Raw genomic sequence first — 230686 nt, 5'->3', positions numbered from 1 at the left:
ACTATTGATGAATTGAAGACCAAATCCATTCAGGACTTCAACATTCTGGATCCGAGTGAGGTTGCCGCGGAGCGAGAGCGTGCACGCAGCGAAGAAAGAAGCTACTTTGTTTTTCCTCACCTCAGCGCCAACCGAATTGTTCGCACCGTAGAGGTCCACTCCTCTCCCATGAAGTTGACTGATGGCAGAGAAGTACTGTTTTCAGTTATCCATGATATCACCGGCAAAGCGGTTGCCGAAGAGGAGCTCCTGACCTTTCAAAATCGTCTGCAAGAACTGGTTGTACAGCGCACACAGCAGTTGCAGGAAAGTCAGAAACAGCAAAAGCGCATACTGATAGGTGCCCTGATACTTCAGATGCTGGTAATCATGGCATTGTTGATCAATATGCGTAAGCGCAAGGAGATCAGCGATGCTCTTCGCAAGGAGCAATCCGCGTTGCTGGAAAGCCGTGCCTACAATCGACTCTTGTTTGATGACTCACATATACCGCTTGTCGTCATGGACCCGACCAACTTTAACTTCATAGATTGCAACGATGCAGCGGTCAGGATTTATGGCGCACTGTCGCGTGATGAGTTGCTGTCCTGGACTCCCGCGATGGTATCCCCCCCGTTTCAGCAGGATGGTACTGCATCAGGAAAACTGGGCTATGAGTTTATTCATGAGTGTCTGAGCAAAGGGTCACTGGTGTTCGATTGGCTGCATCAGCGCCCAAATGGCGAGCTATGGGATGCCGAAATCAGATTGGTTCGTTTTCAGCATCAGGACAGGACTCTGCTGCAATTCAGCGTTCAGGATATCACGGAACGAAAACGTTCTGACCATGAGATTCGCAAACTGTCACAGGCCGTCGAACAGAGCCCCGACAGCATTCTGATCACTGATCTTGATGGCCATATCGAATACGTCAATGAGGCCTTCCTCACACACACTGGCTACACGAGAGAAGAGATTCAGGGTGAAAATCCACGTCTGCTGCAATCCGGCCTGACTCCCAGCGAAACCTATGACTCAATGTGGGCTTCATTACAAAGAGGTGAAACCTGGCGCGGGGAGCTGTACAACCAACGCAAGAACGGCTCAGAGATGGTGGAGTTTGTTACTATCGCTCCGGTGCGCGATACCGATGGCAAAGTCAGTCACTATCTGGCCATCAAGCAGGACATCAGTGACAAGAAACAGGCAGCGGCTCAGATTCATCGCCTTTCATTCTTTGATTCACTGACCGGCCTTCCAAACCGTACATTGCTGATGGATCGATTAGAACAAGCGTGTTCCTCAGGGCGACACATGCACTATCAGGAAGCACTGTTGCTGCTGAATATCGATCGCTTCAAACTGATCAATGATGCCCATAGTCTGGTGACCGGAGATGCCCTCCTGCGTGCATTTTCCAACCGGATATCAGGGCTGCTGCGTGACGGTGATACGATTGCCCGGGTGGCGGGTGATGAATTTGCCATTTTGCTGCCGGACCCCAACAAGGGCCATGGACAGGCTAACAGGCGCGCGCTCTCGGTCGCTGAGAAAATTCATCAACAGCTGCAGCAACCGATCATTATTGAGGGTGAGGTTTTTTTGGTCACTACCAGTGTCGGAATTACCACCTTCCCGGAAAAGGCTAATGAAACACCCGCCAACATCATGCGTCGTGCTGATACTGCTCTGCACCGTGCAAAGGGTGCCGGTGGCAATCAGACAGCCTTCTTTGAGATAGGCATGGGTGAAGAGGCTGAGCGCAGTTTTCGTACCGAAAGAGAGCTGCGCCATGGTATAGCCGCAGGTGAGCTGCGACTCTTCCTGCAGCCCCAGGTCAATTCAAATCGGGATCTGGTGGGAGCCGAAGTGCTGGTACGTTGGCAACACCCAACCCAGGGCCTGCTGCCTCCTGCGGTTTTCATTCCTATTGCCGAAGAGTCTGATCTCATTATTGAGCTGGGCACATGGGTTCTCACTGAGTCCTGCCGCCTGATCGCCAGGCAGGCACAGCTGGGCTTACCTTTGCGCCTGTCGGTGAATATGAGTCCTCGTCACTTCCGCCAAAGCAACTTTGTGCCTTGGGTCAAACAGATGCTGTCGGCCACTGGCGCCGATCCTACAAACCTGACACTGGAGATCACGGAAGGGCTGGTGATCGACAATATAGACGATATTGTCGCCAAGATGAGCTCCCTGGCCGAGATCGGCATACACTTTTCAGTAGATGATTTCGGTACAGGCTACTCTTCACTGGCCTATCTGAAGCGTTTGCCGATCCATGAGCTCAAGATTGACAGAACCTTTGTTCAGGATGCCCCCAACGACCCGAATGATGCAGCGCTGGTGGAGACCATTCTGGCCGTCGCCTCGCATATGCATCTTAAAGTAGTTGCCGAAGGGGTCGAAACCGAAGAGCAGGCTGCTTTTCTTAATGCACGTGGCGATGTGATACATCAAGGCTATCTTTTCGGCAAACCTGGCCCAGCTGATGAGTGGATTGCCAAATGGAGCTGACCCGAGGGAGGTACATCAGTACAACTTTTTCATAACAGGCATAACACAGACTACATTTATAACTGGTTTTATAACTACAATAAGAACTACAACAAGAACTACAACAAGAACTACAATAATAATCCCAATAGGTCTGCCTATGCGATCCCACTCCTGCACCACTCAGGTGGCCAACTCCTACCGAGCAGGCATTGACCTGGGCGAACAGCTTCGTGCACTGGCTCCCGAAGTGGTTTTTCTCTTTTGTGCCGTCAATTACCCTGATCCTGAGAATCTTTTGCAAGGCCTCTATGATGCATTGGAGGATGACAGCGTCATTCTGATCGGTAACAGTGGCGATGGTTACTATGAAGCCCGAATGGCAGCAGATTATGGAGCCGTGGCGCTGGGCCTGAATTCAGAGGGCCGGATACGCTGGCAGATCAGCGCCAGAACTGGCGCAGCAGGAGCACCGGCTGACACCACCCGCTCTACCCTTCGTGAACTCACCGCAACAGAGCAGCCTAGCCTGATGTTCATCAGTGCAGACTTCCACGCCGATGCCAGTGAGGTTGAGAAAGTATTGTTCCATGAATGCTCTGCGCCGGTAGTCGGTGGACTGGCCACAGATGATAACCGCATCGATACCTGCATGCTTTTCTGCAACCGCAAGCTGATCCGTGACGGTATCGTGATGCTCGCGGCATATGGCGCTTTTCCCTTTTCTATACATATCAGCAACACCCTGCAACCGGTTGGCAAACCCGGCAAGGTTGATACCGCAGTGGGTGCGCTGTTACAACAGGTTGACGGCATCCCCGCTGCCGACTTTATCACCCGAGAGACCGGCAAGCCGGTGCTTGAAAGCGATCGAGGCATTGTGACGCTGCGCGTCACTAATCCTGACCAACCCGAGCAGACTCGCCTGCGCTCGATCATTCCAGATGCCCGCAACGCTGAAGGCACACTGGGCTTGTATGGCGGTATCGAGCCCGGCCGCCTGGTGCAGGTTTGTGTGGCGCACCCGGATGAGCTGATTCGTGAGGTATATCAACTGGCAAGCGACAGTACCCTGACTGATTTCGTACCCAAAGCGGCGCTGGTGGTCAGTTGTGCCGGGCGTAAATGGTTGCTCGGTGGTCAGATCCACAATGAGGTGAAGGCGATGTCTGACGCCTATCCGCAAGGGCTGCCGATGGCGGGCTTTCCGTCATCGGGTGAGTTCGGCCCGATGCGCCAAGGCAGTGGCTACACGTGCAATATGTTTCATAACATGACCTATGTGCTACTGCTGTTGGGTGATGATACATGAGCTCACTGCCACGCTACTATGTGTCGCTGCAGCCTGCACCGCCGGCTGGTTTTATCCAGTGCGATATCACCCGCCGGGTGCTTACCGGTGGCTTGATTGCTCTGCATGGAGACAATCTTGATCAGGTAGAGCCTGTTATCGAGCAGGGTGGTGGCCAGATTCATGGCGTTATATTGCTACCTGGATCGGCCCTGAGCATCAAGCAACGCATGACCCTGCTGTGGGAGGTACACTACCCTACCGCGCTCGAGCAGGAGATTCAGACGCTGGCTGATGCATTGCTGACGTTGATTGAACAGTTGTTTCAGCAGATAGATCAAAATCGTGAATCGGCCTTCTATGGTCAGCGCATCAGTCGTGAAGTGGAAACGATCCGTTCTGACTACAACCATGTCACTAACACCCTGTTGCAGCAGGTTAATGAACTGCAAAGTGCTCAGGTCGCTCTGCAGGAGGTTAATGAAGCACTCGAAGCGCGGGTGGATGAGCGCACAAGAGAGCTGACCCGGGCAAATGAGGAGCTGCATCGCGCCATTACCCAACTGGCTCAGGTTGAGAAACTCGCATCACTTGCCCGACTGGTAGCCGGGATCTCTCACGAACTCAACACCCCATTGGGCAATATCGTCACAGTCGGGAGCACACTGGAATCCTCCGTCACCCAGTTGAAAAACACACTGACATCGAATAGCCCCCTCAAACGCAGCCAACTGATGGAGGCGCTGAGCACCCTGAGTAATGGCCTTGGTATGATCTCTCACAATGCTGAGCGAGGTGCAGCACTGATTCAACACTTCAAGCAGATCGCGACCGATCAGACCAGTATGCGTCTACGCGAATTTGAATTAGGGGCGCTGCTGAACGAAATTCTGATCACTCTGGCGCATCAATTGAAACCAACACCTTACCGTGTGATCACCCGAATTGATGAATACCTTCTGCTTAACAGCTATCCCGGAGCTGTTGAGCAGATCATCACGCTTCTCATCAACAACTCTCTGCAACATGGCTTTGCCCAACGTGAGCAAGGCACCATCACCCTTCAGGCCGGGCTTTACCAAACAGGCTGGATCGAGTTCATCTATCAGGATGATGGTGTCGGTATGGATGAAGAAACCCTGAAGCATGCGTTTGAGCCCTTCTACACCTCTTGTCTCGGACAGGGTGGTAGCGGATTGGGGCTGGCAATCCTGCATAATCTGGTCACCGGCCCCCTCGCTGGCAGTATCGAATTGCACAGCCAACCCGATCAAGGAGCGAGCTTTAAGCTGCTTCTACCACTCGATCCAACCCAGGTGACGTCTGCAAAAGCGCGTTAACAGGCTTGGCAAGCAGGTTATGCTCTGATAAAGTCCGATTCTCACCGCTGATTTAAGAGCAACTTGCAGGCGGTATACAAATGTAGCTAAAGCGCAGCGTTGTGACAGCTTTCCAGCGTATCAGTCTCCAAGCGCCTTAGTTTTCAACTGTATTCCCCTCCTGCAGCTCATCTATCAGCATCAACTGATCCGGATGAGGAACATAGTATTGTGGAACAGCTTAACCTGACTTTTTTTTCCGAGCTGCAAGGCCAGCCTACACATAGTTTGAGTCATGACTATCGTGTATTCATGCGTGCACATCTGAAAGCAGGTTACAGCATCCCGATGCAGAGCCTGAGAAACGAAGTGTCGATCGATCTGCCCGGACTTGATGCGCTATGCTACCAGCAACATCTGGAGCCCCTTATCCGCCGCTATACGCTGCTGCTTGAGCAAAAATACGCGGTCAAGGTTAAAACCATCGACATAGAGCTGCAGTATTATCCGCACTTCGGCGCACAGGGCAAAAAAGAGGAACACGCAGCCTGAGCACAGATGCCCGGCTGCGTTAACGAGTAAAGGGCCCGTCAGATGGGCCCTGTAGCTGAGTCCTGTAGCTGAGCCCTGAGCAACAGAGCTTACGCCTCTTCGTGAAGCTGTAGTGTACTCAGCGTTCTTTCCCTGACTACTTTCAGCAATGCTGGATCATCTGCCAGAGACTGCCCATACGAGGGTATCATCTCGCGCAGTTTCGCCTGCCAACCATCAGAGTTGAAACGCTCTGTAAAGCAAGTCTCGATGATATTGACCATTGTCTGAGCCGCTGTAGACGCCCCGGGTGAAGCTCCCAGCAGAGCCGCGAGCGATCCATCCGCTGAGGTGATCACCTCGGTACCGAACTCCAGCTTGCCGCCCTTCTCAGGATCTTTTTTGATAATCTGCACTCGCTGACCGGCAATTGAGAGTTTCCAGTCTTCGGCTTTGGCATCAGGATAGAAATCCTGCAGTGACGCAACACGATCACCATGAGACTGCATCACTTCACTGATCAGATAACGCGTCAGATCCATATTGTCCCTGGCAACCGACAGCATGGGCTTAAGGTTACCGAGGTTGACAGACTTCGGCAGATCCAGGAAAGAGCCCTGCTTCAGGAACTTGGTAGTGAAGCCGGCAAAAGGCCCAAACAGCAGCGCCTTCTTGCCATTGATAATACGCGTATCCAGATGCGGAACAGACATCGGCGGCGCGCCCAGAGGCGGCTTGCCATACACCTTGGCATGATGCTGTTCAACAACTTCCGGCGTGGTACATACCAGCCACTGTCCGCTTACGGGGAAACCACCATAACCTTCACGCTCAGGAATCCCCGATTTCTGCAGCAACGGTAAAGAACCGCCCCCAGCTCCCAGGAAAACAAAACCGGCATCAATCGTATAGGACTTATCGAGCTGCTCATCACGGACCTTGACCTCCCAGCGACCGTCAATCTGTTCAAGATCCTTGACGGTATGGCTGGTCAGCAGCTCAAACGAAGGTTGGCGCTGCAGATGCTCGACCAGATAGCGGGTCAAAGCTCCAAAATCGACATCAGATCCATAGCTGACACGTGTTCCCGCCACTTTCTGGTTAGAATCACGATTATGCATCACCAGCGGCATCCACTGACGTAACTGCTCTGGATCTTCGCTGTATTGCATATCGGCAAACAGAGGATGGGCGCTCAGGGTTTCGTGACGTTTGCGTAGAAACGCAACGTTTTCTTCACCCCAGACAAAACTCTGGTGCGGAGCCTGGTTGATGAAAGCCTTGGGAGCGGGCAGCATATTCTGCTCAACCAGCCAGGACCAGAACTGCAAGCTGACTTCAAACGCCGTGTTGATCGCAAATGCCTTGCGGGTATCGATCGACCCATCCGCCAGTTGTGGCGTATAGTTCAATTCGCAATAGGCAGCGTGGCCCGTACCGGCATTGTTCCAGCCACTGGTACTTTCCAGCGCAACCTGATCAAGACGCTCGATCATTGCAATTTTCAAACCGGGATCAAGCTGTTTAAGCAACATCCCCAGGCTGGCACTCATAGCACCGGCCCCTACCAATAAGATATCGACTGTTTTCAAGGTCATTAAAATCGTCGCCATTTGAAAATAAAACGCGATTATATAGACCTGAGAATTGTTAACAATTATTCGTTGGTGTAATTGGCAAAAGATTTTTGCACCTGCACAACAATAATTACCCTTCAGGCCTCTCGAGAAGCGGTGGCAGCGGGCAATCGAGACTATCCGCCACAGCACGCAATAATTCTGCTTCGGTGATGGTGATTTCGCCATCATCCTCTATACAGACTGCCAGAGCCTTCAAAAGTGCCGGTTTTTGCAGCGGTTTCAGTTGTGCCAGCTTACTCAGAGCCTTGTCCAGCTCACTGAGACTGACTGATTCACGGCTGGCAATCGATGCCAGAGGTATCGATAAGGTCGCCACCGCAGCATTATAGGCGTGTGTTGACTGCTCCGGATTTGGGTTGCCAGCGTGTGCTATCAGGGTCAGCAACTGTGCGATTTCATCGCTGCACTGCACAAGATCAAAGCGCTGGCGCTCCCGACTCACGCCTTCAATATTGCGAGTTACAATTCTGAACAGGGCCCATTCCATCAGGCTGACTCTGTTATCAGCACGAATCAACAGCGTCAGACAACGCTTGAAGATGTTGTACTGATCGTCTGTCAATTGCTTCAGTGCAGGCAGCGACAGCTCGACCAGCGGCAAACGCAAGTGCGGATCCAATCCTACAAGTTTATCGAGCAAACGTTGCAGCTCACTGAACACATCAGGTAAGGCATTTTGCTGTAAGGCTTCAAGCTGCTGTTGGCGCACATCCGGCTGCTCACTCAGCAAAAGACCATAGATCACAGCCCGCGCAGAGTAAGGCTCATGGGCGGCCTGGTAAAGCTGTTGATCAAGACGATCCAACACAGACTTCGCATAAGCCAGATGACGACTGCCTGGCTGTCCGATCGCATCGATTGATTCCCGTGCCGCATGCTGCGGCATGGCGCCCCCAGTCATACCTCCAGCCATATCACTAGATAAGCCACCCGAGGAAGCCGCAGTTGCTGCCGTACCCACCAGAATACCCGTCAGCAGCTGCTCTCTTTTTTGCTGTGTATCCTCCTCTGATGCCTGATTCCCATCCCTTTGAGCGGTGCTCTCTTCGAGACTGGTTCTGACAAAGCGCCCATCCCAGTCAGGCTCCACGCGCCGGATGCGATCATTCAGCGGTGGATGGGTCGCCATGAGCGAACCGAAGGCCATCTTGACCCCCTGCCCGAAAAACATATGGCTGAACTCGGCTGCATTGGCAGCACTGAGCTGAGAACCGTGGCTGTAGCCACCGATCTTCTTCAACGCGCCTGAGATACCTTCCGGTTCACGGGTGAACTGAACAGCCGAAGCATCTGCCAGATACTCTCGCTGACGACTGACGGCAGCCTTGATCAGATTCCCGAAAAAGGTTCCGGCATAACCCACCACAGCAAGGCAAGCTCCGAGCGCCAGCACAACAGCTACGCTGTTGCCCTTGCGCGATGAACCCGCTCTTTGAAAACGAACACTGCGCAACAGAAAATAGCCGATCAGGCCAATCACCAGTATCCCGTTCAGCAAGGACACCAGCCGGATGTTCAAACGCATGTCGCCATGCAGAATATGACTGAACTCATGGGCTACAACACCCTGCAACTCAGTGCGATTGAGCAGGCGGATACAGCCACGGGTTATGCCGATAACAGCATCCTGAGGTGTATACCCGGCGGCGAAGGCATTGATCGCATCATCCTCCATGATATACACAGGTGGTACCGGCATGCCGGATGCCAGCGCCATCTCCTCGACAATATTCAGGATGCGTTTTTCATCCGCATCCTGAGTCGAGATGTTCAGTAGTCTTCCACCCATCGCTTCTGCGACCGCGACACCACCACTGCTCAATTGCATGCGCTTGAACAGACTCCCCAGCAGTACGACAGCAATCACAGCCGCTGCCACACCACTGAGCAGAGCCCAGTTATCTACCGAGAGTGCACGCGTCAGCTGATCACCACTCAGAGCTCCACCGGAGGTGGAACCCGTTTGGGTACCTGTCATGATGTACAACACAACTCCGACAGCCAGTGTCGTGATAATAATCAGGCTGATAATCGCCAGCCCGAAAAACAGTACCAACAACTTGGTGTTGCGTCGGGCCTGATCCTGTTGCTCAAAAAAGTTCATCTGCATCCCTGATGTTTAACTGATGGTTTGAAGTTAAAGGTTCAGAAAGAGATTTTCGGTGCAGCCTGGATCTCGGCACTGTCTTCAAACTCCAGCAGCGATGCATCTGGCCCATGCCCAAAGGTCGGTGCCAGAACTACCTGAGGAAAACTCTGCTTATAGGTGTTGTAAGCCATCACGGCATCGTTGAATGCCTGACGCGAAAACGCCACCTTGTTCTCGGTTGAGGTCAGTTCCTCAGAGAGCTGTTGCATATTCTCGGACGCTTTGAGATCAGGATAGGCCTCCATCACCACGCTCAGACGGCCCAGCGCGCTGGTTAAAGCACCTTCGGCTCCCGCCAGTTGAGCCATGGCACCAGCAGCACCCGGATCGGCAGCCGCCGCCTTCAAACCTGCCATCGCGGTATTACGGGCATTCACGACAGCTTCAAGCGTTTCGCGCTCGTGCTTGAGATAACCCTTGGCGGTTTCAACCAGATTGGGAATCAGATCATAACGACGCTTCAGCTGAACTTCGATCTGAGCAAAAGCGTTTTGAAAGCGATTTTTAAGCGCTACCAGTCGGTTATAGATACCGATGACAAAAAACACCAGTCCGGCCAGGACAGCCAGTATGACAATCGTTGTAATTTCCATATTCATTCCTTGTGCTAAAGTTGATCTGCTCATCACATATTAGCACGCTCATCCTGAGGTGAAAGCAGATTGAAACTTGTGTTTTACTTCCGGGTCAAACCGATAAGTTTGCCATTAACCTGCAAGGAGTTGGTCATGTATAGGATAAAACAGACATGTGTTGCGTTATTGCTGAGTCTGGCACTCATCCCTGCAGCTCAGGCTATGGATTACTGGACAGGCGGTATTGGTTCGGAATCACGCATGGAAGCGCCTGTTCATAACACGAAAGTGGAGTTTTCCGCACGCGATGGTGCGTATCTGGCCGACATTGATTTCACACTGAGCCGTGAATCAGGTGAAGTTCTGGTACAAGGTGTCGCAGATGGTCCCTGGTTGATTATCGACCTGCCTGATGGTAGTTACCGATTGACTGGTACCCTGCAGAGCTCTCAGGAAGTTCAGGCGATTACCTTTCGCGTCAGCGGCCAGTCCAGACAGACTCTGGGTATGAGATTCAATCCATAAATGAAAAACGCCCCGCATATGCCGGGGCGTTTTGCTAATCAGTCATTCACGTAGCATTCAATCACGTAGTACTCAATCACATAGCACTCAGTCACCCATTGGTAATGAGCGCTGTTCACGCACTGATTTCAGCGAGAACCAGCCAAAAAAAGCCGCCATCACCAGATAGCCAAAGGTGAAATCCTGTGCTGCATTCAGTGTCATCTGAGGGGCATGCATCAACCCGACAAAGGAACAGGCCGCTGCAATGAGGGCATAGATCGCTGCCTGGCGGAATTTAAGATCAATCACCGAGACGGTCATCGCACCCAGCAAAATCGCGGTAAACATGGCGCCCTGCCCCAACACAACAATCGCACTGGATATGTTATCCACCACATCGCCTGCCCCACGATTGAAGCGCGTCATCACATAGTTGGCAAAATAGGGCAGCATCGCCAACGCAATCGCCGGATAGTAGCGTGACTCGTTGGTCTGGAACGCCGTCGCTATCATCGACATGCCGACAAAAACCAGAATCGGAGCCACCACAGAAACCGGAATGATCGCTGCCAGCGCCGCTATCAGGCCAAACATTGTGGCAACACCATACACCGCGCCATTCAGGATACTGTAGCCACGACCGGCCCCCATCCACTTGGCACCCACGGTCGCAATATACACTGTGGTCGGGAACACGCCACCGAACACCGCGCCCAGCATGGTGCCCACGCCATCAACCGCCTGGCATTCACGGACATCATACTTGTCACCGGCGGCTTCCATCGCTTCAACGTTGTTCATCGTTTCGATCGCATTGTAGAGGGTGATCGGTAGCACAACCGTCAGAATCGCCAGCATGCTGCTGAACAGAAGCCCCAGCCCCTCATACCAGGCAAGACCCGGCAGCAGTGGGTAAAAGCCGATATGGGTGAAAGCATCCGAGAACTTGGCACCGTCCACGGCACCAATCAGGTATGCCATCGCAGTACCAATCACTATCGCAAAGAGCGAGGCCGGCATGCGAAAAGGCATCGCCACCCGCGCAACCAGTCCGACAATGATAATCGCCAGCACCAGCAGACCGACTACTGGAATCTCCAGCGTCTTGAACAGCATCTCACCGGCAATAAAGGTCAGTGCTACACCCGCCACTGCACCGAGCATTGCAGCCCGTGGCAGATGCGACTGTACCCAGCGACCGATCAGGCTGATAGCCACTTCGATGGCACCACTGAGGAAGCAGGCAGCAACAGCAATTTTCCAGGCCAGATCCTCGTCCCCGGTCAGAGCTTTGGCAGGCAGCAGCACACCAAACAGAAAGACGAACATGACCGGCGTACTGATACCGTAGGAGAGCGCTGTGACATCGGCTCTGTTTTCCTTACGCGCAAGTCGGGCAGCACTCCAGGCGTAGTAGAAGTTACCCACCATGACCGCCACGGCAGCCCCCGGCAGCACCTGACCAAATACGATTCCGGGCGAAAACCCCATGCCGAGCATACTGATCGCAATGATGACGAAGTTGGCAATATTGTTCTGAAACAGGGCAAAGAAAGCGTCGGTATCTTCCTTCTTATACCAAGGGTAATGGACTGGTTGAGAGGCCATGGACATTCCTTTTTTTATTTTTCTGTTGGTTGGGTGGGTAGTTATTGATTTGCTGAGGTGAGTTTAGCAACGTTTTTCAAATTTGACTATATAGTCAGCTTTATGTCATAAAACTTCTCATCAATTCCGCCTTCAGACCTGATATGCTCTGCATTAATCAAGCCCTCAGCAGCCTTGGCATTATCAAGATCCATTCATCGGAGTATGGCTGAAGTCGGCAAGCAGACCTGATACCTATCCGGGCTCCACTCGCCCGTCACCGATCAGGCAGCGCACAGATTTCATTATCTACAAGAGCATAAAACGATGCATATCATAGTAGTAGGAGGCGGAGCCGGCGGTCTGGAGCTGGCTACCCGACTCGGGCGCAAGCTTGGTCGGCGCAACAAGGCGGAGATAACCCTGGTTGATCGCAACCAGACTCATATCTGGAAACCCTTGCTGCATGAGGTAGCTACCGGTTCACTGGACACAGGAACCGACGAGATCAGCTACCGCGCTCATGCGCACAATCACCACTTCCGGTTCGTGCTGGGTAGCCTGAGTCATGTTGATCGGGCAGCAAAAACCATCACTCTGTCGGCCCTGAACAGCAACGAGGGCCAGGAGATACTGCCAGAGCGCACGCTCAGCTATGACTATCTGGTACTGGCAATCGGGTCTGTATCAAATGATTTCGGGATCGATGGGATATCCCAGCACTGCATGTATCTGGATAGCCCTCAGCAGGCCGAGCGGTTCCGGCAGCGTCTGGTGAATGGTTTTCTGCGTCTTAATCAGCAACTGGAAACTGACCCCGACGCACAGCTGCGCATTGCGATCGTTGGCGGGGGAGCAACCGGTGTCGAGCTGGCTGCCGAACTGTACAACGCGGCTGAGCTGTTCAAAGTCTACGGATTGGAAAGAGTGACCCTCAAGCATCTTCAGATCACTTTGCTGGAGGCAGGCACACGCATTCTTCCTGCCCTGCCACCTCGAATCGCCGCATCAGCCCGCGATGAGCTGGCCAAGCTGGGCGTTGATATCCGTGAAGGGGCACAGATCGTCAAGGCTGAGAAAGGGGTGATGCATACGCAGACATGTGATCAGATTCATGCTGATCTGATGGTCTGGGCAGCAGGTATCAAGGCCCCCGATTTTCTGCACGATATTGAAGGACTGGAGCTGAGCCGTAATAACCAGATTATCGTGACACCCACGCTCCAGGTAAGCAATGACCCTCATCTGTATGTGTTGGGTGACTGTGCTGCCTGCCCATTACCTGATGGCGGCTGGGTGCCACCCAGAGCACAGTCGGCGCATCAGATGGCAACGCTGGTGTACAAGAACCTGATCGCCTGCCTGAATGGGAAACCACAAAAGTCCTTCAAATACAAAGACCACGGTTCATTGATCTCACTGAGCCACTACAGCACCGTCGGCAGCCTGATGGGGAATCTCACCAGCGGCAGCATGATGATCGAAGGCAGGATCGCGCGGGTGGTTTACATCTCACTCTACCGGATGCACCAACTGGCGCTGCATGGCTGGATCAGAACCATCCTGATGACCGTCGTGGAGAGGGTCAACAGGATTCTGAAACCCCGCTTGAAACTGCATTGATGCCCGATAGAGCGCTCAGTCCGCCGGGACTGTGCGCTCTGCAGCCCAGCGCCGCAGCGCCTCGATCTTCTCGGCCATCACTACCGACAGGGGCCGGGTGCGCTGCAGTTCGTGCAGCAACATATCCCCACTGACAGGCTGACCTGTTGCGTAGGACTCATAAAGCGCGGATACCACCGCCTGCTCCAGCTCCGCCCCTGAAAAACCCTCCGATGCCGATACCAGCAGCGTCAAATCAAAGGCTTCCGGGTCCAGATTACGACGCTTCAGATGCACGTCGAGTATGGTCAGCCTTGCAGCGGCATCCGGCAGATCGACAAAAAAGATCTCATCAAAGCGCCCCTTACGCACCAGCTCCGGCGGCAATGCTGTAATATCATTGGCCGTCGCGACCATAAACACCTGATCGGTACGTTCTGCCATCCAGGTCAACAAAGCTCCCAGCACTCTCTTTGACGGGCCTGATCCTTCTCCAGAATCGGTACCTATCCCCTTTTCTATCTCATCCATCCAGAGCACGCAGGGCGACATCACCTCTGCCGTGCGCAACGCCTCACGAAGATTACGCTCTGTTTCACCATGGTATTTGTTATACAAAGTGCCGAAATCGAGCCTCAGAAGGGGTACACCAAAAGTACCTGCGACGGATTTCGCCGCCAGACTCTTGCCACACCCTTGTACACCCAGCAACAGTATTCCTTTGGGTGGCTCGAGCCCCGGAGGTGGTGCAGCACTGAATGAGGCCGCCCTGCGCTGTAACCAGGATTTGAGGTGTTTCATCCCACCCAGATCGGAAAAGCGCGCCGTGTCATATTCAAACGACAGCGCCCCACCACCTTCCAGCAGGCGATACTTGGCCTGCATCACGGCAGGAATATCTTCCTGAGTGATGGCGCCATCGAGATAGATCGCATTACGGATCAGGCGGCGGGCATCCAGCAGCGGCAATCCGGCCAGATTTCGCACCAGCAGATCCACCGCTGCAGCATCCGCCCGGACACGCTTGCCAACATGCTGTGCACCCCACTCACGTGCGACGTCGTTGATGATTCGCCGCAGTGTTTCAGGAGAGGGAAGAGAGAGCTCGAACCGGGCGCTGTAGCGTGCCAACTCCCCCGGCAGCTCTATTTCGTGGCTGAGCAGAATGATCGTCGCACCCCACTGCTCACACTCCAGCGCAATATCCTTGAGCATGCGCACATTGATCGGCTCACTCAGGTAGGGGTGAAAATCCAGCAGCACATAAAGCCCCGGTGTCTTTGCACTGCGTATATGACCCAGCACAGCGGCGGGTTCAATATTGTGCCGTTGTGCTGCCATATCCTTGTCCAGTCGGCGCAATCCCTCGGTCACCGACCAGCGATAGAGCTGCGTCATCATGCGCTGAGAAAGGCCCATCAGCAGCTCCAACACTCGAGCCTCTTCATGGGTTTCAACCACCACCAGTGGTGTGCGCGAACGCAAAATCAGCTCCAGATCCCTGCTATCGTCCAACTCTCTGTCCTCATGTCATGCTGATGGACAGTCACTGTTCCATCAGGTTTTGAATGCTTTGACGAGACTATCCAATTGTTGGGACAATCTTGCAAGTGATGACGAAGTATCTCTGACCTGCTCCGACATCTCATTCACTCGCTGAGCATCGCCGTTAACCTCTGCAATATGGCGATTAATCTCCTCTGCCACCTGATGTTGCTCTTCTGCCGCTGCAGCGATCTGTGTATTCATATCGCGGATCATGTCCACAGAGGTTCTGACACGATCAAAGCTTTCACTCACCGCCTGGATGCTGGAAACCGTTTTTTCTGTTGCCTGCTGGCTGGCAGACATGCGCTGACTCACGTGGGTGGTGCGCGTATTAAGTTTGTTAAGGAGAGCATTGATCTCCTCGGTGGACTGCGCCGTCCTTTGTGCAAGCCCACGCACCTCATCTGCCACGACGGCAAACCCTCTGCCATGATCGCCTGCACGAGCCGCCTCAATAGCCGCATTAAGCGCCAGCAGATTGGTCTGTTCCGCCACACCACGGATTGTATCCAGTATCAGATTGATATTTCGGGAGTCCTCCTCCAGTTGCACAATCGCACTGACGGAGTCTTCAATCTCGGTGCTGAGTCGGCCCACTTCAGTCACAGCCATATTGATGCTGGCCTGGCCATCCTGCGCTTCATGATAGCCCGTATCAGCCGCCTGGGCCGCATTGCTGCAGGACTTGGCCACCTCATTGGCTGTGGCCACCATCTCATGAAACGCGGTTGACACCATATCAACAGAGTGCCCCTGCCGCCCGGCAGTATCTGTCATATCATGTGACAATTTGGTTGATTCTGCAGAGGACAGCTTCAGGCCCTCTGCGCTTTGTGTGATTTCTGACACCAGATTTCGGATAGTCTTCAGGAAGAGGTTAAACCAGTTCGCCAGCTCAGCCAGCTCATCTTTGCCCTTGACCGACAACTCACGGGTCAGATCTCCCTCGCCCTGAGCGATCTCCTTGAGACTGGCAGAAACCGCCCGGATCGGCCGGACAATAACATCTGCTGTCAGCTTACCGATCAGAGAAAAGAGCAGCACCATTGCCAGAACTATCAGCGACAGAAAGCCTATCATCCGATTAGCTGGTGCCATCACTTCACCATACTCAATCAAACCGATATAGCGCCAGCCCAGTCCCGGAGACTCATAGACTGCCACCATATAATCCTTGCCCGACAGGCTGATACGTTCGCCCCCTTCAGCGGCTTCAAACAATGACCGATAATCTGCTGAAAGCTCTTGAATATTCTTGAAGTTATGCTCCGGATTAGCCGCATCGACCAGAATATTACCACTGGCCTCAAGCAGCATCAGATAACCTGTTTCACCCAGCTTGATATCACGCACCATTGCAGTCAGTTGCCCCAGTGACACATCCAGACCAATGGCACCACCCTGTTTGCCAAGCTGGTTGGCCGTACTCATGACAGTACTGACAATTACGGCATCGTCTGGCTCCCAGTAATAGGCTGAGGTTCTGACGGGCACATCGGGCTGCGCCATTGCAGCCTGGTACCACGGGCGCTGACGCGGGTCATAACGTGCTGATACACTGCCGAGAGGCCACTGGATGTATGAACCTTCCGCCGTGCCCATATACACATACGCCAGGCCGGGATGAGTGGCCGCAAAATGGTCGAAAAGCTCAAACACCTCCTGCTCAATCCCACCGGCCTTATCTGGCGTCATCACCAGTTCTGCACTTGCCAGATAATCGGTGATCCCCGAATCGACCTGCATCATCAGCGGATGGCTGGCGAGAAAGTGGACACTTTTATCAATAGCATCAAAATAGACCTGCATCGCATTGTCTATCTGACGGATTTCACGCGTTGTACTGGTTTGAAAGGACTCTTCAGCTTGCTGCCGCAGGTGGGTGACCACTACTGCAGAGATGATGACAATCGGCAGCACCGCCAGAGCGATAAATGCCAGAATCAATTTTGTTCTTATTTTCACTGATCATGCCCTCAGCCCGTAATATCATTATCAGCTTAGTGCAAAAATTTGAAAATAGATGGCTACAAACGCCATTAAGCCAACGAGTTACGACATCTATCAAACATAGAACAGGCAAGGCAAAGAACAGGGTACTTGAGACTCAGCTATACTGACTATGAACAGGCATCAACCCGCCCATATCAATTGAACACAACAGAATTGCGGAAAAATACGATGCGCCGTTATCTCCGACACTCGACTGACATGCCGCTGACTTATCGAATCGCTGACCAGGCACCCGAGATATCTCTGGAGCACCTTGCTGATATCAGTGCTGGCGGCCTGTGCTTTTCATCCAATCAGTTTATCGATCCCGGACATGTCATGTCGGTCAATATTGACCCGCCGCCCTTTTCAGCCAAGGGTGTGGTCGTCTGGTGCAGGCCGGATGAACGACGCTTCAAAATCGGGGTGGCCTTTGCCAACCCGGAAGATCCCTTCTCAGTTCGGATGGTGGATCAGATCTGTCGTATTGAGGAGTATCGTCAGCAAGTGATGGACGAGGAGGATCGACACCTCAACAGCGAACAGGCCGCCTTTGAGTGGATTGAGAAGTTTGCCGGCGACTATCCGGCTCAGAGCTGATCGCTCTGGAGCTCTATACTATCCAGATGCACAGCTCGCCCGACCGCAGGATCAAACCTGAAACGCCCTTCCACCTCAACCGTCTGCCCCAGCAAAGGCGCAGCCATCTCTGCAGGAAACAGCTCGACACGATGCAAGCGTTCATCCTCTATCCAGTAGTGCAGTGGGTCGGGATGATGGCGCAATATGCCTTGTGTTCTGACAAGACGCTGCTGATAGGCACTCTGCTGCGCAACCAGATTCTCCAGTGTCAGATCAAGATAATCTCGCGTTCTGATCAGCACTGAAAAATCATCATCCAGTGGATCATGCTGCTGCACAACCCGGTTCTCTGAACGTAGTTGATCCAACTCAATATCCTGAGGCAGCCACCCTTTATCCTGCGCAAAACCATCACCATAGCCTGGCAGCAACACGCGATAATCGAACAAGTGTCGCCAGACCCGATAGTCCGGGTCGTGGCGCAAAAGGCTCGTCACACAATTGTGCAACAGCGTATTGTAGAAAGCCGGTGTTTCCGTAAGGCTGGCAACATCACTCATCATGCCGCGAAACAGGTGCTGTTGCTGCTCCTGAGTCAGAGTCATCTCATAGAGAAATACCCGTTCGTTTCGCACATGACTGCGCAAGCCGATAATATCCTCTTCCGTACCCAGCACGATCATGCGGTTATATTGGCGCAGCAAACCGACAAAGGGACTATACGTCTGATCGGGACGTAGCCGCGCCTCAACGGACGCGACCAGATAATCCACTCCCTGTTCCGAGTCATCATTGGCGAACTCAAAGCTGAGAAAAGCGTGCGCAAAGCCGTGATCTGCAAAGTGCGACAGCCCAAACCAGACGCGCTGCAGGTGCTCGGTATTGTAACTGCGATCGAAGTAGTCGGCAGAAGCCGGCGTACCATCCTCCCGGTAACGGAAGTTGCGAATGTTACTGATGTGATGATCGTTGCCCTGCTGCTCTACAGCAGGCAGACGCGTCTGTAACGGATGCCACTCGCCCCCATGTTGTGGCTGCTGAATCAGTAACCACAGACCCAGTAACATCAGAGGCAACAATATCAGAGGCAGAATAATTGAACGACGCAGCATGAGAGCACTTTCCTTAGAGATGATGTGATCAAGTCCCCTATGGAACACCAACACCTTCAAAAAATCACCTTTAAAGTGAGATTTATCTCATGCCCGTTGTTTCACAATGAAGGCCTGCATCAGTTGTTGATGCAGGCCTGATCAATCATCTCCATAGTGGTTTATGAATTTCGTGATCCACATCTTCGGCGGTTAAGCCTATGTCTTTCAGTTGATCTTCGTTTAAGCGGCTCAGCTCGCTTCTGGTACGCCAGTTATGAGCAATTTTTTTGAAAAGCGCTTTCCATGGTTTTCCTTTTAGATTATCTAATGTCTCTTTGCAGCAGACGCTTATATCTAAGTGGCTGTTTTTGATGCTGTCTATTTCTTGTGATGAGCAGGCTTTCATGATATTAGTCCTCTTATTTGTTAAGCAGGCTGATCTATTCATGCTCAAATAATCGGCTATAAAATGATGTGAGACAAACGAGAAAAATCGTCTTATAATTTAGAAAAACTTAACTATGAATGGTGCGCCTGATGTCTTCGAATCGCCCTTTACCTCCGTTAAAGTCATTACAGGCGTTTCGCTATGCAGCTCAGTCGTTGAGCTTTAAGGCAGCAGCGGAGCATCTTTTTGTGACACAAGCAGCGGTGAGCCAGCAGATAAAAACATTAGAACAAGCCTTGGATGTTGAGCTGTTCGAACGACACGCTCGCCAGGTCGTGCTGACCTCAGAAGGACAGTATTTGTTTGAGTACATTGAAAAGGGGTTCACCCTATTGGAGGAAGGTGTAAGGGGGATTACGGAAGATTTGAATCCCAATACCTTGGTGATCAGTGCGCTGCCTTCTTTTTCCAGTCGTTGGTTGGTGTCTCGTTTGGGTAGATTTCAAGCGCAGGAACCTGAGATTAATCTTCGTCTTAGCCCCAGTCTTGATTTATCAGCCTTTACCGATAACGATTTGGATTTGTGCATTCGATTAGGTCGAGGGAAGTATGCAGGGTTACAGTCGCAACTCTTATTAAAAGAGTATTTGGTACTCGTTTGTCATCCATCATTAATTAACATGAACGAACCACTTAAAACACAATTGGCTAATATTCCAATCATCACCGACACTGGACCAGATGTGCAGCATGTGTGGCCCACTTTGCAACGCTTTTTGAATATGTACGATATGCCGATGAAGTCGAATTTGCACGTAGCGGACTCCACGTCACTGGTTGAGGCGCTACTGTCTCGACAAGGTCTTGCTATGATGCGTTATAGCTTGGTTTATGAGCAGATCGAGAAGGGGCAGCTAATCTGCCCGTTGCCGATCTATATGAAGTCGCAATATGATTTTTATCTTGTGGCACCAGCGCCTCATTATAAATATCAGAAAGTAATGAAGTTTAAGCGTTGGATTGAAGACGAGGTGAGGGTGATTGATTCGTCTTGGAAAACATATTTAATGGAACATCCTGATATGGAAGAGGTTAATGTTTAGGGTGTGCTTGTTGGCAGGATTCGCGGGAAACATATACCCTTCACATCAACCTGAATACATGAGACAAAACTACTCCGAGGCCTTAGCTTTAGCCGCCCTCTCCTGTTTGATCTGCCGGACACGATCAAGCCCCTTCATACGCTGAGCGTAGATCACATCCAGTTTGATGCGGATATCATCCGCATCTTCACGATCTGGTCGTTTCTCCAGCTTTTCCTTCAGATCGCGCTCTTTCTGCTTCAGTTTCTTCAGCAGTTCACGAATCGATTTGATCTCTTTCAGCTGCGTTTTGTTATCCGCATCCAGAAATCGGGTCAGGCGTGACAGAAGGTTCTTCGTTTTCATGAGTGCGATTCACCTGATTGGTCGTGTGGCAGCGTATCCTGCTGCTTTGATGACGCCATACTCTGAATTTCATGTTCGTCCAGAGATAACAGATCGTCAACATTTCTAGTGGCTGAAGAGAACAATACCTGCGCTGCATCAATCAAACTCTGACATATGTCATTGGCATAGGCCTCATCATTCATGATTGAGGTTGCAACACTGGCCGTAAAACGCCGATGGCGGATCATCTCATCTATCTCATCCATCAGCGAACGGCTGGATTTTTGCAGAGAAACCCTGAGCGCGTCCAATGACAAATTTGTGACATCTTCAGGTTCTGCTTTACGTAGTTGGCGTAACTCACGTAATAACCTTGCCATCACCAGTCGCATGGAGTCGTAACGCTCACGAATGGCTGGGTTTGGCGACATGCCATAGCGACTCAGATTCTTATGCAGGTGTTTCATTGCCTTGATTGCTTCAACGATATCGCGGCTGGCCTGGCGCAATCGATACAACTCTTCCACACTTTTCTTCGTGGTTTCACGCGACTGAGCTTCACCAATGAAGGAGACGATATCACTGTGCAGACTCTTGATCTTCTGCTCATAAAGATCATCTACATCCAGCGTCATGATGCGACGCGTGTATTTCACTGCTTCTGACAAGGAGTCCTCTGAGTCGATCACGCTCCGTCGCAGGCTCAAGCCATGAGCCAGCAATCCCCAGGCGTTATCAAACAGATGTTCTACCTCCTTGCGTACGGCAGTAATAGCTGTGCTCGGTGTATCCAGCGCATCGGGGTAGAGATAAAGCGGTTTCTCGGAGCCAGAGGGCACGAAGGTGACATAGTGCGTCAGCAACTGCTCAAACTGTTTCACCACCGGCAGAATCAAGAGCACACCCACCAGATTGAACAGCGTGTGGAACAGTGCCAGTTTCAGCATGTGGTCCTGTTCCGCGATGCCGATCAGTGCAGCCACATGATCCACCAGCCAGGCGAGCTGATTGATAAAAACAATACCGACGACTGCCGTCATCACATTGAAGCCCAGATGCGCAAACGCAAGGCGCTTACCACCCAGGTTGGCAGCCATCCCACCCAGCGCCGTCGTGATAGCACTACCTAGATTGGCCCCTATCGCCAGTGCCAGCGCATTCTCATAGCTCACCTGCCCTGCTGCCAGAGCCGTCAGTATCACCAGCAGGGTGGCATGACTCGATTGCATGATCACGGTGATCAGCATGCCAATCAGTGTGAACAACAACACTCCGGCAAAACCTGAAACGGCAAAGGTTGAGAGATCAAAGCCCTGCTGCAGCGCTTCAAACCCCTCCTTCATGAAGTGAATACCGAGGAACAGGAAACCAACCCCCAACAGCAGATAGCCTACACCTTTGAGACTTTTGCTTTTCTGCAGCATGAAGATGACGCCAAACACCAGCATCGGCATGGCATAACCACCGATATCGATTCGCAACCCCAGCCCCGCAATCAGCCAGGCGCCGGTGGTGGTACCGAGGTTCGCACCGATAATGATACCAATGCCGCCTGCGAGCGTGATCATCTCGGCACTGACGAAAGAGATGGTCACCAGCGATACCAGCGTACTGGACTGCATCAGGGCCGTACTGCCGATACCAAAGGCAAGACTCTTCCAGAGCCGGTCGGTGGATTTACGCAACAGCACTTCGAGTGTGCCGCCGGTAAAGGCCTTGAACCCCTCCTCCAGACACATCATGCCAAACAGAAACAAAGCGACCCCGGCCGCTACTTCCTTGAACTCAGAACTGGCCCAGAAACCATAGGCCAGCACCAGCAATACCAGCGGTAATACAAAACGTCTCAGCATCTCGGAAAAGCTCCCTGAACCAAACTGACCTTAATTGCGCTTTGAATATATTGAACAGAACAGGCCCGACACATCGCCGAGATCAGGATGGGGGGCCAGAAATGTGAACGCAGTATGACACAGCTATCATAACTGCACAGCTAAGGGGATGGATAACAGGGAAGGAAATATAAAATCAGAACGACCTGTTAAGAGCGCCCTGAATAGAGCACCCTTAACAGGTCGGGTATATCAGTCTACAAACGCGCGCTCGATCACATACTCGCCGTGAACACCCTGACGCGTCTCTTTGAAGCCCCAGTCATCGAGTACGGAAGTTGTGTCCTTCAGCATTGCTGGGCTACCACAGATCATGAAACGATCATCCTGCAGGTTTGGCGCAGGAATGCCAAGATCTTCAAACAGCTTGCCGGAGCGCATCAGATCGGTCAGGCGGCCCTGGTTCACATAAGGCTCACGGGTTACCGTAGGATAGTAGTGCAATTGATTCTGGATATACTCACCAAAGAACTCATTGTTCGGCAGTACTTCGGTAATATCCTTCTGGTATGCCAACTCAGAGACGAAGCGCACGCCATGGACCAGAATCACTTTCTCATAAGCTTCATAGACCTCAGGGTCCTTGATGATGCTCATGAAGGGTGCCAGACCGGTTCCGGTGGCAAGCAGATACAGATTCTTGCCTGGCAGCAGGAAGTCGGTCAGAAGCGTGCCGGTCGGTTTGCGACTGATAAAGATCTCATCACCGGGCTGGATCTGCTGCAGGCGTGAGGTCAGCGGGCCATCGGCTACCTTGATGCTGAAGAACTCGAGTTCCTCTTCATAGTTCGCGCTGGCAATGCTGTAGGCACGCAGCAGAGGTTTGCCATCCACTTCCAGCCCCAGCATCGTGAAGTGGCCGTTTTTGAAACGAAAACCGGGATCACGTGTTGTCTTGAAACTGAACAGTGTGTCATTCCAGTGCTGTACATCCAGCACTCGCTCTTTGTGCAGATTTGCCATTTGTCAGACCCCTTGTCTCGCGCTGTAAAGCTGTAAGCGCTGAAATTATTACTTGCACATAGTTTAAACACTTATCTATTATTTAAAAAATGAGTAATTTGAATAATCCATATCGATTTTATAACTATGAAATTTACCCTGCGCCAACTTGATGTGTTTATCGAAACCGCCCGCACTGCAAATGTCAGCCGTGCTGCCGAACAGCTCAACCTCTCTCAGTCGGCTGCGAGTAATGCGCTCAAGGAGCTGGAGAATCAATATGAGATTCAGCTGTTTGATCGCGTTGGCAAACGACTGGTGCTGAATGACCTTGGCCGCGCTATCCGCCCTCTGGCTGAAGCTCTGCTGGATCAGGCACGCGAACTGGAGCAGCACCTGCAGCAACGCTCTGCTCTGGGCTCACTCAATATCGGTGCCACCCTGACCATAGGTAACTATCTTGCCGTCGGCATTCTGACCCGCTACCGGGCCGCCTACCCTCAGGCCAGTGTACGCCTGCAGGTTGCCAATACTGCCAGTATTATTGAAAAAGTCGCCAATTTCGAATTGGATCTGGGCATGATCGAAGGTGAACTGAACCACCCGGATCTGACACTGACCCCCTGGACCAAAGATGAACTGGTAGTGTTTTGCTCACCGCAGCACCCTCTGGCCGAGAAGGGCACCTTGAGCGATGAGGATATACTGGCAACAGACTGGATACTGCGCGAGCCCGGTTCAGGCACGCGCCAGACATTTGATCGCGCCATGCATGGTCTGATCGCAGAGCTCAAGCCACCACTTGAGCTACAACATACTGAAGCGATCAAGCGCGCCGTTGAATCAGGGCTGGGGCTGGGATGCCTGTCCCGTCTGTCTGTGGAGGACAATATCCGCCGCGGAGCACTTGTGCCACTGGAACTGCCCGGCCGTCCATTGGACAGGCAGTTCTATCTGGTTCAGCATCAACACAAGTTTCTCAGTAAGGCACTGCAGGAGTGGATCAACTTCTGCGAGGTATAGTCCTGCTTTCCTTAAAGGCTCCTTAAAGGCACCCTAAAGCGTATCGCCCGGCACCCTGACCCACCCTTCCATCAGCACACGTGCACTGCGGCTCATGACCGCCTTGGTGGCTGTCCATTCGCCATCCACCTGCGTGGCAGCGGCACCGACACGCAGTGTTCCGGATGGATGGCCGAAGGTGACAGCATCACGCTCAACGCCACCGGCAGCCAGATTCACCAGCGTACCGGGTACCGCTGCCGCCGTCGCGATCGCCACAGATGCTGTACCCATCATCGCATGGTGCAGCTTGCCCATCGACAGTGCACGCACACAGAGATCTATCTCACCGGCAGCAATCGCCTTGCCACTTGATGCGGTATAGTCGGTAGCCGGGGCAACAAATGCGATCTTCGGTATATGCTGACGATCCGCCGCTTCGGCAATATCCTTTATCAGCCCCATCTTCACGGCACCATAGGCACGCATGGTTTCAAAACGCGCCAGCGCATCTGCATCCCCATTAATATCCTTCTGCAGTTCCGTACCGGTGTAACCGATATCGGCTGCATTGATGAAGATGGTCGGAATACCGGCGTTGATCATCGTTACCTTGATGCTGCCCCCCTTTACAACATCAGCGGGCACGTCCAGATCATCCACCACATTGCCGGTTGGCAACATGGAGCCTTCGCCATCAGCCGGATCCATAAACTCGATCACCACCTCGGCGGCGGGAAAGGTCACGCCATCCAGTTCAAAATCACCGGTTTCCTGTACTTCACCGTTAGTGATAGGTACATGGGCAATGATGGTTTTACTGATGTTTTTCTGCCAGATGCGCACCGTGCAGATGCCGTTTTCCGGAATACGCGAGGCATCCACCAGCCCCTTGCTGATCGCAAAGGCACCCACAGCAGCGGTCAGGTTGCCGCAGTTGCCCGACCAGTCGACAAACGCCTTGTTGATGGCAACCTGCCCGAACAGATAATCCACATCGTGATCCGGCTGCTCGCTTTTCGCCAGAATCACGGTTTTCGAGGTGCTGGAAGTCGCACCACCCATGCCGTCTATCTGCTGACCATAGGGGTCGGGGCTGCCGATCACACGCATCAGGACTCTGTCACGCGCTGCACCTGGCACCTGCGCAGCTTCAGGCAGATCACTCAGGCTGAAAAAGACCCCCTTGGAGGTGCCACCACGCATATAGGTGGCGGGGATTTTGATCTGGGGTGCTTGCGACATATCAGACACTCCCTTCCAGAAAGTCCTGGGCAAAGCGCTGCAATACACCGCCCGCCTTATAGACATGCACTTCAGCCGCCGTATCCAGACGACACAGCATAGGCACTTTAACCTGCTCACCACTCTTGCGATTGATCACCAGAGTCATAGTGCCGCGTGGCTTCAGCTCACCTTCCACGTCGTAGGTTTCTGTGCCGTCCAGACCCAGGGTTTTGCGCGTGGTACCGACTTCGAACTGCAGCGGCAACACACCCATACCGATCAGGTTGGTGCGGTGAATACGCTCAAAGCCTTCTGCTGCGATCACCTCAACACCCGCCAGGCGTACGCCCTTCGCCGCCCAGTCACGTGAAGAGCCCTGACCATAATCGGCACCGGCCACGATAATCAGCGGCTGCTTGCGCTCCATATAGGTCTCGATCGCTTCCCACATGCGCATCACCTTGCCTTCAGGTTCCACGCGTGCCAGTGATCCCTGCTTGACCTGACCATCCACCACGGCCATTTCATTGATCAGTTTCGGGTTAGCGAAGGTCGCACGCTGAGCGGTCAGGTGATCACCACGGTGAGTGGCATAAGAGTTGAAGTCCTCTTCCGGCACACCCATCTTGTGTAGATATTCACCCGCGGCGCTGTCCATCATGATCGCATTGGATGGCGACAGGTGGTCGGTGGTGATGTTGTCAGGCAACACTGCCAGCGGGCGCATCCCCTTCATGGTGCGCTCACCTGCCAGAGCACCTTCCCAGTATGGCGGACGACGGATATAGGTGGACATCGGGCGCCAGTCATACAGTGGGCTTTTGGCAGCTTCGCCACGATCCAGGTCAAACATCGGGATGTAGATCTGCTGGAACTGCTCCGGCTTGACGCTGGTTTTGACCAGTGCATCAATCTCTTCGTCAGACGGCCAGATATCCTTCAGCGTAATCGGGTTGCCATTCTTGTCGGTGCCTAGTACGTCTTTCTCGATATCAAAACGGATGGTACCGGCAATGGCGTAGGCAACGACCAGCGGCGGTGAAGCCAGAAATGCCTGTTTCGCGTAAGGATGGATACGACCATCAAAGTTACGGTTACCAGACAGCACCGCTGTGGCATAGAGGTCACGCTCGATGATCTCCTGCTGGATTTTGGGATCCAGTGCACCAGACATGCCGTTACAGGTGGTGCAGGCATAAGCCACGATACCAAAACCGAGCTTTTCCAACTCGCTCAGCAGACCGGCTTCTTCCAGATAGAGTCTGGCAACCTTAGAGCCTGGCGCAAAAGAAGATTTAACCCAGGGCTTGCGGATCAGACCCAGCTCATTGGCTTTTTTCGCCAGCAGGCCAGCCGCCACTACATTGCGTGGGTTGGAGGTGTTGGTACAACTGGTGATGGCGGCGATGATCACGGCACCATCGGGCATTTCGCCCTCTTTCTCTTCCCATTTACCGGCAATGCCCTTGGCCGCCAGATCACTGGTGGAGACACGAGCATGCGGGTTGGAGGGGCCAGCCATGGTACGCACTACACTGGACAGATCAAACTTCAGCACTCGTGGGTATACGGCTTTTGCCAGCGTGTCAGCCCAGAGGCCTGTGGTCTTGGCGTAGCTTTCCACCAGCGCCACCTGCTCAGGCTCACGACCGGTCAACTTCAGGTAGTCGATAGTCTGTTCATCTATATAAAACATGCCAGCAGTGGCACCGTATTCCGGTGTCATGTTGGAGATAGTGGCACGGTCACCGATGGTCAGGCTGGATGCCCCTTCACCGAAGAATTCCAGATAGGCACCCACTACACGCTCTTTGCGCAGGAACTCAGTCATGGCCAGAACGATGTCAGTGGCAGTGATACCGGGCTGACGCTTGCCAACCAACTCCACGCCGACGATATCGGGCAGACGCATCATGGATGGCAGACCCAGCATTACGGTTTCGGCTTCAAGACCACCGACACCAACAGCGATAACACCCAATGCATCCACGTGCGGGGTATGTGAATCGGTACCGACACAGGTATCCGGGAAAGCTACTGACTTTCCGTTAGCATCCGGACGCACCTGAATCACCGGAGACATCTTCTCCAGGTTGATCTGGTGCATGATGCCGTTACCTGCAGGAATCACATCAACGTTTTCAAAAGCGGTTTTGGTCCACTCAATGAAGTGAAAACGGTCTTCATTACGGCGATCTTCAATGGCGCGGTTTTTGTCAAAGGCATCCGGATCAAAACCCGCGGCTTCGACCGCCAGGGAGTGATCCACGATCAACTGGGTAGGCACCACCGGGTTAACCTTGGACGGATCACCACCCATGTCGGCGATAGCATCACGCAGACCAGCCAGATCGACCAGAGCGGTCTGGCCCAGAATGTCATGGCATACTACGCGCGCCGGATACCAGGGAAAGTCCAGTTCCTGCTTGCGCTCGATCAACTGCCTGAGTGAATCCGTCAGATCCTGCGGCTCGCAGCGGCGAACCAACTGCTCAGCCAGTACGCGTGAGGTGTAAGGTAGCTGATCATACGCGCCAGGCTGGATCGCATCGACAGCGGCACGTGTATCAAAGTAGTCCAGCGATGTGCCGGGCAGAGGTTTGCGGTATTCAGTATTCATGGCGTCGGAACTCACTCAATTGGTTTTGACAGGCCGGATCTGGAGGAGTCGGGCAGCTAGCCCGCTCCTCCTTATATTGTTCCGAATCAGTCACGCTCAGACATGGGTGGTACAGGACGTTGCTCCGGCCCTGTGTAGTCGGCACTCGGACGAATAATGCGGTTATTTTCACGCTGCTCGATCACATGTGCCGTCCAACCCGTCACACGCGAGCAGACGAAGATCGGTGTGAAGAGTTCGGTCGGGATACCCATGAAGTGATACGCAGAAGCATGGAAGAAGTCTGCATTGCAGAACAGCTTTTTCTCTCGCCACATCACCGCCTCCACACGCTCAGAGACAGGGTATAGAACGGTATCACCAACCTGCTCAGACAGTTTTTTAGACCATCCCTTGATGATCTCGTTGCGTGGGTCGGAGTCTCGGTAGATCGCATGGCCAAAGCCCATGATCTTCTCTTTCCGCTCCAGCATACCCATGATGTTGGCTTCCGCCTCATCCGGGGATTTCCAGTCCTTGATCATCGCCATTGCCGCTTCATTGGCACCGCCGTGCAGCGGCCCACGCAACGTGCCGATGGCACCGGTCACACAGCTGTGAATGTCTGACAAGGTAGATGCACAGACACGTGCAGCAAAGGTAGACGCGTTAAACTCATGCTCAGCATAAAGAATCAGCGATGCATGCATCACTTTGACATGCAATGGATCTGGCTTCTTGCCATGCAGGGTCCAGAGGAAGTGCTCGCCGATGGAGTTGGCATCGGGTTCAACATTGATACGCTCTCCCTTATGGGAGAAGTTGTACCAGTAGTTGATGATCGATGGAAACACGCCCAGCATACGATCGATCTTGTCATACTGCTCGCTGAAATCCTTCTCCTGCTCCAGATTGCCCAGCATTGAGCAACCGGTGCGCATCACATCCATCGGATGCGCATCAGCCGGAATCTGCTCCAGCACGGTTTTCAGCGCTGCCGGCAGGCCTCGCAGCGACTTGAGCTTAGCCTTATAAGCATCCAGTTCAGTCTGATTCGGTAATTTGCCATACACCAGCAGATAGGCAACCTCTTCAAACTCGGCCTTGTCTGCCAGCTCTTTCATATCATAGCCACGGTAGGTCAGACCTGCGCCAGTATGCCCTACGGTACACAGAGCCGTAGCGCCCGCGGACTGACCACGCAAGCCAGCGCCACCGAGTTGTTTTGCTTCAGCCATTGTTTTCTCCTCTTGTATCAGGGTTAACCCTGCAGCAGCTTTTTGCCTGCTTTACTTATTTTTACCCTGGGCAAACAGCTCATCCAGCTTCTGCTCAAAATCGTGATAGTTAAGGAAATCATAGAGTTCCATGCGAGTTTGCATGGTATCTATTACAGCCTTCTGGTCACCATCTTTCAGGATATGCTCAAACACATTCAGTGCAGCTTTGTTGGCGGCACGAAAGGCTGACAGCGGGTAAAGCACCATGGTGGCACCCTGCTCTGCCAGCTCGGCCTTATTGAACAACGGCGTGGCACCGAACTCAGTGATATTGGCCAGCAGATGACGTCCGCTGATCCCGGTCGAAAACGCTTTGTAATCCTCAAGGGTGTGCACCGCCTCGGCAAAGATGCCATCAGCACCCGCTTCCAGACACGCTTGCGCACGATCGACTGCTGCGCTCAGGCCCTCCATCTGGAAAGCATCAGTACGCGCAATAATAAAGAAGTCATCATCGGTTCTGGCATCGACTGCCGCTTTGATCCGATCCACCATCTCGGCCTGAGAAACGATCTCCTTATTAGGGCGATGACCACAGCGCTTCTGCGCCACCTGATCCTCGATATGCACCGCCGCCGCACCGGCCTTGGCCATGTCGCGAACGGTACGAGCAATATTGAATGCTCCGCCCCAACCGGTATCGATATCCACCAGCAGTGGCGTTTCAACAGCACCGGTGATGCGACGAACATCTTCCAGCACATCGTTCAAGGTCGTCATGCCCAGATCAGGCAGGCCATAGGAAGCGTTGGCGACCCCTCCACCCGACAAATAGATCGCCTGGTGTCCGGTCCTGGTTGCCATCATTGCGTGGTAAGCATTGATGGTGCCAACAATCTGCAGTGGCTGGTTCTCAGCCAGCGCCTTACGAAAGCGCCCACCCGCAGTCAGTTTCTCAGCCATTTTTATCCCCTTTGGTTTCATTCACAGTGTTCAGTTTGCTTTCGATATTCCGGCGTGCAGAGCTGATATGACGACGCATCAACAACTCGGCCAGCTCAGGATCCCTGGCCTCTATGGCATCGATAATCTGACGATGCTCCTTGAGTGCACGCTTGGGTCTGGAACTCGACACACTGAACTGATAGCGGTACATGCGTACCAGGTGATACAGGTCAGCGCCCAGCAACTCCAGCAGCTTGGCATTCTTACTGCCCTGTACAATTCGGTAATGAAAATCGAGGTCGCCCTCTTTCTGAAAATAGGAGCTCCACTCGCGCTGCTCGACCGATTTTTCATGCAGATCGAGCAGATCTTTAATGCTTTGCACCTCTTCATCAGACATATGAGTGGCTGCCAGACGACAGGCCATCCCTTCCAGCGCTTCACGCACATGGTAGATCTCGATCAGTTCGCGTGCAGAAAGCTGCACGACACGAGCACCGATATGCGGTTTACGTTCAACCAGGCGCAAGCCCTCAAGCCGACGGATCGCCTCACGCAACGGCCCACGGCTGATACCGTAAGTACGTGCCAGTTCCGGCTCACTGATTTTGTAGCCCGGCGGCAGCTCTCCCTTGACGATCGCTGTCACGATCTGATGACAGACTCTATCTGCAAGCGTCCTCGCCAAAGGCTCGAGCGGTAATACATTACTGGTATCTGACATGACTTGCCTCGCTAAGATTGTCGACAATCTTTATTTAAAGCAACGATACCGGCCCCAAAAGAGGCCGTCAACCGTCATTTTAAGAAAAGTTGTCTACATAATACGAAGGTCTAGGGGATTTCCCGAGTATGAAAGCCAGGATAAGACAAGAGGTCTTATTTGCCTCTGAACATGGGGCAGAGCACTCGATCTCAGATCATCAAATGATTCGCCGCGGCCCCTGCCCTTTTTCATGCAAAACGTCATCAGGGTTTAACAAATGGCACTGTTTCATGCTTAAGCAGCCGCAGCCAATACACCCAGTCAGGTTATTTCGCAGCAACTGTATTCTGTTGATCTTCGCATTCAGGTAGAGACTATGACAACGATGAACCAGATTCTGAATTACTCCAAGATAATTCTTGCTTCGCCCGTTTACTGGTATTCTGCCAGCGCTCAGATGAAGGTCTTTATAGATAGGACGTCTGACTTTCTTGATATCGACGATATTAAGCATGTTGGTCGAAGGCTGAGAGGGAAAGTCGGTTACGTTGTTTGCACATCAATCAGCGAAGAGGCCGACAGCTCATTCATTAATTCATTTAAGGACACATTTACATATCTTGGAATGAAGTATGGTGGACATGTACATGCCAATTGCGATGGTGGCTACGTCCCAGAGCTTTATATTGAAGACGTGCGTAGGTTTGTGACAATTGTCAACGCTGACGTTTGAAGGGTGGAACCTGAAAATAGGCTGATAAATCAAAAGGTGCGATGGTTGAAACCATCTTGAAGGGTTTCAGATCTTCCGTTCGATAAAACATCTGATCCAGATTGGCTTGTTGCTGAAAGCTTTGGTAGAGACTATGTACCTCCTCCATCAAACGGCTGACACTCCGCTCACTGACAAGTCTGCTGGAGGAGTAGAACAAGCAATCTTCACCATTGTGCCGAGTTAATGCCTCCTTGACGAAATTTTGGTTAACCTTGACAAGCGTTTGGTGCAAAGGCCCGTCCAGACGCCAGCGTATTGGTCTCTTGACCCTGAAGTGAACTGAGTCGTTAGCCCCCAGGCGAATCAGATCCAGCTTTTCCAGCTCCCGCAAATATAGATAGATATCGGTAGGCTCAAGCCCGTTCTGATCGGCGATGGCTTCCAGATTGAACTCGCTGACCAACAGCATGAAAAAAGCGGTAAGCCCTGGATCGGACGCCAGCTCCCTTTCGGTTTCCAGCGCCAGCGTGGTGGGTTCCACAGAGGTCTTCTCCGCCAACTCGACAAGATCGGAGAAATGAATCCCGATCACATCACAGATTTCAATAAGACGGCTTAGCCTACAGTCCTGTTCCTGAAACAGGCGTTTGATAGTGGGCTCCGACGTATTCAACAGTTTAGCCAGATCACGGTATCGAATACCTTGTGCCTTCAAGACCTGTTTCAATGCACTGAAAACACTGCTTCGATGCCGTTGTTCGCTCATGACTTTATCCAGAAGATGAAGTTTAGTATCACTTTATGATACCCATGTACCATTTTCATACAACCATGACAAAAAAAGATATCCTTTTCACGAAACTACCTATTCAACAAAAGGAATCTGCAGCAATGAGAAAAATTATCACCCCACTGAAGATAATGGTCGCTCTTTCCATCCTGTCTGCGTCTGGTGCCATCGCCAATGATGGCGAGCCCAAGCTCTTGTGGACAATCGAGCATCTTGACCAACCGGAATCCGTGATTGCGGATCCCGGCGGCAAACTGCTGTATATATCCAACATCAACGGACACCCGGTGGAACTGAACGGAGAAGGTTACATAAGCAAGGTATCAACGGAAGGTGACGTTCTCGACAAGTACTGGATCAGTGGCCTTGATGCTCCCAAGGGAATGGCAATTGTGGGAGACAATCTCTACGTGGCCGATATGCAGACACTGCACGTGATAAGCCTGAAGGAGAACCGTGTGGTGGAGCAGTTCAACGCCCCCGAGGCCATGATGCTGAACGATGTGACGGCGGCAGGTGATGGATCTGTTTATGTCTCGGATCTTCTAGGTGGCGCCATTTACCAGCTTAACCAGACGACGTTCTCCCCATGGTTCAGCCATCAGGATCTGCCTCACCCAAACGGTGTATTGTGGTGGGAAGGAGAGCTACTGATCGCGAGCTGGGGCGAAGAGCTGGCCGATGATTTTTCCACTCAGATCCCCGGCAGCCTCTATCGATTGGACTCTACCACCATGGAATTGCAGGTTGTCCCGACGGGGTACCAACTGGGAAATCTGGATGGCATTGTTGTAGACAGAGACAAGATCTATGTCAGTGACTGGATCACCGGAGAGCTTTATCAACTGACCGACAATGAACGCCGAAAAGTATTGGCTCTGAATCCCGGCCTGGCTGATATTGGCTCAGCTCCGGGAGTGATCTATGCACCCATGATGGTGGACAATCACGTAAGTGCGTGGAAAATCGAGTAAACCCTCAGGCTCCAATGGTAGTGACCAGTGCCTCACACCAGCCATTCTGGGTATTCAGCACTTTACTCTCACTGATGTGGCCTGATTGACAACATCTGCCAGACCGGAGAGCAGCAAACATCTTTCCACCTCCTCATAGTGTGAACTACAGATCAACGAATACCAGTTTATGACTCCCTACCTTTCATAAACCGAACCATCTCCTCATTCATGATCCGCGCAATCTGGCGCGGCTTCTGGAATGGCAGTGAATGGTCAGTACCGGTGATCATGAAGTAATGCCAATTGGGCATCTGATCGGCCAGATCCCTGTGCAGTTGATGCATGGCATGCACGCTGTTACCTCCGATAAAGCTGGTAACGTCACCCTGTGCGGCCAGCAACTGATCACGATCAAGGTGATGAATAGCCTGGGTGACGGCATCCAGCGCATGAGCGAAGCCAAGTGGGCGCAACCCCAGTCGGCTGATAGTGAGGTCTTCAGCCTTGGCTGCTGTTTTACGCTGTGGGGAGATGGTATCCAGAAAAGCACGGATTCCCTGCTCCGTATCAGCCGAGCGCAGATGCTCAGCCGCTTCTGAATAGCGCTCACGCAACACGACTGTTTCATGCATGCTCGGTCGATCCAGCAGTGCCGACTCCAACAGGAACTGTTTCCCGATCCGAGCGCCAAGCTGTTGTTTGAGTCGAAGAGACACCAGACCACCCAGCGAATAACCACCCAGATCGAAGTGATCCCACTGTAAGGTGCTCAATAATGTACCCAGATCACCGACAAGCTGACCCAGTACGAAGCCATGTTCTTCACCATCTGGATAACGTGTGTCACCGGTGCCACGCATATCTGGCACCACTATCTCAGGCCAATGCTCCAGAAACGCCAGCAGCATCTCCCAGGTGTCACGCCCTGCAACACCTGCCCCATGCACCAGCAGCAGACGACGCCCCGACTTGATGGCCGGATTGGTATAGCGATACCAAGTCATGTGCTGATCCGGCAATATCAGTTGGTGTGTTTCGCACTGGAAAGGATGCTTCATCGCTCAATCGACTCCATAACAACTAAAAATGGCATTCAAGGCGATGAATTATAAACTCTTACCGACAGGATGCTCGCCTGTCTGGCTGGATAGGTTTAAAATTCCGCTTTTGCCTGAGAGAATTCTGCTTGATTCGCCGCCTGCAACTACCCGACACCCTCTCAACCCCAGAGGTCTTCAACCGTATCAGAGCACTCGGCAATGCCGTGCTGCTGGACAGTTGTGGTCTGCAAAACCGGTTTGGTCGCTTTGATATTCTGAGTGCAGAACCGGACGCGATTCTGCGCCTTAATAGAGGGCACCTGACACTGACTCAGCACAATCAGGAGATGATACTGCATCAAGACCCTTTCGAGGTTATGCGCAGCATGATGGCTGAGATGGACAGATCGGAGACTGATGACCTTCCCTTCTGTGGTGGTCTGATAGGACACTTCGGCTATGATCTGGGGCGCTATATTGAGCGTTTGCCATCACAGGCACAGGATGATATCGATTTTCCGGAGCTGCGAGTCGGTCGCTATCGCTGGGCAGTGGTTCGCGATAATCGCCTGAACACACTGGAGTTGATTGCAGATGACAGCATCAGCGAGAGCCAGCTTGAAGCACTCAGGGCTCGTATTCTGCAGCCCGTCCATACTGAAACGCCAACATTCACACTGAATACACCTTTTATAAACAATCTGACCGAAGCTGACTATCAAGCAGCACTAACCCGTATTAATGAATATATCCATGCCGGGGACTGTTATCAGATCAACTTTGCGCAGCGCTTTACCGCACAGGCCAGTGGTGATAGCTGGAAGGCGTATCAACTCCTGCGCAAGGTGGCTACGACGCCTTTTGCCGCCTATCTTGAAAGCCAGGATGGGGCTGTCCTGTCCCTGTCCCCTGAGCGTTTTCTACGCTGTGAGCCTGACGGACAGATTGAAACGCGACCGATCAAGGGAACTCGCCCGCGAGGTAAGACGCCAGAGGAAGACCAACAACTGGCAGATGAGCTGATCAACTCAACCAAGGATCGAGCCGAGAATGTCATGATAGTTGATCTCCTGCGCAATGATCTGAGCAAAGTCGCGGCCACCGGCAGCGTAAAGGTACCCGAGCTCTTTGCGCTGGAGAGCTACCCTAACGTCCACCACCTGGTCAGCTCCGTCACTGCTCGCTTGGCAGATAACAAAAACGCTATCGAGCTGCTGAAACACTGCTTTCCTGGAGGATCAATTACCGGCGCACCCAAGATCAGGGCAATGGAGATCATTGATGAGCTGGAGCCCCACAGACGCAGCATTTATTGCGGCAGTATCGGCTATATCAGCGCCTGTGGCCGTATGGACACCAATATCACGATCAGAACTCTGTTACATCATCAGAACCAGGTCTACTGCTGGGGAGGTGGTGGCATTGTGGCCGACTCTGAGATCGAGTCCGAGTATCAGGAGACATTCAATAAGGTGAATAATCTTCTACGCTGCCTCGAGCTCACACTACAGAAATAACCTTTCTGAAAGCGGATCTGCCGTATTTTTCATTAAAAAAAGCAGGCATTTTCGAATGTCATACTATAATTTGCTTAAATGTTTCTTTTTCATTAATTTTCATTCAGGGCTGTACAGAATCAGACATACAAAGAATAATACTTTCGTATAACAGGACAATTACAAAAACACGGATAGTTAATAAGCCTCACGGCATGCAATCCAACTTATCCGGTAAAAAGGTTCTGATTATGCAACTGAGTTTTCAACAAAAAATTCTCTGCTCCATGCTCGCACTGCTCGCAGTGGCACTACTCGCTCTGGGAATGCTGGCGGCACAACTGCTGCGCACGGAAGTAAACCAGGCGATACACAGCGAGTTGGACAATACGTTGCGCACTGCCCGCACCTTCGCGCAGGACTGGGTAACGGCGAAATCGGATGTCATAGATGCGCTGGCCAATCAACTACCTACTAATGAAGCTGATGCAACAGCCCCACTAACGCTTGGACGCGAAGCTGGGCGCTTTGATCTGGTTTATGCCGGTACGGCAGATGGCGGCATGTGGCAGTCTTTCCCTGCTGCGGATCTGCCGGGTGATTATGATCCCCGCACCCGCCCTTGGTATAAGCAGGCACTGGAAGCCAATCGTATGGTAGTCACTCCCCCCTACGTTGATGCAGGCAGTGGCAATCTGATCATATCTTTTGCGACGCCTCTGAAAAACAGTATGCGTGGTGTTCTGGGTACGGATATCAGTATCAACGCTGTTATAGATGAACTACTCAAGCTGGAGTCTCGCTGGACATCAGAGCTGTGGATGCTGGATGGTGAATCCAAACTGATCGCCCACCCGAATCCTCAGCAGGTTCAGAAGCCACTCAACGAACTGCTTCCTGGTGTGACATTGCCGTCACCCGGACAAATGGTTGAAGTAAACTATCAGGGAGAAGTCTGGCTGATGTCGCCCACACGGGTTGAAGATGCTGACTGGACATTTGTGTTGCTGGTCAAGCGCAGTGAAGCGGTCGCTGCACTGAATGCACTGGCATGGCGACTGCTGACGTTGAGTGTGCTGGTACTGCTGGCTGCCGGAGCCTTACTGCTGTTCCTCGTCAAGTATCTGCTGCGCCCATTGAAGAAGCTTGCAATCGCTCTGGACGATGTGTCTCAAGGTGAGGGTGACTTGACTCACCGCCTGGAAGTGAACAGCCAGGATGAGTTTGGCCGCATGAGTCAAGCGTTCAATAAATTTATTGAGCGTTTGCAGGTCACCATCACCGAGGTGATTCAGTTGACTGGGCGCCTGCACGAAGATGCCAAAGTGAGCGCCGAACAGGTCAAAATGAATCTTGATCAGTTGGGAATGCAACAGGGTGAACTGACCCAGTTGGCTGCTGCTGCCCAGGAAATGTCATCAGCTACCAGCGAGATCGCGCGCAATGCCGAACAGACCGCAGCAGCTGCGCAGAATGCTGCGGACTCCACTCAGCAGGGACTCGGCGTTGTCAGCGAGAACCGCAAGCGCATTGCCAACCTGGCTGAACAGATTGCATTGGGAACAACAACCATCTCTGAGGTGAACACCCACGTTCAGAATATCACTGGTATTCTGGCGACCATCCAGAGTATAGCCGAACAGACCAACCTGCTGGCACTGAATGCTGCGATTGAAGCTGCACGCGCAGGCGAACAGGGCCGTGGTTTTGCCGTGGTTGCCGACGAAGTCCGCACTCTGTCGCAGCGCAGCCACAAGGCTACAGAAGAGATCCAGCATATGATCACACAGCTGCAGGGATCAACCTCTCAGGCCGTTAAAATGATGAGCGACAGTCAGGAACAGGCGCACAGCAGCGTGACCAACGCCGAACAGGCGGCTGAAAGATTGCAGATGATCGACAGCGCCAGCCGTAACATCAGCGACATGGCCGTGCAGATTGCCAGCGCCGTTGAGCAGCAGAATGCGGTCACAACCGAAATTAGTGGCAACACCGAACAGATCAAACAAGTCGCAGATACGTTAGCCGAGCAGGCCCATATTACACGCGAAAGAACAGCTGATCTGAACCAGGTAGTAGGCTCACTGAAAAAACTGACCGATAACTTCAAGGTGTGATTAGCGGCGGGTAAAGCTTCACCATTTAAAAAGGGCTGTCCGAATCAAATCGGGCAGCCCTTTTTATTTTTTATGGCCTTAATTATGCCAACTTCTATCGAACGATATAGGGCCCGAGCGACGCCTGCTCCCTAAATCGTCAAAGAACGATTACTGGCGCCGATGAAAGCGCGCTTCAGTTCTTCAAAGGTCTGCACTGCTGGAAACTGCGAAAACTCACTGATGACATTATCCGGTGCGTGGAACAGAATACCCGCCTCAGCCTGAGTGAGCATGGTGGTATCGTTGTAAGAATCACCCGTCGCAATCACTCGATAATTCAGCAACTGAAAAGCTCTGACTGACTGGCGTTTTGGATCACGCTGCCTGAGGGTATACCCCACGATGCGCCCCGCCTCATCTACTTCCAGCTTGTGACACAGCAGCGCCGGGAAACCCAACTGGCGCATCAGAGGCTGAGCAAACTCGTAGAAAGTATCAGACAGTATCACTACCTGAAACCGCTCACGCAGCCAATCCAGAAATTCGGCAGCACCTTCCAGTGGCGTCAGTCGGCTGATCGTGTCTTGTATCTGGGGCAGGGTCAGACCATGCTGATCCAGCAAGCGCAACCGCTGTTTCATCAGCACATCGTAGTCGGGAATATCGCGCGTTGTTGCCTTGAGTTCCTCAATTCCGGTTTCCTCAGCAAACGCAATCCATATTTCGGGAATCAACACCCCTTCCAGATCCAGACAAGCCAGCTCCACACGCCCTCCTCAGCATGCCGCCGCGCGGCATGAGTTATCGGTGATTAATAAATAAAACTGTTAGATATCTTCCTCAATGATGAGGCAGATCGTAGCCACTGAACATCTCTTCAACTTCATGACGATTGGCGCAGGCCAGAACCTTTTGTACCACTTCAGGCGTCAGGTGCGGCGCAAACAGTTTGATGAAGTCATACATGTAACCACGCAGGAAGGTGCCTTTGCGGAATCCGATGCGTGTGGTGCTGGGCTCGAACAGATGGCTGGCATCCAGTGCGACCAGATCCTTGTCCTGCTCGGCCTCGAAGGCCATGGTCGCGACGATACCCACACCAAGTCCAAGGCGCACATAGGTCTTGATTACATCTGAGTCGACAGCGGTGAATACTACACGCGGTGTCAGACCTCGATCGCGGAATGCATCATCCAATTTTGAGCGCCCTGTAAAGCCGAATACATAAGTCACGATCGGATAACGTGCCAGCTCTTCAAGCGTCAGTTTGGAGACCTGAGCCAGAGGATGATCCTTCGGTACTACGACCGAACGATTCCAGTGATAACAGGGCATCATGATCAGATCGGAAAAATGCGACATCGCTTCGGTGGCAATGGCAAAATCGACCTCGCCATCGGCAGCCATTTCCGAAATCTGCATCGGCGTCCCCTGCTGCATATGCAACGAGACATCCGGATACATTTTGATGAACTCATTGATCGCAGGGGGCAAAGCGTAACGAGCCTGAGTATGTGTCGTGGCGATACTCAGCGTACCCTTCTTCTCGTCACTGAACTCCTGCGCCACCTGACGGATGCTGTCTACCTTCTGCAGGATATCTCCCACTATCTGCAAAATAGCTTCGCCTGCTGGCGTCACACGGGTCAGGTGCTTGCCACTGCGGGCAAATACCTCGACACCCAGCTCGTCCTCCAGCAAACGAACCTGCTTACTGATGCCTGGCTGAGAGGTGTAGAGACTCTGAGCTGTAGCAGATACATTCAGATCATGCCTTGCAACTTCCCAGATATAACGCAATTGCTGCAGTTTCATCTTGATATCCTGATTACATAAACAAACTCAAATATAACACCATGATATAACTAAATTCAAAAAAGAACTGGTATTGATATTAACTGTATCACTTTATACTGAGTTGTCTGCTATCAGATCAACTAAATTCGTGAGCTAAGGCGCCTGACTTCCTCTTCATAGCTGATCATACGCTTCTCCAGCGAATTGACCTTAGCTTCTGCCCTGATCACAGTATCCTCTTTATCCTTCAGCTGCAGGCGCAATGCGTTTTCACGCTTGGCACCCTCATTTGACTGAGAAAGCAACTTCTGATTGGTCCGGCGTGACTCTTCCTGCAGCTCTCTGACCTTCTGCTCCAGACGCTTGGTTTTGTTCAACTCCGCCAGCAACTGATTATTCAGCTTGGATAGCTCACGCTGCTGAGTGGCAGCTTCCTGTTTGAATTTCTGCAACTCAACTTCCATCCCTTTGCTCTGGGATTTCAGAGTATCGACATTGACATCACGCCGGGCCAGGCGAGTCTGTAGATCGTGAGCCTCCCGTGTGAACTCTGACTCACGCTTACTGGCCTCTTCACGCGCTTTTTCCAGCGCATTCCGATAGAAGCGGGTTTCGACCTCCTCCTTTGCCAGAGCCTCAAGCATATGACGCTGCTCCTCCTTGATACGCTGATCAAAGACGCGCTTGGCATCATCATGCACTTTTCGCAGCTGAGCCAACTCATGCTCAAGGGTAGAGCGTTTCTGCTCTTCCTTTTTACGATGGTTGGTCTCGTTGGCAAGGTTACCCTTCAGGACAGTCAGCTCAGCTTCAAGCACGCGTGACTGCTCTCGGCTCTCTTCAAGCTTGAGCTGCAGATCCCGGTATCGCGCTTCCAGATCTACATAAAGGCTATGAGTTTTCTGAACGGTATCATCATTGATTCGCCGATCTTCCTCCTCACCGGCATCATGTTTCTTGCGAGAAAGAATGACATGCGACTGCGCTTCCTGAACTGCCTGCTGCCATACACGTGTAAAGGCTTGCGCCAATACATCCGGCATGCCGGGCATTTCGAAGTGGTGATCGCCCTTTATATCCAGTCGTGCAGGTAGCTCCTGCCACCACTCATCCATATTCTGTGCAATCTCTTCCGGAGAGCTGTCAACCCTGGAAGAGATCACTTCAATGTCTGGACGCTGACCCGACAACAACAATTGGTCAGCCACCTCAAACACTCGACCCCTGATAGTTTCAATATCCATTTACACACTAAACCACTGACTTAAAAAACATAATAGATTCAACCCATCTCCCTGACACACATCAGCACAGATAGACCTGCGTAGCATAACCTATGAACTGTTGCTTTTGACAGTGCTACAACCAGAGAAACTGGTGCATTAAAATAGCGCACTAACGGCTGGATTTAGCCAGATATTGGTGCATAATTTCACCAGATCAGGAAAGTTTTGACCCTGGATGGATCACTTACGACTGCCCCTGATCACCATGGAACTTCTCTGCCGGGACCTACCTGAAAGTCGGCCGGGCCGAAAGATCGATTTTCATAAAGGGAAAAAGGACTGTGTTATGAAAAACCTGACTGTTCGAAAACTGTTTCTGTTCCTCTCACTCATCGTGTCCTCGCTCATGATCCTGCTCGCACTGGCAACCGTTCGCCAGTTGGGACTGGGCCAGGAGTTGGCTGAAACCAGCAACAACCGCTATCAATCCTACCTGTTGGCAGATGAATTACGCCAAAGTTCCGATGAACTGACGCGCCTGGCACGTACTTATGCAATCACAGGAGATCCCGCCTGGGAAAAGCAATATTTCGAAATACTGGCCATCCGTAACGGTGAAAAACCCAGACCCCAGAATTATCACAGGATCTACTGGGATTTTGTTGCCGCTGGGCAGCCAGCTCCGCAACCACCCGGTGACACCGTCGCTCTGACGGCTCTGATGAGACAAGCGGGATTTACTGAGGCTGAGCTGGCCAAACTGACCGAAGCCCAACGCAATTCAGATGCACTGGTCGCACTCGAAACCCGGGCAATGAACGCCGTCAAAGGCCAGTTCGAAGACCAGAACGGTGCATATACCCTGCGTGGCGAACCTGATCTGGCACTGGCTCGCTCGCTGATGCACAGCGCAGACTACCATCAATTCAAGGCACAAATCATGAAACCGGTCGATGAGTTCTTTGAACTGCTCGACCATCGAACTCAGTCCGCGGTATCAGAAGCCAACCATCAAGCAACGCAGTGGCTCAGCGTTTTGATCGGCATTGTGCTGGCCATTCTGGCAGTACTGCTCAGCGGCCTCTATTTCAGCTATCGGTTTCTCAAGCGGACCATCGGTGGTGAGCCGGTCATTGTCGCCAGAGCCTTGCAGGAGATTGCCGAAGGCAACATCGCCAACGTTTTACCCCGTGCTTCACATGGCAGCATCATGTCCAGCGCCGAAGCGATGCGTACCAGTCTGGTGCATGTTATCTCAGCAACCCGCAAAGCAGCAGAATCAATCACTGACTCTGCAGCAGACCTACATCGCAACAGCGAACAGACCAGTGAGCGTGTCAATCTTCAGCAGAAAGAGGCCGAGCAGGTCGCTGCGGCAATGACCGAAATGGTTGCAACCGTTCAGGATGTCGCTCTCAGCGTTTCCAGAGTTGCCGAACTGAGTCAGCAGACAGATGCCCATGCCCGTGACGGTCTGGGCATCATGACGGAAAGCGCTGACGCAATCACTACTCTGGCGAGTGAGATCGAAGAGGTCGCCCGGGTGATTGAGCATGTAAGAGCCGACAGTCAGGCGATTTTTCAGGTAGTGGATGTAATCAACAGCATCGCTGACCAGACTAACCTGCTGGCCCTGAATGCCGCCATTGAAGCGGCACGAGCAGGTGAACAGGGGCGTGGTTTCGCCGTTGTGGCTGATGAAGTACGCACTTTAGCCAGCCGCACTCAGGGTTCCACTAATGAGATCAACTCAATGATAGAGAAGCTGCAAAACAGTGCTGTTCAGGCGGTGAATGCCATGACAGAAGGGTGCGAAAGGGCCCGCCGGAATGTGCAACTGTCCAGTTCAGCCAGCACCGCCTTCAAAACCATTTCGACTTCAGTCAACGAACTGAATGATATGAATGTCATGAGTGCGACGGCTGCTGAACAACAGGAAGCGGTGGCTGAACAGATCAACCTCAATCTCAACAACATCAGCCAATCAGTCACGGAAACCGCCACATCTGCACGCCATCTGGCCAAGTCTGCGGCATCTCTGACCAGTCTGACCGAAGAGATGATGGTCAGTATCAGCCACTTTCAGCTTCCACAGCAGGGCTGATCACATTCTGCCCCCCTGCCAGATCGCCTTATAGACGACTTTCAGGGGGGCAATTAGCCGCTAGGAGGTGGTATCTGATACGTGATCGGCGAGCAAAGTCGCCAGATCCATATCCAGTTCAGCCTTAACCACCAACATCTCACCATCAGGCAATCTGGCTCTTATCTCGGCAGCATGCAGCATCAAGCGATGGATACCATATGCTTTCATCTGCTGATTCATCCGCTCATCACCATATTTGGTATCGCCGATAATCGGATGGCCGGCAAACTGGCAATGAACACGAATCTGATGTGTACGTCCCGTCAAGGGGCTGGCTTCCACCAGCGTCGCCAGATCACCAAAACGGCGCAACAACCTGAAGTCCGTAATCGAGCTCTTGCCACTGTTATCAACACGCACCATTCGCTCGCCAGATTGCAGCTCATTTCGCAGCAGTGGAGCGTCTACACGCTGCTGACGCTTCTCCCACCGCCCTACAACCAAGGCTTGGTATACTTTTTTAATCTGGCGCTCACGTAACCCTTCATGCAGATGACGCAACATGCTGCGCTTCTTGGCAATCATCAAACACCCGGATGTATCACGGTCAATTCGGTGAACCAGCTCCAGAAAACGCGCATCCGGACGCATCTGCCTGACAGCTTCAATCAAACCACTTGTGATTCCACTGCCCCCATGAACGGCCAGGCCAGATGGTTTATTGATGACCATCAGCGCATCTGTTTCGTAAAGGATGGCTGACTCAAGGCGATCCAGAAAACCCCTACCGATAATCTCGGGGGTATTCGGCTCGGATACCCTGACTGGCGGAATTCTCACCTCATCGCCCGATACCAGCTTGTAATCCGGCTTGGCGCGCTTCTTGTTTACGCGTATCTCCCCCTTTCGCAAAACCCGATAGATCAGAGTTTTGGGTACTCCCTTAAGTTGAGTTCGCAGGAAATTATCGATTCGCTGCCCCTCCTGTTCCGGCTCAACAGTGACATACCGAACCTGAGGACGCGACTTCGCATCTGAATTTGTCATAGTAAGTTGTTTAATACCCGATTGATGCTCAATGGCTTTACTGTTATATTCTAGCGTTGCCGAGGACGGTTGGCTTTATTAATTTCACAAAACCGCACGACCAGTCAATTTACTCCGAATACGATCTCTTAACTGGCGTAGTCCGACCTGTGGCAAACATGCTATATCAAACGATATAAACCCGAATTTGAAGTAACGCTTCCACCACCTTCGCCAGTGCGAGGGTCCAGTTGGAGGTGGAGATGCACGCTGACCCGGAACCTGCCTTAGACAGCAGCCACAGCCATAGAAAATAACGACATTGGTCAGCGTTTCCTTCACTGCCGACACCAAGGTAGCCAGAAGCTACCCAGGCGATTGCATGCCAGATGCTGCGATCGGTCACAAAGACTGGACATTGAACACACCAGACACATTGGCTGACTGGGGTGGAATGCGTTGCGTTTGCTGAGAACGCATAACAACATGAAAAGAATGCTGATTAACGCAACTCAACCCGAAGAGGTGCGTGTCGCGCTTGTCGATGGACAGCGCTTGTTTGATCTCGATATGGAGTCAGACAGCCGGGAACAGAAAAAAGCCAATATCTACAAGGGCAAAATCACCCGCGTAGAGCCCAGCCTTGAGGCAGCCTTCGTTGACTACGGTGCAGACCGTCACGGCTTCCTTCCCCTGAAAGAGATTGCCAAGGAATACTTTTCCCGACAGCCGGAACGTGGCCAGCGCCCGAACATCCGTGATGTGATCCGCGAAGGTACCGAAGTTTTCGTTCAGGTCGATAAGGAAGAACGTGGCAACAAGGGCGCTGCTCTGACTACATTCATCAGCCTGGCCGGTCGTTACCTGGTTTTGATGCCCAACAACCCGCGTGCCGGTGGTATTTCCCGTCGCATCGAGGGTGAGGACCGTAACCAGCTCAAAGAAGCCCTGAGCGGCGTCAATATTTCCGATCAGATGGGTGTGATCATCCGCACAGCCGGTATCGGCCGCAGCTCCGAAGAGCTGCAGTGGGATCTGGATTACCTGACCACTCTCTGGGACGCCATGCAAGCCGTCAAGGATCGTCCTGCTCCTTTCCTGGTCTACCAGGAGAGCAATGTCGTTATCCGTGCAATTCGCGACTATCTGCGCGCCGATATCGGCGAAGTGCTGATCGACCACCCTGCCGTATACGAGCAGGCGATGCAGTTTGTGCGCCAGGTGATTCCAACTTTTGAGAGTCGCGTCAAGCTATACAAAGAATCTACGCCTCTGTTCAACCGCTTCCAGATCGAGAGTCAGATTGAAACCGCCTTCGAGCGTGAAGTCCAGCTCCCATCAGGTGGATCGATTGTTATTGACCCTACCGAAGCTCTGGTATCCATCGACATCAACTCCGCACGCGCAACCCGCGGTGGTGATATCGAAGAAACAGCACTGAACACCAACCTTGAAGCAGCCGACGAAATCGCTCGACAGCTCAGACTGCGTGATATCGGCGGCCTGATTGTCATCGACTTCATCGATATGACACCGATCAAAAACCAGCGTGAAGTGGAAAATCGCCTGCGCGATGCTCTCAAGCTGGATCGCGCACGCGTGCAGATGGGTCGCATCTCTCGCTTTGGCCTGCTCGAAATGTCACGCCAGCGTCTTCGCCCTTCACTCAGCGAAACCCGTGGCAGTGTCTGCCCTCGCTGCAGTGGTACAGGCGTCATTCGCGATACTGGCTCACTGGCCTTGTCGATCATGCGTCTGATTGAAGAGGAGTCTTCCAAGGACCGCACCGCGCAGATTCGCGCCATTTTGCCGGTCAGCGTAGCGACCTTCCTGCTGAACGAAAAGCGCAATGAAGTCCATGCCATTGAAGAGCGCCATAAGGTCAGAGTCGTCATCGTACCTAACCCGAACATGGAAACACCTCATTATGAGGTGGTCAGACTGCGCGATGATCATACCGTTGCCACGATAGATGATCTTAGCTACGCTATTCAGCCAGATGTGGCTGCGGAAACATCTGAAACAGTTACTCGCCCACCGAAGCGCGAAGAGGCTGCCGTCAAGGCGATTGCGCCTCCGACCCGCGTTGCGCCACAGTCCACTGTATCTCAGGTAGCAGAGATTGAAAGCGCACCCAGAGCCGAAGTGAGTAGCAAGCCAAAGACTGAAACTGATGCCCGGGCACCTTACCATCACATGCCGAAGGCCATCGAAACTCCGTCTTTCGCTCAACGGGTTATGACCTCCCTGCGCTCACTCTTTGCCGGTGCTCCCGCCAAGCCTGAACCCACGCCGGAGAAACCACCTGTTGCGAAAGCAGCCGAGCCTGCGCGCAGCAGAGAGGGCAGCCGTTCCTCTACTGGTCGTGGTGGTGATAAGCGCCGCGGTGGTCGCAGCAGCAAACCGCGTGATAATGACTCACGCCGCAGAGACAACCGTGATCACCGCGATGACCGTCAGGACGAGATCATTACGATTGAACCGGAACACAATCTCCCACCCATTGGAGAGAAAGCGACCGATAAGCGTGAAGAAGGGACTGAAGGTGGACGCACTCGCCGTCGCCGTCGTGGAGATCGTAAACGTGGTGAAAAGAGCGATCGACCGACTGCTACAGACGAAACAACAGCCGACAGCACTCCTGTACAGGCTGAGGTAGCGGGTAATGAAGCCGCCGATAAGCAGAGCACTGCTGATCCGGAACAGAGCAGCCGACGTGGCCGTCGCCGCCGTGGTGGTGAACGCAGTGCCAAGCGGACCGCACTGCCCGGAGCAGAAACACAGGGAGAGAGTGAAACTCCGTTTGCTGAAGTGACTGGCACTGAGACCGCAACCCCAGAGGCTCAATCTTCAGAAACATCTGTAGAGCTGAGCGAATCTGCACCAAAACTGGTTGCTGCAGAGCCAACTGGATCTGCAGATGATGAACCGCAGTTCAAAGCATCTGCTGACACAACCACTGAGTCATCTAGCGAGACTCAACAGGAAACGGATTCAGCATCTGAGGTTGAGGCAGAACCCGTTGAGAAAAAGTCCAGATCACGCCGCGGTAACCAACGCCAAAGATCTGGTAGACGCACACCAGAGCAGTCCAACATTGAGTTTGAGCAGGCGGAAGCCGCTGAAACCTCCAGTACCGGTACTGATCAAAGTGCGACTGACACTGAGACTGTAACCAGTACTGATATAACGAAGGTCGAGGGCGCGTCCATTCAGACAGAGGAGCCAGCACAACTGGTTCAGCAGGATCTGATTCAAGAGATGGATTCCGACGTCAGCACCTCGGCTCAGGAGCCTGTTGCAGCTACTGAAGACTCTGGGCAACCGGAGATTGAAATCGCCACTGCTGAGTCTTCAGAGCCCTCTGAGCCAGTCGCCGAAACCGAAGCACCGGTTGCAGCTGCTGCCACTGAAATGCAGGATAGTATCAGCACTTCTGAGCAGGCTGACAATGCACCTGCAGCTGAAGAGCCGCAACCTCTGGAGCAGCCTAAGGAGACTTGGCAGCAGGCAGAAGCTGAAATTGCTGAATCCGAGCCTGAGCCAGAGTCTGAACCAGTGTCAGAACCGATGTCAGAACCTGTGCAGTCTGAGTCCGAGCAGGCCGAAGAAGCTACTCAAGCTGAACCTGAGCAGCCCCGCACAAGACGTCGTGCACCGAATGACCCGCGACTGAAACGCGATAAAACTCAGTAATGTAATCAGAGAACCTGATTCATCATAGAAAAAACAGGCCAGCGATGGCCTGTTTTTTTTCACCCTTCGATAAGCCCATTCCACTTTCGCCTGCCCCACTCCTGCAACCACTTTTATCTGTCACACAAAAAGCTTGCCTGTAGTCATCTTGAAGGAGACTATACTGGACTTAAGAGGCGATCTATAAACCACTTATATCTGATCCATCAGATATTTAGCTGTGCTCTTCCAGTTTAGAGTCAGGTCAAGGAGCGAACGTGAATGAGCGATAATCCAGCCCTGAAGTCACTCAATCTTCTATTGGTTGATGATGAAGAGAATATCCTGAAAAGTATCAGGCGCGCACTGTTACGTGAGCCATACAAAATATTGACTGCCCGACGCGGTGAAGAGGCGTTGGAGATATTGGAACACAACCTGATCGATCTGATCATCTCTGATGCTCGCATGCCAGGTATGGATGGCGCGACCCTGTTGACAGAAGTTCAGAAACGCTGGCCCCGCTGCATGCGCATTCTGATGACCGGCTATGCAGACCTGGCAACAACCATTAAAGCGATCAATGAAGGAAAGATTTATCGCTACATCAGTAAACCCTGGGATGATGATGAGCTGCGCATGGTCATTCGACAGGCGATGGAGTTTCATACATCCGAACTGGAACGAAAGCGCCTCGAACGCCTGACACAGGAGCAGAACAAAAATCTGCTTGAGCTGAATCATACACTTGAGCAGCGTGTCAAAGAGCGTACCGCCGAGCTGGAGCAGACTGCAGAGATGGTTGAAACCGCCTATCAGGAGCTCTCTCAAAGCTACGTCAAAACAACCCTGGTATTCTCTTCCCTGATAGACCAGCGAATGCCGTCTGATCGACACAGTAACAGCCAGGTTATTACCCTTATCAAGCGGTTCTGCCAGCACTATAAGCTGGAGCCGGATCTGACGCGAAATCTTTCCATGGCCGCTTCGCTTTATAACCTGGGCAAACTGACCTGGGATGACGAAATGCTTAAGCAGTCCTCTAACCAGTTGCACAAGAACTACCGTGAGACGTATCGCCAATACCCTGCCATTGGCGAGTCATTACTGATGGCACTTGAGCCGTTGCAGGGTGCGGCAAAACTGATCCGCCATCACCAGGAGCGCTGGGCCGGCGGTGGCTTTCCTGATGGAATCAAAGGTAAAGCCATTCCCGCCGGTGCGCGCATCCTACGTCTGGCAGTGGATTTTGTAGAGCTGCGCCAAGGTGTTACACTCAATAAACCGATGTCTCATGAGGATACTCTGGCCATGATGAAAAAGTATTCCGGCCAGCTTTATGAGCCACACCTCTGCGGGCAATTCATTCAATTAATGGAGCTCAGTAAAGAGGATGAACAAGAAGGTAGCAACATACTTCTGCTGCGCACGGATCAGTTGAAACCCGGGATGCGGCTCGCTCGAAATCTCTATTCAGATAAAGGGACATTGATCATCTATGAGGATAAGATACTGAATACCATGCTGATTGATAAACTCAGAGAGTTTGAAAAATCCGAGCAATCTCAGTTTGAGCTGGCCATACACACTGCTCAGCGGCAGGATCTCAAGGAATGAATGCACAGAATACCGATACTGACACGATCAACGATCTGGATCCGCATGCCACCGCTATCCGGCATTCGGCACACTTGCTGCAGCGATGTCTGGAATCCTGCTATAACGGCATTCTTATTGTAGATGCGCAACAGCATGATATGCCGATCATCTACGTCAATGCTGCCTTCGAGAAGATTACCGGCTACACCGCTGCTGAAGCGATTGGCCACAACTGCCGTTTTCTGCAAGGTACTGAAGTTGATCAAGAGGCTGTCGAAGAGATTCGTCAGCATCTTCACGAAAAGAAAGAAGTACACGTCGTACTGCGTAATTATCGCAAAGATGGCAGAGCTTTCTGGAATGACCTCTATATTGCCCCGGTCCCCGACGATCAGGGTCAGATCACTCACTTCGTCGGGGTTCAGAATGATATCTCAGAACAGAAACACTATGAGTCTCGCCTGGCCTACAATGCCAATCATGATGTTCTGACGGGGCTACCGAACAGAGCGGCTATTGAAGAGCGATTGGATCAGATCTGTCGTGTAGCACGCCGCGCTGGGCACAAACTTGCGGTCATGTTCATTGATCTGGATGGCTTCAAGGCGATCAATGATGCCATGGGTCATAAGGTAGGTGACAAGGTTCTGACCGAGATAGCCAACCGGATGAAAATGCAAATTCGTCCCGGCGATATACTCGCCCACTTTGGCGGCGACGAGTTCGTACTTGTGCTACCAGAGCTGGTGCATGAAGAGCATGTCATGACGGTTGCTGATCGCGTTCTGGAAAGCATCTCTACACCCATGCGGATGGAAGGCATAGATCTTCACATCACCGCCAGCACTGGCATCAGAATCAGTGATGGTGTAATAGACCAGCCGATGCAGCTGATCCAGCAGGCCGATATTGCGATGTATAAGGCCAAGCAGAAAGGCCATAATACCTATCACTTTTTTACAGAAGACCTGAATCAGAAGATCAGCCACCTGTTTCTGTTACGCAATGAGATGCAGAAGGCGATTGAGAATGAGGATTTTCAGGTTTACTACCAACCGCAGTTTGATTCCCGCACAGGCCGTATCACCGGCATAGAGGCCCTGCTGCGCTGGCATCATCCTGAGCTGGGCACCATTTCACCGGATGAGTTCATCACCGTTGCCGAAAATACTGGCCAGATTATCCCCTTGGGTGAGTGGGTTCTGAAGCGCGCGTGCCAGGACAATAAACGCATCTATGATATGGGCTACATCGGAAACCGTGTGTCGATAAATGTATCTGCCATACAGTTTCAGCGTGGCAATTTTGTCAAAAGCATGCTCAAAGCCCTACAGACATCACAGATCCCCCCGGAGTTAGTGGATATCGAAATCACGGAATCTCTGCTGGTTGATAATACCGATCGAACGTTGAACATGCTCAATGAGCTGAAGGCATTTGGAATAAGTATTTCGATTGATGATTTCGGAACAGGCTTTTCTGGCCTCAGTTATCTGAAAAACATCCCTGTCGACAAAATCAAGATCGACCGCTCCTTCGTCAGGGATATCATCAGTAATCAGAATGATGCCGCGATCACCAAAGGAATTATTTCGATGGCCCACCACTTGGGGCTGAAAGTGGTTGCCGAAGGGATTGAATCCGAAGCACAGGCCAGCTTTCTGAATCATCATTTGTGCGATGAGTTCCAAGGCTACTTTTTTGCCCACCCCATGCCCTTCGATCGTCTGATCACTTTTTTCAAACAACATAAAGTTCAGAGGCTGTTCAACGCCACCTCATCAGCGCCTGATAACACTCAGACACTTCTGATACTGGATGACGAACCCAACATTCTTCATGCGCTGAAAAGGGTGTTGCGCCCGGACGGCTACAGGATACTGACAGCCGGCAATGCTCAGACCGCCTTTGAATTATTGGCAACACAACAGGTTCAGGTCGTGGTATCCGATCAGCGCATGCCTGATATGAACGGTATAGAGTTCCTGAAAAGAGTGAAGAGCATTCATCCGGCAACGGTTCGTATTCTACTGTCAGGATATACCGATCTGAAAACAGTCACCGAGGCTATCAATCAAGGCTGTGCATATAAATTCTTCACTAAGCCTTGGGTTGATGATGAATTGAGAGCAAACATACGCCGCGCCTTCAGGCACTACGCTGCGACACAGTCTCAAAACCAGGATGGCGAGAATTAAGTATCATCAGTTTTTGATAGCAGGATAAAAACGTGGCTCCGGCTCCAGCCAGACTCCGAAGGTCTGCTGAACCGATAACTGGATATTTGCCATCAGGCGCTCCAGCTCAGTACGAGTGCCGCCACCAGCATTGAACAGCACCAGAGCCTGATGCTCATAAACACCCACCTGCCCTTCACGCCGGCCTTTCCAACCGCAACGGTCAATCATCCAGCCAGCTGCCAGCTTGCACCGCCCTTGGTCCGGATAGGAAACCAGATCGGGGAAGCGCTGCTTCAATTGCAGAAGCTGCTCAGGAGGAATAACGGGATTTTTGAAGAAACTACCGGCATTTCCCAGCAATTTCGGATCAGGTAGTTTACTGCGCCGAATCGAACAGACCTGCTCAAAAACATCACGCGCTGTAAGATATGGCCTGCCTGCCAACTCGCTCAAACCGCTGTAGCCCAAGACAGGATTGAAATCACGCTGCAGTATAAAAGTTACTGCAGTAATGATGTAGCGATCTGGTTCAAGCGATTTGAAAACACTGTCACGATAGGCAAAGTGGCAAGCTGACCGACTCAGACGAGTGAAACACTTCTGTGCCCGGTCATACACCTCCACCTCATGCAGATGGTCCTTGAGCTCCACACCGTAGGCGCCGATGTTCTGCACGGGAGCAGCGCCGACTGTACCCGGTATCAAGGCAAGGTTTTCAAGGCCGAACAGCCCCTCATCCAGCATTCTGTCTACCGCTGTGTGCCAGTTCTCCCCTGCTGCGATACGCAGCAGGACCCTACCATCCTTAAGCGATTCGGACGACCAACCCTTAAGATCTATCAACGCCACCATACCACCAATCCTATCGCCCAGAACCAGATTGCTGCCACCACCGAGCAACAGCAGTTCCAGTTTTTGCTCCTGGCAATACTCACAAAGAAGCGGCAGTTGAGCGATGTCGGTAATCTGCACGAAATACTCGGCATTGGCCGAAAAACCCAGTGTATTCAGGTCATCAAGTGGAACATTACGTTGGATTGACAGCATTAATCTACATGCCTCGCCCTGATATGCCGGACCAGACCTGCAGAAGCATTCTCTATCAGATCCACCACCCGCTCAAAACCCTTGTCTCCATCCGTATAGTAGGGATCGGGTACTTCACGTACCGTTTCAGCATCTGCAAAATCAAGGAACAAACTTAGATGCCCCGTATAGCCCACTGGAGCCATTGCTGTCAGGAAATTCAGGTTCTGCTTGTCCATCGCCAGAATATAGTCATAGTGTTCAAAATCAGTATCTTCAACTGCACGGGCACGCAGAGGGCTCAGATCATAGCCGCGACGAGCTGCCACTCTAGTGCTGCGCGGGTCGGGTGGATTACCAATGTGATAGGCTGCGGTTCCGGCAGAATCCACCTCTACCTGATGATGCAGACCTTCATCAGCCAGACACTTCAAAAATACGCCATGCGCCGTGGGTGATCTACAGATATTGCCCAAACAGACAAAAAGAACACTCACCGGAAACTGTTTTGACATAACTGCCTCAATCACTGTCCTTACAACTCTTTCAACTCACTGATGAAACTGACTTGTCTACTGCTGCGCCAACCACACCCTGATCCGCTCCAGGTCTTCAGGTGTATCAACACCCGTCGGTGGCGCCTCATCGGCTGCAGCGACATGGATGCGAACACCCATCCATAAGGCGCGCAACTGTTCCAGCGACTCAGTCTGCTCCAAGGGTGCAGGTGGCCAGGTAACGTACTCATTCAGGAGTCGAACACGGTAGGCGTACAGACCGATATGTCGCTGCCAGTTGAAACCAGCCGGCATAGCGGTACCTTTACTCTGAGCGGCAAAGGCATCGCGTGGCCAAGGGATGCTGGCACGGCTGAAATAGAGCGCCATACCCTTACAATCCGTGACCACCTTGACAACATTAGGATTCAACAAGGCATCCAGATCTTCAATCGGCTCAGAGAGAGTGGCGATGCCCGCCTCTGTCATCGCCATCAGGTTATGAGCCACCTGATTGATGATGCGTGGTGGTATCAGAGGCTCATCCCCCTGAACATTCACCACTATATCGTCGGCATAGAACCCAAGACGCTGCACCACCTCCTGCAAGCGGTCTGTTCCCGATGGGTGATCCGAGGATGTCATGCATACCTCGGCACCAAAAGCCGATGCAACATCTGCAATCTGCTGATTATCAGTGGCAACGATAACCCTACTGGCTTCACTCTCGCAGGCACGCTCATATACATGCTGCACCATTGGCTTACCGGCCAGATCAGCCAGAGGCTTACCCGGGAAGCGTGTGGATGCATAGCGGGCAGGGATGACAACTGAAAAGCTCATTATTTTTTCTCTTTCAGGCGTTCTTCAACTGTCAGTGTGCGTGCCTCACTTTCCAGCATCACCGGGATATCATCCCGGATCGGGTAGGCCAGACCACTCGTCCGACAGATCAGCTCGTTGGTCTCTTTATTCCATTCCAGTGGTGCTTTGGATACGGGGCACACCAGTATATCTAGCAGTTTGTGATCCATTATCTAGTCCTGTTCTGTAAATTAACACGTTGCGTCAATTGTATCAGTTGCTCTTCAAATGCCCGCGAAAGCCCAGCCTCTACCTGCAGGGCCCAGCAATCATCAGGCAACTGAGTTTGAAACTTCACGGCATCTTTCTCAGTCATGATAACCGGCAACGCATCGTTGAATTCAATATCTTGCGGGCGGTACTGATGATGATCCGGAAAAGGGTGTTCGACAGGCTTCAATCCGATCCCCTTCAGAGTATCGAAAAATCGTGCCGGATTACCGATACCCGCGACAGCATGCACCCTGCACTCCTGTCCGGCACGCCAGCTCTCAATGCTGGAAATCACTCCTGAACGAAGATGCCGCAGGGACGTCGGTACTATATCCATCATGAAGTCGTCCGGCCACCTCTGCTGCTGGCCATTGTTCACAACCACCATATCCACCTGCTGCAGACGACTGACCGGTTCGCGTAGAGGCCCTTCCGGCAGACATCGCTGATTGCCCAGACCTCGTTGTCCATCAATGACAGCAATCTCTATATCGCGCCCCAGTCGATAATGTTGCAGACCATCATCACTGATGATGATATCGCAATCCGTCTGAGCCAGCAGCGATTTTGCTGCCGCTACTCTATCTGGATCAACCACCAACGGCACAGCAGTCTGGCGGACAATCAGCAAGGGCTCATCACCCGATTCGGCAGGAGAGGAATTCTCAGTCACATGAAAGGGATAATAAGGCGCTTTACCACCATAACCCCGACTGACAACGCCAGGTTTGAATCCTTGCGATCGATACAAGGCGATCAGTGCGATAACCAGAGGTGTCTTACCCGTGCCACCAACGCTGATATTTCCCACCACAACAACAGGAACAGGGGCTTTCCACTGTTTCTCGGGATTACTCAGGTAGCGATAACGTCGGCGGGTTGCCAGATGCTCAAACAACCAGGAAAGGGGCCGAAGCAGCGGGCTCCAGGAAGCTGGCTCGTACCAGCTACGTTCAAGCAAGCGCATTATTCACGTCCGGATTCCCGAGTCGTGATGCTGAGCCGGGCAAAGCCCAACTGACCAGCCACATCCATCGCGGTCACCACCGCCTGATGTGGCGTTTCACCGTCGGCCGTAATAACAAAGGGGATATCGCGTGCATCCCCGGCCTCGGACATGATTGCGCGTCGCAGCGTCAGCGCCTGAGCATTCACCAACGGCTGACCATTAACACTGTATAGACCCTCCGAGGAAATGACGATATCTATGGCTACACGTTCAGCCGTCGTAATCGCTCCCGACGCGGCCTCCGGCAGATTGATCTCCAGATGCGACTCACGTGTAAAAGTAGTGGAAATCATAAAGAAGATCAGCAGCAGAAACACCACATCAATCAAAGGGGTCAGATTGACACTCACTTCATCCTGGCGTTGGCGAGGAAACTTCACAGTGACCGTCCATCCTTACTCATAGTTGACATCGCGCTCGCCATGAATCACTTCCACCAGTTTGACTGCTTCCTGCTCCATGCCCACCACCAGTGTATCGATCCGGCGCTGAAAATAGCGGTGCATCACCAATGAGGGAATAGCAATGGAGAGCCCTGCGGCTGTCGTGATAAGTGCCTCAGAAATCCCGCCCGCCAGCACGCCGACATTCCCGGTTCCCTGTATCATGATCTCTGTGAACACCTTGATCATACCAATAACGGTACCCAGCAAGCCGAGTAGTGGCGTAATCGCAGCTATCGATCCCAGACCGCTCAGATAGCGTTCCATATCATGTATCACATGACTGGCTGCTTCCTGAATGCTCTCTTTCATGATCTCCCGACCATGTTTGGCATTATTCAGCCCAGCTACGATAATGCTGCCCAGAGGGCTTCCCTGCTTGATCTGCTTCATGTGCTCGGACGTCATGGTACCATGACGAACCAGTTCCCAGACCTCACCAAGCAAGCCAGCAGGGATGACATGTCTCTTTTTAAGAAACCATAAGCGCTCAATGCAGATAGCCAGCGAAACAACAGAGCAGGCCAGTATCGGTATCATTAACCAGCCGCCCGCTTTGATCAGTTCAAACACTCAGTGAGCCTCCTTTTTGCTGTCACAACTTTATCATAGCCCTGTCATGGAAAGTAGATTGTTTCGCCTACAGGTCACGAATCACAGGGTGATGCCAGTATCGTCTGCGCTGTTCTCGCCAACTTTCTGTATTGCATTTCCCATTGGATGCGCTCAACACAATTGCACCGTCAGTCGCAGTATTCATTGCCTTTACACCTGCCCTTTCAAACCTCGTGGTGACCTCTTCATGAGGATGCCCAAAACGGTTATTGTAACCAGCCGCATAGATGACATGCTCAGGCTGAAGGTGTTCAATCAAAACCTGAGAGGATGAGCTTCGACTACCATGATGCCCCGCTACAAGCCAGGTGACCGGTTGCAATAAACCTGTCCGGACAAGCCCGAACTCAGCCGGCAATCCAGCATCACCCGGAAGAAACAGGCTGCAAGTCCCGCTTCTGACCTCCAGCACGCAGGATTGCTCATTGCGACTCCATTCAGGTCTTGGTGGGGGCGTCAGATAGCGAAAATGTACGCTATCGTATTCCCACGCCTGTCGTTCATGGCAACTCTGAAACCCTCGACTGATCAGATTATCGTCACCACCCTCTTTCCGCCCTATCGACAACATCTGCTTTAATGCCGGATAACCACCGACATGGTCAGAATCACCATGACTGATCACCAGATGATCGAGCTGATGAACATTACCGGCCTGAAGCATTGGCGCTATCGTAAAGGGCAGCGCACTGCCGCCACCTGCGAACCCCGGCCCCGTGTCATAGAGAAGACGATGCTGCCGGGTCTCGACCAAAACCGCCAACCCCTGCCCTACATCAAATACCACCGCCTTGAAGTCACCTGAGGAAATCTGTGAGGCACGCGGCATGAGTAAAGGTAAAAGCACCAGCACACTCACCCATCGCCAATGAAGCGGAATCGGCATCAGTAACCAGAAGCAGGCCAGACTCGCAATCAAAACAATAATGGGTTCAGGTCGGGCCAAGAGCATGTAAACACCTGGAATCGCTGCACTCCATTGCAATCCAGACCAGAAAAGATCAAGAAACTGACTGACGGCCCAGATCACTGATTCCGATCCGGCCAGTGCGGCAGGTATCAATACTGGCAAGAGTGTTATCAACAACGAAAACAGCGGCACGGCGATCAGATTCACTACAGGGGCCAGCACTCCGAACTGATTGAACAGCAATGCCATCAACGGCAGCATGCCGACAAAAATCGACCACTGTGCCTGTCCCGCAAGTCGCCAGGCTGAAGCACCCGGACGTTTGCTGGTCTGAGCAAGCCACAAGAGCACAGCCACAGCGCAGAAAGAGAGCCATGCACCCGGCTGCAACAATGCCAGTGGCTGGCAGGTAAGGATGGCAATCAAAGCCCATCTCCATCTTGTCCAGCCACTGACCTGCTTCAAAGACCACTCAGCCATCAGAAAAACCGTCACCATAATCAAGGCACGCTGCACCGGTAACCCAAAACCGGAAATCAACGCATAGGAAACAGCCAGCAATAGCGCCAAAAGCAAGGGTATACGCCGTAACCAGACCGGTGCAAAACCACAGAGTAATACACCACCTATCAGCAACTTCCCTAACAATAAACCAGCCCCTGCGGCAACACCGATATGCAAACCACTGACGACCAGAAGGTGGGCCGTGCCGGTTCTGCGCAATACCTCCCAGTGCTCATCCTGCATATCCAGACGGCTACCCAGCACAATCGCCTGCAGCAGCCAACCCGATCCTGTGCCACTGAATTGATGGTGCAGCTTATCTGACAGATTCTGACGAAACCCGGCAAGCGTCCAACCCTTACCGCTTTGTTGATGATACAACTGGCGCACATAACCGGTTGCATCCAGATTATTCTGCAGATAGTAAAGCTCTCTATCACTTGCATGGGGATTCATCAGGCCTCGCGGAGATCTCAGGCGCACCTCCAGATCAAGGTACTGCCCAGCCTTAATGATCTGTTCAGGTTGATACAGGGACAATTGCACCCGACGCAAACGCCTCAGTGCAGGCTCATCAGCGAGAACCTGATCAACAGAAATCTCAAACCTGACTCTGTGATCGCTGTGTAAGGGGAGATCCTGAACAGTACCACTCAGGTGTACATCTGTACCATCAAGCGCGAGCGGTAAACGATGATGCAGCTGCCATGAACCATAGAGTGTGGCCACCAGCACCCCCACACAATAGAGCAATGTCCGAGTGCGAAGCACCGGGTGAAGCAGGAGCAGTAATCCGGGAAAGAGGTAACACACTGAGTATAGACTGGGCAAAAGTGCCACAGTCAGCAGTCCGGCGAGATAATAGATCATCCTTGATCCTTATAATCACGTTGTAATCACTTATGTCTTGTTGGCTTGAGCCCATCCAGGCGGCATAATGAGCAGCCTTTAGTGTAAAGTAACGTTAATGCCACGCAAGCTTCTGAAAAAATACATGCCGGATCCGCACTGGGTGAGAAACCACCAGCATTTACGCTGGATGGGTCGCTACATTCAGAACCCCAACCTCTGGCACTTATCGCACCGCTCCGTGTCGCTGGCATTTCTGGTGGGAATTTTCTGCGCTTTTTTGCCGATGCCCTTCCAGATGGTGCTAGCCGCCGTCATTGCTGTTCTTGTTGGCAGCAATCTGCCTGTTTCCATTGGGCTGGTCTGGATATCAAACCCTATCACCATGCCAGCCATGCTCTACTTCTGCTATCGAATAGGGCTTGCGATTCTCGGCTCAGACCCCGAGACTCCCAGGATGGCATGGACTCTGGACAGTATCTACGGCAACTTTCAGCATATATGGCAACCCTTGCTACTGGGTTCAGTTTTGTGCGGCATCGTTGCAGGTATTCTGGGCTTTATTGCCGTGCGCATTGTCTGGCTGATACAGGTACGGCGCAATTGGATCAAACGCGGCAAGGCACGCGCATTGCGTCGCAAACAGATAGATGACGGCAGATCAGACTGAATAAGGCTCCAGGCGCCCATTAGTTAACTGCATTGCGCGCTCCATACTCCCTGCCAACTCCAGATTATGCGTTACAATCACGAACGCAATATCCAGCTCCTGATTAAGCCTGTCCAGATACTGCTGTACTTCATGTGCCGTGACGTGATCCAGATTTCCGGTGGGTTCATCCATCAGAACACAGGCAGGTGATGTCACCAGCGCTCGGGCTATGGCCACACGCTGCCTTTCGCCACCGCTGAGCTGCCCCGGCTTGTGATCGGCACGACTCGACAATCCAACCTGAGCCAACAGCACCTTTGCCGCCTGACTGGCTGTTGCGACACTGTCACCTCGAATCAGTAACGGCATCGCAATATTCTCAAGTGCCGTGAACTCGTTCAGTAGATGATGAAACTGATAAACAAAACCGAGCATGCGATTACGCATGGTGCAACGCTGTAACTCAGGCACTTCATAGATAGAATCATTGAGCAGACTCACGGAACCACTGGTTGGCTGCTCCAAACCACCCAGAATATTCAGCAGCGTGGTTTTGCCACTGCCCGAGCTGCCGACTATGGCTACACGTTCGCCTTTGTGTACAGTGAAATTGAGCGTGTCGAGCACCACAAGATCATGGCCCACTTCTTTATAAACATGCGTGACATCACACGCTTCCAATACTGGACTACTCATAGCGAAGCGCCTCTGCCGGCTGTGTTCTGGAAGCCTTCCAGGCAGGATACAGTGTTGCCAGGAAGCTGATACTGAATGCAGTAATAGTGATCATAACCAGATCATTCAACTGCAACTGGGAAGGGAGATAACTGATGAAATAAACATCTGCCGACAAAAACTGAATCCCCAGCGTCCGCTCCACCCAGGCAACCAGATCACTGACGGTCAATGCCAGGATAATCCCCAATACCAGACCCAGCGTTGTCCCTATAAAGCCAATCACTGTGCCCTGTACCATGAAAATACGCATGATACCGCCGGGAGTCGCGCCCATGGTGCGCAGAATCGCTATATCATTGCGCTTATCAGTCACGACCATGACCAGTGTTGAAACAATATTGAATGCAGCAACAAATACGATCAGAAACAGCAGAAGCCCAATCATTCGTTTTTCAAGCTGGATCGCCTGAAAAAGATTGCCATGCGTACGCGTCCAATCGGACACATAAAGAGGACGATCAAATGACTCTGCCAGCGAGCGTATCAGTCGGGGTGCAGCAAAGAGGTCATCAAATTTGATGCGAACGCCGTCCACCTCACCCGGCAGCAGACGCTTCAGACGGGCAGCGTCATCTATATGAACATAGGCCAGACTCGCGTCCAGCTCGGCACCGACCGAAAAAATACCGACTACCTCAAAGCGTTTCAGCCTGGGGACGATACCGGCAATACTGACCGAAGCTTCTGGCAGCACCAGCGTGACCTTATCACCCACGCCCGCACCGATGAATCGAGCCAGCAGTTCACCCAGCACAATGCCGTAATCGCCCGCAACGAGATTGTCCAACGAACCATAAGTAAAGTGATCCGCGATGATGGACACATCGGTTTCGTAATCCGGGTCGATGCCGTTCACCAATACGCCATGTACCTTGCCAGCATTGGTCAGCATACCTTGTGCCTGAACAAAAGGCGCAGCTGCCTCGACCTGATCCGACAGCACCAGCCGCTCTGATACCTGAGACCAGTCTTGCATTGAGGTGCCATATTCGCTGATGGTGGCGTGAGGCACCATCCCGAGTATGCGCTGCTTCAACTCACGGTCGAAACCGTTCATCACAGACAGCACGACGATCAACGCGGCCACACCAAGCATCAAGCCCAGCATCGATACCAGCGAAATAAAAGATATGAAATGGTTGCCGCGTTTAGCTGCCGTGTAGCGCAGTCCGACAAAGAGAGATAAAGGTCTGAACATGGGGCTGAATTAAATCACAGTTAGGTTTCTATCTCTAACAGATTCGCTGTATTTTTCGCTATACTTGAGCGAAACAAATCTGACTCAGGGAGAAACAGTTTGGAAAGTGAACGACGCCAATTCTATCGCATTGACCACCCGGTAGCATTAGAGTTCACGATAATTCCTGAACCGGAAGATCTGGACTCATTGCAACCATCACATTTCAAGGTTTCGCCCTACTTCATGCTGCAAAGCCATCTGCACGAACTGGACCAGGAGGCTAATGCCAAGCTGAATCAACTGGGCCGCTCAATGCCGATTCTGACCTCCTACCTGCAGCTCATGAGCAAAAAAATCGACCTGATCGCTCAGACACTCTCTGCCAACCAGCAGATGGGTGATGAGATCAAGACAGAGATAGTGAACCTCAGCGAAGGAGGCCTATCCTTTCACAACAACCACACAATCGAGCTGAACAGCCTGATGGTAGTAAAACTGGTATTTCCTGAAGGGGAGATGGGATTACTGCTTTATGCCAGAGTACAGCGTTGCAGCGTACTCAGTGATGGTGCCGATATCGGTATTGAGTTCCTGAAAATGCCTGAGAGCTGCCGTACACAACTGGCACGGCTGATTATCGAAACCCAGGCAAGAGAGCGCAAGCAATACCTCAATGACTGAACAACAATCCAGAACACTGCATCACCTGGCAACAGCTGTGGGCTTTCTTTTCCTTATTCTGTGGTTTTATATTGGGCGCAGAATCGGGTTTCTCGACTGGTTTGTCACGCTGGGCCCCAGAAGCCATGCAGGGGCAATACTGACTATTGGTATCATGCTGATGATGCTGCCCGCGTTTCTGATCTGGAAGTACTGTAATCGCTGGGTAGAAAAAAGACTGAAAATCACCGGGCGTTTCCTGGAAGATGAGGTATATCTGAAGCCAGAAAACAAGGCTGATACTCAAGATACCGATAAGGAAAGCAGGCAGAAGCAGGCGGATGATTAACCCCCCGCCTCTGCCCTGTATGATCCTTACAGATTAACTACGCGGTTCAAGCCAGCTATGGCAGCCACTCGATAGGCTTCGGCCATGGTTGGGTAGTTGAAGGTCGTGTTGACGAAATACTTGATGGTATTGGCCGCGCCTTCCTGACGCATAATCGCCTGACCGATATGTATGATCTCTGAGGCCTGATCACCAAAACAGTGAATACCGAGAATTTCAAAGGTATCACGATGGAACAGAAGCTTCAGCATACCTACCGGTTCGCCAGATATCTGCGCGCGCGCCGTATCCTTGAAGAACGCCTGACCCACTTCATAAGGGACGCACTCTTCGGTTAGCTCTTCTTCAGTTTTACCGACAGAGCTGATCTCAGGAATGGTATAGATACCGGTCGGCACTTCGTTGATATAACGGAAGTCATCACCACTGAGCAGATCTGACGACGCAGCCCTGCCCTGATCCAACGCTGCTGAAGCCAGGCTTGGCCAACCAATCACGTCACCAACGGCATAAACACCCTCTGCACTGGTACGGTAGTGATCATCCACCTCCAACTGTCCACGACTATTGGCCGCCAAACCGATACTTTCCAGCCCAAGACCTTTAGTATTTCCCGAACGCCCGGCGCACCACAGAAAAGCATCCGCACGGATACGCTTACCCGACTTGAGCTCCATCGTCACACCTTTGTCATCCCCTACGACAGATGCATATTCTTCATTGTGACGAATTTTGACGGCATTGTTGCGCAGATGGTAGCTCAGAGAATCAGAGATCTCGACATCAAGGAAGGAGAGCAGGCGATCACGGTTATCGATAAGATCAACTTTTACACCCAGGCCACTGAAAATGGATGCATATTCGCAGCCGATTACACCGGCACCGTAGATCACCATGGTACGTGGAGTGTGGTTCAGTTTCAGAATAGAATCAGAGTTGTAGATACGAGGATGTTTGAAATCAATATCATCCGGGCACCAGGGGCTTGACCCCGTTGCGATGATCACATTTTTACCACGCAGGTGCTCAGGTTCGCCCTTGGTGCTCTTAACCTGAACAACGCCCTGCTCTACAAAAGTTGCCCGACCAAAAAAAACATCAATACGGTTGCGCGCATAAAAATTGGTACGCAGCATCACCTGATTAGAGATGACCTTTTCGGCACGGCGTAATACCTTTGGGAAGGAGAACCAACGCGGTTCGCCGATATCCCTGAACATGGGGTTAGTGTTGAATTCTATGATCTGCTTGACTGAATGGCGCAGCGCCTTGGATGGGATAGTACCTTTGTGCGTACAGTTACCGCCAACGGTATCCTGCTCTTCGATTACAGCCACTCTGCGGCCGTTCTTTGCCGCATTCAGTGCTGCGCCCTCTCCAGCAGGCCCAGAACCTATCACAATGACATCGTAGTCATATTCAGCCATTCTTTTCCCCTTCAGATCATATAATAAAATGCAGACAGACTTGACCCCGGTCTTGCGCCAGCTCAACAGTAAACTCTAAGCCCTTGAGCCAAAAATACAATTACCTTTTGGCCTTAGCCTCATATGCCAGCTCTTCACTGGCATCATTTCGCATGGATTTGTTCTTTTCCTGCTCTTCATCACAGACATCCTTATCGCCATGACAGATATCACAGGCAGTATCCATTCCCAGAGCGCTCATACCACCACAGGAGCCAGCTATCGGCTTACGCCCCATCAGCACACCGACAGACATGGCCACAACTAGAAATGTCAGGACGAGAAAAGTCAGAAACATGACTTCCATAAATAGCCTCCTAACTGTTAGTGAAAAAATGACTTGTTATCTATCAGAAAAGATCTGGCAGCTACAGTTCAAAATTGTATTCGAATGACCCGAATACAATAGAAAAACGGCCAGTAGCATTAGCTACTGGCCATTTCCGTTTACTGCAAAATATCCATCATGGCATCAGCCACCGAAGTCGTCGAGCAGGATGTTATCCGGCTCCACACCGAGATCATTCAGTAGTTTGATTACCGCGGCGTTCATCATTGGCGGCCCACACATGTAGTACTCACAGTCTTCAGGCGCTTCATGATCCTTCAGATAGTTTTCGTACAGTACGTTATGGATAAATCCGGTGTAACCAGTCCAGTTATCTTCCGGCAGTGGATCAGACAACGCCAGATGCCAGGTGAAGTTCTCATTTTCTTCAGCCAGCTTGTCGAACTCTTCCACATAGAAAGCTTCGCGCAGTGAACGGGCACCATACCAGAAGGTAATTTTACGCTTCGAGCCCAAACGCATCAGCTGGTCAAAAATGTGTGAGCGCATTGGTGCCATACCGGCACCACCACCAACAAACACCATCTCGTTGTCGGTATCCTTGGCAAAGAATTCACCAAACGGACCGTAAACATCAATCTTGTCACCTTCTTTCAGGTTGAACACGTAAGATGACATGATACCCGGTGGATGGTCTGTTCCCGGTGGAGGCGATGCGATACGGATGTTAAACTTAACTACACCTTTTTCTTCCGGATAGTTAGCCATGGAGTAAGCACGGATAGTGGGCTCTGACACTTTGGAAACAAAGCGCCACATATCGAACTTATCCCAATCACCACGATACTCTTCCTGAATCTCGAAATCCTTGTAATTGACCGTGTGAGGCGGGCATTCCAGCTGCACATAACCACCAGCACGAAAGTCGACGTTTTCACCCTCAGGCAGACGCAGAGTCAGTTCCTTGATGAAAGTCGCCACATTCGGATTCGAGTCGACAGTACATGTCCATTTCTTCACGCCGAAGACATCATCTTCAACTTCGATTTTCATATCCTGCTTGACGGCTACCTGACATGACAAGCGCCACCCTTCCTTTGCTTCACGCAAAGAGAAATGGGACTCTTCAGTCGGCAACATGGAACCGCCGCCTTCCATCACGATGCATTTGCACTGTGCACAGGTACCACCGCCACCACAAGCTGACGCGAGGAACACACCTTTATCGGCCAGCGACTGCAGCAGTTTGCTGCCCGCAGGAACGGTAATCGATTTTTCAGGATCTTCATTGATTTCAATGGTCACGTTCCCTGAGCTGACCATTTTGGAACGAGCCGCCAGGATTACCGCTACCAGCGCAAGCACCATGGCGGTAAACATGACAACGCCCAACACTATTTCTGCATTCATCGGCTTATTCCACCCTTCTGCTATTCATACCCAAGGGATTAAAGCTGTACGCCGGAGAACGACATAAAGCCTAGCGACATCAGTCCTACAATAATGAAGGTGATGCCAAGACCACGCAGCCCCTCAGGTACATCGCTGTACTTGAGCTTTTCGCGGATACCAGCCAGCGCAGCAATTGCCAGCGCCCAGCCAAGACCCGCACCCAGGCCGTACACAACACTCTCAGGGAAGGTGTAATCACGCTCCACCATGAACAGCGCCGCACCCAGAATGGCGCAGTTGACTGTGATCAATGGCAGAAACACACCCAACGCGTTGTAAAGTGCTGGTACGAAGCGATCCAGGAACATTTCAAGAATCTGTACCATCGCCGCGATAACGCCGATGTATGAAATGTAACCGAGGAAACTAAGATCCACATCCGGATAACCCGCCCAGCTGAGCGCGCCTTCACGCAGCAGATAGTTGAAAATCAGGTTGTTGATCGGTGTTGTGATAACAAGCACAACGATAACGGCAATACCCAGGCCAATTGCAGTCTGAACTTTCTTTGAAATCGCCAGGAAGGTGCACATCCCGAGGAAGAAAGCCAACGCCATGTTTTCAACAAAGATCGCCCGTACAGCCAAGCTGATATATTGTTCCATAACTTACACAGCCTCCTTTCGACTATTAGGGGCAATGACGAAATCGGGTTTTTCAACCTGATCTGGTTTCCAGCTGCGAATGATCCAGATAAGGAAACCTATCAGGAAGAACGCACTAGGAGGCAACAGCATCAGGCCGTTACTTTGATACCACCCACCATTTGTTACCAACGGCAGAATCTCGATACCAAACAACGTGCCTGCTCCAAAGAGCTCGCGGAAAAAAGCAACGAAGACCAGTACCAGACCATAACCCAGTCCATTACCCAGACCGTCAAAAAAGCTCGGTAATGGCGGGTTTTTCATCGCGAAAGCTTCAGCACGTCCCAGCACGATGCAGTTGGTAATAATCAGACCGACAAAGACAGACAGCTGCTTAGAAATATCGTAAGCAACTGCTTTGAGGACCTGATCCACCACTATTACGAGAGATGCAATAATGGTCATCTGCACGATAATACGAATATTGCTTGGAATATGATTGCGAATAATAGAGATGAACAGGTTGGAGCATCCTGTCACAGCCATTACCGCCAACACCATCACCAGCGCAGTATTCATATTGGTGGTAACCGCCAAAGCAGAACAGACACCCAAGATCTGCAAAGCAATCGGGTTGTTCTTGAAAATCGGCGAAATCAGAATTTCTTTAGTTGATGAAGTAGACATCTTCACACCTCCCCTGCATGCAGGTTGGCAATAAATCTTGCATAGCCAGCGTCGCCCAACCAGAACTTGATCATATTACTGACACCGTTACTGGTAAGTGTGGCGCCTGCCAAACCATCAATCTGATGTTGTGCACGCGGGCTGCCGGTATCAACGCTTCCTTTAATGACACCAAGCGCTGGTTGCTCAGCCTCGTCGCCAGGATAGACTTTCTTGCCAGGCCATGTGGCCTGCCAGGATGGATTATCGATTTCCCCGCCCAAACCTGGAGTCTCTGCATGCTCATAGAATCCAATACCCGCAACAGTATTCAGATCGCCTTCAAGCGCCAGAAAACCATACATGGTTGACCAGAGTCCATAAGCATAGACAGGTAGAATCAGCTTCTCAATATTGCCATCTGCATCATGCTGCAAATATACAGGCATAAACCGAGGCTTACGTTTTATTGAGGCAATATCATCCCGCCGACCGAGGTTTTCTGACAGTGCTGGATCACGTGCTGCTTTTCGGAAGTCATATGTATCAGCATTAACTTCGTCGGTGTAAAGACCTGTTTCCAGGTCAATAATACGAACAGTAATTTGCTCAAACAGCTCATTGACTGTGCGATTCGGGTCACTGAGACCTGCTGCTGACAGTATATTGGACTTCATGTCCTGCTCAATATTTGCCAGTTGAAGCGGTTTCAGCATAACCGCTGCTGTGGACACGAGCACTGAACAAATCACACATAGCAGCAGAGAAACGATGATCGTTTTCTGAATTGTATCGTTATTAGACGACATTGCGCATCATCCTCCGTTTGATGTTCGCCTGAACAACAAAGTTGTCAATCAAAGGCGCAAACAGGTTGGCAAACAGGATAGCCAGCATCATCCCCTCTGGGAATGCCGGATTGACCACTCTGATCAGGATGACCATGACACCGATCAAAGCACCAAAAACCCACTTACCGGTGTTGGTCATGGACGCAGATACCGGATCCGTTGCCATGAAGAACATGCCGAACGCGAAGCCACCCAATACGAAATGCCACCAGAAAGGCATCCCAAACAGCGGGTTGGTTTCAGAACCAATCATGTTGAACAGAAGGGTTGTTGCAATCATGCCTACCATGACACCGGCGACAATACGCCATGCCGCGATCTTGGCAAACATGATGATACCGCCACCGATGATCAGTGCGAGAGTCGAAACCTCACCCACCGAACCCTGAATCGTACCGACGAAGGCGTCGAACCAGGTAACATTGGCAGCCAAAATTGCCTCAACACCACCTGCAGCCGCTAAACCCAAGGGTGTGGCCCCGGAGAATCCATCAACAGCAGTCCAGATGGAGTCACCCGACATTTGAGCGGGATAGGCAAAGAACAGGAAAGCACGCCCGGTCAACGCTGGGTTCAGGAAGTTCTTACCAGTACCACCAAACACCTCTTTTCCGATCACGACACCGAAAGAGATACCCAGCGCAACCTGCCACAGAGGGATATCAGGGGGCAGAATCAACGCAAATAGTACAGAAGTTACAAAGAAACCTTCGTTGACTTCATGGCCACGCTTCATTGCAAACAGCACTTCCCAGAAACCACCCACCACGAAAGTGACGAAGTAGATTGGCAACCAGTAAACAGCCCCATAAATCAGGTTATCCCAGATACTACCGGGATTGTAGCTGCTCAGTGCGGAGATAATGGTTCCGCGCCAGCCCGGCGCTGCAGCGATGTCCATATCAGCCATCGCGAGGTTCGCCTGCAGACCGACATTATACAGACCCATAAAGATAGCAGGGAAAGTACATAGCCAGACCAGGATCATCATACGCTTGAGGTCAACACCATCGCGCACATGTGCGCCAGCGCGAGTGACACTAGCCGGCGTGTAGAAAATAGTATCTACCGCTTCGAAGAGGGCATACCATTTTTCGTATTTGCCACCCTTATGAAAGTGCGGCTCAATTTTGTCCAGAACGGTTCTTAAACTCATGCCAGCCTCTCTTACGCCTCTTTCTCAATGCGTGTCAGGTTGTCGCGGAGAATGGGACCGTACTCGTACTTGCCCGTGCAGGCAAACGTGCACAGTGCGAGATCCTCTTCATCCAGCTCAAGACAGCCCAGCTGCATCGCTGCGACTATGTCACCGGTAGCCAGTGCACGCAGCAACTGGGTCGGCAGAATATCAAGTGGCATCAGATCTTCAAACTGGCCAACCGGTACCATTGCTCGTTCAGAGCCATTGGTCGTGGTTGTAAAGCTGAAACGTTTGCCGGCGTTGAAAGTGGACAGGAACATATTCAGCACGGAGAATTTCTCCTTGCCAGGCACGATCCAGCCCAGAAATTCACGCTGATCACCTTCCAGCAATACACTGATCTGACTGGCATAACGTCCCAGATAGCCCAGAGGACCATTGGCTGTCAGACCATTCCAGACCGAACCACTGATGATTCTGTTTTTACCGGTACGCAGCATGCCAACTGTCAGCTCACTCAGGTTGGCACCAATACGCGTGCGCAGAAGCTGAGGCTTCTCGACCTGAGGACCTGCCAGTGCGACCACGCGATCGACAGGCAACTTACCTTCAGTAAACAGTTTGGCGAAAGCGATAACATCCTGGTAGCCAATCTGCCAGACTGTTTTCGTCTGAGAAACAGGGTCAAGGAAGTGTATATGTGTGCTGGGGTTACCCGCTGGATGAGGCCCATCAAACTCTTCGCTGGAAATACCATCGATCGAAGGAATAGAGGCACCAGGTGCTTTACAGAGAAAGACCTTACCGTCAGTCAGCTTTGTCAGCAGACCAAGACCTTGCTTGAACGCTTCAGCCTGTTCGGCAATGACTACCTGCGGATCTGCCGCGAGTGGATTGGTATCCATGGCTGTAACGAATATGGAATGCGGAACGCTGCCCGGCTGAGGAACCTTACTGAAAGGACGTGTTCTAAGAGCTGTCCAGAGACCGGATTGAACCAGGTTTTCTTCAATCTGTTCACGCGTCAGTGTTGAGAGCTGCGCAACATCATATCGCTGGAACTCAACAGCTTCTTCCTGCTCATCCAACTCGATGACCACGGACTGAAGTACTCGGCGCTCACCGCGATTGATCTCGCTGACTACACCACCACCAGGGGCTGTGTAGATGACACCTTCATTTTTCTTATCGGAGAAGATTTTCTGGCCGAGTTTGACCCGGTCACCAACCTTGACCGCCATTGTTGGCTTGAGACCAACATAATCATAGCCCACCACGGCAACCGAACGCACTTTAGCCGCATCTGATATGCGCTGCTCCGGTTCGCCGGTGATAGGTAGATCCAGACCCTTATTGATCTTGATCATCTGCCTCACCCAATTACCCAAAAATGTTCAGAATTCTGTTTACTTTCCGGCAAGTAGCAGCCCATCACCCCTTCAGGAACAGCACAGACATCTCTTGCGGCCAGTTTTACAAAATCCCACCAAAAAACTGCGCTATTGTACCTGATATGGATGTAGTTTTTCTACCGAAGTATCCGAAAACGACGCATTCAATCATGTCTGCACACAGGTTGAACAAAAAAAAAGGGCCGCAAATGCGACCCTTTCTTCTCTTCTCAAAACATCAGATCAATTAATGCTTTTTCGGGAAGGCTCTGAGTGTGCAGTTCGACATATGCTGAGCCATACGCACCACCTGACAGCTGTAACCGAATTCATTGTCGTACCAGACATAAAGCACACAGCGCTTGTCTTCAGCGATGGTTGCCAGAGCATCGACAACACCTGCAGCGCGTGATCCAACAAAGTCAGATGACACCGCTTCTGGCGAGTTGCTGAAATCTACCTGCTTCTGTAGATCAGAATAGAGCGCGATCTCACGCAGGTAGTTGTTCAGCTCCTCTTTTTCAACAACGCTTTCCAGGTTCAGGTTCAAAATAGCCATGGATACGTTAGGAGTCGGGACACGAATTGCGTTACCTGTCAACTTACCTTCCAATTCAGGCAGCGCTTTGGATACCGCTTTTGCAGCACCTGTTTCAGTAATAACCATGTTCAGTGCAGCAGCACGCCCACGACGACTACCCTTGTGGTAATTATCGATCAGGTTCTGGTCATTCGTATAGGAGTGAACAGTTTCGACATGCCCATTGACGACGCCATAACGATCATTCACTGCTTTCAAGACTGGAACAATCGCATTAGTGGTGCATGATGCCGCCGACAGAACACGATCTTCATCGGTGATATCTGTGTGATTGACACCCATGACGATATTTTTCATACCCTTGCCGGGTGCAGTCAGCAGTGCACGTGAAGCGCCCTTGCACTTCAGATGACGCGACAGGCCATCATGATCGCGCCACATACCGGTGTTATCGATAATCAGCGCATCGTTGATGCCATATTCAGTGTAATCGATCTCTTCAGGAGAGTCGGCAAAGATCACCTTGATCATGACGCCGTTGGCTACGATCGCCTGATTGACCTCATCCACCTGAATTGTACCCTTGAAAGAGCCATGAACAGAGTCACGACGCAACAGACTGGCACGCTTTTCAAGATCGTTATCGGCCTTACCTTTACGCACGACAACTGCACGCAGACGCATTGTATGTCCAACACCTGCGCGATCTATCAGCAGACGCGTCAACAAACGACCGATGCGACCAAAACCATAGAGCACGACATCCGTGGGCTGACGATCATCAGCCGGACCTACTGCATCAGCAAGCTCTTCTTCTACAAAATCCTGCAGTGAGCGCCCACCGGTTTCTTTACGAAAGCTCACCGCCAGCTTTCCGATATCGATGTGCGCATTGTGCACATCCAGATCGTTGACAGCTTCCAGCACGGGGAAGGTGTCGATAACTGACAACTCTTCTCCTTCAACCTGACGCACGTAACGGTGTGCCTTCAGGATATCGATAACTGAACGCTTGACGATCAGACGCCCAAAAATAGAGATTTCTACGTTGCGATCGCGATACAGATGCCCAACCAGTGGGACCATCGCTTCAGCAATGGACTCTCTCGCTTTCCAATCGGCAAATATCAGGTCTTGGCTCACGGGATACTCCGAAATTGTGATGGCTCAATTTGCGTGCGGTATTATCACTTTTTAACCGCCCGGTAGCAAATCACAGTCTGTATACTTTGGGATATATGCGAAAAAAATCCTTTTCGTGATGCCTGACGACCACCAGCATGCAGGAGGCTCAGGGTATTTTAAACAGTTCGGACTTTTGCAGAAGCTTTAACATCTCGTCTGCAGGTACAGGTTTGCTGAACAGATAACCCTGCATTTCATCGCAACCCATCTGTTTCAGAATACCGACCTGCTCCGGCATATCAACCCCTTCCGCCACCACTTTCAGCTTCATGTTGTGTGCCATGGTAATGATGGTGGATACAATCATCAAATCGTCCGAATGCTCCACCATCTTGACGATAAAAGAGCGATCAATCTTAAGCGTATCGATCGGCAAACGTGCAATGTAGCTCAGTGAGGAATACCCCGTACCAAAATCATCAATGGCAACCTCCAACCCTAGCGCTTTGACAGCCCGCAACTTAGCAATACTATCTTCAATATTACTGATGACCATACTCTCGGTAAGCTCAATATCAAGCATCACCTCTCCATCAAATCCCTGTAGAGCCTGTTTCACATGCTGCACGAAGTCTGGTTGCCTTAGCTGAAAAGCAGATACATTCACAGCAATGCGTGGCACAGCGACACCCTCTGCCTGCCAAGCACTCAGATCAGATACAGCTTTCTGCAACACCCAGGTCCCGACCTCCAGAATTATTCCGGTCTCTTCCAGCAAAGGGATAAACTGCAACGGTGCCACCAACCCCAACTCTGGGCTTTGCCAACGTATCAACGCCTCTATACCACTGATGCCACCCGTTTTCAGATTCACCTTGGGCTGGTAATAGAGAACAAATTCATTATTCTCCACTGCCAGACGCAGTCTATTTTCCAACACCAGATTTTCGGCGACCTGCTCGGACATGAAGCGATCGAAAAACAGATACCGTTCCCCTGAATGCTTTGCTTTCTTGACAGCCAGCTCGGCATTGCGAAATAAAGCTTCTGCATCCTGACCGTCATCCGGGTACAGGGCGATACCGATCTTGGTAGAGACTCGCAACTCCTCACCATTCAGGACATAGGGCTTTTCAAGCACCTCCCTTAACCGACCCGCCGCCAGCCTGGCTACCTCACCAGCATGCCTGATATCGGGCACCACCATGCCAAACTGATCAGCACCGATACGCGCAAGCTGTACCGGCTCATCAACACAGTTTTTCAAGCGCTGCGCCATTTGTCTGATTAGAGAGTCCCCGACCTGACGCCCCAGAGTATCGTTGATGGTCTTGAAACGATCGAGATCAAGCATCAGGACGCCCAGCTTGCTCCTGTCATGCTCCGCCCCTTGAACAAACTGGTTGAGGCGCTCATGAAACATCGCCCGATTAGACAGACCAGTCAGCACGTCATAGTACGCCAGATAGTTTGCCCGCTCGGCTTTGTCGATATATTCCAATGCAAAAGAGATATCGTTGGCCAACTCTGTCAGCAGCTTCAGCTCCACTTCATCAAAAAAATTGGGCTCTTTCACATACAGCACAAAAACACCCACTGCCCTGTCGTGGGTCAGAAGCGGCAGGGAGATAACCGAGTGATACCCGCGCTGCAGTGCTTTATGACGGGATGAGCCGATATCTGGTCGTGTCTCGATATCATTGCAATAGGCCGGCTTCAACTCCCTGATCGCCCGCCCTACTGTACCCTGCCCCTCTGGTAGATCCGCACTAGTGGAACGGGCACGATGCTTCAGGTAGTCAATATCCTCAGCCACCCCCGCAAAGGTTATCGGTGTTACTTTTTTACTCTCCTGCTCAAGAAGACCTATCCACGCCATACCAAAGCGTCCATGTTCCACCACAATCCGGCAAGCTTCATCAAACAGCGCCTGGCGGTCATGTACTCTGACGATGACTGAGTTAATCTGGCTCAGTACCGCATAGATGCGTGTCAGGCGAGCGATCTTTTCCTCATCCGCTTTCCGCTTACTGATATCCTTGGCTATTCCGGCAAACCGATAAACCTTACCGTCAGGGTTGCGCACCGGGAAACCCCGATCATGTATCCAGCGTACGCTGCCGTCAGGTCGACATATGCGGTATTCCAGATCATATGCCGTCGTATCGGGCAGCAAAGCGGGTATCTTCGAGCGATCATCCGGATGCACCGCTTCCAGCCAGGACTCGTGATACATCCCAAGATCCTGCTTTGAGCGCCCCCAGATCTGCTCATAAGCAGGACTGACATAGATGTCTTTGCCTGTATCCACTGATACCAGCCAGAACACATCATTGACATTTTCCGCCAGTTGCCTGAAGCGCTCCTCATGTTCCAGAAGGCGTGAATACAGGCTGCCATTTTCGTAGATTCTTCCGGCCTGGGCTGACAGGATGCTCAGCAGATGCTCATCCTCTTCGTTAAACGCCTCGGCGCCAAGACGTTCACTGAGGCATATCCAGCCATACGCATGCACCAGAGAGATAATGGGAGCAGCCAGCAGTGAGTATACGGGTGGATGACTCTCAGGTAAGCCCAGAGCCAACGGATCTCCACCAGGATTTGTCAGGCGTACTGGCTTACGTTCAGCCACCACCTTGCTCAGCAGATCCGGCCCCTCGTCCGGCTGCGCCATATCGGCGACTGCTCCGGGGTTGATCCCGCTGGTTGTAAAATAAACGGTATCTTCATCCTCCCGACTGTTCACCGCAAGAACAGCATATCTGGCTCCGATCAGCCTGCGTGCGATATGACACAGACTATCAAGCAATTGCCGTGGATTACGCTCAGATGCGAGCTGCAAGCTGATATCGATTAAGGCCGCGTAGCGCTGATTTGCGAGCCCCAGATCATCTGTCAGAAGGGTCAGCTTATCTGTCATCAAGCGCAGGTGCTGCTGATCCAACTCCTCCCTTCTGATTGGGGCAGGCATACTGATCACCTCTTGCAGTACACGTTCGACCGTATCGAGAATAACGTCCGGCTCAGAGGGCTTAGTCAAAACATCAGAGACACCACAGCTTCTGGCTAGATGAAGTGCCTCCTGCTCATGATACACAGCAGTATAGAAAATGACGCGCGTATCTTCGATATCAGGATCTGAGCGAACACGTTTGACAAATTCATAGCCATCCATTGTCGGCATCAGGATATCCGCAACAACGAGATCGGGCCGCTCTTCGCGTACGATTACCAGCGCTTCAAGGCCATCAGCAGCCTCCAGCAAACGATAACCCTGGTAACCCAGCAACGTTACCAGAAACTCTCTGTTAACCGCTTGATCATCGACTATCAATATAGTTGCCATGATCAGCGTCCTGAAGTTCTCGATGGCATAGATGCCTCGACCTGTTTCAGAAACTCCTTCGGATCTATCGGTTTTGTAAAGTAATCATCAAATCCTGCCTCCATCACCTTCTGCCTGTCTCCTACCATCGCAAACGCGGTCACTGCCATCACCGGGATATGCGAAAGAGCGGGATCACTTTTAAGCTTGCGTACCACCTCGTATCCATCCATCACCGGCATCTGAATATCACAGATGATCAAATCTGGACGATGGCTTACCGCTCTTTCCAGCCCCTCACCACCATCCTGAGCCGTCAGCACTTCATAGCCGAAAGCTTCCAGCAGATACACCATCAACTCCAGATTCGCCTGATTGTCTTCTATAACCAGAATACGCCCACTCATTCACAGACCTCCCTGAGCTGCAACGTGAAGGTACTGCCCTCACCGTATGCGCTCTGGCAAGAGATCCTGCCACGTAGCAGTTCGGCAAGCCTCTGGCTCAGATGTAATCCTAAGCCAGTGCCTTCCTGTCGTTTTTTTGTGGTCACATCAACCCGCGTGAAAGCGGTGAACAGCTTTGTCTGGTCCTCCTGCCGGATCCCGATACCCGTATCCATCACCTTGATCGCTATGACGCGCTTGCCATCAATAGTCTCGCGTTCCCCCTTGATGCAAACAGTTCCGCTGTCGGTGAACTTAATGGCATTACTGGTCAGGTTAAGTACTATCTGGCTGAATGCCCTGCGATCCGCCAGCACAAACAGTGGTTCATCCGTCCATTGCAGTATCAACTCCAAACCTTTACCCGTGGCTGCAGGCTGAAAAGTTGATACCACCTCTTCGACAATCTCGCGACAATTCAGAGGTTCAACATTGAGTTCTATTTTTCCGGCACCGATTTTTGCCAGATCCAGTAGATCATTAATCAGGGACAACAGATGCCTGGCACTACTTTGAACCGTCAATAACTGTTTATCCTGATCTTCAGTCAGCGGGCCGGGCAACCTCATCAGTAACGTACCGGTGAATCCTATAATGGCATTCAGCGGCGTTCTCAGTTCATGACTCATTGTGGACAGAAAGTTATCCTTGGCATTATTCGCCTTCTCCAGCTCAATGTTCTTCTCCTGCAGCTCGCGCTCGACCAGCTTGCGTTCAGTAATATCCCGGATTGCACTCGAAACCAACATCCCCTCTTCCGTATCAAGGGGGCTGAGGCTTATCTCTATCGGAAACTCAGTGCCATTCTTATGCCTCCCATACAGCTCCAGCCCTACACCCATCGGACGCACACGAGGTTCTGAAAAAAATGCATTACGATGTGTCGGATGCTTGTCGTGGTAGCGCTCCGGCAACAATATCTCGACTTTCCGATTCAACAACTCGTCTCGTGCATAACCAAACAGCGTTTCCGATTGAGAGTTCACCAGCACGATATCCCCCTGACGATTGACAATGACCATCGCGTCAGGGGCTGATTCAAGCAGGTCTTTGAATTTTGTTTCTGCCTTTTTACGCTCGGTTATGTCGCGAATGGCGCTCATCACCAGCGTCCCCTCCTCCGTTTTCAGAGGGCTTAAGCTGATCTCCACCGGGAACTCATCACCACTCTTGCGTACCCCGTAGAGCTCCAGACTGGCGCCCATGGAGCGTGTACGCGGCTGGGAGAAGTATCTTGAACGATGCCCCACATGCAGCGTGCTGTAGCGTTGCGGTAACAACACCTCTATAGGCTTGCCCAATAGCTCAGAGCGCTGCCAGCCGAACACCTGTTCGGCCTGACCATTGGCCAGCACAATGCGACCGGTGATATTGACCATGACTATCGCATCCGGGGTCGACTCCAACAGATCACGATATCGCGCCTCAAGCAGCTTTGAATCACGTTGCGTCTTGAGATGTGTGACATCTTTCTTATTGGTGACAAAGTACTCCACCTGTCCCTGTGCATCGCGTACCGCTCTCATGGAAATATTGATATACACAAGCGAGCCATCCTTGCGCTGTCGGAAGGATTCATAGGTCGCGACATCTGTTTTTTGGGCCTCGCACTGAATCGACTGCTCTTCTTCAATCAGATAAGGCGGTACTATCAGGTCAAAAAGCGAACGCCCGATAGCCTCAGCGCTCGTATAGCCAAAGGTAGTTTCCGCACCTTGATTCCAGTGCAGCACTTCACCTGTTGGAGAAGTGGCAATCAAGGCATCGGGCGTTCCCTCCACTAACTGCTTGTATATGTCATTCGGCATGCGAAATGTCCTTTTCGTATGTCAGGCAGAAACTACAACAACGTATAAGTATAGACGATGGTGAAAAACAAACACCCAACCAGTTAGCGATGCGTGCCGCAAAAAATCCTCTGCAGAATATAATTCATGGCGCTCCCGCATTCCGAGTGACAATTGATATGGAAAGCTATAAATTAGCGTTTATTGGTATAAAAAGTTGACCAACATCTCAGATATAACTGGCCTCATGCGAACATCTGACATCCGCGCGTTCAAGAGCGCGATTCAATACCACCTCTCTAACGCACGCCAGAGTGCCGGACTCCTGTTCGCTTTTTTCCTGATGTTCGCCTTGCTGGCCGGGCAGCATTTTGGGTTACAACAGGTAAAGTCGTCTGCACAAAATAGCCCTGTCAGCGCTCAATTTCAGCAAAATCTCGCTCCTGTATTGCTACAGGAAACCTTCCTGTCAGCCAGAACCGATCAGGCTGATCGGGACAGAGATCTCACTGACCCTGTCGAGGATCTCTACGACTACCTGACTCTGATCCATCCACTGCGTCAACCGCACCTCCCCACTACTGGTCCGTTGACATCAACATATTCGCCAGACAGACGAAACAGCGTATTTCTGTCGACTCTGGTTGCCCGCGCCCCTCCTCTGTTCATCTGATCTTGTGTCAGCTTCGGCTGAAACCGTTACATCTATTAATTTCGATGAACATGTTAAGTCATGAGCTTTGCTCGCTGACTTAACAGAGGATATATGATGCGTCACTATCGACTGAAGGCACTGGCGTGTATCGCCATTGTCGTTTTTGGCATTCTTTCGGCATTGCCTAGCCTGCTGCCATCCACACTGCTACATGAAACACCCGACTGGTACTCCGAACATAAGCTGACGTTAGGGCTTGATCTTCGCGGCGGTTCACATCTGCTGTTGAGGGTCGAAACCGATGAACTGCTCAGCGAACGCACACGCCAGCTTGGCGAGAGCTCGATGCAGCTTGAAGCCTTCAAGGAAGATGTAGTAAATCGAACGCTGGAAGTGGTCCGCAGACGCATGGATGAAACCGGGGTGGTTGAACCACTGGTCACCCGACAGGGTGCAGATGGCATTTTGGTTCAGCTCCCTGGGGTGGAGGATCCCGCACGCATCAAGGATCTACTGGGCAGAACCGCTCGGCTGACATTTCATCTGGTGGCACAGTCAGGCAATGAACCCGGCTCCCTGATTCAGGTGCCGGGTAGTCTGCCGGGCGAAGTCTATAATCTGGAACAAACATCTTTGCTCGAAGGCGGCGATCTCAGTGATGCCCGCCTGGCGTTCGATGCCAACAACCAGGAGCCTGTCGTTAACTTCCGGTTGAATAGCCACGGTGCCGAGACCTTTTCAACCATCACCCGTGACAATATTGGTCGTGCATTTGCGATCGTTTTAGATGAAACCGTGATCACCGCGCCTGTCATACGCACAACAATCGGTGGTGGCTCAGGCCAGATAAGTGGCAACTTCACGGCTCGCGAGGCAGGCGATCTTGCCTTGTTGATGAGAGCAGGCTCGCTGCCCGCACCCTTAAGTGTGGTTGAAGAACGCACGGTAGGGCCTGAGCTGGGTCAGGCAGCCATCGATATGGGCATCAGCACAGGTATTCTGGGCGCCCTGCTGGTGCTCGGATTCATGCTGCTCGCCTACGGCACCTGGGGCCTGATAGCCAACTTTTCGCTATTGGTTTACCTGTCACTGGTGATCGCCAGTCTCGCTGCGCTGGGTGCAACCCTGACACTTCCGGGTATAGCGGGACTGATCCTCAGCCTGGGTATGGCTGTCGATGCCAATATTCTGATCAACGAACGCATCAGAGAGGAGAGCAAACGAGGGGTCAGCGGCATGTATGCCCTGCACCTTGGCTTCCAGCGTGCATTCAGCACAATTCTTGACTCCAACATCACCACATTAATTGCAGTGGGTTTGCTGTTTATGTTCGGTGCCGGCCCCGTGCGCGGCTTTGCCGTCACCATGGCAGTCGGGCTGGCGGTATCAATGTTCACCTCCATCACCGTCACGCGTTTGATAATGGAATGGCGCGTTCGCAAACTGGGCCGTCAACCCTTGAATCCGGGCGGACTGAGTCTGTTTGATAAGCTCAGACAGACGAGAACGCTGGCATTCATGAAGGTACGCTCCTTCGGCATCGGGCTCTCAATCCTGCTATCACTGGGCTCGATTGCCCTGCTGGCTAATCCGGGTCTGAATACAGGAATCGATTTTCAGGGTGGAACACTGGTGGAGATTCATACCAGCGAAACCGTGAATGCTGAGCAGATCCGCCAAGCCGTATCCATGAGCGTTGCTGGCGATGCTGCCGTGCAATCTTTTGGCGATGAGGGGCAGTATCTGGTTCGCCTGCCGCTACTGCAACCATCCACCGACTCTCACGCCAACACAGCCCCATCAACCAGCATTCAAACAGTTAAGAAGGCCGTGTTGGACATTGCCCCAGAAGCAGCGTTTCCGCGAGTTGAGATGGTGGGGCCCAGTGTCAGCAACCAGTTCTTTGAAACCAGCATGCTGGCTGTCCTGCTTGCGGGAGTGGGAATGCTGGGCTATCTCTGGTTCAGATTTGAGCACCACTTTGCCACAGCGATCATGGCAACCCTGGCGCTTGATCTGAGCAAGACACTGGGCTTCTTTGTACTGGCTGGCATCGAGTTCAATCTCACCGCGATTGCGGCGCTGTTAGCACTGATCGGTTATTCAGTGAATGACAAAGTGGTCATTTTTGATCGCGTTCGGGAGAACCATCGTCTGGCCCCCGATATGCCGTTCAAAGAGTTGATAAATCAGAGCCTGACCTCGACCCTGACACGCACTCTGTTTACATCAGTGACCACCTTTCTGGCTATTTTGCCCATGGGCATCGCCGGAGGTGATGCAGTGGCCAGCTTTGCACTACCGATGCTGTTCGGGATAGTCGCCGGCACCAGCTCATCCCTTTTCATTGCCGCCCCGATTCTTCAGAGGCTGCACGAGAGGGCCATCAGAAAAGGCTGGAGTCAGACTCAGGCTGCCGCCTGACACTACAGCGGCCAGACGAGGAGCAGCATGGGGATACTGACCAGAACAACCAGCAGCTCCATCGGCAGGCCAAGGCGCCAGTAATCGGAGAAACGAAAGCCACCGGGGCCCAGAATCAGCGTATTGTTCTGATGACCAATCGGGGTCAGAAAAGCACAGGATGCGCCGATCGCAACAGCCATCAGAAAGCTATCCGGGCTCACTCCCAATTGCACTGAAATACTCAGTGCAATTGGGCACATCACTGCTGCCGTGGCTGCATTGTTCATAAAATCAGACAGCGTCATGGTGATCACCAGCACCAGCGTCAGCGCAATAATTGGATGACCCTGAGCGACCTGATCCAACAGTGTTCGGGCAAGCAGATCTGCCGCACCTGTATCAGCCATCGCAACAGCTATCGGCATCAACGCTCCCAGCAAGACAATGATGGGCCAGTCGATCGCTTCGTAGACTCTTCTGAGAGGAATCACGTTGGTAAGCATGTACCCAAGCACCCCCAACGTGAAGGCTATGGCTGCCGGTAAAAGGCCTGTCGCAGCGAGAGTGACAGCAACAAACATGATCCCCAGCGCTGTAATGGCTTTGCGCCTGTCTGGAATCATGATGGAACGCTGAGCCAGTGGAATACATTTATACAGCGAGCTGAACCCATGTATCGCTTCCTGCGTGCCCTGCATCAACAACACATCACCCGCCTCAAGTTCAGTCTGACGCAAGCGTTTAATGGAACGGTGGCCCTGACGGGAAATCGCTAACAGATTGATCCCAAAACGGCTACGAATCTGCAGTGTTGTAGCATTCTGTGAGATCAGATGGCTGCTCGGCTGCACAACAAGCTCAAGCAGAGTCACCTCATCGTCAGAGGCCTTATCTTTTTCGTCGTCTTCTTCGTTGTCATCTTGCTGAACTTTGCCCTTCCCTTCGCCCTTCCCTTCGCCCTGAGCATCATCCTTAACGTCGTGCTGCGCGTCCTGGCCGCCCTCCTCATCTGTATCTGTATCAGCCTCCGCCTCCGCATCAGTCTCATTGTCAACCGACCCCTCCAGCTTCAAACCCAGGCTGGAGAGAGCAGAACCCAGTGCTTCAGGCTCTGATTCAAGCACCAGGATGTCCCCTGCCAGTATGATGTGGCCAGCCATTGGCCTCACAACACGAAAATCATTTCGCACCATGCCGACAACCTGTACATCCTCATCATCCAGCAGCAACTCGACATCACGTAGCCGCTTGCCCACCACTTTGGCCCCCTCATCGACCCTCACCTCTGTCAGGTAGGTTCCGGTGTCAAAACTCTCGGCATCCTGTTTCTCGCGTGTCGGGACCAACCAGCGCCCGGCAACAACCGCAAACACAATACCAAGCAGCGCAACTGCAAGTCCGACCGCAGTAAAATCAAACATTCCGAAACCACTACCGGTTTCGGCAGCCCGAAAATCAGATACGATGAGATTGGGTGGTGTGCCAATCAATGTAGTCATACCACCGAGGATCGTGCCGAATGCCAGCGGCATCAGCACTTTCCCAGGAGGGATCCCCTTGCGAAGCGCAAGCTGTATCGCGATCGGCATCAACAGCGCCATCGCACCTACGTTATTCATGAACGCAGACAGCGTTGCCCCCAAAAGCACGAGCACAGCGATGTTGAGGAATGTACCGCCATTTCGCGGCAGCACCTTCTGCGCCAGCGTTTCAACCGCGCCGGTGGTTTGCAGGCCATAGCTGAGGATAAGTACTGCTGCAACCGTGATCACAGCAGGCTGAGCAAAGCCGTCGAATGCTTGCTGATGAGGTATCAGTCCCGCCAGAACACAGGCAAGCAACGCCATGAGAGCAACAACATCATGCCGCAGTTTACCGGACAGGAAGAGCGCGATAGAGGCTCCCAGAATCAAGAACACAAACAGTTGATCCAGATTCATGCTGAGCTTTTCACAGTTGAGTTGAGTAACATGACTGACCGCTCCTGTTCATGCATGTGGCTCTCCATTCAAACTGCTCTCCTTTCAAATAGCTCTCCTTGAGCGCTGATCAGATCAATAGGGTTAACCTTCTGCTCTGATTATGTCACGATTTCTGTCACTACTTCAGTTTTGACCGAATTCGCTATAAAGCATAACTCATGAGATTCATGATGCATCTGCTCCAGTTGCTCAATACTGGGCTGTTTCTCTCCAGAAAAGGTCACCTTCGGACGAAGCGTCACTCGTGTCATCGCCACTTTGCCATCTTCACCTTTTTCCATAACCCCCAAGGCATTATCCAGATACTCATCCACCAGGAATTTGCGTTTGGCTGCAACCGAGAGAAAGAACAGCATATGACAGCTTGAGAGCGACGCTATGAACGCCTCTTCCGGATCGACATTCTCTTCAACTGAATAGGGTAAAGGCACGATATGCGGAGACGAGGAGGCAGGCACAGTGGCTCCGCCATCGAACATCCACAGGTGGCCACGACTGTATTTGTTATCCGTGTAGACCTCGCCGACTTTACGTGTCCAGACAATCCGCGCAAAATATTCTGACATACATCCCTCTCAATAGCCCATTGACCGTTATGCCATTGGCTGTGAATAGCACTGCAACTCTGTTCCTGCAGACAACGCAAGGAACCCCTGAAGTCCAGACATACTATTAACAGCCTGTCAGCCAGGCAAACACCATCACAAACGCTTAAGGGGTAGTATTAGCATTTGTGATAGTACATGAAAAGCGCGGTATTCAACCGATACAAGCCCTGACAAAAGCAGTGATAAGAGGCGACACCTCATCGCCTCTGAGCGCCTGTCTCTCAGGCTGAAACAGAGTGGCTGCAAAGAAGGGATGGTTATCCAACTCAATGGCACGGACTTCGCCTGTCTGATCATCTGCACTGGCCCTCATGGGTCCCTTCAACAGCGCCTGCCGGAAGTCGGGATTCAAGCCATAGCGGCAACGATAGCCTTCCAGAATCTCAGATACCCCATACTCTCTGAATATCATCGTATCCGGAAACAGACTCACTGACTCGGTGGTTTCGACCAGTGCACAAGATAGTGGTGCTATCACAGCGCGAGTTGCACCGGGATTGGATTCAGCATGATCAGCATCCTCCCAGCCCAACACATGACGGGCAAACTCGACAATTGCATGCTGAAAGCCGCCACAGGTGCCCAGAAACGGAACGTGCCTTTCCCTGGCCCAGTTGATCGCCAGCAAAGCCCCCTCCATGTTGTGATAAGGTGTTGCCGGTGTGCACCAGATACCATCATAAGCCCAGAGACGTTTCACAGTGGTAATTTCTGTCGTTGGCACCCATTCATAACGAACAGTTTTACCCAGTTTCTTCGATGCTCGCTCGAGCGAGGGAGGAATCCCCTGATGCGCGGGAGTTGAGGGGTCGAACTCCCCTATCAGTCCTATGTTACAGCTCATATAGGCTCCTTGATATGCGCTGAAAATCGTTCCAATCAGATGTGAGTATGATCTTTAATTTTCATTAAGCCATAGGAAACATCAAAAATTGACATATTTCCTGGTGAGCACTTTCAAATAAAAAAATAATTGAAATACTGGATTGACCAGCAGAATACTGCGTGCTAATTTCGATGCCAATCTTATACAAGATCTCTAATACAGGATCGCTACGTGAACTACATCGCAAACACTAAGGCTCTCAAGAACCGCAAACAGAAGAAACCTGTCTGCGGCTTGGTGGTGCGTGTGTAGAACGTAAGATTCGAACACTCCTGAACCCGGTCGCGACACTCGCCACCGGGTTTTTTATTGCCTGCAATTCACACAAGAGGAAATACCATGATAGCCGGATGCCTGACGGCCCTGATTACCCCTTTCAGAAATGGACAGTTGGATGAGACTGCCTTGAGCAAACTGATTCGCCATCAGCTTGATGGCGGCATTCATGGACTGGTTGTCGTTGGCACCACGGGCGAGTCCCCTACGCTATCGGAGCGCGAGCATAAACGGGTAGTGGATCTGGTGGTGCAGGAAACTGCTGGCCAGGTACCGGTCGTGGCGGGTGCAGGATCCAACAACCCGGCTGAAGCGATCGCCTATGCTCGTCATGCACAGTCAGTGGGTGCAGATGCAGTGCTTGCGGTGGCCGGATACTACAATCGCCCGTCGCAGGAGGGGTTGTATCAGCACTTTCGCGCCCTGCATGACAGCACCGATATCCCGATCGTGATCTATAACATCCCACCTCGCTGCATAGTCGATGTACTGCCGGACACCATGGCAAGACTGGCAGAGCTGCCCAGAGTGATCGGGGTCAAGGACGCTACTGGCGAACTGGGAAGAATCAACCATGAGCGCAGCCGGATTCAGAAGCCCTTCAGCTATCTGTCCGGGGATGACATCACTGCCCTGGCATACAATGCCAGCGGTGGTCATGGCTGTATTTCGGTGGCATCCAACGTACTGCCAGCCGAATGTTCGCGTATCCAGGAGCTGTGTGCAGATAATGATTTTGCTGCGGCACTGGCCATCCATGAACAGCTGGTTCCGTTCTATACGGCGCTGTTTCGTGAACCGAATCCAGCGGGAATCAAGTATGCCGCATCGTTGATGGAGCTTTGTGAAGAGGAGTGTCGCCTGCCGATGGTGCCGCTGAGCGATGTCACACGTGAGGCCATCAGGCAGGCGTTGCAATCGCGCTGACAGGCACGGTTGAGAGGGGTAGGGGCGGAATGCACTGGTTATCCGTCCCCTTCCACCATCCACCTTCCACCTTCCACCTTAACGATCATCAAAGTCGTCAGGGCTGTGTCGCTCCGGTAACTGCTGATCTGGCTCACCCCAGGTGCGATTGACACGCACGCCGCGTTTAACTGCAGGGCGCTGCTCTATCTGTTTCGCCCATCGCATGAGGTGTTTATAGCTGTCAGCATCCAGAAATTCAGCTGCACCATATACCTGATTCAACACCAGACAGCCGTACCAGGGCCAGATCGCAATATCAGCCAAGGTATAGGTATCCCCTGCAATAAAAGCGTGCTCTGCCAACTGCCGATCCAACAGATCCAGCTGGCGCTTTACCTCCAGTGTAAAGCGATCAATCGGATACTCCATTTTGCTCGGTGCATATGCATAGAAATGCCCGAATCCACCACCCAGGTATGGTGCACTGCCCATCTGCCAGAATAGCCAGTTAAGGGTTTCTGTCCGGGCGGCATGTCCGTCTGGCACGAAGGTGGAAAATTTTTCGGCGAGATACAGAAGAATCGACCCGGATTCAAAAACCCTAGTCGGCTCTGCCATGCTGTAATCCATCAATGCCGGGATCTTGCTGTTTGGATTAACCGATACGAACCCACTGCCAAACTGATCACCCTCCAGAATTCTGATCGGCCAGGCATCATATTCTGCCCCCTTGATACCCCTCTCAAGCAACTCCTCCAGCATCACAGTCACCTTGACTCCATTCGGCGTTGCCAGAGAGTAAAGCTGCAGAGAGTGTTTGCCTCTGGGAAGTGCCTGCTCATGCATTGCGCCTGCGGTGGGTCGATTGATCTGACTGAACTCTCCACCATTGGGTTTATCCCAGGCCCAGACTCTGGGTGGGGTGTACTGTTTATCCTGGCTCATAATCTACTCTTACCTCTGGCAAATCACATGAGTTTTAGACCCATATGCAGCAGATTACAAGCTGCCTTTTCCAGCCCAAGCAGGTACCATATGCGGCTTGTCTTAGTCATGGTATGAACAGCTTCAGGGAGCAACAAGGTGCTGAGTTCATTTTCCTACTCGCTGCCGCAACGTCCGGGTGATCTCAAACGCCTCGGACAGGTAGTGGGCAGTGCAACAGGGTTATTGCTGGAACAGATAGCACGCGAGTTTCGCTCCGGGCCAATTCTGCTGGTCTGTAATGACAATGAAACCGCGCTCAGAGCCCATCAGGAGATAGGCTTTTACATAGGTGACTCACTGCCGGTGATGCTGTTTCCTGACTGGGAAACCCTGCCCTACGACACCTTTTCGCCGCATCAGGACATCATCTCGCAGCGCATCGAGTCTCTGTACAAGCTGCCAGGTCTTGAGCAGGGTATCGTCATCGTGCCTGCCACCACACTGATGCAGCGCGTGGCACCGGTACATTTCATTTCCGGTAATTGCCTGCATCTGGAACTGGGCCAGAAGCTGGTACCCGAAAAGCTGCGTACCCAACTGACCAGTGCCGGTTATCAGGCAGTGGATACGGTGTATGAGCATGGTGAATTTGCCATTCGCGGTGCGATCATCGACATCTTCCCGATGGGCAGCGACACCCCTTATCGCATAGATCTGTTTGATGATGAGATAGACACCCTTCGCACCTTCGATCCCGATACCCAGCGTTCGGTTGAACAGATAGAGCGCATCCGGCTATTGCCAGCCAAAGAGTTTCCCTTTACCGAGCAGGCACTGCGTGATTTCAAGCAGCGTTGGCGTGAGAAATTTGATGTCGATGTCAAACGCTGTTCGGTTTACCAGGATGTGTCAGCAGGTCTGACCCCAGCCGGGATCGAGTATTACCTGCCCCTGTTCTTTGATGAGACCGCCACACTGTTTGATTATCTGCCGGCATCCACTCTTCTGCTGGAGCAGTCTGGGCTTGATGCCTCGGCCAGACACTTCTGGGAGGAGATACAGGATCGCTTCAGTGAACGCGCACATGATGTCGAACGCCCTATCCTGCCACCCGATCAGCTCTATCTGCCGGTAGATCTACTGCAGGCTGCGCTCAAGCAATACCCCAGACTGCGCCTCAACACTGAGGCCGAAGAGGTCAAACCCGGGCGCGACAACCTGCCCTGCGTGGCGCCCCCGGATCTGACTGCAGAGCCAGGGGCGGTGGATGCGCTGGTGCATTTCCACCGTTTTGTTTCCGAGAGCAATACACCGGTGCTGCTGTGTGCCGAATCAGCAGGTCGTCGAGAGGCTCTGTTGGATCTGCTGCGCAAAAGCAACCTGAAAGCAGAGGAACATGATAACTGGGCCAGTTTCCTGCAAGCACCAGTTGGTTTAGCGATTACGGTTTACCCGCTGGAGGCCGGCCTGTCGATACCGGGCAAGTTCCATATCGTCACCGAGACTCAGTTATTCGGGCGTCAGGTGTTCCAGCGCCGTCGTCGACAGCGTGAGAAGGAGCAGTCGGATCAGGTTATTCGGCATCTGTCTGAGCTGTATATCGATGCACCGGTTGTCCACCTTGATCATGGTGTGGGCCGGTATCGGGGCCTGCAGACGATCTCCGTGGATGGCCAGAGCAGTGAGTTCCTGATGCTGGAGTACGCCAACCAGGCCAAACTCTATGTGCCTGTTTCGTCACTGCATCTGATCAGCCGCTATACCGGCGGCAGTGAGGATGCCGCGCCATTGCAGAAGCTCGGTACCGAGCAATGGCTCAAGGCACGTCGCAAAGCAGCTGAGCAGGTCAGAGATGCCGCCGCTGAGTTGCTGGATATCTATGCGCGCCGCGCCGCCCGCAAAGGCTTTGCGTTTGAGTGTCCTGAAGATGATTACCGCCGCTTTTCAGCCGCCTTCCCGTTTGAAGAAACACCGGATCAGGCCAGCTCGATTCAGGCGGTACTGGATGATATGCGCGCCCCGACGCCGATGGATCGGTTGGTCTGTGGTGATGTCGGCTTCGGCAAGACCGAAGTCGCCATGCGTGCGGCCTTTGTCGCAGTACAGTCGGGCAAGCAGGTTGCCATTCTGGTGCCCACCACCCTGCTGGCGCAGCAGCACTATGATAACTTCTGCGATCGCTTTGCCGACTGGCCGGTGAATGTCGAACTGATCTCGCGTTTTCGCAGCACCAAACAGCAGCAAGAGATCACCACTGCTGTGGAATCCGGGCAGGTGGATATCCTGATCGGCACGCACAAGCTGCTGCAGGGCAATATCAAGTTCAAGAACCTTGGGCTGCTGATCATTGATGAGGAGCACCGCTTTGGTGTGCAGCAGAAGGAGCGGATCAAATCGCTGCGCGCCGAGATCGATATCCTGACCATGACCGCCACACCGATTCCGCGCACGCTGAATATGGCGATGTCGGGCATGCGCGATCTGTCGATCATCGCCACACCACCGGCAAGACGCCTGTCGGTGAAGACCTTTATTCGCGAATCCACCGCACCGCTGCTGAAAGAGGCAATTCTGCGTGAGCTGCTGCGTGGTGGTCAGGTCTATTACCTGCACAATGAGGTCAAGAGCATTGAAAAGCTGGCACGAGAGGTATCAGAGTTGGTGCCGGAGGCCCGCGTCGCTATCGGGCACGGCCAGATGCGCGAGCGCGAGCTGGAACAGGTGATGGGCGATTTCTATCACAAGCGCTTTAATGTACTGGTCTGTACCACAATCATTGAGACCGGCATCGATATTCCCAACGCCAACACCATCATCATTGAACGGGCCGACAAGTTCGGGCTGGCGCAGCTTCACCAGTTACGCGGACGTGTCGGGCGCTCGCATCATCAGGCCTATGCCTATCTGTTGACGCCCCCTGCCCGCGCCATGACCGAAGATGCCCGCAAGCGCCTCGAAGCCCTCAGCCAGGCCAACACCCTGGGCGCTGGCTTTACACTGGCCACACATGATCTTGAGATTCGTGGTGCCGGTGAACTGCTGGGCGAGGAGCAAAGTGGCCAGATGCAGACAATCGGCTTCGGGCTTTACATGGAGATGCTGGAAGAAGCGATCAAATCCATCCGTGAAGGCAAAACACCGAATCTGGACAAGCCTCTGCAGCATGGCTGTGAGGTTAACCTGCACCTGCCAGCCCTGATTCCGGAAGAGTATCTGCCGGATGTACATAACCGCCTGATCCTGTACAAGCGTATCGCCAATGCACAGGACTCGAAGGCGCTGCATGAGCTGCAGGTGGAGATGATTGACCGTTTCGGCATGATGCCCGATGCCGTGAAAAACCTGATCGCCATTACCGAGCTGAAACTCAAGGCTCAGGCTCTGGGTATCATTAAACTGGATGCCGGAGCAAAATCAGGCAAGATCGAGTTCGATACGGAACCACTCGTGGAGCCGATGATATTGGTGAGGCTGGTGCAGCAACAGCCGGGGGCTTATAAGCTGGACGGAGCCAGCGCACTGAGGTTCAACCTGAAGATGGAACAGAACGAAGTACGTATCAGAATCGTTGATAAGCTGCTGGATCATCTGGCTGGGAAGAGTGGCTGATAGCCCTCTTTCAACTATGAGGTAAAGCTCTGCGGCTACCCAGTCTGCCGCAGAATCGCCAGATCATAAGCCAGATCCGAGGGCAGCGAACGGCTACAATTTGCTATGCCTTTTTACCTGCATTTGGTTCTTCAACACTATCAATATCAACAAGATTCCACGGCATATTCTTATGGCGGTAAATTCGTTTATTGAGTTTTGGATAATCACCTACATCATGGTCCAGGCGTTGGCCAACGACTATGCATTTTAATATTGAGCCACTGTTATTGCGAAGAGCATGAGCCTCACCGCCTGCTCGATACCCTATAAAATCTCCTGCCTTAACTGAATATTTCTCCTCTCCGATCTGGGCTTCGCCTGCACCCTCTAGAATATAAACGCACTCATCCTCATGGTAGTGCTTATGAAACTCCGTAGATTCATGGCCGGGCTGAATTTCAATGATATGAAACCCAAAGCCGGTTAAACCGGCGAGGTCACCGAGTGACTTATTAATCCGTTTTGCGTTTTCATTCAGAAAGTGCGTTTTAGATAATCCTTCAAATTGTTCAATCTCTTCTCTAGTGATCAGATATTTATCCATTGTTCTCTCCAAAGGCATAACACTGCCAGCATGCGCGGGGACGTAAGAATGGAGCTTCTCAACGCGCCAGAAACAGTCTCTGTGCAGTCGATTCAACTCATTAAACCTTCTGCCTTCGAGTGGGTAATAGTGTGCTATATTTTCTTACAGCCATACTAACCCTCGGTAGGGCTTAGACTCAATACTGTTTAGTTAACGATTTTGTGTCAAAATGTCCGCTATGTTTCCAAGAAAGGGGATGAGCATGGCGAGAACGAAAGCAGAGTTGTCGACGGGCGCCAGGTTGGCCGATTACCTGACAGTAGGCTTTCTGGCGATGAACTGTCCGGTAGAGAGGGTTCGGGAAGCTCTGTCGGCACACGGTGTTCACAGCCAGCGCCGGCGCGGCTTGCCGCACGAAGTGCTGGTGTACTTTGTGATGGCGATGGTGCTGTACGGCAACGTCGCTTACGAGGAAGTGCTTCGCCTGGTCATCGAGGGGTTGCGCCAGTTGCTCGGTGATGACTCACTGGCGAAGGCGACGGTCACTAAAGGCGCTATTTCCCAAGCGCGAGGAAAAGTCGGTGTCGCGCCGTTGCGCGATCTGTATTACGAGCAGGTCCAGCCCCATGGGCCAGCGGATATGCCGGGTGTGTGTTACCGGGGGCTGCGGGTCATGGCACTGGACGGTTCCACGCTCGACATGCCCGATGAGAAAGGCAATGCTGCCTACTTTGGTTACCCGGGAGCTTCCCGGGGCAGCAGCGCCTTTCCGAAGCTGCGCTTTGTCGCCATGGCCGAATGTGGCACCCACATGCTGTGTTACGCCAATCCCGGCCCTTACGGCAGTGACGAGCGCAGTTTGGCAGGAGCGGTTATCGATCAAGCGAACCCCTCCATGTTAGTGACGGCGGACAGAAATTTTTATAGCTACGCTTTCTGGCAACGCGGATGCGCCACCGGGGCCAAGCTGCTATTCCGCGTTAAGAGCAGCCTGCTTCTGCCGCGTGAACAGGAACTACCTGATGGTTCTTACCTGACGACCCTGTATCCGGGTGATAAAGCGCGACGGCGCAAGACGGAGGGCGTTCAGGTGCGGGTTATCGAATACGCCCTGGAAGGTATTCCCGATCCGGAACCGTTGTACCGATTGATTACTAACTGGCACGATAGCGAGGAGGCGCCAGCGCTGGCGCTGGCCGCCTTGTACCACCGCCGTTGGACCATCGAGCAGGCCTTTGACGAATTCAAAGTGCATCTCGCAGAGCGTGCGGTCATATTGCGCAGCAAGCGACCGGATTTGGTTGAGCAAGAGTTCTATGCGCTACTGATTGCGCATGCGGCGGTGCGGCGGTTGATGACGCAGGCCGCGACGACCACAGCCCAAGCCGCGGAGGATTTATCGTTTATCCACGCGGTGCGGGTGTTGAGGCGCCGCCTGCCGGCTTCCGGCTCCATTCCCCCCTAAGCAGCGCCAGGCATGGCTCAACAGCTTGCTGAAGGAGATATCTAGCGGGCGAGCAGTGACCAGCCGTGGCCGACGGAACCCGCGCGGAGTAAAGCGGAAGATGGGTAATTTCCCTATCCGCAAACGGGGAGATCCACTGCACCAGCCTTGTGATCCGGTGCCAGCGGTGATATTTAACTAAACAGTATTGGGCTTAGACTTCAGCGTCTCCAAACGGCTTTGTAGACTACCACTGTGGATTTCTAATTTATGGCCGTCAGGATCAAGAATATATAAAGAAAGTCCTTCGCTACTATTTTGCTTCCATTCAACTACATCTGCTCCGCGAAGCTTTTCAGCAACTGAATCGAAATTACCTTCGGAAACATCAAGCGCGATATGGCAGTAATCTTGGCTCGGGTGTACCTCGTCACAAGACAAACAGAACCAGACATCTCCCAAGCTCAGATATGCCCCATTGTCCCAGCGAATATGTGCCTTCATTTCCAAAAGATGTGTATAGAAAATCAGAGACCGCTCAAGGTCACTTACTGCAATAGTAATATGATTCAATCCCCTTAGCATTGCTCCTCCTCAGCATAGATACGCTTCATGTACCGATGACCGAACCGCATAGGCTATATCTAAGACGTCTGATACTTGGTAGATGATATTGAGATTAAAAACACAATAAAATATAGAACTCCAATTATTTTTTGACGTTGTTCACTAGCCTCTCCATCAGCTATCGCTTGCTAATAATGGCGGCATGCACCAGAAAATTAAAGCGGAGGTGAAGCCGGTGTCAATGGCCATCTATTTTGACCCACTTGGAGGCGCGGACGTTATCTTAGACTACAGCAGAAGTAGCCTACATTGAAGATAGCCATGCTGTATGCCTGCAAAGAAGTTGATTCGTAAGCTCGGTGCAGTTGATATACGGAAAATAGAGATGAAGCAGGGAAATAAGATTACGAGGGTATTGGCCTGGACCGTCATCTGAGGCATCGCTAATCCCGTGGGAACGGTGACGGCGAACCATATATGGGCTTGCCTACCACCAACCCGGACTCGTCTGTAAGCGCTGGCAGAGCTATGATCTCTTCAACGCGGTAGTGGTCGGCCGCATTGGCTTGTTAAGTTCAATTTCCATAGGCTGATAGATCAGACCTGCTGATTCTCCTGTTGCACCGCTACATTCGAAACCATACTTCTTATATGCAGGAACTGAGGACAAGGATGCTCTTACAGTAACAGTATCAACCTTCGCATAATCCAGGGCAGATAAAAGCAGTTTCTTCCCAACACCTTTCTTCTGGTGCTCAGGGGCAACAAAAAGCATTGCAATATGACGACCTTCTTTGAGTTCGACTACACCTTCAAGTTTTCCATCGCACTCTGCGACAAGCATCAGATTATCGCCCTTCGTTCGGTCAAAGAAGGCATTACTTGCAGCAATCTTCAAAAAGGTTGAGCTTCCCTCCTCAGATAAAGTACCTGCAAGAGAGTGCAAAAACGAAGCGATGCAAGTTGCGCTTACAGCGTCAAGATCCTTCTCTTCCATTTCCCTGACAATCACCGAAACCTCCACATAAATAAAATAAGCCTCAATAGGTATTGACCGCCTCTTCCCACAAGAGCAGCGAGCCGAGCCCTTATTCGTCGTTAGGCGCAAAATGGTGCCTCAAGCGACTGACGCATTAATACTCCTGGGACACATCGCGGAGGAAAACGGGCAAATCCGTGGCATCGGGAGTTACGCCGGATTGGTACATCATGTCGCCAACGAAACCTCGGTGATAGGTGCCGTGGTTAACCACATGCAAGATCATTTCTTGACACGTCATTGCCCCTCTTCCGCCTCCAATGAATTCGAAGTTCACTGTCCTCTCAAGGTCATCGGCAACTAGTGCATCGGCGAATCGCACATACCACGCATCAAGCTCCCTAACTGCTTCCCGCAGCTCTGCGAGGGGCGGGTGTGTCGGTGTATTCCGGGCGGTGTAGCCGTGAGGTCTGCCTTGAAGATGTGCCTGAAACACTGCGTCGATGACGTAGGCATGATTCAGGGTGTGGACCATGTTTCCAAATCGCGTCGCGCGTTGCTTCGTCACTTCTTCAGTCGGCAGAGCGGCGACCATGGTGAAAACCAAGTCGTTCGCCCAAGCCTTGTACCGGGTAAGCATTCGGATATGCTTCGTGCCTGGCATAGAAGAGTTCCTCTCAATGAAAATACTGCGAAGTACCGCGTACTTCAGGTATTGGTGCGTATCGCGGTGTGCTCTGACGCCTAATGTTGGCGATGAACCGTGCATGACGGCGACGGAACTTTGCAGCAACACAGTCGCTGCGCAGTCAATCGTCGGACTCCATCCCCCTTGTTATGCGGCCGCTGCAATTGCTTCAATCTCCAACAGCCATTCCTCTTCGAATATACCCGCTATGATAATGGTTAGCGCTGGCCGATGCTCTCCAAGAATTTCCTGCCGAATCCGACTGTTCATTTCCGCATACTCCCTGGATGACAGAAATATAGTTACCTTGGTCAGATTGGACACAGATAACTCCGCCGCTTTCAACTGTGCAACAACATTGGACCATACAAGCCGACATTGCGACTCAAAATCCTTTGGAACTTTTCCGTCCGGTGTTTCAGGTACCTGGCCGCTAACAAACAGAAGCTTTCCAGCCTGCTCCACCAGGATCGCCTGGCTATAGCTGCCAATAGCTCTCGGTGCTGAAACCGACTCTATGGTGGTGATTTTCATTTCAAAAACTCCTCGTTGCTGAATAACGCCAAGCTCAGGCACGGTCTTGCCGCAGCGAAGCGGAGGTAATACCGTCTGCCTGTAGCGACGTGTTATACGATTTTCGATATTCCTGGGTTATACGGTAAACACGAACATCCCATCCACTATACAGAGTTTCAAAAAAAGATCGAAAACCGATCTTCTCAAGCACCTGTATGGATGCCGTGTGACGCGGCGATACTATTCCTACAATTGACTTGATATTGCAGCTATCAAAACCATAATCGAGGACTTCGCTTGCGACTTCCGTCGCAAAGCCCAGTCCCCAGCGATTTTGCAACAGGCGGTACCCAATCTCGACTTCTTCCACACCATCGATGGCTGTTTGACTCAAACCACAGCACCCAATAAGTGCTCCAGATTTCTTTTCGATGACAGCCCACTGCCCAAAACCATGCTCTTGATAAGAGCTAATACACCATTCAATGAACTCCAGGGTTTCACGCTCACTCAGTGGCCCTTTGCTTGAAAACTTCATCACCAGCGGATCACTAAGAATCTCACTGAGGGTCGCAGCATCACTCACCGTGAACTCTCTGACCTGCACTCTAGCAGTTTCCGTAACCACCAACTTCTCCTTGCTGCATTTCATCTATAACGAGCCTGCCTGATTAGACATTTTGAAATCACCCAGTGTAAAGCTAACCTGGCGACCATCCAACTGGTTCTCTCGACGCAGGCACTGATGCTTCAGTACGCAATCTCGGCAGTACTGGCGCCCTGGAAGCTGATCCGCAAACCGCAGCGGGATCATCTTGGTTTGGTTGTAATCGTAGTGTTTATACCGCGCCATCCCTTGGCACCTGTGAGGTCAGATTCCGCCTTCGGCGTGACGGTTAGCCTAAGCACTAATTAGCCGCCTTCATTCGCTTACGGCCAGCCGCTTTGATGGACGATATATCGAGCGGCTTAGGTTCCCACTTGACTCACCCTCAGCCAGGGCCTGCCTCAGCGTGGCAAGACGTTCCTTGGCCTGCTGGTCTCTTCGGATGAGATCGCGGATATACTCACTATCATTGCCAAAGTGACCACTTTCAATCTGACCTTTCACCCAGCCGTCTTACTGTGCAGTCAGCGTGATGGTTTTCCGGTGCATACTCATAGCTGGCGCCCCTAACATAGCAGAAGTATGACATTATCATGCCATTTGCTTGAGTCGAATCAATGCCCCATTTATTGTCGCCCAACACCGCGCTCTGCCTTGCCTTGTTATGGGTGTTTTGGCACAATATACCAATATTTGGTACAGGAGGCTCCCCATGGCTAGAAATACCAGCATTACACTTGGCACCCACTTTGACGAGTTTATAGCCACTCAGGTTGAAAATGGCCGCTATGGCTCGGTGAGCGAGGTAGTACGTGCCGGACTGCGCCTGCTTGAAGAAACGGAAAGTAAGCTTGAACGGCTCCGACGCCTCCTGGATGAAGGCGAGCAGAGTGGAATAGCAGACTATTCCCTTGAAAGCATTATTACAGAACTGGACAACGAAGCTCACTGATGCGTTCATACCTGCTCACTGCCGCTGCCCGAAAAGACGTTATCAATATAGGCCGCTTCACCGCCGAAAAATGGGGAAAGCGCCAACGCGATAAATACCTCAAGCAGCTTGACGATGCTTTCAAGCTGCTTGCTCGCCAACCTGATATTGGCCGCGATGCGGATGACATAAAACCAAGGTACAAAACGTTCAATCAGGGCAGTCATATCATCTTTTACCGAGCCGGTACGGAATCCAGGATCGTTGTAATCCGAATTCTCCACAACAGTATGGATGTGGATCAGCACCTCTAACCCCCATAACGCCCCCTAATGTGCGCCGCTTGCGGTGTCACTATTCAGCGGCTTGTTAGAGCTGCTTCTCATAAAGCAACAACTGCTTGCCTTCAAGATCACGCTCACCGTACCGTCTATAACCGAGCTTCTCATAGATATGACGCCCCCGTGTATTATGCGCGAAAACGTCTAGCCATATTCGAGTTCGTCGGAGCTGACTACCGCAGTAATCTTCCATCGCCGGAATGGCACTTTGACCGACCCCGCGCCCCTTTGATCTGACTACGATTCGCCTAAATTCAACACTGCGGCCATCTGAGTCAATGGCCAATATGAAAAAGCCAGCCAATTCCTGATCAATCACTATTCGAAGATATACGATGTCGGGGTCGACAAATCGCTCCTGATGGACCTCTGGCGCATAGGGCACAATGAATTCACGTGAACCAATCTCTCGCTCCATACTAGCGAACCGCGGGATGTCCCCTTTCTCAGCTCTTTCCACCCGCACCGTCATGGGATTGCCTCCGGTTATAACGAGCCTGTCGGATTAGATATTTTGAAATCAAAATCCCCAGCATCAACAAGCCCGTCCTTCATTCTGGTGATTATTCCCCGCTCGAACCAATGATATTAACCACCCATTCAAACAGGCTGTATTCAGTACTTGATGCGCTCAACACACCTTTATCAGCGCCAATTGCCACTCAGTGGCGCTACTGTCCCTGTTGTCAACAACAGCGGTGCGATACCTCATCCATCCGAGAAATGAAGGCCATGAACAATACATTTTCACTGCAAGCCTGAGCGATTTTACGACTACTGGTGATCCCTTGCCACCTGTGAGGTAAGTTCTGTTGTCTGATTTTAGCCCTTGCCTGTCGCGTCAGCCAAGGGCTGTGGGACTAATCCGATAGTCTCAACGCGAAGTGCACCGGTGACTTTGCCTTAGCAACGCGGAGGCAAAGGCATCCGTGGACGCGCCTGGTTAGCTGCTACCAAGCATGTACGCCCGAAGCTGCCGCTCCTCTCGCATGACATAGAGGACGAGAACGCGCTCCCTGTGAGAACCCCTCAAGCAGCTCAAGCCGGCGCTACATAAACTCGTAATCCTGCACATCGACAAGGTATGCGGATGGCTGACCATGCTTCGTGATCAGTACCAGCTCCTTTGACACCTGCAGGTCTGCCAGGATTTTTGTGGCTTGGCGCTTAAGGTTTGTAACACGCTCAACTTTCATGGGCTCACCCTGAATCAGACTAATAGTGGCACTCTAGTATCACTGCTCGGGAGAGGCAATCCCAGAGGACGCTGTTTGCCGTTGCCCTTGGGAATGAAGACGCGCTTGGTCGTCGGCGCCCCGCCGGGGCTCACTGCGGGCCAGATGCTCAGTTAGCATTGACAACCTCTAACCCAGGTTCACAATAGGTCGCTTAAATATCGACTGAAGCGTTCATATAAGTGGCCTGATTTAGTGACACTAAGCACTAACTGAATAGTGGGTACATCCGGCACTCCGTTCTCTTCTGACAAGATATACAGCTCATCTGACAGGGCGCTTTTCGGAAGAAGTCCAACCCCTAACCCACTTAAGACTGCCTTTTTAATACTCTCAAACGAGCCACTAACATATGAAAAATAGTACGGCCTACCAACTTCCTTCAGCGCACTCACTGCGCTATTTCTAATGACGCAACCTTCCGGAAAGGTCACAAGCGGAACTTCTTGAAGTTCATCAAAATGGGTGGCACCGGAGCCGACCCAGTGCAAAGGGTCAACCCGTATGACACGTTCCGTATCTGTTACCACTGGTTGGCCAGCTATCCCTTTCAAAATAATCACATCAAGTAATTGTTCCTGTGCCATTCTGGCAAGCACAGCAGATGGCGCTGCAGTGACTTCAACACGCAAACCTGGATTTTCTTCAAAGCTTAAAGAAATAATTTTGTGGATATTATCAATCTCAAAATCATCCGGAACACCTAATGTTACTTTGCCTTCCATACTGGACTTCGTTAAAGAATTAATAGCTCTACTTGTGCGATGAAGAATATCTCGCGCTGCAGGAAGCAGCCGAAGACCTTCTTCAGTCAACCCGACAACATGACCTTGCCGCCTCTCGATAAGACGACAACCTATGTCTTCTTCCAAACGTCTCAGGCTCGCACTTAATGTTGACTGTGTGCGCCTGAGTTCTTCACCTGCCCGACCAAAACCATTGTACTTTGCCACAAACACGAATGCGCGTAATTGCTCAAGAGTAATCCCACGCCCCATCAGGCACTCATCTTGTAAGTTCACATTCATAACAGCCTCTTCACACTCACCATCATTGATAAAAACGATTATAGCAGAGTAAAAATTCATTTCACAAAAAGCCAAATAGCTAGGAGTATTGGTTCCCGGTCGTACTCGCTTTCAATTCCGTGCTTAGGCATTCGGGCCAACTCAGTTGGAAAGTGTGGTCGTCGAGCGACTCATCATTATTCTTCAAACTGCAAGAGGATTAGTAAAATGCTCATGATCGTTACCCCCATATTCATGGTCATTCTTCTAGGGTACGTCTTTGGTAAAGTTAAACCCGACAGCGGAAACTCAGATAAGCTAATCAATGATTACGTTTTATACGTTGCTCTGCCTGCTCTCCTCTTTCTTGCAATTGCCAGAGCCGACATCAATGAGCTGAAACAATGGGGATTCATCGGTTCTACTCTAGCTGGAATTGTATCTGCATACTTAATTGCCGGAGTCATTGCGAGAATTAAGGGCATTCGGCTACCGCAGTCATCCATTTTAAGTATGGGTGCCAGCTATGGAACGACTGGTTACATGGGTGTGCCTATTCTTATCTCGGTGTATGGTCAAGAAGCGGCTTTACCTGCAGCTATCGCCACTGTTTTACACAATATTCCCGCCATTATGGCGGTAATCATCAGCTGGGATCTTTCTGCACACAAAGGTAAAAACGAAAGTATTTCTACGCTTCGTAGTCTGGGAAAAGCGAGTAAAACAACCTTTACCAACCCACTTACCATTTCAGTTCTTGCAGGACTTACTTTCGTCCTGTCAGGGATAAAAACTCCTGTTTTCCTGGAAGCTTTTGCTAATTTCCTGGGTAATGCAGCGGGCCCAACAGCCTTGTTTGCATTGGGGCTCGGCTTATCCAGACTAAGCATCAAAGAGCACATTAGCGGTGAAACGATAAAAATGACTATCCCGATGATTTTCCTCAAAATTTTTATTCAGCCCATGATCACTTTTCTCATCGCAATTTATATATTCGGCATGGGTGAAGGAAATAAAATCTGGCTCGCAGCGGCTGTCGTGATGGCTGCTCAACCTATTGGAGCGGGAGTATACGTTTTTGCAAAAAAATACGGGTACAGAGAAGACACCATTTCACTGGCAATCATTGTCTCTTTAGCAGTTGCATTAGTTACTATTCCGGCTCTCTTAAGTATCATATGAGCATGTAAAGTAGACATGTATCGATCAATACGAAAAACCTGAAGGCGAACACCGGCAGATCCCGCTGCCGACATTCTGGCAGATACCGCCCAGGTTGGTCAGTCGGCAATGCTTTGGCTGAACCTGATCTCAACGCAGGGCGCTGGCATCGCCGCCGCCGGCAAAGGCCAGCACTTCGTCCAGACCGAACATCGAGTTATCGCCCGGCGTGCTCATCACCAGCGCCCCATGTGCCACCGCAATATCCAGACTGCGCTGCACCGAATCCCCCTGCAGCAGGCCGTAGATAAAGCCGGCGGCAAAGGCGTCGCCACCGCCGACCCGGTCGAAGATCGGCAGGCGGTCATACGCTGTTGCCTGATGGATCTCGCCCCCCGCCAGACACATGCCGCTCCAGCTGTTATGCGAGGCGTCATGCATAACGCGCTGGGTGGTCACCAGGATCTTCAGATTGGCGAAACGCGCCTGCATACGCTCAAGCGCTTCGGCAAACACACCGGATTCCAGCGCATCGACCGTTCGTGAGAGTTGGTCAACCCCAAACAGCACATCGACCTGGCCAATCAGCTTCTCGTTTACGGCCGCCGCAGCGGAGCGGCCGCCCCGCTCTCGCCAAAGTGAGTCGCGGTAGTTCAGGTCGTAGGATACGACGGCGCCCTGCTCCCTGGCTGCGGTCATCGCCGCGAGCACCAGTTCCGGGGCCTGCTCGCTCAGTCCGGCGATGACGCCGCCGACATGGAACCATCTTGGCCGCGCCTCCTTAAACAGGCTCGGCCAGTCGATATCCCCGGCACGCAGTTGGGCGATCGCCGTGTGGCCGCGATCCATCACCGCCTTCGCCGCGCGCTCGCCGAAGCCGCGCTCCATGAAGTAGAGACCGTTGCGCGCCTTAAGCCCCATGCCGTCGTGCGGCAGCCAACGGATCCAGCGGCCATCCACGCCCGAGCGCCGGATAAGGCCGGCGATCAACTGCCCGACCTCGTTGTCCACCAGCGAGGTGATGATGCCGGTACGTTGTCCGAAGCAGCTGCTGAGCCCCTGCACGACATTGTACTCACCGCCCCCTTCCCAGACCTGGAACCGGTCGGCGCGACGGATCCGCTGCTCGCCCGGATCCAGGCGCAGCATCACCTCGCCCAGCGCCAGGCAGTCATATCCGGCTTGCGTAGCCGGCGTAATAGTCAGTAGTGCCATCGCAGCCTCTGTCGATCTCTTATTTTTTGGGAGGGGCTAATCACCGGACCCGGATACCAGTTGATGACGGCCCAGGCAGGCGGTCAATCGCGGCAGCGCCAGTTGCGGCAGCAAGGCTCTCCCCTGTTGCCAGATCGGCAGTATCCGCCGCTCCAGCTTGACGGGATGATTCTGCGCGATGTCGTCCAGGCGATGGTGCAGGAAGGGGTTCTGAAAACGCTCCCTGACCGAGTCGACATAGGCATCGATCTCTTCACCCAGCTCCATCGCGCGCAGAATCGGGATAACCTCCTGCTGCAACATGCTTTCGAGCTCGGCGCGCAATGCTGGCGACTGCATCGCCTCGTGCACCGTCGTCACCGATCTATCCAGCCCCTCCTGCCACAACTCCACCAGATAGGTGTGGGACAGGTTCAACACCCCCAGCTTGAGCCACTCCAACGGCGCCAGATCGGGCACGCAACGGATCGCTTCATGCTCGCAGGGCAGCGCCAGTCCGGGCTGTTGCTCGATCGCCCACAGAGCATAGGGCTCGGCCACCGCGCCGAGCGGTTCGATCGCTTGCGACACGATGCGATCCACCAGCGAGTTGACCCATAGGCATTCACGGCCCAGCCACTGGATAAAGGTATCCGGCAACGCCCAGGCACGGGCCAGGTCCAGCACGATCTCCTTCAGTACCTGACCGTTATTGGCCACCAGTTCGCAGGGCATGATCGTAACGCCCGATCTGCCAGACTGATAGCGCGCCAACAACAGCACCAGCAGCTTGGCCGGAAAGCTCCTGGGCGGAGCGGCATCGGGGTGATCGTCGTCATGCAGTTGGTAACCGCTGTCGGCGGTATTGGACACGACATGGGTCACCCGCTGCCAGAACAACTGCACCACGCGCGGCCACTCCTCCTGCGCCACCATCGCACACTCGATGCAGCGAACCTGCTCCTCGCTGTCCACCACCTGGCCATCCATGAGGCCCTGAATCCGCACCGGATAACCGGCCAGACTATTATTCGTTGCCGCACCCCGGGTCATGGCGGCAACCCGGGCTTTACCAGCCTCGCTGGCGGAGGTTTGCACCACTGCAACCGGCGCTGAGCTCCGCCCCGCCGCCAGCGACTGGCCGATAAAATAGTCGACATGGGCCTGCAGAAAGCGGCTGGTGCCGAACTGCATGATCAGCGGCTGCTGCGGCTGAATCGCCATCAACCCACCTCCACGATCGCTTTTATCACACCGCTTCCCGGCCGGGTCCACTGCGGAAATATCTCCGGCAGGTCGGTCAATGCACAGCGATGGGTAACCATCGCCAATGCGACCGCCGAGCCGTCCCGCAAGCAGCTCACCACCTGTTCGAAATCCTCCCGGGTGGCGTTGCGACTGCCCAGCAGCGAGAGTTCCCGCTTGTGGAACTCCGGATCGGAAAAGGTGATATCGGCGCTGACCACGCTGACCAGCACGTAGGTGCCGCCATGGGCAACCCAACCAAAGCCTGCCATCATCGCTTCAGGATTGCCCGTGGCATCGAATACGGTATTGGGGTAGTCCCCCGCCGTCAGTGCCTCCAGTTCAGCCTTCACATCGGAACCAGCCTGGATGACGGCATCCGCACCAAGGCTCTGCTGACAGAAGCGCAGCCGCTCTTCGTTGTTGTCCACCATCAGCACGCGCGCACCACGTACCTTGGCAAACTGCAGGATCCCCATGCCGATCGGGCCCGCACCCACCACTAGCACGGTAGAGCCGGGCTGCACATCGGCACGGCGTACCGCATGCGCGCCGATCGCCAGGCACTCCACCAGTGCCAGTTGATCGAGATCCAGCCCATCGGCGCTGATGACGTGATCCTGCGGAACCGGCAGGTATTCGCACATGCCACCATCCTGGTGCACACCGATCACGCGGATATGGGTACAGCAGTTGGTTTTACCCTGGCGGCAGGCCACGCACTCGCCACACTCGAGATAGGGCATCACGTAGACGGTTGCGCCGGGCTCGACCGTCGATACCTCGCTGCCCACCGCGTCGACCACGCCCGCCAACTCGTGTCCCAGCACACGGGGATACTGGAAATAGGGCTGGCGGCCGGAAAAGGCATGGATATCGGTGCCGCAGACGCCGACACGCTTGACCCTGACCAACACCTCCGCGGCGCCCGGCACCGGTTTCGGCGCCGACCGTAACGCCATCTCGCCCGGCTGCAGACAAATCACTGTTTTCATCATGTTGCTTATCCCTGTTTCCCTTCACTTCAGGTTCGGTGACGAGTGTGGAACACCCGGTCGTCGCTCCTGCATGGGTGAACGTCGACTGACGCGATACGGACGGAAAACGCATGACGCAATGCATCACCGCCCACAAATGTTTGTAATTATAAAAAACCGTACATCAGAGCCAAGCAGGCTGTCAAGCAACTTGAACGGTCAGGAATGACGCAAAGCGTGTCGCACAGAAGCGGTAGTATCGGCCCGGCGTGGCAGCCGCCGGATGGGATAGTGCGATTGCCCTGGGGTTACCCGCCAGGGTTGGATGTCCATGAGCCCGCGCTCCAGACGCGAAGCTCAGGCGTGGGCGTGTGTCTTGAGGGAGGAGAGCAGCGTTTTTTTCGAGGTGTTCAGATGGTCACGGGCAGCCGCCAGAGCCGCCTTCTCGTCGCGGGTGCGTATCGCCCTGATCATCCGCAGATGTTCCTGAATCGCCGCCTCGTTACGCTCGCGTTCATCCTTTTTATCCCACTGGTAGTGGTAGTGGAACACCAGCGAGATCACCCTCTTGAACTGATCGATAAACCGGTTGCGCGTAACGCTGCCGAGTATGGTATGAAACCGCTCATCCAGCACCGAGAAGTCGTGATAGTGCCTATCGATCTGCTCGGCGAGTCGGAGATGATCCCGCTCCAGTTGATCCAGCTTGTGCCAGATCGGGTGCTCTTCAGGCAGGGCCACCAGTTGCGAGATCGCATTGAGCTCGACCATGGTTCTCAGTTCGAACAGCTCCACCGCATACTCTCGGGTGAACCCCAGCAGTTGCCAGCCGCCTTTCGGCCGACGCTGTACCAGGCCGAACCGGCTCAGCGAGGCCAGGAACTCGTGCAGCGCATGGGCGGACACTTCGAACCGGCGCGAAAGATCCGATACGTTCAGCGGCGTCCGGGGCGGTACGTCGAACCGAAGCACCCAGTCCAGAAACCGCTGCTCCAGTTCTTCATTGCTGATCGCTTCCGTCTGTACCTCGATGTAATCGGTGTCGGTCGGTGCGCGCAACAGCCTCTTTTCCCGTCCGTTCCACTGGATAATGCCGGTTTCATCCAGCCGCGAAAGCGCCGATCGTATCACCGTGCGACTGACTTCCAGCTGTTTCGAAAGAGCGGATTCAGCCGGTAGCGATGCGCCCGATCGCAGCGAAGCGCAGGTATCCAGTAGTGTGTTGTAAGCCTCTCGAAAGCGCTCGTCGGTGCGTGCCATTCAGGGATCTCGTTCCAGCCATTGCGTTCAGGGATGATGCAGGCGATCAGTTTACTATAAAAAAAAACCGTTGACATTGTCGGAGCGATACGATCAGATTGGATTGTTCTCAATAATAAAAAACATTCTGGAGAGATGTAATGGTCGAGCTGCTCGCCAAGGCGAAGGCGCAAGGTAAACTGGTCAAGCTTTCGCCCGAAGCCTTTCACAAGGCGTCCGCACTCCTGACACTCATAATACTCATCATCGTTTTTTCCTTCGGTAGCAGCGCTTTCCTGTCGGTTAACAACGGCTTGACTATACTGCTGCAGACCTCAGTCATCGGTCTGCTGGGCATCGGTATGACGCTGGTCATCATCACCGGCGGGATCGATCTTAGCGTCGGCTCAATCCTGGCTCTGGCTGGCACGGCAACCGGGATGATGGTCAAGGCCGGTATGCCGGTGATTCCCGCCATGCTGCTGGGCGTCGGCGTCGGCGCACTGTGCGGACTGATCAATGGTCTGATCATCACCAGGATGCGCATCACCCCTTTTGTCGCGACGCTGGGCATGATGCTGATGGCGCGTGGCCTGGCGCTCGAACTCACCGGTGCCGCGCCGATCTCCCGTCTCGGAGAGGCGTTCGGCATTCTGGGCAATGGCGCGCTGTTCCGTATCGTGGAGAAAGGCTCGAACGGATTTCCCCACGTGGTGTTCCCCGGTATCCCCTACCCCGCCATCCTGTTGGCCGTGGTGGCACTGGCCGTGGCCTACCTGTTGCGCCGCCGACAGGTAGGCCGCCATATCTATGCCACCGGCTCCAATGAGGAAGCCGCTCGACTGGCTGGCGTCGAGGTCGATCGCACCAAGCTCATCGCCTATACCCTGTCCGGCGCACTGGCAGGGCTGGCGGGCATCGTGCTGATGTCACGGCTGGTGACGGCGCAGCCGAACGAGGGCGTGATGTATGAGCTCGATGCCATCGCCGCGGCCGTGATCGGCGGCGCTTCGCTGATGGGGGGTGTGGGCAATATTCCGGGCACGATGATCGGTGCCTTCATCATTGGAGTCCTACGCAACGGCCTGAACATGGCCGGTGTATCGGCCTTCATCCAACAGATCATCATCGGCATTGTGGTCATCCTGGCCGTTTATATCGACCAGATCCGCAACCGACGTTGAATCGCGTCTTCACCAAAAAGAGGAAAATAAGAAATGAAGATATCCAAGAAGGCTCTACTGGCTGCGACAGCGCTGAGTCTGGCTCCGTTGACCGCCTTCGCCGGCGAGATTGCGGTGATCGTCAAAACCACTAACTCCAACTATTGGCAGAACGTGAACAAAGGCGCGGCGGCGGCCATCGACGGCCAGTCCGAGCATACGTTCAGCTTTAACGGGCCGGCCTCCGAAAGCGCCATCGCCGATCAGGTCAACCTGGTGGAAAACGCCATCAACCGAGGCGTGGCGGGTATCGTGCTGGCGCCATCCGACCCGGAAGCGTTGATTCCGGTGGTCAAGCGCGCCTACGAAAACAGCATCCCTGTAGTAATCATCGATTCCGGCCTGGCAGACGGAGCGAAGGACACGTTCCAGGCCTTCCTGTCCACCGACAACTGTGCAGCAGGCAAGCTGGTTGCCGAGAATATGGTTAAGGCCGTGGGTACCCAGGGCAAGGTTGCGGTGATGTCCTACGTCGCCGGCGTGGGCTCGGAGATCGGCCGCGTCGGCTGCTTCGTCGACTATCTGAAGGCCAACTCGAAGCTTGAGATTGTCGGACCTTTCTACTCCCAGTCGCAGATGGCGACCGCGCTGAACCAAACCACCGATATCCTGGCGGCCAATGGCGACCTGGTCGGCATCTTCGGCGCCAACGAGCCGACGGCCGTGGGTATGGGCCGCGCGCTGGTGCAAGCTGGCAAGGCCGGTTCCATTACCGCCTTTGGCTTCGACGGCAACGGCGATCTGCAGGATTTCGTGCGTGACGGCACACTGGCCGGCACCGCCGTTCAGGGGTCGTTCCAGATGGGCGAACTCGGTGTGAAGACCGTCATCGACATCCTGCAGGCCGAGTCGGTGGATGACTTCATCGATACCGGCGTGGTCCTGGTCACCAAGGAGAATATCGACCAGCCGGTGGCGAAGAACGTTCTCTACTAACCATCATGTTACCATCATCGCAGCCGGCGTACTCTGGTATCCCGGCTGCGCACATCTTTCAACCCGGAGTCAGCTGATGAATAAACCAGGACGGACCGAGACGCCTCTTGTGGAGATGGTGAATATCGAGAAACATTTTGGCGGTGTCCGCGCCGTCAATGGTGTATCCGTCGATCTATACCCTGGAGAAGTGGTGGGCGTACTGGGTCACAACGGGGCGGGAAAATCCTGTCTGATGCGTATTCTCTCGGGCGCCATGATCGCGAACGAAGGGACAATCCGCGTGCGCGGAGAGGCCGTGGAGATCCACTCGCCACACGATGCGCGCAACGTCGGCATTGAGACGATCTATCAGACCCTGGCGCTCGCCGATCATCTGGATGCGCCATCCAACCTGTTTCTCGGCCGCGAACTGAAAACGCGTTTCGGCAATCTCGACGACAAGCACATGCTGGAAGAAGCACGCGACGTGCTCAAGCAGTTGAACCCCCATTTCAAGAACCTGCTGGATCCGGTGTCCAGCCTGTCCGGCGGACAGCGTCAGGTGATCGCGATCGCACGCGCCATCTATTTCGATGTCAAGATCCTGATCATGGACGAGCCGACCGCGGCACTGGGTCCGTCAGAAACGGCGATGGTGGCGGAGCTGATCAAACAGCTCAAGACCCAGGGCATCGGGATCTTCCTGGTCAGCCACGACATGCACGACGTGTTCGAGCTCTGCGATCGGGTGATGGTGATGAACAAGGGCCGCAATGTCGGTACCCACGATATCGACGACGTGTCGAAGGACGATGTCCTGAGCCTGATCATCAAGGGCGAACTGCCGCACGGCTGGGTACCGCGTAACTGCGCGGCGATGTAATACATTCCATGTGAAACAGCCAAGTCAGGATCTGCACCGGCACAGATCCTGACTTCCGTAGACTGACCTTTAGGCAAGCAGCGTCAGGCGCCGGGAAACGCCCCGATACACCCCTTGTCCACCAGTGCTTGCCAGAACTCCGACGGAATGGGCAGGGCATACCAGTCGATATTCTGGCGAATACGTACCCCCTTGGTCATCCCGATCACCACCGATTTGACGCAGTCGTACCGCAACGGGTACTGGATCGCCGCAGCGGCCAGCGGAATATCATACTGCCCACAGACCGCCTCCAGCACCTTGACCCGTTCGATCACCTCGGCGGGCACATCACCGTAGAAGTAGTGACCCGCGCCCACCGATCCCTTCGCCAACACGCCGGAGTTGAACGGCGCCGCCACAATCAGCGATACCCGCTCATGCCGACAGCGCTCGGTAAAGGTGTCGGTGATACTGTTTTCCAACAGGGTGAAGCAGTTGGCGACCATGAAACAGTCGAAATCGCCATGGTTCATCGCCTCGTCGCACACCTGCCACTCGTTGACCCCCAGCCCGATCGCCTTGACCAGGCCCTGCTCGCGCAGTTCGGCCATCGCCCGGTAGCCGCTATCCATCGCGGTGCGGAACTGTAACTCGTGCTGATCACCGTGAGTCAGCCGACCGATATCGTGCATCAGCAGGATATCGATCCTGCCGACGCCCAGGCGCTGCAAGGAGTCCTCGAACGAGCGCATCACGCCATCGTAGGAGTAGTCGTAGCGCCGCGCGAACGGGGCCGCCTGCACGAAGCCCTCGCCGTCGACCGGTACATTGCTTGGTAGCGGTTCCAGCACCCGCCCCACTTTGGTGGAGAGCAGTTGCGCCTCCCGCGGCAGCTCCTGCAACGCCAGCCCGAGGCGTCGTTCGGACAAGCCTGCGCCGTAGTGCGGTGCGGTATCGAAATAACGTACCCCCTGACGCCAGGCGTCGGCCACCACATCCAGCGCCATCGCGCTTTCCATCGGACGATACAGGTTGCCGATACCGGCCGCGCCGAAGCCCAGTTCGCAGATCGGCGTACCGCTAATGTCGATTGTTCTTGTTCTCATACTGGATCCCCTGGATTCGACTAAACCTGAACTCGAACAAGCCCGGATTGGTATAAACCAGCCCGCATGTGCGGTTTTAGCGTGAACGCACCTTCTGTTCCTGCACGCCCAACCTATCGATCCCCAGCCGCATCACCTCACCGCCTTCAAGATATTTGGGCGGTTTCAGCCCCAGTCCCACGCCCGGCGGCGTACCGGTGGAGATGATGTCACCCGGTTGCAGACTCATGAAGCGACTGCAGTAAGCGACCAGGTGGGGCACCTTGTACACCATGGTGGCGGTGCTGCCGTTCTGGTAGCGTCGCCCATCCACCTCCAGCCAGATGCCCAGGTCGTTGAAGTCGCCGACCTCGTCGGGGGTAACCAGCCAGGGACCGGTGGGACCGAAGGTGTCGCATCCCTTGCCCTTGTCCCAGGTGCCGGAACGCTCGAGCTGATACTCACGCTCGGAGACATCGTTGATGACGCAGAATCCGGCGACGTGGTTCATCGCATCAGCCACGTCGATATAGGCTCCGCCGGTGCCAATCACCACACCCAGCTCCACCTCCCAGTCGGTTTTTTCGGAGCCGGGCGGGATCAGCACATCATCGTTCGGTCCGACAATGGCCGAGGTCCATTTGCCGAAGATCACCGGCTCCGGCGGTACCGGCATGCCCGACTCCTCGGCATGGTCGGCATAGTTCAGGCCGATGCAGATAAACTTGCCCACGCCGGCAACGCAGGGCCCCAGGCGAAGATCCTGCTGCGGCGTGCCGTCGACGACGGGAAGCCCGGCGATATCCAGCCCTTTCAACCGTTCGATACCCTCGCGGGTCAGTACATCGCCGGCGATATCCGGCACCACGGCGGAGAGATCCCTGACCTGTCCGCTGTCATCGAGCAGCCCGGGTTTTTCCTGCCCTGGGGGGCCATAACGCAGAAGTTTCATCGTGTGTTTCCTGTCGCTGAAGTGAAAAAGGGAAGGACAGCAGAGGCTGCGCCCTCCCAAGGGGGTGGATCAATTGTAAAGCACGGCGGCGATCTTCGGATCGTCGATATTGCTCTTGTCGTAGTAGTAGAAACCGGTGTCGATCACCTTCGGCAGCGTCTCGCCCTTGGCCGCCATTACCGCAGCTTTCACCGTCTCGTAACCGATACCTACCGGGTTCTGGGTGATAGCGCCGGGAAAACGCTTTTCGATACCCTTCATATCTACGAGTAGTGTCACCTGACAACACCTCTTAATTCTTATATTGGTAGTCAGACCTCAAGCCTACCGAACGTCAGATCGTGACGCCGCCATCGACCAGCATCGCCTGGCCGGTGACAAACATGCTTTCATCACTGAGCAGATACACAACCATAGGTGTTATATCAGCTACCTGCGCCAACCGTCCCATCGGCTGGCGGGCGATGAAATCCTTCTCCGCCTGCACCGGATCGGCCGCCGCCGCGATGCGGCCGCGCAGGGAGGGGGTGTCCACGGTGCCGGGGCAGATCGCGTTACAGCGGATCCCCTGTTTGACGAAGTCCGCCGCGATCGCCTTGGTCAAGCCGATCACCGCCGCCTTGGTGGTGCCGTAGGCGGTGCGCACCGGGAAGCCCTTGATCGACGAGGCCATGGACGCCATATTCAGGATCGATGCGCTGCCGCCCTGCTCCGCCCGCCGCAGCATGCCCGGCAGCAATGCACGCGTCAGCCGGACCATTGAGGTCACATTCAGATTGACGCTGAACTCCCACGCCTCGTCGGACAGATCGAGGATGGTGCCGTGATGGACGAAACCGGCACAGTTGAACAGCCCGTCCAGATCCGGCAGTTGCTCCGCCAGCACTTGTATCGCCTGGGCATCCATCACATCCAGGTGGTGGGTCTCAATATTGGCGGACGCCGAGCGCAGTGTCTCCAGCGCCTCCTGATTCACATCGGTCGCGATCACCCTGGCACCCTCGGCCGCACAGGCCAGCGCACTGGCACGACCCATCCCCTGGCCCGCTGCCGTCATTAAAATGGTTTTACCTTCAAGCCGCATCTGCGTGTCTCCCGTTATTAAAGTCGTTACATCACCGCACCGATCTGCCAGGGCACGAACTCCGCGCCGCCGAATCCGAGCGCTTCGCTCTTGGTCTGCTCGCCCGACGCGACACGGATAATCAGTTCAAACAGCTCCCGGCCTTTATCTTCGATCGACACACCGTCGGTGACGATATCGCCGCAGTTGAGGTCCATATCCTCGGACAGACGTCGGTACATCTCGGAGTTGGTTGCCAGCTTGATACAGGGGGAGGGCTTGTAACCGGAGACCGAGCCCCGGCCGGTGGTGAAGACGATCAGGTTGGCGCCGGAGGCCACCTGTCCAGTCACGGAGCAGGGATCGAACCCCGGGCTGTCCATGAACACGAAGCCATGCTTGTCGATCTTCTCGGCAAACAGGTAGACGTCGGTCAACGGCGCCGAACCGCTCTTGGCAACCGCACCCAGGGATTTCTCCAGAATCGTGGTCAAGCCCCCGCGCTTGTTGCCCGGGCTGGGGTTGTTATCCAACTCGCCGCCGTTGCGGGCACAGTAGTCTTCCCACCAACGCACACGGGCGACCAGCTTATCACCCACCTCGGCCGACACGGCGCGGCGGGTCAACAGATGTTCGGCGCCATAGATCTCCGAGGTTTCCGACAGAATCGTGGTGCCGCCGTGGCGCACCAGCAGATCGGAAGCGTAACCCAGCGCCGGGTTGGCGGTGATGCCTGAATAGCCGTCGGAACCACCGCACTGCATCCCGACCGTGATCTCCGACACCGGTACCGGCGTGCGTTGTGCCCGGTTGGCGATCTCGGCGATGCCGCGTAGCTCCTCCAATCCGCGTTCGATAGTCTTGCGGGTGCCACCCTCGGCCTGGATCGTCATATAACGCAGGGCGCTATCGGCCCTGATCTGACGCCTGCCGACCAGGTCATCGATCTGCATCACTTCGCAGCCCAGCCCCACCAGCAGAATACCGCCAAAGTTGGGATGCTGGGCGTAGCCAGACAGAGTCCTGAACAGGGTCGCATAGCCCTCATCCTTGCCGGACATGCCGCAGCCGGAGCTGTGCACGATCGGCACTACACCGTCGATATTGGGAAAGGCATCCAGCAGACCGCTTTTTTCCGCCGCTTCGGCAATAAAGCGCGCCACCGAGCCAGCGCAGTTCACCGAGGTCAGTATGCCCAGGTAGTTGCGTGTTCCGGCACGCCCATCCGCACGTCGATAGCCCTGAAAGGTTCGCGCATTGGTTAGCGCTGCAAGCGTTTCACACTGACTGGAGAATCCGTAGTCCTGAGTGTGTTCCCCCATGCCGAGATTATGCACATGAACATGCTCGCCGAGGGCGATATCTCGCGTCGCCTGGCCGATGATCTGGCCGTAACGGATCACATTCCGTCCCTCCGCGATGGGATTCGACGCAATCTTGTGCCCCTGCGGCACGAGTTGCTGCAGAACGTCGGTGATACCGACCAGTTGAGTTCCCGCCGGAATATCCTCGAGCGCAACGACCACATTATCGTTTGGGTGTAAGCGGATGGTGCCTTGTGTCCCGCTCATCCGGCATCTCCCTTGAAAATTTATAGTGTTTGCTGTTTAAGTTATATTAGAACTAACATTGAGTGGTGCACATGTCAACTAACATGTTAGTATGCATAAGAAGAGAGGCAGCGTGTGGACAATGAGGTAAATCTTGGTATGGCGGGATTAACGGATATAGAGAGCCTGAACGGCTCACTGGCGCAGCGCGTCTATCAATCGTTGCGCGAAGCGATTCTGTCCATGGAACTGCCGCCGGGAACGGTGCTTAAGAAAGGCGCCCTGTGCGAACAGTTGGGTGTATCCCGGTCACCGGTATCCGAAGCGATCGCGCGGTTATCCCAGGAGGGGCTGGTCGATGTGATCCCCCAGTCGGCCACCCGTGTCTCCTGCTTCTCGATGGAGGAGATCCGGGAAGCCAGCTTCCTCAGGGAGGCGCTGGAAACCGCCGCGGTGGAAAAGGTGGCTACGCAACATACCGAAGAGCAACTGACACAGCTCACCCGCAACGTCAGGTTGCATGAGCTGCTGGTAGAGGACGGTGACCTGGATGGTGCCTACAAGGCAGACGAGGAGTTCCACGCCCTGATTATGGAGTTTACCGGTTTTCCCGGAGTATCCCTGGTCGCCTCCAACGTCTCGCTCCAGCTCAAGCGCGCGCGTTTGCTACTGCAACCGGAGCCCGGCCGTGCGTCGGAAGCGCTCAAGGAACACAGACAGGTGCTCGAGGCGATACGCGCCGGCGATCCGGTTAATGCACAGGTCAGGCTAAAGACGCATCTGCGGCAGTTGATTCCCCGGCTTGAGCCGCTGGAACAGCAGCACGCGGAGTATTTCCGCTCGCGTTGAACCGATGTAGCGAAGGCTGAACACAACATATAAAAAAGGAGACAGGCCATGTTACGTAATATTCCCGCGATTCTGTCGCCAGATCTACTCCATGCCCTGCGGGCCATGGGCCACGGCGACGAAATCGTCATCGCTGACGCCAACTTCCCTGCCGAGAGCAGCGCCCGACGCATCATCCGGTTGGATGGCGTATCGGCAACCGAGACCTTGCATGCCCTGCTGCAACTGATGCCGCTGGACACTTTCGACCCGAAACCGGCACTGACCATGCACGTGGTCGACGAGCCAGATACGGTTCCGGAGATCGTCGCCGCCTTTCAGGAGATCATCAACCACAGCGCCGACCATCCTGCCCCGATTCACGGCCTGGAGCGCTTCGCATTCTATGACCGCGCCCGCTCCGCCTACGCCATTATCCAAACCGGCGAGCAGCGCCTGTACGGCAATATCATCCTCAAGAAGGGGATCATCCGGCCATGAGAATCGACGCCCACCAACACTTCTGGCAGATCGCCCGCGGCGATTACGGTTGGCTGACACCGGAACTTACCCGACTATATCGCGATTTCCTGCCCGAAGATCTGCTCTCCATCATGGCGCACAACGGCATCGACGGCACGGTACTGGTTCAGGCCGCGCCGACCCGCGCCGAAACGGCGTTCATGCTCTCCCTGGCCGAGCGGCACGCGTTCATCAAAGGCGTGGTCGGTTGGGTGGATTTTGAAAGTGCGGATGTGGAAGCGGAGATCGCGCAACTGGCGGTGCAACCAAAAGTGGTCGGCCTGCGGCCGATGATTCAGGATATCCCCGATCCGGACTGGATGCTCAAGCCCGAGCTGGAGCGGGCGTTCAACGCCCTGATCGCCACCGACCTGACCTTCGATGCCCTCACCCTGCCCCAGCACCTACCCAACCTGTCGCGGCTGCTGCAACGCCACCCGGAGATGCGTGTGGTGATCGACCACGCCTCGAAACCCCGGATCCGCAGCGGCGAATTCGATCCCTGGGCCCAACAGATGGCGGGTCTGGCAGCAAACCCCAACGCCTACTGCAAACTCTCCGGCCTGATCACCGAAGCCGGTGACAACTGGACCCTGAACGATCTCAAGCCCTACGTCGACCATCTGTTGGATACCTTCGGCCCACAACGGCTGATCTGGGGCAGCGACTGGCCGGTGTGCCTGCTCGCCGGCGACTATCGGCGCTGGCTGAGCACAACGGAGCAACTGCTGGAAGGTGTCGCGGACACATCCGGGATCTTCGGCGGTAACGCACTGAGGGCTTACCGGATGTAACGCAGTCTATTCGACTCACTTCGCTTTCATCGATGCAGAGAGAGTCAAGTCATGACCGCCCATGAAGCGCTGACCCCAGCGATTTTGCAACAGGCGCTACCCATCCAACTCTCGTAGAATGTAGCTGACTCCCATCCATAATTAATGACCGAGACGAGTTTTTCGTTGTGCACTACTTGGATCATGGTTTTACGACAATCACACTCAGGATCAGCACAACACGTGTCAATAAAGCTGTATTCCCCATCGGGTAACTGTGGGCTTTGCTTTATTGATACCGTACGCACCTGATGTGCTTGTCCGAAGATCTCGCCAGCCGGTATAAACTCCATATTAGAAGGAATACATATAAAACTTTGAATCTACGGCCATAATGGGAAACGCCTGGGGTAGCCTGGATCGCGGAATCTCAATAAAACCATTTTTTTCATAAAATCTATGCGCTGCTATGAATTGGGCTGTGGTTCCCAAGTAGATATTCTCTACTTCGTTAGAACGTGCAAAATTAAGTGCATGATGTAGCAACGAGGATGATACCCCGTATTCCCTTCCTCTGAATTCTGGGTGCACAAACATTTTCCTTAGTGCAGCTTCGCCATTACCGATATCTAGAAGGGAGATTGTACCCACAACGTAACCGTTCATTCTAAGGCGTTCTGCCCATCCCATATGTCGCGCGCTAAGCTGGTCTCTTCATCTTTCAGGAGACCATCACATGAAGCAGTACACCCGCCGTACCCCACAACAGTGGCAAGTCATTATCGATCAGTGGCATGATAGTGGCCTGTCTGCCTCCCGCTTTTGTGAAGAGATGGCCGTAGGCTATGCCAGCTTCTGCAACTGGCGCAAACGGCTGGCAGCTGAGCGGCTTCCAGCCCCTCAATACAAGAGACCAGAAGACGCGACCTTCATTGACCTCGGTACCTTGTCAGCCAGTAGCCCAGGGAGTGGCTGGTCGATCGTACTCAGCCTGGGCGAGGGCATCGAACTACGCCTGAGTCGCCCCTGATGTTCGCGCCCGGCAATCTGGCTCGGATCTGGCTCTGCACCCAACCGACCGATATGCGCAAATCGTTTCAGGGGCTGAGCGCACTGGTGAAGAACCAGCTTGATCTCAACCCGCTCAGTGGTCAGTATTTCGTCTTCGTTAATCGGCGTAAGACCCATATGAAGGTGCTCTATTTTGAACCGTCCGGCTATTGCCTATGGAGCAAGCGGCTGGAACAGGGGCAGTTCCGCGTGAGCCCCTCATCGAGCGGACAACGTGCCTTGAGCTGGACCGACCTGCAACTGATTCTGGATGGCGTTGAAGTGCAAAAAACCCGTCAATACAAACGCTATCAACACCCGATGTAAGACCGGTTCTGGTATAATCCACCGCCATGAAAATGATGTCGACACCCCTTCAAACAACTTGCTCCGATGACGACCTGACGGTCGCAGAGCTGGCACGCCTGAACGCCGAGAACGGTGTACTGCGTGATGAAAACGCGGCTTTGAAACGTCGGGTTGCCTGGTTCGAGAAGCAGCTGTTCGGCGAGACATCGGAGAAGCGTCCGGTCGACAATCCTCATCAGCCCAGCCTGCTGGGCGAAGTGCCTCCGCTGACGGAGCCAGAAGGCGAACAGGTCACGATCACCTACCAGCGTGGCACAGCACTCAAACAACGTCCCGACGACTGCGTCAACGACACTGGCCTGCGCTTTAATAGCGAGGTGCCGGTTGAAGTGATCGAACTACCCGCACCAGAACTGGAGAGTGCTGACGCGGAGCAGTTCGAGATCATCGGCACCAAAAGCACCTTCCGACTGGCCCAGCGTCCGGCGAGCTATGTGGTGCTGCAGTACAACCGCCCGGTGGTCAAACGCAAGGGCGCTGATCAGCCACTGCCCAGCCCGGCTCCGAGCAATGTGCTGGATCGTAGCCTGGCAGATGTCAGTCTGCTGTCAGGTCTGCTGGTCGACAAGTTCCTGTATCACCTGCCGTTGCACCGTCAGCACCAACGTATCACTCAGGCTGGTATCACGCTGAGCCGGGCGACCCTGACCACGTTGGTCAAACGCGCCATCGAACTTCTGCGGCCAATCGTGGATGCCCAACTGATCAATGTGCTGCGCAGCCAGGTGTTGGCGATGGATGAAACCCCGATCAAAGCGGGCAAGGCCGCGAAAGGCAAATTGAAGCAGAGCTGGTTCTGGCCATTGTATGGTGATCAGGACGAAGTGGTGTTCACCTTCTCCGCCAGTCGGGGACGACAGCATATCGAGGCCGTCCTGAAGAAACAGTTCACCGGCACACTGATCAGCGACGGCTATGCGGCTTATGCCTGCTATGCTGAACAGAATGCTGGGATCACCCATGCTCAGTGCTGGGTACACAGCCGTCGTCAGTTCCTTGAGGCGGAGCAGGACGAGCCAGCGGCGGTACGCCAGGCGCTGGATCATATCGCTGAACTGTACCGAATCGAGGAGCAGATCCGGTCACAAGGCCTGAGCAGTGAGAAGAAACATCTGTATCGACTGGCGTGCAGCAAACCCGTGGTGGACACCTTCTTCGAGTGGTGTGAGCGCCAGTTACAACGCAACGATCTGACGCCGAAGAATCCGTTGCTGCAAGCGGTTCATTACGTGCTGAAACGGAAGACAGAGCTACGGGTATTCCTGGAGGATCCGGAGGTGCCGCTGGATACCAATCATCTGGAGCGAACCCTGCGTCCGATCCCAATGGGGCGTAAAGCCTGGTTGTTCTGTTGGACGGAACTGGGTGCCGAACATGTGGGTATTATCCAGAGCCTGATCAGCACCTGTAAACTGCACGGAATCGACCCCTATACCTATTTGACTGACGTACTGCTGCGGGTGAATGAGCATCCGGCCAGCCGTGTACTGGAGTTGACACCACGTGTGTGGAAGCAGCGGTTCGCGGAGCAGCCACTGCGGTCGGACCTGTACCGAGCGGTAGAGCGCATCACGGATTGACGGTTCCGCTGCATCCCTGCAGCGCTCGTCTCGTCCTGAAAAGGGACAGAGGCTCTCGTCTTGAGAGTTCGGCCGTCCCTGGCCCCTCTGTCTGATATAACCTTATCGCCTGACTATCTGGGTGTATATAGGAAAAAATCCTAAATGCTCAATCGTCCGTTGATATGAGGCATTGCCGGTTACAGTCGTCACAATGTCAATGACGCCTTAGAATGAACGGTTACCCCACAACGGTATTCTGATGAAGCGATACCCAGAAATTTCCGCTTCCATGTTGGTAATAACTCGGAATATCTTGAAGATCAGTTTGCTGTTCCTCAGTTATTGGAATGTCGAATTCATTATTCTGAATATTCAGTATCAGATCGATAACGGACCTTTTATTCTCGGGCTTATACTCTAAAATATTCATCATTGTCTCCATTTCAAAAGCCCTCTAACGCGAAGCGCACCGGTGACTTTGCCGCAGCGACGCGGAGGCAAAGGCATCCGTGTGACGCGCCGCGCCGGTTAGCTGCTACCAAGCATGTACGCACGAAGCTGCCGCTCCTCTCGCATGACACATAGAGGTGTGGCTTGGCGCTTAAGATTTGTAACAAGCTCAACTTTCAGGGGCTCACCCTGATCCGAAACAATAGTGCTACTATAGTATCACTTTGTGGGTAGGGCAATCACAGCTAGACACGCATAAAGACCTCTTTGAAGTAGCCTACATTGAAGATAGCCATACTGTAAGCCTGCAGAAGTTGATTCGTAAGCTCGGTGCAGTTGATAGTCGGGAAATAGAGATGAAGCAGGGAAATAAGATTACGAGGGTATTGCCTGGAGATTCATCTGAGGCATCGCTAATTCCGTGGGAACGGTGACGGCGAACCATCACCAGCATCCCACCGGTCGGTGGCTCAGGCAAAGACGAAGTACTTGCGCACCGTTTCTACCACTTCCCACGTCCCCTTCATGCCGGGTTCAATCACGAACACATCCCCAGCCTTCAGGTGCACCGGTTGCTCGCCTTCCGGAGTGATGATGCAGTAGCCATCAAGGAAATGGCAATACTCCCACTTATCATAGTCCACCTCAAACTTGCCCGGGGTGCAGATCCACGTGCCCATGATCTTGCTGCCATCCTTGGAGAGGTACGCATTGAGGTTCACAGTGTGCGGGTCGCCTCCGATACGCTTCCACTTGGTAGCATCAACAACCGGGGTGGGGCAGGTTTCGCGCAAAACGGTAATGAAGTCGGACATGTAAGCTCCAAACAATCGGGTAAAAGAGGCCTCTACCTTAAGTCCATCACCATACATGGGCTTGCCTACCACCGACCCGAACTCGTCTGTAAGCGCTGGCAGAGCTATGATCTCTTCAACGCGGTAGTGGTCGGCCGCATTGGCTTGTTAAGTTCAATTTCCATAGGCTGATAGATCAGACCTGCTGATTCTCCTGTTGCACCGCTACATTCGAAACCATACTTCTTATATGCAGGAACTGAGGACAAGGATGCTCTTACAGTAACAGTATCAACCTTCGCATAATCCAGGGCAGATAAAAGCAGTTTCTTCCCAACACCTTTCTTCTGGTGCTCAGGGGCGACAAAAAGCATTGCAATGTGACGACCTTCTTTGAGTTCGACTACACCTTCAAGTTTTCCATCGCACTCTGCGACAAGCATCAGATTATCGCCCTTCGTTCGGTCAAAGAAGGCATTACTTGCAGCAATCTTCGAAAAGGTTGAGCTTCCCTCCTCAGATAAAGTACCTGCAACAGAGTGCAAAAACGAAGCGATGCAAGTGGCGCTTACAGCGTCAAGATCCTTCTCTTCCATTTTCCTGACAATCACCGAAACCTCCACATAAATAAAATAAGCCTCAATAGGTATTGGCCGCCTCTTCCCACAAGAGCAGCGAAACGATGGCCAAGTAACAGGAGACAATTGGGATCTGGTGATTCGCCATTCGACTTGAGTCCAACCTCTGCTCAACATCCAAGCAGGCGTCGGCCGAGTTATTGCCGTCGCCCCATTTGAATCAACTCTCCAGCTGCAACTTCATTTCCAGCAGCGAACCTCGAAAGCCAAACTTCTCATACGCTCGAACAGCGGAATTATTCTCCGCATACACATCAAGATAGAAGTCGGTGACCCCTCGTTGTTGGCCCCAACTGACCAGATCATTCAAGATCACCTTGTTTAACCCGAGCCCTCTGTACTCCTCTGCCACATACATGAAACCCAAATACCCATGGTTGTCATGATCCAAGGCAGGCTTCGAGTGGCGAACCTGAACGTACCCAGTAGCGACAATGTCGCCAGAAACTTCTCCAACGACCAACCTGCTATCACGATCAGAAATCAGCTTTTCCCGCCGTGTCAGAGTAGTTGTCCGGTCTTCTTTTCACAATAGTTAGTGTCAGACGGCGGGTGGTTAGCAGGTTCAAATGGCTGTTTATTCACCAGTAAGAAAAGAAGCAATATTAAAGAAGTTATTACCGCCGTTAAATCGCTCCGTGGCGCAGTTGGCTACAGAGGAAGGCATTTCTGAGCAGACGCTGTACAATTGGCGCAATCAGTTAAAAGCTCAAGGATATGCCGTGCCGGTCAGTGGACAAAAGCCTGATGATTGGTCAGGAGAAGCAAAGTTGGCGGTGGTGATTGAAACTGCCCCGTTATCAGAAACCGAGTTAAGCCAGTATTGCCGAGAAAAAGGCTTGTTGGTTGAGCAGGTTAAAGAGTGGCGCAGCGCCTGTGTGATGGGCAATGTGAGCGAGGTTCAGCACAAGGCTGCTGAGAAAAAGCAGGCCAGAGAAGATAAAAAGCGGATTAAGCAGTTAGAGCGCGAGCTAAACCGTAAAGAGAAAGCTCTGGCGGAGGCGGCAGCGTTGCTGGTCCTGCGAAAAAAGCTCAGAGCGTACTACGGCGAGGAGGACGAGGACAGTTAACGACGGTGAGCGAGCGCAACTTAAACCTAAGCTGGTTTGATGAAGCCGTGTTAGCGGGAGCCAGGCGCGATAAGGCCGCTCAGGAGCTTGAGATACCATTGCGCTCACTTCGCCGTTGGCGCGATGAGCAAGGCGCTGTGCTCGAAGATAAGCGGCCCACGGCAATAAGACCAGAGCCGAAGAACAAGCTTAATGAAGCCGAGCGCGAGCAGATATTAGCAACGTGTAATCGCGACGAATACGCCAGCTTGCCGCCATCACAAATTGTGCCACGGCTGGCAGATGATGGTGTCTACTTGGCCTCGGAATCGACGATGTACAGGGTGCTTAAAGCGGCAAATCAGCAACACCACCGAGGCAAAAGCAAAGCACCGGTGAGCCGAGCTAAGCCTACCAGTTACAGTGCTTCAGCACCAAACCAGGTGTGGTGTTGGGACATCAGCTATATGCCGTCTGGTATTCGAGGGCTGTACTGGTATTTATACGCGATCATCGATATTTACAGCCGAAAACTGGTCGCGTGGGAAGTGCACGAAAAAGAATGCAGCCAGTTGGCCAGTGAGCTGGTACAGCGCGCGTTACTGCGTGAGCAATGCTTGTTTAAGCCACTGGTGTTGCACTCGGATAACGGTAGCCCGATGAAAGGCAGCACGCTCAGGGTAAAATTGCAGGAGCTGGGTGTAACGTCCTCGTACAGCAGGCCCAGAGTGAGCAATGATAACCCGTATGTGGAATCGTTGTTCAAAACGGTGAAGTACTGCCCACAGTGGCCATCAGGCGGCTTTGCTACCTTAGAAAGCGCCAGAGTATGGATGATGGGTTTTACGACGTTCTATAACCATGAGCACCGCCATAGCGGTATACGGTTCGTGACACCGGTGCAGCGCCACAAGCAGCAAGACGAGGCACTTCTGGCAAAACGGAAGTCGGTGTATGAACAAGCGAAATCAGAGTATCCAGAGCGATGGTCTGGCAGAGCAACAAGAAACTGGACGCCTATAGGCTCAGTAAGTCTGAACCCAGATCGGGAAATCGTACCGGTTCAGGCAGCAGCGTAAAACGAGAAAATCGGACAACTACCTTGAAAAACTCCGTTTTCGATGTCGTAGTAATAGGCGCCTTTTTCTTTCAGAGACGCATTATACGGACGCTCAGCGTCAATCACTTTTTGTTCCAATGCCGCGAGAGAAGGATAGTCGTCAACTCTTGCTTCCCGCAAAATCAATCCATCTAAGCTCATCAACACTCCAGTCTCGCCATCTCGTCGAAAACATAACGCTAAAGCTCCAGCGCGCGGTTGGCCGCGTCGGTTAGAGCGCCTTGTTGGGCTATTCTCAGCCAGGCGCGAATGCTATTTGCCATTGCCGAGCTGTCCCCGAGAGGCGGCAGTGCCACCCACGTGCCCGAAACAACTTTGACCGACACAGGACACCCCTTCGCCCATGACACTTCCACCAATTCGTTACGCCCTAACGTATGGCACCGGAAATTATTCCGCATGCGAAGTGCATCAGGTTCGAGGCGAACGAAAGATGACATAGCGTCTGCTAGCCCAAAGGAGAACATTACAGCGAGCCCGCCCAATAGCCAAACCTGCCAGCTCAGACCCTCCATCTTCACGAGAGCCACGAAACCCGCTGCTGAGAATACAGCGCCTAAACCGACAACGGCGACTAGCCACCTACTTTGACGAAACTCCATGATATGCGATTACATTCCCCATTATTGAGCCCAACGCCCGCATTTGCGGCTGGTTTGTAGCGCAGCGGAAACCCAGTCCGACAACATGCGATTGATACTCATTGAGTCTTCTCCCCAGCCTAGCCAGGTTGGCCAAGCTGGAAGGCGACGAAACCCGACGCCTTGAATAGTACCAGCCACAGGTTAACCGATGAATGTCTGGTGCCCCTGCTGTCAGTACGGAAGCTGAAATCAGCAGGCGCTCATTGAACATGAGATAAGAGAGCCCCGATATGTGTTAGCCTACAGCCGCTCCCGCGCCTGCGCGGCTTTTCGCGCAGACGCCTTTTAGTCGGAGGCTGAGGATGTGGCTAAGACGCAGCTTGCGACAGCTTACCGACAACAGCCTCGAACAGTAGATCACTAACCGCTTCTATGTCCTTGTGCGACACACCCTGTAGTACCAGTGACTGCGCCCCCTGAGATGCCGCCCAAATGGCGCGCGCTGCAGCGTCAACCGGGCCGCGGAAACGCCCCATGTCCACCAGTCGTTGCACCCGCGAGTGCATCAGTGCATAGGCGTCAGCTATCAGCGCTGGTTGGGCGCGAGCGTGCTCCGTGATGAGTGCATACAGTACCGGATGCTTGAGCGCGAACTCCAGGGCGACATCCCACCCAAAGCGCAGCTGCACCAACGGATCGGCTGAAGGCGGCGGCGTGCGCTTGCGCTCCATGAATTCCGCCATCCCACGCTGAATCAATGCTCGCTCTAATCCGCCCTTGTCGCCGAAGTGGTGGTAAAGCGTAGGCGCTCTGACACCTGCAGCTTCGCAGACTGCACGCGTCGTCAGGCCGTCCGGGCCTTGTGCCTCAAGCAGCGCGACCGCCGCATCCAGAATCTTCGTTTCTGTGTTCATTTCAACCCTTTTAATGTGGGGCTTCTTGACAAGCCTATATCTTCGCTATACTTTATATATATCATCGATATACTAACGTTGTACCACTACTATACTACAGGAAGGTTTATCATGGCTCCTATTTGCTTAATCACCGGCGGTTCCGGATTCGTTGGCGGTCGCCTCATCGAACGCCTCATAGCCCAAGGGTGGCAGGTTCGAGCGCTGGCGCGCAGCGACGAAGCCATGCGAACTGTAGGAGAGCGTGGGGCGCAGGCCGTGCGCGGCTCGCTCGACGACATGGTCTCATTGACGATCGCCGCCCGCGACTGCGGCGTAATAATTCACGTCGCCGCCCTCTTCAAGTTGTGGGGCGATCGCGATGAATTCGAGCGATCCAACGTGCTAGGTACGGCCAACCTGCTACGTGCGGCGGAAGCGGCGTCGGTCAAGCGCTTCGTGCAGGTTGGCGCGGCGGCGGTGGTGATGGGTGACCTGGTGCCCATGCTTCAAGCCAACGAGTCGCTGCCGAGAAAGGAACGCGCCTGGGCACCATACAGCGCGTCCAAGGCGCGCAGCGAAGCGCTGGTGCTGGGCGCCAATCGCCCAGGCGTGTTTGAAACCGTCGTCATCCGCCCACCTATGATCTGGGGTGCTGGTATGCCGACGCTTGATCACATGATCGAAACCGTGAAAGCAGGCCAGTTTCGCTGGGTGGGCGATGGATCGCAGGCCATGTCTACAGCTCACGTAGACAACGTCTGCCATGCGGTCGAACTAGCTATCGAGAAGGGCCGCGGTGGCGAAGCTTACTTCGTCAGCGACGGCAACGACAGCACGCTGAAGCAGGTTCTATCCGGCTTGCTTCAGACGCGCGGTATCGAGCCGCCACGCGCTTCGGCACCACTGCCGGTAGCATGGGTTATGGCCAGCATGATGGAGTGGATGTGGCGCACCTTCTCGCGCCGGGGCGAGCCACCCATTACCCGCCAAATGCTTCGTTTGATCGGCAAACCATTCACGCTGGACATCGGCAAGGCGCAGCGCGAACTGGGCTACCAACCCATAGTGTCCTGGGAACAAGGGCTCAAAGCCATGCAGGGACGCTGAAGCAAATCGTTGTTGGGGTGAGGTACGTCAGCGCACAACGGCGCCCATCGGCCGCGTATTGATGTGCCTTGATATGTGTTGGCCGGCTAAGCATGCAACCACCAATACGCCATCACCGCCAAGCACCCTGCAACAAACCCATATTGCGGGCTCCAAGACCCACGCTTTAATGACCAAACCGAGCAAACTAGACCAAGCGCTCCAACCGGAAAGAAAAGGTTTACTCCGAGAATGAACCAAGCCTCACAATCAAAGCCATATGGGCGACCTTCGCAGATTCCCAGCCCCGCCCACAATGCCAGCAGCATTAAAAATGCTGATAGCAGTAGCTCAATCCAGGACAGGAATTTCAGCATTCATACCCCAATGGACACATAACGAGCCTGTCGGATTAGAGATTTTGAAATCAAAATCCCCAGCATCAACAGCCCGCCCTTCATTCTGGTGATTATTCCCCGTTCGAACCGATGATCTTAACCATCCATTCAAACAGCCCGTATTCAGTACGTGATGCGCTTGACGTAGCTTCATCAGCGTCAGCTGCCACTCAGTGATGCTGCTGACCCTGTGTCGCGATCTTCTCAATGTTATGCACCAGACAATACATCAACCACTGGGCATTGACTTTGGTTCTGCCTCTTAAGGTAAACCGATTCAGCCCCTTGTTGCATTCCAGATTGCCAAACAAAGGTTCCACGGTACCCAATAGCTGGCTGTAGATATGTCGTCCCATCGGGCTGGTTCTCTCGTCGCAGGCACTGATTCTTCAATGCGCAATCTCGGCAGGTCGTTTACCAGCTTGTGGCCAAGACATCCCTTACTGCATATCAAGAATCATTAAAGCAGTAGCGTTAAGCACGTGTATTGCTTATTGATAAACTCTTATTTAAACCTGTGCGAAGGATGCTTTCATAAAGTCCAGCAGCAGACGCAATTTTTTTGACTCTGCCGTTCCTGGTGGAAAGACAGCATACACTTCGATCCCTGTGCATTGATAGTCGGGTAAAATTCGTTCAAGAGTGCCTTTACGAATCCTTGGTAATGCGTCGTACATAGGAATTCGCCCTATTCCATTTCCACCTTCCAGAAAGATGGTTCTTGCTGCCGCATTGTTGGTACTCACAGCACCATGCACAGACAAACTAAAAGACTTAGAGCCTTGAAAAAGATGCACAGTGTTCGCAGCAGGAGTGTAGAGGACCCAATCGTGATCATAAAGCTCCTCGGGTTGAGTCGGTCGACCACGACGACGAAAATACTCTGGCGAGCCACACAAGCACGTCTCAAAGGTCTTTAACTTACTGGCTTGCAGACCAGAATCTGGCAAGGGTGCCCCACGTATTGCGAGGTCGATTCCATCCTTAATGATATTAACCACTTCATCGCTCAACGAAACATTCAGTTCAATTAACGGATAAAGTCGCCGAAATTCATTTAGTGCCGGCACAATTACGGTAGTTTTCAACCCAGTTGTCCATAAAGCTGCGCTTAGGCAGCTAATTTGTTGATCACCATCTCCTCTAGCTTTGCCGGATTCAGTGACACAGCCCCCTTGGGTGAGCAGTTTCTGGTCTCACCTGACCAACGGGCAGGGTTTTTCCGTTTCGCTTCTTCATACACGGCTTTGCGTTTGAGCAGCTGTGCTGAGTCGTCGCCTTGATGTCGGCTGTTAGGCGTCACGAAGTTGATGCCACTGTGCAGATGGCGGCCATTGTAGGCGTGCTCAAAGGCTAGCATCCAGTCACGAACAGCCTGAAGGGATGCAAAGCCGTTTGCGGGCCATTGCGGGCAGTATTTAACCGTTCTGAAGAGCGACTCAGAGTAAGGATTATCATTGCTGACGCGCGGGCGGCTATGTGACATCAGCATCCCCAACTCAGCCAGTCGTGTCCGCAGTGTATAAGATGTCATCGGGGCGCCATTATCCGAGTGCAACACCGGTGGGGTATGCCAACATACCTCACGGATCAGTGCCCGCTCTATCAGGTGTTTTGCCAGCTCACCAGACTCGGCTTCATGGACTTCCCATGCCACGATTTTGCGGCTGTAAATGTCCAGGATTAAATACAGATACCAGTGCTGCCCCTTCACGGTTGAGGCGCAGTAGCTAATGTCCCAACTCCATACTTCGTTAGGACGTGAGGCGGTATAACTGGTGGGCAGCGCGACCTTTTTGGCGGCCTGTGCGCGACCACGATGATTGAGCTGTTCATGCTTTTTCAGCACACGATAAAAGGTAGATTCCGAGGCCAGATAAAGACCCTTGTCTGCCAGTAAGGGAACGACCTGAGACGGCGGCAGGCTCTGGTATTCCGGCAGATTGCAGGTCGTCATGATCTGATGCTCCTCATCCTCTGTGAGCTGGTGTGGCTGGACGATGGGTTTAACCTCTGGGCGTTGATCTTTATTGATAGAGCCATCTGCTGAGCGCCAACGTTTCAATGTCCGTTGACTGATCCCGACCACTGCAGCAGCCTGATAGCGAGAAGCCCCTGTGGTAACGGCTTCATCAAAGCATGCCAATAACCTTGTACGATCGTGCAGCGGGGTTAGCTGTCCTCGTTGTCCGGATCTGTCCCATACAAGGCTTCGAGCTTTTTTGAGAGTACCAGCAGTGACGTGGTCTCAGCGAGTACACGATCTTTACGGCGCACTTCAGCCTGTAATCGCTTAATGGTTTTTTTATCCTGGCGCTGCTGTTTCTGAAGTACCTGATCCTGGCCTTTTTGCTGTGATGCGCCCTGAAGGCAGGCGGCTTTCCAGCGTTGAACCTGCTCTACATATAAGCCCTTTTCGCGGCAATAGTGGCTCAGTTCAGCTTCAGAAAGACTCGCCGTTTCGATCACGACGGCCAGCTTGGACTCTGGGGGCCAATCATCAGCTATATTACGGTCGCCTGGCACAGGCACTCCTTTTTGTCGGCACTGTTTTAACCAACTATACAGGGTCACATCTGAAATGCCTTCCTCGGAGGAAACAGATGTGACAGAGCGACTGACCGGTGGCAGTAGCTTTTTCAGTACAGCCGCTTTACGTTCATCGGAATAACGGGGCATACAAGCTCACATTCCACCCGCTCTGGTGTTAAGATTTGGCGACATCGCCAACTGGACAACTAGGCTAACAGAGCGGGATTACCTGTAATCCCAAGTTTACTGGACAAGAGATTCTCAATTTTCCTTCAGGTTCTTGTTTGGCTTTTTCTATCTGTCGATTCGCTTCGTGCGCTTGAAACGCGATGGCTCGACATCGCTGATAGTAAGCCTCTCCCGTTTCGGTCAGTGACAAAGACCGCGTAGTACGATTCAACAGCTTTACACCAAGTTGCTCTTCTAGTTTTTTCAGGTGATAACTCACCACACCACGGGAAATCCCCATGAATTTAGCGGCGGCGGTTAAGCTCCCTTGGTCCACCACTTGGGCAAATACCACCATACTTTTTAACTGCTCAAACGAGACTTCCATCGTGACGACTCTTTTTGATGATGAGTAGTAACCGGGTTTTATTGTATCAATTATCAAACCAATGAAGTCAAAAACACCCCCATTATGTCTATTCGATAAATTAGATAGACTAATCTCAAGTTAACCAAGCCCTTATTCAAACACTTAGGAGTCTCTTATGAGCACGAAAAAAATTCTGGTCGTTCTAACATCACATTCTGATTTAGGCGATACAGGCCACAAAACAGGCTTTTGGGTAGAAGAATTCGCCGCACCTTACTACGCATTTATTGATGCAGGTGCCGAAGTGACAGTGGCAACACCAAAAGGTGGACAAGCACCAATTGATCCGAACAGTGCCGAGTTATTGTCAAATCTGGTGTTCAGCAGCCTGATCAAGCGGCGCTCCTCTGGTCGGATGTTGGCACCTCTTCTCCATCCCTGAACTTTACTCCGGTAATGACTTTGGCAAGATAGTCAAAGCCCCGTAGTTTTCTCCATTTTCCTTCAGCACACATGCCCAGCTTGAACATCATATGCAGCATGCCCGCTCTCGACAGGCAACCTTTTGAGCGCTTGGTCCGGTGGCGTATCGTACCGAACGTTGACTCAATCGGGTTCGTCGTCCTTATGCTTTGCCAGTGCGGGGCCGGGAAGTCGAAGAAGCTCAACAGCTCTTCATGATCCTTTAGCAGACACTCAGCCACCTTAGGGTACTTTGCCTGATACGTTCTGATGAAGGTATCGAACGCCTTTTCAGCATCGGCTCGTGTCTCAGCCTGCCAGATATCATGCAGCGCCTGCTTGGCTTTAGGCTGACTTGACTTCGGCAGTCGATTCAAGACATTGGCCGTTTTGTGCACCCAGCAGCGCTGCTGACGTGTCGATGGGTACACGTCCTCCAGCGCTGCCCAGAACCCCATCGCGCCATCGCCTACGGCCAACTCGGGTGCATTCATCCCGCGTCCCTTGAGACTTTCCAGCACGGCTTTCCAGCTTAGTGTCGACTCGCGTGCACCATCCTCAATGGCCAGGAAGTGCTTCTCGCCACGCTCATTGACGCCCATCACTACCAGCGCGCATAGCTTACTCTCCTCTGATCGCAGACCACTGTAGATGCCATCAGCCCAGATGTAGACCCAGCGGTCCTTATCCAGCGATCGCTTGCGCCACGCCTCATACTCATCGGCCCACTGGCGCTTCAGTCGTGACACCGTGTTGGCAGATAGCCCCTTTGCTTCAGGCCCTACCAGAGCTGACAGCGCCTCCTCCATCTCACCAGTCGATATTCCTTTCAGGTACAACCAAGGCAGGGCAGCCTCCAGACTCCGGGTCTTGCGAACATACGGCGGCACCAGTGCAGACCGAAAGGTCACCGCTTCACCATCCTTGCTGCGAACCTTGGGCACTTTCACTGTAACCGGGCCAATGCCGGTTTGGATCTCGCGCTCAGGCAAGTAGCCATTACGGACGATGGAGGCTCTACCATCATCCAATCGGCGATCCTGGTACGCCTCCATGAAGACAGCTAGCTCTGCCTCAATCGCTTGATGGATCAGATCCCGCGCTCCTTGGCGCAACAGATCAGATAACGGATCTCTTGTCTGATCTCGACGGGCAAACTCAACAAGGGTATTCTTGTTCATGGCGGTGTATCTCTTCTGTTGATTCGTTTTTTGGCGATTACAAATCAACCAGATACGCCGCTTTTTTTCAACTCTTCCGAACACCAGATTCAGTTATAACTCAACAGTGCCGCACCAGATGCACAAACAGACGCCACTCGTCGTTTTTATGAAGATCAAACCGCGCAAGATGCTATCAGTAATACGCTCAAACTTGCCGACATGAAACAAGACGGATTTGATGCCATCTTCTATCCAGGCGGCCATGGACCACTTTGGGATCTAACTGAAAACGAAGAATCGATTGCCTTGATCGAAAGCTTCATCAAGGCGTAACTATTCAGCCATTATAGACCCAGCAGGTTTATTTATTATCATCGGCAGCATTCATAAAAGGTAACAGCTCTCCTTTAAAAAGTGATGCCATAGCCTGCGAGCCGCTGACTCCTTGCTTGCGTGCAGTCGATAAATAACTCCGGACACGACAGAAGATATGAGCACCTTCCAGCGACCGGAAGCACCCTGATATTTTCTGCTGCACCTTGAGCATCCGGATATCCCGTTCACCTTGGTTGTTGGTAAAGGGCACATGGGGATCCTCTAAAAATCTAAGCACATCGGCTTCGAAGTTCCTCAGCCTCTCAAGTAGATTTCGTGCCGTTGAGCGCTTAAGGCGACCGCGTTTGCCGTCTCGTTGTACTTCATCGGGTGGCGGACATTCAATATCCGCTTTCTTTAAACAGTCTCTATAAGCTTTACGCCAACCTTCCGCTTGATCGGCAGGTACTGACCCGCCAGCATTGATGACGGCATCATTCATGGTGCACAGTAATGTCTGCATGCGCTGTGCCCAGGCTTGTTTGTCCTGCTCCCAGACGCGTTCAAGTTCACGCAAATGGTGAGCATTACACAGTGCATGCTGGCAATCGGTATAGCGGTAATAGGGTTTCCAGTGATCATGACACAGCGTACCGGTAAAGCGCGGTAAGATGCCGATCTGATCCATGGCTTCACTGCCTCGTTTTGAGTGAGGTGCTAACCACGTGAGTGACTCATTGGATGCACAATGCAGCCAATGACGCTTTCCACCAATATTGATACCGGTTTCATCGGCATGGATCACCTGCGCCTGAGTCAGACGCTGTTTGACCCATGACTCAAACGGCGCGGCTTTATCGAAGGCTTCTTTATTGAAGTTAAATAACGAACCGACACTTAACGGAATACTGAGCTGATCTTCAAAGTACTCACGTACGCGGTCATACGGCAGTAACTGATACAGGGATAAGTAAACCGCATGAGCCTTTAATACAGGGCCATATTGAACTGACGATTTCACACCCTCTGGAAAGGGCGCGGTGACACGATTACCCTGTTCATCTTCAAGGATTTCAGCACGGTACTCTGTGACGAGACGACTGATATCGATATCAAAGACCTGCCGAGTCTCATAGCCAGCGAACGTGTAAGTGCTCCCCTTGGGCAAGGTGCGACGATCGATTTTAACAACGTTGATCTCATCTGGATCATCCACGGGTTGTAATGTTTTCCCGATACGCCCCTGTTGGCCGCCGGGTTTACGATCACTTTTAGCGCGTTCTTTTTTAACGCGATCAGGATCCTGAGACGGGGGTTTGCTGCTATTGCGACTGTTGGTGTTGACGCGTCCTAGCAGGATTGGAATGATTAACAGGAGTATCTCAAACGTTGATCGTAACGATGGAGAAATAGATGCATCATCTTTAAGTTGCTGCCTTGCATTCGCTATGATCGCGTCGACATCAATATCACTGATCTTCATGAGATAGACCTGAATCCTGCTGTTTGATGGCTTATTATCGCACGCTTTTTTCAGATCGGATTTTTCGCTCTGTGATGCGTTCTAAGCGGTTTTAAGCATTCATCCTCGCAGGGAGTGATATCGTCTGATCTGTAACGACTGCGGGGCTAAATGGTGCGCTTGGTAAGTACATATGATGGAAGCCAGGGCGGCGATGAGATCTGGACGTTTTTAGCCAAAAACACTGTCAAGTACTTTTTTAGTTATTTTGGGCTGAATAGATACATCAAGGCAAACAAACCAATTTCTTCTGTGTGTCACGCACCGAGCGCTTTCTTAAACATCAAGGACGCCAATGGTGAGTACTTCGTAAGCGCCCATAAACCAGCACCTGTATTCCATGATCCTGCCACGTCACACTGATTCCATCGCAATAGTATCTAGGAATCAAGTGATGACCACTCACGAACGTCAGCAATATTGGCAGCAACAGATGGCAGACTGGCAGGCATCGAATCTGTCCGGTGCCGCATTCTGCAAACAGCACGCACTCTCGTATCACCAGTTTGTCTACTGGCGCCAAAAGCTGACACATGATGATCATGCACAACCCGACGTGGTGGCAGGGTTTGCCAAAGTCACACCGCTCCAAAGCTCTCACTCCCCGGCGGAGTTGACACTATCACTACCCGGTGGTGTGTCGATTACTGGCCTGCATGCCGGGAATATTAATCTGCTGGGCTCGATTCTGAGGCAGCTGTGATGCGTAGCCGCTACCTGCGTCCGGCACACGATATACCGGAGATCTATCTCTACCGTGCGCCGATCGACTTCCGCAAACAGGCCAACAGTCTGGCATTGTTGATTGAGCAGGAGCTGGGGCGCAGCCCCTTTACCGGCGCGCTCTACGCCTTCACCAATCGCCAGCGTAACAAGATCAAATGCCTGATGTGGGAGGACAACGGCTTCGTGCTCTATTACAAGGCGCTGGCTGAGGAGAAGTTCAAGTGGCCACGCGCCTCGGAGGAACTGATGCCACTGACCGGTGAGCAGATCAACTGGCTGCTGGATGGCTACGACATCACCTTGCTGAAGGGACATAAAACCCTGCAATATGACGCGGTTGGATAGCTTTTTTACGTGCTCCAACCAGCTGTTTTTGCTACAATTTGCACATGAAATTACCATCTGAAAAGCCTGCCACCACACCTGATCTCAGCGGCCTGTCTGCCGCTGAACTGCTATCGGTTGTGGCAGGACTTCAGCAGCAGTTAGCGGCTAAAGATGCTGTTGTCCAACAGCGCGACCAGTATATCCAGATCCTCGAAGAGCTCCTGCGTCTGAAGAACATTCAGAAGTTCGCCGCCAGCAGTGAGAAGTCCGCTCACCAGATCCATCTCTTCGACGAACCTGAACTGGAAGCCGAAATCGACCTTCTGCGCGATCAGCTACCCGAGGACGTGGTAGAAGCCGATGCCCCCAAGCCTGCACGCAAGTGCCGTCAGCGTGGCTTCTCCGATACGCTGCTGCGTGAGCGCATTGAACTGACTCTCTCTGATGAAGAGAAAGCCGGTGCCAGCAAGGTGTTCTTCACCAAGGTGAAGGAAGAACTGCAGTTCATTCCGGCACAACTGAAGGTGCTGGAGTACTGGCAGGAGAAAGCCGTGTTCGAGCAGGAAGGTGACGAGCGCATCATCGCCGCTCAGCGTCCGGTTCATCCACTGGGTAAGTGCATCGCCACCACGTCACTGCTGTCTTACATCATCACTTCCAAGTATGCCGATGGTCTGCCGCTGTACCGGCTGGAACAGATGCTCAGGCGCCTGGGTCATGAGGTCAGCCGTACCAACATGGCGCAGTGGATCATCCGCCTGGATGAGGTGTTCAAACCACTGATCAACCTGATGCGGGAGGTACAGAACAGCAGTGACTACCTGCAGGCTGATGAAACCCGTATCCAGGTCTTGAAGGAGGATGGTAAAACGGCTCAGTCCGACAAGTGGATGTGGGTGACACGGGGTGGTCCACCCGACCACCCCTCAGTGCTGTTCGACTACGATCCATCACGAGCTGGCAGTGTGGCGGTGCGCTTGCTGGATGACTTCACCGGTATCCTGCAGGCGGATGGTTACTCCGGCTATGGGCAGGTGTGTACGGCTAATGGTCTTACCCGCATCGGCTGCTGGGATCATGCGCGTCGCAAGTTCGTTGAAGCCTCCAAAGCGGCACAGGCAAAGGGTAAAAGCAAAAAGGCCGTTGTCTCCAAGGCTGATATGGCATTAAGTCATATCAGCAAGCTCTATGCGATTGAACGTCAGATCAAGGATCTGAGTGTAACCGAGCGTTATCGCATCCGTCAGGAACTGAGCTTGCCGACACTCGCCGTGTTCAAAACCTGGCTGGAGAATAACGTCAATAAAGTGATGAAAGGCTCGCTGACCCGCAAGGCGATGGAGTACACGCTAAACCAGTGGCCCTATCTGATCGGCTACTGTGAACGGGGTGATCTGCACATCAGTAACGTGCTGGCCGAGAATGCGATCCGCCCGTTCGCACTGGGTCGCAAGGCCTGGCTGTTCGCAGACACACCGCAGGGCGCTCGTGCCAGTGCGACCTGCTACTCCCTGATCGAAACGGCCAAGGCCAACGATCTGGAGCCGTCAGCGTATATCCAGTATGTGTTGGAGCGCATCGCACAAGCTGACACACTGGAGAAGCTGGAACAGTTGTTGCCCTGGAATACTGAGCTGGAGCGTACTTCAAAAAAGGTGGCGCAGCTCGACTGAAGGCAAGAGTGTCGATTTAGAGGCGCTTACAGTACTTCATCAAAGGCAAAACCGTCACTGGCTTCACTAACAGCGAAGAAGCAGCGGTACAATTGACTGATGTTGTGCCTTTCTTGTTAGAAGATGAAATGAAAAAACGTGGCGCAGATTACAAAAAAACGACGGATTGGGCAGCGTTTGCGGTTCAAGACGGTTTAATGATTACAGGCCAGAACCCTGCAAGTTCTGAACTGGTTGCAGAGAAGTTGTTGGCTCAGTTGGCAAAATAAATAGTTAAGACGTATTACATGCTTGTCCGCCTATCTTATAAAACACGATAGCCGGGCAAGCACATTGGACCAGGGTCTACCCCCGTAGCGCGGATTCAATCGATGCGCGTCCCGGGGATGTTTTCCAGAAGCTCGGCATTTGTGGGGTACTTCTCAAGCAGCTCAACCAGCTTTTTTGTGCCCTCCAGCGGTTTGAGACCGCTAAGCGCCCGGCGCAATGCTCTTATTTTGTCCAAATCTTTCGGATCCAACAGCAGCTCTTCACGGCGTGTACTGCTTTTCGAAATGTCCAGCGCGGGGAAGATTCGCTGATTCGCAACGTCTCTTGATAAAACCAGCTCCATGTTCCCCGTGCCCTTAAATTCCTCAAATATAACCTGATCCATACGGCTGCCGGTATCAACCAAAACGGTTGCCAAAATGGTAAGCGAGCCGCCATTCTCAAGGTTTCGTGCAGAGCCAAACAACCTCCGCGGGATCTCCATCGCTCGAGCATCAACCCCGCCAGACATAGTACGACCGCTGCTCTTTCGTTCCGCATTGTGCACACGCGCAAGCCTCGTGAGAGAATCAATCACAATCATGACGTTGTGACCCTCTCCAGCTTGTTGGCGAGCGATATCAAGAAGCTCATCGGCAACGCGAGCGTGATGAGCATAGCTTTCATCCGAAGAAGAAGCGTGTACCTCAGCCGGGACGCTACGCTTGAAATCAGTCACCTCTTCGGGTCGCTCATCTATCAATAACGCGTAAAGTTTAATGTCGGGATACGCTTTTCCCACCGCCTGGCAAATATCTTTTAAAATCGTCGACTTTCCAGACCCCGGCGGTGCAACTATCAAACCCCGCTGCCCCATTCCAATCGGCGTGATCAAATCCATCGCGCGAACCGTGAGTTTTTCTGAACCTAACTCCAAGCGAATCCCCGGCGTTGGATTGATAGCCACACTGTTTAAAAAACGTTTTTGTGGATCAGCCTCACCTTCAACTATAGCTTCGGCTTCCTTATCCACTGGTTTGGCGTCTTTATTTGGTTTCCGGGTTAAGCCTAATGTCTTTCTCGTCATAGCTGTTTGATAGCTCTTGTTTGGCATCCGGTGCATGGCCTGGTTATGTTTCGTTTGCTGGTAATTCAAGCTGCCTCTCACTTCGCCAGACTCGTATGAGCACAACCTCTTTAGCTTGCCTGAGATAGACGACTCGAAATGGCGCGTGAATCAATTCGCGAATATGATCCAGGTTGAATTCAGGGACAATACGGCCAGCATCAGGGTGGAGCTGAAGCATTTCACTATGCTCCAGGATAGCAGCCACGAAATCATCACCGATATGTGGCACATCCTGCTCTTTGTAATACTCCTGAATAGCCTGTAAGTCCTCAAGAGCGGACTGTGCGATGCGTAATTCCATTTACTTGATGCCCAACGTTTTCTTGGCGTCCTCCAACGATACGGTGTTGCCCTCGCGAACATCCATAAGCCCCTGCGCTACCGCCTTTACAAACCGCAATTCCTCTGCAGTTTTCTCATAATCCTCGAGCCCCTGCACAACCGCTACGCCGCGGCCACGGCTGGTTAGCAGGATTGGGCGATGCGTGTCCTGTGCTCGACCAATCACCTTTCCGGGATTGATCTTCAGGTCTGATAGAGGAATAACATCCTCGGAAAATTTCACTTGCATAGTGGTTACCTAGCCAACAATTTAGTGCTATTAATAGCACCAGTTAACAGGTGCGGTCAAGAAGCATAACAACGCCGTTCATAACAGGCGACTACGAAGGAGACGTCCGGCGCCAAAGGCGCGTAGTTTATGACTTGGTTATGTGCCTTCTGATTTCAGTTCATCGGGTTTGATCAATTCACTGCCACGGCGAACGGTCAATACAGTAACTTTATTTTTACACTCATCTATTCCGTAAATCACCCGGTATGCACCATAGATAACTTCTCTAATGCGGTCGATGCCAAGCTCAGGCATCTTCCGTCCGCTCCGTGGGTGTGGCCGCAATCGATCCACGCACTGGAAAATTCCTTCTACCCATGCTTCTGCCGCCACAAGATTATCAAGGGCTATATGCTCGGCAATATCACTGACTTGCTCCAATGCGAGAGGAGACCATTCCACTCTCACTTACGCAGCTTCCTCAGGATCATGTCCTTTGCCTGATCGTGAGAGATGCCTTCTCCGGCTTCTATTTGCGCTTCCGCTGTATAGAGGTCTTCCAGTAATTCCAGTCGTTCCTGCATATTTTGGTATTCATGAGCCCCGACAAGCACCGCAACCCCCCGCCCGCGCTGAGTCAACACCATTGGACGGCGGGATTCATTAACCTGCTTCACAAAAGCAGCAACACTAGCCCGAAAATCTGATAAAGGACGGATGTCCTCTACTGCTCGCAATTGTGTCATAATATTCTCCACGTACGTTTAACTGTACAGCACAGCGTACTACCATGATGACCGCTTGGCAAGATACTCAGGGAGCCCCGCTGTGCACATAACGCCGTTCAGCACACGCGGCTATGGAATGGAGGTGAAGCCACAATGTAGTAGCCGTCGCCGTGACTGGCCTGGTTATAAGTGCTCACTTCCTGCCACCAAAGTAGTAGTGCTGGAACTGTGGCACAACAGCCTCCTTACCGCTTGCAAGCTTTTGGCCGCAGTAAGGGCAGAATGCCACCTGTATCTGAACTGCCTCAATGGTCTGCCCCTCGTACTCAAGATAATGGTCGCTTTCAAGATCTTCTTCTGTCGCCACCCTATTCAGGTTTAAATAAACATCGGATCCGTCTTCTTCAAACCATATCTCCGCGAGCGAACAGGAAGAGCAATTGTGAATCAAAGTTGGCACCTCGTTGAGCACTTATAACGCCCGCCATAAACGAAGCGAGGAACGAGCGTCCGGCGACCGCAGGGAGCGAATTTAATGGCATTGTTATGGCTTGGCATGCCAGGCAATATCAATCTTTTTATGATGCGCTGCACAATCTCTAAGATACAGATTGATGAGGCTTTGATAAGGCACGCCTGTTTCCTCTGCCATTTCTTTGAAATAATCAATGACATCCTCGCCAAGCCTGATAGTGACAGGTTTTTTTAATTTTGAGGCGTATGGATTTTTACGCGATTTCATTTTTGAAAAATCATATTCATCTTTCATGGCAGTCACCCTTCATAGAACTTGCGTTCCTTGCTGGTTGCTTTGCGCGCAGAAATGATTCGGATAGTACTCCCCTGATCGCGCTCACAGTGGCACACGACCAAGACCCTGGATTCATTACTCATTCCCAACATAAGGAAGCGATCCTCTGATGGGAGTGAACTTTCGTCATCAAAGAACTGAATGGCGAACTCATCGTAAAAAACTGATTTCGCTTCATAAAATGAGACCCCATGTTTTTTGAGATTTGAGTCAGCCTTATTCTCATCCCACGCAAATTTAATCATAAATACAATGTATGTACATTCCGACAGACTGTCAAGTTTGGAGGGCCATAACGATGAAGCTCAGACGCACCGAAACCGCGTAGCGGTTGAGGTGTCGGCTGCAGCGACTTGATACTCATTGAGCCTTCTCCCCAGCCCAGCCAGATTGGCTAAGCTGGAAGGCACCACACCAAAAAGGAGAAGACTCAATGAACTTTTACAATAGCACTCATCAGCATTATTGTGGAATCGATCTGCATGCACGATCACTGTATGTTTGCATCATTGATCAAGCGGGCGACACTCTGCTGCATAAAGAGATCCCGGCCAGGCCAGAGTCTCTCTATAACCTGATTCTGCCCTACCTGGATGATCTGGTAATCGGTGTCGAGTGCATGCATTGCTGGTACTGGCTGTCTGACTTCTGTGAGGAGCAGGCTATCCCGTTCATTCTCGGTCATGCCCTCTACATGAAAGCCATTCACGGCGGTAAAACCAAGAATGACAGGATCGACTCCTATAAAATCGCTGCACTGATGCGGGGTGGTAACTTCCCGCTGGCTTATGTCTATCCCAGAGAGATGCGCGCCACCCGTGATCTGCTCCGTCGACGCACACGCATTGTCCGCCACGGTGCCGACCTCAAAGCTCATGTCGCCAACACCACAAGCCAGTACAACCTACCCCCCAACCGAGTGAACCTGAAAAATTACGGTGCCCGTGAACAGCTCAGATCTACTTTCGATCAACCGGATGTTCAACGCAATATTGATCTCGACATGAATATTCTGGAGTGCTACCACCGTGAACTGAGCAAGCTGGAATGTCATCTCGAACAGCAGGCCAAGCGGCACCGGCCTGTTGACTTCTCACTCCTGAAAACTATTCCCGGTATCGGGCGTATTCTGGCGCTGACCATCCTGTATGAAGTCGGTGATATCCAGCGCTTCGAATCCGTACAGAAATTTGCCTCCTATGCCCGCTTGATCAAGTGCAAAGCCGAGTCCGCCGGTAAAACCTATGGCACCCAGGGCAATAAAATCGGCAATGCGCATCTGAAGTGGGCCTTCTCTGAAGCGGCCGTCCTGTACTTGCGAGGCAACCCGGGTGCCCAGAAGTTATTACAGCGCTTCCAGAAGCGCATGAGTAAAGCTAAAGCTTTGTCAGCACTGGCGCACAAAATGGGTCGTGCTGTGTATTTCATGTTAAAAAACAAAAAGGTGTTTGATGAAAAACGCTTTCTAACGAGTTAGTCACGCAGCAGGATGAGCATCAACGTCTAACTGGATCATCAAGGAGTGTGCCGAAATCGGGTGTCTGCTGACTGGTCACGCAAGGCCTGAAGACCCGACTTCTACACCTATCACGAAGCCCGTCGCTTTGATTATCCATCCTGCTGGCGTGCATCAATACCCTGAGCGAGTGCGCTTACACCGGCGCTGAACCTGAAACTAACTGGGACTGACAAGTAACCCGCTTTTTGAATAGGACAGATGCCGGTTAACCGATGAATGTCTAGTGCCCCAGACCAACCTGCAGGAAGCAACCCGGCCTGGCAGTGGTTAACAACCACGCTAAGTGAGCCTCAATAGGTGTTTGCTGTAAGCCATTCACAGCCAACGATGACAGACGAAGTAGGATCACTGGCTCAGGGACTTGATATTGGCCGCTGACGCGGCCAATAAAAAAACTAATGCCTATTGACAGGACAAGTCGGGTAAGAGAACGACGTTACCGCCTCTCTCTCCCCTAAGAACCGTGCTTGCGACTTTCACCGCACACGGCTCAAGCCTTACAAAGGCCCAATTGAACGGACCCGGTAACTCGACACAGTAGTACTTATGATGGTATGCCTCAAGCATCGGCTAGTGCTCCCGACCATGTTCGTCTGGACACCCGACGCGATTGCGCGCGTTGGATGAAGTAGGCGATATAGGCTGGGTCGTACGGCGTCGCCCAGGCTCTGATTTTCACATGCCGGACGATCGGCACGCTGGTGGCCCTGAACAGGTCGAGGGTAGTGATCGCCCCCGCCTTGTCCCGGGTCGGCGCGAAGAACACCCATTGGCGCAAATCGTCGAGCCGGAAGTAACGACGCTTCTTCCAATCCACCGATTTGTGAGGGTGTCGTCGCTTGATCCAGGCCATCACTGCCCGAAACACCTGAGCATCCACATAGTTGAAGGATTCTTTGGACACCACATGACGGTAGTAGTTGGCCCAGCCCCTGAGTTTGCTGTTCAATTGCCGGATTAGCTGCTCCGTGGTGATGGCCTTCCTGGCTTTGATAAGAACTCGGATGTCCTTCAGCAGCCCCTTGACTGAAGCCTTGGTGGGCTTGATCAAGAGCTTACCGTTGTATTTCCGTACATTAAATCCGAGGAAGTCAAACCCATCGTCTATGTGCGTGATGTGAGTCTTCTCTTCCGATAGCTCCAGACCACGCATCCCGAGAAACTCCATTACGGCAGGTAGCACCCGTTGTTCCAAGACCTCTTTCGAGGCACCAGTGATGACGAAGTCATCGGCATACTTGATGACGTTGATTTTCTGATTTCGAGCCGCCTGTTGGGCAACCACTTCCAGTCCATCCAGCGCCATATTTGCCAATACGGGCGATGCGATGCCGCCTTGCGGTGTCCCTGCCTGTGTTGGATAGACGCTGCCTTCTTCCATGTAACCCGCCGCTAGCCACTGAGCGAGAATACGCTTATCCATAGGGATATGCTCCAGTAACCAAGAGTGGCTGATCCGATCAAAACAGGCTTTAATATCTCCCTCAAGAATCCATTGCGCGGAGTTCTTGCGACTGAGCACTTGAAAGCATTGCGCTATGGCATCGGCTGTCGAACGTTTGGGGCGGAACCCATACGAATTCGGGTCTGCCAGTGTCTCTGCGACGGGCTCAAGCGCATGCAGGTGTAATGCCTGCATGGCTCGACAGCCCATGCAGGGAATACCGAGCGGACGACGTTTGCCATTCTTCTTGGGGATATAGATGCGCCGCAGCGGCTGAGGTTGATAGCCTCGTCGTTGCAATGATTGCGCTGCCTGCCATTTTCGGGCGGGAGTTTTCCAGATGTCACCATCTACACCGGGTGTGTTACGCCCGGTGTTCTGTGTCACTCGTCGCACGGCCAGCAGTTTGCCCGCGAACGAGTGGGTCAGTAGCCATTGCAAGGCTTTTACCTTGCCCCAGCGCTGTTCCCGAGTCGCCTTCGCAATACGCATTTGCAGTCGTTGTACCTGCTGCTCAATGGGGCGCCAGTTGATAGCATCCCACTGCGCTGCCTTGAAGGATGCACCGATCAACGGCTTGACCGTTGCCGTCATTTGCTTTTCCTTCTCATCCCGATTCCACAAAATCTCTTGCGAGGTAAGACCAATCGGACGTGGGCTCACTTTCGTGCCGGGTGATGTTGCAACCCGTATCCAGACCGTTACAGTCTGGCCTTCGCTTTTTCCGACCTCCCAAACCCGCATCACCATAGGCAGGCCTCACAGCCTGCTGTCCCAGAGGGAGCGATACGGGGTTTCCACGTTCCGTGCAACGAAGTGTGCTGGGGTAGGTGTCTGCTTTCGACCGGGAAGCTAGTGGGTCACGAGCGCGCAGAGCCAAAGCGCCACTCCCGCTTCCTGTACCTTTTGGTTCAAGCGTCATAGCCACTTCCGCTTGTTCACCTTAACGGCCTTTACCACAGATTCAGATATCTTCACCATACCAGCTATCTAGCATTCATCCGGCTTGTGGCTGCCAGAAGGGCGTGCCTCTCACGATTTGCGCCCCGCACCCGAAGGCGCTTCATTACATTGTCCGAGCCGCTACTTTATTCAGGCTCATAGATTCACCCGGTGACACGGGTGGTTCCGTCTAATCCTTAGCGGAACAACTTCATTGCACAACTTCGTGTCGCACCGGCTCATAGGTGTTAGGCCGATTTTTCACAAACAATCAGTAAGGAATATCATACAACAGACGTGACTGCCTTTTAATTACAAAATTAGGAACAAAGCGAAATACGTTGTTTCTAATGTTGCACGCTATACGATTCTTATAATTTGTTACCTGACCTACTTGCCAAGAACTATTTACTATTTTTTGAACTTTCGAATACCTCAATTTCTGAAAATTTTCGAAAGCCTCCCGGAGGGTATCGCAGTTCGACATTTGCGAAGAAAGAACCCAAGAATCTTCTATTGCTTGGGCACCACCTTGACCAATATTAGGGGTTGAAGCATGGGCAGCATCACCAATGAGGGCGACCGTGTTCGAAAACCAAGACTCCATAGGGTATAAATCGCTTATACGACTTTCTATTACTTTCGAACTATCCGCTTGTTTAATGATTTCCATAACAGGATCCGGAAAACCTTTAAAGGTGGCCTCCAGCAAACCTTTAACGAAACTGGTATTGGTTAAATCAACTGCTCCTTGGACTTGCGTCGCATACCAATATACTTTACTGGCGCCGATTGGAACAAATCCAAACCGAATACCCCTTCCCCATATTTCTGTTAGTTGCTTACACCATTTCGGTGAGAGCTGAATCTCTGATATTCCTCGCCAGCAAATTTGCCTGGAATATCTCAATTTTTGCGTAGGAAATAGGGACTTTCTTACCTGGGAGTTAATTCCATCCGCACCGATAACAAAGTCTGCTATCTCCGATGTTCCGTCCTCAAAGAGGACATCCACCACACTCTGACTAGCGATTACGTTTGAGCATTTTTTGTTTGTTATAACAGAATCGGCATGTAGGCTGCTAAGTAATGTGTTTTGTAGCTCCGCTCGATGTAATGCAATAGTTTGATATTGAATTCCATTTTTCGTATAAATTGCTGGAGTTTTAGATAACTTTCTCCCTTTGTTATCACAAATGACCAAAGACTCTAGACCAACTCCTGACTCTTTTACTTTCTTTAGTAAACCGTACCTATCTAGCACCATCAGCGCATTGGGGGGAACAAGAATACCAGCCCCAGCAGCTTCAAGCCGGGTTGCAGCCTCATATACCTTTACATCGATATCGTGTTTCCTCAACGCTATTGCCGTTGAAAGACCACCGATACCGGCTCCAACAATAATTCCTCGCACGACTACTCCCTTTTCAATCTGCATAACGTTTGGTTAAGGGGCGGGCTTTAGCCCGTCCCAGCGAGCGCAGCGAGCGATTTGAACCAATTGTTAGAGGCTCGGATGTACGCATAATTTAAAGCACCGCTTTCCTGCTTGTAGCGCGTTGCGCGATTAACCTGGCGAAACGCAATAAATTTAATGTATCGATGCTGCTGACGAACCGCTGTAAACCCGAAAGTAGTGGAGAAATTTTGCAAATGTACGCGGTGCAAAAACAAACAAGAAGAATACAAATGGTTAACTCCGCCCTAACCAGCTTGGGGAAGTGGCAGTTTTTTTTGAACAAAAAAGATGACGTTTTATAAAAACCCGAGTTCATGGCTTTGTTAGAACTCACTAGCCGCCCCATATTATTACAATAGCCTTTTTGTTAGCGCCAGCACTTTTTAGAAACTGAAACATTGAGTCGAAAAGCCAAAAATCTGCTGAGCAATTAACATTGTCAAGTAACTTTTGGAAATATGGTTTCGGTTTCTTTTCGAGTTCTTTAACAATTGAGAAGATCATGTCTTTGCCGATAAATACAACGTCAGGATCGTCATATTCATTTGGCTCTGCCCGTAGTTCACCTTGGAACAGTAAATTCAAGGGTTGTTCTTCGTTCTTCAAGGCTAATATCCAGGCAGGTATTGATTCTTCAGCATCACATGATTCACTATTCTGAATCTCGATTTCTCCTAAAGCATCATACCAATCACTTTTCGTTGTCCTTCCTTCGAAGAAGGATCGAACTTCATCGTCAATTATGTAAAATTTTCCGAAACTCATAATTGCCCTCTAACGCTGAGATAAACTGTGGTTTTTAAGTTGACTGTTTGCGCAATAATGGCGAAGCCATGCGCAAATTGGCAACTTAAAAACCATCAGTTTGATTGATTTGTTAGTTGCTTGCCCCATTTGCTAGAAATAAATATAAAACCAAAAAGGCCGACCATAATTGCAATGTCCGCAACGTTAAACACACCGGTTTTTAACGAGCCTGCTTGTAATAGCATGAAGTCTACGACGCGACCATTATTGAACGCTCGATCATATAGATTGCCAAAACCGCCAGAAAGTATGAGCAAGCCTAAAGTAAAGTTATATTTATTCATTGGCTTTACTAATAAGTAGATTAAACCGCCTACTAATACTAAACCCACTAGAAGTGTAAAAATAATGAACCGAACATTCTCGGGTAGATAAGCTCCGAGACTTAACATAGCGCCAGTGTTTTCGTGATAGGTAAGAGTAAAAAAACCATTCAAAAATGATACTGGCTCTTGCCCCTTAAGAAGAAATACAGCCTGCTGTTTGGTGTAACGATCACATCCAATTAGAGGCAAGCAAACTAAAAAAATAAGTAACGCTTTAATTTTCATACGACCTCAATGGCTATATTCGACAACTAACGCCCGCAGCATGCGCGGCTTTGGAATGGAGGCGAAGCCGCAATGGAAAAGACGTCGCCGTGCCTGCGATTGTTAGGGCTAGGTATCCATTCGCACTTCATCCCAGTCCTCCTCAACACCGTAAACCCAATCAATGGCTTTTCGCCGTTCCGAGATTATGCTCTCACTTAGATCGCAATCTCGCCCGGTAAGTCGGCAGTTCTCGCATACCAGTGCATTCTATACAGAAGGTCTGATTGTTCTTGAATTTCGGCAATCGGACGTAGCTTTGCACTTCGAATGAAACCACTGGGATCCGTTGTGAATGGTATCTTTTGGGCTAAGTCGTCATCACAGTGCTGGAAGTGGTCGAGCTCAACAAGGCCAATACACCACGCTAAAGCTTGGGCACATTCCGCTTGCCAAGACATATCTACTTTCTCTTGGTCATCAATGACCTCCTCACTGAGCAGACTTTTCTCGCGTTCGCTTACGAAGGGCACCAGATCGTACTTTTGAATCTGCTCCGAAAGATCGCTGCCTTTTGCCCCGAAACCAAGCCCAATGACATACGCAAGAGCGCTGAGTCTTCCAGCTACGTCTTGTGCACTTCTTGGCGTTACCTCATCCATCTCCTCAATCGTTGGCAGATGCGAAGGTACTTCGATACCGACCGAAGCGAGATAGTCTGTGGTTCTGGTCTTAAGTTCTTCCATGCTCATGTCTCAGAGAGCCCTAACGCCAGCAATAAACGGCGCCCTGACAAGGGCGTCCGGTGGAGGCCGAAGGCCGGAACGAATTTAATTGCCTTGTTATAAGCGGCCCGGCCACACACACGCAATTTTTGGTTCCACTAAATGGCGACAAACTGGATCATCCCTTCCCACTGCATAATTGACAGTGGCACCCATGGCTCCAACAACGGGGATACTGAAAAGTAATTTTCCCGCACAGTAGGCGTCTATCACGTTGTGAGGGCTACTAAACTGGAGAAAGTTCGCCTCTCCAATCTCTCTCGCCAACTCCCAAATTAATGACTCTTCAGGTAGCTCAACTTGAAGGCTCAAAGGCCCCAACTGATCATCTTGAGAGCAACATGCTTCACGGGTAACTTCGATTCTCATGTTTGCCTTATAACGCCAACCTCAGAGGCGTTTTGCGGAGTGGAGCGTTTGTGCTAAGGTGAGCGCAGCGAGCGCACAAACGAGCCACGGATCAAAACGTCCTATGCAGGTTTTTGTTAGCTCTCATCACGCATGTAACTCGACCATTTATTTCGCTGCTCATCAGACATTCCACCAACCATAACAAACCTCAGTTTAAAATCCAAAACCTTGATAATTTTTTCGAATTGCTTGAAGGAACAAGATATTTCTTTCAGCTTTTTTAGATTGTTTAAAACGGAGTAGTCTACGACATCTATTGAATAGAGTTCTATTTTAACCAAAGACTTTAAATCATTCAGAAAGCCCAAGTCTGATATACCAGTTCTTGAAATGTTTAACGACTTTAGTTTAATTAATTTTCTAATTTGGGATGTGTCACTTATTTTATTATTAGATATATCTAAGTCAGTTAACTTTTTTAAAGCCTCAATACCAGTCAGATCCTTTAATCCAGTACCGTCTATCGATAGCCCTTTTAAATTATTGAGATCTAAAATAGGATCAATGTTTTTTAAGGGTGTATTAGAAAAACTAAGCCGTTGTAGCTTTGAACATAACTTGATCGCTGAAATATCATTGGGTGATATTTTACCGAAATAAGCTTTTTTTAGTTCTGAGCAGTTTTCTATTCCTTCTAGGTTTCGTAGTTTTGTGGCACTTGCAATTAATTCTCTCAAACCTTTAAACTCAATTAAGGGCTTCAAATCTAAAATATCTGTCCTTAATAAATTTAAACTTGTAATTGACTCTAATTCACTGAAACTTGTACACCTTGAAATATAAGGTGTTAACGCCTCTCTCCATTCATCAGCTAAATGTAATTTCCAATCATCGTACGATCTGCCTTCATCTTTCAAACCATTATTATAAAGAAGTAACTCAGGACGCTTAATGATAATGCATTGTTCATCTTCTTTAATATATTTACCTGCATCGAGACTATCTAAATAGTACTGCACAAAAGCAGTTAAATTTAGCGATAGAACAAACTTTGTATCGAAATCACGCCCAAATACAATAACTTGTCCGGCTCGTCCATTCGGGCCAGGATCAAGATCTATAGCATATTAACCCGGTGGTAATTTACATCTGATTTATGTATAATGCCTGCATGAATATTGACGCACGCAAGCTCAGCCCAGAGCAACAGGAACTTCTTAGGCAGAAGTCGATTCGACTCCGCAAGAGAGGCAAAACCTTCCGTGAAATCGGTCAACTTCTCGACGTTCACCCCGATACTGTCGGGCGCTGGTACAAGCGCTACGAGACAGGCGGTGCCGCCGCTATTGCGGTTCAAAAACGAGGCCCTAAAAACAAACCACGTCGATTGAGTGAACAACAGGAGCAGCAGGTCATAGAAGCTGTTCGCGACCAGATGCCAGATCAGTACAAGCTTGGTTTCGCCTTGTGGACTCGTCGCGCTATTGCTCAGTTGATCAAGCAGCTCTGGGGCATCGACATACCTGTCCGTACAATGGGGGATTACCTCAAACGCTGGGGCTTCACACCACAGAAGCCGCTGAAGAAAGCATGGGAGCAGAACCCCTCCCGTGTCGATGCCTGGCTGAAGGAGGAGTATCCCCAGATCAAAGCGCGTGCAGAAGCGGAGAATGCCCAGATTTTCTGGGGTGATGAGACGGGTATCAAGAACAACACCCAGCACGGTCGGAGCTATGCACCGGTGGGTCAAACTCCGGTCCAGCCACTGCCTGCCAAGCGGGTGTCGCTGAATATGATTTCGGCGATCACCAATCAGGGCACTGTGCGCTTCATGTTGTATGAGTCGACGATGACAGCCAAGGTGTTGAAGAAATTCCTGCGGGCCTTGATTGAGTCGACACCCGGTAAGGTCTTCCTGATCCTGGACAATCTGCGGGTACATCATGCCAAAGTGGTGAAACGCTGGCTCGAACGTAAGGCGGTTAAGCGCTATCTGGAAGTCTTCTTTCTGCCGGCGTATTCGCCAGAGCTGAACCCGGATGAGTATCTGAACTGCGATCTGAAAGGCATGGTACATAGTGGTCCGGCTCCTCGGACAGTGGACGAGCTGAAGAACCGAACTCGCTCCTGCATGCGGACACTGCAGCGACGTCCCGAACGGGTGAAAAAGTACTTTAACTCTGAGCATATAGCCTATGCTGCATAGGCGATCTAAAATGCCGCCGGGTTAATAGTTATTACCACCGTAGTCTTTTGAAAACGGTATCCAGTTTCTTGAACAATATATTTCCTTTATGTGCCCCCTAGGAACAGATATCGAGTGAACATCATCGATTTCTTGATTTTCCTGAATTTGAGACCATGCATTCCACTCATCAAGCATTTCATCTATAGATAGAAAAGGCCAGTCAAAAAAGAATCCCGGACCGGCTTTTTGACCATCGTGCAATAGATAGAGCGATTTAAGCTCTACAGGTAACGTTATCCCCATACGAGACTCAACTTTTTCTATTCTCGAAATATCAGATCCAGGATTTAGTAAATCAACCATGCTTGGCTGTATCTCACTTGTCTTTTTAACAAGAGCGTTAAATACTTCTTCTATCATTTTTTCCCTTAACTATCTGTGAGAGCTAACGTCCGCATTTGCTGAATTTTGGTTGGCGCTGCTTTTCAAGCGCTAACCAAAATGTCGGCAAGATGCGCTTGTTACGTTTTTATTTATTAACGTATTCATTTACCTTGCTTTCAATATCGTCAACATATTCATAAAATTTAGAATCTAGCTCATTCAGCTTGTCCATTTTTGATCCCTCATCTTTTTCAAGTAGGCCTTGCCGATCAGAGCGATTCGCTGGCAATTTTCCATTGAAAGCTATAAGAATGGCTGATTCCAACAGCGATGCAGTGTAATTTGCTCCAATTTTTTTAAGTGAATTCAGGGCCAGAGCTGTATCGTCACCTGAAGAGTTCCAAAAATATTGATGAAATCCTCCGTTGTTTATCTCGCCCTCCAACCACCAAATAGTATAAATAACAGTCTCTTTTTCAGTTAGGGATTCAAGGCCGGATTTTTCATGTTTTTTAGAAACCGCGTCAAATGACTCAGGATATTCTTCTGCCATCAGTCCACCCGAAATAAAGACTATTATTAATAGAATGGTTCTCATTGCTAGATTAAACGTAACGCTTTGCTAATTGGCTGCCGCAGCGCAGCGTAGGCAGTCCAGTGGAGGCCACGCTTTTTGCGGCCGGAACGAAATTAAGCAATTTGTTATAAGCCATTTTTGGCACCATGCGCAAACAATAAAAATTTAGGGGCATAACCAGTAATAGCTACATGTGCCGATACATACGCCATAGTTAAAACTACTGCACTTAAAGCCCAAATAGTATGATCATATGGTTCTGTAACTGCAAAAAATACAGTTGCTAGAATAGCAAACAGAGAAAGCAATAAAATAAACCCTGCCAGCACTCTAAACGGCATCCGAACTTTCGCGAGTTGTTCCCTCTTTACACTCATACTTGCCTATGGCTTATAACGCCGCTCAGCACGCGCGGCTACGAAATGGAGGCGAAGCCGCAATGTAGTAGCCGTCGCCGTGACTGGCCTTGTTAGCACATGCTGAGAAATCAAATAAATAGCTCATGTTCTTCTGTACCCTCAGGCACGAGGACCAGTTCACCCGTCAACGGGTTGAGAATATATTCACAGCGTATTCCCTGCGCTTCCAGTTCCTCTTGGAACACCTCTTCATGGTATCCAAGAGCATAAAGCTCATCCTTAGCTACGGCCTCCGAAACACCATACCTTTTAACATAGAGCGACACATAATCCTGATAAGGACCCTCTCTGCTCAAAAGCCATTTTCCCGCATCGTGTTTCCGCGAGCCAGCATCGAGTCTCTTTTTGGCCCCTCTCTTTCTTGTCGGCACAAGTTCTCCGATTATTTAAGTGCTAACGTTTGGTTAAGGGGCGGGCTTTAGCCCGTCCCAGAGAGCGCAGCGAACGATTTGAACCAATTGTTAGGCGTTATTGAACTTGACTGGTTCAGGCCCGTTGTTAATTGTTTTGACTACAACAGTGCCGGCAAGCTTGTCATGCCATCCCTGTTTGCGCTTATCAAATGCGACCCAAATTAGCCCTAAAAAAAGCGGAATCATTGAAACTAAATAAGCGAAATAGCGGCCTACTAATTGTGCATTGCTAGCAGGCAGCCCGGTTGTGGCATCAACGATTTTGGCTGATACGGCCATTTTTCCTGGCGTGGCTTGTTTATATATCCAAAAAGCTATTACAAGAATAGCTGGCAATACCCAAGACACTAAGAAGTCAACTGGGCCAGCGATTAAACCCGTATTTTCCATGTCAAAATAGGCCCATCCATAAACCGATATGATTATTGGAAATGTTATAAGCATAATTAATATTGAGTCGATAATAGTGGCTCCAGTTCTTACCCAGAAACCTGCATATTCTAATCCTTGATCTTGCATTTTTAGCGTTTCCTTGTTGTTGGTGATAATGCCTAACGCCAGCCATCACCGGTGACAAACTGTAGCGAAGCGGAGGTTAGGCATCCGGTGCATGGCATTGTTATAAGTTTTATCGCTCAATCAACCACTTGCTTGATATTACGACGAGTGTAGGCCAGAAAGTTGTGTTGATCAGATCATGAAGGCTTGCCGACCAACGCATATAGCCTAGCGAGCCCAAATCATCTCGCAGGTCCAAAACCTCCATTCCTCCTGCCACAAGAAACACTGGAAGCAAAGCCAAGACATCAGGTTGACCACGACGCCACAGCACTACGGCCAGGAAGAAGACTAGCAAGCCTATATGTATATGGATCGCATCCTTGGACAGGCTCAAAACGTCCAGGATAACGAGCTTTAAATTTTGATATGCGGAAGTTTCCATGCTTCCCACCTACTTATAACGCCTCACACAGGGGCGGCCAAAAAAGCGCAGCGTTTTGGACGTCCCAGCGACCAACGGGAGCGACTGCTGTGCCTTGTTATATTTAGCTATTACGCGTTCTTTCAGCAAACGAAATTGGCACCGAGAAAGAAATTTTGGTTGCTTCCATATTTGAGTTTCCATTGTTTCCTTTCGCTTTCCCATTTATCCAGCCACCTAAAACACTTATAGACGCTTCACTTCCTGAATTTTCTTCAACATTTACCACTATCTCAAAACTAACATTTTGAAAAGGTGTAATGTTTTCAGGCTGTTTTAGATTATCTTGTGAGAATGTAACAGGAACAACCGTACCAACGTGCTTCCCAGCTACAGAGTCTTGTGCTTCTTTAACACCCGTTAGTATCTCTTGAAGCGTCTTTGATACGAAGTCTTTAAGTTCCATGTTTCGTCCTATTCTCGAAGTGCGTGAAAATATAACGCCCGCATTTGCGGCTGGTTTGGAGCGCAGCGGAGAACCAGTCCGACAACATGCGATTGTTATGCAGTTTTATAGCCGCTTTTCATTTACAAGACGCCAGTATTGATAACCCAAGGCGCTCAGCCTGCAAGACGTGGAGTTGATTGCTGCAAAATACATGAACTCTGCATTGACTGGCACTACCAGCCCTACACTTTGATATTTCTGCAAGTCTTTAAATATTTTTACATTCTCGGGATTTGCACTAGGATCAGTATCTTCATATGAAGGATCTAATTTGTGTTCAGAGTCCGCCGTTGGAAAATACTGTGTGATTTTGCGCAATGTTTCAAATGGCACCTTAGGAGGAATAACCCGCAATGGCGAAAAGCTAGTGACATTTGTTTTAAAAATTGGACGCTGATCCCATGCACCAAGAGCTTCATCAACATAGGCGTATAGAGATCCCGGTGTGATATTGCCTCTAATATCTGCTGCACCACCTTTCAAAGCATCTATAAGAAGCGATGTAAATACACCCGCACCATTTACCTCTAATGCATACTCGGTATCTCTACTTGCAGTTAATACCGACATTCCTTCAGCTAATTGTGCTGTTCCATTACCTGACAAGCTCGGCGACCCCATTGCACCAGAGTGACAGCAATCGAAGATTATGACCTTATTCCTTGCTTTTGAGTTGTTTGCCAAAGCTAATATGTCGTCCATCGAAACGCCTTCGTCATACTTTCTTGCGTCAGTAGTAACCAAGTATCCTCCAGTGCTTTTGATATAGCCGTGCCCAGAGAAATAGAGCAAAGCCATATCACAATCTCCTGTGAACAGCTGTTCAATTGCTTCACGTAATACAGGTCTTGTGATGTCCGTGCTAGGGCATGTAATCATACGAACCCCAAAATTAGGAGAACCATCACCATTCGACTCTAATATTGTAGCCAAAGAACTAGCGTCATTCACACAACCGCCTAATGGGGAGGTTGGGTAATCGTTTATTCCAATGATTAGCGCTTTTTTCATAAGAATCCCTACTTATTTTTCCCTTCGGTCATCATTTGATCGATAGCAGCTGCAATTTTTTTCCAATCCCATGAAATGGTTCGATTACGCTGTAAACCACTTGGGAGGATGCTGGTCGTATTCGCCCCATCCACATAAACTCCAAAAACTGGCACATCTTGATCCTTCGCCATAGCAATTTCTTTTGAAACACCCGTAGCACTTGCCATGGTTTTTCCACTTAGGACGATAAGCATATTGCACTTGCCTATCTTACTTCTTATTAAGGCTTCCCATTGAGATTGGGGTAAAGATGACTTTGATGACCAATCTTCAATGGAGAATGGCGTTTTTGAGCTTTTCGATTGACCAACAAATAAGTTCTTCTGTGTGACATTGTTGTCATAGTCAAAACTAATGAATGCTCTAGGATTTGCCATTTTATATATTCCTTAGGTTAATGTGCTTTAGGTTGTAGTGCATAACGCCAGCAATAAACGGCGCCCTGACAAGGGCGTCCGGTGGAGGCCGAAGGCCGGAACGAATTTGATTGCCTTGTTATGCGGACTTCCGTTCTACAATCTGGAGGTTGAACGCTTCCGACTCTTCGGGCGGCTCAAAGTAACCTGTCACCATCCTAAAGACTTCCTCTGTGTCGAACTGTGCTCGTTCAGGCTGTTCTTTCTGCCGCTGTTTAAGCTGCTTTAAACAAACTTCATCGTCTACCGACAAATAGTACAGTTCATGAGGAATACCGTGTTGCGAGTATATATCTTTGAACCAAGCTCTTTGCTTCCGGGTGTTCCCAGGAAAATCCAGCACCACGGAGGTACCAGCCAAGAGCACTTGCTCAACGTGTGACCTCAGCACTGGCTTAAGACGAGATGAGTAACTAATATAATCATTGAAATCTTTGATCTCGCCGGGGAACAGAGCGGCTAGCCATTCATCCTCTGAAATAAGCACGGCTCCCCGCTCACGAGCGATTTTGCCAGACAAAGTGCTTTTGCCAGCTCCCATCTTCCCACAGAAGAATATCAACGTTCCGTACGAACTCATTGCTTAATCCTTACGCATAACGCCTGCAGCATGCGCGCCCTTGCAATGGAGCCGAAGGCGCAATGTAATGGGCGTCGCCATGCCTGCACTAGTTATGTGGCTTGCCCCCGTTTGACCTTATCTCAGGTCAACCACAACGGAAGCAAACCACGTTAAGAATCAGTTTTTGCAGCCGTTTTTGCCGCAAGTGATCCTTTCATGGGATGAAACCCAGTGGCTGGGATTGTCACGAGTATCGAAACCGCAACCAGTTTTACCGCCTTTGTTACCACTGTGAACTTCACCTGTTGGTGTGTGCTTGACAGCCATCTTGAAACCTCCTCAAGGGTGCTAGCATTTCAGGATTACCCTGATCGTTTGGTGTACAAATTTTGTACACCAAACCAGCCTACACCCTAGCCATAAACTGTTCAAGCATACAGGCTGTACAAATACACATAACACCCGCAGTTGCGGCTGACTTGGAGCGCAGCGAAAAGGCAGTCCGGCAACCTGCGCTTGTTATGAGTGGACACTTGCTACTTGCTCCACTGCATAGAAGTAGTGTGATTTTTCAAAACACATTGTCTCCCGGCAATTTGGCTGCCTGCTTAATCCAGTTCGCTATGCGCTCTTCATCAAAACCGTCATCCTCGTATATGTCTAGATACCGCACACTTTTTTCCTTCGACTCTTTGGGCGGCAAGGGATCAAGCTGCGATCCATTCAAGAAACTGATCTGGAAATATTTTTTGTAGCAGTACATCGCCAGAAACCAGCCCTGTCCTTCGACACCATAAAACGGAGTATTCCAACGCACGGCTTTTTGGACGCCCGACACTTCGCGAGTGATCAATGTATCAAGCTGACGACCGAGGGCTTGCTTCCAACCAGGCATGGCCGCGATATAGCCTTGAATAGGGGCATCACCATCGCCCTTCTCGATATACGGATTCCCCCCAGCATTCCGCTTCGGATCTATGTTCGTTTTTTTTGTTGACAACGCGTTACCTCCTTTAAAATGTCTGAGGATACTCTATTACACACATGATCAGCACTGATGCTTGTGAAAGAGTAAGTCTCATCAGCTAATTTACTCATAACGACTAAGCTCAGCCGACTCTTTGACTGCCCTGCAGTTAAAGAGTCGGCTGGAGCGCCTTGTTGGGCTCGGAATCTCAGAGCTCAATCAACCACGGCAACTGCTTCAACCTCAACCAAGAGCTCGGGGGAGGACAAAGCAGAGACACCGACAAGCGTGATGGCCCGCCGCGGATCAAACCCGACTTTCTCTGCTGCGCGCATGGCTCCTGAAACGAGTTGCTCCATCTTGTCAGGAGTCCAATTGACTACGTAAACTGTCAATTTGGCAACATCGTCAAAGGTTGCGCCTGCCTCTTGGAGGGCAGCAGCGACATTGAGATAAACCTGTTCGGCTTGGGCTGCCAAATCGTCTTGCCCAACGATACTACCACTTTCATCCTGGGCCACTTGGCCCGAAAGAAAAACAATTTTCTTCCCCACTCCAACTGCAACTTGGAAGTAAGAATCAGGCTGAAAGACTCCCACGGGATTAAATAGTTCTACTGACATGTAAACCTCCATACCGTTTTATTTAAATCGCCCAACGCGAAGCTCAGCCGGGCGCGTTAGCGCATCGGCTGGAGCGCATTGTTATAAGTAGCTCTAATTGTAAGCACCCAAATCTGTACCCTCAACCGCGCAAACTGCTTTCACGGTCTCTCGCCTAGCGAGGCGTCTCAGATAGGCACCCAGGTTGGGATATAATAGTGGTGGCCGGCTAAAGCCACTACCCCAGTGAGATAGCATGAAAAGAAAATAGTCGCATACGGATATCTTGTTCCCTATAAGGAAATCACAACTTTCAAGGGCCTCGTCTAAAAATGAATACATACCGGCTACCCGCGATTCTTGCGCTGCAACAATTGCCGACTCCCCCGCAGCGTCAGTGGTGTGCTTAGCGGGGTAGAAATATATCATTAGCTCAGGCTGTACTGTGGTAGTTAAATATGAAATCCATTGGTGAAATTTGGGACGATCAGGGTCACCTATAGCTGGAACGAGGTTCGCGTGAGGATTCTGCTCGCACAGATGCAAGCAGATGGCTGCACTTTCAAACAGCGCTAATTCGCCATCTACGAGAGTTGGTATGCGTCCGGTAGGGTTAAGCCGCATATAGCTTTCAGACTTCTGCTCATTATTCTTCCTGTCGACAAGCACTAGCTCATACTCAGCCTTCATATGATGGAGAACCATATGTGGTGCCCAGCTAGCGTTACGTGGAAAATAAAATAACTTGTACATGTGACTTCCTAGTTCCTACTTATAACGCTGGCGGCAGGGGCGCGACGTTAGGAGCGTCCCTTGACCGCATTTGTTAAGCCGTCCCTGTCTCCCAAGGGACAGGGATCTTCCAAGAGTAACCGCAGAGACTTTCTATTGGCTTATCTTCAGTATCGGTGCTGATATTGGCCTGGCCTAGAAGAGCCACCCAATTGGGGTTTGCAGTTGATTCTTTTCTGAATAGGCCTTTTCGAACAATTGGCTCTTGAGAAAATGCTTTCATACACTTTATCGCCTCGCCTTTGAAGGTACGAGGGCTTTCGTCCATCATAGCCAACTCACAAGTCTCAACAACAACCTTTTCCCCGGATTGTTGCTCAATAAGACCTAAAAACTGATTGAATTGCTCTGCAATCTTGGCACCCAAAAGGCTGGATACTGAATCGATGCGTTGTTTGGCGCATTCTATAGATGATGCTCTATCTGCAACCAGACGATAATACTTAAAATCAGGCTCGTCATCATCACCGGGAGTCGAAGCCTTCTCTATGTCCGATGTATCAAACAACATGTACCAAAACACAGGAACCATATAGCTCGCAGCACTGATGACTATGGCTGCATCTAGTTCGATATACTTGACTGGCTTTTCTGAACAGTAAAGGTAGGTTCGATTTGCCATGGTGCTCCCTGTGAGTGCTTAACGCCAACCTCAGAGGCGTTTTGCGGAGTGGAGCGTTTGTGCTAAGGTGAGCGCAGCGAGCGCACAAACGAGCCACGGATCAAAACGTCCTATGCAGGTTTTTGTTAGCTCTCATCACGCATGTAACTCGACCATTTATTTCGCTGCTCATCAGACATTCCACCAACCATAACAAACCTCAGTTTAAAATCCAAAACCTTGATAATTTTTTCGAATTGCTTGAAGGAACAAGATATTTCTTTCAGCTTTTTTAGATTGTTTAAAACGGAGTAGTCTACGACATCTATTGAATAGAGTTCTATTTTAACCAAAGACTTTAAATCATTCAGAAAGCCCAAGTCTGATATACCAGTTCTTGAAATGTTTAACGACTTTAGTTTAATTAATTTTCTAATTTGGGATGTGTCACTTATTTTATTATTAGATATATCTAAGTCAGTTAACTTTTTTAAAGCCTCAATACCAGTCAGATCCTTTAATCCAGTACCGTCTATCGATAGCCCTTTTAAATTATTGAGATCTAAAATAGGATCAATGTTTTTTAAGGGTGTATTAGAAAAACTAAGCCGTTGTAGCTTTGAACATAACTTGATCGCTGAAATATCATTGGGTGATATTTTACCGAAATAAGCTTTTTTTAGTTCTGAGCAGTTTTCTATTCCTTCTAGGTTTCGTAGTTTTGTGGCACTTGCAATTAATTCTCTCAAACCTTTAAACTCAATTAAGGGCTTCAAATCTAAAATATCTGTCCTTAATAAATTTAAACTTGTAATTGACTCTAATTCACTGAAACTTGTACACCTTGAAATATAAGGTGTTAACGCCTCTCTCCATTCATCAGCTAAATGTAATTTCCAATCATCGTACGATCTGCCTTCATCTTTCAAACCATTATTATAAAGAAGTAACTCAGGACGCTTAATGATAATGCATTGTTCATCTTCTTTAATATATTTACCTGCATCGAGACTATCTAAATAGTACTGCACAAAAGCAGTTAAATTTAGCGATAGAACAAACTTTGTATCGAAATCACGCCCAAATACAATAACTTGTCCGGCTCGTCCATTCGGGCCAGGATCAAGATCTATAGCATAGTTATTACCACCGTAGTCTTTTGAAAACGGTATCCAGTTTCTTGAACAATATATTTCCTTTATGTGCCCCCTAGGAACAGATATCGAGTGAACATCATCGATTTCTTGATTTTCCTGAATTTGAGACCATGCATTCCACTCATCAAGCATTTCATCTATAGATAGAAAAGGCCAGTCAAAAAAGAATCCCGGACCGGCTTTTTGACCATCGTGCAATAGATAGAGCGATTTAAGCTCTACAGGTAACGTTATCCCCATACGAGACTCAACTTTTTCTATTCTCGAAATATCAGATCCAGGATTTAGTAAATCAACCATGCTTGGCTGTATCTCACTTGTCTTTTTAACAAGAGCGTTAAATACTTCTTCTATCATTTTTTCCCTTAACTATCTGTGAGAGCTAACGTTACCAACACGCGCAGCTTTGAAGTGGAGGCGAAGCCGCAACGGAAAAGCTGTCGCCGTGATTGGCCTCGTTAGGCCTACACCTCTCTGATTGAAACTTTTAGTTTTGGTGACTCGCCGTTATTTAGGAAAGCTTGCGAATTTGATTCTGCAATATGAACTTCCAAGGTCGTTTCAGCGCTGAGAGTTGGCCCATCATTAAATACGTATGGGTAGTTGGTGTGGCCCGTAAGTACTGTGCCGTCAGCGCACACAAGCTGATATGTGCTCAGGCCGGCAGCAGTGTTTGGGCCGGTTGGTGTGATTTTTTCATAGTACGGTGTTGTGATTTTGGTGATGCCGCCGTGTTTGTCTAGATTTGAGAACCCATCCAGAATGACAGTTCTAGATTTCGCTACGCCATCTTCAATGAACAGAAAGCCTTTTGCTTTCATATGAACTACCGGATTTCCAAGGCTATCTACAATAGTACCCTGGCGGTGGCTGTTCACAAAACTACCAAACTGTAACGACCGAAGACCTGTGCGAACCGCAGAAATAGTTGAGTCTTTTCTTTGTTTTGCACTAAAAAGTCGCAAATTATCACAGCAGATCATGATAATAACTCCCGGATCCCAACCTGTTGGTGCTTTTACAGCGGAGTTTTTCAAGGTAGTTGTCCGATTTTCTCGTTTTACGCTGCTGCCTGAACCGGTACGATTTCCCGATCTGGGTTCAGACTTACTGAGCCTATAGGCGTCCAGTTTCTTGTTGCTCTGCCAGACCATCGCTCTGGATACTCTGATTTCGCTTGTTCATACACCGACTTCCGTTTTGCCAGAAGTGCCTCGTCTTGCTGCTTGTGGCGCTGCACCGGTGTCACGAACCGTATACCGCTATGGCGGTGCTCATGGTTATAGAACGTCGTAAAACCCATCATCCATACTCTGGCGCTTTCTAAGGTAGCAAAGCCGCCTGATGGCCACTGTGGGCAGTACTTCACCGTTTTGAACAACGATTCCACATACGGGTTATCATTGCTCACTCTGGGCCTGCTGTACGAGGACGTTACACCCAGCTCCTGCAATTTTACCCTGAGCGTGCTGCCTTTCATCGGGCTACCGTTATCCGAGTGCAACACCAGTGGCTTAAACAAGCATTGCTCACGCAGTAACGCGCGCTGTACCAGCTCACTGGCCAACTGGCTGCATTCTTTTTCGTGCACTTCCCACGCGACCAGTTTTCGGCTGTAAATATCGATGATCGCGTATAAATACCAGTACAGCCCTCGAATACCAGACGGCATATAGCTGATGTCCCAACACCACACCTGGTTTGGTGCTGAAGCACTGTAACTGGTAGGCTTAGCTCGGCTCACCGGTGCTTTGCTTTTGCCTCGGTGGTGTTGCTGATTTGCCGCTTTAAGCACCCTGTACATCGTCGATTCCGAGGCCAAGTAGACACCATCATCTGCCAGCCGTGGCACAATTTGTGATGGCGGCAAGCTGGCGTATTCGTCGCGATTACACGTTGCTAATATCTGCTCGCGCTCGGCTTCATTAAGCTTGTTCTTCGGCTCTGGTCTTATTGCCGTGGGCCGCTTATCTTCGAGCACAGCGCCTTGCTCATCGCGCCAACGGCGAAGTGAGCGCAATGGTATCTCAAGCTCCTGAGCGGCCTTATCGCGCCTGGCTCCCGCTAACACGGCTTCATCAAACCAGCTTAGGTTTAAGTTGCGCTCGCTCACCGTCGTTAACTGTCCTCGTCCTCCTCGCCGTAGTACGCTCTGAGCTTTTTTCGCAGGACCAGCAACGCTGCCGCCTCCGCCAGAGCTTTCTCTTTACGGTTTAGCTCGCGCTCTAACTGCTTAATCCGCTTTTTATCTTCTCTGGCCTGCTTTTTCTCAGCAGCCTTGTGCTGAACCTCGCTCACATTGCCCATCACACAGGCGCTGCGCCACTCTTTAACCTGCTCAACCAACAAGCCTTTTTCTCGGCAATACTGGCTTAACTCGGTTTCTGATAACGGGGCAGTTTCAATCACCACCGCCAACTTTGCTTCTCCTGACCAATCATCAGGCTTTTGTCCACTGACCGGCACGGCATATCCTTGAGCTTTTAACTGATTGCGCCAATTGTACAGCGTCTGCTCAGAAATGCCTTCCTCTGTAGCCAACTGCGCCACGGAGCGATTTAACGGCGGTAATAACTTCTTTAATATTGCTTCTTTTCTTACTGGTGAATAAACAGCCATTTGAACCTGCTAACCACCCGCCGTCTGACACTAACTATTGTGAAAAGAAGACCGGACAACTACTCTGACACGGCGGGACAGCTTCTAACTCTAAGTTGAATGCCCCTAGCGCTTGGTCGATTTCACCTTTCCCTGTGATTTCAATATAGCTTCCCGCAATTACGCCAGTTAACAGATAATCAAGTTTCATTGCACATCTCCTTTACTTGTTTGGATTTGATTGCCTAACACGTTTGGTTAAGGGGCGGGCTTTAGCCCGTCCCAGTGAGCGAAGCGAACGATTTGAACCAATTGTTAGGTGTTTTAGCCGTTGTATATAACATTGCCGTTCATATCGTAAACGCTTTCATAAGGTAAAAGCGATTGTACAAATTCATTAAAATTATTTGCGACAACTAGATAATTGGATTCATCCGATTCTATAACTATGACCTTTGGCTCTATGTCTGAACCTCTATAATCCAAGGCCATCCAGGTGTGGCCATCTCCATCGATTAGCACCAGCTTCTTTGGTAATTTCCATTCTTTCACTAGTTCAGCACTGTCGAAAATAGATCGGTACTCATCTGGATATATACCAGAAAAACTACCGATTTCATAGAAACCTTCGCCAAAATAGTATTTTGTTGAGTCCGTGTTGCGTGGCGGCAGTTTTACCACCCATGACTCATCGGTTCCAGCATACTTTATGTATTCACTTGGAAGCTTAACCCCGTACTTATTTTCGAAAATCTCTATTCTTTCTTCTGGCGTGTAGACACGATAATTTTCGACTTCGTGGACATCACCGCAACTAGAACAAACAAAATAAGCTGTGCCGTCAGTGATATCTGGTTCTGGATATTTATTTGGACAGGCTCGACATTTCATGTGCACATCCTTAGTTCAAGGACTCACCTAACGCCCGGCTCACGCGCCGGTTTGGAGCCGCTAAGCGGCGGAAAATCGGTCGCCGTGCAGCCGATGGTTATATGCTGTTAACTACAGGCAAATTCCTCAAGTGCTTTTCCAGCCAAACGATAGCCTACCCATTCATTTTGTGGTTCTGCACCTATTGATTTATAGAACTGTATCGCCGGCTCGTTCCAGTCAAGTACGCTCCACTCGAAGCGACCACAATTTTTCGACAATGCGATTTTTGCAAGGTGCTTCAGAAGAGCTTTGCCGGCACCGACGCCTCTGTGATCAGGAGAAACATACAAATCCTCAAGATATAATCCATGCTTACCGAGCCATGTTGAGAAATTGAAAAAATAGACCGCAAAACCAATAGGCTCGTTATTGAAGCTACAGATAACGGCATTAGTGGTCGTTTTGGCGCCAAATAAAGAATTTTCTATATCTGCAACTGTAGCCAATACTTCATTCTCTGCTTTCTCATAAGTGGCAAGCTCAGTAATAAACCTATGAATCAGAGCCGAGTCTTCAATTATTGCTTGACGAATTTCTACACCTGACACTTTATACTCCCGTTTCTAGCAACATATAACGCCGCCAGCAGCGGCCGAAAAGCCGCGCAGCGGATTTGAGGTCCAGGCCACGCAGTGGCCGTTGCTGACTGGCCTTGTTATGGTTTATTGGGTTTGACACGTAACTTCCCCGATACAAACTGTGCCCGTGAAGCTGAATTGACCGGCTTATTTTGAGCCTTACACCAGCTAAGTAGCTCGTCAATATCAACATTTACCCTTTTAACTATCTTACCCGTAGCGCGAATATCACTTAGTGCCGCGTTTGCATTTTTCTTCCACTCGTCGTAACTATCATCTAAATCAGCACGATCATCAGCGATTTTCTTTAACCGCTCCCAGCTTTCAGGTTGAAACCAGGCAATGCCGATTACGATCTCATTGTCTTGCACTGATACCTCCCACCGGGAAAACCATAATCGGGATAGGGAGGCACCTCACAATGCCCCTCCTCCCACACCACCGGGCATACGGGTCACGTACCACGGCGGTTCATTTCCTCACTGTTCCTCATGCCACCAATGATGGCAGCCCCAAGTTGGCAAAATATCTGTTCGGCAACGCCCTGTAAAGCGCGGGGCTTTTGCTTAAGCGCCAGGGTCCATGAGCAGATTTAGCCGTATTCCACGCCGTCCAGCGATCTACCCCTAAATGACGTAGTTTGCGGTACCCACTACGACCCCATTGCTTCCAGATATAGCAACGCAATTTCCGCCTGATCCATTTGTCTATGTCACGCAGCGGGCTCAGTACCTCGGCAATGCCAAAGTACGCTTTCCAACCAAGCAGGTATTTCTTCACGTCTGCGATAACATGCAACAGGTTATGGCCTCTCGTTCGGCGACTTAGCCCCCTGACACGTTCTTTGAGTTTAACAATGGCTTTATCAGCCACCTTAATACGATGATCGCGTCGTGGGCTAACCGTAAACCCCAGAAAGCTCCGTTTCCAAGGGCGGTCTACTGCGCTCTTATCGTTATTAACCCTGAGCCTGAGGCGTCGTTCGATAAATCGCTGCACACTCGTTTTAATGCGCTCAGCTGATCGCTGGCTTCCAGCAAATATCTGACAGTCGTCAGCGTATCGGCTGAAGCAATGCCCTCTTTGTTCCAGCTCCCAATCCAGTTCGTCCAATACAATATTAGCCAGTACTGGCGATAACGGGCCACCCTGTGGGGCGCCTTCCTTACTCGCCGTTAATTGCTGGTCTTTCTGCACGGGACTTTTCAGGTATTTCCTGATCAGTTTCAGCAGTGTTTGATCTTGTATTTTCGTAACTATTCAGCCATTATAGACCCAGCAGGTTTATTTATTATCATCGGCAGCATTCATAAAAGGTAACAGCTCTCCTTTAAAAAGTGATGCCATAGCCTGCGAGCCGCTGACTCCTTGCTTGCGTGCAGTCGATAAATAACTCCGGACACGACAGAAGATATGAGCACCTTCCAGCGACCGGAAGCACCCTGATATTTTCTGCTGCACCTTGAGCATCCGGATATCCCGTTCACCTTGGTTGTTGGTAAAGGGCACATGGGGATCCTCTAAAAATCTAAGCACATCGGCTTCGAAGTTCCTCAGCCTCTCAAGTAGATTTCGTGCCGTTGAGCGCTTAAGGCGACCGCGTTTGCCGTCTCGTTGTACTTCATCGGGTGGCGGACATTCAATATCCGCTTTCTTTAAACAGTCTCTATAAGCTTTACGCCAACCTTCCGCTTGATCGGCAGGTACTGACCCGCCAGCATTGATGACGGCATCATTCATGGTGCACAGTAATGTCTGCATGCGCTGTGCCCAGGCTTGTTTGTCCTGCTCCCAGACGCGTTCAAGTTCACGCAAATGGTGAGCATTACACAGTGCATGCTGGCAATCGGTATAGCGGTAATAGGGTTTCCAGTGATCATGACACAGCGTACCGGTAAAGCGCGGTAAGATGCCGATCTGATCCATGGCTTCACTGCCTCGTTTTGAGTGAGGTGCTAACCACGTGAGTGACTCATTGGATGCACAATGCAGCCAATGACGCTTTCCACCAATATTGATACCGGTTTCATCGGCATGGATCACCTGCGCCTGAGTCAGACGCTGTTTGACCCATGACTCAAACGGCGCGGCTTTATCGAAGGCTTCTTTATTGAAGTTAAATAACGAACCGACACTTAACGGAATACTGAGCTGATCTTCAAAGTACTCACGTACGCGGTCATACGGCAGTAACTGATACAGGGATAAGTAAACCGCATGAGCCTTTAATACAGGGCCATATTGAACTGACGATTTCACACCCTCTGGAAAGGGCGCGGTGACACGATTACCCTGTTCATCTTCAAGGATTTCAGCACGGTACTCTGTGACGAGACGACTGATATCGATATCAAAGACCTGCCGAGTCTCATAGCCAGCGAACGTGTAAGTGCTCCCCTTGGGCAAGGTGCGACGATCGATTTTAACAACGTTGATCTCATCTGGATCATCCACGGGTTGTAATGTTTTCCCGATACGCCCCTGTTGGCCGCCGGGTTTACGATCACTTTTAGCGCGTTCTTTTTTAACGCGATCAGGATCCTGAGACGGGGGTTTGCTGCTATTGCGACTGTTGGTGTTGACGCGTCCTAGCAGGATTGGAATGATTAACAGGAGTATCTCAAACGTTGATCGTAACGATGGAGAAATAGATGCATCATCTTTAAGTTGCTGCCTTGCATTCGCTATGATCGCGTCGACATCAATATCACTGATCTTCATGAGATAGACCTGAATCCTGCTGTTTGATGGCTTATTATCGCACGCTTTTTTCAGATCGGATTTTTCGCTCTGTGATGCGTTCTAAGCGGTTTTAAGCATTCATCCTCGCAGGGAGTGATATCGTCTGATCTGTAACGACTGCGGGGCTAAATGGTGCGCTTGGTAAGTACATATGATGGAAGCCAGGGCGGCGATGAGATCTGGACGTTTTTAGCCAAAAACACTGTCAAGTACTTTTTTAGTTATTTTGGGCTGAATAGATACGTATTTTCATTCCCAGACGGTACATCAGCCGGTCATGGTTGACGGTATCAAAGAATGCTTCTAGATCCAGATCCACAACCCAGTGTTTACCTTGCACTACTACTGCTTGTGCATGCCGGATGGCTTGGTGTGCACTGCGCCGTGGTCTGAAGCCATAACTGTTGGGGTGGAAGGTCGGTTCCCAGAGCTGGCTGATAACTTGCGCAATGGCTTGTTGGAGAAAGCGGTCAATGACCGTCGGTATGTAACCGTTCATTCTAAGGCGTTCTGCCCATCCCATATGTCGCGCGCTAAGCTGGTCTCTTCATCTTTCAGGAGACCATCACATGAAGCAGTACACCCGCCGTACCCCACAACAGTGGCAAGTCATTATCGATCAGTGGCATGATAGTGGCCTGTCTGCCTCCCGCTTTTGTGAAGAGATGGCCGTAGGCTATGCCAGCTTCTGCAACTGGCGCAAACGGCTGGCAGCTGAGCGGCTTCCAGCCCCTCAATACCAGAGACCAGAAGACGCGACCTTCATTGACCTCGGTACCTTGTCAGCCAGTAGCCCAGGGAGTGGCTGGTCGATCGTACTCAGCCTGGGCGAGGGCATCGAACTACGCCTGAGTCGCCCCTGATGTTCGCGCCCGGCAATCTGGCTCGGATCTGGCTCTGCACCCAACCGACCGATATGCGCAAATCGTTTCAGGGGCTGAGCGCACTGGTGAAGAACCAGCTTGATCTCAACCCGCTCAGTGGTCAGTATTTCGTCTTCGTTAATCGGCGTAAGACCCATATGAAGGTGCTCTATTTTGAACCGTCCGGCTATTGCCTATGGAGCAAGCGGCTGGAACAGGGGCAGTTCCGCGTGAGCCCCTCATCGAGCGGACAACGTGCCTTGAGCTGGACCGACCTGCAACTGATTCTGGATGGCGTTGAAGTGCAAAAAACCCGTCAATACAAACGCTATCAACACCCGATGTAAGACCGGTTCTGGTATAATCCACCGCCATGAAAATGATGTCGACACCCCTTCAAACAACTTGCTCCGATGACGACCTGACGGTCGCAGAGCTGGCACGCCTGAACGCCGAGAACGGTGTACTGCGTGATGAAAACGCGGCTTTGAAACGTCGGGTTGCCTGGTTCGAGAAGCAGCTGTTCGGCGAGACATCGGAGAAGCGTCCGGTCGACAATCCTCATCAGCCCAGCCTGCTGGGCGAAGTGCCTCCGCTGACGGAGCCAGAAGGCGAACAGGTCACGATCACCTACCAGCGTGGCACAGCACTCAAACAACGTCCCGACGACTGCGTCAACGACACTGGCCTGCGCTTTAATAGCGAGGTGCCGGTTGAAGTGATCGAACTACCCGCACCAGAACTGGAGAGTGCTGACGCGGAGCAGTTCGAGATCATCGGCACCAAAAGCACCTTCCGACTGGCCCAGCGTCCGGCGAGCTATGTGGTGCTGCAGTACAACCGTCCGGTGGTCAAACGCAAGGGCGCTGATCAGCCACTGCCCAGCCCGGCTCCGAGCAATGTGCTGGATCGTAGCCTGGCAGATGTCAGTCTGCTGTCAGGTCTGCTGGTCGACAAGTTCCTGTATCACCTGCCGTTGCACCGTCAGCACCAACGTATCACTCAGGCTGGTATCACGCTGAGCCGGGCGACCCTGACCACGTTGGTCAAACGCGCCATCGAACTTCTGCGGCCAATCGTGGATGCCCAACTGATCAATGTGCTGCGCAGCCAGGTGTTGGCGATGGATGAAACCCCGATCAAAGCGGGCAAGGCCGCGAAAGGCAAATTGAAGCAGAGCTGGTTCTGGCCATTGTATGGTGATCAGGACGAAGTGGTGTTCACCTTCTCCGCCAGTCGGGGACGACAGCATATCGAGGCCGTCCTGAAGAAACAGTTCACCGGCACACTGATCAGCGACGGCTATGCGGCTTATGCCTGCTATGCTGAACAGAATGCTGGGATCACCCATGCTCAGTGCTGGGTACACAGCCGTCGTCAGTTCCTTGAGGCGGAGCAGGACGAGCCAGCGGCGGTACGCCAGGCGCTGGATCATATCGCTGAACTGTACCGAATCGAGGAGCACGGTAGTTTTCAACCCAGTTGTCCATAAAGCTGCGCTTAGGCAGCTAATTTGTTGATCACCATCTCCTCTAGCTTTGCCGGATTCAGTGACACAGCCCCCTTGGGTGAGCAGTTTCTGGTCTCACCTGACCAACGGGCAGGGTTTTTCCGTTTCGCTTCTTCATACACGGCTTTGCGTTTGAGCAGCTGTGCTGAGTCGTCGCCTTGATGTCGGCTGTTAGGCGTCACGAAGTTGATGCCACTGTGCAGATGGCGGCCATTGTAGGCGTGCTCAAAGGCTAGCATCCAGTCACGAACAGCCTGAAGGGATGCAAAGCCGTTTGCGGGCCATTGCGGGCAGTATTTAACCGTTCTGAAGAGCGACTCAGAGTAAGGATTATCATTGCTGACGCGCGGGCGGCTATGTGACATCAGCATCCCCAACTCAGCCAGTCGTGTCCGCAGTGTATAAGATGTCATCGGGGCGCCATTATCCGAGTGCAACACCGGTGGGGTATGCCAACATCCCTCACGGATCAGTGCCCGCTCTATCAGGTGTTTTGCCAGCTCACCAGACTCGGCTTCATGGACTTCCCATGCCACGATTTTGCGGCTGTAAATGTCCAGGATTAAATACAGATACCAGTGCTGCCCCTTCACGGTTGAGGCGCAGTAGCTAATGTCCCAACTCCATACTTCGTTAGGACGTGAGGCGGTATAACTGGTGGGCAGCGCGACCTTTTTGGCGGCCTGTGCGCGACCACGATGATTGAGCTGTTCATGCTTTTTCAGCACACGATAAAAGGTAGATTCCGAGGCCAGATAAAGACCCTTGTCTGCCAGTAAGGGAACGACCTGAGACGGCGGCAGGCTCTGGTATTCCGGCAGATTGCAGGTCGTCATGATCTGATGCTCCTCATCCTCTGTGAGCTGGTGTGGCTGGACGATGGGTTTAACCTCTGGGCGTTGATCTTTATTGATAGAGCCATCTGCTGAGCGCCAACGTTTCAATGTCCGTTGACTGATCCCGACCACTGCAGCAGCCTGATAGCGAGAAGCCCCTGTGGTAACGGCTTCATCAAAGCATGCCAATAACCTTGTACGATCGTGCAGCGGGGTTAGCTGTCCTCGTTGTCCGGATCTGTCCCATACAAGGCTTCGAGCTTTTTTGAGAGTACCAGCAGTGACGTGGTCTCAGCGAGTACACGATCTTTACGGCGCACTTCAGCCTGTAATCGCTTAATGGTTTTTTTATCCTGGCGCTGCTGTTTCTGAAGTACCTGATCCTGGCCTTTTTGCTGTGATGCGCCCTGAAGGCAGGCGGCTTTCCAGCGTTGAACCTGCTCTACATATAAGCCCTTTTCGCGGCAATAGTGGCTCAGTTCAGCTTCAGAAAGACTCGCCGTTTCGATCACGACGGCCAGCTTGGACTCTGGGGGCCAATCATCAGCTATATTACGGTCGCCTGGCACAGGCACTCCTTTTTGTCGGCACTGTTTTAACCAACTATACAGGGTCACATCTGAAATGCCTTCCTCGGAGGAAACAGATGTGACAGAGCGACTGACCGGTGGCAGTAGCTTTTTCAGTACAGCCGCCTTACGTTCATCGGAATAACGGGGCATACAAGCTCACATTCCACCCGCTCTGGTGTTAAGATTTGGCGAAATCGCCAACTGGACAACTAGGCTAACAGAGCGGGAGCAGATCCGGTCACAAGGCCTGAGCAGTGAGAAGAAACATCTGTATCGACTGGCGTGCAGCAAACCCGTGGTGGACACCTTCTTCGAGTGGTGTGAGCGCCAGTTACAACGCAACGATCTGACGCCGAAGAATCCGTTGCTGCAAGCGGTTCATTACGTGCTGAAACGGAAGACAGAGCTACGGGTATTCCTGGAGGATCCGGAGGTGCCGCTGGATACCAATCATCTGGAGCGAACCCTGCGTCCGATCCCAATGGGGCGTAAAGCCTGGTTGTTCTGTTGGACGGAGCTGGGTGCCGAACATGTGGGTATTATCCAGAGCCTGATCAGCACCTGTAAACTGCACGGAATCGACCCCTATACCTATTTGACTGACGTACTGCTGCGGGTAAATGAGCATCCGGCCAGCCGTGTACTGGAGTTGACACCACGTGTGTGGAAGCAGCGGTTCGCGGAGCAGCCACTGCGGTCGGACCTGTACCGAGCGGTAGAGCGCATCACGGATTGACGGTTCCGCTGCATCCCTGCAGCGCTCGTCTCGTCCTGAAAAGGGACAGAGGCTCTCGTCTTGAGAGTTCGGCCGTCCCTGGCCCCTCTGTCTGATATAACCTTATCGCCTGACTATCTGGGTGTATATAGGAAAAAATCCTAAATGCTCAATCGTCCGTTGATATGAGGCATTGCCGGTTACAGTCGTCACAATGTCAATGACGCCTTAGAATGAACGGTTACGGTATACCCAACTTGCGAAGCTTCCCGTCAGCCTTAGGAATTTCAACCCGCCTAACCGCTTGTGGCGAGTATTTACCACTGGTCAGGCGCTCCCTGAGTTCAGGCCAGTGGGTATGGAGGTAGGTCGACAGTTGATCCGTCGTCATACCATCAATGCCCGCCGCACCCTTGTTGCGTTTCACTTGTTGTAAAGCTCGTACCAGATTGTTCCTATCAAGTACTTGCTCCATCAATGAGCTTTCAATGATTGGTAATTGAACAGGATTTTCAGCAGCACGGATTTCACCCATCACAGAGTGTGATGCTCGTTTATCGAGTGGGTCAGGTGCATTATCCGTTCTCATTCAATCAGTCCATACCAGAAATGTTCGGGCCTTCAATGAGCAAGAGTCTCATTTACTATGCCCTCTGCTGACTTCTGCATTGCGATCACGCCTAATTGCTTTGGCGTCAGTTGGTCCATCAACACAGTGCAGATCTCCCAGGGTAAGGCACTTAACTTTCCTCGCGTAGACGCCGAATTTATAAAACCTAGGCCCGTTGCAGATGGAGGGCTTAACAGTCACGTGCCCGCTGGCCCCGCCTAGATCACACCTCATATCCGGTTCTTGTTCATCGCCCCGCGATTTCGCCTTGGGCTTCCTCCAGCCATGACCTCACGATCACAACCTTGCCCTTTGGCTAACCTTCGGCTCTGCGAATACCTGGTACGAGGACTTCCACCTCGCTAGTTAAGTGCCATGCCTGGCACACACGTTTGGTTAAGGGGCGGGCTTTAGCCCGTCCCAGTGAGCGCAGCGAACGGTTTGAACCAATTGTTATGTTCCTCACGGCACGAGGCTATTCAAGGAAATCAACAGGAACCGTGTTCATATACTCTTTCGCTTTGCTGATAAGCGCCGCCCATTCTGCTTGGGGCTTTCCATTGACGCCATTTTCAGCTAGTGAATTTTCAAGCAAGTCCGCTAAACCCCAAATGGCTCTTCTTTCTTCTTCTGAAAGACTATCGTGTGACTGCAAGTCCGAGAATTTATCAGACAAGACCTCCCAGGCAAGCAGCAGGTGGCCGAGGGTTATTTTAATGAATGTTTCTTTGGGGAAATCTTCAGCTTCCATTTTGGAGATTCCTTGATGAGGCACATAACGTTTGGTTAAGGGGCGGGCTTTAGCCCGTCCCAGTGAGCGAAGCGAACGGTTTGAACCAGTTGTTAGGTTTACCTGCCAGCACGGCTATAAATTTCTGCTTTAAAAGCTTCATAAGCCTCAATGGTTTTTGTTCGGGCTTTACTGGATTGGGCAAGCAATAGCTCTGGGAGTTTGTTATAGCAGTTATACCTTCCTCCGCAGTAGGAGCTATTGGAGGAGACAAAAAGCTTTGAGCTTTCTTGTAACTCGCTAAGGGTTATCAATAAAGAGGATATTCTGTTTGTTAGGTCTTTGCTTAGCGTGTGAGAGTTTTGCGTAATAAAGTTTTTTAAATTCGCATGGTTCTCGTAGGATTTCATTATAAATACTTCGGTCTCAGGTAATTTTGCTGGGATACCTAAGTCTGTATTTAGGGATTCTTGAATTATCTTTCCGAATTCCTCTAGGGCCTTTATCTCTATTTCAAAAAGTTTGCCATTGTTTTGTAGCGAAAGCTTGTGGTCTTCTAGGCGGCGCTGAAACCATACTTTGTAAGCGGCAAATAGAATTCCGCCAGAAGTAAGCATGCTTGTTGCTACGGTTTCCCAGTTCATTGGCAAACTCCTGTAAACCTAACGCCGCTCAGCACGCGCGGTTACGGAATGGAGGCAGCCGCATGCAGTAACCGTCGCCGTGACTGGCATGGTTAAATGGCATTAGGCACGACCTCGCAGTTTCCGGAAAAGGTTGAGCCAAAATGATGAATTGCTGACCAGCCACAACCCAATAGCTAGCTGAAAGGTCAATCCCACTGGCCAAAGCATACTGGACACGGTTATTTCTGTTGCGCTTGGTATGAACCCCAGCGAGCGCGGCAGGTACACGATGGCATCAACAACAAAGTACAAACCTGCGAGTTGAAACAACACCCTTTGAGAATCATGACCCAAGGATTCTTCCGAGTCCGTCTTGGCCTGCGCAAGAACAGACGTTGCAGCTTTATTGATCAGAAAAACAACCACCACGCCAATGAGGAGAAATGAACCTATGATTCCAGCGTATGCACCCTGCGGAATGTCCTGTTGCTGATATTGCTCGACGCTTGAGATCAGCATGACGAGGCTTGGCAAATTCAATACAAGCTGAATCAGTAGCCAGATTGAAATAAGCCTCAGGGCAATGGCTGTGACTTGCTGTGAAATCATGTTTTGCCTTTTAACGCCGCTCAGCACGCGCGGTTATGGAATGGAGGCGAAGCCGCAATGTAGTAGACGTCGCCGTGCCTGGACTTGTTATACGCAAATTGATTCAGCCTATAAACCCAAGGTTTGAGATATAATTTTTACTGCAACAGCCTTAACTACTTCTAGTGCTGCGCTACCGCCAACTTTCTTAAGTTGTTGTTCTGTCTTGGACCATATATCAGGATCACGGACTGCATCCAAGTAATCGTGGCCAGCCCACTCTATTCTGTTAATGAAAAATGCTCGCGGTCCGTGAGTTCCGAGCGCCTTAGATATAGTAACATCCAGAAAACCTACCCGATTGAGCAGTTGAACGTGTTCCGAAACCTCCTCAAGTCTATCTGGATGTGAATCATTGAAATCTTTCAGCGAAACACGCTGTCCTGGTTTTGCCGCTTCGGCAACAAGTAGAATTTCTCGAATTAGATTAAGATCTCTTCTCAAAGTGCTGCCTCCGAGTGCGTATAACGCCCGCCATCACTGGTGGCAAAACCGGAGCAAAGCGGAGGTTTTGGCATCCGGTGGATGGCCTGGTTAGCACTGCTCAACTGAATACCTGTGGCTATAGTCAAAATGGTATTCCGTCCTCGTCTTCTGTTGCACCTGATTCGGTAGACGGCTCAGGACCAGAAAGAGCGTCTTCAACCGGCATCAACTCCCACAGCTCGTTTTGATGGAGCCATATCGGATCAGCATTCTCCTCAATGAACTGGTCTACCGGCATACCATCCACGGTTGGTGGCCGCTTTATTCTGACTTGCTTGCCGTTCATAAACACCCACTGGTACTTCCTTTGCCGCTCTGCCTTCGCGGCTCTCTTTTCTCTCTTTTGAGCCGGAGTGAGCTTTTTCTTAACCTTTGCCATATCTGAACTTTTTGGTGCTAACGCCGCGCACACCGGCGCGAGCTTGCGAGTGTCCGGCAGCCGAAGGCTGCGTAGTGCTGCGCTTGGTTATGCATTTACGCCTCAACGCAACCTTCAGCTAGTATCAGATTACTATCGGTTGTTTTATGGCGGACTGCAAACAGAGATTGGGCATCTGGATCAGAAAGAAACTCTCGGGCCTTTTCCTGAGAGGGAAACTCTAGAACTACGAGCCTTTCCGGAGCCCACGCTCCTTCCATTTTCTCTGGAACAACGCCTTGAACGATATACCTACCACCATGCTTTTCTATGAATTCTGGAATTTTTTCGGCATATTCCATGAACCCACTGAGATCTTTTATTGATAGATCTAAAACCAAATATCCCTTCATTCTTCTGAGTACTCCAAAGTGTCAATTTTTTGCATAACAGTTCGTTAATGAGGTCTACGACCTCATAATATATATTAGAGGGTATACCTTTTTTTGTCATGCATCAATCTGCCCCTAAGACTCAACCTACTGTTTTAGTTGGATATATCATAAAATCTACGACATTCCAAGATGACAATCAGGTAAAATACTCGACTATTTTTTCAGAATAAGGTAAAACGATTAATGTACTTTTCTCATGGATGAGGATTTTTTATGAATAAATCACCCTTTCTCAAATCTGTTAGCGATTACATGCTGGTTCAGCGCTACAGTCGCCGTACGATTGATACCTATCTGTATTGGATCAAGTTTTTTATTTTATTCAACGGAAAAAAACACCCATCCCATCTCAATGATGATGATATCAAACGTTTTCTTACATTTCTTGCTACAGAACGAAACGTTGCATCAGGAACTCAGGCCTTGGCTCTGAATGCCATCGTCTATTTAAAAACCAAGTATTTGAATCAGTCTGTTGGTGATCTAAGTGGGTTCAACAAATCAAATAAACAGCGCAAACTACCTGTTGTACTAACCCTGATTGAAGTGTCTGATTTATTGAGTCAGCTTAAGGATACTCACTATTTGATGGCTGCTATTTTATATGGTTCAGGTTTAAGGCGGATCGAGCTTGTTCGCCTACGTGTTCAAGATATAGACTTTGATTACCAACAAATTCGTGTCATCAACGGCAAAGGCGGAAAGCACCGGTTGGTAACACTTGCTAATGAACTGATTGAACCTTTAAAAGTACAAATCCAGCAAGTTGAGGTTACGCTCAACAAAGACTTAGCTTACAAACACTATACTGGGGTGTGGATGCCAGACGCACTTGCGCGTAAGTACCCGAATGCTCCATTTAATCTGGGGTGGCATTATCTTTTCCCTGCTTCTCGACTAAGTACCGACCCCTCACGTCAACGACTGCGTCGCCATCATTTCGATGAAAGCAATTTGAATAAATTGATTAAAATGGCGGCACGAAAAGCAGGCATTCGCAAGCAAGTTTCCTGCCACACATTACGCCACTCTTTCGCGACACACTTACTGCAATCAGGCGCTGATATCCGAACGGTGCAGCAACAACTCGGTCATGCAGATGTCAAAACAACAGAAATCTATACACACGTTCTAAAACAAGGTGCTCAAGGAGTCACAAGTCCATTATCAGCCCTGACTAAGCTAGTGTGATTCGCAAAGCCCTACAAACAGCAGTACTCGCAGCAGGTAACAAGAAAGAGTTTTACCGACCGCCAGACACGCTACCGCCCCGCCGGTGCTCCATCACAGCAAGTCGGTACTTCCAGATTGTTCTTGAAACTTAACCCATAATCTTTGTGTGCGCAATGTCGATGGTGCTGCCTGGTGCAAGGTCAGCCATTATCGAGGCTGCGCAGTGCATACAGGCGGCTGGCAGGATCTGCCAGCAGTGCCTGTGGTGTGCCCTGCTCCAGCACACATCCCTGATCCAGCACGATCACTCTGTCAAACCGCTCAAGAGCATGCAGGTGGTGGGTGATCAATAGCAGGCTCTGCTCAGGCTTATAGGCCAGTATCAGATCCAGCACCCGCTCGCTGGTCGCGGTGTCCAACCCTTCGCAGGGTTCATCCAGCACCAGCAGGTGTGCTGGTTTCAGCAGGGCTCGTGCTATGCCCAGTCGTTTGCGTTGTCCGCCGGAGAGTCGGCTGCCGCCCTCGCCCACTTCACGCGCCAGGCCGTCTGAACCCAGTGCATCGCTCATGCCCAGCTTATCCATCAGGTCGAACATCGTTTCATCCTTCAGCTCGGCATCGGCCAGCAGCAGATTACTGCGTACACTGCCTGCAAAAAGATGGACTGGCTGTGCCAACACGCTGATCTGTGCTCGCAGCGCCTCTTCCGAGAAGGACTTAATCGGTTGCCCGGACAGCAGCAACTGCCCACTCTGCGGCTCCCAGAAGCGCGCCAGCAGATTGATCAGCGAGCTTTTGCCACTGCCGGTATGGCCCAGCAGCGCGACTTTCTCTCCTGGCGCTATCTCTAATGAGATCTTATTCAATACGGGCCGCTCATCGTAGGCAAAGCTGACTTTATCAAACACCACCCTCCCGGGATCACTGGCGATCACCACCTCGCTCGGCAGCGGAAAATCAATATCCGACTCCTGATCGGCAATCTCCTGCAACCTCAGCGCGGCTGCACGTGTTTTGCCCAAATACTGGTAGGCCAGCGGTAGCGGAGCTACCACTTCAAATGAGGCCAGCACGCAGAAGAGCACCAGCGCCAGATTCATCGACCCCATCAACCCCTGCTGAACCAGGTTGAGCCCCACAGCCAGCGAACCGGCAATAGCAAAGCCCGCGAGCATCAGCATCAGCCCATTGGTCAGGCCCGATATGAGGCTCATGCGTATCTGTGCGCTGAGCAGCCGTGCCTCTTCCTGTTCGATTCTGAGTTTTTGATCAAGCACGCCATTATAGATGGTGAGCTCCGCCATACCGGAGATGTAGGCAAGGCTGCGATCACGCAAGGCAGCCGTAGAGCTGACCAGTTCAGGGCCAACCAACACGCCTAGGCGATAACCGAACAGTGGCACGAAGAACCCCGCACCCAGCAGCATCAGTAATACCAGTGGCGCGATCACCGGAGCGAGGTAGAGCAGCAGTGAAAAAACCAGCAGCGATACGACTATCGCAATCAAGGAGGGTGACAGTACACGTAAATAGAGATTATCCATGGCACTGACATCAGCAATCAGCCGATTCAGCAGGTCGGCTGAGCGATATTGCTGCAGGCGTGCCGGATTCAGTGGCTCCAGTCGCTCATAGAACCAACTGCGGATTCTGGCCAGAATCCGAAAAGTGGCTTCATGGCTGGTGACCCGCTCAAGATAGCGCCCTATGATCCGGACACCGGCAAGGGTGCGGATCGCTTCGATACTACTCAAACCGGAAAGGCTGCGCAGCACCACAAAGCCGCCGCCGAGCGCGGTTGCCGAAACAAACCAACCGATCAGGGCCATCAGGCCGATACCCGAAAGCGCGGTAATCAGTGCCAGTAAAACACCCAGCAACACCCATATCAGATGGCTTCGCATCAGACGCAAAAAAGGCCAGAGTTCTCTCATGATGCACCTCCCGCGAGCAGGAGCTTGCGCTCATCCTCATCCAGCATGCGCACCTCGCCTGCATTCATCCGGCAAACCTGATCGGCCTGGCGCATGCTGCCCAGGCGATGGGTGATCAGCAGCACCGTGCGCCCCTTGCACAGCTCTGCCAGTGCCTTCAGCACCTGATCTTCACTGTCTTTATCCAGGCTGGCGGTCGGCTCATCCAGCAGTAACACGGGCGCATCCTTCAGAAAGGCACGCGCCAGCGCCAAACGCTGAATCTGACCGGCCGACAGGCGGCTGCCCATCTCCCCCAGATCACTGTCCAATCCCTGCGGCAGACGTTCGACAAACTCAAGTGCCGAAGACTGCCTGCAGGCATCGAGCAACTGTTCATCTGATGCATCCGGTGCTGCCAGCAGTAGATTTTCTCTCAAGGTACCGGGAAACAGAGTGGTCTGTTGACTGACCCAGGCGACTTTTTGCAACCAGCTGTCTCGCTCCAGTTCACTCAGCGGGATGCCGTTAATGCGCACTTCACCGGCTGATGGCCGTAAAAACCCGAGCAGTAGCCCCATCAATGTGGATTTGCCAACACCGCTGGGGCCAACCAGCGCCAGCATCTGCCCGGCTTCGATGCTCAGGTTGATGTTTTGCAGCACCTCCTGTTGCCCCGGGTGCCAGGAGAAGCTGATCTGATCCAGCTCCAGACTGATCGGGCCGGGGGGGAGTTCACGCTTGCCAGACTGTGTGGTTTTCTCCTCCTGCTCCAGGATCTCCTGCAAGCGTTCGGCTGCTGCCACTGCTTCCTGCCGGGCGTGGTAGTGTGTGCCCAGTTCTTTCAGTGGGAGGTAGAACTCCGGTGCCAGAATCAGAATCACCAGCGCATGGTAAAGCGTCAGTTCAGTACCAATCCCTACACCACTCCATGTACCAAAACTGACAAGACCGGTGAAGTGATAGGCCAGATAAACTGCCACCAGCGCCATGGATACCACGGCAAACAGTTCAAGTACGGCCGATGATAAGAAAGCCAGTCGCAACACCTGCATGGTCTTGCTACGAAATGCCTCGGCATTATCCGCCAGAATCTTGTGTTGGAATTTGCTGCGATTAAAAAGCTTAAGCGTTCCCAACCCCTGCACCACGTCCAGAAAGTAGGCACTGAGGTTGGCCAGTGTACGAAAGTTCTGTCGATTTGCCTCTGCAGCCCGACGCCCCACCAGCATCATCGCCAAGGGAATCAAAGGTGCTGTAACCAGAAAAATCAGTGCTGCGGCCCAGTTAAGCGTCAGTACGAATGACAGTATCACCAGCGGCAACATGGCAGCCAGCGCCACCTGTGGCAGGTAGCGTGCGATAAAACCATCCAGCGCTTCGATCCGTTCCAGCAGCGCACTGCTCAGCTCACCACTGCGCTCGCCCTGCGTATAGGCCGGGCCCAATCGGGCAAGCTTCTGTAGCAGTTGATGCCGTAGTTGTCGTCTGACGCCAATAGACGCACGTTGTGCACTCCACTCACGCAGAACGCTAAGTACAACGCGCCCGGCAAGTGCAGCAAGGTAGTAAAGAAATAGATCTGACAGCTGTTCCAGAGAACGGTGTTCGAACAGTCCGAGATAGATCACTGAGGCCAGCAGGTGCGCCTGATAGATCAGCAATCCGCCTGAGATCAATGCCGACACGACAGCCAGCTGAATCCAGCGCCGCTCTGTAGCAGCCACTCGCTTCAGCCATCCTTTTCCTGTCCTGTCTGCATCACGCACGCGTTGCTGCATTCGGCGCCATCCTCAGTTGGGGGATGTTGGCAGGCCTCAGGCCTGCATGGACAAAAGCTCCCCGGCGATATTACGCGCCGCAGCCAGACGTGCTTCATCTACCTTGAACGGCTTGCCGAGCATACGCGGCAGACGCCCTGCAGATTTAATCCCGCTGGCCTTGATATGCGCCAGCACTTCACGGGCGGCGGCCGGTTGATTACATACCAGCACCATATCACAACCAGCGGCCATCGCCTGATCGCAGCGCTGGGCATAGCTGCCGGCGACACTAGCTCCTTCCATGGTCAGGTCATCACTGAAAATAACCCCGTCAAATCCCAGACGCTCACGCAGGATAGTCCGCAGCCAGTAGTCCGAGAAGCCTGCAGGCGAGTGACATACCTGAGTGTAGACCACATGGGCCGGCATGATCGCATCCAGCCCTTGTGTGATCAGATCACTGAAGGGTTGCATGTCGACATCACAAATCGCACTTTCCAAGCGCTGATCGATAGGCAGTTCCAGATGAGAATCAGCCTCCACCCAGCCGTGACCGGGGAAGTGCTTGCCAGTGGCAGCCATACCCGCCTCGTGCATGCCCGCCATAAAAGCGCCTGCCAGCACTGACACATCTGCCGCATCGGCCGCAAAGGCGCGATCACCGATGACCGAGCTGCGCTGCCAGTCAAGATCCAATACCGGTGCAAAGCTGATGTCGATATCAAAGGCTCTGAGCTCCGCCGCCATCAGCCAGCCCAGCTCACGTGCCTGGAACAGAGCCTGCTCAGGATCCTGCTGATAACGCTGCCCCAGTGTTGCCATGGCTGGCAGGCGAGTAAAACCTTCACGGAAACGCTGTACGCGCCCCCCTTCCTGATCAACTGCCACCATCAGATCGGGACGCACGGCACGAATTGAATGCATCAGTGAGGTCAGTTGCGCCGGATCGGAAAAGTTGCGACTGAACAGAATCAGACCACCGACATCGGGATCGCGGAGTATTTCTCGTTCGCTGTCTGTCAGGCTAAGCCCTTCCAGATCCAGCATCAGAACACCAGTTGTCATACAGAATTACTCATCAAAAATTCGAAATATCAACAGCACAACCGACCGGGACACGATCAAAAAGATCCACCACATCCCGATTACGCATACGCACGCAGCCATGTGATCTGGGTATACCCATCGGCTCCGTATCCGGCGTGCCATGGATATAGATATAGCGTTGCATACTGTCTACCTGCCCCAGGCGGTTACGCCCAGGTTCACAACCACTGAGCCAGAGGATGCGACTCAAAATCCAGTCCCGTTCCGGCATCTGCTCAGCCAGAGCCGCTGAGTAGATTTCGCCGGTGAAACGTCGCCCTACCAGCACCGCATTCAAGGGCAGATCGGCACCGATTCTGGCTCGGATAATATGCAAACCTCGCGGTGTACAGCCACTGTTTTTCTGCTCACCGACGCCATTCAAAGCAGTTGATACAGGATATTCGGCCAGAACACGGCCCTGATCCAGCAGTTGCAGGGTCTGAGTAGGGATGGATATGCGGATCAGGAGATCGTTCATCAAAGCCTGCAGAAGTAGTTATTCTCTGCTCTGGCCTGCAAGCCTGCAGTCAGGACAGGAATCATGCGGTGCAGGATCTGTTCTATCTCGGCACTGTCCTTGAAACTGCGTTTTTCAAGAATCAACAGTGTATGGTAGTTGGACAGCGTAAACACGACGGCACCCAGCATGAAGTGCAGGCGCCAGAAAAACTCATTCTCCTCCATCGGAGCAGCATCCGCCTGCAGGCAGCGCAGGTAACTTTCCAGGCGAGGGGCATAGCGCGATACGAAGAAATCTCGGAGCTCTTCCTGATTTTTCATGTAGGCCAGCTCAAGCAGGCGCATGAATACCGACAGGGAGAAGGTGTTCTGCTGATTGACATGCAACAGGGCGCGCATCAGCATCTCCAGCAGTTCCTCCAGCTGAATATTACTGCTACTCGCTAACCGATCAGCCAGTGCAACTTCTATCTCATCACACAGTGGCTCCATCAGGCGCTCCGTCACAGCATTGACGAGCCCCTGCTTCGAGCGAAAGTGGTAGTTCACTGCTGCCAGATTGACATCAGCCTCAGCTGTAATCTGCCTCATGGTGGTTTCTGTGAAGCCCTGCTCGGCAAACAGGGCTTCAGCCGCCAGAATAATCCTTGTCGCTGTGTCTATACGGCGCTTCATGCACATCTCCCAGTGATGTCAGCGTTTGAAACTCTTGGTTCAATCATATACCGATCAATAGGTTGAAGTCAGCCCTTGACTCACTCACGACAACAGATTACGCCTTCAGCGCATGAAAAAACGGGTTTGAGAAGCGCGTTGCCACCAGCGCAGCAGCACTTTGTCTGACGATTCTACCGCCAGCTCACTCAGCCGCTCCTGCAAACCGCGCCGCTGCTCGTAACGAACCTCGAACAGATCAGCGTTCTCAGAACACTTGAACAGGTATTCATCACTGGTCATCAGCTCATCAACGAGTTGGTGTTGCAATGCACGCTTGCCGAACCAGATCTCGCCAGTAGCAACCAGCCCGAGATCGAGCTGCGGGCGATAGTCGGAGACGAACTCCTTGAACAGGCAATGAATATCTTCAAGATCTTCCAGAAATTTCTCACGCCCCTTTTCAGTGTTTTCACCAAACACCGTCAGAGTGCGTTTGTATTCACCCGCTGTCAGCACCTCAACATCGATATCGTTCTTTTTCAGCAGACGGTGAAAATTAGGCAACTGCGCAACCACACCGATAGACCCCAGCACTGCAAAAGGCGCGGCTATCAGTTTATTGGCAATGCACGCCATCATATAGCCACCACTGGCAGCAACACGATCGACACAGATGGTCAATGGAATCTGCTTCCGCCGGATGCGTTCCAACTGAGATGCGGCAAAACCATAGTCATGCACAACACCACCGGGGCTCTCCAGTTTCAGCACTACCTCATCTTCAGGTCGCGCAAAACTGAGCACAGCGGTGACCTCTTCACGCAGCAGCTCCACTTCGGATGCCTGCATATCACCGTCAAAGCTGAGCACATAGATACGTTTACGCTCAGGAAGTTCATCCAGTTTGCCCTCTTTGGCAGCTTTTTTCCGAACCTTCGCTTCTGCCTTCTCTTTTTTGCGCTCAGCCTTTATCTGCTGTTTGAGTGTTTCCTCATCCAGTACGGCATGCTCAAGCTCATTGCGCATGTCCTGATAGCGATCATTGAGACTGCGTACTTCTACATGGCCTTCCTGTTGATGCTGCCGGCGTCTGTGTGCAATTGCGCCGACTACAGCAATCACCATCACAATCGCCAGTACCAGCGTCAGTGTTTTGGCCAGAAACAAACCGTACTGCATTAAAAAATCTACCACCGCACTCTCCCTTTACAATACGACCGATACGATACAACTGAGACTTATTGCCTTAACCGGCGCCCCACGTTCGCGCTATGATAAAAACTGCTGCTATGAATTGATATAGCTAGTTGTAAAGCTACTCATTGTCATCTGCCTGAGCACGCAACAAATCAGGCTTTCGATTTGCTTTCACAACTGCCGCGCGTTTATTCTTTCCACCCTTTGCTACACATACCTTTTTAACAACCCTTCCGGCGTGCTGCCGGTGCGACCAGGAAAGAGCTTCATGAGCGAACCGATTACTCTGGAAAAAGTCATCCGCAAATTTCCCGAACGCTTCAATGCAGATCAGGCCAAAGGGCTGCAGGCGGTTTTTCAGTTTCAGCTCAACGACAGTGAATCCTTTTACCTCGACATCAAAGATGACGCCTGTGTCAGTGAATATGGTGCACACCCAGATCCCGACATCACCCTGATCATGGATGAATCCACTTTCATTCAGGTGATATCCGGTGATCTGGATGGCATGAGCGCCTTCATGAAAGGCCAGCTGCGTGCCGAAGGTAATGTGATGCTCGCCACCAAGCTGGGTAAACTGTTCAGCCGGAAGAAGTAGCGTCCGGCATCGCCAGGTAATGATCGATCAACTGGCGTGAGATAGAGAAAGATGGTGGCATATCGGGCATCGCATCTCGCCGGAACCATCTGGCATCCAGTATTTCCACACCATCCGGCTTCAGTTCACCCGCCAGATGATCGGCAAAAAATCCGAGCATCAAAGCATGCGGAAATGGCCAGGACTGACTGGAGAAGAAGCGAATGTTACTCACCTCTATACCAACCTCCTCCCGAATTTCTCTGGCCACTGCCTGCTCAGCACTTTCTCCCGCTTCAATAAAGCCTGCCAGCGTACTGAATCGTCCGGGTGGGAAATTAGCACCGTTAGCCAGCAGGCACTCATCCCCACGCATCACCAGAACGATGATGCAGGGCGAAATACGTGGATACTGTGCCAGATCACAGGCAGGACACACCTTCGCCAGATCCTGATGGTGTACCAGCGTTTCGGTACCACAACGACCACAGTAACGGTGCTGGTCATGCCAGATGCTGAGCTGTGATGCGCGCGACAACAAGGCATAGGCGTACTCATCCTGTGCAGACAAAGATAGCAGACTGCGCAGATTACCTGCCTGCAGACCCGGCACATCATCCGTAGCAGGGATCAGCAGTTCAATATCAGTGTCGGCCAACTGATAGCGCGCCTCCATGACATCGCGCAACAGCTCATCATTGATCTGCTCATCACCTTCTCGCCAGAGATATTGCCCTGCTTCATCCGTATAGATGTTGCCCTGTCGTACAATCAGACGCTGTTTCATACCTCTCCTTGCTGCCCTTCGGCGCCAGCTCCCCAGTAGCGCTGACCGGACTTTTTCTCCAGCAGATCCAGAAAAGCCTCATGGGCTTTAAGCTCATCCTCACTCGCCCTGAGTACCGGAAGCACAAACTGACTGCCCACTTCTCGAATCAGTATTCGGGCTTCGTCATCGCTGTCATCAACATGCGCCAGGTGCAATGCGGTCTGCCCACCCGTCAGCATCAGATAGACGTCGGCCAGAATCTCCGAGTCAAGCAAGGCGCCATGTAACTGGCGATGAGAGTTATCAATACCATAACGCCGACACAAGGCATCAAGGCTGTTTTTCTGACCGGGATGCTTTTTCCTGGCCAGCTTCAAGGTGTCGGTGATCTGGCAGATATCTGCCATGCGCTCCTTGAAGCCATTACGCGCCAGCTCGGTATCCAGAAACCCGACATCGAAGGCCGCGTTATGGATGATCAGCTCTGCACCGCGCACAAACTCCAGAAATTCAGCCGCTTTCTCGACAAAACGGGGCTTATCCTGCAGGAAGTCATTGGTGATACCGTGAACGGCTATCGCCTCAGCCTCGACTTCACGATCAGGCTTCAGGTACTCATGATAGGTGCGTTTGGTGATACGACGTTTCACCATCTCCACGCAGCCTATTTCGATAATATTGTGACCCTGAGCCGGGTCTATACCGGTTGTTTCGGTATCAAGCACTATCTGACGCATAACTCTTCCGTTTTCCGCACTCATCTACACCCAGATTGGCCAGCTCATCAGCCCGCTCATTTCCCGGATGACCGCTATGACCCTTAACCCAGCGCCACTCCACCTGATGTCTGGCGGCCTGCTGGTCCAACTCTTGCCATAACTCCGCATTCTTGACCGGTTTTTTAGCAGCAGTTTTCCAGCCATTACGTTTCCAGCCATGAATCCACTGCATGATTCCCTGTCGCACATACTGAGAGTCAGTCGAAAGAATCACTTCACAGGGTTTCTTTAACTCCTTCAGCGCCATGATGGCCGCCATCAGCTCCATGCGGTTATTGGTAGTATCCGGCTCTCCACCAAAAAGCTCTCGCTTATGTTCACCATAGCTCATCAATACCCCCCAGCCGCCCGGCCCGGGGTTGCCCTTACAGGCTCCATCGGTATAGATTTCGACCTTATTCAAGTAGATTTTCCTCTGGCTGTCGGTTCTGCAACCGGAAAGGATATCAGCTTTCGCTGCCTTACAGCAGGCTTAAGTGGCGTCATTCCTGCCACATCCTTGCGCGCCAGAATCACCATCAGCCCACCACTGCAGGTTGGAGACTTCTCGCCCCAACGCTCCAGGAAAGCACAGCGCTCGCGCCATTTCTGACTGCTGACAGGTGGACGGTGATATCCAGACATGGACTTGAGTTCAGTCAACTCCAACAACCCAAGCCAATCCTGCAGGCGCCCATGACTCAGCGCGTGTGCATTCCAGGGCACCCCTTTCCGGCGTTTGAATCGACTCCACAGGCCCCAGAGACTGGCGGGGTTGAAACCGACAATCAACAGGTGTCCACCCGGTCGCACCACTCGCGCCGACTCGCGCAACACCTGATGCGGATTCTCTGAAAAATCCAGTGTGTGATGCAGAATCAACAGATCGACTTCGTTACTCAGCAACGGCAGTTCGGTGCTCAGCCCGACGATGCTGCTGAGTCCCATACCGAGCTCCAGACGTGGACATAATGTCACCTTGTGCGAGATGGGGCTGTCAGCATACAGCTGGTATCTGCAATCAAAGCCTATCTGGACCAGGTGGTATCCAAACAGGGTAGGCAGCAATTGACTCACCAGCTCCTGCTCGATCGCCAGAAACTCCTGACCGACCGGCGTGGAAAACCAGGCAGAGATATCGGAAACCAGCTTATCCGGGGGTATCAACTGTTCAAACTTCATGCCGTACTCGAGTCTAGGCGCGTTGGCGCTAATGGTAGCAATTTGATGTCATTTTAAGAAGCCACTCCTGTTTTGAGTTACACTTGGCTAATGACACACGCCAGCGGCGCAGGAGGAGAAAAGCCCATGTTCAAGGTTACACCCATTCCGGCATTCAACGACAACTATATATGGTTGATTCAAAAACCCGGATACGGTTCCGCAGTCGTTGACCCAGGTGATGCCGAACCTGTTTTGCGCTATCTGGAATCTCACGACCTGACGCTGGATGCCATTCTTATCACTCATCATCATGCTGATCATACCGGTGGTGTGCAAAAACTGCTGAGCCAATACCCAGTTCCGGTTTATGGCCCACACAACTCACCCTTTGGTGGCATTACACATCCATTGAAGAGCGGCGAAACACTCGAGCTGTTTGGCGAGCAACTGGAGATTCAAGAGGTCCCTGCTCATACACTGGATCATATCAGTTATTTCAAACCCGGCACTCAGCCCCAGCTCTTCTGTGGCGACACACTGTTTATGGCTGGCTGCGGCCGGCTGTTTGAAGGCACCGCAGCTCAGATGCTTAAGGCCATGAACTATTTCGACGCTCTGCCGGACAATACTGAAGTATATTGCACCCATGAATATACACTCTCCAACCTGGCTTTTGCGCAGGCCGTAGAGCCAGACAGTCAAGCCATAGCCGAGACGCTTGATCGCTGCAGAATACTGCGTGAAAAACAGAAGCCTACCCTGCCCTCCAACATTGCGCAGGAGCGTAACATCAACCCGTTTATGCGCACTTCGATCGACAAGGTCAGAAAAGCAGCCGAGGAGCGTGCAGGGAAAGCTCTGAGCTCCGATATTGACGTACTGGCCAGCCTGCGGGAGTGGAAAAATCAGTTCTGAAATACCGCTGATGAATAGCGCTTCTATCCCCTGTTTTTTCAAGGGCATTGCTTAAGGCTCAAAGCCTGTTACAATGCCCCGTTAAGTTTTCATTCAGTTTCATTTAAACCCATATTTGCAGGCAGCCTTTTTCAGGAGTCCCTGTTCAGCTCAACACTATAATCAGGTAACCGCTATGACCAATCGAGCTTGCGGGTTGATCTCGCTCGTTCTGTTCATTGCTCTCTCTGGCTGTTCGGCCAATGCTGAGCGATACACTGACGTCGAGCCAGTAAAGCAGGACACCCGCGCCGATAAACAGGTCGCACTGAACATTCCACACACCTTCCCGGTACGCTCTCGTCCAGTGGCGCGTTCCGCCCCGGCACCCGATATCTGGCAACTGACACGCAGCAATATGAAGCTGCCCATTGATGCCGATGACAGCCGCCTGAAGGATCAGCTTGACTGGCTACGCAAGAACCCGGAACACCTGGAACTGATCAGCGAGAATGCAAAGCCCTATTATTTTTATGTGCTGGATCAAGTACTCGAAAGAGGACTTCCCGCCGAGCTGGCCCTGCTGCCGATGATTGAGAGTGGTTACGACCCCTTTGCTCACTCACCGGGAGCGGCTGCCGGTCCATGGCAATTCATTCCAGGCACAGCAAGGCATTTCGGCCTGACCAGTAATGCCTGGTATGATGGTCGCCGCGATGTGATCGAATCCACCGAAGCCGCCCTGACCTATCTGGAGCAGCTGCATAAGCAGTTTGATGGTGATTGGTTGCTCGCCCTGGCGGCTTATAATGCCGGTGCAGGTACTGTATCCAGAGCGATGCGCCATAACCGTGAACATAACCTGCCCCAAGACTTCTGGTCACTTAACCTGCCAGCAGAAACCATGCGTCACGTCCCGAAACTGCTTGCAACAGCGCTCATAGTGCGTGATGCACGTGTTTATGATCTGAAGCTGGCGCACATCCCTGCCAAACCCTATTTCGCAGAAGTTGAAACCGATGGTCAGATTGATATGTCGCTTGTGGCTCAACTGGCGGATATAGACCTGGAAGAGCTACAGCGCCTTAATCCGGGATTCAGCCGTGCACTGACCGCTCCAAATGGTCCGCATAGATTGCTGGCACCGGTCGAGAGCGCAGAAAGCATGCAGCAGGCTGTCGAAACGCTGCAGTCCGAACAGTCTGAACAGCAACTCGAGCAGTTGGCTCAGGCAGTGGATGCGGGTGATATTGAAGTGCTGACCTATCGGATACGGCCCGGCGATTCTCTCTGGATGATTGCCAACCGCTTCAACGTCAGCATTAAAGACCTGACACGCTGGAACCGGATTGAGCCGAACACCGTATTACATCCGGGACAGCAACTGGCTCTCTATCTTGCCCAGCGTGATGGCACGAGCTGAATAACAACTCCCCTCCCGCGGGAACGATTCACACATATGACAGTCAGTTGCTGCTGAGCAGGAAAGGGTTTTTCAGCTAATACAGCACCAGCCCTTTCCCGCTGCATACAGATTGTCATAAGATGAAGCCCGTTATTCTGCCAGGAGGGTTCTGCTTTGCTACTGACTCAACAGCCACTGACTCAACAGCCATATTCCATTCGACGCCTTGCATTTGCAGTTCTCGGTGCGATGGCAGGTTCTATGCTGGCTTGCTCAATTGCAGCCGAGGAGCACAGCGCCTCCGAACTGATCAAGTCACACGCTTTCTCGATGCATGGCGAACCCAAGTACGGTCCCGACTTCACACACTTTGACTATGTAAACCCGGATGCTCCGAAGGGTGGACATATGGTGATGTCGGCCATCGGCACCTATGATAATTTTCACCGCTACGCGCAGCGTGGGTCTGCTGCCGTCAACAGCTCCGAATTCTATGACACCCTGATGATCGGCAGCGATGACGAAATTGATGTTTATTACCCTCTGATTGCTGAATCGCTGGAGTATCCGGAAGACTATACCTCTGTGATTTTCAATCTGAATCCAGACGCCCGCCATCAGGATGGTGAACCGATCACAGCGGATGATGTTACCTTCTCTTTCAACAAGTTCATGACTGAAGGCGTGCCCCAGTTCCGCTCATATTATGCGGGCGTAACAGATGCAGAAGTAATCACTCCACAACGCGTGAAATTCACTTTTTCAGGCCCGAACAAAGACTATATTGCCGGCCTGGCTCGCCTCGTGATTCTGCCAAAACACTATTGGGAAACACGTGATTTTGCAGAGCCACTGAATGAAATCCCACTTGGCAGCGGCCCCTACACAGTCACTGATTTTTCGATGGGTCAGAATGTCACTTACAAGCGCCTTGACGATTACTGGGCTGCAGATCTGCCCAGCCGCAAGGGGTCACTGAACTTCTCCACTGTCCGTTATGACTACTATCGTGACTCGACAGTTGCGCTGGAAGCCTTCAAGGCCGGTGAGTATGACTTCCGCCAGGAAAGCTCTGCCCGTCAATGGGTGCAAGACTATACAGGCCCGGCATTCACCCGTGGCGATATCAAAATGGAAGAGCTGCCACATCAGATCCCTCAAGGCATGCAGGCTTTCACCTTCAACATCCAACGCGATCTGTTCAGCGATCGCAGAGTTCGCCAGGCATTGAACTTTGCACTGGATTTCGAATGGATGAACAAGAATCTGTTCTACGATCAATATGAACGCAACACCAGCTACTTCCAGAACACGCCTTATATGGCCAGCGGCAAGCCTGAAGGGTTGGAGCTGGAGCTACTGGAAACCTACCGCGACCGCCTGCCTGAAGAGGTGTTCGGTGAGGTCTGGACTCCCAACGAAACAGACGGCAGTGGCAATCTGCGCCGCGAAACGCGACAGGCACTGGCCCTTCTGAAAGAAGCAGGCTGGGAGCTGCGCAATCAACAGCTCACGCATGTTGAGAGTGGTCAGCGTTTCGAGTTTGAGCTGCTGATCAACAGCCCGACGGATGAGCGCGTTGCATTGCCACTGCAGCGAAACATGGAGCGTCTCGGGATCAAGATGAATATCCGCCTGGTAGATCCAACCCAGTTCATCAATCGCCTCCGCTCACGCGACTTCGACATGATCGCCCGTGGCTACAGCGCATTGGCCTACCCCAGTGTCAGCATGCGCATCCTGTTTCAGTCCGCATTCATCGACTCGACCTGGAACACTGCCGGCATTGAGGATGAAGTGATCGACTCACTGATTGAAGAGATCATCGCCGCTCAGGAGGATGAGGAAAAGCTGCTGGCATATGGACGCGCTTTTGACAGGATCGCACGCTGGAACTTCTATGTGATGCCCCAGTGGCACAGCAACCTGTTCCGTATCGCTTACTGGGATAGATTTTCCCGCCCGGAGACACGCCCAGACTATGAGTTGGGGCTGGATACCTGGTGGTATGATGAGGAGAAAGCGTCAGGAATCACTCGACGCTAATCATTGCAGAGATGGTAAATCCAGTATGATTGATCATCGCTGCAATGCAACTAACAGTACAATACCCGAACCAAGGAATCGTGCATGGCCGCGTATGCAATCCGCCGTTTACTGCTGATTATTCCGACACTGCTGGCTATCATTACGCTTAATTTTTTCATCATTCAAGCAGCTCCAGGCGGTCCAGTTGACCAGATGCTGGCCAGCATGGCCGGGATTGACAGTGGTGTACTGGATCGCGTCACCGATGGTGCCGGAGGCGAAGTCGGGGCTGGCAGCTCGAGAGGATCTGGTGAAAGCCGTGGTGCACGAGGGCTCGACGCCGAGGTAATTGCAGAGATTGAAGCCCGCTTTGGCTTCGATAAACCTCTGCATGAGCGCTACTTCAAAATGCTGGGGGACTATATCACCTTCAATTTCGGTGACAGCCTGTTTCGTGCGCGCTCAGTGATTGATCTGATCGTGGAGAGGCTGCCCGTTTCTATTTCGCTCGGGTTATGGAGCACACTGATCATCTATCTGATCTCGATTCCGCTGGGTATTCGTAAGGCGGTCAAGCACCACTCCAAGTTTGATGTCTGGACCAGTTGGGTGATCGTTATAGGCAACGCGATTCCGGCCTTCCTGTTTGCGATTCTGTTGATCATCCTGTTTGCCGGTGGCTCCTACTTCAACTGGTTCCCTTTGCGTGGACTGGTGTCCCAGAACTTTGATGAGCTGCTCTGGTATCAGAAGATTTTCGATTACTTCTGGCATATGGCTCTGCCTGTTCTGGCACTGGTGATCGGCGGTTTTGCCGGGCTGACCATGCTGACCAAGAACTCGTTTCTGGATGAGATCAACAAGCAGTACGTGATGACAGCACGCGCCAAAGGCGCTACCGAAAAAAGTATTCTTTATCGCCACGTGTTCCGTAACGGCATGCTGATCATTATTGCGGGTTTTCCGGCAGCCTTTATCGGTATCTTTTTTACTGGTGCACTGCTGATCGAGATTATCTTTTCACTGGAGGGGTTAGGCCTGCTCGGATTCGAGGCCATTGTTCAACGTGACTATCCGGTCGTGTTTGCCTCGCTCTATATCTTCAGCCTGCTCGGTCTCGTGATCGGCATTCTGACCGATCTGGCTTATACCTGGGTTGACCCTCGTATCGACTTTGAATCACGGTAACAGGAGCTGTCTGTGCAGTTGAGCCCTATCAATCAGGAAAGGTGGCGTCGATTTCGAAAAAATCGCCGCGGTTACTGGAGCCTCTGGGTATTTCTGGTGCTGTTCATGCTCAGCCTGCTTGCGGACTTTATCGCTAATGAGTCCCCGATCATGGTGCGCTATCAGAACCAGAACTACTTTCCGATCTTCACTACTTACTCGGAGCTGGAGTTCGGTGGCGAGTTTGATCTCGCGGCCGACTATCGGGATCCATACCTGGCCGAAATCATAAAAGAAGATGGCTGGATGATCTGGCCTCTGATCCGTTACAACTATCGCACCATCAACTACGATCTGCCCTCACCGGCCCCGAGTGCACCGACCTGGGATAACTGGCTGGGAACGGATGATCGTGGGCGCGATGTCGTCGCCCGACTGCTCTATGGGTTTCGCATATCGGTGATCTTCGGCTTTGCACTGACCCTGCTATCTTCGGTTGTCGGCATCACGCTGGGCGTGATTCAGGGCTTTTACGGCGGAAAAGTGGATCTGATCGGGCAACGCATGATCGAGGTCTGGTCCAGCATGCCCTCCTTCTTCATCCTGATCATCGTTGCCAGCCTGTTGCAGCCGACTTTTTTCATCCTGCTGGCGATCCTACTACTGTTCAGTTGGATGAGCCTGGTGGGATTTGTACGCGCTGAGTCTCTGCGCGCCAGAAACTTCGAGTATGTTCAGGCCGCTCGAGCACTTGGACTCAACAATACGGCCATCATGTTCCGTCACGTACTGCCCAACGCTTTAGTGGCCACGGTCACCTTCCTGCCATTTATTCTGGCCGGCTCAGTCACAACACTGACGTCACTGGATTTTCTGGGCTTTGGCCTGCCACCAGGCTCGCCCTCGCTGGGTGAAATGGTGAATCAGGGCAAAACCAACCTGCGCGCGCCCTGGATCGGCATATCCGTTTTCATCACCTTGTCCCTGCTCCTGACCCTGCTGGTATTCATCGGAGAAGCAGTACGTGATGCCTTTGACCCCAACCGGACACGCTGACGGCCCGAATATGAATGAAGAGCAGATGAGTGGAAAACAGATGACTGAAGAACTGATTCATATTCAGAATCTTTCGATCGCGTTCGAGCAGGAGAACACCCTGACAACGGTCGTCTCCAATGTCAGCCTGAGTATCGGCAAAGGTGAGATTCTCGGCTTGGTCGGCGAAAGCGGTTCGGGCAAATCCGTCACAGCACAGTCTCTGATGCGCCTGCTGCCGGAGCCCCCTGTCGTTTATCAAAGCGGTGAAATCATCTATCAGGGCAAAGATATCCTGACGCTACCGGAACCTGAACTGCGCTTCTTGCGCGGCCACAAGATCAGTATGATTTTTCAGGAACCGATGACCAGCCTCAACCCTCTGCATAACATCGAAAAACAGCTCTCTGAGGCAGTTTTTCTTCACAGTGGTGATACCGGGCACGCTGCCAGAGCCAAAGTGCTGGACTGGCTTAACCGGGTCGGGTTGCGTGATGCAGAGAAACGACTCAAAGCCCTGCCACACGAATTGAGCGGCGGCGAACGTCAGCGCGTCATGATCGCCATGGCACTGATCAACGAACCAGACCTGCTGATTGCTGACGAACCCACAACCGCTCTGGATGTCACCATTCAGGCACAGGTACTGAGGCTTATTCTGCAATTACAGAAAGACCTTGGCATGTCCGTGCTGTTTATCACCCATGATCTGGGTATTGTGCATCAGATGGCTGACCGTGTGGCTATCATGCAGCAGGGCAAGATCGTGGAAGTGGGCGAGACCGAGGCACTCTTTCGCAACCCTGAGCATCCTTATACTCGAAAACTGCTCAGCTCCGAACCTTCCGGCTCCCCTGTTCCAGTGCCAGACAACGCCCCCATTGCACTTGAAGCAGATGACCTTAAGGTCTGGTTCGCAATGAAGAAAGGCGTACTGAAACGCGTCTATGATCACGTCAAAGCGGTGGATGGCATCAGTTTGAGTATCCGCAAGGGTGAAACGCTGGGCATAGTGGGTGAAAGCGGTTCCGGCAAGACAACACTTGCTCGTGCACTGTTACGCCTGATTCCAAGCGTTGGTCGGATCGGATATGTCGGACCGGATATGAACAGACTGGATCTGAATCAGCTTAATCATCGTCAGATGCGCCCATTGCGGCGCAATCTGCAGATCATTTTTCAGGATCCTTACGGCAGCCTCAGCCCCCGCATGTCGGTGGCACAGATTATCGCCGAGGGGCTTCATGTGCATGAGAAGCTGAGTAATGAGGAGGTGGAAGCGCGCGTCATCGCTGCCATGCAAGCGGTACAACTGGATCCCGAATCACGCAACCGCTATCCCAACGCCTTCTCAGGCGGCCAGCGTCAGCGCATAGCGATCGCACGAGCACTGATTCTGAATCCTAGCCTGTTGGTACTGGATGAACCGACATCGGCGCTGGATCGCTCCGTACAGAAAGAGATTATTGATCTACTCAAGGCTCTTCAGCAGGAGCATCAGTTGAGCTACCTGTTTGTCAGTCATGATCTGACAGTAGTCAGAGCCATGAGCCATCGCATCATGATTATGCAGGCTGGAAAGGTAGTGGAAACAGGGCAGGCAGAGCGGATCTTCACTCAGCCCGTTCAGGAGTACACCAGGAAGCTGATAGCAGCCATCCCATCCATGCATAGCAGCCTCTGAATCTGAGAAATAAAAAAGCCCCCAGCGCGCTGTATGAAGCGCTCTGGGGGCTTATTTTTTTAATCCAGATTATCTCCGTTCAATAGTCGCTGAGTCTCTCAGCGAATTGAAACGACTCTGGTAGTCCATCTCACCAAGACGTGAAGCCAGCATAGAGGCCATCATTCTGATCTCTTCATCGCTCAGATCAGACTCACCCGCATGCACGGCATCCAACCTGACAATCGCAAGATTACCATTGGACAGAGTCACACTGTCATACATTGGCTTTTGCTGATTGCCACCATAGGGCAGAGAGAAAGCTTTCTGAAGAACGTTGACAGGCACATCCCGCGCATCGCGCTGCAACCCGGTGAACTCAGACCAGCTCTGCTCCGGGGCCAGCCTGTCAAGCGGCTCGCCACTTCGCAAACCTTCCAGCCACTGAGCGATCTGCTCGGTCAACTGAGCCTGAGCCATCTCGACCAGAAGCGATTGCTCCAACGTATCGCGCACCTCTTCAAACGTCAACTGACGTGAAGGCAGGTGCTCTTTGACACGCACCACAACGGCTGTTCCCGTATCCAACTCAATCGGCAGGCTGTTCAGGCGCTCACCCAGCAGATCACCACTGAATGCCGCTGTTCTGACACGCAGATCTCCTGCGACACGACCCTCGCCTACTTCACGAGTCAGAGGTTCAGTTGTGCGGATATCAAGACCCAGCTCCTCAGCCGGCACAATCAGATCAGCCGCTGAAAAGGAGATATCTGCAAGTTGCTCAAGGGCGGCAACATATTCAAGCTCCGCTTCACGCTCTGCAATCTCGGCACGCAGCTCAAACTGCTGCTCAGCAAAAGTGGGTGGTTCTGCCCTGCGCACTGCATTCAGACGAATCAGATGATAACCAAATTCAGTACGTACAGGTTCTGAGACAGCCCCCTCTTCGAGCCCAAACAAGGCGTTGTCAAAAGCGTCGGCAAAAACACCACGGGTGTTGAAACCCAGGCTTCCACCCGATGAAGCTGATCCGACATCGTCGGAAGACTCACGAGCGATTTCAGCAAAATCAGCACCCGCTCTGATTTCGTCCAACAACTCCTGTGCACGCGCCTGAGCAGCAGCGGCGTTGCGCTCTGAACCTATCTCAATCAGGATATGCTGTGCTTCACGCTCTTCCTGCTCACCGAAGGTTGCCAGCACCTGGTCATAGGCTGCTTCCAGCTGCTCCTGGCTGACACCTTCAAAATCAACAAACTGATCACGCTCCAGCAATACATACTCAAGCACAACCTGCTCTTCTGTCTGAAGACGTGGCGCCTCTCGATCATAGCGAGCCTGTACTGCATCAGCATCAACACTCAGATTTGCCAGCACATCGGCCAGAGACAGCTCGGTGTAGGCAAGGTCACGCGACTGCTGATCCATGGCAATGACACGCTGCACTTCTGAAGGCGTGGCAAAAGCAGAGAGAATATACGCAGCACGCTCCTGATTAAGCAGGGTTTCTATACGCAGAGCATCACGATACATCAGCGGTGTATAGCCTGAATTTCTCAGGATCGACTCAAACTGACTACGCTCAAAACGCCCATTCACCTGAAACTGAGGGGTAGATACGATCAGCTGATCAATCATCTCTTCAGAAAGATAAAGGCCTTGATTATCAGCTGACTGCTCCAGCAATGTCCGATCGATCAGCTCATCCAACACAAGTCTGTACAGTCGATTCTCATCCAGCAGGGCAGGATCAGCATCGGCGCCCATCTGAGTCAGAATCTGGCGACGCTGCAGCTCTATTCCACGCATAAGATCCTGACTACTGATATCTTCACCATTGACCTCTGCCGGCGCTCTTTCTGAAGAGCCCAGTCCGATCAATGACTCAACACCAAACAGCGCAAAGGTCAGAGCGATCAAACCCACGATCCCTTTGGCGATGATGCCTTTTGAGTTATCCCTTATCTTTTGAAGCATTGTTTGCCACACACCTTATTTCATATATACAAAAAAAGCGCACCCGGTAAGAATGCGCTTATTTTGACATGGAGCCCTGTCTATCAGTTGCCGGAAGGTGGTCATCTCCGTGCACGTAATATTCAAGGCCTCCTGTACTTAATCTGATGAGGGTCAGATTACTTGTTCACCGCATCTTTCAAAGCCTTACCTGGTTTAAAGGTAGGCAGAGTTGCTGCGGAAATTTCGATTGGAGCACCTGTCTGAGGATTGCGGCCTGTGCGAGCTGCACGCTCCTTGACAGAGAAGGTACCAAAACCTACCAGTGCTACTGACTCATTTTTCTGCAGAGCATCAGTAACAGCAGCCAGCGTTGCATCCAGAGCACGACTTGCAGCGGCCTTGGGAATATCAGCAGACGCTGCAATTGCATCGATTAGTTCAGACTTATTCACATTGTTCCCCTTATTGAATCATTATTTTGTTCTGTACTTTTTTCTGTTCTTAAAATTGTGCCAAGCGACCATTCATGCACTTTATACCAACTCGCAGAAACTGGTGTCAACTGACTGGAGCCCTTTTCTGCCGCGGGAAAGCGCTTAATGGGTACTGAGTGACCCAGGCTCTCCCTTGGTTGTACCTGAATCCTTGCTGACAACTTCAGCCTCTTCAGCCGAAAGTGGCTCCGGATGACGCACTAATGCTATCTCCAGAACCTCGTCAATCCATTTTACCGCTTTTATGTTGAGGTCTGCCTTAATGTTTTCAGGTATTTCCTTCAAATCACGACGGTTTTCATCCGGTATGATCACTGTCTTGATGCCACCACGGTGCGCAGCCAGCAGCTTTTCCTTCAGTCCACCGATCGGCAACACCTGCCCACGCAGCGTAATCTCACCGGTCATTGCCACATCCGAACGCACTGGAATTGCGGTCAGAGCTGAGACCAGGGCCGTACACATGCCGACACCGGCACTGGGACCATCCTTGGGTGTAGCACCTTCAGGCACATGGATATGAATATCATGCTTCTCGTGAAAATCAGGCTTGATACCAAGGCTCTGCGCACGGTAGCGCACCACCGTCATCGCCGCCTGAATCGACTCCTGCATCACATCGCCGAGCGATCCGGTTCTGATCTGCCGCCCCTTACCGGGAACAACAGCCGCCTCGATCGTCAGTATCTCACCACCCACCTGTGTCCAGGCAAGGCCCGTCACATGACCGATCAGATCCTCCTCTTCAGCTCTGCCATAGTTATGCTTGCGCACACCACAGAAGTACTCGAGATTTTCGGAGTTGATCACGGCGATTTTTTTCTCGAGACGTCCGAGTGATAGATCCTTGACCACCTTACGGCTTATCTTGGCTATCTCACGCTCAAGACCACGAACACCAGCCTCACGGGTATAATAACGGATCAGATCGATGATCGCTTCATCTTCAAAGCGAATTTCCTGATTTTTCAGCCCATTTTGCTTAATTTGTTTGGTAATCAGGTAATTCCGAGCAATATTGAGCTTCTCATCCTCGGTATATCCCGGAATTCTGATGATCTCCATGCGGTCAAGCAGTGGTCCGGGGATGTTCATCGAGTTGGAGGTACACACAAACAGTACATCCGACAGGTCGAAATCCACCTCTAGATAGTGATCATTGAAGGTGCTGTTCTGTTCAGGATCGAGCACTTCCAGCAAGGCAGATGCCGGATCACCACGATGATCCATACCCATCTTATCTATCTCGTCCAGCAAGAACAGCGGATTCTTCACACCAGCCTTGACGATTTTCTGCACCAACTTACCTGGCATGGAGCCGATGTAGGTACGGCGATGACCACGTATTTCAGCCTCGTCACGCACACCACCCAACGCCATACGCACATATTCGCGATTGGTGGCACGTGCAATCGAGCGACCCAGCGAAGTTTTACCCACACCAGGAGGTCCAACCAGGCAGAGAATAGGGCCCTTGAGCTTTTTCACTCGCTTCTGCACAGCAAGGTACTCAATGATGCGATCCTTGACCTCTTCCAGACCATAATGATCTTCATTGAGAATTTTCTCAGCACGCTGCATATCAAAACGCACTTTGGATCGCGTTTTCCAGGGAATCTGCAGCATCCAGTCGATATAACCCCGCACAACAGTCGCTTCGGCACTCATCGGCGACATCATGCGCAGCTTATTATGTTCTGCCAGCGTTTTAGTCAGAGCTTCTTCAGGCATTTCGGCCGCTTCTATGCGACGTTTCAGCTCTTCAAGATCCGTCGCGCCACTTTCATCAAGATCGCCCAACTCTTTCTGAATCGCCTTGATCTGCTCATTCAGATAGTATTCGCGCTGACTCTTCTCCATCTGCTTCTTGACGCGCCCACGGATGCGCTTTTCGACCTCAACCAGGTCAATTTCGGCTTCCATCTGGGACATCAGATATTCCAGACGCTGCCGCGTGCTGAGCATCTCCAGAACTTTCTGTTTGTCTTCAAGCTTGAGCGCCATGTGTGCGGCGATAGTGTCACCCAGACGACCGATATCATCGATATTCTGCAGTGAGCTGAGCACCTCACCGGGAATTTTCTTGTTGACCTGAATAAAGCGCTCAAACTGATCCATCGCCGTGCGCTTGTAGATATCGCTTTCGCTGCCACTGACATTTTCTGAATCCAGCTGCGACAGTGTGGAGACAAAATAGTCTTCCTGCTCCGTCATGCTCTTGATACCGGCGCGATACTCGCCTTCCACCAGCACCTTCACAGTACCGTCGGGCAGTTTGAGCATCTGAAGAACAGTTGCCACGGTACCAACATGGAACAGATCACCGGGAACTGGCTCATCTTCAGACGCATTTTTCTGGGCAACAAGCAGAATCTGCTTATCATTCATCATGGCCATATCCAGCGCATGGATAGACTTCTGACGACCGACAAACAACGGAATAACCATATGCGGATAAACCACGACATCACGCAATGGAAGTACGGGAAGCTCGATGGTCACTGCATCATCTTTTGCTTCGATATGATCCATAGTAGGGTTGCCTCTGTGCATAGCGGCTGGCCAGTGTGGGTAGCCGCAAGATAACTGTTAAACCTGATCCCTGATATTGATTAGCCTGCCACTAATTAACTATAGAAGACAGACCTGATATTGGAATTAATTGTATTTATGGGGATCGCAAGATGGAAAACAAGCTCCGGGACGGTAATTAGCCGCCCAGAGCTCCAGCAGAAGGAAAAGCGAACGCCCTCCCCACAAGTTTCGAATTGAATTACCGGTAGTAGGCGTTGTCCGTTACGGTATGGTCAGTGACATCGCGCACAGCGATCAGACCGGGTATACGATCAATCAGCGTTTTTTCAACACCATCCTTGAGTGTCAGGTCTACAGCACTGCAACCCTGACAGCCACCACCGAATTTGAGTATCGCCACGTGCCCGGCTTCCTCTTCGATCAGCTCTATCAACTTGACTTCTCCACCGTGTGAGGCAAGGCCAGGATTGATATCGGAGTAGAGAATATAATTGATCTGGTCTTCCAACGGACTGTCTGCCGTGACTTTCGGCATCTTGGCATTGGGCGCCTTGATAGTCAGCTGACCACCCATTCGATCTTCGGCAAAATCAACCCGCGCCTCTTCAAGATAGGCAAGACTGTTGCGTTCCAGATAGAGGCGAATCTTCTGAAGATCGATGATCTCATCCTCTTCATTCACCTCATCCGGACGGCAGTATGCCAGGCAGGTTTCGGCATAGGGTGTTCCCGGCTGGGTAACAAACAGGCGAACAGCAATGCCAGGCACATTCTGCTTTTCAAGCAATTGAAACAGATACTCTTCAGCACTCTCGGTTACAGTAATTATCATGGTACTTTAATACTCGCATCTGGACTCTAGCATCCCACAGCATACACCGAAATTAATTCCGAGTAAAATGATAGGTTATTATAAGACAGTCGTATTGACTGGGGTTTTTATCTCTGAAACTGGTAATATTACCGCTCCAGTTTTTGAGACGTGACCATGCACAAACGACGCACAGCCCGACACTCCCGCCAGAGCCTACCACAAACCCCGATTGAGCTTGATGTTACCGGCCTCAGTATTGAAGGACGTGGCGTGGCCAGACATGAAGGTAAAACCGTATTTGTCAGAGGTGCGTTAGCCGGTGAAAAAGTCACTGCAAAACTGGAGAACCGCCACAGCCGCTATGATGAAGCGTCGCTGATCGAATGCATCAGCACCTGCCCCGACAGAGTCGAGCCCGCCTGCAGGCACTATCAGGAGTGCGGCGGTTGTGATCTGCAACACTTCAACCTTGATAAACAGCTCGACTTCAAGGAGTCGGCGGTACTGGATCAGCTGTCACGATTTTCCAAGGTGACCCCCACTCAGATAGACGCTCCGATTCAGTCAGCCACAGCCGGATATCGGCGCAGCGCACGTATCGGCATCAACCAGTTGCAACGTGATGGCAGCCTGATCATCGGCTTCAGACGCAGAAACAGCAACAAGCTGACACGAGTGGAACATTGCATGGTGCTGGATTCTCGTGCCGACACGCTGTTCAGTGCGCTTTATCGTGAGCTCGAGCCTTTTACTGACCTGAAGCTTCTGACACATCTGGATATTACACTGGGTGACGAATCCGGCGCGTTGACTTTCCGTGCCACCCGCACTCCCTCTGAAGAGCTGATTGAAGCGCTGAAACGTGTTGCCGAGAGCCTGTCACTCCAGCTCTATCTTGAACTGAACGACCATCAACTCACACCAGTTGGCGTACATCCTCCGTTAACCTATACACTTCCGGACGCCGATGTAACCCTTCAGTTCGCTCCTGATGACTTCCTGCAGATCAATGCAGAGGTGAATCGCAAAATGGTGTCCCGTGCGCTGGAATGGCTGACACCCACCTCAACCGACAGCATACTGGATCTCTATTGTGGCCTCGGCAACTTCACCTTGGCGCTGGCTAAACACGCCGGGAAGGTTACCGGTATTGAGGGCAGTATGAAGATGGTTGAGCGTGCACAGAGCAATGCTACGCTGAACAACTGCGACAATGTCAGTTTTCATTGCGCTGATCTCAGTCAGGACTGCAGCGCAAGTGCCTGGATGCGTCAGAAATATGATCTGATACTGCTGGATCCACCCCGTTCGGGGGCTGCAGAGCAGACAAAGAGCCTGTCAAAAACAGGCGCCAAACGCATTCTCTACATTGCCTGCAACCCATCTGTACTGGTGCGTGACAGTGCAACTCTCGCCAGCCAGGGTTATAAAATGACGCGTTTCTGTGTGCTGGATATGTTCCCTCAGACCTCCCATGTGGAGTCCATGGCGCTGTTTGAGAAAAAATGATGATCCCTGTGCTGTTTGCCGATGAAGCGATGCTGGTGGTCGTCAAACCCCACCGACTGCTTTCAGTGCCCGGACTGGGCGCAGAAAAGCAAGACTGCCTCTGGCGGCGTGTACAACAGCAATACCCAACCGCACGAATTGTCCATCGACTGGATTATGCCACTTCCGGGCTTATGGTGATGGCGCTGACCGCCGTGACTCACCGCCATCTGAGCATGCAGTTTCAGAATCGCATCACAAAGAAACGCTATCAGGCAGTGGTCAGCGGGCAGATACACGAAAATGAAGGTAGCATTGAGCTACCTCTACGCTGTGATTGGGAAAGAAGACCCTTGCAGATAGTGGATCATGAAAAGGGAAAATCGGCACTGACGCACTGGCAATGTCTGGAGCGCAACGACCAGGGATCTCGTTTGCTGCTGCACCCCATCACAGGCCGCTCACACCAGCTCAGGGTACACCTGCAAGCAATCGGACACCCGATACTCGGTGATGAATTTTATGCAGAGGGGAAGGCCAGAGAGGCTTCCACAAGATTATTGCTGCATGCCGACCAACTGGCACTGCAACACCCTCTCAGAGAAGAGTGGCTGGCATTCGAGTCAGCCTGCCCTTTTTGAATTAAATCACATGGAACGATCTGATCAGACTACCCGACGGCTCGGTGAACCCTGCTCCAGAAAGGCGTGAATATTCTCAGCTGCCTGAGCAATAATCGTACTGCGCGCCTGAAAGCTTCCCCAGGCACAATGGGGAGTCACGATAAGGTTGGGAATATCAGGTTCAAGCAAGGGGTTACCCTGGCGAGGTGGCTCTTCCAACAGTACATCCGTGGCCGCACCCGCCAGATGGCCTTCGCGCAGCGCACTCACCAGCGCAGGCTCATCAACAATGCCGCCACGGGCTGCATTGACGAGGAAACTGCCGGGCTTCATCAGCTTCAGCGCTTTGGCATCGATCAGATTACGCGTGGCATCAGTCAATGGGCAGTGCAGGCTCAGCACATCCACCAATGGCAACATCTCATGCAGAGGTAAACGACTGTCATCCGCTTGTGTCGGCTCAGCACCCGGGCGCTGCGCAACCAGTACTTTCATGCCGAATGCACGCGCTATCTCCGCCACCTTGCGACCAAGATTACCATAACCCACCAGCCCCAGGGTCTTGCCCTGCAACTCCTGTATCGGGTAATCCAGCAGACAAAACTGTTCGGATCGATTCCAGCGCCCTTCGCCTACTGCCTTGTGATAATCCAGCAGGCGCGTATGCAGCGCCAGCATCAAAGAAAACACATGCTGTGCCACCGACGAGGTACCATAGCCCTGACAGTTACACACAGGAATGCTGCGCTGCCTGGCAGCATCAAGATCAACATTGTTAACCCCTGTCGCAACCACACAGATCAGCTTGAGTGAGTCAGCCTGAGCAATAGCCTCAGCCGTCAGAAGCGCTTTATTGGTGATGACTATATCAAAGCCACGAATACGCTCCGGGACATCCTCAAGGGAGGTCTGATCATGGCAGACCAACTCACTGACGACTGAACGCAAAGGCTGCAGATCCAGATCATTCAGGCTCTGAAGGTCAAGAAATACTGCCCGCATCTTCCTCTCCTTTATCAACATGGACCTGCTTTTGCCTGGAATTGATACAGAGGTCTCAATTTCGATCTGATAGTCAGTCGAAATTAATACCGAGGCGACGCCCCACCTCTTCGTAGGATTCTATCACCCCACCCAACCCCTGACGGAAACGGTCCTTATCCATCTTCTTGCGTGTTTCCTTATCCCACAGACGGCAACCATCCGGAGAGAACTCATCACCCAGAACAAGCTGACCCTTGGACATGCCAAACTCAAGCTTGTAATCAACCAGTAGAAGACCAGCATCATCAAACAGTTTTTTCAGCACATCATTGACACGAAAAGTCAGTGATTTCGCAGTTTCCACCTGGTCACGTGTTGCCCAGCCAAAAGAGTCTATGTGATACTCATTGACCATCGGGTCACCGAGTGCATCATCCTTCAGAAACATCTCAAACGTAGGCGGATTGAGCGTAAGCCCCTCTTCTACACCCAGACGCCGACAGATGGAGCCCGCAGCAACGTTGCGCACTACACATTCGATTGGCAGCATATCCAGGCGTTTGACCAGGCTCTCGGTGTCGGACAGGCACTTTTCAAAGTGCGTCGGGATACCAGCTGCTTCCAGCTTTTCCATGATAAAGGCATTGAACTTGTTGTTAACCATGCCCTTGCGATCCAACTGATCGACCTTCTTGCCATCAAAGGCCGAAGTGTCATTACGAAACAGCATGATCATGTAATCCGGGTTATCTGTAGAGTAAACCGATTTGGCCTTACCCGAATATAAAAGCTCTGTACGCGTTGTCATCAAGGTCTCCAGAGGAAACCACCCCCATATGGGGCAGTTTCTGCAATCAATCTTTTCAGCCAGCCGTATTGGACGGTAGCTGATCTTTTATCTGCCACAATATCTCTTCAGCAACCACTGCAGGTGCATCCAGACCCTGATCTGTCAGCACGGAGATGATCACGCCAGTACGAATGCGGTGAAGCTTCAACTGGTAGCGACCCGTATGCTCGAAGCTACCGCTTTCAGTGTTGTATACACCCCGTTGTGAGCCACCGAAGACAAAGATAACCCTACCACCCAGCCAGATTTTGTAACCATCCTGATTGGCCAGGTTGTTCGGATCACTCAGATCTGCAGCCACATCCTCTTCCGAACGACCGCTCAAGCGGCTATCACCGGATGAATAAGCAATTGCTTCTGCCTGCTCCTCTTCAGAGAAACCCAGTGCGTTGCTCAGGAAACTGGTACTCAGCTTTATCTCCTCACGCTCTGAGGTCAGCCATTCCATGAAACCACGACGGCGTGTTTCAGCAATAGGCGTTGACGTGGTGTAGCTCATGTAAAAAACCCCACCCTCCTTGTCTCTTGTACCGACATCCAGAGCCGTGCTTTCAATGGCCGTATCGAGAAGATCCCACACTTCATCGACTGGTGCATTAATACGCAGAGCAGGATTACCTCGGGAGTCACGCCCCAGCAATGGCCGAGCCTGCTGTTGCTGCTGCAGCGCCAAGAGGCTCTGTGCCGTCGTCGGAGCAGAAGCACGGCTGAGATAGCGCAGCATCTCGAACATCATATCGGACTGATAGCTGACATCCATCTGCTGCTGATCCCAGTTTACCTCCTCCTGACGTTCACTGGCGGCAAATGCAACATGACTCATGCGTATGGAGGTGCGGTCATAATCATCAGGATCTGGACGTATACTGACTCGCAATTTGTTATCGACAGGCCCTTCCAGTCCTTGAAGTGTCAGACGTTTGAACCAACGATCAACAAAACCATACTCTTGTGCATCAGTGCGGATCCAATCCGTTTCCATGATACCCAGTCTTGGATCGGTTCTGGCAACGTCTATACCGTTATACTCCCAGAAATCCAGAATTTTGACCCAGACATCTGCAATAGGCTCGTCCACTACAATAATCCGTTCACCATCAAGGCGAGCCAGACTGACTGAATCAGACACAGGGTCAGCATAGAAAAATTCAGGACGTGGAACCTCAAAACGACCATCAGTCCGAGTGGCGGTAACACCCACATCAGGCACCTGTAGCTGCTCATAAGTCTCGCGCGCTTTGATATGCTCGGGTATCTGCAGGCGATCCCCACCCGCAGCCTGCATATAGTCCTGGCTTCGATCACGGATCATCCCATGCTCACCATAGACCGGGTTCTTTTCGATATAGCTACAACCGACCAGCATCATTGCTGCGCCGGCCATCGTCAGTATACCTAAGCCTTTATTTATCATTTATATGCCTGTCAGTTTATGCCGCTTTGCTTTAAGGCGCTGCGAACCACGTCATGATACTGCTCGGACAAAGGCGTCAATGGCAACCTGATACCGGAGTCAATCATACCCATCTCATGCATGGCCCACTTTACGGGAATAGGGTTCGCTTCAATAAAAAGATTGGTGTGCAGAGGCATCAACTGCTCCTGCAACGCTCTTGCAGCGTCGGTATCACCCTCCAGCCCCAGTTGGCAAAGCTGTGCCATTTCGCCAGGCGCAACGTTAGCTGTGACTGAAATATTACCGTCGCCACCCATCAGTATCAGCTCAATGGCGGTGGCATCATCGCCTGAGTAAACAGCAAAACCCTCGGGAACTGAATCGATCAGGAAACGGGCGCGCTCAAGATTACCCGTTGCCTCTTTAATACCCACGATGTTGTCAATAGCTGTCAGCCGTAACACGGTCTCAGGCAGCATGTCACAGGCCGTGCGCCCTGGCACATTGTAAAGTATCTGAGGAATCATCACAGCTTCGGCGATGGCCTTGTAGTGCTGATACAACCCTTCCTGTGTCGGTTTGTTGTAGTAGGGTGTCACCAGTAACACCGCATCCACACCAACTTCTTTTGCCGCCTGCGTCAGTTCAATGGCTTCACTGGTTGAGTTGGCACCTGTGCCAGCTATCACTGGAATGCGACCAGCTACCTGATCAACAACGAATTTGACAACCTCAATGTGCTCATCACAGTTCAGGGTCGCGGACTCACCTGTCGTACCGACTGCTACAATTGATGCCGTACCCTTTTCGATATGGAGCTCTGTGATTCTCTTCAATGCATCCCAATCGACATCGCCATTGGCTTTCATTGGGGTTACAAGGGCTACAATACTGCCGCGAATCATCATTATCTCCAAATTTCAATCAGATGCCGTATGGTACTCACCACTCACCGGCCACACAACACTCAAGGTAAGGTTTCAACCTCACTTTACCTTCTGCTATTGTGAACAGCTCGATATTTTAAACGAATATGACCCTTTTAGCGTAGTAGGATCGATCTTTTTTTAACACAGGATGAAACATCATGAGTAATGCCACACTAAATCAGCCCGTACCCGAGTTCACCATCCCGGCAACCAGCGACAAGGAGGTCTCACTTTCTGCCCTGCGCGGTCGCAATATCGTGATCTACTTCTATCCTAAGGACAGCACTCCCGGATGCACGACGGAGGGTCAGGACTTTCGCGACAAATATGAGCAATTTCAGGCAGCAGACACAGAAATTTTCGGTGTATCCAGAGACACTCTGCGTAGCCATGAAAATTTCAAAGCCAAGCAGTCCTTCCCCTTTGAGTTACTGAGTGATCAGGATGAGGCCCTGTGCAAACTGTTCGATGTTATCAAACTGAAGAAAATGTATGGACGTGAGTCATTGGGAATCGAGCGCAGCACCTTCCTGATAGACAAAGAAGGCGTTCTGCGACAGGAATGGCGCAAGGTTTCTGTCAAAGGACATGTTGACGAAGTGCTGGAAGCCCTTAAACAGCTCAGCTGATGCACGCACGGCGGCATCAGCAATAAGGCGGTGCCGCCTATTCTTCCTCCTTCACCGCAACCTCTTCGATCGCACTGGGCCAGGCACTGATTACCGACTTGACCAGGGTCGCAAGCGGAATGGCAAAAAACACTCCCCAGACACCCCAGAGACTACCAAAAAGCAATACTGCTACGATGATGGATACAGGGTGAAGATTTACAGCCTCAGAAAACAGCAGTGGAACCAGTACATTACCGTCCAACGCCTGAATCACGAAATAGGCAATCATCAGATACATGAACTCGCTACCCCACCCCCACTGGAACAGAGCGATCCCTGCGACAGGGATTGTCACCAGCGCTGCACCTATGTAGGGAATGACAACTGACACACCCACCATGATCGCCAGCAACGCTGCATAGTTGAGCCCCAGAAAAGCGAAGACGACATAGGAAACAGCGCCGACGATCAGAATCTCGATAGCCTTACCACGCACATAGTTGGCAATCTGAGCGTCCATTTCTACCCATATGGTGCGCATCATCTGGCGTTTCTCAGGCAGAAATCTTGCCAGGCCATCCAGCAGATGCGTGCCATCCTTGAGAAAGAAAAATACCAGGATCGGGACCAGGATCACATAGATCAACAGCGCCACGATATTGGTCAGGGAGTGTAGTGAAAAGGTCAGTACCCACTGCCCGGCTTTACTCAGCTCTGTGGCAGCCACACCGATCAGTTGCCGCACCTGCTGTTCGGTGATCAGATCAGGATAGTGTTCCGGCAGTACCAGCAGCATCGCCTGAAACTGCGAGATCATGCGTGGCGTTTCATTGAACAGCGTCACCAGCTGTGTCCAGACCTGAGGCATCACTATCAGCATGAATGCCAGAAGCGCCGCAACAAACGCAAAAAACACCAACAACACCGCGACCTTACGAGGAATATACTTCTCGATGCGATTAACGGCACCCTGCATCAGAAATGCGACAATAATACTGATAAACACAGGCGCAAGCGCACGGCCAAGCATCAAAATAAGCAAAAGACCGGCCACCAACAGGAAAAAAAGCAGCAGCGCCTCCTCATCCGACAGATAGCGATGAATCCATTTACTGATGATCTTCAGCATGATCTCTCCTGACAGCCCTAACCGCGACGAATGATATAGATGTAGCTGCCCTGCTCTGTGAACGATTCAAGCAGGCAGTGGTCTGACTGGTCAGTGTAGGCTTTGAAATCCCTGACAGACCCCGCGTCCGTGGCGATGACACGCAGTATCTGCCCCGGATGCAGATGGTTCAGCGCCTGCTTGGCTTTCAGCAGCGGCAACGGGCAATGCAAACCAGATGCATCTAACTGTTGGTCAATAGCGTAATCTGTCATGATCTGGAACCTCGAAAACCGATACAAGATCTCGCTGTTTAGAAGTCAGGCAAGATCGATAACACAAACTTTCACTTCATAATCAAAGCGCACATTATACTATTACAGTTAACATGGTAACCAAAGAACTTCTCGTCAGGACATCTATGATCCGATTTTTTCTGCTACTAATACTGACTTTCGGCTTTCAAACTACCTATGCCGATACTCGCCTCCCAAGCCTCACCGGCCCCGGTGTTGCGATGGTCGCGGCTGATGCAGAATATCGCCTGGGTCGTAACTGGGCGCGCATTCTTCGCGGCAGAGCCCCACTACTGGAAGATCCGATCACCTATCACTATCTTGATGACCTGCTGTGGCGGCTGGTCCCAAGCTCTCAGATCACAGATCGGCGCCTGGAACTGATCATGCTCGACAACCCCAGCTTCAATGCTTTTGCGGTACCAGGCGGCATCATTGGAGTCCACGGCGGTCTTTTCCTCGCTGCCGAAAGTGAAGATGAGCTGGCGTCGGTGCTGGCACATGAACTCGCCCATCTGAGCCAGCGTCATTTTGCCCAGCGCATGGAGGAGGAGCGGCGCGCCAGACCCCTGGTGCTGGCAGGCATACTTGCCAGCATTCTGATATCGGCTGCAGATGTGCAAGGTGGCACAGCCGCTCTTTCCACTACGATCGCCGCACAGGCACAATCTCAACTATCCTTCAGCCGCCGCTATGAGCAGGAAGCTGATCGAATAGGCATGCAGACACTGGCTGCTTCCGGCCTCGACCCTCACGCCATGCCGCAGATGTTTTCTCGACTGCAGCGCAACTATCGCTTCTACGGGCAACGTCCTCCCGAATTTCTCCTGACACACCCGGTCACCGAATCTCGCATTGCTGACTCGCTGAATCGAGCCGAAACGCTGCCAAAACCGGCAGAAAGCGCCTACAACCCTGAATATGAGATCGTCAAAACACGACTGGAAGTCCATTTCAGCAATCAGCCGGCACAAACACTGCAACGCTATCAGGCAGACAATCTTGCCAATCCTTCAGCTAAAAATGACTACGGCATTGTCATGGCAGCCATGCGCAACGGACAGATTTCGCTTGCACGAGAACATCTGAAAAAACTGCCAGCCGCCTGGCGCCAGCATCTGTATATTGCACTGAGCGAAGTGGAAATCATGCTGTCGGCTGGCGAATACGCTGAGGCATTTGAGCGTAGCAGCACCCTGAATAAAATTTATCCTGACAACCTTCCTGTCAGAAAACTGCTCGCCACAGCAGCTAGAGAAACAGGTAAACTTCAGCAAGCGACAACGATTTACCGACAAATATTGCGCGATTACCCCACAGACACTGACAGCCTCTTCCAACTCGCAGAAACAGAGGGTTTATTGGGAAACATACTGGCTGTGCATGAGGCTCGAATAGATTACTTCTTGCTTACTGGCAACTTTGACCACGCACAGCGCCAGGTTGAGTTTGCCAAGCGAGACAGCAGCCAGAGCCCAGCAGATATCAGCCGTTTTGAAGAAAAGGCGGCTGAGGTCGAAGAGATCAGAAAACAGGTCCGAGAGGATCTTTAAAGCAGGCCGAGGTAATCACCAGCAGCCTGCCACAGACTCAGAAGGAAAGGTCAGATCGGGTAGCTCAGCTTGAAAACTCAGATCGGGAAATCCAGCATACGCTGAAGTGGAATACGTGCCTGCCTGATCAACTCAGGTGATACGATCACCTCATCAGCCTGCGTTTCCAGTGCCTGCACTATGTTATCAAGACCGTTCATCGCCATCCATGGACAGTGAGCACAACTGCGACAGGTTGCGCCATTTCCGCCAGTAGGAGCTTCAATAAAGGTTTTGCCCGGAGCAGCCTGCTGCATCTTGTAGAGAATACCTCGGTCAGTTGCCACAATAAACAGCTGATTGGGCAAGGTCGCCGCCGCACGGATCAGCTGACTGGTAGAACCCACCACATCTGCCAGATCCACCACTGCCGCAGGCGATTCAGGATGCACCAGAACAGCCGCCTCAGGATAAAGGGCCTTGAGTTCTTTCAAACCCTTCGATTTGAACTCCTCATGCACGATGCAGCTACCTTCCCAAAGCACCATTTCAGCACCCGTCTGACGCTGCACATACTCGCCCAGATGGCGATCAGGTGCCCAGACAATTTTCTTACCCTGGTCAGAAAGATGCTCCACCACTTTCAATGCAATACTGGAGGTTACCACCCAGTCGGCACGCGCCTTAACGGCGGCAGACGTGTTGGCATACACAACTACTTCATGATCGGGATACTGGTCGCAAAAAGCGGAAAACTCATCAACAGGACAACCGATATCCAGCGAACAGGTCGCTTCAAGCGTCGGCATCAATATGCGCTTTTCCGGGTTGAGAATTTTTGCAGTCTCACCCATAAATCTGACACCTGCCACCAATAACGTTGATGCAGGGTGCTGACTACCGAAGCGCGCCATCTCCAGAGAGTCGGCAACACAGCCCCCAGTCTCCTCAGCCAGTGCCTGAACCAATGGGTCCGTGTAGTAGTGAGCCACCAGACAAGCATCTTTTTCACGTAACAGTTCTTTAATCTTCTGGCGATATGATGCTTCTTGCTCTGGAGTCACTGCTGAAGGCAGGTGCTCCTGGGCAAAATGCTCCTGAACCAGAATCCGCTCGGCAAGTTCGCTTGTCTGTGACATGAAAGTATCTTATTCCGAAAAAATTGAATAGCACTTGGGTTTAATAGTACTTGGATTTAATAGCACCTAGGTCGCGTAGCGCTGAGATTCAGCAGCGCTGGTATAACTCTGGAAGAATTATACCATAATCGTGCTACAAATCAGGTGTGGGTGGGGATCACTGATAATATTGAGTCGGGTCCGTAACACCAGCGTCGGCAAAACCCATGGCACGCAGGCGACAGCTATCACACACGCCACAGGCCCGGCCCTGCTCATCAGCCTGATAACAGGAGACAGTTAACCCATAGTCCAGCCCCAGCGAGATACCCTTGCGAATTATCTCCGCCTTGGTCAGATCAATAAGCGGCGTTTCAATAGTCAGATGATGACCGGTAACACCCTGACGAGTCGCCAGGTTCGCCATCACTTCAAAAGCCTTGATAAATTCGGGACGACAGTCAGGGTAGCCGGAATAGTCCACGGCGTTGACGCCGATAAAGATAGCCTGAGCATCCAGCACTTCAGCCCAACCCAGCGCAAGGGACAGAAACACTGTATTGCGTGCAGGGACATAGGTAACTGGAATAGCATCATCTTCAACTGTTTCGGGTACATCCATGGTGTGATCCGTCAACGCGGAGCCACCAATATCTTCAAGATGCAGCCTCAGTACCTTGTGATCGGCAATCTCAAGATGCCTGACCACGGCACGCGCAGCATTAAGTTCAGTCAAAGAACGCTGACCATAGTCAAAACTGAGCACATGGCACTCGTATCCCTGACTTTTGGCAATTGCCAGAACCGTTGCGGAATCAAGTCCGCCGGACAATAAAACAACTGCCCGTTTCAAATCCATACTCATGAAAGCAGATGCCCTTATCAGCTATTTGCCGCTCTGAAATTTCTGGCAAGACTGGCAGCAGTACTTTGCGGGAACTCATCAATCACACGCTGAATCATATTTCGCGAGCGTTCCTGCTGGCCCAGATTAGAATAGACTACACCCAGCTTGTAGAGGGTATCAGGCACCTTGCCATGACTCGGAAAGTCGCTGAGCACTCTTTCAAACTGCACTCGTGCCATATCCAATGACTGCTGTGCCAGATGGATTTCACCTAACCAGTAATAACCATTAGCCGTATTACTACTGTTCGGAAACTGGATAACAAAGGCTTCAAATGCAGCAACTGCCTCGTTGAATTTGCGCTCACGCACAAGATTGAAAGCCTGATCATACGCCTGCTGATCAGCCCGCGTTGCCTCCGGCACGGAAGCAACTTCCGGTGCCGGTGCAACAGGTGCCGCAGGAGTACTTACTGAAGGCGCACTGGTCGATGATTGCGTCGGCACTTCAGGAGTTGGCGCAGCAGCAACTGGCTCAACAGGCGGAGCAGCCGGATCTGGCAGCGCGTTGATCAACGCACTTAAGCGCCGATCAACATCACGATAACGATCTCGTTGATCTGTTTCTAGCCGATTCAGCTTATGCTGTTGTGACTCAAGCTCACCACGAAGCTGACGGATCTCCTCCTGTAACTGATAAACAATCAGCAACAACTCACTTTGTCCGGCCATCGAACCAGAAGCCACTTCAGGCTGACGCTGAGCCTGGGACTGCTGACCACTGGTACTGATCTCAATGACCTGAACATTATCTACCTGAGCCTGAACCAGCCCCGGTAAACATAGACAAAGCCCCAGCACACCTTTCAGTAAGTATTTCATAATTAACGTGTTACGTATTTCAGCTCAACACGACGGTTCTGAGACCAGGCACCATCGTGGCTGCCAACGACCGCAGGACGCTCTTCGCCATAGCTGATAGCTTCAATCTGATTGGCTGTTGCACCGTTCACCACGAGCAGACGCTCAACCGCGTTGGCACGACGCTCGCCAAGAGCCATGTTGTATTCACGGCTTCCGCGCTCATCAGCATGACCTTCCAGACGAACAGATACAGAAGGATTACGAGACAGGAAGCGAGCATGCGCTTCCAGATCAGAGAAACCTTCCTGCTGAACGACAGAGCGGTCAAAATCAAAGTAGAACACAGTACGCAGTGTTGCCACCTCTTCAAGCCCTACACCGGAAACACCGGAGCCAGTACCAGTACCATATGCGCTGGCACCATCAGTACCCGTGCCCGCACCAGTCGTTCCACTGGCGTCAGCAGAATCAGTTCTGGTGCTGGTAGAACTACAACCAGCCATGATGACGACGGCAGCAAACAGAGCCAGAGCCTTTCCAACATTCATTACACGCATTTTTTACTCCTGAGCACAGTCCCGTGGGGCCTGTGGCATGATTAAGGATATTTGTTTTCGATCTTATTGCAGATATGGAGACCAGGCTGGTTCTCGCACATCCCCACTTGGCGCCGGCATTGTAAAACGTACCCGCCCATCAAGTGAAACGGCGCCTAAAACACCCCGCCCCCCCTGCTGAGTAGCATAAATTATAATGCTGCCGTTGGGTGCGATACTAGGTGATTCATCGTAGTCGCTATTGGTCAGAATATCGATACGACCGCTCTGGAGATCCTGAACAGCAATCTGGAATCTTCTGCTTTGACCACGATGTACCATTGCCAGGAACCGACCATCCTGAGTCAGCCGGCCTCTGGCGTTGTAATTACCTTCAAACGTGACACGCTCCACATTTCTGCTGGCCATATTCAGACGATAGATCTGAGGAGAGCCACCACGGTCAGAGGTAAAATAGAGAGAGCTTCCATCCGGAGCCCAAAACGGTTCAGTATCAATAGCGCTGTTGTGGGTCATACGATCCAGCTCGCGCGTATTGAGATTAAGAATGTAGATTTCCGGGTTACCATCCTTCGACAGCACCAATGCCATGCGATTACCATCCGGAGACCAGGCTGGTGCACCATTCAAACCGGGAAAGGACTGAATCCGTTCACGACGCCCCGTCGCCAGATGCTGCACATAGACGGATGGGCGAGAGGTTTCAAAGGATACATAGGCAAGCTTGCTGCCATCGAACGACCAGCTTGGCGACAGGATAGGCTCGCTGGACTCCAGAATAGTGCGTGGACGCATTCCATCCCAGTCCGCAATCTGCAGCCTGAAGCGCTGACGATCCTGTGCCAGCTGCTCAGCCGTTACATAAACGATACGGGTTGAGAATGCCCCCTTGATTCCTGTCAGAGCCTCAAAAATCACATCAGAGATATAGTGCCCGGCATCCCGCAGACTGCCTGTCGTACCTGCCACTTGCTGACTGACGATACGCTGTTCTTTCAACACATCGTAAACTTCAAAGGTGATACTCACCTGATCACCACCGGCTGGCTCTACCCGACCGATTACCAGATAATCAGTTGAACTGATACGCCAATCGCGGAAAAAGACCTGATCCCCCCGACTTGGAAAGCTGAGCATATTGTCACGCGACATCATGCGGAAAAAGCCACTGCGCTCAAGATTCTGAGACACGACCTGAGCAATATCTTCCGGCAGCGGACTGGTACCACTCCAGTTGAATGGAACGACGGCAACAGGGCTTGGGCTATCAACACCCTGCGTCACCTCCACTACCAGTTGTGCATGCAACCAGGTGCTGGTCAGCATCAGAGTCAATATTGCGATCAGTTTTTTCATCATTGTTTTTACCACCTCAGGCCTTCTGGTCTGAATGTTACTAAAGTCCGTCTTACCCGTCGCTCGAATAGAATCGGATCGATCTCCGCCACTCGCGGGAAACGCTCTGCTCTCAAAACTGCCTGAACTGCAGAGCGATCAAATACTGCATCGCCACTGCTGGTGTGTATATCCACCGAGTTGATCTCACCATTTGGCAACAGATTGATCGAAATTATCGCCTGCATACCATTGCGCGCTGTCGAAGGAATCTGCCAGTTACGCTGCAACATGCCAGCGATATAGGACGAGATATCCGCGACTACAACATTGGAAGCCTGAGCGGCAGCGGCTTGTGCAGCAGCCGCTGCTTCAGCCTGTGCTTTGGCAGCAGCCTCGGCCTGGCGCTGCTGCTCTCTGGCTCTGGCTTCAGCGGCTTCGCGCTGAGCTTTCGCCTCAGCTTCAGCTTTGGCCTTGGCCTTGGCCTGAGCTTCCTTCAGTTTACGCTCCTCTTCCGCTTTCTGAGCGGCAAGTTCCTGCTGACGCTTACGCGCCGCTTCTTCCGCTTTACGAGCCTCTTCCGCAGCCTTCTGCTTCGCTTCAGTTTCACGACGGGCAGCCAGTTCCTGCTCTTTCCGTCGCGCCTCTTCAGCAACTCGCTGCTGCTCGGCCTTTTGCTGCTCTACACGCTGCTGTTCAGCTTTTTGCTGCTCTGCTTTTTGCTGTTCTGCTCTCTGGGCTTCAGCTTGCTGCTGCACTCTCTGCTGCTCTGCTCGCTGCTGCTCTGCCCTTTGTTGCTCTGCTCGCTGTTGCTCTGCCTGCCTTGCCTCTGCCTGTCGCTGAGCTTCAGCACGTTGCTGCTCCTCAGCCTGCTGTACCGCCTGCTGATTTTGCTGTGGTGCCTGCAGCGTAGACAGATCAACCATCTGCGCCTGAATATGTCTGGGCGCCCGATGCTCGGGCTTGGCATGATCAAACCAGTACCCGCCGATGGTAATAATGACCAGCAGATGAACAGCCAAGGCTTTCAGAGACGGAACTATGTAACCGCGTATTTCCACGACAAAGCCTACTCGGTCACCAGGCCTACACTTGCAGCACCGGCCTGTTGCAGTAACACCATCAGTTTGACCACTTGGTCATAATCAACATGACGATCCCCTCTGACCAGTATCATCTTCTCAGGTGAACTGTTCAGCACCTTACCAACTCGATCCTGAACGGTTTCAGCATCCACTGGATCAGTATCTTCACCACCTACATTGATGAAGTATTGTCCCTGAGCATCAACCGTTACGATCAGTGGCTCTTCATCCTGCGTTTCAACCGGCTCTGCACTGGCCTGAGGCAGCTCGACATTAACCCCCTGCGTCAGCATGGGTGCCGTTACCATAAAGATAATAAGTAACACCAATGTGACATCGATATAGGGTACGACGTTCATTTCTGCGTTCAGCTTGCGCTTTTTTCGGTTCCGCCTGATCATCGATTAAACCTCAAAGCACATGAACGCGGCGGTAGAGAATGCTGGAAAACTCGTCAGCAAACGTCTCGTAGTTACTCATCAGCGCTTCCGATTGAGCCGAGAAGCGGTTGTAGGCGATAACAGCCGGAATTGCGGCAAAGAGTCCGATAGCCGTCGCAATCAGGGCCTCAGCAATACCAGGCGCTACAGCCGACAGCGTTGCCTGATGCACATTTGCAAGACCGCGGAATGAGTTCATGATCCCCCATACGGTTCCAAACAGACCGATATAGGGACTGGTCGAGCCGACCGTTGCCAGAAATGGCAGGTGTTTCTCCAACTTTTCCTCTTCACGAGAAAAAGCGACGCGCATACTGCGCTGAACACCATTCATCACCACATCCGGATCAGCGTTACCACTCTGAGTCAGACGCGTGAACTCTTTCAGACCAGCACGAAAAATATTCTCGGCGCCATTGTCGGGGTTAGGGTTCTGACTGACTTCACGGAAAAGATGTCCGAGATCCGTCCCTGACCAAAAGCGCTCTTCAAAGGCAATAAAAGATTTTCTGGCACGCTGCAAAACGGATCTGCGCTGAAAAATCATAACCCATGACAAGAACGAAGCCAGCACCAGCACCAGCATAACCAGTTGCACCAAGAGGCTCGCCTCAAGGATCAGGCTCCAGATTGACATCTTATCTTGCACTTTTCTCTCCCTCGGAGTGGCATTGACAATATTTTTCCAGCCCGGCCGAAATAGCAGAAGGCCATCGACAGGGTTTCATGGATGTGGAATTTACACATGCAACCTGAACCTCAGCTTGACAGAGCACTACTGAGTCTCGGGCACGAATAATCTTCTGCTGGAAAACAACACGCGCAGCAGCTTGCTCTTTGAGAGCCGTTTCGACAATAAGTTCATCATCCAACAACGCAGGGCGTTTGTACTGACAGTCAACCTTGTGCACAACAAAGAGCCTTTGTTGTACTGCAAGCTGCTGCTGAGAGATGCCCAGGCTACGGAGCAGCTCAGTTCTGGCACGCTCCATGAACTTCAGATAGTTCACATAATAGACAATACCGCCGTAGTCGGTATCTTCAATATAAACCCTCAGCGGCCAGCTGAATACCATCTCGAAACCCAATTAAAGCAAAGACTGCCCACAATAGCAGCCGAGAGAATTTATACAAGAGGGGGGCATCAGAATGCTAAGGAGATTTATTCAGCGGGGTAATACAGCACGAAATCACCCTTGCCTAATGTCTGTGCTGGCACTCCAGGCAGCGTGTAGTAAGAGGGTCGGCCTTGAGGCGATTAAGCTCGATCGGCTCTGAACAAACCTCACATCGACCGTAAGTGCCCTGCTCAATCCGCTGCAACGCCGCTTCACAGGATGACAGCTCATCACGCAGACTTTGCTGTAGAGACTGCAATTCCCGTCTGTACTGAGCTTTATCATGTCGGCTGCACATGCTGACTCCATTTATGGAAAGTGATCACTGATTGTAACCACCCACAGTGCGCAGACCTTGATCAGCATCAAGCCAAATGCAGTCTCCTGAAAAATAAATACGCTTGTTTGATACTCTTGTTGGCCCTTAACTTAAACTGAAGGCTTCGGCAGCCCGAAGTGCTGATAGGCATGATCTGTCACCACTCGGCCTCGCGGGGTGCGCATGATAAAACCCTGCTGTATCAGATAAGGCTCCAGCACATCCTCAATGGTATCTCGCTCCTCACTGATTGCCGCAGCCAGGCTATCCACACCCACCGGGCCACCACCGAACTTCTCGATCATCGCCAGCAGCATCCTTCTGTCCATATGATCGAAGCCACGCTCATCTACCTTGAGCATATTCAGGGCCAGATCGGCAATTTCCCGCGTGATCACACCATCTCCCTTGACCTGAGCAAAATCCCTGGCCCGACGTAACAGACGGTTTGCAATACGTGGCGTTCCGCGTGAACGACAAGCCACCTCTCGGGCACCATCCGGATCCAGGGGTGTTCCGTAGAGCTCGGCTGTTCTGACAACAATTGCGGTCAGATCCTCAATGGAATAGAAATCCAGACGCTGGACTATGCCGAATCGATCCCTCAGCGGAGAGGTGAGTAGCCCCGCTCTCGTAGTCGCACCCACCAGCGTAAAGGGTGGTAGATCGATTTTAATGGATCGCGCTGCCGGCCCTTCTCCGATCATGATATCGAGTTGATAGTCCTCCATTGCAGGATAGAGGATCTCCTCCACATTCGGGCTCAGGCGATGAATTTCGTCGATAAAGAGAACATCCCCAGGCTCAAGGCTGGTCAGAATCGCGGCGACATCTCCGGCCTTTTCCAACACAGGCCCAGATGTTGTCTTGATCTGACTACCCATCTCATTGGCGATGATATTGGCCAGCGTGGTCTTACCCAGACCGGGAGGGCCGAAAATCAGAGTATGATCCAAAGCTTCATTTCGCTGCCTGGCGGCATGAATGAAGATCTCCATCTGCTCACACACGGTTGGCTGACCACGATAATCACTCAGCGCCTGAGGCCTGACAGTTCGGTCGTGCTGTTCCTCGCTCTTCACGGGCAGGGCACTGATAAAGCGATCAGCTTCTAACATGATTTTCCTGTATTTCTATGTTGTCTGCATAAAATGAGCTGCATGAATGAGCTGCATGAAATAACCTGCCAGATGAGCCCGCCGGCAACAAACTCAGGCACTGACCATCGATTTCAACGCCAGCTTGATCAACTCTTCAGTTGAGGCCCCTTCTCCTGCCTGTTTGCTGGCCTGTTCCACGGCACGAGTTGCCTGTACCGGCTTATACCCCAACGCCAACAACGCGCTCTCTGCCTCACCCCGGAGATCTACACGCGTCTGCTGCAGATGAATCGGCATCTCGGCAGGATCACCCGATAGAAGCGGCATATGCAACTGCTTCAGCTTATCCTTCATCTCAATGATAAGACGTTCGGCAGTCTTTTTGCCAACACCCGGCACTTTAATCAGCGTTGCAGTATCTTCGCGCTGGATACAGTTGATCAAAGCATCCGCGCTGATCCCGGAAAGCAGAGTAAGGGCCAGCTTGGGGCCGACACCATTGGTCTTGATCAGCTCGCGAAACAACGTCCGCTCCTGGCGATCAGTAAAACCAAACAGCAACTGAGCATCCTCTCTCACAACCAGATGCGTGAAAAGACTCGCCTCGCTGCCAACAGCAGGCAGGCGGTAAAAGGTATTCATCGAGGCCTCAACCTCATAACCAACACCCTGCACATCCAGAAGCAACTGTGGTGGCAGCTTCTCCAGCACGATACCCTTGAGATGACCGATCATGAATGATTTGATTCCTGCTGTGACATGAAATTGGACGACCCTGCCAGCCTGAACGGGGTCTGACTGTGGATCTGAAGATGATGATCATAGCACCGGTAAGCGCCCCGGTCACAGATCTGATCGACGCCAGGGCTCAGCGCCAGCGACCACCCTTACCGGAAGCCACACCGGCAACACTCACCAGTGATAGACGGCTGTGAGCATGGCACAGGGCAATGGCCAGCGCATCAGCAGCATCAGCCTGAGGCATGCCGGGAAGTTTCAGCAGCATCGCCACCATATGCTGAACCTGCGCCTTATCGGCGGCACCCGTTCCCACCACTGACTGCTTGACCTTGCGTGCCGAGTACTCATGAACGGGCAGCAATTGATTACCCGCTGCCACGATCGCCACCCCTCTTGCCTGCCCCAGCTTGAGCGCAGAGTCGGCATTTCGGGCCATGAATACCTGCTCTATGGCAACCTCTTGAGGCAGATAACGATCGATCACCTCGGTGATACCGGCATAGACCTGGCTCAGACGATCAGCCAGTTCATCACCCTTGATACGGATGCAGCCACTGGCGATATACTCATTTCGAGAACCCAGTGAGCTGATCACACCATACCCGGTAATCCGAGAGCCGGGATCTATCCCCAGAATCACCATGCGTCAGCATTCCTGACCGGCAACCGACTCACGCCATCGCCTCTTCAGGAATGTCGGCATTATGGTACACCTCCTGGGTGTCATCGAGGTCTTCCAGCACCTCCAGCAGACGCATGACCTTCTGACCCGCCTCAACGTCCAGCTCAACGGTAGTGGCTGGAATCATGCCGATTTCGGCATGCACCGGCTCATGACCAGCATATATAAGCGATTGTTTGACATCCAGGAAGTCAGAAACAGCTGTGAATACATCGATACTGCCATCGTCATGGGTGACAATATCATCGGCACCCGCCTCAAGAGCCGCCTCCATCAGAAGATCTTCATCAGTCCCTTCAGGATAGGTAATCTGTCCTTTTTTCTCGAACAGATAGGAGACGGAGCCATTGGTGCCAAGATTGCCACCATGCTTGTTAAACGCAGCACGCACCTGGGAAACGGTACGATTGACATTATCGGTCAGACACTCAACCAGAATAGCAACACCACCGACACCATAACCTTCATAGGTGAGTTCATCATAATGCTCACCATCAGCACCACCGACACCGCGCTGGATCGCTTTCTCGATGGTGTCTTTTTTCATATTGGCACCGAGTGCCTTGTCGACCGCCGCACGCAAGCGTGGGTTATCTTCGGGTAAACCGCCACCCGCCTTGGCGGCAACGGTCAGCTCACGAATCAGTTTGGTGAAAATCTTGCCACGCTTGGCATCCTGGGCGGCTTTTCTATGCTTGATGTTAGCCCACTTGGAATGACCAGCCATACTACTTTCCTCGGTAAATCAGCGGGCTGCATGGCAACCCGCTCAAAACAGACAATCAGGGGGTTTTGCGCAGCTTGATGTTAAGCTCACGCAACTGCGCCGCACTCACCACACCCGGTGCATCGGTCAACAGACAGGCCGCACTCTGGGTTTTCGGGAAGGCGATCACGTCGCGAATCGAGCTGGAGCCGGTCATCAGCATCACCAGACGATCCAGACCAAACGCCAGACCACCATGCGGAGGTGCACCGAAGCGCAGGGCGTTCAGCAGGAAGCCAAACTTCTCTTCCGCTTCATCATCAGCAATACCCAGCACCTTGAACACGGCACGCTGCATCGTCTGATCATGAATACGGATCGAACCGCCACCCAGCTCAGTACCGTTCAGTACCATGTCGTAGGCGCGCGACAGCTTGCCTTCGGGCTCGGCGATCAACTCTTCAGGCGTGCAGCTTGGCGAGGTGAACGGATGGTGAAGTGCGGTCAGACTGCCATCGCTGGCCTCTTCGAACATCGGGAAGTCAACCACCCACAGAGGCGCCCACTCGCGCTCGACCAGTCCCATCTCTTCGCCGACACGAATACGCAGCGCACCAAGTGCTTCATTGACGATCTTGGCTTTATCCGCACCGAAGAAGACGATATCGCCATTCTGCGCCCCCAGACGCTGCATGATCTTCAATGCAACCTCTTCGCCCAGGAACTTGACGATTGGAGACTGCAGACCTTCCGCACCCTTCTCCAGCTCATTAACCTTGATCCAGGCCAGTCCTCTGGCGCCGTAGATGGCGACAAAGCTGGTATAGTCATCGATCTGCTTGCGCGTCAGAACAGCACCACCCGGCACCTTCAGAGCAGCAACACGGCCCTTGGGATCCTGCGCAGGCGCAGCGAATACTTTGAACTCAACCCCTTCCATCAGATCAGCAACATCGATCAGTTCCAGCGGGATACGCAGATCCGGCTTGTCTGAACCGTAACGCTGCATCGCCTCGGAGTAAGGCATACGCGGGAAGTCACCCAGATCCACGTCAAGCAGCTCCTGGAATAACTCACGGATCATCCCTTCGGTCAGACCCATGATATCTTCTTCACCCAGGAAGGAGGTCTCAATGTCGATCTGAGTGAATTCAGGCTGACGATCAGCACGCAGATCTTCATCACGGAAACATTTGGCGATCTGATAGTAACGATCGAAGCCGGATACCATCAGCAACTGTTTGAACAGCTGAGGCGACTGAGGCAGTGCAAAGAAGCTGCCTTCATGTGTACGGCTCGGGACCAGGTAGTCACGCGCACCTTCAGGCGTTGCACGGGTCAGAATCGGTGTTTCAACATCGATAAAGCCGTTCTTTTCCAGATAGTTGCGGATGTTGTGTGTGATTTTGGAACGCAGACGCAGCTTGCGCTGCACTTCTGGACGACGCAGGTCGATATAACGGTGGCGCAGACGAACGTCTTCACCTACCTGCTGATGTTCATCCAACTGGAAAGGCGGCGTATCGGCACGGTTGAGGATAACCAGCTCTTTACCCAGTACTTCAATCGCACCGGTGCTCATGTCGGAGTTTTCAGTTCCGGCAGGACGGGCACGAACGGTACCGCGCACTTCAACAACGAACTCATTACGCACGCTGTCAGCGAGTTTGAAACTCTCTTCTCTGTCGGGATCAAATACGACCTGAGTTATCCCCTCACGATCTCGCAGATCGAGAAAGATCACTCCACCGTGATCTCGACGGCGGTGAACCCACCCCATCAAGACTATATCCTGATCAACATGTTCTTTACGAAGATCGCCGCAATAATGGCTGCGCATGGTTGGCTGTTCCTGTTCCAGAAGCGTTTATACTGTATACACAATGACTTAGCCACAAGCAGCATGAATTCTGCTGACTCTCCGGCTCAACCGATTACCGCTTGAACAAGCGCATGAATGGCACTCGCAATTCCGATAAAATCGCCAGGACGGTAACCACGTGTAATGAAGGGGAGGAATTATACCTGATTATCCGAGCGCTGACAGCGCCCGAAATAAGATATTGAACGACTGAGCCAGCAGTCAGCCTTCCTGATCGCCCTCCGGGACATAGTCCAGCTCTCCATCGAGCAAAACTTCAAGTTTTCGACGGATCTCCTGCTCTTTTTCCGGCGTATAAGCAACAGCTGGTTTCACACCCCAGACAGGTCCAGGCCAGGCAGAGTCATGTTCATAGCGTACGATGCAGTGCACATGCAGTTGATTAACGACATTACCCAGAGCGGCAACGTTCATTTTTCTGGCCTGGAACAGATCCGCAAGATTTTCGGTCAGGCAGGAGATCTCATTCATCAGTTGCAGTTGATCATCAGAGGAAAGATGGTAGATTTCAGACACCTCTGCCCGCCGTGGAACGAGTATGAACCAGGGGTACTGGGCATCATTCATCAACAGCAGGCGACAAAGCGGAAAATCACCCATTTTAATGCAGTCAGATTGCAAACGTGTGTCCAGTACAAACTCCACAAATTCAAGTTCCAGTTCGTCCATTACATTCTCCAGCTGGCAGGATAAGATGGATGCCAGTTTCTCAAAGGTTACTCAGGGAAGTATAGAACAATATGCTCGAAGTTAAGGTGTGTGAGTCAATTGATCAGATCAGCCGTGAGGATTGGAACCAACTGTGCGGTACGGACTACCCCTTTCTGCGCCACGAGTTTCTGCAGGCGCTTGAACGTTCAGGCTGCGTCAGTGCCAACACCGGCTGGCAACCGCTGCACTTGAGGCTTGAGCAGGAGGGCAACCTGGTCGGGGTCATGCCTCTGTATCTGAAGAACCACTCCTACGGCGAATATGTGTTTGACTGGGCCTGGGCAGATGCCTATTCACGCCATGGCCTGGATTACTACCCCAAACTGCTGACTGCCATCCCTTTCACTCCGTCACAGGGCCCAAGGTTCGGGATCAGCATACCGCTTCAGCAGGCAATACCGGCCATGTCACAAGCCGCCAAAGTGTTGTGCGAGCGATTTCAGGCCTCTTCCTGGCATGGCCTGTTCACTGAGTCGATCATAAAAGACCATTTCAGCAGCTGTGGGATGATGCCACGACTGGGTACTCAGTATCATTGGCATAATGACGGCTATACCAGCTTCGACGATTTCCTGTCGCGCTTCACATCGCGCAAGCGTAAAAATCTGAATAAAGAGCGCCAGAAAATTCGCGAACAGGGCATTGAGATACGCGTGGTTGAGGGCAGCAATATTCATGACGGGCTACTGGAAGATTTCTACCGCTGCTATCAACTGACCTATCTTAAAAGGGGCCAGCGAGGCTATCTCAATCTGGATTTTTTCCGCCTGATCCGAAACACCCTGCCACAGCATCTGATGATGGTTGTCGCGGAGGCTCAGGAGAAAACGGTTGCAGTCGCCCTCTCATTCAAAAGCAGCAATACCCTCTATGGCCGCTACTGGGGATGCCTGGATGAGTATGAAAACCTGCACTTTGAAGCCTGCTACTATCGTGGCATCGAATACTGTATTGAAAATGAATTGCGTTATTTTGATCCGGGAGCCCAGGGCGAACACAAAATTCAGCGCGGTTTTAAGCCGATCGAAACCTGGTCGGTACATTGGATAGAGGAGCCGGGTTTCAGACAGGGAATCCAGCAGTTCCTGACAGATGAAACCCAACTGATGCGCCAACGGATACTGCAACTCTCAGAAAGCCTCCCCTTTAAGGAGGTTACACCACAGGAACAGGTCATCAAATCTGATCCAGATCAATAAAACCTGCATAATTCTGTTTAAAAAAGCACCATCCAACTACTCTATTCTTTCGCAGCTGCATCAGCCCGTTAGTCTCTGTTTCAGCAAATGAAAATAGAGCATCAAGTCATACAAACTCGCAGTTGCAACATGAAAAGCTTATCAGCAGCAAAGGGAATAAATGAATAATACTCTCCTGCAGGCACTGGACTCCAGTTACAACTGTTCTACACTGGAGCTAGCCACAGGATGTCAGGTGGTTATCGGATCAGAACTGATCATCAAACGTAACAGGAGGTGAGGCAGATGCTGACCTACAACGAGTGCCTTGAAATGTGCGATCTAACCCCCGAAGAGATTGATGCAATCGCTGAGCATGAGCACGTTGATCCGATAATTGCGATGGCACTGGGGCATTATCTGGTGACACATCAGGGGGAAAATCGTATCAAGAGTATCATTCTAGATGATATAGAACATGCCAGAGGGTGCGGCAATCATGAGCGCGTTATCTTGTTAAGAAAGACCTTGTTGCACTTTATGGCCACACATCCTGATCCCAGGATAACCGGCGCAGCTTAAGCGCCTCCGGCTCTTGTCCAACCAACAGAGCTGAATGGGCCTCCCCGTCTGTCGCAGGGCGGGAGGCCCTTCTCATTTTCACCTGTTACAGTGATTTCTCCAACTCAGGTATGGCTTCAAACAGATCTGCAACCAGACCATAATCAGCTACCTGGAAGATAGGTGCATCCTCATCCTTGTTGATCGCAACAATCACCTTGGAATCTTTCATACCCGCCAGATGCTGAATCGCACCCGAAATACCAACAGCAATATACAGCTCCGGCGCAACGATTTTACCCGTCTGCCCTACCTGCATATCATTCGGGACAAAACCGGCATCGACCGCGGCACGTGATGCGCCGATGGCAGCACCCAGTTTATCGGCAACCTTTTCAAGCAGTGCGAAGTTTTCTTTGGAAGCCATACCGCGTCCGCCTGAAATGACGACACGTGCAGCTGTCAGCTCTGGACGATCGGATACCGCCATATCTTCAGAGATCAGACGGCTCAGACCCATATCCTTGACCTGACTCAGCGCCTCAACCGTTGCGCTGCCACCCTCTTCTGCAACTGCATCAAACGCCGTGGTTCTCACCGTGATCACCTTTGTATCGTCCAATGACTGAACCGTGGCGATCGCGTTACCGGCATAGATAGGACGCACAAAGGTATCGGGTGATTCAACCTTGATGATATCGGAGATCTGTCCGACATCCAGCAAGGCCGCAACGCGGGGCATGAAGTTCTTGCCGTTAGTGGTCGCAGGTGCCAGCAGATGCGTGTAACCCGGTGCCAGTTCAATCACCAGCGCAGCAACGTTTTCCGCGATCTCGTGATCGTAGGCTGCGTTATCAGCAACCAGTACTTTACGTACACCCGGTACTTTAGCTGCGTTATCTGCAACAGCGCTGCAGCCACTGCCGACAACCAGCAGGTCGATCTCGCCACCGATTTCACTGGCGGCTTTAACGGTGTTGAGTGTTGAAGGCTTCAGCGCTGTATTGTCATGTTCAGAAATTACCAGAATAGCCATCAGATCACCTTCGCTTCGTTTTTCAGTTTATCAACCAGCTCTGCCACGCTGCCAACCTTGATACCCGCCTGACGCTCGGCTGGTGGCTCAACCTTGAGCACCTTGCTGTGAGCTTTCACGCTGACGCCATAATCGGCAGGTGTTTTTGTGTCCAGCGGCTTTTTCTTCGCCTTCATGATATTCGGCAAAGACGCATAGCGCGGTTCATTCAAACGCAGATCAACAGTGACTACCGCTGGCAGTTTGATCGACAGAGTCTGCAGACCGCCATCCACTTCACGGGTCACCTTGAGCTGGTCACCATCTGCTTCGATAGCAGAGGCAAAAGCGCCCTGAGCCATGCCTGTCAGCGCCGACAACATCTGACCCGTCTGATTATTATCCGTATCGATCGACTGCTTGCCCATCAGCACCAGTCCCGGCTGCTCTTCTTCGACGATTTTTGCCAGTATTTTGGCAACCGTCAGGGATTCAAGCGCCTCATCGGACTGAACCAGTATGGCACGATCGGCACCCATCGCCAGCGCTGTACGCAGTTGCTCCTGAGCGGTAGCAGGCCCCATCGATACGACGACCACCTCTGTTGCCAGCCCAGACTCTTTCATGCGCACAGCCTGTTCGACCGCAATCTCACAAAAGGGATTGACTGCCATCTTGACGTTTTTCAGATCAACATCACTGTTGTCAGACATCACTCTGACCTTGACGTTGTAATCGATCACACGCTTGACCGTTACCAGCACCTTCATTGTGAATTCCTTTGTTGCTTTATTTTGATCAAAACTGTTGGCTCATCATACCAGCCATCTCATATAGGTAAAATCCCTTATGGCAAAAACGATCAACTTTGCAAAAAAGATGAACTAATTACATGAATAAGGGTTTTTACTTATGCCCAATAGCATAAAATAGCCTTTAGTATACTGTAACCTGATAATTTCATAAGAATCCGCTCATTCATAGATTCTATGAACAGAAATTATAAAAAATGAAGCTGAGCATTTTTTGAGGAGCCAAATCGTGAGTCGTGAATCGATGGAGTTTGACGTAGTAATCGTCGGAGCCGGTCCTTCCGGACTGTCAGCTGCATGCCGACTGATGCAGCAGGCACAGGCCAACGAACAGGAGATCACCGTCTGTGTGGTTGAAAAGGGTTCAGAAGTCGGTGCCCACATCCTGTCAGGTGCTGTCATGGAAACACGAGCACTGGATGAGCTCTTCCCTGACTGGCGCGAGCGCGGCGCACCACTGAACACCGCCGTAACCGCCGATGAGGTGTTTCTGCTCAGAAATGAAAAGAGCGCCATCAAGCTACCCAACTTCGTCGTGCCCAAGACCATGCACAACGATGGTAACTATATTGTCAGCCTGGGTAATGTCTGCCGCTGGCTGGCAGAGCAGGCCGAACAACTGGGTGTTGAGGTCTTCCCCGGCTTTGCCGCCGCAGAAGTGTTGTTCAATGAAGATGGCAGTGTCAAAGGGATCGCCACAGGTGATATGGGGATCGGTGCCGACGGCGAGAAAAAAGGCAGTTATACCGAAGGGATGGAGCTGCACGCCAAATACACTCTGTTCAGTGAAGGTTGCCGTGGCCACCTCGGTAAACAGCTTATCGCCCGTTACAAGCTGGATGAGGGGAAAGACCCTCAGCATTACGGCATCGGCATCAAGGAGCTCTGGGATATCGAGCCTTCGCGCCACAAGCCCGGTCTGGTCGTACATGGCTCCGGCTGGCCGCTGACAGATGGCGCCAGCGGTGGTTTCTTCCTCTACCATGATGAGAATAATCAGGTAGAGGTGGGTCTGATCGTGGATCTGAACTACTCCAACCCGCACCTGAGCCCGTTTGATGAGTTCCAGCGCATGAAACATCATCCGGAGATAGCAAAGTACCTCGAAGGTGGCAAGCGCATATCCTACGGTGCCCGTGCCATCACCAAAGGTGGATTCAATACACTACCCGAAATGGCGATGCCTGGCGCCCTGCTGCTGGGCTGTGATGCCGGCACGCTGAACTTTTCCAAGATCAAGGGTATTCACACCGCGATGAAGTCCGGCATGATCGCCGCTGAAGTGATTGTTGATTCACTGGCCAAGGGTGATGAAGGCGGCAAGAAACTGGACAGCTACACCGAAGCCTTCAAGAGCTCCTGGCTGTATGATGAGCTGTATCGGGCACGCAACTTCGGCCCGGCCATGCACAAGTTCGGCGCCTATCTAGGCGGCGCATTCAACTTTGTGGATCAGAATCTGTTCGGTGGCAAAATTCCCGTAACGCTTCACGATCTGCACAAGGATCATGAGCAACTGAAGCCTGCCAGCGAGTGTGCCAAAATCAGTTATCCGAAGCCGGACGGCAAGCTCTCTTTCGATAAGCTGACATCGGTGTTTCTGTCCAACGCGAATCACGAGGAGGATCAGCCGTCACACCTGAGGTTGACTGACCCGAGCATTCCGACCGGAAAGAACCTGGCGCTGTATGACGAGCCTGCACAGCGCTACTGCCCGGCGGGAGTCTATGAGGTGATTCAGGAGGCAACAGGACCGCGCTTCCAGATCAACTCGGCCAACTGCGTTCATTGCAAAACCTGCGACATCAAGGATCCTGCTCAGAACATCACCTGGGTGGTACCTGAAGGCGGCGGTGGCCCGAACTATCCGAACATGTAATAGCCAAGCAGCCATACAGCAGAGAGTTATTGTCAAATCTGGTGTTCAGCAGCCTGATCAAGCGGCGCTCCTCTGGTCGGATGTTGGCACCTCTTCTCCATCCCTGAACTTTACTCCGGTAATGACTTTGGCAAGATAGTCAAAGCCCCGTAGTTTTCTCCATTTTCCTTCAGCACACATGCCCAGCTTGAACATCATATGCAGCATGCCCGCTCTCGACAGGCAACCTTTTGAGCGCTTGGTCCGGTGGCGTATCGTACCGAACGTTGACTCAATCGGGTTCGTCGTCCTTATGCTTTGCCAGTGCGGGGCCGGGAAGTCGAAGAAGCTCAACAGCTCTTCATGATCCTTTAGCAGACACTCAGCCACCTTAGGGTACTTTGCCTGATACGTTCTGATGAAGGTATCGAACGCCTTTTCAGCATCGGCTCGTGTCTCAGCCTGCCAGATATCATGCAGCGCCTGCTTGGCTTTAGGCTGACTTGACTTCGGCAGTCGATTCAAGACATTGGCCGTTTTGTGCACCCAGCAGCGCTGCTGACGTGTCGATGGGTACACGTCCTCCAGCGCTGCCCAGAACCCCATCGCGCCATCGCCTACGGCCAACTCGGGTGCATTCATCCCGCGTCCCTTGAGACTTTCCAGCACGGCTTTCCAGCTTAGTGTCGACTCGCGTGCACCATCCTCAATGGCCAGGAAGTGCTTCTCGCCACGCTCATTGACGCCCATCACTACCAGCGCGCATAGCTTACTCTCCTCTGATCGCAGACCACTGTAGATGCCATCAGCCCAGATGTAGACCCAGCGGTCCTTATCCAGCGATCGCTTGCGCCACGCCTCATACTCATCGGCCCACTGGCGCTTCAGTCGTGACACCGTGTTGGCAGATAGCCCCTTTGCTTCAGGCCCTACCAGAGCTGACAGCGCCTCCTCCATCTCACCAGTCGATATTCCTTTCAGGTACAACCAAGGCAGGGCAGCCTCCAGACTCCGGGTCTTGCGAACATACGGCGGCACCAGTGCAGACCGAAAGGTCACCGCTTCACCATCCTTGCTGCGAACCTTGGGCACTTTCACTGTAACCGGGCCAATGCCGGTTTGGATCTCGCGCTCAGGCAAGTAGCCATTACGGACGATGGAGGCTCTACCATCATCCAATCGGCGATCCTGGTACGCCTCCATGAAGACAGCTAGCTCTGCCTCAATCGCTTGATGGATCAGATCCCGCGCTCCTTGGCGCAACAGATCAGATAACGGATCTCTTGTCTGATCTCGACGGGCAAACTCAACAAGGGTATTCTTGTTCATGGCGGTGTATCTCTTCTGTTGATTCGTTTTTTGGCGATTACAAATCAACCAGATACGCCGCTTTTTTTCAACTCTTCCGAACACCAGATTCAGTTATAACTCTACAGCAGAAGGGGCCACTCAGGCCCCTTCTTTTTTAGATTCGTGTCGAAAGCTGCTGTTGATTAATAGTTGATTAATAGTTGATTAATAGTTGATAAACTTATAAAGACATCCGTTAAAGACAGCTACTCAATGCAATGTCTGTTCGTATTTTTCCTTGATTGCAATCAAGGCCGGTTGAATATCCAGCGGCGCATACTGCATCGCTTGCTCAAACAGCTCTTTGTTCTCCTCGGATAGCCGCTCCTCTTCGCTCATTGCCGACAACTTGCGCATCGCTTCCATGAATTTCGGGTGTGGGGTTATAGCACTCATGATGCGGCCTCCTGTAATAATTAAAGGCGTAAGCGTTTTAAGACGGGCGAATGTCTGCTGCCTACACCTGTTAATTTTGCACATGCGGTGAAATAACGCAATCAGGGGCCTCGAAAAACCAGAGCAATCGCACTACCTGATCACGATGAGTGCCGGTCCGGGCTGGTGATACCGCTTCCGTGCGACACGCTTTTCGCCATCCCTGACTGCTCGACTGCCGCCATCCGTGGCGGCAGACGGTCGCCCAGAATCGGTACCACCACCCCTCTACAGTGCGTTGCCAACTGATAGGCACACCGGGTCCGGCTCTCTACCGATAATGGCGAGGTATACCGACAGGCGCAAACACATCCGGCCAACGCCTGGAGATAGTGCGATTGTCCTGTTCCGCGAACAACGAGGTATAGCGTTGACAACAACAGAGAGGAAGTTATAGTCGTTTTTTAGACCCAGATATAGATCAGACATCAGGATTGTGTCATGCCATGGATCAGGCCAGAAGTATTCATTAACTACCTGTACTCCATCCCCTTCAATTGTTTATTGTCTGTATTCCTGTCAGGACAACAGCAACTTGCCGCCCTTATATTTCCATTGCAGAAGACACTGCAACGGTTTGCCGCTATAGCGGCACACGCTTGCCACATCGGTTTTCATCTCAATACAAAACCTTCTCCATATTTACAGCAAAGCAACGAGCACGCGCAAAGCAGAACAAGGTTGGAGTTTTTTGGCCTGGAATATGCATATCTCAGACTGAGATACCACAAACATAAGGAGAAACTGTTATGAGCAGTATTACAGGAATGGGATTTTCAACCTACACCAATAACCAGACCCAGCGTACCAATACGGATCAAACCCGGGTGACGACCAATACCACGTTTGGTGAGGCATTCAATAAAGCCATCAGCACGCCAAAGCCTGCTGAGCAGGTATCGAATTCAAATCATGTTCAACCAAAGCTGTACAGCGCAGGAGGGCCAGGGGATGTCGCTATAGAGGGCTTTATACACACTGATGAAAATGGTAATGAATTTGATATCAGAAGGTTGGCTATTCCTGAATGGTGGCTTGATTATTCTAAAAATTCAATCGGCTCAAAATATCCTGCCTTAAGCAATCTTAGTGATTATGAGAACCATATGCTAAGCAATACTCTTAGGGATATCCTTTTTAACAAGACATTAAGCGATCTCGATATTGAAGCAGGATCTGATCAGTATGTCAATGAAGTTTTATTAGACCCAATCAGGAGCGAGGAGGTACACAAAAAATTCTGGGAAAATGTAAAAACTGATGATCGTATGGAAAAATACGTCAAGCATTATTATATCTAAAGAAAGGAAATAGATAGCATGATTGATAATAAAGTGAAATCAGGGGTTATTGCTCTCTCGCTGTTATATGCAGCCAATGCTTGGTCATCTCCAGTAATATTGGAGTCCTTAGCGAATCAAGGTGGTGTATATAAAACTATAGATGAGCCTGAATTAAAGAATGTTCGGGGAAGTTCAATAGTTTACGCTTCTGCCATTTACAGTGGTGCATTCCCTATGGCAACTCAGGGAAAATTAACCCATATGGTAAACTATCTCGGTTGGGGTAGTCAAAGCGATTATCGTTCATATTACTATCAAAGCTATTCATGGGCTCCACATGAAGAGGTTTATGTCCATTATGATGGATTGTATTTCTCAGCATTTGGTGATGAGTGGCGTGCAGATATGTCCAGCCCGATCAATCAGTGGAGCTACGCTAACTCCGTTGTTAAAGAGTGGCACTATAATCTATGGTATTCCGATGGAACACCCTCTCCCTATTATGCACGTGCCACATCCTGGAATCGCCCAATTTCCACCTTTTCATGGTAAACATGTTTTATAAACCCAGGCCGCAAAGTGAATCTTTGCGGCTTTTTTTCGTTTGAGGATAATATGAGAGTCAAGGGAATAGGTGCCTGTTTTCTGGTGGCATTTTTTATGTTGCCATGTGCTGCCGTTTCGGATGTCATAAGGTTGCATAATGGTGATGTCATGACGGGCAGGTTAATTTCGTTCGATGACGGAATCGTGGTATTCAACACCCGCTATGACGCCGTGGTTTCCATTCCGGCAGCGCAGCTTATTTCGATTGAAACGGATGGCGAGTATCGTGTCACGTTCAAAAGTGGCGATCGACTGACGGGTCGTCTGCAGTGGTCCGATGAAGATAAGAGCACCAACCTCCATTCAAGCCAGTTGGGCCAGATGGTGCTGAATATCGACAATATTGCATCGATGACCCGACATTTCGAACAACAGACGCCTGTTGCTTCTACCGTGGGGCAGGAGGGTGCATCTGAAAAGCAAGAGTATGGTGAGGATGTATCCAGAGCCGCGCCATTGGATTTCCTGACAGGCTCGACGGTTCTGCTCAGCCCGGGGCGCTATGAGCTGGATTTCGGGTTGCGTTACAATCAGTCCAGACAAGCCTCTTCCCTGATGAATATCGGGTACTTTCAGCGCTCGTCCATGGTTGCAAAACGGTTGTCGCTGAATACAACGCTCAGAGCGGGTCTGGCTGATCGTCTGGAGGGCTGGGTCAGTGTACCTCTGCATCACACCTACGTGGAACAGGTCTCAACCAACGAGTTTGTACGTGAAACGCGAGATACCCGCGTGGGTGATATCTCGCTGGGGTTGCAATATCAGATGCTGCAGGAATCCAGTCGCTACCCGGCACTGTCAGCCAGCTTGAACGTCAGCGCACCAACAGGCAAGAAGCACTATTTCGAGATTGTTGACTCCTGGCAGGACCCATTAAATAACGGCAGTGGCCATTGGGTTGTTTCTCCGGGGATTTCCTTTGTGCGCACGACCGATCCGGCCATTGTGTTTGGTGGCCTGAACTATGTGCATGCATTTCCAGCCACCATCAGCGGTTATCGGGTTCGTCCGGGCTGGGGTGTGGATGCCTATCTGGGGCTCCCGAGTTCGACAGTTATCCACTGAATAACCCCTGTTTTCCTGTACCGACACCAGTAATCATGCGGGTTTAGGTGTTGATATTTTCAAATGC

231 protein-coding genes and 5 pseudogenes (1 of these 236 only partly in view) are annotated in these 230686 nt (G+C 51.9%); 69 read left to right on the top strand and 167 right to left on the bottom strand.

Annotation, left to right across the window (positions count from 1 at the left end; all coding sequences use genetic code 11):
* From ACK3CJ_RS09225 to ACK3CJ_RS09210, 4 genes are all read left to right on the top strand, one after another.
* Window positions 1-2496: the 3' portion of a sensor domain-containing protein gene (locus ACK3CJ_RS09225; protein WP_409526125.1), read on the top strand. Its footprint begins 210 nt before the window's first position; 2496 of the gene's 2706 nt are visible here — the last part of the coding sequence; its start codon lies off the left edge, out of view; the stop codon is at window positions 2494-2496.
* A 139-nt stretch (window positions 2497-2635) separates the two neighbouring features.
* Window positions 2636-3787, top strand: coding sequence for an FIST signal transduction protein (locus ACK3CJ_RS09220; protein ID WP_409526124.1), 1152 nt, complete (start codon window positions 2636-2638; stop codon window positions 3785-3787).
* The gene (locus ACK3CJ_RS09215; protein WP_409526123.1) at window positions 3784-5106 is read left to right on the top strand and encodes a sensor histidine kinase; all 1323 of its coding nucleotides are present in this window, start codon (window positions 3784-3786) and stop codon (window positions 5104-5106) included. The genes ACK3CJ_RS09220 and ACK3CJ_RS09215 overlap by 4 nt, the downstream gene beginning before the upstream one ends.
* Before the next feature lie 210 nt (window positions 5107-5316).
* Window positions 5317-5637, top strand: a complete 321-nt coding sequence (locus ACK3CJ_RS09210) for a hypothetical protein (RefSeq protein ID WP_409526122.1) — start codon at window positions 5317-5319, stop codon at window positions 5635-5637.
* Between the two features lie 89 nt (window positions 5638-5726).
* On the opposite strand, the gene mqo is transcribed toward ACK3CJ_RS09210, so the two are convergent.
* The 3 genes from mqo to ACK3CJ_RS09195 form a co-directional block, all read right to left on the bottom strand.
* Complete coding sequence (gene mqo / locus ACK3CJ_RS09205) at window positions 5727-7214, bottom strand: malate dehydrogenase (quinone) (protein WP_409526121.1); 1488 nt, start codon at window positions 7212-7214, stop codon at window positions 5727-5729.
* A 109-nt stretch (window positions 7215-7323) separates the two neighbouring features.
* The gene (locus tag ACK3CJ_RS09200) at window positions 7324-9360 is read right to left on the bottom strand and encodes a M48 family metallopeptidase (RefSeq protein ID WP_409526120.1); all 2037 of its coding nucleotides are present in this window, start codon (window positions 9358-9360) and stop codon (window positions 7324-7326) included.
* A gap of 41 nt (window positions 9361-9401) precedes the next feature.
* Window positions 9402-9998 (bottom strand): LemA family protein, encoded by a 597-nt coding sequence (locus ACK3CJ_RS09195; protein ID WP_409526119.1) that lies wholly within the window; start codon window positions 9996-9998, stop codon window positions 9402-9404.
* Window positions 9999-10133: 135 nt separating this feature from the next.
* Between ACK3CJ_RS09195 and ACK3CJ_RS09190 the strand changes: the two genes are divergently transcribed.
* On the top strand, window positions 10134-10505 hold the full coding sequence (locus tag ACK3CJ_RS09190) for a hypothetical protein (protein WP_409526118.1): 372 nt from the start codon (window positions 10134-10136) through the stop codon (window positions 10503-10505).
* Window positions 10506-10592: 87 nt separating this feature from the next.
* On the opposite strand, the gene ACK3CJ_RS09185 is transcribed toward ACK3CJ_RS09190, so the two are convergent.
* Window positions 10593-12095 (bottom strand): NCS2 family permease, encoded by a 1503-nt coding sequence (locus ACK3CJ_RS09185; protein WP_409526117.1) that lies wholly within the window; start codon window positions 12093-12095, stop codon window positions 10593-10595.
* 306 nt (window positions 12096-12401) lie between these two features.
* On the opposite strand from ACK3CJ_RS09185, the gene ACK3CJ_RS09180 reads away from it, so the two are divergent.
* Window positions 12402-13697, top strand: coding sequence for an NAD(P)/FAD-dependent oxidoreductase (locus ACK3CJ_RS09180; protein ID WP_409526116.1), 1296 nt, complete (start codon window positions 12402-12404; stop codon window positions 13695-13697).
* Between the two features lie 15 nt (window positions 13698-13712).
* Here the strand turns inward: ACK3CJ_RS09180 and ACK3CJ_RS09175 are convergent, their stop codons facing one another.
* Complete coding sequence (locus tag ACK3CJ_RS09175; RefSeq protein ID WP_409526115.1) at window positions 13713-15191, bottom strand: AAA family ATPase; 1479 nt, start codon at window positions 15189-15191, stop codon at window positions 13713-13715.
* Window positions 15192-15233: 42 nt separating this feature from the next.
* Window positions 15234-17189, bottom strand: coding sequence for a methyl-accepting chemotaxis protein (locus tag ACK3CJ_RS09170; protein ID WP_409526114.1), 1956 nt, complete (start codon window positions 17187-17189; stop codon window positions 15234-15236).
* Window positions 17190-17405: 216 nt separating this feature from the next.
* Between ACK3CJ_RS09170 and ACK3CJ_RS09165 the strand changes: the two genes are divergently transcribed.
* Complete coding sequence (locus tag ACK3CJ_RS09165) at window positions 17406-17816, top strand: PilZ domain-containing protein (protein WP_409526113.1); 411 nt, start codon at window positions 17406-17408, stop codon at window positions 17814-17816.
* Here the strand turns inward: ACK3CJ_RS09165 and ACK3CJ_RS09160 are convergent.
* Window positions 17807-18910 (bottom strand): DUF4105 domain-containing protein, encoded by a 1104-nt coding sequence (locus ACK3CJ_RS09160; protein WP_409526112.1) that lies wholly within the window; start codon window positions 18908-18910, stop codon window positions 17807-17809. The genes ACK3CJ_RS09165 and ACK3CJ_RS09160 overlap by 10 nt on opposite strands.
* Window positions 18911-19055: 145 nt before the next feature.
* Window positions 19056-19298, bottom strand: coding sequence for a DUF1127 domain-containing protein (locus ACK3CJ_RS09155; protein WP_409526111.1), 243 nt, complete (start codon window positions 19296-19298; stop codon window positions 19056-19058).
* Window positions 19299-19429: 131 nt separating this feature from the next.
* Here ACK3CJ_RS09155 and ACK3CJ_RS09150 point away from each other — a divergent pair, with 131 nt between their 5' ends.
* A complete protein-coding gene (locus ACK3CJ_RS09150; protein ID WP_409526110.1) occupies window positions 19430-20383 on the top strand; it encodes a LysR substrate-binding domain-containing protein in 954 nt (317 codons plus the stop codon).
* 69 nt (window positions 20384-20452) lie between these two features.
* Here the strand turns inward: ACK3CJ_RS09150 and ACK3CJ_RS09145 are convergent, their stop codons facing one another.
* The 3 genes from ACK3CJ_RS09145 to ACK3CJ_RS09135 all read right to left on the bottom strand — a co-directional run bounded on the left by ACK3CJ_RS09145 (window position 20453) and on the right by ACK3CJ_RS09135 (window position 23565).
* Window positions 20453-20728 (bottom strand): hypothetical protein, encoded by a 276-nt coding sequence (locus tag ACK3CJ_RS09145; protein ID WP_409526109.1) that lies wholly within the window; start codon window positions 20726-20728, stop codon window positions 20453-20455.
* The gene (locus ACK3CJ_RS09140) at window positions 20725-22563 is read right to left on the bottom strand and encodes a Na/Pi cotransporter family protein (RefSeq protein ID WP_409526108.1); all 1839 of its coding nucleotides are present in this window, start codon (window positions 22561-22563) and stop codon (window positions 20725-20727) included. Before ACK3CJ_RS09140 ends, ACK3CJ_RS09145 begins: the two co-directional genes overlap by 4 nt.
* A 231-nt stretch (window positions 22564-22794) precedes the next feature.
* Window positions 22795-23565 (bottom strand): ferredoxin--NADP reductase, encoded by a 771-nt coding sequence (locus ACK3CJ_RS09135; RefSeq protein WP_151704547.1) that lies wholly within the window; start codon window positions 23563-23565, stop codon window positions 22795-22797.
* A 126-nt stretch (window positions 23566-23691) separates the two neighbouring features.
* Between ACK3CJ_RS09135 and ACK3CJ_RS09130 the strand changes: the two genes are divergently transcribed.
* Window positions 23692-24567 (top strand): LysR family transcriptional regulator, encoded by an 876-nt coding sequence (locus ACK3CJ_RS09130; protein ID WP_409526107.1) that lies wholly within the window; start codon window positions 23692-23694, stop codon window positions 24565-24567.
* A gap of 33 nt (window positions 24568-24600) precedes the next feature.
* Here ACK3CJ_RS09130 and prpF read toward each other — a convergent pair whose 3' ends face one another.
* The 5 genes from prpF to ACK3CJ_RS09105 all read right to left on the bottom strand — a co-directional run bounded on the left by prpF (window position 24601) and on the right by ACK3CJ_RS09105 (window position 31261).
* Window positions 24601-25791 (bottom strand): 2-methylaconitate cis-trans isomerase PrpF, encoded by a 1191-nt coding sequence (gene prpF / locus ACK3CJ_RS09125; protein ID WP_409526106.1) that lies wholly within the window; start codon window positions 25789-25791, stop codon window positions 24601-24603.
* 1 nt (window position 25792) lies between these two features.
* Entirely contained in the window at window positions 25793-28393 is a 2601-nt protein-coding gene (acnD, locus tag ACK3CJ_RS09120; RefSeq protein WP_409526105.1) for a Fe/S-dependent 2-methylisocitrate dehydratase AcnD, read from the bottom strand.
* Between the two features lie 86 nt (window positions 28394-28479).
* Window positions 28480-29610 (bottom strand): bifunctional 2-methylcitrate synthase/citrate synthase, encoded by a 1131-nt coding sequence (gene prpC, locus ACK3CJ_RS09115; RefSeq protein WP_409526104.1) that lies wholly within the window; start codon window positions 29608-29610, stop codon window positions 28480-28482.
* 51 nt (window positions 29611-29661) lie between these two features.
* Window positions 29662-30555 (bottom strand): methylisocitrate lyase, encoded by an 894-nt coding sequence (gene prpB / locus ACK3CJ_RS09110; protein ID WP_409526103.1) that lies wholly within the window; start codon window positions 30553-30555, stop codon window positions 29662-29664.
* Window positions 30548-31261, bottom strand: coding sequence for a GntR family transcriptional regulator (locus ACK3CJ_RS09105; protein WP_409526102.1), 714 nt, complete (start codon window positions 31259-31261; stop codon window positions 30548-30550). Before ACK3CJ_RS09105 ends, prpB begins: the two co-directional genes overlap by 8 nt.
* A 358-nt stretch (window positions 31262-31619) precedes the next feature.
* Between ACK3CJ_RS09105 and ACK3CJ_RS09100 the strand changes: the two genes are divergently transcribed.
* The gene (locus tag ACK3CJ_RS09100) at window positions 31620-31976 is read left to right on the top strand and encodes a flavodoxin family protein (RefSeq protein ID WP_409526101.1); all 357 of its coding nucleotides are present in this window, start codon (window positions 31620-31622) and stop codon (window positions 31974-31976) included.
* On the opposite strand, the gene ACK3CJ_RS09095 is transcribed toward ACK3CJ_RS09100, so the two are convergent.
* Window positions 31960-32724, bottom strand: a complete 765-nt coding sequence (locus tag ACK3CJ_RS09095; RefSeq protein ID WP_409526100.1) for a helix-turn-helix domain-containing protein — start codon at window positions 32722-32724, stop codon at window positions 31960-31962. The two genes, ACK3CJ_RS09100 and ACK3CJ_RS09095, sit on opposite strands and share 17 nt — an antisense overlap.
* A 125-nt stretch (window positions 32725-32849) precedes the next feature.
* On the opposite strand from ACK3CJ_RS09095, the gene ACK3CJ_RS09090 reads away from it, so the two are divergent.
* The gene (locus ACK3CJ_RS09090; protein ID WP_409526099.1) at window positions 32850-33722 is read left to right on the top strand and encodes a hypothetical protein; all 873 of its coding nucleotides are present in this window, start codon (window positions 32850-32852) and stop codon (window positions 33720-33722) included.
* A 167-nt stretch (window positions 33723-33889) separates the two neighbouring features.
* Here ACK3CJ_RS09090 and ACK3CJ_RS09085 read toward each other — a convergent pair whose 3' ends face one another.
* Entirely contained in the window at window positions 33890-34762 is an 873-nt protein-coding gene (locus tag ACK3CJ_RS09085) for an alpha/beta fold hydrolase (RefSeq protein ID WP_409526098.1), read from the bottom strand.
* Between the two features lie 128 nt (window positions 34763-34890).
* On the opposite strand from ACK3CJ_RS09085, the gene pabB reads away from it, so the two are divergent.
* Entirely contained in the window at window positions 34891-36261 is a 1371-nt protein-coding gene (gene pabB / locus ACK3CJ_RS09080) for an aminodeoxychorismate synthase component I (protein ID WP_409526097.1), read from the top strand.
* Window positions 36262-36491: 230 nt separating this feature from the next.
* Window positions 36492-38357 carry a methyl-accepting chemotaxis protein gene (locus tag ACK3CJ_RS09075; RefSeq protein ID WP_409526096.1) on the top strand — a complete coding sequence of 622 codons (1866 nt, stop codon included), beginning with the start codon at window positions 36492-36494 and terminating at the stop codon, window positions 38355-38357.
* Between the two features lie 131 nt (window positions 38358-38488).
* Here ACK3CJ_RS09075 and thrH read toward each other — a convergent pair whose 3' ends face one another.
* The 3 genes from thrH to ACK3CJ_RS09060 all read right to left on the bottom strand — a co-directional run bounded on the left by thrH (window position 38489) and on the right by ACK3CJ_RS09060 (window position 41380).
* Complete coding sequence (gene thrH, locus ACK3CJ_RS09070) at window positions 38489-39106, bottom strand: bifunctional phosphoserine phosphatase/homoserine phosphotransferase ThrH (protein WP_409526095.1); 618 nt, start codon at window positions 39104-39106, stop codon at window positions 38489-38491.
* A 73-nt stretch (window positions 39107-39179) separates the two neighbouring features.
* The gene (cysB, locus tag ACK3CJ_RS09065; RefSeq protein ID WP_409526094.1) at window positions 39180-40154 is read right to left on the bottom strand and encodes an HTH-type transcriptional regulator CysB; all 975 of its coding nucleotides are present in this window, start codon (window positions 40152-40154) and stop codon (window positions 39180-39182) included.
* A 122-nt stretch (window positions 40155-40276) separates the two neighbouring features.
* A complete protein-coding gene (locus ACK3CJ_RS09060; protein WP_409526093.1) occupies window positions 40277-41380 on the bottom strand; it encodes a DNA-binding protein in 1104 nt (367 codons plus the stop codon).
* A gap of 328 nt (window positions 41381-41708) precedes the next feature.
* Here ACK3CJ_RS09060 and ACK3CJ_RS09055 point away from each other — a divergent pair, with 328 nt between their 5' ends.
* Window positions 41709-43466, top strand: coding sequence for a methyl-accepting chemotaxis protein (locus ACK3CJ_RS09055; protein ID WP_409526092.1), 1758 nt, complete (start codon window positions 41709-41711; stop codon window positions 43464-43466).
* Window positions 43467-43526: 60 nt separating this feature from the next.
* On the opposite strand, the gene rluC is transcribed toward ACK3CJ_RS09055, so the two are convergent.
* Window positions 43527-44495 (bottom strand): 23S rRNA pseudouridine(955/2504/2580) synthase RluC, encoded by a 969-nt coding sequence (gene rluC, locus ACK3CJ_RS09050; protein WP_409526091.1) that lies wholly within the window; start codon window positions 44493-44495, stop codon window positions 43527-43529.
* Window positions 44496-44960: 465 nt separating this feature from the next.
* Here rluC and rne point away from each other — a divergent pair, with 465 nt between their 5' ends.
* The 3 genes from rne to ACK3CJ_RS09035 all read left to right on the top strand — a co-directional run bounded on the left by rne (window position 44961) and on the right by ACK3CJ_RS09035 (window position 51946).
* The gene (gene rne, locus ACK3CJ_RS09045) at window positions 44961-48170 is read left to right on the top strand and encodes a ribonuclease E (protein ID WP_409526090.1); all 3210 of its coding nucleotides are present in this window, start codon (window positions 44961-44963) and stop codon (window positions 48168-48170) included.
* 261 nt (window positions 48171-48431) lie between these two features.
* The gene (locus ACK3CJ_RS09040; protein ID WP_409526089.1) at window positions 48432-49766 is read left to right on the top strand and encodes an HD domain-containing phosphohydrolase; all 1335 of its coding nucleotides are present in this window, start codon (window positions 48432-48434) and stop codon (window positions 49764-49766) included.
* Complete coding sequence (locus ACK3CJ_RS09035) at window positions 49763-51946, top strand: EAL domain-containing protein (RefSeq protein ID WP_409526088.1); 2184 nt, start codon at window positions 49763-49765, stop codon at window positions 51944-51946. Before ACK3CJ_RS09040 ends, ACK3CJ_RS09035 begins: the two co-directional genes overlap by 4 nt.
* A gap of 6 nt (window positions 51947-51952) precedes the next feature.
* On the opposite strand, the gene murB is transcribed toward ACK3CJ_RS09035, so the two are convergent.
* The 8 genes from murB to ACK3CJ_RS08995 all read right to left on the bottom strand — a co-directional run bounded on the left by murB (window position 51953) and on the right by ACK3CJ_RS08995 (window position 58879).
* Window positions 51953-52975, bottom strand: coding sequence for a UDP-N-acetylmuramate dehydrogenase (gene murB / locus ACK3CJ_RS09030; RefSeq protein ID WP_409526087.1), 1023 nt, complete (start codon window positions 52973-52975; stop codon window positions 51953-51955).
* The gene (locus tag ACK3CJ_RS09025; protein WP_409526086.1) at window positions 52975-53469 is read right to left on the bottom strand and encodes a low molecular weight protein-tyrosine-phosphatase; all 495 of its coding nucleotides are present in this window, start codon (window positions 53467-53469) and stop codon (window positions 52975-52977) included. Before ACK3CJ_RS09025 ends, murB begins: the two co-directional genes overlap by 1 nt.
* A 57-nt stretch (window positions 53470-53526) precedes the next feature.
* Window positions 53527-54294, bottom strand: coding sequence for a 3-deoxy-manno-octulosonate cytidylyltransferase (kdsB, locus tag ACK3CJ_RS09020; RefSeq protein WP_409526085.1), 768 nt, complete (start codon window positions 54292-54294; stop codon window positions 53527-53529).
* Window positions 54294-54485: a Trm112 family protein gene (locus ACK3CJ_RS09015; RefSeq protein ID WP_409526084.1), complete on the bottom strand. Its 192-nt coding sequence runs from the start codon at window positions 54483-54485 to the stop codon at window positions 54294-54296. The genes kdsB and ACK3CJ_RS09015 overlap by 1 nt, the downstream gene beginning before the upstream one ends.
* Window positions 54485-55495, bottom strand: coding sequence for a tetraacyldisaccharide 4'-kinase (gene lpxK, locus ACK3CJ_RS09010; protein ID WP_409526083.1), 1011 nt, complete (start codon window positions 55493-55495; stop codon window positions 54485-54487). The genes ACK3CJ_RS09015 and lpxK overlap by 1 nt, the downstream gene beginning before the upstream one ends.
* On the bottom strand, window positions 55495-55917 hold the full coding sequence (locus tag ACK3CJ_RS09005; RefSeq protein ID WP_409526082.1) for an ExbD/TolR family protein: 423 nt from the start codon (window positions 55915-55917) through the stop codon (window positions 55495-55497). Before ACK3CJ_RS09005 ends, lpxK begins: the two co-directional genes overlap by 1 nt.
* Before the next feature lie 15 nt (window positions 55918-55932).
* Entirely contained in the window at window positions 55933-56553 is a 621-nt protein-coding gene (locus ACK3CJ_RS09000; protein ID WP_409526081.1) for a MotA/TolQ/ExbB proton channel family protein, read from the bottom strand.
* Between the two features lie 67 nt (window positions 56554-56620).
* Window positions 56621-58879, bottom strand: coding sequence for a DNA internalization-related competence protein ComEC/Rec2 (locus ACK3CJ_RS08995; protein WP_409526080.1), 2259 nt, complete (start codon window positions 58877-58879; stop codon window positions 56621-56623).
* Between the two features lie 97 nt (window positions 58880-58976).
* Between ACK3CJ_RS08995 and ACK3CJ_RS08990 the strand changes: the two genes are divergently transcribed.
* Complete coding sequence (locus ACK3CJ_RS08990) at window positions 58977-59528, top strand: DUF2062 domain-containing protein (protein WP_409526079.1); 552 nt, start codon at window positions 58977-58979, stop codon at window positions 59526-59528.
* Here the strand turns inward: ACK3CJ_RS08990 and ACK3CJ_RS08985 are convergent.
* The gene (locus tag ACK3CJ_RS08985) at window positions 59520-60206 is read right to left on the bottom strand and encodes an ABC transporter ATP-binding protein (protein ID WP_409526078.1); all 687 of its coding nucleotides are present in this window, start codon (window positions 60204-60206) and stop codon (window positions 59520-59522) included. The genes ACK3CJ_RS08990 and ACK3CJ_RS08985 overlap by 9 nt on opposite strands.
* Window positions 60199-61446: a lipoprotein-releasing ABC transporter permease subunit gene (locus ACK3CJ_RS08980; RefSeq protein ID WP_409526077.1), complete on the bottom strand. Its 1248-nt coding sequence runs from the start codon at window positions 61444-61446 to the stop codon at window positions 60199-60201. The genes ACK3CJ_RS08985 and ACK3CJ_RS08980 overlap by 8 nt, the downstream gene beginning before the upstream one ends.
* A gap of 99 nt (window positions 61447-61545) precedes the next feature.
* Between ACK3CJ_RS08980 and ACK3CJ_RS08975 the strand changes: the two genes are divergently transcribed.
* Entirely contained in the window at window positions 61546-62109 is a 564-nt protein-coding gene (locus tag ACK3CJ_RS08975; RefSeq protein WP_409526076.1) for a PilZ domain-containing protein, read from the top strand.
* On the top strand, window positions 62102-62437 hold the full coding sequence (locus ACK3CJ_RS08970; protein ID WP_409526075.1) for a hypothetical protein: 336 nt from the start codon (window positions 62102-62104) through the stop codon (window positions 62435-62437). The genes ACK3CJ_RS08975 and ACK3CJ_RS08970 overlap by 8 nt, the downstream gene beginning before the upstream one ends.
* Before the next feature lie 26 nt (window positions 62438-62463).
* Here the strand turns inward: ACK3CJ_RS08970 and sthA are convergent, their stop codons facing one another.
* The 12 genes from sthA to ACK3CJ_RS08910 all read right to left on the bottom strand — a co-directional run bounded on the left by sthA (window position 62464) and on the right by ACK3CJ_RS08910 (window position 77525).
* Window positions 62464-63864 (bottom strand): Si-specific NAD(P)(+) transhydrogenase, encoded by a 1401-nt coding sequence (gene sthA, locus ACK3CJ_RS08965; protein WP_409526074.1) that lies wholly within the window; start codon window positions 63862-63864, stop codon window positions 62464-62466.
* A 100-nt stretch (window positions 63865-63964) separates the two neighbouring features.
* The gene (gene nqrM / locus ACK3CJ_RS08960; RefSeq protein ID WP_409526073.1) at window positions 63965-64210 is read right to left on the bottom strand and encodes a (Na+)-NQR maturation NqrM; all 246 of its coding nucleotides are present in this window, start codon (window positions 64208-64210) and stop codon (window positions 63965-63967) included.
* Between the two features lie 165 nt (window positions 64211-64375).
* Window positions 64376-65602: an NADH:ubiquinone reductase (Na(+)-transporting) subunit F gene (nqrF, locus tag ACK3CJ_RS08955; protein WP_409526072.1), complete on the bottom strand. Its 1227-nt coding sequence runs from the start codon at window positions 65600-65602 to the stop codon at window positions 64376-64378.
* Window positions 65603-65640: 38 nt separating this feature from the next.
* The gene (gene nqrE / locus ACK3CJ_RS08950; RefSeq protein WP_409526071.1) at window positions 65641-66249 is read right to left on the bottom strand and encodes an NADH:ubiquinone reductase (Na(+)-transporting) subunit E; all 609 of its coding nucleotides are present in this window, start codon (window positions 66247-66249) and stop codon (window positions 65641-65643) included.
* 3 nt (window positions 66250-66252) lie between these two features.
* Entirely contained in the window at window positions 66253-66918 is a 666-nt protein-coding gene (locus tag ACK3CJ_RS08945; protein WP_409526070.1) for an NADH:ubiquinone reductase (Na(+)-transporting) subunit D, read from the bottom strand.
* Window positions 66919-66920: 2 nt separating this feature from the next.
* Window positions 66921-67706, bottom strand: coding sequence for a Na(+)-translocating NADH-quinone reductase subunit C (locus ACK3CJ_RS08940; RefSeq protein WP_409526069.1), 786 nt, complete (start codon window positions 67704-67706; stop codon window positions 66921-66923).
* A complete protein-coding gene (locus tag ACK3CJ_RS08935) occupies window positions 67696-68904 on the bottom strand; it encodes an NADH:ubiquinone reductase (Na(+)-transporting) subunit B (RefSeq protein ID WP_409526068.1) in 1209 nt (402 codons plus the stop codon). The genes ACK3CJ_RS08940 and ACK3CJ_RS08935 overlap by 11 nt, the downstream gene beginning before the upstream one ends.
* Window positions 68905-68915: 11 nt before the next feature.
* Window positions 68916-70256 (bottom strand): Na(+)-translocating NADH-quinone reductase subunit A, encoded by a 1341-nt coding sequence (locus ACK3CJ_RS08930; RefSeq protein WP_409526067.1) that lies wholly within the window; start codon window positions 70254-70256, stop codon window positions 68916-68918.
* A gap of 271 nt (window positions 70257-70527) precedes the next feature.
* Window positions 70528-71907: a glyceraldehyde-3-phosphate dehydrogenase gene (locus ACK3CJ_RS08925; RefSeq protein ID WP_409526571.1), complete on the bottom strand. Its 1380-nt coding sequence runs from the start codon at window positions 71905-71907 to the stop codon at window positions 70528-70530.
* 205 nt (window positions 71908-72112) lie between these two features.
* Window positions 72113-75292 carry an EAL domain-containing protein gene (locus ACK3CJ_RS08920; RefSeq protein ID WP_409526066.1) on the bottom strand — a complete coding sequence of 1060 codons (3180 nt, stop codon included), beginning with the start codon at window positions 75290-75292 and terminating at the stop codon, window positions 72113-72115.
* Between the two features lie 2 nt (window positions 75293-75294).
* A complete protein-coding gene (locus tag ACK3CJ_RS08915; RefSeq protein WP_409526065.1) occupies window positions 75295-75678 on the bottom strand; it encodes a response regulator in 384 nt (127 codons plus the stop codon).
* A complete protein-coding gene (locus ACK3CJ_RS08910) occupies window positions 75675-77525 on the bottom strand; it encodes a PAS domain S-box protein (RefSeq protein WP_409526064.1) in 1851 nt (616 codons plus the stop codon). The genes ACK3CJ_RS08915 and ACK3CJ_RS08910 overlap by 4 nt, the downstream gene beginning before the upstream one ends.
* A 226-nt stretch (window positions 77526-77751) precedes the next feature.
* On the opposite strand from ACK3CJ_RS08910, the gene ACK3CJ_RS08905 reads away from it, so the two are divergent.
* Together ACK3CJ_RS08905 and secD are read left to right on the top strand one after the other, a co-directional pair.
* Window positions 77752-78177 carry a hypothetical protein gene (locus ACK3CJ_RS08905; protein WP_409526063.1) on the top strand — a complete coding sequence of 142 codons (426 nt, stop codon included), beginning with the start codon at window positions 77752-77754 and terminating at the stop codon, window positions 78175-78177.
* 96 nt (window positions 78178-78273) lie between these two features.
* Window positions 78274-80583: a protein translocase subunit SecD gene (gene secD / locus ACK3CJ_RS08900; protein WP_409526062.1), complete on the top strand. Its 2310-nt coding sequence runs from the start codon at window positions 78274-78276 to the stop codon at window positions 80581-80583.
* Between the two features lie 2 nt (window positions 80584-80585).
* Here secD and ACK3CJ_RS08895 read toward each other — a convergent pair whose 3' ends face one another.
* The 3 genes from ACK3CJ_RS08895 to ACK3CJ_RS08885 all read right to left on the bottom strand — a co-directional run bounded on the left by ACK3CJ_RS08895 (window position 80586) and on the right by ACK3CJ_RS08885 (window position 83999).
* Entirely contained in the window at window positions 80586-82505 is a 1920-nt protein-coding gene (locus ACK3CJ_RS08895; RefSeq protein ID WP_409526061.1) for an SLC13 family permease, read from the bottom strand.
* Window positions 82506-82645: 140 nt separating this feature from the next.
* Window positions 82646-83113 (bottom strand): OsmC family protein, encoded by a 468-nt coding sequence (locus ACK3CJ_RS08890; protein ID WP_409526060.1) that lies wholly within the window; start codon window positions 83111-83113, stop codon window positions 82646-82648.
* Between the two features lie 193 nt (window positions 83114-83306).
* Window positions 83307-83999: a CTP synthase C-terminal region-related (seleno)protein gene (locus ACK3CJ_RS08885; protein WP_409526059.1), complete on the bottom strand. Its 693-nt coding sequence runs from the start codon at window positions 83997-83999 to the stop codon at window positions 83307-83309.
* A gap of 381 nt (window positions 84000-84380) precedes the next feature.
* On the opposite strand from ACK3CJ_RS08885, the gene dapA (ACK3CJ_RS08880) reads away from it, so the two are divergent.
* On the top strand, window positions 84381-85244 hold the full coding sequence (gene dapA / locus ACK3CJ_RS08880; protein WP_409526058.1) for a 4-hydroxy-tetrahydrodipicolinate synthase: 864 nt from the start codon (window positions 84381-84383) through the stop codon (window positions 85242-85244).
* Between the two features lie 78 nt (window positions 85245-85322).
* Here the strand turns inward: dapA (ACK3CJ_RS08880) and yghU are convergent, their stop codons facing one another.
* Window positions 85323-86171, bottom strand: coding sequence for a glutathione-dependent disulfide-bond oxidoreductase (gene yghU, locus ACK3CJ_RS08875; protein WP_409526057.1), 849 nt, complete (start codon window positions 86169-86171; stop codon window positions 85323-85325).
* A 141-nt stretch (window positions 86172-86312) separates the two neighbouring features.
* On the opposite strand from yghU, the gene mfd reads away from it, so the two are divergent.
* Complete coding sequence (gene mfd, locus ACK3CJ_RS08870; RefSeq protein ID WP_409526570.1) at window positions 86313-89762, top strand: transcription-repair coupling factor; 3450 nt, start codon at window positions 86313-86315, stop codon at window positions 89760-89762.
* A gap of 103 nt (window positions 89763-89865) precedes the next feature.
* On the opposite strand, the gene ACK3CJ_RS08865 is transcribed toward mfd, so the two are convergent.
* Window positions 89866-90348, bottom strand: coding sequence for a cupin domain-containing protein (locus ACK3CJ_RS08865; RefSeq protein ID WP_409526056.1), 483 nt, complete (start codon window positions 90346-90348; stop codon window positions 89866-89868).
* Between the two features lie 244 nt (window positions 90349-90592).
* On the opposite strand from ACK3CJ_RS08865, the gene ACK3CJ_RS08860 reads away from it, so the two are divergent.
* A complete protein-coding gene (locus ACK3CJ_RS08860) occupies window positions 90593-91795 on the top strand; it encodes an IS4 family transposase (RefSeq protein ID WP_409525712.1) in 1203 nt (400 codons plus the stop codon).
* A gap of 177 nt (window positions 91796-91972) precedes the next feature.
* On the opposite strand, the gene fos is transcribed toward ACK3CJ_RS08860, so the two are convergent.
* Window positions 91973-92359, bottom strand: coding sequence for a fosfomycin resistance glutathione transferase (fos, locus tag ACK3CJ_RS08855; RefSeq protein ID WP_409526055.1), 387 nt, complete (start codon window positions 92357-92359; stop codon window positions 91973-91975).
* A gap of 310 nt (window positions 92360-92669) precedes the next feature.
* Between fos and ACK3CJ_RS08850 the strand changes: the two genes are divergently transcribed.
* A complete protein-coding gene (locus ACK3CJ_RS08850) occupies window positions 92670-92777 on the top strand; it encodes an RlmF-related methyltransferase (protein ID WP_409526054.1) in 108 nt (35 codons plus the stop codon).
* Window positions 92778-92867: 90 nt separating this feature from the next.
* Here the strand turns inward: ACK3CJ_RS08850 and ACK3CJ_RS08845 are convergent, their stop codons facing one another.
* The 6 genes from ACK3CJ_RS08845 to ACK3CJ_RS08820 all read right to left on the bottom strand — a co-directional run bounded on the left by ACK3CJ_RS08845 (window position 92868) and on the right by ACK3CJ_RS08820 (window position 95635).
* Window positions 92868-93353 carry a GNAT family N-acetyltransferase gene (locus ACK3CJ_RS08845; RefSeq protein ID WP_409526053.1) on the bottom strand — a complete coding sequence of 162 codons (486 nt, stop codon included), beginning with the start codon at window positions 93351-93353 and terminating at the stop codon, window positions 92868-92870.
* Window positions 93354-93474: 121 nt separating this feature from the next.
* Complete coding sequence (locus ACK3CJ_RS08840; RefSeq protein WP_409526052.1) at window positions 93475-93984, bottom strand: DinB family protein; 510 nt, start codon at window positions 93982-93984, stop codon at window positions 93475-93477.
* Between the two features lie 171 nt (window positions 93985-94155).
* On the bottom strand, window positions 94156-94542 hold the full coding sequence (locus tag ACK3CJ_RS08835; protein ID WP_409526051.1) for a RidA family protein: 387 nt from the start codon (window positions 94540-94542) through the stop codon (window positions 94156-94158).
* Window positions 94543-94576: 34 nt separating this feature from the next.
* A complete protein-coding gene (locus tag ACK3CJ_RS08830; protein ID WP_409526050.1) occupies window positions 94577-95152 on the bottom strand; it encodes a GNAT family N-acetyltransferase in 576 nt (191 codons plus the stop codon).
* A 24-nt stretch (window positions 95153-95176) separates the two neighbouring features.
* Window positions 95177-95377 carry a hypothetical protein gene (locus ACK3CJ_RS08825; RefSeq protein ID WP_409526049.1) on the bottom strand — a complete coding sequence of 67 codons (201 nt, stop codon included), beginning with the start codon at window positions 95375-95377 and terminating at the stop codon, window positions 95177-95179.
* Window positions 95378-95446: 69 nt separating this feature from the next.
* A complete protein-coding gene (locus ACK3CJ_RS08820; RefSeq protein ID WP_409526048.1) occupies window positions 95447-95635 on the bottom strand; it encodes a type II toxin-antitoxin system ParD family antitoxin in 189 nt (62 codons plus the stop codon).
* 208 nt (window positions 95636-95843) lie between these two features.
* Between ACK3CJ_RS08820 and ACK3CJ_RS08815 the strand changes: the two genes are divergently transcribed.
* Window positions 95844-96083 carry a type II toxin-antitoxin system ParD family antitoxin gene (locus ACK3CJ_RS08815; protein ID WP_409526047.1) on the top strand — a complete coding sequence of 80 codons (240 nt, stop codon included), beginning with the start codon at window positions 95844-95846 and terminating at the stop codon, window positions 96081-96083.
* Window positions 96083-96376 (top strand): type II toxin-antitoxin system RelE/ParE family toxin, encoded by a 294-nt coding sequence (locus ACK3CJ_RS08810; protein WP_409526046.1) that lies wholly within the window; start codon window positions 96083-96085, stop codon window positions 96374-96376. The genes ACK3CJ_RS08815 and ACK3CJ_RS08810 overlap by 1 nt, the downstream gene beginning before the upstream one ends.
* A 55-nt stretch (window positions 96377-96431) precedes the next feature.
* Here ACK3CJ_RS08810 and ACK3CJ_RS08805 read toward each other — a convergent pair whose 3' ends face one another.
* From ACK3CJ_RS08805 to ACK3CJ_RS08795, 3 genes and pseudogenes are all read right to left on the bottom strand, one after another.
* On the bottom strand, window positions 96432-96821 hold the full coding sequence (locus ACK3CJ_RS08805) for a GNAT family N-acetyltransferase (protein WP_409526045.1): 390 nt from the start codon (window positions 96819-96821) through the stop codon (window positions 96432-96434).
* A gap of 634 nt (window positions 96822-97455) precedes the next feature.
* A pseudogene (locus tag ACK3CJ_RS08800) lies at window positions 97456-97599 on the bottom strand (type II toxin-antitoxin system Phd/YefM family antitoxin); the annotation flags it as partial.
* 179 nt (window positions 97600-97778) lie between these two features.
* Window positions 97779-98726, bottom strand: a complete 948-nt coding sequence (locus ACK3CJ_RS08795; RefSeq protein ID WP_409526044.1) for a LysR substrate-binding domain-containing protein — start codon at window positions 98724-98726, stop codon at window positions 97779-97781.
* 147 nt (window positions 98727-98873) lie between these two features.
* Here ACK3CJ_RS08795 and ACK3CJ_RS08790 point away from each other — a divergent pair, with 147 nt between their 5' ends.
* Window positions 98874-99827 carry an AEC family transporter gene (locus ACK3CJ_RS08790; protein WP_409526043.1) on the top strand — a complete coding sequence of 318 codons (954 nt, stop codon included), beginning with the start codon at window positions 98874-98876 and terminating at the stop codon, window positions 99825-99827.
* Between the two features lie 129 nt (window positions 99828-99956).
* Here ACK3CJ_RS08790 and ACK3CJ_RS08785 read toward each other — a convergent pair whose 3' ends face one another.
* The 4 genes from ACK3CJ_RS08785 to ACK3CJ_RS08770 all read right to left on the bottom strand — a co-directional run bounded on the left by ACK3CJ_RS08785 (window position 99957) and on the right by ACK3CJ_RS08770 (window position 104482).
* Window positions 99957-101021, bottom strand: a complete 1065-nt coding sequence (locus ACK3CJ_RS08785; RefSeq protein WP_409526042.1) for a PfkB family carbohydrate kinase — start codon at window positions 101019-101021, stop codon at window positions 99957-99959.
* A gap of 36 nt (window positions 101022-101057) precedes the next feature.
* Window positions 101058-102275 (bottom strand): mannitol dehydrogenase, encoded by a 1218-nt coding sequence (locus tag ACK3CJ_RS08780; protein WP_409526041.1) that lies wholly within the window; start codon window positions 102273-102275, stop codon window positions 101058-101060.
* Complete coding sequence (locus ACK3CJ_RS08775; protein ID WP_409526040.1) at window positions 102224-103243, bottom strand: zinc-binding alcohol dehydrogenase family protein; 1020 nt, start codon at window positions 103241-103243, stop codon at window positions 102224-102226. The genes ACK3CJ_RS08780 and ACK3CJ_RS08775 overlap by 52 nt, the downstream gene beginning before the upstream one ends.
* Window positions 103244-103579: 336 nt before the next feature.
* Window positions 103580-104482: a GntR family transcriptional regulator gene (locus ACK3CJ_RS08770; protein WP_409526039.1), complete on the bottom strand. Its 903-nt coding sequence runs from the start codon at window positions 104480-104482 to the stop codon at window positions 103580-103582.
* Window positions 104483-104622: 140 nt separating this feature from the next.
* Here ACK3CJ_RS08770 and ACK3CJ_RS08765 point away from each other — a divergent pair, with 140 nt between their 5' ends.
* The 3 genes from ACK3CJ_RS08765 to ACK3CJ_RS08755 all read left to right on the top strand — a co-directional run bounded on the left by ACK3CJ_RS08765 (window position 104623) and on the right by ACK3CJ_RS08755 (window position 107485).
* Window positions 104623-105645, top strand: a complete 1023-nt coding sequence (locus ACK3CJ_RS08765; RefSeq protein ID WP_409526038.1) for an ABC transporter permease — start codon at window positions 104623-104625, stop codon at window positions 105643-105645.
* A 33-nt stretch (window positions 105646-105678) separates the two neighbouring features.
* The gene (locus ACK3CJ_RS08760) at window positions 105679-106620 is read left to right on the top strand and encodes an ABC transporter substrate-binding protein (protein WP_409526037.1); all 942 of its coding nucleotides are present in this window, start codon (window positions 105679-105681) and stop codon (window positions 106618-106620) included.
* A gap of 76 nt (window positions 106621-106696) precedes the next feature.
* Window positions 106697-107485 (top strand): ATP-binding cassette domain-containing protein, encoded by a 789-nt coding sequence (locus ACK3CJ_RS08755; protein ID WP_409526036.1) that lies wholly within the window; start codon window positions 106697-106699, stop codon window positions 107483-107485.
* 83 nt (window positions 107486-107568) lie between these two features.
* Here the strand turns inward: ACK3CJ_RS08755 and ACK3CJ_RS08750 are convergent, their stop codons facing one another.
* The 5 genes from ACK3CJ_RS08750 to ACK3CJ_RS08730 all read right to left on the bottom strand — a co-directional run bounded on the left by ACK3CJ_RS08750 (window position 107569) and on the right by ACK3CJ_RS08730 (window position 112138).
* Window positions 107569-108573: an aldo/keto reductase gene (locus tag ACK3CJ_RS08750; RefSeq protein WP_409526035.1), complete on the bottom strand. Its 1005-nt coding sequence runs from the start codon at window positions 108571-108573 to the stop codon at window positions 107569-107571.
* Between the two features lie 76 nt (window positions 108574-108649).
* The gene (locus ACK3CJ_RS08745; RefSeq protein ID WP_409526034.1) at window positions 108650-109504 is read right to left on the bottom strand and encodes a fumarylacetoacetate hydrolase family protein; all 855 of its coding nucleotides are present in this window, start codon (window positions 109502-109504) and stop codon (window positions 108650-108652) included.
* A 69-nt stretch (window positions 109505-109573) separates the two neighbouring features.
* Complete coding sequence (locus ACK3CJ_RS08740) at window positions 109574-109783, bottom strand: hypothetical protein (protein WP_409526033.1); 210 nt, start codon at window positions 109781-109783, stop codon at window positions 109574-109576.
* Window positions 109784-109838: 55 nt separating this feature from the next.
* Complete coding sequence (locus ACK3CJ_RS08735; protein WP_409526032.1) at window positions 109839-110588, bottom strand: SDR family oxidoreductase; 750 nt, start codon at window positions 110586-110588, stop codon at window positions 109839-109841.
* 26 nt (window positions 110589-110614) lie between these two features.
* Complete coding sequence (locus ACK3CJ_RS08730; protein WP_409526031.1) at window positions 110615-112138, bottom strand: UxaA family hydrolase; 1524 nt, start codon at window positions 112136-112138, stop codon at window positions 110615-110617.
* A 114-nt stretch (window positions 112139-112252) separates the two neighbouring features.
* Between ACK3CJ_RS08730 and ACK3CJ_RS08725 the strand changes: the two genes are divergently transcribed.
* The 3 genes from ACK3CJ_RS08725 to ACK3CJ_RS08715 are packed head-to-tail and all read left to right on the top strand — an operon-like array spanning window position 112253 to window position 114261.
* Window positions 112253-112966 carry a GntR family transcriptional regulator gene (locus ACK3CJ_RS08725; RefSeq protein ID WP_409526030.1) on the top strand — a complete coding sequence of 238 codons (714 nt, stop codon included), beginning with the start codon at window positions 112253-112255 and terminating at the stop codon, window positions 112964-112966.
* A 48-nt stretch (window positions 112967-113014) separates the two neighbouring features.
* The gene (locus tag ACK3CJ_RS08720) at window positions 113015-113446 is read left to right on the top strand and encodes an RbsD/FucU family protein (RefSeq protein ID WP_409526029.1); all 432 of its coding nucleotides are present in this window, start codon (window positions 113015-113017) and stop codon (window positions 113444-113446) included.
* Window positions 113443-114261 (top strand): amidohydrolase family protein, encoded by an 819-nt coding sequence (locus tag ACK3CJ_RS08715; RefSeq protein WP_409526028.1) that lies wholly within the window; start codon window positions 113443-113445, stop codon window positions 114259-114261. Before ACK3CJ_RS08720 ends, ACK3CJ_RS08715 begins: the two co-directional genes overlap by 4 nt.
* Window positions 114262-114594: 333 nt before the next feature.
* Here the strand turns inward: ACK3CJ_RS08715 and ACK3CJ_RS08710 are convergent, their stop codons facing one another.
* Window positions 114595-114906 (bottom strand): GNAT family N-acetyltransferase, encoded by a 312-nt coding sequence (locus ACK3CJ_RS08710; protein WP_409526027.1) that lies wholly within the window; start codon window positions 114904-114906, stop codon window positions 114595-114597.
* A gap of 70 nt (window positions 114907-114976) precedes the next feature.
* Between ACK3CJ_RS08710 and tnpA (ACK3CJ_RS08705) the strand changes: the two genes are divergently transcribed.
* The 3 genes from tnpA (ACK3CJ_RS08705) to tnpC (ACK3CJ_RS08695) are packed head-to-tail and all read left to right on the top strand — an operon-like array spanning window position 114977 to window position 117239.
* Window positions 114977-115270: an IS66 family insertion sequence element accessory protein TnpA gene (gene tnpA, locus ACK3CJ_RS08705; protein WP_409526026.1), complete on the top strand. Its 294-nt coding sequence runs from the start codon at window positions 114977-114979 to the stop codon at window positions 115268-115270.
* Window positions 115270-115617 carry an IS66 family insertion sequence element accessory protein TnpB gene (gene tnpB / locus ACK3CJ_RS08700; protein WP_409523037.1) on the top strand — a complete coding sequence of 116 codons (348 nt, stop codon included), beginning with the start codon at window positions 115270-115272 and terminating at the stop codon, window positions 115615-115617. The genes tnpA (ACK3CJ_RS08705) and tnpB (ACK3CJ_RS08700) overlap by 1 nt, the downstream gene beginning before the upstream one ends.
* A gap of 26 nt (window positions 115618-115643) precedes the next feature.
* The gene (gene tnpC / locus ACK3CJ_RS08695; protein WP_409523038.1) at window positions 115644-117239 is read left to right on the top strand and encodes an IS66 family transposase; all 1596 of its coding nucleotides are present in this window, start codon (window positions 115644-115646) and stop codon (window positions 117237-117239) included.
* Between the two features lie 902 nt (window positions 117240-118141).
* On the opposite strand, the gene ACK3CJ_RS08690 is transcribed toward tnpC (ACK3CJ_RS08695), so the two are convergent.
* The 3 genes from ACK3CJ_RS08690 to ACK3CJ_RS08680 form a co-directional block, all read right to left on the bottom strand.
* Window positions 118142-118486: a cupin domain-containing protein gene (locus tag ACK3CJ_RS08690; protein WP_409526025.1), complete on the bottom strand. Its 345-nt coding sequence runs from the start codon at window positions 118484-118486 to the stop codon at window positions 118142-118144.
* A gap of 104 nt (window positions 118487-118590) precedes the next feature.
* Window positions 118591-119076 carry a GNAT family N-acetyltransferase gene (locus ACK3CJ_RS08685; RefSeq protein WP_409526024.1) on the bottom strand — a complete coding sequence of 162 codons (486 nt, stop codon included), beginning with the start codon at window positions 119074-119076 and terminating at the stop codon, window positions 118591-118593.
* A gap of 187 nt (window positions 119077-119263) precedes the next feature.
* Window positions 119264-119566 carry a GNAT family N-acetyltransferase gene (locus ACK3CJ_RS08680; protein ID WP_409526023.1) on the bottom strand — a complete coding sequence of 101 codons (303 nt, stop codon included), beginning with the start codon at window positions 119564-119566 and terminating at the stop codon, window positions 119264-119266.
* A gap of 106 nt (window positions 119567-119672) precedes the next feature.
* On the opposite strand from ACK3CJ_RS08680, the gene ACK3CJ_RS08675 reads away from it, so the two are divergent.
* Window positions 119673-121231 (top strand): IS3 family transposase gene (locus ACK3CJ_RS08675; protein WP_409522522.1). Its coding sequence is split into 2 segments (ribosomal slippage): window positions 119673-120159 and window positions 120159-121231, totalling 1560 coding nucleotides; the frame shifts between segments, so codons are not numbered across the junction.
* On the opposite strand, the gene ACK3CJ_RS08670 is transcribed toward ACK3CJ_RS08675, so the two are convergent.
* Complete coding sequence (locus tag ACK3CJ_RS08670) at window positions 121216-121413, bottom strand: hypothetical protein (RefSeq protein ID WP_409526022.1); 198 nt, start codon at window positions 121411-121413, stop codon at window positions 121216-121218. The genes ACK3CJ_RS08675 and ACK3CJ_RS08670 overlap by 16 nt on opposite strands.
* An 811-nt stretch (window positions 121414-122224) precedes the next feature.
* Complete coding sequence (locus ACK3CJ_RS08665) at window positions 122225-122770, bottom strand: TetR/AcrR family transcriptional regulator (RefSeq protein WP_409526021.1); 546 nt, start codon at window positions 122768-122770, stop codon at window positions 122225-122227.
* A 111-nt stretch (window positions 122771-122881) separates the two neighbouring features.
* On the opposite strand from ACK3CJ_RS08665, the gene ACK3CJ_RS08660 reads away from it, so the two are divergent.
* Window positions 122882-123859: an NAD-dependent epimerase/dehydratase family protein gene (locus ACK3CJ_RS08660; RefSeq protein ID WP_409526020.1), complete on the top strand. Its 978-nt coding sequence runs from the start codon at window positions 122882-122884 to the stop codon at window positions 123857-123859.
* A 547-nt stretch (window positions 123860-124406) separates the two neighbouring features.
* Here ACK3CJ_RS08660 and ACK3CJ_RS08655 read toward each other — a convergent pair.
* The 4 genes from ACK3CJ_RS08655 to ACK3CJ_RS08640 all read right to left on the bottom strand — a co-directional run bounded on the left by ACK3CJ_RS08655 (window position 124407) and on the right by ACK3CJ_RS08640 (window position 127324).
* Complete coding sequence (locus ACK3CJ_RS08655) at window positions 124407-124622, bottom strand: transposase (RefSeq protein WP_409526569.1); 216 nt, start codon at window positions 124620-124622, stop codon at window positions 124407-124409.
* A gap of 123 nt (window positions 124623-124745) precedes the next feature.
* The gene (locus tag ACK3CJ_RS08650; protein ID WP_409526019.1) at window positions 124746-125324 is read right to left on the bottom strand and encodes a substrate binding domain-containing protein; all 579 of its coding nucleotides are present in this window, start codon (window positions 125322-125324) and stop codon (window positions 124746-124748) included.
* 23 nt (window positions 125325-125347) lie between these two features.
* Window positions 125348-126915 (bottom strand): IS3 family transposase gene (locus ACK3CJ_RS08645; protein ID WP_409526018.1). Its coding sequence is split into 2 segments (ribosomal slippage): window positions 125348-126427 and window positions 126430-126915, totalling 1566 coding nucleotides; the frame shifts between segments, so codons are not numbered across the junction.
* A gap of 64 nt (window positions 126916-126979) precedes the next feature.
* A complete protein-coding gene (locus tag ACK3CJ_RS08640) occupies window positions 126980-127324 on the bottom strand; it encodes a LysR family transcriptional regulator (protein ID WP_409526017.1) in 345 nt (114 codons plus the stop codon).
* Between the two features lie 157 nt (window positions 127325-127481).
* Here ACK3CJ_RS08640 and ACK3CJ_RS08635 point away from each other — a divergent pair.
* Window positions 127482-127661, top strand: a pseudogene (locus ACK3CJ_RS08635) (type 1 glutamine amidotransferase domain-containing protein); the annotation flags it as partial.
* A 37-nt stretch (window positions 127662-127698) separates the two neighbouring features.
* Here the strand turns inward: ACK3CJ_RS08635 and ACK3CJ_RS08630 are convergent.
* Entirely contained in the window at window positions 127699-128949 is a 1251-nt protein-coding gene (locus tag ACK3CJ_RS08630; protein ID WP_409522858.1) for an IS256 family transposase, read from the bottom strand.
* A 343-nt stretch (window positions 128950-129292) separates the two neighbouring features.
* Window positions 129293-130729 (bottom strand): IS66 family transposase, encoded by a 1437-nt coding sequence (gene tnpC, locus ACK3CJ_RS08625; RefSeq protein WP_409524409.1) that lies wholly within the window; start codon window positions 130727-130729, stop codon window positions 129293-129295.
* A gap of 433 nt (window positions 130730-131162) precedes the next feature.
* Between tnpC (ACK3CJ_RS08625) and tnpA (ACK3CJ_RS08620) the strand changes: the two genes are divergently transcribed.
* The 4 genes and pseudogenes from tnpA (ACK3CJ_RS08620) to ACK3CJ_RS08605 all read left to right on the top strand — a co-directional run.
* The gene (gene tnpA, locus ACK3CJ_RS08620; RefSeq protein ID WP_409525726.1) at window positions 131163-131471 is read left to right on the top strand and encodes an IS66 family insertion sequence element accessory protein TnpA; all 309 of its coding nucleotides are present in this window, start codon (window positions 131163-131165) and stop codon (window positions 131469-131471) included.
* On the top strand, window positions 131471-131839 hold the full coding sequence (tnpB, locus tag ACK3CJ_RS08615) for an IS66 family insertion sequence element accessory protein TnpB (protein ID WP_409525725.1): 369 nt from the start codon (window positions 131471-131473) through the stop codon (window positions 131837-131839). Before tnpA (ACK3CJ_RS08620) ends, tnpB (ACK3CJ_RS08615) begins: the two co-directional genes overlap by 1 nt.
* Before the next feature lie 44 nt (window positions 131840-131883).
* A complete protein-coding gene (gene tnpC / locus ACK3CJ_RS08610; protein WP_409525724.1) occupies window positions 131884-133494 on the top strand; it encodes an IS66 family transposase in 1611 nt (536 codons plus the stop codon).
* Between the two features lie 29 nt (window positions 133495-133523).
* Window positions 133524-133763: pseudogene (locus tag ACK3CJ_RS08605) on the top strand (type 1 glutamine amidotransferase domain-containing protein); the annotation flags it as partial.
* A gap of 95 nt (window positions 133764-133858) precedes the next feature.
* Here ACK3CJ_RS08605 and rho read toward each other — a convergent pair.
* The 8 genes from rho to ACK3CJ_RS08565 form a co-directional block, all read right to left on the bottom strand.
* Window positions 133859-134830: a transcription termination factor Rho gene (rho, locus tag ACK3CJ_RS08600; RefSeq protein WP_409526568.1), complete on the bottom strand. Its 972-nt coding sequence runs from the start codon at window positions 134828-134830 to the stop codon at window positions 133859-133861.
* Between the two features lie 43 nt (window positions 134831-134873).
* Complete coding sequence (locus tag ACK3CJ_RS08595; RefSeq protein ID WP_086904840.1) at window positions 134874-135173, bottom strand: type II toxin-antitoxin system RelE/ParE family toxin; 300 nt, start codon at window positions 135171-135173, stop codon at window positions 134874-134876.
* Window positions 135174-135443, bottom strand: a complete 270-nt coding sequence (locus ACK3CJ_RS08590; RefSeq protein ID WP_409526016.1) for a type II toxin-antitoxin system Phd/YefM family antitoxin — start codon at window positions 135441-135443, stop codon at window positions 135174-135176. It abuts the gene before it with no gap.
* A gap of 138 nt (window positions 135444-135581) precedes the next feature.
* Window positions 135582-135893, bottom strand: a complete 312-nt coding sequence (locus ACK3CJ_RS08585; protein ID WP_409526015.1) for a type II toxin-antitoxin system RelE/ParE family toxin — start codon at window positions 135891-135893, stop codon at window positions 135582-135584.
* Window positions 135890-136171: a type II toxin-antitoxin system Phd/YefM family antitoxin gene (locus tag ACK3CJ_RS08580; RefSeq protein ID WP_409526014.1), complete on the bottom strand. Its 282-nt coding sequence runs from the start codon at window positions 136169-136171 to the stop codon at window positions 135890-135892. The genes ACK3CJ_RS08585 and ACK3CJ_RS08580 overlap by 4 nt, the downstream gene beginning before the upstream one ends.
* Before the next feature lie 175 nt (window positions 136172-136346).
* Window positions 136347-136625 (bottom strand): hypothetical protein, encoded by a 279-nt coding sequence (locus ACK3CJ_RS08575; RefSeq protein ID WP_409526013.1) that lies wholly within the window; start codon window positions 136623-136625, stop codon window positions 136347-136349.
* A gap of 72 nt (window positions 136626-136697) precedes the next feature.
* On the bottom strand, window positions 136698-136922 hold the full coding sequence (locus tag ACK3CJ_RS08570) for a BrnA antitoxin family protein (RefSeq protein WP_409526012.1): 225 nt from the start codon (window positions 136920-136922) through the stop codon (window positions 136698-136700).
* A 5-nt stretch (window positions 136923-136927) separates the two neighbouring features.
* Window positions 136928-137209, bottom strand: coding sequence for a BrnT family toxin (locus ACK3CJ_RS08565; protein ID WP_409526011.1), 282 nt, complete (start codon window positions 137207-137209; stop codon window positions 136928-136930).
* Window positions 137210-137397: 188 nt separating this feature from the next.
* Here ACK3CJ_RS08565 and ACK3CJ_RS08560 point away from each other — a divergent pair, with 188 nt between their 5' ends.
* Window positions 137398-138441: an IS110 family transposase gene (locus tag ACK3CJ_RS08560; RefSeq protein WP_409526010.1), complete on the top strand. Its 1044-nt coding sequence runs from the start codon at window positions 137398-137400 to the stop codon at window positions 138439-138441.
* Between the two features lie 601 nt (window positions 138442-139042).
* Here ACK3CJ_RS08560 and ltrA read toward each other — a convergent pair.
* The 6 genes from ltrA to ACK3CJ_RS08530 form a co-directional block, all read right to left on the bottom strand.
* Window positions 139043-140521 carry a group II intron reverse transcriptase/maturase gene (gene ltrA / locus ACK3CJ_RS08555; protein WP_409526567.1) on the bottom strand — a complete coding sequence of 493 codons (1479 nt, stop codon included), beginning with the start codon at window positions 140519-140521 and terminating at the stop codon, window positions 139043-139045.
* Between the two features lie 619 nt (window positions 140522-141140).
* Window positions 141141-142283, bottom strand: a complete 1143-nt coding sequence (locus tag ACK3CJ_RS08550; protein WP_409526009.1) for an FAD-dependent monooxygenase — start codon at window positions 142281-142283, stop codon at window positions 141141-141143.
* Window positions 142284-142661: 378 nt separating this feature from the next.
* Window positions 142662-143093, bottom strand: coding sequence for a hypothetical protein (locus tag ACK3CJ_RS08545; protein ID WP_409526008.1), 432 nt, complete (start codon window positions 143091-143093; stop codon window positions 142662-142664).
* A gap of 95 nt (window positions 143094-143188) precedes the next feature.
* Window positions 143189-143686, bottom strand: a complete 498-nt coding sequence (gene lspA, locus ACK3CJ_RS08540; protein ID WP_409526007.1) for a signal peptidase II — start codon at window positions 143684-143686, stop codon at window positions 143189-143191.
* 197 nt (window positions 143687-143883) lie between these two features.
* Window positions 143884-144417: a DUF4272 domain-containing protein gene (locus ACK3CJ_RS08535; RefSeq protein ID WP_409526006.1), complete on the bottom strand. Its 534-nt coding sequence runs from the start codon at window positions 144415-144417 to the stop codon at window positions 143884-143886.
* A gap of 518 nt (window positions 144418-144935) precedes the next feature.
* On the bottom strand, window positions 144936-145820 hold the full coding sequence (locus ACK3CJ_RS08530) for a leucine-rich repeat domain-containing protein (RefSeq protein WP_409526005.1): 885 nt from the start codon (window positions 145818-145820) through the stop codon (window positions 144936-144938).
* Window positions 145821-145972: 152 nt separating this feature from the next.
* Here ACK3CJ_RS08530 and ACK3CJ_RS08525 point away from each other — a divergent pair, with 152 nt between their 5' ends.
* Window positions 145973-147007 (top strand): IS630 family transposase, encoded by a 1035-nt coding sequence (locus ACK3CJ_RS08525; protein ID WP_409523339.1) that lies wholly within the window; start codon window positions 145973-145975, stop codon window positions 147005-147007.
* Between the two features lie 21 nt (window positions 147008-147028).
* On the opposite strand, the gene ACK3CJ_RS08520 is transcribed toward ACK3CJ_RS08525, so the two are convergent.
* From ACK3CJ_RS08520 to ACK3CJ_RS08405, 24 genes are all read right to left on the bottom strand, one after another.
* The gene (locus tag ACK3CJ_RS08520) at window positions 147029-147409 is read right to left on the bottom strand and encodes an SMI1/KNR4 family protein (RefSeq protein WP_409526004.1); all 381 of its coding nucleotides are present in this window, start codon (window positions 147407-147409) and stop codon (window positions 147029-147031) included.
* Window positions 147410-147518: 109 nt separating this feature from the next.
* On the bottom strand, window positions 147519-147926 hold the full coding sequence (locus tag ACK3CJ_RS08515) for a DMP19 family protein (RefSeq protein ID WP_409526003.1): 408 nt from the start codon (window positions 147924-147926) through the stop codon (window positions 147519-147521).
* Window positions 147927-148075: 149 nt separating this feature from the next.
* On the bottom strand, window positions 148076-148291 hold the full coding sequence (locus ACK3CJ_RS08510) for a hypothetical protein (protein ID WP_409526002.1): 216 nt from the start codon (window positions 148289-148291) through the stop codon (window positions 148076-148078).
* A 146-nt stretch (window positions 148292-148437) separates the two neighbouring features.
* Window positions 148438-148740 (bottom strand): hypothetical protein, encoded by a 303-nt coding sequence (locus ACK3CJ_RS08505; RefSeq protein ID WP_409526001.1) that lies wholly within the window; start codon window positions 148738-148740, stop codon window positions 148438-148440.
* A 90-nt stretch (window positions 148741-148830) separates the two neighbouring features.
* Complete coding sequence (locus ACK3CJ_RS08500; RefSeq protein ID WP_409526000.1) at window positions 148831-149301, bottom strand: RDD family protein; 471 nt, start codon at window positions 149299-149301, stop codon at window positions 148831-148833.
* 109 nt (window positions 149302-149410) lie between these two features.
* Window positions 149411-149725 (bottom strand): hypothetical protein, encoded by a 315-nt coding sequence (locus tag ACK3CJ_RS08495; RefSeq protein WP_409525999.1) that lies wholly within the window; start codon window positions 149723-149725, stop codon window positions 149411-149413.
* A gap of 103 nt (window positions 149726-149828) precedes the next feature.
* Complete coding sequence (locus ACK3CJ_RS08490) at window positions 149829-150170, bottom strand: hypothetical protein (protein WP_409525998.1); 342 nt, start codon at window positions 150168-150170, stop codon at window positions 149829-149831.
* Between the two features lie 105 nt (window positions 150171-150275).
* A complete protein-coding gene (locus ACK3CJ_RS08485; protein WP_409525997.1) occupies window positions 150276-151223 on the bottom strand; it encodes a caspase family protein in 948 nt (315 codons plus the stop codon).
* Window positions 151224-151231: 8 nt separating this feature from the next.
* A complete protein-coding gene (locus ACK3CJ_RS08480; RefSeq protein WP_409525996.1) occupies window positions 151232-151642 on the bottom strand; it encodes a TIR domain-containing protein in 411 nt (136 codons plus the stop codon).
* Between the two features lie 118 nt (window positions 151643-151760).
* A complete protein-coding gene (locus ACK3CJ_RS08475) occupies window positions 151761-152261 on the bottom strand; it encodes an AAA family ATPase (RefSeq protein WP_409525995.1) in 501 nt (166 codons plus the stop codon).
* 553 nt (window positions 152262-152814) lie between these two features.
* Window positions 152815-153243 carry a DUF1801 domain-containing protein gene (locus ACK3CJ_RS08470; RefSeq protein ID WP_409525994.1) on the bottom strand — a complete coding sequence of 143 codons (429 nt, stop codon included), beginning with the start codon at window positions 153241-153243 and terminating at the stop codon, window positions 152815-152817.
* A 182-nt stretch (window positions 153244-153425) separates the two neighbouring features.
* Window positions 153426-153833, bottom strand: a complete 408-nt coding sequence (locus ACK3CJ_RS08465) for a RidA family protein (RefSeq protein ID WP_409525993.1) — start codon at window positions 153831-153833, stop codon at window positions 153426-153428.
* A gap of 93 nt (window positions 153834-153926) precedes the next feature.
* Window positions 153927-154565: a glutathione S-transferase family protein gene (locus ACK3CJ_RS08460; RefSeq protein ID WP_409525992.1), complete on the bottom strand. Its 639-nt coding sequence runs from the start codon at window positions 154563-154565 to the stop codon at window positions 153927-153929.
* Between the two features lie 73 nt (window positions 154566-154638).
* Window positions 154639-155226, bottom strand: coding sequence for a hypothetical protein (locus ACK3CJ_RS08455; RefSeq protein ID WP_409525991.1), 588 nt, complete (start codon window positions 155224-155226; stop codon window positions 154639-154641).
* 125 nt (window positions 155227-155351) lie between these two features.
* The gene (locus tag ACK3CJ_RS08450; RefSeq protein WP_409525990.1) at window positions 155352-156719 is read right to left on the bottom strand and encodes an SMI1/KNR4 family protein; all 1368 of its coding nucleotides are present in this window, start codon (window positions 156717-156719) and stop codon (window positions 155352-155354) included.
* A 107-nt stretch (window positions 156720-156826) separates the two neighbouring features.
* Window positions 156827-157399 carry a hypothetical protein gene (locus ACK3CJ_RS08445; protein ID WP_409525989.1) on the bottom strand — a complete coding sequence of 191 codons (573 nt, stop codon included), beginning with the start codon at window positions 157397-157399 and terminating at the stop codon, window positions 156827-156829.
* Between the two features lie 23 nt (window positions 157400-157422).
* Window positions 157423-158981, bottom strand: a protein-coding gene (locus ACK3CJ_RS08440) for an IS3 family transposase (RefSeq protein WP_409522522.1) whose coding sequence is annotated in 2 segments (ribosomal slippage) — window positions 157423-158495 and window positions 158495-158981 — 1560 coding nt in all. Because the reading frame shifts where the segments join, the coding sequence is not laid out codon by codon here.
* A gap of 34 nt (window positions 158982-159015) precedes the next feature.
* Window positions 159016-159171 (bottom strand): hypothetical protein, encoded by a 156-nt coding sequence (locus ACK3CJ_RS08435; RefSeq protein ID WP_409525988.1) that lies wholly within the window; start codon window positions 159169-159171, stop codon window positions 159016-159018.
* Between the two features lie 113 nt (window positions 159172-159284).
* Window positions 159285-159851, bottom strand: coding sequence for an SMI1/KNR4 family protein (locus ACK3CJ_RS08430; protein ID WP_409525987.1), 567 nt, complete (start codon window positions 159849-159851; stop codon window positions 159285-159287).
* Between the two features lie 107 nt (window positions 159852-159958).
* Window positions 159959-160441, bottom strand: a complete 483-nt coding sequence (locus ACK3CJ_RS08425) for a GNAT family N-acetyltransferase (RefSeq protein WP_409525986.1) — start codon at window positions 160439-160441, stop codon at window positions 159959-159961.
* A 107-nt stretch (window positions 160442-160548) separates the two neighbouring features.
* Entirely contained in the window at window positions 160549-160842 is a 294-nt protein-coding gene (locus tag ACK3CJ_RS08420) for a hypothetical protein (RefSeq protein ID WP_409525985.1), read from the bottom strand.
* 118 nt (window positions 160843-160960) lie between these two features.
* Window positions 160961-161668 (bottom strand): reverse transcriptase domain-containing protein, encoded by a 708-nt coding sequence (locus tag ACK3CJ_RS08415; RefSeq protein ID WP_409525984.1) that lies wholly within the window; start codon window positions 161666-161668, stop codon window positions 160961-160963.
* Window positions 161669-161755: 87 nt separating this feature from the next.
* A complete protein-coding gene (gene tnpC, locus ACK3CJ_RS08410) occupies window positions 161756-163192 on the bottom strand; it encodes an IS66 family transposase (RefSeq protein WP_409524409.1) in 1437 nt (478 codons plus the stop codon).
* A 238-nt stretch (window positions 163193-163430) separates the two neighbouring features.
* Complete coding sequence (locus ACK3CJ_RS08405; RefSeq protein WP_409525983.1) at window positions 163431-163712, bottom strand: reverse transcriptase domain-containing protein; 282 nt, start codon at window positions 163710-163712, stop codon at window positions 163431-163433.
* A 70-nt stretch (window positions 163713-163782) separates the two neighbouring features.
* On the opposite strand from ACK3CJ_RS08405, the gene tnpA (ACK3CJ_RS08400) reads away from it, so the two are divergent.
* The 3 genes and pseudogenes from tnpA (ACK3CJ_RS08400) to tnpC (ACK3CJ_RS08390) form a co-directional block, all read left to right on the top strand.
* Window positions 163783-164076, top strand: coding sequence for an IS66 family insertion sequence element accessory protein TnpA (gene tnpA / locus ACK3CJ_RS08400; protein ID WP_409523036.1), 294 nt, complete (start codon window positions 163783-163785; stop codon window positions 164074-164076).
* Window positions 164076-164423 carry an IS66 family insertion sequence element accessory protein TnpB gene (gene tnpB, locus ACK3CJ_RS08395; protein ID WP_409523037.1) on the top strand — a complete coding sequence of 116 codons (348 nt, stop codon included), beginning with the start codon at window positions 164076-164078 and terminating at the stop codon, window positions 164421-164423. The genes tnpA (ACK3CJ_RS08400) and tnpB (ACK3CJ_RS08395) overlap by 1 nt, the downstream gene beginning before the upstream one ends.
* A 26-nt stretch (window positions 164424-164449) precedes the next feature.
* A pseudogene (tnpC, locus tag ACK3CJ_RS08390) lies at window positions 164450-165538 on the top strand (IS66 family transposase); the annotation flags it as partial.
* A 38-nt stretch (window positions 165539-165576) separates the two neighbouring features.
* On the opposite strand, the gene ACK3CJ_RS08385 reads toward tnpC (ACK3CJ_RS08390), so the two are convergent.
* A protein-coding gene (locus ACK3CJ_RS08385) for an IS3 family transposase (protein ID WP_409525982.1) occupies window positions 165577-167144 on the bottom strand; the annotation gives its coding sequence in 2 pieces (ribosomal slippage) (window positions 165577-166656 and window positions 166659-167144; 1566 coding nt in all).
* Window positions 167145-167220: 76 nt separating this feature from the next.
* Here ACK3CJ_RS08385 and ACK3CJ_RS08380 point away from each other — a divergent pair.
* A pseudogene (locus ACK3CJ_RS08380) lies at window positions 167221-167730 on the top strand (IS66 family transposase); the annotation flags it as partial.
* 220 nt (window positions 167731-167950) lie between these two features.
* Here ACK3CJ_RS08380 and ACK3CJ_RS08375 read toward each other — a convergent pair.
* From ACK3CJ_RS08375 to ACK3CJ_RS08345, 7 genes are all read right to left on the bottom strand, one after another.
* Window positions 167951-168298, bottom strand: coding sequence for a hypothetical protein (locus tag ACK3CJ_RS08375; protein WP_409525981.1), 348 nt, complete (start codon window positions 168296-168298; stop codon window positions 167951-167953).
* 496 nt (window positions 168299-168794) lie between these two features.
* Window positions 168795-169070, bottom strand: coding sequence for a hypothetical protein (locus tag ACK3CJ_RS08370; protein ID WP_409525980.1), 276 nt, complete (start codon window positions 169068-169070; stop codon window positions 168795-168797).
* 98 nt (window positions 169071-169168) lie between these two features.
* On the bottom strand, window positions 169169-169693 hold the full coding sequence (locus ACK3CJ_RS08365) for a hypothetical protein (protein WP_409525979.1): 525 nt from the start codon (window positions 169691-169693) through the stop codon (window positions 169169-169171).
* Window positions 169694-169795: 102 nt separating this feature from the next.
* On the bottom strand, window positions 169796-170284 hold the full coding sequence (locus ACK3CJ_RS08360) for a hypothetical protein (protein ID WP_409525978.1): 489 nt from the start codon (window positions 170282-170284) through the stop codon (window positions 169796-169798).
* 108 nt (window positions 170285-170392) lie between these two features.
* Window positions 170393-170767: a DUF2513 domain-containing protein gene (locus tag ACK3CJ_RS08355; RefSeq protein ID WP_409525977.1), complete on the bottom strand. Its 375-nt coding sequence runs from the start codon at window positions 170765-170767 to the stop codon at window positions 170393-170395.
* A gap of 124 nt (window positions 170768-170891) precedes the next feature.
* Entirely contained in the window at window positions 170892-171188 is a 297-nt protein-coding gene (locus tag ACK3CJ_RS08350; protein WP_409525976.1) for a hypothetical protein, read from the bottom strand.
* A 95-nt stretch (window positions 171189-171283) separates the two neighbouring features.
* Complete coding sequence (locus ACK3CJ_RS08345) at window positions 171284-171580, bottom strand: DUF1330 domain-containing protein (protein WP_409525975.1); 297 nt, start codon at window positions 171578-171580, stop codon at window positions 171284-171286.
* A gap of 255 nt (window positions 171581-171835) precedes the next feature.
* Between ACK3CJ_RS08345 and ACK3CJ_RS08340 the strand changes: the two genes are divergently transcribed.
* Entirely contained in the window at window positions 171836-172813 is a 978-nt protein-coding gene (locus ACK3CJ_RS08340; protein ID WP_409525974.1) for an integron integrase, read from the top strand.
* A 182-nt stretch (window positions 172814-172995) separates the two neighbouring features.
* Here ACK3CJ_RS08340 and cydC read toward each other — a convergent pair whose 3' ends face one another.
* From cydC to sohB, 6 genes are all read right to left on the bottom strand, one after another.
* Entirely contained in the window at window positions 172996-174729 is a 1734-nt protein-coding gene (cydC, locus tag ACK3CJ_RS08335; RefSeq protein WP_409525973.1) for a thiol reductant ABC exporter subunit CydC, read from the bottom strand.
* Window positions 174726-176489, bottom strand: a complete 1764-nt coding sequence (gene cydD / locus ACK3CJ_RS08330) for a thiol reductant ABC exporter subunit CydD (protein WP_409525972.1) — start codon at window positions 176487-176489, stop codon at window positions 174726-174728. The genes cydC and cydD overlap by 4 nt, the downstream gene beginning before the upstream one ends.
* Before the next feature lie 36 nt (window positions 176490-176525).
* Window positions 176526-177536, bottom strand: a complete 1011-nt coding sequence (nagZ, locus tag ACK3CJ_RS08325) for a beta-N-acetylhexosaminidase (RefSeq protein ID WP_409525971.1) — start codon at window positions 177534-177536, stop codon at window positions 176526-176528.
* A gap of 13 nt (window positions 177537-177549) precedes the next feature.
* Entirely contained in the window at window positions 177550-178038 is a 489-nt protein-coding gene (locus ACK3CJ_RS08320) for a L,D-transpeptidase family protein (protein ID WP_409525970.1), read from the bottom strand.
* Window positions 178038-178694 carry a TetR/AcrR family transcriptional regulator gene (locus ACK3CJ_RS08315; RefSeq protein ID WP_409525969.1) on the bottom strand — a complete coding sequence of 219 codons (657 nt, stop codon included), beginning with the start codon at window positions 178692-178694 and terminating at the stop codon, window positions 178038-178040. Before ACK3CJ_RS08315 ends, ACK3CJ_RS08320 begins: the two co-directional genes overlap by 1 nt.
* Before the next feature lie 105 nt (window positions 178695-178799).
* The gene (sohB, locus tag ACK3CJ_RS08310; protein ID WP_409525968.1) at window positions 178800-179870 is read right to left on the bottom strand and encodes a protease SohB; all 1071 of its coding nucleotides are present in this window, start codon (window positions 179868-179870) and stop codon (window positions 178800-178802) included.
* 271 nt (window positions 179871-180141) lie between these two features.
* Here sohB and ACK3CJ_RS08305 point away from each other — a divergent pair, with 271 nt between their 5' ends.
* The gene (locus tag ACK3CJ_RS08305) at window positions 180142-180471 is read left to right on the top strand and encodes an SCP2 sterol-binding domain-containing protein (protein ID WP_409525967.1); all 330 of its coding nucleotides are present in this window, start codon (window positions 180142-180144) and stop codon (window positions 180469-180471) included.
* Here the strand turns inward: ACK3CJ_RS08305 and nudC are convergent.
* Genes nudC through ACK3CJ_RS08285 form a run of 4 tightly spaced genes read right to left on the bottom strand, consistent with a single transcriptional unit; the run spans window position 180455 to window position 183159 of the window.
* Window positions 180455-181237 carry an NAD(+) diphosphatase gene (nudC, locus tag ACK3CJ_RS08300; RefSeq protein WP_409525966.1) on the bottom strand — a complete coding sequence of 261 codons (783 nt, stop codon included), beginning with the start codon at window positions 181235-181237 and terminating at the stop codon, window positions 180455-180457. The genes ACK3CJ_RS08305 and nudC overlap by 17 nt on opposite strands.
* On the bottom strand, window positions 181234-181956 hold the full coding sequence (gene dnaQ / locus ACK3CJ_RS08295; protein WP_409525965.1) for a DNA polymerase III subunit epsilon: 723 nt from the start codon (window positions 181954-181956) through the stop codon (window positions 181234-181236). Before dnaQ ends, nudC begins: the two co-directional genes overlap by 4 nt.
* Window positions 181937-182401, bottom strand: coding sequence for a ribonuclease HI (gene rnhA / locus ACK3CJ_RS08290; protein ID WP_409525964.1), 465 nt, complete (start codon window positions 182399-182401; stop codon window positions 181937-181939). The genes dnaQ and rnhA overlap by 20 nt, the downstream gene beginning before the upstream one ends.
* A complete protein-coding gene (locus ACK3CJ_RS08285; protein WP_409525963.1) occupies window positions 182398-183159 on the bottom strand; it encodes a class I SAM-dependent methyltransferase in 762 nt (253 codons plus the stop codon). The genes rnhA and ACK3CJ_RS08285 overlap by 4 nt, the downstream gene beginning before the upstream one ends.
* A 126-nt stretch (window positions 183160-183285) precedes the next feature.
* Here ACK3CJ_RS08285 and gloB point away from each other — a divergent pair, with 126 nt between their 5' ends.
* The 6 genes from gloB to ACK3CJ_RS08255 all read left to right on the top strand — a co-directional run bounded on the left by gloB (window position 183286) and on the right by ACK3CJ_RS08255 (window position 191354).
* Entirely contained in the window at window positions 183286-184056 is a 771-nt protein-coding gene (gene gloB / locus ACK3CJ_RS08280) for a hydroxyacylglutathione hydrolase (RefSeq protein WP_409525962.1), read from the top strand.
* A gap of 175 nt (window positions 184057-184231) precedes the next feature.
* On the top strand, window positions 184232-185458 hold the full coding sequence (locus ACK3CJ_RS08275) for a transglycosylase SLT domain-containing protein (RefSeq protein WP_409525961.1): 1227 nt from the start codon (window positions 184232-184234) through the stop codon (window positions 185456-185458).
* Between the two features lie 156 nt (window positions 185459-185614).
* Window positions 185615-187486 carry an extracellular solute-binding protein gene (locus ACK3CJ_RS08270; RefSeq protein WP_409525960.1) on the top strand — a complete coding sequence of 624 codons (1872 nt, stop codon included), beginning with the start codon at window positions 185615-185617 and terminating at the stop codon, window positions 187484-187486.
* Between the two features lie 84 nt (window positions 187487-187570).
* Entirely contained in the window at window positions 187571-188656 is a 1086-nt protein-coding gene (locus ACK3CJ_RS08265) for a microcin C ABC transporter permease YejB (protein WP_409525959.1), read from the top strand.
* 12 nt (window positions 188657-188668) lie between these two features.
* Complete coding sequence (locus ACK3CJ_RS08260) at window positions 188669-189691, top strand: ABC transporter permease (protein WP_409525958.1); 1023 nt, start codon at window positions 188669-188671, stop codon at window positions 189689-189691.
* Window positions 189663-191354: an ABC transporter ATP-binding protein gene (locus ACK3CJ_RS08255; protein WP_409525957.1), complete on the top strand. Its 1692-nt coding sequence runs from the start codon at window positions 189663-189665 to the stop codon at window positions 191352-191354. Before ACK3CJ_RS08260 ends, ACK3CJ_RS08255 begins: the two co-directional genes overlap by 29 nt.
* 69 nt (window positions 191355-191423) lie before the next feature.
* Here the strand turns inward: ACK3CJ_RS08255 and ACK3CJ_RS08250 are convergent, their stop codons facing one another.
* The 4 genes from ACK3CJ_RS08250 to nfuA all read right to left on the bottom strand — a co-directional run bounded on the left by ACK3CJ_RS08250 (window position 191424) and on the right by nfuA (window position 197153).
* Window positions 191424-193310 carry a SurA N-terminal domain-containing protein gene (locus ACK3CJ_RS08250; RefSeq protein ID WP_409525956.1) on the bottom strand — a complete coding sequence of 629 codons (1887 nt, stop codon included), beginning with the start codon at window positions 193308-193310 and terminating at the stop codon, window positions 191424-191426.
* A 158-nt stretch (window positions 193311-193468) separates the two neighbouring features.
* A complete protein-coding gene (locus ACK3CJ_RS08245) occupies window positions 193469-193744 on the bottom strand; it encodes an HU family DNA-binding protein (protein ID WP_409525955.1) in 276 nt (91 codons plus the stop codon).
* Between the two features lie 144 nt (window positions 193745-193888).
* Entirely contained in the window at window positions 193889-196318 is a 2430-nt protein-coding gene (lon, locus tag ACK3CJ_RS08240) for an endopeptidase La (protein ID WP_409525954.1), read from the bottom strand.
* Window positions 196319-196559: 241 nt separating this feature from the next.
* Window positions 196560-197153, bottom strand: a complete 594-nt coding sequence (gene nfuA, locus ACK3CJ_RS08235; RefSeq protein WP_409525953.1) for a Fe-S biogenesis protein NfuA — start codon at window positions 197151-197153, stop codon at window positions 196560-196562.
* 156 nt (window positions 197154-197309) lie between these two features.
* Here nfuA and rlmD point away from each other — a divergent pair, with 156 nt between their 5' ends.
* Window positions 197310-198644, top strand: coding sequence for a 23S rRNA (uracil(1939)-C(5))-methyltransferase RlmD (gene rlmD, locus ACK3CJ_RS08230; RefSeq protein ID WP_409525952.1), 1335 nt, complete (start codon window positions 197310-197312; stop codon window positions 198642-198644).
* The gene (locus tag ACK3CJ_RS08225; protein WP_409525951.1) at window positions 198641-199264 is read left to right on the top strand and encodes an RluA family pseudouridine synthase; all 624 of its coding nucleotides are present in this window, start codon (window positions 198641-198643) and stop codon (window positions 199262-199264) included. The genes rlmD and ACK3CJ_RS08225 overlap by 4 nt, the downstream gene beginning before the upstream one ends.
* Window positions 199265-199288: 24 nt before the next feature.
* Here the strand turns inward: ACK3CJ_RS08225 and ACK3CJ_RS08220 are convergent, their stop codons facing one another.
* The 4 genes from ACK3CJ_RS08220 to dapA (ACK3CJ_RS08205) form a co-directional block, all read right to left on the bottom strand.
* Complete coding sequence (locus ACK3CJ_RS08220) at window positions 199289-200248, bottom strand: 2-hydroxyacid dehydrogenase (RefSeq protein WP_409525950.1); 960 nt, start codon at window positions 200246-200248, stop codon at window positions 199289-199291.
* 73 nt (window positions 200249-200321) lie between these two features.
* Window positions 200322-201038, bottom strand: coding sequence for a phosphoribosylaminoimidazolesuccinocarboxamide synthase (purC, locus tag ACK3CJ_RS08215; RefSeq protein WP_409525949.1), 717 nt, complete (start codon window positions 201036-201038; stop codon window positions 200322-200324).
* Between the two features lie 55 nt (window positions 201039-201093).
* On the bottom strand, window positions 201094-202464 hold the full coding sequence (gene bamC / locus ACK3CJ_RS08210) for an outer membrane protein assembly factor BamC (RefSeq protein WP_409525948.1): 1371 nt from the start codon (window positions 202462-202464) through the stop codon (window positions 201094-201096).
* 41 nt (window positions 202465-202505) lie between these two features.
* A complete protein-coding gene (gene dapA / locus ACK3CJ_RS08205) occupies window positions 202506-203381 on the bottom strand; it encodes a 4-hydroxy-tetrahydrodipicolinate synthase (RefSeq protein WP_409525947.1) in 876 nt (291 codons plus the stop codon).
* A gap of 182 nt (window positions 203382-203563) precedes the next feature.
* Between dapA (ACK3CJ_RS08205) and ACK3CJ_RS08200 the strand changes: the two genes are divergently transcribed.
* The gene (locus ACK3CJ_RS08200; RefSeq protein ID WP_409525946.1) at window positions 203564-204034 is read left to right on the top strand and encodes a peroxiredoxin; all 471 of its coding nucleotides are present in this window, start codon (window positions 203564-203566) and stop codon (window positions 204032-204034) included.
* Window positions 204035-204071: 37 nt separating this feature from the next.
* On the opposite strand, the gene ACK3CJ_RS08195 is transcribed toward ACK3CJ_RS08200, so the two are convergent.
* Both ACK3CJ_RS08195 and ACK3CJ_RS08190 read right to left on the bottom strand, forming a co-directional pair.
* A complete protein-coding gene (locus ACK3CJ_RS08195) occupies window positions 204072-205145 on the bottom strand; it encodes an AI-2E family transporter (protein WP_409525945.1) in 1074 nt (357 codons plus the stop codon).
* Window positions 205146-205162: 17 nt separating this feature from the next.
* Entirely contained in the window at window positions 205163-205399 is a 237-nt protein-coding gene (locus ACK3CJ_RS08190; protein WP_409525944.1) for a sulfurtransferase TusA family protein, read from the bottom strand.
* A gap of 146 nt (window positions 205400-205545) precedes the next feature.
* Here ACK3CJ_RS08190 and ACK3CJ_RS08185 point away from each other — a divergent pair, with 146 nt between their 5' ends.
* A complete protein-coding gene (locus tag ACK3CJ_RS08185) occupies window positions 205546-206973 on the top strand; it encodes a M48 family metalloprotease (protein WP_409525943.1) in 1428 nt (475 codons plus the stop codon).
* A 77-nt stretch (window positions 206974-207050) separates the two neighbouring features.
* On the opposite strand, the gene nadA is transcribed toward ACK3CJ_RS08185, so the two are convergent.
* From nadA to ACK3CJ_RS08105, 16 genes are all read right to left on the bottom strand, one after another.
* Window positions 207051-208091 (bottom strand): quinolinate synthase NadA, encoded by a 1041-nt coding sequence (gene nadA / locus ACK3CJ_RS08180; RefSeq protein WP_409525942.1) that lies wholly within the window; start codon window positions 208089-208091, stop codon window positions 207051-207053.
* 157 nt (window positions 208092-208248) lie between these two features.
* Entirely contained in the window at window positions 208249-208935 is a 687-nt protein-coding gene (gene queC / locus ACK3CJ_RS08175) for a 7-cyano-7-deazaguanine synthase QueC (RefSeq protein WP_409525941.1), read from the bottom strand.
* Window positions 208936-208952: 17 nt separating this feature from the next.
* The gene (gene ybgF, locus ACK3CJ_RS08170) at window positions 208953-209798 is read right to left on the bottom strand and encodes a tol-pal system protein YbgF (RefSeq protein WP_409525940.1); all 846 of its coding nucleotides are present in this window, start codon (window positions 209796-209798) and stop codon (window positions 208953-208955) included.
* A 2-nt stretch (window positions 209799-209800) separates the two neighbouring features.
* The gene (gene pal, locus ACK3CJ_RS08165) at window positions 209801-210337 is read right to left on the bottom strand and encodes a peptidoglycan-associated lipoprotein Pal (protein WP_409525939.1); all 537 of its coding nucleotides are present in this window, start codon (window positions 210335-210337) and stop codon (window positions 209801-209803) included.
* A 63-nt stretch (window positions 210338-210400) separates the two neighbouring features.
* Window positions 210401-211693, bottom strand: coding sequence for a Tol-Pal system beta propeller repeat protein TolB (gene tolB / locus ACK3CJ_RS08160; protein ID WP_409526566.1), 1293 nt, complete (start codon window positions 211691-211693; stop codon window positions 210401-210403).
* Window positions 211694-211701: 8 nt separating this feature from the next.
* On the bottom strand, window positions 211702-212733 hold the full coding sequence (tolA, locus tag ACK3CJ_RS08155; protein WP_409525938.1) for a cell envelope integrity protein TolA: 1032 nt from the start codon (window positions 212731-212733) through the stop codon (window positions 211702-211704).
* Window positions 212734-212741: 8 nt separating this feature from the next.
* Complete coding sequence (gene tolR / locus ACK3CJ_RS08150) at window positions 212742-213158, bottom strand: protein TolR (protein ID WP_409525937.1); 417 nt, start codon at window positions 213156-213158, stop codon at window positions 212742-212744.
* Between the two features lie 10 nt (window positions 213159-213168).
* Entirely contained in the window at window positions 213169-213846 is a 678-nt protein-coding gene (gene tolQ / locus ACK3CJ_RS08145) for a protein TolQ (RefSeq protein ID WP_409525936.1), read from the bottom strand.
* Window positions 213836-214273, bottom strand: coding sequence for a tol-pal system-associated acyl-CoA thioesterase (gene ybgC / locus ACK3CJ_RS08140; RefSeq protein WP_409525935.1), 438 nt, complete (start codon window positions 214271-214273; stop codon window positions 213836-213838). The genes tolQ and ybgC overlap by 11 nt, the downstream gene beginning before the upstream one ends.
* A 124-nt stretch (window positions 214274-214397) precedes the next feature.
* Window positions 214398-214613: a TraR/DksA family transcriptional regulator gene (locus ACK3CJ_RS08135; RefSeq protein WP_409525934.1), complete on the bottom strand. Its 216-nt coding sequence runs from the start codon at window positions 214611-214613 to the stop codon at window positions 214398-214400.
* A 131-nt stretch (window positions 214614-214744) separates the two neighbouring features.
* Window positions 214745-215752, bottom strand: coding sequence for a Holliday junction branch migration DNA helicase RuvB (ruvB, locus tag ACK3CJ_RS08130; RefSeq protein ID WP_409525933.1), 1008 nt, complete (start codon window positions 215750-215752; stop codon window positions 214745-214747).
* A gap of 93 nt (window positions 215753-215845) precedes the next feature.
* The gene (gene ruvA, locus ACK3CJ_RS08125; RefSeq protein ID WP_409525932.1) at window positions 215846-216469 is read right to left on the bottom strand and encodes a Holliday junction branch migration protein RuvA; all 624 of its coding nucleotides are present in this window, start codon (window positions 216467-216469) and stop codon (window positions 215846-215848) included.
* A 133-nt stretch (window positions 216470-216602) separates the two neighbouring features.
* Entirely contained in the window at window positions 216603-217118 is a 516-nt protein-coding gene (gene ruvC / locus ACK3CJ_RS08120; RefSeq protein WP_409525931.1) for a crossover junction endodeoxyribonuclease RuvC, read from the bottom strand.
* 28 nt (window positions 217119-217146) lie between these two features.
* Window positions 217147-217884 (bottom strand): YebC/PmpR family DNA-binding transcriptional regulator, encoded by a 738-nt coding sequence (locus ACK3CJ_RS08115; protein ID WP_409525930.1) that lies wholly within the window; start codon window positions 217882-217884, stop codon window positions 217147-217149.
* A 55-nt stretch (window positions 217885-217939) separates the two neighbouring features.
* Window positions 217940-219703 (bottom strand): aspartate--tRNA ligase, encoded by a 1764-nt coding sequence (gene aspS / locus ACK3CJ_RS08110; RefSeq protein WP_409525929.1) that lies wholly within the window; start codon window positions 219701-219703, stop codon window positions 217940-217942.
* Between the two features lie 243 nt (window positions 219704-219946).
* Window positions 219947-220414, bottom strand: coding sequence for an HIT domain-containing protein (locus tag ACK3CJ_RS08105; protein ID WP_409525928.1), 468 nt, complete (start codon window positions 220412-220414; stop codon window positions 219947-219949).
* Window positions 220415-220485: 71 nt separating this feature from the next.
* Between ACK3CJ_RS08105 and ACK3CJ_RS08100 the strand changes: the two genes are divergently transcribed.
* Window positions 220486-221655 carry a GNAT family N-acetyltransferase gene (locus tag ACK3CJ_RS08100; RefSeq protein WP_409525927.1) on the top strand — a complete coding sequence of 390 codons (1170 nt, stop codon included), beginning with the start codon at window positions 220486-220488 and terminating at the stop codon, window positions 221653-221655.
* A gap of 285 nt (window positions 221656-221940) precedes the next feature.
* Window positions 221941-222216 carry a hypothetical protein gene (locus ACK3CJ_RS08095; RefSeq protein WP_409525926.1) on the top strand — a complete coding sequence of 92 codons (276 nt, stop codon included), beginning with the start codon at window positions 221941-221943 and terminating at the stop codon, window positions 222214-222216.
* Window positions 222217-222301: 85 nt separating this feature from the next.
* Here ACK3CJ_RS08095 and ACK3CJ_RS08090 read toward each other — a convergent pair whose 3' ends face one another.
* Both ACK3CJ_RS08090 and ACK3CJ_RS08085 read right to left on the bottom strand, forming a co-directional pair.
* On the bottom strand, window positions 222302-223231 hold the full coding sequence (locus ACK3CJ_RS08090; protein ID WP_409525925.1) for an electron transfer flavoprotein subunit alpha/FixB family protein: 930 nt from the start codon (window positions 223229-223231) through the stop codon (window positions 222302-222304).
* Window positions 223231-223980: an electron transfer flavoprotein subunit beta/FixA family protein gene (locus ACK3CJ_RS08085; protein ID WP_409525924.1), complete on the bottom strand. Its 750-nt coding sequence runs from the start codon at window positions 223978-223980 to the stop codon at window positions 223231-223233. The genes ACK3CJ_RS08090 and ACK3CJ_RS08085 overlap by 1 nt, the downstream gene beginning before the upstream one ends.
* A gap of 286 nt (window positions 223981-224266) precedes the next feature.
* On the opposite strand from ACK3CJ_RS08085, the gene ACK3CJ_RS08080 reads away from it, so the two are divergent.
* Window positions 224267-225901 (top strand): electron transfer flavoprotein-ubiquinone oxidoreductase, encoded by a 1635-nt coding sequence (locus ACK3CJ_RS08080; RefSeq protein WP_409526565.1) that lies wholly within the window; start codon window positions 224267-224269, stop codon window positions 225899-225901.
* A gap of 57 nt (window positions 225902-225958) precedes the next feature.
* Here the strand turns inward: ACK3CJ_RS08080 and ACK3CJ_RS08075 are convergent, their stop codons facing one another.
* From ACK3CJ_RS08075 to ACK3CJ_RS08065, 3 genes are all read right to left on the bottom strand, one after another.
* A complete protein-coding gene (locus ACK3CJ_RS08075) occupies window positions 225959-227209 on the bottom strand; it encodes an IS256 family transposase (RefSeq protein ID WP_409522858.1) in 1251 nt (416 codons plus the stop codon).
* 231 nt (window positions 227210-227440) lie between these two features.
* A complete protein-coding gene (locus ACK3CJ_RS08070; protein WP_409525923.1) occupies window positions 227441-227626 on the bottom strand; it encodes a hypothetical protein in 186 nt (61 codons plus the stop codon).
* A 140-nt stretch (window positions 227627-227766) separates the two neighbouring features.
* The gene (locus ACK3CJ_RS08065) at window positions 227767-227910 is read right to left on the bottom strand and encodes a hypothetical protein (RefSeq protein WP_409525922.1); all 144 of its coding nucleotides are present in this window, start codon (window positions 227908-227910) and stop codon (window positions 227767-227769) included.
* A gap of 504 nt (window positions 227911-228414) precedes the next feature.
* Between ACK3CJ_RS08065 and ACK3CJ_RS08060 the strand changes: the two genes are divergently transcribed.
* The 3 genes from ACK3CJ_RS08060 to ACK3CJ_RS08050 all read left to right on the top strand — a co-directional run bounded on the left by ACK3CJ_RS08060 (window position 228415) and on the right by ACK3CJ_RS08050 (window position 230619).
* Entirely contained in the window at window positions 228415-228966 is a 552-nt protein-coding gene (locus ACK3CJ_RS08060) for a hypothetical protein (protein WP_409525921.1), read from the top strand.
* 18 nt (window positions 228967-228984) lie between these two features.
* Window positions 228985-229500, top strand: coding sequence for a hypothetical protein (locus tag ACK3CJ_RS08055; RefSeq protein WP_409525920.1), 516 nt, complete (start codon window positions 228985-228987; stop codon window positions 229498-229500).
* A gap of 162 nt (window positions 229501-229662) precedes the next feature.
* A complete protein-coding gene (locus ACK3CJ_RS08050) occupies window positions 229663-230619 on the top strand; it encodes a transporter (protein ID WP_409525919.1) in 957 nt (318 codons plus the stop codon).
* Window positions 230620-230686 lie beyond the last annotated feature (67 nt).

Origin of the sequence: Nitrincola salilacus (assembly GCF_046271865.1) — a bacterium.
GTDB classification, from domain to species: Bacteria; Pseudomonadota; Gammaproteobacteria; order Pseudomonadales; family Balneatricaceae; genus Nitrincola; species Nitrincola salilacus.
Note: the sequence above shows the minus strand (reverse complement) of the source record. Positions and strands in the feature narration are given on the sequence as shown.

Bases quoted from the DNA above. Each gene is read 5' to 3' on its own strand.
- ACK3CJ_RS09220 (WP_409526124.1), top strand. From the start codon at position 2,636: ATGCGATCCCACTCCTGCACCACTCAGGTGGCCAACTCCTACCGAGCA.
- ACK3CJ_RS09215 (WP_409526123.1), top strand. From the start codon at position 3,784: ATGAGCTCACTGCCACGCTACTATGTGTCGCTGCAGCCTGCACCGCCG.
- mqo (WP_409526121.1), bottom strand. From the start codon at position 7,214: ATGACCTTGAAAACAGTCGATATCTTATTGGTAGGGGCCGGTGCTATG.
- ACK3CJ_RS09200 (WP_409526120.1), bottom strand. From the start codon at position 9,360: ATGAACTTTTTTGAGCAACAGGATCAGGCCCGACGCAACACCAAGTTG.
- ACK3CJ_RS09195 (WP_409526119.1), bottom strand. From the start codon at position 9,998: ATGGAAATTACAACGATTGTCATACTGGCTGTCCTGGCCGGACTGGTG.
- ACK3CJ_RS09190 (WP_409526118.1), top strand. From the start codon at position 10,134: ATGTATAGGATAAAACAGACATGTGTTGCGTTATTGCTGAGTCTGGCA.
- ACK3CJ_RS09185 (WP_409526117.1), bottom strand. From the start codon at position 12,095: ATGGCCTCTCAACCAGTCCATTACCCTTGGTATAAGAAGGAAGATACC.
- ACK3CJ_RS09180 (WP_409526116.1), top strand. From the start codon at position 12,402: ATGCATATCATAGTAGTAGGAGGCGGAGCCGGCGGTCTGGAGCTGGCT.
- ACK3CJ_RS09165 (WP_409526113.1), top strand. From the start codon at position 17,406: ATGCGCCGTTATCTCCGACACTCGACTGACATGCCGCTGACTTATCGA.
- ACK3CJ_RS09160 (WP_409526112.1), bottom strand. From the start codon at position 18,910: ATGCTGCGTCGTTCAATTATTCTGCCTCTGATATTGTTGCCTCTGATG.
- ACK3CJ_RS09155 (WP_409526111.1), bottom strand. From the start codon at position 19,298: ATGAAAGCCTGCTCATCACAAGAAATAGACAGCATCAAAAACAGCCAC.
- ACK3CJ_RS09150 (WP_409526110.1), top strand. From the start codon at position 19,430: ATGTCTTCGAATCGCCCTTTACCTCCGTTAAAGTCATTACAGGCGTTT.
- ACK3CJ_RS09145 (WP_409526109.1), bottom strand. From the start codon at position 20,728: ATGAAAACGAAGAACCTTCTGTCACGCCTGACCCGATTTCTGGATGCG.
- ACK3CJ_RS09140 (WP_409526108.1), bottom strand. From the start codon at position 22,563: ATGCTGAGACGTTTTGTATTACCGCTGGTATTGCTGGTGCTGGCCTAT.
- ACK3CJ_RS09135 (WP_151704547.1), bottom strand. From the start codon at position 23,565: ATGGCAAATCTGCACAAAGAGCGAGTGCTGGATGTACAGCACTGGAAT.
- ACK3CJ_RS09130 (WP_409526107.1), top strand. From the start codon at position 23,692: ATGAAATTTACCCTGCGCCAACTTGATGTGTTTATCGAAACCGCCCGC.
- prpF (WP_409526106.1), bottom strand. From the start codon at position 25,791: ATGTCGCAAGCACCCCAGATCAAAATCCCCGCCACCTATATGCGTGGT.
- acnD (WP_409526105.1), bottom strand. From the start codon at position 28,393: ATGAATACTGAATACCGCAAACCTCTGCCCGGCACATCGCTGGACTAC.
- prpC (WP_409526104.1), bottom strand. From the start codon at position 29,610: ATGGCTGAAGCAAAACAACTCGGTGGCGCTGGCTTGCGTGGTCAGTCC.
- prpB (WP_409526103.1), bottom strand. From the start codon at position 30,555: ATGGCTGAGAAACTGACTGCGGGTGGGCGCTTTCGTAAGGCGCTGGCT.
- ACK3CJ_RS09105 (WP_409526102.1), bottom strand. From the start codon at position 31,261: ATGTCAGATACCAGTAATGTATTACCGCTCGAGCCTTTGGCGAGGACG.
- ACK3CJ_RS09100 (WP_409526101.1), top strand. From the start codon at position 31,620: ATGACAACGATGAACCAGATTCTGAATTACTCCAAGATAATTCTTGCT.
- ACK3CJ_RS09095 (WP_409526100.1), bottom strand. From the start codon at position 32,724: ATGAGCGAACAACGGCATCGAAGCAGTGTTTTCAGTGCATTGAAACAG.
- ACK3CJ_RS09090 (WP_409526099.1), top strand. From the start codon at position 32,850: ATGAGAAAAATTATCACCCCACTGAAGATAATGGTCGCTCTTTCCATC.
- ACK3CJ_RS09085 (WP_409526098.1), bottom strand. From the start codon at position 34,762: ATGAAGCATCCTTTCCAGTGCGAAACACACCAACTGATATTGCCGGAT.
- ACK3CJ_RS09075 (WP_409526096.1), top strand. From the start codon at position 36,492: ATGCAACTGAGTTTTCAACAAAAAATTCTCTGCTCCATGCTCGCACTG.
- cysB (WP_409526094.1), bottom strand. From the start codon at position 40,154: ATGAAACTGCAGCAATTGCGTTATATCTGGGAAGTTGCAAGGCATGAT.
- ACK3CJ_RS09060 (WP_409526093.1), bottom strand. From the start codon at position 41,380: ATGGATATTGAAACTATCAGGGGTCGAGTGTTTGAGGTGGCTGACCAA.
- ACK3CJ_RS09055 (WP_409526092.1), top strand. From the start codon at position 41,709: ATGAAAAACCTGACTGTTCGAAAACTGTTTCTGTTCCTCTCACTCATC.
- rluC (WP_409526091.1), bottom strand. From the start codon at position 44,495: ATGACAAATTCAGATGCGAAGTCGCGTCCTCAGGTTCGGTATGTCACT.
- rne (WP_409526090.1), top strand. From the start codon at position 44,961: ATGAAAAGAATGCTGATTAACGCAACTCAACCCGAAGAGGTGCGTGTC.
- ACK3CJ_RS09040 (WP_409526089.1), top strand. From the start codon at position 48,432: ATGAGCGATAATCCAGCCCTGAAGTCACTCAATCTTCTATTGGTTGAT.
- ACK3CJ_RS09035 (WP_409526088.1), top strand. From the start codon at position 49,763: ATGAATGCACAGAATACCGATACTGACACGATCAACGATCTGGATCCG.
- murB (WP_409526087.1), bottom strand. From the start codon at position 52,975: ATGCTGTCAATCCAACGTAATGTTCCACTTGATGACCTGAATACACTG.
- ACK3CJ_RS09025 (WP_409526086.1), bottom strand. From the start codon at position 53,469: ATGTCAAAACAGTTTCCGGTGAGTGTTCTTTTTGTCTGTTTGGGCAAT.
- kdsB (WP_409526085.1), bottom strand. From the start codon at position 54,294: ATGAGCTTTTCAGTTGTCATCCCTGCCCGCTATGCATCCACACGCTTC.
- ACK3CJ_RS09015 (WP_409526084.1), bottom strand. From the start codon at position 54,485: ATGGATCACAAACTGCTAGATATACTGGTGTGCCCCGTATCCAAAGCA.
- lpxK (WP_409526083.1), bottom strand. From the start codon at position 55,495: ATGCGCTTGCTTGAACGTAGCTGGTACGAGCCAGCTTCCTGGAGCCCG.
- ACK3CJ_RS08995 (WP_409526080.1), bottom strand. From the start codon at position 58,879: ATGATCTATTATCTCGCCGGACTGCTGACTGTGGCACTTTTGCCCAGT.
- ACK3CJ_RS08990 (WP_409526079.1), top strand. From the start codon at position 58,977: ATGCCACGCAAGCTTCTGAAAAAATACATGCCGGATCCGCACTGGGTG.
- ACK3CJ_RS08985 (WP_409526078.1), bottom strand. From the start codon at position 60,206: ATGAGTAGTCCAGTATTGGAAGCGTGTGATGTCACGCATGTTTATAAA.
- ACK3CJ_RS08980 (WP_409526077.1), bottom strand. From the start codon at position 61,446: ATGTTCAGACCTTTATCTCTCTTTGTCGGACTGCGCTACACGGCAGCT.
- ACK3CJ_RS08970 (WP_409526075.1), top strand. From the start codon at position 62,102: ATGACTGAACAACAATCCAGAACACTGCATCACCTGGCAACAGCTGTG.
- sthA (WP_409526074.1), bottom strand. From the start codon at position 63,864: ATGGCTGAATATGACTACGATGTCATTGTGATAGGTTCTGGGCCTGCT.
- nqrM (WP_409526073.1), bottom strand. From the start codon at position 64,210: ATGGAAGTCATGTTTCTGACTTTTCTCGTCCTGACATTTCTAGTTGTG.
- nqrF (WP_409526072.1), bottom strand. From the start codon at position 65,602: ATGAATGCAGAAATAGTGTTGGGCGTTGTCATGTTTACCGCCATGGTG.
- nqrE (WP_409526071.1), bottom strand. From the start codon at position 66,249: ATGGAACAATATATCAGCTTGGCTGTACGGGCGATCTTTGTTGAAAAC.
- ACK3CJ_RS08945 (WP_409526070.1), bottom strand. From the start codon at position 66,918: ATGTCTACTTCATCAACTAAAGAAATTCTGATTTCGCCGATTTTCAAG.
- ACK3CJ_RS08940 (WP_409526069.1), bottom strand. From the start codon at position 67,706: ATGTCGTCTAATAACGATACAATTCAGAAAACGATCATCGTTTCTCTG.
- ACK3CJ_RS08935 (WP_409526068.1), bottom strand. From the start codon at position 68,904: ATGAGTTTAAGAACCGTTCTGGACAAAATTGAGCCGCACTTTCATAAG.
- ACK3CJ_RS08930 (WP_409526067.1), bottom strand. From the start codon at position 70,256: ATGATCAAGATCAATAAGGGTCTGGATCTACCTATCACCGGCGAACCG.
- ACK3CJ_RS08925 (WP_409526571.1), bottom strand. From the start codon at position 71,907: ATGGTCCCACTGGTTGGGCATCTGTATCGCGATCGCAACGTAGAAATC.
- ACK3CJ_RS08920 (WP_409526066.1), bottom strand. From the start codon at position 75,292: ATGGCAACTATATTGATAGTCGATGATCAAGCGGTTAACAGAGAGTTT.
- ACK3CJ_RS08915 (WP_409526065.1), bottom strand. From the start codon at position 75,678: ATGAGTGGGCGTATTCTGGTTATAGAAGACAATCAGGCGAATCTGGAG.
- ACK3CJ_RS08910 (WP_409526064.1), bottom strand. From the start codon at position 77,525: ATGCCGAATGACATATACAAGCAGTTAGTGGAGGGAACGCCCGATGCC.
- ACK3CJ_RS08905 (WP_409526063.1), top strand. From the start codon at position 77,752: ATGCGAACATCTGACATCCGCGCGTTCAAGAGCGCGATTCAATACCAC.
- secD (WP_409526062.1), top strand. From the start codon at position 78,274: ATGCGTCACTATCGACTGAAGGCACTGGCGTGTATCGCCATTGTCGTT.
- ACK3CJ_RS08895 (WP_409526061.1), bottom strand. From the start codon at position 82,505: ATGAATCTGGATCAACTGTTTGTGTTCTTGATTCTGGGAGCCTCTATC.
- ACK3CJ_RS08890 (WP_409526060.1), bottom strand. From the start codon at position 83,113: ATGTCAGAATATTTTGCGCGGATTGTCTGGACACGTAAAGTCGGCGAG.
- ACK3CJ_RS08885 (WP_409526059.1), bottom strand. From the start codon at position 83,999: ATGAGCTGTAACATAGGACTGATAGGGGAGTTCGACCCCTCAACTCCC.
- dapA (WP_409526058.1), top strand. From the start codon at position 84,381: ATGATAGCCGGATGCCTGACGGCCCTGATTACCCCTTTCAGAAATGGA.
- yghU (WP_409526057.1), bottom strand. From the start codon at position 86,171: ATGAGCCAGGATAAACAGTACACCCCACCCAGAGTCTGGGCCTGGGAT.
- ACK3CJ_RS08865 (WP_409526056.1), bottom strand. From the start codon at position 90,348: ATGGATAAATATCTGATCACTAGAGAAGAGATTGAACAATTTGAAGGA.
- ACK3CJ_RS08860 (WP_409525712.1), top strand. From the start codon at position 90,593: ATGGCGAGAACGAAAGCAGAGTTGTCGACGGGCGCCAGGTTGGCCGAT.
- fos (WP_409526055.1), bottom strand. From the start codon at position 92,359: ATGCTAAGGGGATTGAATCATATTACTATTGCAGTAAGTGACCTTGAG.
- ACK3CJ_RS08850 (WP_409526054.1), top strand. From the start codon at position 92,670: ATGCCTGCAAAGAAGTTGATTCGTAAGCTCGGTGCAGTTGATATACGG.
- ACK3CJ_RS08840 (WP_409526052.1), bottom strand. From the start codon at position 93,984: ATGCCAGGCACGAAGCATATCCGAATGCTTACCCGGTACAAGGCTTGG.
- ACK3CJ_RS08835 (WP_409526051.1), bottom strand. From the start codon at position 94,542: ATGAAAATCACCACCATAGAGTCGGTTTCAGCACCGAGAGCTATTGGC.
- ACK3CJ_RS08825 (WP_409526049.1), bottom strand. From the start codon at position 95,377: ATGGCGCGGTATAAACACTACGATTACAACCAAACCAAGATGATCCCG.
- ACK3CJ_RS08815 (WP_409526047.1), top strand. From the start codon at position 95,844: ATGGCTAGAAATACCAGCATTACACTTGGCACCCACTTTGACGAGTTT.
- ACK3CJ_RS08810 (WP_409526046.1), top strand. From the start codon at position 96,083: ATGCGTTCATACCTGCTCACTGCCGCTGCCCGAAAAGACGTTATCAAT.
- ACK3CJ_RS08805 (WP_409526045.1), bottom strand. From the start codon at position 96,821: ATGGAGCGAGAGATTGGTTCACGTGAATTCATTGTGCCCTATGCGCCA.
- ACK3CJ_RS08795 (WP_409526044.1), bottom strand. From the start codon at position 98,726: ATGAATTTTTACTCTGCTATAATCGTTTTTATCAATGATGGTGAGTGT.
- ACK3CJ_RS08790 (WP_409526043.1), top strand. From the start codon at position 98,874: ATGCTCATGATCGTTACCCCCATATTCATGGTCATTCTTCTAGGGTAC.
- ACK3CJ_RS08785 (WP_409526042.1), bottom strand. From the start codon at position 101,021: ATGGCACTACTGACTATTACGCCGGCTACGCAAGCCGGATATGACTGC.
- ACK3CJ_RS08775 (WP_409526040.1), bottom strand. From the start codon at position 103,243: ATGATGAAAACAGTGATTTGTCTGCAGCCGGGCGAGATGGCGTTACGG.
- ACK3CJ_RS08770 (WP_409526039.1), bottom strand. From the start codon at position 104,482: ATGGCACGCACCGACGAGCGCTTTCGAGAGGCTTACAACACACTACTG.
- ACK3CJ_RS08765 (WP_409526038.1), top strand. From the start codon at position 104,623: ATGGTCGAGCTGCTCGCCAAGGCGAAGGCGCAAGGTAAACTGGTCAAG.
- ACK3CJ_RS08760 (WP_409526037.1), top strand. From the start codon at position 105,679: ATGAAGATATCCAAGAAGGCTCTACTGGCTGCGACAGCGCTGAGTCTG.
- ACK3CJ_RS08755 (WP_409526036.1), top strand. From the start codon at position 106,697: ATGAATAAACCAGGACGGACCGAGACGCCTCTTGTGGAGATGGTGAAT.
- ACK3CJ_RS08750 (WP_409526035.1), bottom strand. From the start codon at position 108,573: ATGAGAACAAGAACAATCGACATTAGCGGTACGCCGATCTGCGAACTG.
- ACK3CJ_RS08745 (WP_409526034.1), bottom strand. From the start codon at position 109,504: ATGAAACTTCTGCGTTATGGCCCCCCAGGGCAGGAAAAACCCGGGCTG.
- ACK3CJ_RS08735 (WP_409526032.1), bottom strand. From the start codon at position 110,588: ATGCGGCTTGAAGGTAAAACCATTTTAATGACGGCAGCGGGCCAGGGG.
- ACK3CJ_RS08730 (WP_409526031.1), bottom strand. From the start codon at position 112,138: ATGAGCGGGACACAAGGCACCATCCGCTTACACCCAAACGATAATGTG.
- ACK3CJ_RS08720 (WP_409526029.1), top strand. From the start codon at position 113,015: ATGTTACGTAATATTCCCGCGATTCTGTCGCCAGATCTACTCCATGCC.
- ACK3CJ_RS08715 (WP_409526028.1), top strand. From the start codon at position 113,443: ATGAGAATCGACGCCCACCAACACTTCTGGCAGATCGCCCGCGGCGAT.
- ACK3CJ_RS08710 (WP_409526027.1), bottom strand. From the start codon at position 114,906: ATGAACGGTTACGTTGTGGGTACAATCTCCCTTCTAGATATCGGTAAT.
- tnpA (WP_409526026.1), top strand. From the start codon at position 114,977: ATGAAGCAGTACACCCGCCGTACCCCACAACAGTGGCAAGTCATTATC.
- tnpB (WP_409523037.1), top strand. From the start codon at position 115,270: ATGTTCGCGCCCGGCAATCTGGCTCGGATCTGGCTCTGCACCCAACCG.
- tnpC (WP_409523038.1), top strand. From the start codon at position 115,644: ATGAAAATGATGTCGACACCCCTTCAAACAACTTGCTCCGATGACGAC.
- ACK3CJ_RS08690 (WP_409526025.1), bottom strand. From the start codon at position 118,486: ATGTCCGACTTCATTACCGTTTTGCGCGAAACCTGCCCCACCCCGGTT.
- ACK3CJ_RS08670 (WP_409526022.1), bottom strand. From the start codon at position 121,413: ATGAGCTTAGATGGATTGATTTTGCGGGAAGCAAGAGTTGACGACTAT.
- ACK3CJ_RS08665 (WP_409526021.1), bottom strand. From the start codon at position 122,770: ATGAACACAGAAACGAAGATTCTGGATGCGGCGGTCGCGCTGCTTGAG.
- ACK3CJ_RS08660 (WP_409526020.1), top strand. From the start codon at position 122,882: ATGGCTCCTATTTGCTTAATCACCGGCGGTTCCGGATTCGTTGGCGGT.
- ACK3CJ_RS08640 (WP_409526017.1), bottom strand. From the start codon at position 127,324: ATGGAAGTCTCGTTTGAGCAGTTAAAAAGTATGGTGGTATTTGCCCAA.
- ACK3CJ_RS08630 (WP_409522858.1), bottom strand. From the start codon at position 128,949: ATGAACAAGAATACCCTTGTTGAGTTTGCCCGTCGAGATCAGACAAGA.
- tnpC (WP_409524409.1), bottom strand. From the start codon at position 130,729: ATGAAGATCAGTGATATTGATGTCGACGCGATCATAGCGAATGCAAGG.
- tnpA (WP_409525726.1), top strand. From the start codon at position 131,163: ATGACCACTCACGAACGTCAGCAATATTGGCAGCAACAGATGGCAGAC.
- tnpB (WP_409525725.1), top strand. From the start codon at position 131,471: ATGCGTAGCCGCTACCTGCGTCCGGCACACGATATACCGGAGATCTAT.
- tnpC (WP_409525724.1), top strand. From the start codon at position 131,884: ATGAAATTACCATCTGAAAAGCCTGCCACCACACCTGATCTCAGCGGC.
- rho (WP_409526568.1), bottom strand. From the start codon at position 134,830: ATGACGAGAAAGACATTAGGCTTAACCCGGAAACCAAATAAAGACGCC.
- ACK3CJ_RS08595 (WP_086904840.1), bottom strand. From the start codon at position 135,173: ATGGAATTACGCATCGCACAGTCCGCTCTTGAGGACTTACAGGCTATT.
- ACK3CJ_RS08590 (WP_409526016.1), bottom strand. From the start codon at position 135,443: ATGCAAGTGAAATTTTCCGAGGATGTTATTCCTCTATCAGACCTGAAG.
- ACK3CJ_RS08580 (WP_409526014.1), bottom strand. From the start codon at position 136,171: ATGACACAATTGCGAGCAGTAGAGGACATCCGTCCTTTATCAGATTTT.
- ACK3CJ_RS08570 (WP_409526012.1), bottom strand. From the start codon at position 136,922: ATGAAAGATGAATATGATTTTTCAAAAATGAAATCGCGTAAAAATCCA.
- ACK3CJ_RS08565 (WP_409526011.1), bottom strand. From the start codon at position 137,209: ATGATTAAATTTGCGTGGGATGAGAATAAGGCTGACTCAAATCTCAAA.
- ACK3CJ_RS08560 (WP_409526010.1), top strand. From the start codon at position 137,398: ATGAACTTTTACAATAGCACTCATCAGCATTATTGTGGAATCGATCTG.
- ltrA (WP_409526567.1), bottom strand. From the start codon at position 140,521: ATGACGGCAACGGTCAAGCCGTTGATCGGTGCATCCTTCAAGGCAGCG.
- ACK3CJ_RS08545 (WP_409526008.1), bottom strand. From the start codon at position 143,093: ATGAGTTTCGGAAAATTTTACATAATTGACGATGAAGTTCGATCCTTC.
- lspA (WP_409526007.1), bottom strand. From the start codon at position 143,686: ATGAAAATTAAAGCGTTACTTATTTTTTTAGTTTGCTTGCCTCTAATT.
- ACK3CJ_RS08535 (WP_409526006.1), bottom strand. From the start codon at position 144,417: ATGAGCATGGAAGAACTTAAGACCAGAACCACAGACTATCTCGCTTCG.
- ACK3CJ_RS08525 (WP_409523339.1), top strand. From the start codon at position 145,973: ATGAATATTGACGCACGCAAGCTCAGCCCAGAGCAACAGGAACTTCTT.
- ACK3CJ_RS08520 (WP_409526004.1), bottom strand. From the start codon at position 147,409: ATGATAGAAGAAGTATTTAACGCTCTTGTTAAAAAGACAAGTGAGATA.
- ACK3CJ_RS08515 (WP_409526003.1), bottom strand. From the start codon at position 147,926: ATGGCAGAAGAATATCCTGAGTCATTTGACGCGGTTTCTAAAAAACAT.
- ACK3CJ_RS08510 (WP_409526002.1), bottom strand. From the start codon at position 148,291: ATGCCGTTTAGAGTGCTGGCAGGGTTTATTTTATTGCTTTCTCTGTTT.
- ACK3CJ_RS08500 (WP_409526000.1), bottom strand. From the start codon at position 149,301: ATGCAAGATCAAGGATTAGAATATGCAGGTTTCTGGGTAAGAACTGGA.
- ACK3CJ_RS08495 (WP_409525999.1), bottom strand. From the start codon at position 149,725: ATGGAAACTTCCGCATATCAAAATTTAAAGCTCGTTATCCTGGACGTT.
- ACK3CJ_RS08490 (WP_409525998.1), bottom strand. From the start codon at position 150,170: ATGGAACTTAAAGACTTCGTATCAAAGACGCTTCAAGAGATACTAACG.
- ACK3CJ_RS08485 (WP_409525997.1), bottom strand. From the start codon at position 151,223: ATGAAAAAAGCGCTAATCATTGGAATAAACGATTACCCAACCTCCCCA.
- ACK3CJ_RS08480 (WP_409525996.1), bottom strand. From the start codon at position 151,642: ATGGCAAATCCTAGAGCATTCATTAGTTTTGACTATGACAACAATGTC.
- ACK3CJ_RS08475 (WP_409525995.1), bottom strand. From the start codon at position 152,261: ATGAGTTCGTACGGAACGTTGATATTCTTCTGTGGGAAGATGGGAGCT.
- ACK3CJ_RS08465 (WP_409525993.1), bottom strand. From the start codon at position 153,833: ATGTCAGTAGAACTATTTAATCCCGTGGGAGTCTTTCAGCCTGATTCT.
- ACK3CJ_RS08460 (WP_409525992.1), bottom strand. From the start codon at position 154,565: ATGTACAAGTTATTTTATTTTCCACGTAACGCTAGCTGGGCACCACAT.
- ACK3CJ_RS08455 (WP_409525991.1), bottom strand. From the start codon at position 155,226: ATGGCAAATCGAACCTACCTTTACTGTTCAGAAAAGCCAGTCAAGTAT.
- ACK3CJ_RS08450 (WP_409525990.1), bottom strand. From the start codon at position 156,719: ATGATAGAAGAAGTATTTAACGCTCTTGTTAAAAAGACAAGTGAGATA.
- ACK3CJ_RS08435 (WP_409525988.1), bottom strand. From the start codon at position 159,171: ATGAAACTTGATTATCTGTTAACTGGCGTAATTGCGGGAAGCTATATT.
- ACK3CJ_RS08430 (WP_409525987.1), bottom strand. From the start codon at position 159,851: ATGAAATGTCGAGCCTGTCCAAATAAATATCCAGAACCAGATATCACT.
- tnpC (WP_409524409.1), bottom strand. From the start codon at position 163,192: ATGAAGATCAGTGATATTGATGTCGACGCGATCATAGCGAATGCAAGG.
- ACK3CJ_RS08405 (WP_409525983.1), bottom strand. From the start codon at position 163,712: ATGAACGGTTACATACCGACGGTCATTGACCGCTTTCTCCAACAAGCC.
- tnpA (WP_409523036.1), top strand. From the start codon at position 163,783: ATGAAGCAGTACACCCGCCGTACCCCACAACAGTGGCAAGTCATTATC.
- tnpB (WP_409523037.1), top strand. From the start codon at position 164,076: ATGTTCGCGCCCGGCAATCTGGCTCGGATCTGGCTCTGCACCCAACCG.
- ACK3CJ_RS08375 (WP_409525981.1), bottom strand. From the start codon at position 168,298: ATGAGAACGGATAATGCACCTGACCCACTCGATAAACGAGCATCACAC.
- ACK3CJ_RS08370 (WP_409525980.1), bottom strand. From the start codon at position 169,070: ATGGAAGCTGAAGATTTCCCCAAAGAAACATTCATTAAAATAACCCTC.
- ACK3CJ_RS08365 (WP_409525979.1), bottom strand. From the start codon at position 169,693: ATGAACTGGGAAACCGTAGCAACAAGCATGCTTACTTCTGGCGGAATT.
- ACK3CJ_RS08360 (WP_409525978.1), bottom strand. From the start codon at position 170,284: ATGATTTCACAGCAAGTCACAGCCATTGCCCTGAGGCTTATTTCAATC.
- ACK3CJ_RS08350 (WP_409525976.1), bottom strand. From the start codon at position 171,188: ATGGCAAAGGTTAAGAAAAAGCTCACTCCGGCTCAAAAGAGAGAAAAG.
- ACK3CJ_RS08345 (WP_409525975.1), bottom strand. From the start codon at position 171,580: ATGAAGGGATATTTGGTTTTAGATCTATCAATAAAAGATCTCAGTGGG.
- ACK3CJ_RS08340 (WP_409525974.1), top strand. From the start codon at position 171,836: ATGAATAAATCACCCTTTCTCAAATCTGTTAGCGATTACATGCTGGTT.
- cydC (WP_409525973.1), bottom strand. From the start codon at position 174,729: ATGAGAGAACTCTGGCCTTTTTTGCGTCTGATGCGAAGCCATCTGATA.
- cydD (WP_409525972.1), bottom strand. From the start codon at position 176,489: ATGCAGCAACGCGTGCGTGATGCAGACAGGACAGGAAAAGGATGGCTG.
- nagZ (WP_409525971.1), bottom strand. From the start codon at position 177,536: ATGACAACTGGTGTTCTGATGCTGGATCTGGAAGGGCTTAGCCTGACA.
- ACK3CJ_RS08320 (WP_409525970.1), bottom strand. From the start codon at position 178,038: ATGAACGATCTCCTGATCCGCATATCCATCCCTACTCAGACCCTGCAA.
- ACK3CJ_RS08315 (WP_409525969.1), bottom strand. From the start codon at position 178,694: ATGAAGCGCCGTATAGACACAGCGACAAGGATTATTCTGGCGGCTGAA.
- ACK3CJ_RS08305 (WP_409525967.1), top strand. From the start codon at position 180,142: ATGAGCGAACCGATTACTCTGGAAAAAGTCATCCGCAAATTTCCCGAA.
- nudC (WP_409525966.1), bottom strand. From the start codon at position 181,237: ATGAAACAGCGTCTGATTGTACGACAGGGCAACATCTATACGGATGAA.
- dnaQ (WP_409525965.1), bottom strand. From the start codon at position 181,956: ATGCGTCAGATAGTGCTTGATACCGAAACAACCGGTATAGACCCGGCT.
- ACK3CJ_RS08285 (WP_409525963.1), bottom strand. From the start codon at position 183,159: ATGAAGTTTGAACAGTTGATACCCCCGGATAAGCTGGTTTCCGATATC.
- gloB (WP_409525962.1), top strand. From the start codon at position 183,286: ATGTTCAAGGTTACACCCATTCCGGCATTCAACGACAACTATATATGG.
- ACK3CJ_RS08275 (WP_409525961.1), top strand. From the start codon at position 184,232: ATGACCAATCGAGCTTGCGGGTTGATCTCGCTCGTTCTGTTCATTGCT.
- ACK3CJ_RS08265 (WP_409525959.1), top strand. From the start codon at position 187,571: ATGGCCGCGTATGCAATCCGCCGTTTACTGCTGATTATTCCGACACTG.
- ACK3CJ_RS08255 (WP_409525957.1), top strand. From the start codon at position 189,663: ATGCCTTTGACCCCAACCGGACACGCTGACGGCCCGAATATGAATGAA.
- ACK3CJ_RS08250 (WP_409525956.1), bottom strand. From the start codon at position 193,310: ATGCTTCAAAAGATAAGGGATAACTCAAAAGGCATCATCGCCAAAGGG.
- lon (WP_409525954.1), bottom strand. From the start codon at position 196,318: ATGGATCATATCGAAGCAAAAGATGATGCAGTGACCATCGAGCTTCCC.
- nfuA (WP_409525953.1), bottom strand. From the start codon at position 197,153: ATGATAATTACTGTAACCGAGAGTGCTGAAGAGTATCTGTTTCAATTG.
- rlmD (WP_409525952.1), top strand. From the start codon at position 197,310: ATGCACAAACGACGCACAGCCCGACACTCCCGCCAGAGCCTACCACAA.
- ACK3CJ_RS08225 (WP_409525951.1), top strand. From the start codon at position 198,641: ATGATGATCCCTGTGCTGTTTGCCGATGAAGCGATGCTGGTGGTCGTC.
- ACK3CJ_RS08220 (WP_409525950.1), bottom strand. From the start codon at position 200,248: ATGCGGGCAGTATTTCTTGACCTTCAGAGCCTGAATGATCTGGATCTG.
- purC (WP_409525949.1), bottom strand. From the start codon at position 201,038: ATGACAACGCGTACAGAGCTTTTATATTCGGGTAAGGCCAAATCGGTT.
- bamC (WP_409525948.1), bottom strand. From the start codon at position 202,464: ATGGCCGGCGCAGCAATGATGCTGGTCGGTTGTAGCTATATCGAAAAG.
- dapA (WP_409525947.1), bottom strand. From the start codon at position 203,381: ATGATTCGCGGCAGTATTGTAGCCCTTGTAACCCCAATGAAAGCCAAT.
- ACK3CJ_RS08200 (WP_409525946.1), top strand. From the start codon at position 203,564: ATGAGTAATGCCACACTAAATCAGCCCGTACCCGAGTTCACCATCCCG.
- ACK3CJ_RS08195 (WP_409525945.1), bottom strand. From the start codon at position 205,145: ATGCTGAAGATCATCAGTAAATGGATTCATCGCTATCTGTCGGATGAG.
- ACK3CJ_RS08190 (WP_409525944.1), bottom strand. From the start codon at position 205,399: ATGACAGATTACGCTATTGACCAACAGTTAGATGCATCTGGTTTGCAT.
- ACK3CJ_RS08185 (WP_409525943.1), top strand. From the start codon at position 205,546: ATGATCCGATTTTTTCTGCTACTAATACTGACTTTCGGCTTTCAAACT.
- nadA (WP_409525942.1), bottom strand. From the start codon at position 208,091: ATGTCACAGACAAGCGAACTTGCCGAGCGGATTCTGGTTCAGGAGCAT.
- queC (WP_409525941.1), bottom strand. From the start codon at position 208,935: ATGAGTATGGATTTGAAACGGGCAGTTGTTTTATTGTCCGGCGGACTT.
- ybgF (WP_409525940.1), bottom strand. From the start codon at position 209,798: ATGAAATACTTACTGAAAGGTGTGCTGGGGCTTTGTCTATGTTTACCG.
- pal (WP_409525939.1), bottom strand. From the start codon at position 210,337: ATGCGTGTAATGAATGTTGGAAAGGCTCTGGCTCTGTTTGCTGCCGTC.
- tolB (WP_409526566.1), bottom strand. From the start codon at position 211,693: ATGAAAAAACTGATCGCAATATTGACTCTGATGCTGACCAGCACCTGG.
- tolR (WP_409525937.1), bottom strand. From the start codon at position 213,158: ATGATCAGGCGGAACCGAAAAAAGCGCAAGCTGAACGCAGAAATGAAC.
- ybgC (WP_409525935.1), bottom strand. From the start codon at position 214,273: ATGGTATTCAGCTGGCCGCTGAGGGTTTATATTGAAGATACCGACTAC.
- ACK3CJ_RS08135 (WP_409525934.1), bottom strand. From the start codon at position 214,613: ATGTGCAGCCGACATGATAAAGCTCAGTACAGACGGGAATTGCAGTCT.
- ruvB (WP_409525933.1), bottom strand. From the start codon at position 215,752: ATGTTAGAAGCTGATCGCTTTATCAGTGCCCTGCCCGTGAAGAGCGAG.
- ruvA (WP_409525932.1), bottom strand. From the start codon at position 216,469: ATGATCGGTCATCTCAAGGGTATCGTGCTGGAGAAGCTGCCACCACAG.
- ruvC (WP_409525931.1), bottom strand. From the start codon at position 217,118: ATGGTGATTCTGGGGATAGATCCCGGCTCTCGGATTACCGGGTATGGT.
- ACK3CJ_RS08115 (WP_409525930.1), bottom strand. From the start codon at position 217,884: ATGGCTGGTCATTCCAAGTGGGCTAACATCAAGCATAGAAAAGCCGCC.
- aspS (WP_409525929.1), bottom strand. From the start codon at position 219,703: ATGCGCAGCCATTATTGCGGCGATCTTCGTAAAGAACATGTTGATCAG.
- ACK3CJ_RS08105 (WP_409525928.1), bottom strand. From the start codon at position 220,414: ATGGACGAACTGGAACTTGAATTTGTGGAGTTTGTACTGGACACACGT.
- ACK3CJ_RS08100 (WP_409525927.1), top strand. From the start codon at position 220,486: ATGCTCGAAGTTAAGGTGTGTGAGTCAATTGATCAGATCAGCCGTGAG.
- ACK3CJ_RS08095 (WP_409525926.1), top strand. From the start codon at position 221,941: ATGCTGACCTACAACGAGTGCCTTGAAATGTGCGATCTAACCCCCGAA.
- ACK3CJ_RS08090 (WP_409525925.1), bottom strand. From the start codon at position 223,231: ATGGCTATTCTGGTAATTTCTGAACATGACAATACAGCGCTGAAGCCT.
- ACK3CJ_RS08085 (WP_409525924.1), bottom strand. From the start codon at position 223,980: ATGAAGGTGCTGGTAACGGTCAAGCGTGTGATCGATTACAACGTCAAG.
- ACK3CJ_RS08080 (WP_409526565.1), top strand. From the start codon at position 224,267: ATGGAGTTTGACGTAGTAATCGTCGGAGCCGGTCCTTCCGGACTGTCA.
- ACK3CJ_RS08075 (WP_409522858.1), bottom strand. From the start codon at position 227,209: ATGAACAAGAATACCCTTGTTGAGTTTGCCCGTCGAGATCAGACAAGA.
- ACK3CJ_RS08070 (WP_409525923.1), bottom strand. From the start codon at position 227,626: ATGAGTGCTATAACCCCACACCCGAAATTCATGGAAGCGATGCGCAAG.
- ACK3CJ_RS08060 (WP_409525921.1), top strand. From the start codon at position 228,415: ATGAGCAGTATTACAGGAATGGGATTTTCAACCTACACCAATAACCAG.
- ACK3CJ_RS08055 (WP_409525920.1), top strand. From the start codon at position 228,985: ATGATTGATAATAAAGTGAAATCAGGGGTTATTGCTCTCTCGCTGTTA.
- ACK3CJ_RS08050 (WP_409525919.1), top strand. From the start codon at position 229,663: ATGACGGGCAGGTTAATTTCGTTCGATGACGGAATCGTGGTATTCAAC.